Origin of the sequence: Streptosporangium sp. NBC_01639, from assembly GCF_045209755.1 — a bacterium.
Taxonomy (GTDB): Bacteria; Actinomycetota; Actinomycetes; order Streptosporangiales; family Streptosporangiaceae; genus Streptosporangium.
In genome coordinates this window covers 7,563,928-7,794,613 of record NZ_CP109272.1, presented here as the reverse complement: position 1 = coordinate 7,794,613, position 230,686 = coordinate 7,563,928, and the positions used below count along the sequence as shown (strand labels likewise).

The 230,686-nt window shown below is 70.2% G+C and carries 193 protein-coding genes, 1 tRNA gene and 4 pseudogenes (1 of these 198 cut by a window edge); 92 read left to right on the top strand and 106 right to left on the bottom strand.

Features of this window, described 5'->3' with window-relative positions; all coding sequences use genetic code 11:
* Window positions 1-359: 359 nt before the first annotated feature.
* Entirely contained in the window at window positions 360-680 is a 321-nt protein-coding gene (locus OHA77_RS35380; protein ID WP_326823854.1) for a GYD domain-containing protein, read from the top strand.
* 356 nt (window positions 681-1,036) lie between these two features.
* Here the strand turns inward: OHA77_RS35380 and OHA77_RS35375 are convergent, their stop codons facing one another.
* The 5 genes from OHA77_RS35375 to OHA77_RS35355 form a co-directional block, all read right to left on the bottom strand.
* Window positions 1,037-1,444 (bottom strand): hypothetical protein, encoded by a 408-nt coding sequence (locus OHA77_RS35375; RefSeq protein ID WP_406319976.1) that lies wholly within the window; start codon window positions 1,442-1,444, stop codon window positions 1,037-1,039.
* 65 nt (window positions 1,445-1,509) lie between these two features.
* The gene (locus OHA77_RS35370; protein ID WP_406319975.1) at window positions 1,510-1,656 is read right to left on the bottom strand and encodes a hypothetical protein; all 147 of its coding nucleotides are present in this window, start codon (window positions 1,654-1,656) and stop codon (window positions 1,510-1,512) included.
* A gap of 290 nt (window positions 1,657-1,946) precedes the next feature.
* Window positions 1,947-3,899: a S9 family peptidase gene (locus OHA77_RS35365; RefSeq protein ID WP_406313627.1), complete on the bottom strand. Its 1,953-nt coding sequence runs from the start codon at window positions 3,897-3,899 to the stop codon at window positions 1,947-1,949.
* Window positions 3,900-4,297: 398 nt separating this feature from the next.
* Complete coding sequence (locus OHA77_RS35360; protein WP_406313626.1) at window positions 4,298-4,585, bottom strand: hypothetical protein; 288 nt, start codon at window positions 4,583-4,585, stop codon at window positions 4,298-4,300.
* Window positions 4,582-4,974, bottom strand: coding sequence for a hypothetical protein (locus tag OHA77_RS35355; protein WP_406313625.1), 393 nt, complete (start codon window positions 4,972-4,974; stop codon window positions 4,582-4,584). Before OHA77_RS35355 ends, OHA77_RS35360 begins: the two co-directional genes overlap by 4 nt.
* A gap of 85 nt (window positions 4,975-5,059) precedes the next feature.
* Between OHA77_RS35355 and OHA77_RS35350 the strand changes: the two are divergent.
* Both OHA77_RS35350 and OHA77_RS35345 read left to right on the top strand, forming a co-directional pair.
* Window positions 5,060-5,332 (top strand): annotated as a pseudogene (locus tag OHA77_RS35350) (helix-turn-helix domain-containing protein); the annotation flags it as partial.
* Between the two features lie 144 nt (window positions 5,333-5,476).
* Window positions 5,477-6,454: a hypothetical protein gene (locus tag OHA77_RS35345; RefSeq protein ID WP_406319974.1), complete on the top strand. Its 978-nt coding sequence runs from the start codon at window positions 5,477-5,479 to the stop codon at window positions 6,452-6,454.
* Window positions 6,455-6,520: 66 nt separating this feature from the next.
* Here the strand turns inward: OHA77_RS35345 and OHA77_RS35340 are convergent, their stop codons facing one another.
* The 5 genes from OHA77_RS35340 to OHA77_RS35320 all read right to left on the bottom strand — a co-directional run bounded on the left by OHA77_RS35340 (window position 6,521) and on the right by OHA77_RS35320 (window position 12,336).
* Entirely contained in the window at window positions 6,521-8,020 is a 1,500-nt protein-coding gene (locus tag OHA77_RS35340) for a cation acetate symporter (RefSeq protein ID WP_406313624.1), read from the bottom strand.
* Window positions 8,017-8,688 (bottom strand): hypothetical protein, encoded by a 672-nt coding sequence (locus OHA77_RS35335; protein ID WP_406313623.1) that lies wholly within the window; start codon window positions 8,686-8,688, stop codon window positions 8,017-8,019. Before OHA77_RS35335 ends, OHA77_RS35340 begins: the two co-directional genes overlap by 4 nt.
* Window positions 8,685-9,446 (bottom strand): LytR/AlgR family response regulator transcription factor, encoded by a 762-nt coding sequence (locus OHA77_RS35330; protein ID WP_406313622.1) that lies wholly within the window; start codon window positions 9,444-9,446, stop codon window positions 8,685-8,687. The genes OHA77_RS35335 and OHA77_RS35330 overlap by 4 nt, the downstream gene beginning before the upstream one ends.
* Window positions 9,447-9,501: 55 nt before the next feature.
* Window positions 9,502-10,878: an MFS transporter gene (locus tag OHA77_RS35325; RefSeq protein ID WP_406313621.1), complete on the bottom strand. Its 1,377-nt coding sequence runs from the start codon at window positions 10,876-10,878 to the stop codon at window positions 9,502-9,504.
* A gap of 261 nt (window positions 10,879-11,139) precedes the next feature.
* Window positions 11,140-12,336 carry a sensor histidine kinase gene (locus OHA77_RS35320; RefSeq protein WP_406313620.1) on the bottom strand — a complete coding sequence of 399 codons (1,197 nt, stop codon included), beginning with the start codon at window positions 12,334-12,336 and terminating at the stop codon, window positions 11,140-11,142.
* Window positions 12,337-12,529: 193 nt separating this feature from the next.
* Between OHA77_RS35320 and OHA77_RS35315 the strand changes: the two genes are divergently transcribed.
* Window positions 12,530-14,506 carry a hypothetical protein gene (locus OHA77_RS35315; RefSeq protein ID WP_406313619.1) on the top strand — a complete coding sequence of 659 codons (1,977 nt, stop codon included), beginning with the start codon at window positions 12,530-12,532 and terminating at the stop codon, window positions 14,504-14,506.
* Here OHA77_RS35315 and OHA77_RS35310 read toward each other — a convergent pair.
* Window positions 14,485-16,500 (bottom strand): hypothetical protein, encoded by a 2,016-nt coding sequence (locus OHA77_RS35310; protein ID WP_406313618.1) that lies wholly within the window; start codon window positions 16,498-16,500, stop codon window positions 14,485-14,487. The genes OHA77_RS35315 and OHA77_RS35310 overlap by 22 nt on opposite strands.
* A gap of 62 nt (window positions 16,501-16,562) precedes the next feature.
* Entirely contained in the window at window positions 16,563-18,611 is a 2,049-nt protein-coding gene (locus tag OHA77_RS35305; RefSeq protein ID WP_406313617.1) for a hypothetical protein, read from the bottom strand.
* A gap of 147 nt (window positions 18,612-18,758) precedes the next feature.
* Here OHA77_RS35305 and OHA77_RS35300 point away from each other — a divergent pair, with 147 nt between their 5' ends.
* Complete coding sequence (locus OHA77_RS35300) at window positions 18,759-19,505, top strand: amidohydrolase family protein (RefSeq protein WP_406313616.1); 747 nt, start codon at window positions 18,759-18,761, stop codon at window positions 19,503-19,505.
* Window positions 19,502-20,236: an amidohydrolase family protein gene (locus OHA77_RS35295; protein ID WP_406313615.1), complete on the top strand. Its 735-nt coding sequence runs from the start codon at window positions 19,502-19,504 to the stop codon at window positions 20,234-20,236. Before OHA77_RS35300 ends, OHA77_RS35295 begins: the two co-directional genes overlap by 4 nt.
* A gap of 90 nt (window positions 20,237-20,326) precedes the next feature.
* Here OHA77_RS35295 and OHA77_RS35290 read toward each other — a convergent pair whose 3' ends face one another.
* The 7 genes from OHA77_RS35290 to OHA77_RS35260 all read right to left on the bottom strand — a co-directional run bounded on the left by OHA77_RS35290 (window position 20,327) and on the right by OHA77_RS35260 (window position 27,632).
* Complete coding sequence (locus OHA77_RS35290) at window positions 20,327-21,193, bottom strand: carbohydrate ABC transporter permease (RefSeq protein ID WP_326823873.1); 867 nt, start codon at window positions 21,191-21,193, stop codon at window positions 20,327-20,329.
* Entirely contained in the window at window positions 21,190-22,056 is an 867-nt protein-coding gene (locus tag OHA77_RS35285) for a sugar ABC transporter permease (protein ID WP_326823874.1), read from the bottom strand. The genes OHA77_RS35290 and OHA77_RS35285 overlap by 4 nt, the downstream gene beginning before the upstream one ends.
* Before the next feature lie 55 nt (window positions 22,057-22,111).
* On the bottom strand, window positions 22,112-23,359 hold the full coding sequence (locus OHA77_RS35280) for an ABC transporter substrate-binding protein (protein WP_406313614.1): 1,248 nt from the start codon (window positions 23,357-23,359) through the stop codon (window positions 22,112-22,114).
* Between the two features lie 54 nt (window positions 23,360-23,413).
* Window positions 23,414-24,583, bottom strand: a complete 1,170-nt coding sequence (locus OHA77_RS35275) for a DegT/DnrJ/EryC1/StrS family aminotransferase (RefSeq protein ID WP_406313613.1) — start codon at window positions 24,581-24,583, stop codon at window positions 23,414-23,416.
* 128 nt (window positions 24,584-24,711) lie between these two features.
* On the bottom strand, window positions 24,712-25,815 hold the full coding sequence (locus tag OHA77_RS35270; protein WP_326823877.1) for a dihydrodipicolinate synthase family protein: 1,104 nt from the start codon (window positions 25,813-25,815) through the stop codon (window positions 24,712-24,714).
* On the bottom strand, window positions 25,799-26,815 hold the full coding sequence (locus OHA77_RS35265) for an NAD-dependent epimerase/dehydratase family protein (protein ID WP_406313612.1): 1,017 nt from the start codon (window positions 26,813-26,815) through the stop codon (window positions 25,799-25,801). The genes OHA77_RS35270 and OHA77_RS35265 overlap by 17 nt, the downstream gene beginning before the upstream one ends.
* 265 nt (window positions 26,816-27,080) lie before the next feature.
* Window positions 27,081-27,632 (bottom strand): helix-turn-helix domain-containing protein, encoded by a 552-nt coding sequence (locus OHA77_RS35260; protein ID WP_406313611.1) that lies wholly within the window; start codon window positions 27,630-27,632, stop codon window positions 27,081-27,083.
* A gap of 59 nt (window positions 27,633-27,691) precedes the next feature.
* Here OHA77_RS35260 and OHA77_RS35255 point away from each other — a divergent pair, with 59 nt between their 5' ends.
* Window positions 27,692-28,969 carry an alpha/beta hydrolase family protein gene (locus tag OHA77_RS35255; RefSeq protein ID WP_406313610.1) on the top strand — a complete coding sequence of 426 codons (1,278 nt, stop codon included), beginning with the start codon at window positions 27,692-27,694 and terminating at the stop codon, window positions 28,967-28,969.
* Between the two features lie 22 nt (window positions 28,970-28,991).
* Here OHA77_RS35255 and OHA77_RS35250 read toward each other — a convergent pair whose 3' ends face one another.
* From OHA77_RS35250 to OHA77_RS35230, 5 genes are all read right to left on the bottom strand, one after another.
* Window positions 28,992-29,414 carry an HIT family protein gene (locus OHA77_RS35250; protein WP_406313609.1) on the bottom strand — a complete coding sequence of 141 codons (423 nt, stop codon included), beginning with the start codon at window positions 29,412-29,414 and terminating at the stop codon, window positions 28,992-28,994.
* Between the two features lie 4 nt (window positions 29,415-29,418).
* The gene (locus OHA77_RS35245) at window positions 29,419-30,252 is read right to left on the bottom strand and encodes an HpcH/HpaI aldolase/citrate lyase family protein (protein WP_406313608.1); all 834 of its coding nucleotides are present in this window, start codon (window positions 30,250-30,252) and stop codon (window positions 29,419-29,421) included.
* A gap of 19 nt (window positions 30,253-30,271) precedes the next feature.
* Window positions 30,272-31,432: an acyl-CoA dehydrogenase family protein gene (locus OHA77_RS35240; protein WP_406313607.1), complete on the bottom strand. Its 1,161-nt coding sequence runs from the start codon at window positions 31,430-31,432 to the stop codon at window positions 30,272-30,274.
* A 91-nt stretch (window positions 31,433-31,523) separates the two neighbouring features.
* Window positions 31,524-32,042, bottom strand: coding sequence for a MaoC family dehydratase (locus OHA77_RS35235; protein ID WP_326823884.1), 519 nt, complete (start codon window positions 32,040-32,042; stop codon window positions 31,524-31,526).
* A gap of 234 nt (window positions 32,043-32,276) precedes the next feature.
* Window positions 32,277-32,852: a TetR/AcrR family transcriptional regulator gene (locus OHA77_RS35230; protein WP_406313606.1), complete on the bottom strand. Its 576-nt coding sequence runs from the start codon at window positions 32,850-32,852 to the stop codon at window positions 32,277-32,279.
* Between the two features lie 124 nt (window positions 32,853-32,976).
* Here OHA77_RS35230 and OHA77_RS35225 point away from each other — a divergent pair, with 124 nt between their 5' ends.
* On the top strand, window positions 32,977-33,861 hold the full coding sequence (locus tag OHA77_RS35225) for an SDR family oxidoreductase (protein WP_406313605.1): 885 nt from the start codon (window positions 32,977-32,979) through the stop codon (window positions 33,859-33,861).
* A 103-nt stretch (window positions 33,862-33,964) separates the two neighbouring features.
* Window positions 33,965-34,660 (top strand): TenA family protein, encoded by a 696-nt coding sequence (locus tag OHA77_RS35220; protein WP_326823887.1) that lies wholly within the window; start codon window positions 33,965-33,967, stop codon window positions 34,658-34,660.
* Window positions 34,661-34,667: 7 nt separating this feature from the next.
* Here the strand turns inward: OHA77_RS35220 and OHA77_RS35215 are convergent, their stop codons facing one another.
* The 4 genes from OHA77_RS35215 to OHA77_RS35200 all read right to left on the bottom strand — a co-directional run bounded on the left by OHA77_RS35215 (window position 34,668) and on the right by OHA77_RS35200 (window position 37,348).
* On the bottom strand, window positions 34,668-35,111 hold the full coding sequence (locus tag OHA77_RS35215; RefSeq protein WP_406313604.1) for a VOC family protein: 444 nt from the start codon (window positions 35,109-35,111) through the stop codon (window positions 34,668-34,670).
* A gap of 11 nt (window positions 35,112-35,122) precedes the next feature.
* A complete protein-coding gene (locus OHA77_RS35210) occupies window positions 35,123-35,698 on the bottom strand; it encodes a hypothetical protein (RefSeq protein WP_406313603.1) in 576 nt (191 codons plus the stop codon).
* A 506-nt stretch (window positions 35,699-36,204) separates the two neighbouring features.
* Window positions 36,205-36,897, bottom strand: a complete 693-nt coding sequence (locus OHA77_RS35205) for a DUF3618 domain-containing protein (RefSeq protein ID WP_406313602.1) — start codon at window positions 36,895-36,897, stop codon at window positions 36,205-36,207.
* A gap of 49 nt (window positions 36,898-36,946) precedes the next feature.
* On the bottom strand, window positions 36,947-37,348 hold the full coding sequence (locus tag OHA77_RS35200) for a phage holin family protein (RefSeq protein WP_406313601.1): 402 nt from the start codon (window positions 37,346-37,348) through the stop codon (window positions 36,947-36,949).
* Between the two features lie 365 nt (window positions 37,349-37,713).
* Here OHA77_RS35200 and OHA77_RS35195 point away from each other — a divergent pair, with 365 nt between their 5' ends.
* Window positions 37,714-38,511 carry an SDR family oxidoreductase gene (locus OHA77_RS35195; RefSeq protein ID WP_406313600.1) on the top strand — a complete coding sequence of 266 codons (798 nt, stop codon included), beginning with the start codon at window positions 37,714-37,716 and terminating at the stop codon, window positions 38,509-38,511.
* Between the two features lie 48 nt (window positions 38,512-38,559).
* On the opposite strand, the gene OHA77_RS35190 is transcribed toward OHA77_RS35195, so the two are convergent.
* Window positions 38,560-39,072: a GNAT family N-acetyltransferase gene (locus OHA77_RS35190; protein ID WP_406319926.1), complete on the bottom strand. Its 513-nt coding sequence runs from the start codon at window positions 39,070-39,072 to the stop codon at window positions 38,560-38,562.
* A gap of 188 nt (window positions 39,073-39,260) precedes the next feature.
* Here OHA77_RS35190 and mads6 point away from each other — a divergent pair, with 188 nt between their 5' ends.
* Window positions 39,261-40,721, top strand: a complete 1,461-nt coding sequence (gene mads6, locus OHA77_RS35185) for a methylation-associated defense system protein kinase MAD6 (protein ID WP_406313599.1) — start codon at window positions 39,261-39,263, stop codon at window positions 40,719-40,721.
* Window positions 40,722-40,823: 102 nt separating this feature from the next.
* On the opposite strand, the gene OHA77_RS35180 is transcribed toward mads6, so the two are convergent.
* The 4 genes from OHA77_RS35180 to ctaD all read right to left on the bottom strand — a co-directional run bounded on the left by OHA77_RS35180 (window position 40,824) and on the right by ctaD (window position 46,786).
* Complete coding sequence (locus tag OHA77_RS35180) at window positions 40,824-40,979, bottom strand: hypothetical protein (RefSeq protein WP_326823894.1); 156 nt, start codon at window positions 40,977-40,979, stop codon at window positions 40,824-40,826.
* Between the two features lie 79 nt (window positions 40,980-41,058).
* Window positions 41,059-41,997, bottom strand: coding sequence for a diacylglycerol/lipid kinase family protein (locus OHA77_RS35175; protein WP_406313598.1), 939 nt, complete (start codon window positions 41,995-41,997; stop codon window positions 41,059-41,061).
* An 84-nt stretch (window positions 41,998-42,081) separates the two neighbouring features.
* Window positions 42,082-44,847: an immune inhibitor A domain-containing protein gene (locus OHA77_RS35170; protein WP_406313597.1), complete on the bottom strand. Its 2,766-nt coding sequence runs from the start codon at window positions 44,845-44,847 to the stop codon at window positions 42,082-42,084.
* 316 nt (window positions 44,848-45,163) lie between these two features.
* Entirely contained in the window at window positions 45,164-46,786 is a 1,623-nt protein-coding gene (ctaD, locus tag OHA77_RS35165; RefSeq protein ID WP_406313596.1) for a cytochrome c oxidase subunit I, read from the bottom strand.
* Window positions 46,787-47,125: 339 nt separating this feature from the next.
* Between ctaD and OHA77_RS35160 the strand changes: the two genes are divergently transcribed.
* The 6 genes from OHA77_RS35160 (at window position 47,126) to OHA77_RS35135 (ending at window position 53,145) form a co-directional block, all read left to right on the top strand.
* Window positions 47,126-48,487, top strand: coding sequence for an FAD-linked oxidase C-terminal domain-containing protein (locus OHA77_RS35160; RefSeq protein WP_326823897.1), 1,362 nt, complete (start codon window positions 47,126-47,128; stop codon window positions 48,485-48,487).
* A gap of 123 nt (window positions 48,488-48,610) precedes the next feature.
* The gene (locus OHA77_RS35155) at window positions 48,611-50,362 is read left to right on the top strand and encodes a serine/threonine protein kinase (protein WP_406313595.1); all 1,752 of its coding nucleotides are present in this window, start codon (window positions 48,611-48,613) and stop codon (window positions 50,360-50,362) included.
* A gap of 208 nt (window positions 50,363-50,570) precedes the next feature.
* The gene (locus tag OHA77_RS35150) at window positions 50,571-51,374 is read left to right on the top strand and encodes an enoyl-CoA hydratase-related protein (protein WP_326823899.1); all 804 of its coding nucleotides are present in this window, start codon (window positions 50,571-50,573) and stop codon (window positions 51,372-51,374) included.
* Window positions 51,375-51,605: 231 nt separating this feature from the next.
* Complete coding sequence (locus OHA77_RS35145) at window positions 51,606-51,812, top strand: hypothetical protein (RefSeq protein WP_326823900.1); 207 nt, start codon at window positions 51,606-51,608, stop codon at window positions 51,810-51,812.
* An 81-nt stretch (window positions 51,813-51,893) separates the two neighbouring features.
* Window positions 51,894-52,817 (top strand): helix-turn-helix domain-containing protein, encoded by a 924-nt coding sequence (locus OHA77_RS35140; protein WP_406313594.1) that lies wholly within the window; start codon window positions 51,894-51,896, stop codon window positions 52,815-52,817.
* Between the two features lie 67 nt (window positions 52,818-52,884).
* Window positions 52,885-53,145, top strand: a complete 261-nt coding sequence (locus OHA77_RS35135) for a hypothetical protein (protein WP_184758580.1) — start codon at window positions 52,885-52,887, stop codon at window positions 53,143-53,145.
* An 85-nt stretch (window positions 53,146-53,230) separates the two neighbouring features.
* On the opposite strand, the gene OHA77_RS35130 is transcribed toward OHA77_RS35135, so the two are convergent.
* Window positions 53,231-53,863, bottom strand: a complete 633-nt coding sequence (locus OHA77_RS35130; protein ID WP_406313593.1) for a TetR/AcrR family transcriptional regulator — start codon at window positions 53,861-53,863, stop codon at window positions 53,231-53,233.
* Between the two features lie 323 nt (window positions 53,864-54,186).
* Between OHA77_RS35130 and OHA77_RS35125 the strand changes: the two genes are divergently transcribed.
* Window positions 54,187-54,516: a putative quinol monooxygenase gene (locus OHA77_RS35125; protein WP_326823903.1), complete on the top strand. Its 330-nt coding sequence runs from the start codon at window positions 54,187-54,189 to the stop codon at window positions 54,514-54,516.
* A 140-nt stretch (window positions 54,517-54,656) separates the two neighbouring features.
* Here the strand turns inward: OHA77_RS35125 and OHA77_RS35120 are convergent, their stop codons facing one another.
* Both OHA77_RS35120 and OHA77_RS35115 read right to left on the bottom strand, forming a co-directional pair.
* The gene (locus tag OHA77_RS35120) at window positions 54,657-56,795 is read right to left on the bottom strand and encodes a glycosyltransferase family 39 protein (protein ID WP_406313592.1); all 2,139 of its coding nucleotides are present in this window, start codon (window positions 56,793-56,795) and stop codon (window positions 54,657-54,659) included.
* Complete coding sequence (locus OHA77_RS35115; protein WP_326823905.1) at window positions 56,792-57,979, bottom strand: bifunctional glycosyltransferase family 2/GtrA family protein; 1,188 nt, start codon at window positions 57,977-57,979, stop codon at window positions 56,792-56,794. The genes OHA77_RS35120 and OHA77_RS35115 overlap by 4 nt, the downstream gene beginning before the upstream one ends.
* Window positions 57,980-58,324: 345 nt before the next feature.
* Between OHA77_RS35115 and OHA77_RS35110 the strand changes: the two genes are divergently transcribed.
* Window positions 58,325-59,194: a GyrI-like domain-containing protein gene (locus OHA77_RS35110; RefSeq protein ID WP_406313591.1), complete on the top strand. Its 870-nt coding sequence runs from the start codon at window positions 58,325-58,327 to the stop codon at window positions 59,192-59,194.
* A 97-nt stretch (window positions 59,195-59,291) separates the two neighbouring features.
* Here OHA77_RS35110 and OHA77_RS35105 read toward each other — a convergent pair whose 3' ends face one another.
* The 3 genes from OHA77_RS35105 to OHA77_RS35095 form a co-directional block, all read right to left on the bottom strand.
* Window positions 59,292-60,677, bottom strand: a complete 1,386-nt coding sequence (locus OHA77_RS35105; RefSeq protein WP_406313590.1) for a sensor histidine kinase — start codon at window positions 60,675-60,677, stop codon at window positions 59,292-59,294.
* Window positions 60,674-61,378: a response regulator transcription factor gene (locus OHA77_RS35100; RefSeq protein ID WP_406313589.1), complete on the bottom strand. Its 705-nt coding sequence runs from the start codon at window positions 61,376-61,378 to the stop codon at window positions 60,674-60,676. Before OHA77_RS35100 ends, OHA77_RS35105 begins: the two co-directional genes overlap by 4 nt.
* 217 nt (window positions 61,379-61,595) lie before the next feature.
* Window positions 61,596-63,275, bottom strand: a complete 1,680-nt coding sequence (locus OHA77_RS35095) for an ABC transporter family substrate-binding protein (RefSeq protein WP_406313588.1) — start codon at window positions 63,273-63,275, stop codon at window positions 61,596-61,598.
* 81 nt (window positions 63,276-63,356) lie between these two features.
* Here OHA77_RS35095 and OHA77_RS35090 point away from each other — a divergent pair, with 81 nt between their 5' ends.
* The 3 genes and pseudogenes from OHA77_RS35090 (at window position 63,357) to OHA77_RS35080 (ending at window position 66,973) form a co-directional block, all read left to right on the top strand.
* Window positions 63,357-64,334 carry an ABC transporter permease gene (locus OHA77_RS35090; protein WP_406313587.1) on the top strand — a complete coding sequence of 326 codons (978 nt, stop codon included), beginning with the start codon at window positions 63,357-63,359 and terminating at the stop codon, window positions 64,332-64,334.
* A pseudogene (locus OHA77_RS35085) lies at window positions 64,334-65,098 on the top strand (ABC transporter permease); the annotation flags it as partial. The gene OHA77_RS35090 and the pseudogene OHA77_RS35085, both read left to right, overlap by 1 nt.
* A gap of 90 nt (window positions 65,099-65,188) precedes the next feature.
* Entirely contained in the window at window positions 65,189-66,973 is a 1,785-nt protein-coding gene (locus OHA77_RS35080; protein WP_406319925.1) for a dipeptide ABC transporter ATP-binding protein, read from the top strand.
* A 45-nt stretch (window positions 66,974-67,018) separates the two neighbouring features.
* Here OHA77_RS35080 and OHA77_RS35075 read toward each other — a convergent pair whose 3' ends face one another.
* Together OHA77_RS35075 and OHA77_RS35070 are read right to left on the bottom strand one after the other, a co-directional pair.
* Window positions 67,019-68,533, bottom strand: coding sequence for a phytoene desaturase family protein (locus tag OHA77_RS35075; RefSeq protein WP_406313586.1), 1,515 nt, complete (start codon window positions 68,531-68,533; stop codon window positions 67,019-67,021).
* A gap of 176 nt (window positions 68,534-68,709) precedes the next feature.
* The gene (locus tag OHA77_RS35070) at window positions 68,710-69,606 is read right to left on the bottom strand and encodes a LysR family transcriptional regulator (RefSeq protein WP_406313585.1); all 897 of its coding nucleotides are present in this window, start codon (window positions 69,604-69,606) and stop codon (window positions 68,710-68,712) included.
* 70 nt (window positions 69,607-69,676) lie between these two features.
* Between OHA77_RS35070 and OHA77_RS35065 the strand changes: the two genes are divergently transcribed.
* From OHA77_RS35065 to OHA77_RS35050, 4 genes are all read left to right on the top strand, one after another.
* Entirely contained in the window at window positions 69,677-70,870 is a 1,194-nt protein-coding gene (locus tag OHA77_RS35065) for a YeiH family protein (protein ID WP_406313584.1), read from the top strand.
* Window positions 70,871-70,986: 116 nt separating this feature from the next.
* Window positions 70,987-71,928 (top strand): pseudouridine-5'-phosphate glycosidase, encoded by a 942-nt coding sequence (locus OHA77_RS35060; RefSeq protein ID WP_406313583.1) that lies wholly within the window; start codon window positions 70,987-70,989, stop codon window positions 71,926-71,928.
* On the top strand, window positions 71,925-72,875 hold the full coding sequence (locus OHA77_RS35055; protein ID WP_406313582.1) for a carbohydrate kinase family protein: 951 nt from the start codon (window positions 71,925-71,927) through the stop codon (window positions 72,873-72,875). Before OHA77_RS35060 ends, OHA77_RS35055 begins: the two co-directional genes overlap by 4 nt.
* 64 nt (window positions 72,876-72,939) lie before the next feature.
* Complete coding sequence (locus tag OHA77_RS35050) at window positions 72,940-74,808, top strand: hypothetical protein (protein WP_406313581.1); 1,869 nt, start codon at window positions 72,940-72,942, stop codon at window positions 74,806-74,808.
* Window positions 74,809-74,917: 109 nt separating this feature from the next.
* Here the strand turns inward: OHA77_RS35050 and OHA77_RS35045 are convergent, their stop codons facing one another.
* The 6 genes from OHA77_RS35045 to OHA77_RS35020 all read right to left on the bottom strand — a co-directional run bounded on the left by OHA77_RS35045 (window position 74,918) and on the right by OHA77_RS35020 (window position 82,461).
* Complete coding sequence (locus OHA77_RS35045; protein ID WP_406313580.1) at window positions 74,918-76,258, bottom strand: glycoside hydrolase family 6 protein; 1,341 nt, start codon at window positions 76,256-76,258, stop codon at window positions 74,918-74,920.
* 302 nt (window positions 76,259-76,560) lie between these two features.
* On the bottom strand, window positions 76,561-77,718 hold the full coding sequence (locus tag OHA77_RS35040; protein WP_406313579.1) for an acyl-CoA dehydrogenase family protein: 1,158 nt from the start codon (window positions 77,716-77,718) through the stop codon (window positions 76,561-76,563).
* A 2-nt stretch (window positions 77,719-77,720) separates the two neighbouring features.
* Window positions 77,721-78,665 carry a hydroxymethylglutaryl-CoA lyase gene (locus OHA77_RS35035; protein ID WP_406313578.1) on the bottom strand — a complete coding sequence of 315 codons (945 nt, stop codon included), beginning with the start codon at window positions 78,663-78,665 and terminating at the stop codon, window positions 77,721-77,723.
* Window positions 78,665-78,808 carry a hypothetical protein gene (locus OHA77_RS35030; RefSeq protein ID WP_406313577.1) on the bottom strand — a complete coding sequence of 48 codons (144 nt, stop codon included), beginning with the start codon at window positions 78,806-78,808 and terminating at the stop codon, window positions 78,665-78,667. Before OHA77_RS35030 ends, OHA77_RS35035 begins: the two co-directional genes overlap by 1 nt.
* Window positions 78,801-80,852, bottom strand: coding sequence for an acetyl/propionyl/methylcrotonyl-CoA carboxylase subunit alpha (locus OHA77_RS35025; protein WP_406319924.1), 2,052 nt, complete (start codon window positions 80,850-80,852; stop codon window positions 78,801-78,803). Before OHA77_RS35025 ends, OHA77_RS35030 begins: the two co-directional genes overlap by 8 nt.
* Window positions 80,853-80,892: 40 nt before the next feature.
* Window positions 80,893-82,461 (bottom strand): carboxyl transferase domain-containing protein, encoded by a 1,569-nt coding sequence (locus tag OHA77_RS35020; RefSeq protein WP_406313576.1) that lies wholly within the window; start codon window positions 82,459-82,461, stop codon window positions 80,893-80,895.
* 89 nt (window positions 82,462-82,550) lie between these two features.
* Here OHA77_RS35020 and OHA77_RS35015 point away from each other — a divergent pair, with 89 nt between their 5' ends.
* Complete coding sequence (locus OHA77_RS35015; protein WP_406313575.1) at window positions 82,551-83,159, top strand: TetR/AcrR family transcriptional regulator; 609 nt, start codon at window positions 82,551-82,553, stop codon at window positions 83,157-83,159.
* A gap of 856 nt (window positions 83,160-84,015) precedes the next feature.
* On the opposite strand, the gene OHA77_RS35010 is transcribed toward OHA77_RS35015, so the two are convergent.
* On the bottom strand, window positions 84,016-85,077 hold the full coding sequence (locus OHA77_RS35010; protein WP_406313574.1) for a hypothetical protein: 1,062 nt from the start codon (window positions 85,075-85,077) through the stop codon (window positions 84,016-84,018).
* Between the two features lie 203 nt (window positions 85,078-85,280).
* Between OHA77_RS35010 and OHA77_RS35005 the strand changes: the two genes are divergently transcribed.
* Window positions 85,281-87,491, top strand: a complete 2,211-nt coding sequence (locus OHA77_RS35005) for a thiamine pyrophosphate-dependent enzyme (protein WP_406313573.1) — start codon at window positions 85,281-85,283, stop codon at window positions 87,489-87,491.
* 337 nt (window positions 87,492-87,828) lie between these two features.
* A complete protein-coding gene (locus OHA77_RS35000; protein ID WP_406313572.1) occupies window positions 87,829-88,326 on the top strand; it encodes a hypothetical protein in 498 nt (165 codons plus the stop codon).
* A gap of 115 nt (window positions 88,327-88,441) precedes the next feature.
* On the opposite strand, the gene OHA77_RS34995 is transcribed toward OHA77_RS35000, so the two are convergent.
* Both OHA77_RS34995 and OHA77_RS34990 read right to left on the bottom strand, forming a co-directional pair.
* Window positions 88,442-89,584 carry a magnesium and cobalt transport protein CorA gene (locus OHA77_RS34995; protein WP_406313571.1) on the bottom strand — a complete coding sequence of 381 codons (1,143 nt, stop codon included), beginning with the start codon at window positions 89,582-89,584 and terminating at the stop codon, window positions 88,442-88,444.
* Window positions 89,585-89,602: 18 nt separating this feature from the next.
* On the bottom strand, window positions 89,603-90,079 hold the full coding sequence (locus OHA77_RS34990; RefSeq protein WP_406313570.1) for a nuclear transport factor 2 family protein: 477 nt from the start codon (window positions 90,077-90,079) through the stop codon (window positions 89,603-89,605).
* 241 nt (window positions 90,080-90,320) lie between these two features.
* On the opposite strand from OHA77_RS34990, the gene OHA77_RS34985 reads away from it, so the two are divergent.
* From OHA77_RS34985 to OHA77_RS34945, 9 genes are all read left to right on the top strand, one after another.
* Window positions 90,321-91,034 (top strand): M50 family metallopeptidase, encoded by a 714-nt coding sequence (locus OHA77_RS34985; RefSeq protein ID WP_406313569.1) that lies wholly within the window; start codon window positions 90,321-90,323, stop codon window positions 91,032-91,034.
* A gap of 301 nt (window positions 91,035-91,335) precedes the next feature.
* On the top strand, window positions 91,336-91,965 hold the full coding sequence (locus OHA77_RS34980) for a sensor histidine kinase (RefSeq protein WP_406313568.1): 630 nt from the start codon (window positions 91,336-91,338) through the stop codon (window positions 91,963-91,965).
* Window positions 91,966-92,112: 147 nt separating this feature from the next.
* Window positions 92,113-94,749 carry a class III lanthionine synthetase LanKC gene (lanKC, locus tag OHA77_RS34975; RefSeq protein WP_406313567.1) on the top strand — a complete coding sequence of 879 codons (2,637 nt, stop codon included), beginning with the start codon at window positions 92,113-92,115 and terminating at the stop codon, window positions 94,747-94,749.
* Between the two features lie 4 nt (window positions 94,750-94,753).
* Window positions 94,754-94,885: a SapB/AmfS family lanthipeptide gene (locus tag OHA77_RS34970; RefSeq protein ID WP_086578608.1), complete on the top strand. Its 132-nt coding sequence runs from the start codon at window positions 94,754-94,756 to the stop codon at window positions 94,883-94,885.
* Window positions 94,886-94,928: 43 nt separating this feature from the next.
* A complete protein-coding gene (locus tag OHA77_RS34965; protein WP_406313566.1) occupies window positions 94,929-95,060 on the top strand; it encodes a SapB/AmfS family lanthipeptide in 132 nt (43 codons plus the stop codon).
* 43 nt (window positions 95,061-95,103) lie between these two features.
* Complete coding sequence (locus OHA77_RS34960; RefSeq protein ID WP_406313565.1) at window positions 95,104-95,238, top strand: SapB/AmfS family lanthipeptide; 135 nt, start codon at window positions 95,104-95,106, stop codon at window positions 95,236-95,238.
* A gap of 75 nt (window positions 95,239-95,313) precedes the next feature.
* Window positions 95,314-96,996, top strand: coding sequence for an ABC transporter ATP-binding protein (locus OHA77_RS34955; RefSeq protein WP_406313564.1), 1,683 nt, complete (start codon window positions 95,314-95,316; stop codon window positions 96,994-96,996).
* Entirely contained in the window at window positions 96,993-98,717 is a 1,725-nt protein-coding gene (locus tag OHA77_RS34950; RefSeq protein ID WP_406313563.1) for an ATP-binding cassette domain-containing protein, read from the top strand. Before OHA77_RS34955 ends, OHA77_RS34950 begins: the two co-directional genes overlap by 4 nt.
* The gene (locus OHA77_RS34945) at window positions 98,714-100,723 is read left to right on the top strand and encodes a prolyl oligopeptidase family protein (protein ID WP_406313562.1); all 2,010 of its coding nucleotides are present in this window, start codon (window positions 98,714-98,716) and stop codon (window positions 100,721-100,723) included. Before OHA77_RS34950 ends, OHA77_RS34945 begins: the two co-directional genes overlap by 4 nt.
* Here OHA77_RS34945 and OHA77_RS34940 read toward each other — a convergent pair.
* Window positions 100,705-101,361, bottom strand: a complete 657-nt coding sequence (locus tag OHA77_RS34940; RefSeq protein ID WP_406313561.1) for a response regulator — start codon at window positions 101,359-101,361, stop codon at window positions 100,705-100,707. The two genes, OHA77_RS34945 and OHA77_RS34940, sit on opposite strands and share 19 nt — an antisense overlap.
* A 320-nt stretch (window positions 101,362-101,681) precedes the next feature.
* On the opposite strand from OHA77_RS34940, the gene OHA77_RS34935 reads away from it, so the two are divergent.
* Window positions 101,682-102,875: a cytochrome P450 gene (locus OHA77_RS34935; RefSeq protein ID WP_406313560.1), complete on the top strand. Its 1,194-nt coding sequence runs from the start codon at window positions 101,682-101,684 to the stop codon at window positions 102,873-102,875.
* Here OHA77_RS34935 and OHA77_RS34930 read toward each other — a convergent pair.
* Entirely contained in the window at window positions 102,862-103,629 is a 768-nt protein-coding gene (locus OHA77_RS34930; RefSeq protein WP_406313559.1) for an SAM-dependent methyltransferase, read from the bottom strand. The two genes, OHA77_RS34935 and OHA77_RS34930, sit on opposite strands and share 14 nt — an antisense overlap.
* Window positions 103,630-103,696: 67 nt before the next feature.
* Window positions 103,697-104,839 (bottom strand): Scr1 family TA system antitoxin-like transcriptional regulator, encoded by a 1,143-nt coding sequence (locus tag OHA77_RS34925; RefSeq protein ID WP_406313558.1) that lies wholly within the window; start codon window positions 104,837-104,839, stop codon window positions 103,697-103,699.
* A 237-nt stretch (window positions 104,840-105,076) separates the two neighbouring features.
* Here OHA77_RS34925 and OHA77_RS34920 point away from each other — a divergent pair.
* Window positions 105,077-105,159, top strand: a tRNA-OTHER gene (locus OHA77_RS34920).
* Between the two features lie 152 nt (window positions 105,160-105,311).
* On the opposite strand, the pseudogene OHA77_RS34915 reads toward OHA77_RS34920, so the two are convergent.
* Window positions 105,312-105,485 (bottom strand): annotated as a pseudogene (locus tag OHA77_RS34915) (hypothetical protein); the annotation flags it as partial.
* 141 nt (window positions 105,486-105,626) lie between these two features.
* Between OHA77_RS34915 and OHA77_RS34910 the strand changes: the two are divergent.
* The 9 genes from OHA77_RS34910 (at window position 105,627) to OHA77_RS34870 (ending at window position 116,146) form a co-directional block, all read left to right on the top strand.
* Window positions 105,627-105,956, top strand: coding sequence for a PadR family transcriptional regulator (locus OHA77_RS34910; RefSeq protein ID WP_406313557.1), 330 nt, complete (start codon window positions 105,627-105,629; stop codon window positions 105,954-105,956).
* Between the two features lie 2 nt (window positions 105,957-105,958).
* A complete protein-coding gene (locus tag OHA77_RS34905; protein ID WP_406313556.1) occupies window positions 105,959-106,351 on the top strand; it encodes a DUF1048 domain-containing protein in 393 nt (130 codons plus the stop codon).
* A 23-nt stretch (window positions 106,352-106,374) separates the two neighbouring features.
* Complete coding sequence (locus OHA77_RS34900) at window positions 106,375-107,202, top strand: ABC transporter ATP-binding protein (RefSeq protein ID WP_406313555.1); 828 nt, start codon at window positions 106,375-106,377, stop codon at window positions 107,200-107,202.
* Window positions 107,199-107,960, top strand: coding sequence for an ABC transporter permease (locus OHA77_RS34895; protein ID WP_406313554.1), 762 nt, complete (start codon window positions 107,199-107,201; stop codon window positions 107,958-107,960). The genes OHA77_RS34900 and OHA77_RS34895 overlap by 4 nt, the downstream gene beginning before the upstream one ends.
* Before the next feature lie 26 nt (window positions 107,961-107,986).
* Window positions 107,987-109,186 (top strand): cytochrome P450, encoded by a 1,200-nt coding sequence (locus OHA77_RS34890; protein WP_406313553.1) that lies wholly within the window; start codon window positions 107,987-107,989, stop codon window positions 109,184-109,186.
* Between the two features lie 122 nt (window positions 109,187-109,308).
* Window positions 109,309-110,520: a hypothetical protein gene (locus OHA77_RS34885; protein ID WP_326823947.1), complete on the top strand. Its 1,212-nt coding sequence runs from the start codon at window positions 109,309-109,311 to the stop codon at window positions 110,518-110,520.
* Window positions 110,517-111,698 carry a hypothetical protein gene (locus tag OHA77_RS34880; protein ID WP_406313552.1) on the top strand — a complete coding sequence of 394 codons (1,182 nt, stop codon included), beginning with the start codon at window positions 110,517-110,519 and terminating at the stop codon, window positions 111,696-111,698. Before OHA77_RS34885 ends, OHA77_RS34880 begins: the two co-directional genes overlap by 4 nt.
* 21 nt (window positions 111,699-111,719) lie before the next feature.
* Window positions 111,720-114,767, top strand: coding sequence for a chromosome partitioning protein ParA (locus OHA77_RS34875; RefSeq protein WP_406313551.1), 3,048 nt, complete (start codon window positions 111,720-111,722; stop codon window positions 114,765-114,767).
* Between the two features lie 35 nt (window positions 114,768-114,802).
* On the top strand, window positions 114,803-116,146 hold the full coding sequence (locus OHA77_RS34870) for a threonine/serine exporter ThrE family protein (protein WP_406313550.1): 1,344 nt from the start codon (window positions 114,803-114,805) through the stop codon (window positions 116,144-116,146).
* A gap of 28 nt (window positions 116,147-116,174) precedes the next feature.
* Here OHA77_RS34870 and OHA77_RS34865 read toward each other — a convergent pair whose 3' ends face one another.
* Together OHA77_RS34865 and OHA77_RS34860 are read right to left on the bottom strand one after the other, a co-directional pair.
* Window positions 116,175-120,335: an AAA family ATPase gene (locus OHA77_RS34865; protein ID WP_406313549.1), complete on the bottom strand. Its 4,161-nt coding sequence runs from the start codon at window positions 120,333-120,335 to the stop codon at window positions 116,175-116,177.
* Window positions 120,336-121,463, bottom strand: a complete 1,128-nt coding sequence (locus OHA77_RS34860) for an exonuclease SbcCD subunit D (RefSeq protein WP_406313548.1) — start codon at window positions 121,461-121,463, stop codon at window positions 120,336-120,338.
* A gap of 192 nt (window positions 121,464-121,655) precedes the next feature.
* Between OHA77_RS34860 and OHA77_RS34855 the strand changes: the two genes are divergently transcribed.
* The gene (locus OHA77_RS34855; RefSeq protein ID WP_406313547.1) at window positions 121,656-123,119 is read left to right on the top strand and encodes an alpha/beta hydrolase family protein; all 1,464 of its coding nucleotides are present in this window, start codon (window positions 121,656-121,658) and stop codon (window positions 123,117-123,119) included.
* 41 nt (window positions 123,120-123,160) lie between these two features.
* Here OHA77_RS34855 and OHA77_RS34850 read toward each other — a convergent pair whose 3' ends face one another.
* Both OHA77_RS34850 and OHA77_RS34845 read right to left on the bottom strand, forming a co-directional pair.
* Window positions 123,161-124,117: an alpha/beta hydrolase gene (locus OHA77_RS34850; RefSeq protein WP_326823954.1), complete on the bottom strand. Its 957-nt coding sequence runs from the start codon at window positions 124,115-124,117 to the stop codon at window positions 123,161-123,163.
* Between the two features lie 5 nt (window positions 124,118-124,122).
* Window positions 124,123-125,004 carry a crotonase/enoyl-CoA hydratase family protein gene (locus OHA77_RS34845; protein ID WP_406313546.1) on the bottom strand — a complete coding sequence of 294 codons (882 nt, stop codon included), beginning with the start codon at window positions 125,002-125,004 and terminating at the stop codon, window positions 124,123-124,125.
* Window positions 125,005-125,143: 139 nt separating this feature from the next.
* On the opposite strand from OHA77_RS34845, the gene OHA77_RS34840 reads away from it, so the two are divergent.
* The gene (locus OHA77_RS34840; protein ID WP_406313545.1) at window positions 125,144-126,658 is read left to right on the top strand and encodes an LCP family protein; all 1,515 of its coding nucleotides are present in this window, start codon (window positions 125,144-125,146) and stop codon (window positions 126,656-126,658) included.
* 92 nt (window positions 126,659-126,750) lie between these two features.
* Here the strand turns inward: OHA77_RS34840 and OHA77_RS34835 are convergent, their stop codons facing one another.
* The 8 genes from OHA77_RS34835 to OHA77_RS34800 all read right to left on the bottom strand — a co-directional run bounded on the left by OHA77_RS34835 (window position 126,751) and on the right by OHA77_RS34800 (window position 137,815).
* Complete coding sequence (locus OHA77_RS34835; protein ID WP_406313544.1) at window positions 126,751-127,755, bottom strand: enolase C-terminal domain-like protein; 1,005 nt, start codon at window positions 127,753-127,755, stop codon at window positions 126,751-126,753.
* 104 nt (window positions 127,756-127,859) lie between these two features.
* Window positions 127,860-129,212, bottom strand: coding sequence for an MFS transporter (locus tag OHA77_RS34830; protein ID WP_406313543.1), 1,353 nt, complete (start codon window positions 129,210-129,212; stop codon window positions 127,860-127,862).
* A gap of 150 nt (window positions 129,213-129,362) precedes the next feature.
* Window positions 129,363-129,968 carry a hypothetical protein gene (locus tag OHA77_RS34825; RefSeq protein WP_326823959.1) on the bottom strand — a complete coding sequence of 202 codons (606 nt, stop codon included), beginning with the start codon at window positions 129,966-129,968 and terminating at the stop codon, window positions 129,363-129,365.
* 191 nt (window positions 129,969-130,159) lie between these two features.
* A complete protein-coding gene (locus OHA77_RS34820) occupies window positions 130,160-131,308 on the bottom strand; it encodes a VWA domain-containing protein (RefSeq protein ID WP_406313542.1) in 1,149 nt (382 codons plus the stop codon).
* On the bottom strand, window positions 131,308-133,800 hold the full coding sequence (locus tag OHA77_RS34815) for a DUF5682 family protein (RefSeq protein WP_406313541.1): 2,493 nt from the start codon (window positions 133,798-133,800) through the stop codon (window positions 131,308-131,310). The genes OHA77_RS34820 and OHA77_RS34815 overlap by 1 nt, the downstream gene beginning before the upstream one ends.
* A gap of 213 nt (window positions 133,801-134,013) precedes the next feature.
* On the bottom strand, window positions 134,014-135,081 hold the full coding sequence (locus OHA77_RS34810; RefSeq protein ID WP_326823962.1) for an AAA family ATPase: 1,068 nt from the start codon (window positions 135,079-135,081) through the stop codon (window positions 134,014-134,016).
* On the bottom strand, window positions 135,078-136,487 hold the full coding sequence (locus tag OHA77_RS34805) for a DUF5691 domain-containing protein (protein ID WP_406313540.1): 1,410 nt from the start codon (window positions 136,485-136,487) through the stop codon (window positions 135,078-135,080). The genes OHA77_RS34810 and OHA77_RS34805 overlap by 4 nt, the downstream gene beginning before the upstream one ends.
* Window positions 136,484-137,815, bottom strand: a complete 1,332-nt coding sequence (locus tag OHA77_RS34800; RefSeq protein WP_406313539.1) for an SWIM zinc finger family protein — start codon at window positions 137,813-137,815, stop codon at window positions 136,484-136,486. Before OHA77_RS34800 ends, OHA77_RS34805 begins: the two co-directional genes overlap by 4 nt.
* A gap of 261 nt (window positions 137,816-138,076) precedes the next feature.
* Here OHA77_RS34800 and OHA77_RS34795 point away from each other — a divergent pair, with 261 nt between their 5' ends.
* From OHA77_RS34795 to OHA77_RS34785, 3 genes are all read left to right on the top strand, one after another.
* Window positions 138,077-139,546: a hypothetical protein gene (locus OHA77_RS34795; protein WP_406313538.1), complete on the top strand. Its 1,470-nt coding sequence runs from the start codon at window positions 138,077-138,079 to the stop codon at window positions 139,544-139,546.
* Window positions 139,547-139,631: 85 nt separating this feature from the next.
* Window positions 139,632-140,063, top strand: coding sequence for a cupin domain-containing protein (locus OHA77_RS34790; RefSeq protein WP_406313537.1), 432 nt, complete (start codon window positions 139,632-139,634; stop codon window positions 140,061-140,063).
* A gap of 55 nt (window positions 140,064-140,118) precedes the next feature.
* A complete protein-coding gene (locus OHA77_RS34785) occupies window positions 140,119-141,669 on the top strand; it encodes an aldehyde dehydrogenase family protein (RefSeq protein WP_406313536.1) in 1,551 nt (516 codons plus the stop codon).
* Between the two features lie 581 nt (window positions 141,670-142,250).
* Here OHA77_RS34785 and OHA77_RS34780 read toward each other — a convergent pair.
* A complete protein-coding gene (locus OHA77_RS34780; RefSeq protein ID WP_406313535.1) occupies window positions 142,251-142,652 on the bottom strand; it encodes an ATP-binding protein in 402 nt (133 codons plus the stop codon).
* Window positions 142,653-142,843: 191 nt separating this feature from the next.
* Here OHA77_RS34780 and OHA77_RS34775 point away from each other — a divergent pair, with 191 nt between their 5' ends.
* Together OHA77_RS34775 and OHA77_RS34770 are read left to right on the top strand one after the other, a co-directional pair.
* The gene (locus tag OHA77_RS34775) at window positions 142,844-143,671 is read left to right on the top strand and encodes a helix-turn-helix domain-containing protein (RefSeq protein WP_406313534.1); all 828 of its coding nucleotides are present in this window, start codon (window positions 142,844-142,846) and stop codon (window positions 143,669-143,671) included.
* Window positions 143,672-143,681: 10 nt separating this feature from the next.
* Complete coding sequence (locus OHA77_RS34770; RefSeq protein WP_406313533.1) at window positions 143,682-143,927, top strand: DUF397 domain-containing protein; 246 nt, start codon at window positions 143,682-143,684, stop codon at window positions 143,925-143,927.
* A 70-nt stretch (window positions 143,928-143,997) separates the two neighbouring features.
* On the opposite strand, the gene OHA77_RS34765 is transcribed toward OHA77_RS34770, so the two are convergent.
* The gene (locus tag OHA77_RS34765; protein ID WP_406313532.1) at window positions 143,998-146,664 is read right to left on the bottom strand and encodes a glycoside hydrolase family 3 N-terminal domain-containing protein; all 2,667 of its coding nucleotides are present in this window, start codon (window positions 146,662-146,664) and stop codon (window positions 143,998-144,000) included.
* A gap of 676 nt (window positions 146,665-147,340) precedes the next feature.
* On the opposite strand from OHA77_RS34765, the gene OHA77_RS34760 reads away from it, so the two are divergent.
* Both OHA77_RS34760 and OHA77_RS34755 read left to right on the top strand, forming a co-directional pair.
* Entirely contained in the window at window positions 147,341-148,132 is a 792-nt protein-coding gene (locus OHA77_RS34760; RefSeq protein WP_326823970.1) for an SDR family oxidoreductase, read from the top strand.
* Between the two features lie 420 nt (window positions 148,133-148,552).
* Window positions 148,553-148,936: a carboxymuconolactone decarboxylase family protein gene (locus OHA77_RS34755; RefSeq protein ID WP_406313531.1), complete on the top strand. Its 384-nt coding sequence runs from the start codon at window positions 148,553-148,555 to the stop codon at window positions 148,934-148,936.
* Between the two features lie 34 nt (window positions 148,937-148,970).
* Here OHA77_RS34755 and OHA77_RS34750 read toward each other — a convergent pair whose 3' ends face one another.
* On the bottom strand, window positions 148,971-150,230 hold the full coding sequence (locus OHA77_RS34750; protein ID WP_326823972.1) for a nucleotide sugar dehydrogenase: 1,260 nt from the start codon (window positions 150,228-150,230) through the stop codon (window positions 148,971-148,973).
* Window positions 150,231-150,862: 632 nt separating this feature from the next.
* On the opposite strand from OHA77_RS34750, the gene OHA77_RS34745 reads away from it, so the two are divergent.
* On the top strand, window positions 150,863-151,582 hold the full coding sequence (locus tag OHA77_RS34745; protein ID WP_406313530.1) for a class I SAM-dependent methyltransferase: 720 nt from the start codon (window positions 150,863-150,865) through the stop codon (window positions 151,580-151,582).
* Between the two features lie 503 nt (window positions 151,583-152,085).
* Window positions 152,086-154,284 carry a DUF4082 domain-containing protein gene (locus tag OHA77_RS34740; RefSeq protein ID WP_406313529.1) on the top strand — a complete coding sequence of 733 codons (2,199 nt, stop codon included), beginning with the start codon at window positions 152,086-152,088 and terminating at the stop codon, window positions 154,282-154,284.
* 146 nt (window positions 154,285-154,430) lie between these two features.
* Here the strand turns inward: OHA77_RS34740 and rfbB are convergent, their stop codons facing one another.
* The 3 genes from rfbB to OHA77_RS34725 form a co-directional block, all read right to left on the bottom strand.
* Complete coding sequence (rfbB, locus tag OHA77_RS34735) at window positions 154,431-155,408, bottom strand: dTDP-glucose 4,6-dehydratase (protein WP_406313528.1); 978 nt, start codon at window positions 155,406-155,408, stop codon at window positions 154,431-154,433.
* Complete coding sequence (locus tag OHA77_RS34730) at window positions 155,405-156,472, bottom strand: glucose-1-phosphate thymidylyltransferase (protein ID WP_406313527.1); 1,068 nt, start codon at window positions 156,470-156,472, stop codon at window positions 155,405-155,407. The genes rfbB and OHA77_RS34730 overlap by 4 nt, the downstream gene beginning before the upstream one ends.
* A 133-nt stretch (window positions 156,473-156,605) precedes the next feature.
* Window positions 156,606-157,070 carry a GtrA family protein gene (locus tag OHA77_RS34725; RefSeq protein WP_406313526.1) on the bottom strand — a complete coding sequence of 155 codons (465 nt, stop codon included), beginning with the start codon at window positions 157,068-157,070 and terminating at the stop codon, window positions 156,606-156,608.
* A gap of 79 nt (window positions 157,071-157,149) precedes the next feature.
* Between OHA77_RS34725 and OHA77_RS34720 the strand changes: the two genes are divergently transcribed.
* On the top strand, window positions 157,150-158,145 hold the full coding sequence (locus OHA77_RS34720; protein WP_406313525.1) for a glycosyltransferase family 2 protein: 996 nt from the start codon (window positions 157,150-157,152) through the stop codon (window positions 158,143-158,145).
* On the opposite strand, the gene OHA77_RS34715 is transcribed toward OHA77_RS34720, so the two are convergent.
* Window positions 158,096-158,887, bottom strand: a complete 792-nt coding sequence (locus tag OHA77_RS34715; RefSeq protein WP_406313524.1) for a GNAT family N-acetyltransferase — start codon at window positions 158,885-158,887, stop codon at window positions 158,096-158,098. The genes OHA77_RS34720 and OHA77_RS34715 overlap by 50 nt on opposite strands.
* Window positions 158,887-160,041: a dTDP-4-amino-4,6-dideoxygalactose transaminase gene (gene rffA / locus OHA77_RS34710; protein WP_406313523.1), complete on the bottom strand. Its 1,155-nt coding sequence runs from the start codon at window positions 160,039-160,041 to the stop codon at window positions 158,887-158,889. The genes OHA77_RS34715 and rffA overlap by 1 nt, the downstream gene beginning before the upstream one ends.
* A 356-nt stretch (window positions 160,042-160,397) precedes the next feature.
* Between rffA and OHA77_RS34705 the strand changes: the two genes are divergently transcribed.
* From OHA77_RS34705 to OHA77_RS34695, 3 genes are all read left to right on the top strand, one after another.
* Window positions 160,398-164,249, top strand: a complete 3,852-nt coding sequence (locus tag OHA77_RS34705; RefSeq protein ID WP_406313522.1) for a DUF4082 domain-containing protein — start codon at window positions 160,398-160,400, stop codon at window positions 164,247-164,249.
* Between the two features lie 108 nt (window positions 164,250-164,357).
* Window positions 164,358-166,256: an asparagine synthase (glutamine-hydrolyzing) gene (gene asnB / locus OHA77_RS34700; protein ID WP_406313521.1), complete on the top strand. Its 1,899-nt coding sequence runs from the start codon at window positions 164,358-164,360 to the stop codon at window positions 166,254-166,256.
* Window positions 166,257-166,658: 402 nt separating this feature from the next.
* The gene (locus OHA77_RS34695; protein WP_406313520.1) at window positions 166,659-168,923 is read left to right on the top strand and encodes a hypothetical protein; all 2,265 of its coding nucleotides are present in this window, start codon (window positions 166,659-166,661) and stop codon (window positions 168,921-168,923) included.
* Between the two features lie 73 nt (window positions 168,924-168,996).
* On the opposite strand, the gene OHA77_RS34690 is transcribed toward OHA77_RS34695, so the two are convergent.
* A complete protein-coding gene (locus OHA77_RS34690; RefSeq protein WP_406313519.1) occupies window positions 168,997-170,526 on the bottom strand; it encodes a hypothetical protein in 1,530 nt (509 codons plus the stop codon).
* Between the two features lie 581 nt (window positions 170,527-171,107).
* Here OHA77_RS34690 and OHA77_RS34685 point away from each other — a divergent pair.
* The 5 genes from OHA77_RS34685 to OHA77_RS34665 all read left to right on the top strand — a co-directional run bounded on the left by OHA77_RS34685 (window position 171,108) and on the right by OHA77_RS34665 (window position 177,249).
* The gene (locus tag OHA77_RS34685; RefSeq protein ID WP_406313518.1) at window positions 171,108-172,256 is read left to right on the top strand and encodes a glycosyltransferase family 4 protein; all 1,149 of its coding nucleotides are present in this window, start codon (window positions 171,108-171,110) and stop codon (window positions 172,254-172,256) included.
* Window positions 172,253-173,374: a glycosyltransferase family 4 protein gene (locus tag OHA77_RS34680; protein WP_406313517.1), complete on the top strand. Its 1,122-nt coding sequence runs from the start codon at window positions 172,253-172,255 to the stop codon at window positions 173,372-173,374. The genes OHA77_RS34685 and OHA77_RS34680 overlap by 4 nt, the downstream gene beginning before the upstream one ends.
* A 166-nt stretch (window positions 173,375-173,540) precedes the next feature.
* A complete protein-coding gene (locus tag OHA77_RS34675) occupies window positions 173,541-174,671 on the top strand; it encodes a glycosyltransferase (protein ID WP_406313516.1) in 1,131 nt (376 codons plus the stop codon).
* 2 nt (window positions 174,672-174,673) lie between these two features.
* A complete protein-coding gene (locus tag OHA77_RS34670) occupies window positions 174,674-175,993 on the top strand; it encodes a lipopolysaccharide biosynthesis protein (RefSeq protein ID WP_406313515.1) in 1,320 nt (439 codons plus the stop codon).
* Window positions 175,993-177,249: an O-antigen ligase family protein gene (locus OHA77_RS34665; protein ID WP_406313514.1), complete on the top strand. Its 1,257-nt coding sequence runs from the start codon at window positions 175,993-175,995 to the stop codon at window positions 177,247-177,249. Before OHA77_RS34670 ends, OHA77_RS34665 begins: the two co-directional genes overlap by 1 nt.
* Here OHA77_RS34665 and OHA77_RS34660 read toward each other — a convergent pair.
* The 3 genes from OHA77_RS34660 to OHA77_RS34650 form a co-directional block, all read right to left on the bottom strand.
* The gene (locus OHA77_RS34660) at window positions 177,239-178,186 is read right to left on the bottom strand and encodes an NAD-dependent epimerase/dehydratase family protein (RefSeq protein WP_406313513.1); all 948 of its coding nucleotides are present in this window, start codon (window positions 178,184-178,186) and stop codon (window positions 177,239-177,241) included. The two genes, OHA77_RS34665 and OHA77_RS34660, sit on opposite strands and share 11 nt — an antisense overlap.
* A gap of 98 nt (window positions 178,187-178,284) precedes the next feature.
* Window positions 178,285-179,403, bottom strand: coding sequence for a glycosyltransferase family 4 protein (locus OHA77_RS34655; RefSeq protein WP_406313512.1), 1,119 nt, complete (start codon window positions 179,401-179,403; stop codon window positions 178,285-178,287).
* Between the two features lie 226 nt (window positions 179,404-179,629).
* Window positions 179,630-180,244 (bottom strand): class I SAM-dependent methyltransferase, encoded by a 615-nt coding sequence (locus OHA77_RS34650; protein WP_406313511.1) that lies wholly within the window; start codon window positions 180,242-180,244, stop codon window positions 179,630-179,632.
* Between the two features lie 493 nt (window positions 180,245-180,737).
* Between OHA77_RS34650 and OHA77_RS34645 the strand changes: the two genes are divergently transcribed.
* Genes OHA77_RS34645 through OHA77_RS34625 form a run of 5 tightly spaced genes read left to right on the top strand, consistent with a single transcriptional unit; the run spans window position 180,738 to window position 186,343 of the window.
* Window positions 180,738-181,931, top strand: a complete 1,194-nt coding sequence (locus tag OHA77_RS34645; protein ID WP_406313510.1) for a glycosyltransferase — start codon at window positions 180,738-180,740, stop codon at window positions 181,929-181,931.
* On the top strand, window positions 181,928-182,893 hold the full coding sequence (locus tag OHA77_RS34640) for an NAD-dependent epimerase/dehydratase family protein (RefSeq protein WP_406313509.1): 966 nt from the start codon (window positions 181,928-181,930) through the stop codon (window positions 182,891-182,893). The genes OHA77_RS34645 and OHA77_RS34640 overlap by 4 nt, the downstream gene beginning before the upstream one ends.
* A gap of 54 nt (window positions 182,894-182,947) precedes the next feature.
* Entirely contained in the window at window positions 182,948-183,937 is a 990-nt protein-coding gene (locus OHA77_RS34635; protein WP_406313508.1) for an NAD-dependent epimerase/dehydratase family protein, read from the top strand.
* Window positions 183,934-184,974, top strand: a complete 1,041-nt coding sequence (locus OHA77_RS34630; RefSeq protein ID WP_406313507.1) for an MraY family glycosyltransferase — start codon at window positions 183,934-183,936, stop codon at window positions 184,972-184,974. The genes OHA77_RS34635 and OHA77_RS34630 overlap by 4 nt, the downstream gene beginning before the upstream one ends.
* Before the next feature lie 4 nt (window positions 184,975-184,978).
* Complete coding sequence (locus OHA77_RS34625; protein WP_406313506.1) at window positions 184,979-186,343, top strand: polysaccharide biosynthesis tyrosine autokinase; 1,365 nt, start codon at window positions 184,979-184,981, stop codon at window positions 186,341-186,343.
* Here OHA77_RS34625 and OHA77_RS34620 read toward each other — a convergent pair.
* The 3 genes from OHA77_RS34620 to OHA77_RS34610 form a co-directional block, all read right to left on the bottom strand.
* Window positions 186,321-187,004, bottom strand: coding sequence for a hypothetical protein (locus OHA77_RS34620; RefSeq protein WP_406313505.1), 684 nt, complete (start codon window positions 187,002-187,004; stop codon window positions 186,321-186,323). The two genes, OHA77_RS34625 and OHA77_RS34620, sit on opposite strands and share 23 nt — an antisense overlap.
* Before the next feature lie 121 nt (window positions 187,005-187,125).
* A complete protein-coding gene (locus OHA77_RS34615; RefSeq protein ID WP_406313504.1) occupies window positions 187,126-188,859 on the bottom strand; it encodes a DUF4012 domain-containing protein in 1,734 nt (577 codons plus the stop codon).
* A gap of 19 nt (window positions 188,860-188,878) precedes the next feature.
* Entirely contained in the window at window positions 188,879-189,436 is a 558-nt protein-coding gene (locus OHA77_RS34610) for a hypothetical protein (RefSeq protein ID WP_406313503.1), read from the bottom strand.
* Window positions 189,437-189,689: 253 nt separating this feature from the next.
* Between OHA77_RS34610 and OHA77_RS34605 the strand changes: the two genes are divergently transcribed.
* Window positions 189,690-190,445: an SDR family NAD(P)-dependent oxidoreductase gene (locus tag OHA77_RS34605; RefSeq protein ID WP_406313502.1), complete on the top strand. Its 756-nt coding sequence runs from the start codon at window positions 189,690-189,692 to the stop codon at window positions 190,443-190,445.
* 179 nt (window positions 190,446-190,624) lie between these two features.
* Here the strand turns inward: OHA77_RS34605 and OHA77_RS34600 are convergent, their stop codons facing one another.
* The gene (locus OHA77_RS34600; protein WP_326824002.1) at window positions 190,625-191,845 is read right to left on the bottom strand and encodes a sn-glycerol-3-phosphate ABC transporter ATP-binding protein UgpC; all 1,221 of its coding nucleotides are present in this window, start codon (window positions 191,843-191,845) and stop codon (window positions 190,625-190,627) included.
* A gap of 177 nt (window positions 191,846-192,022) precedes the next feature.
* Here OHA77_RS34600 and OHA77_RS34595 point away from each other — a divergent pair, with 177 nt between their 5' ends.
* On the top strand, window positions 192,023-193,021 hold the full coding sequence (locus OHA77_RS34595; RefSeq protein ID WP_326824003.1) for a LacI family DNA-binding transcriptional regulator: 999 nt from the start codon (window positions 192,023-192,025) through the stop codon (window positions 193,019-193,021).
* On the opposite strand, the gene OHA77_RS34590 is transcribed toward OHA77_RS34595, so the two are convergent.
* Window positions 192,993-193,478, bottom strand: coding sequence for a glutathione peroxidase (locus OHA77_RS34590; RefSeq protein WP_406313501.1), 486 nt, complete (start codon window positions 193,476-193,478; stop codon window positions 192,993-192,995). The two genes, OHA77_RS34595 and OHA77_RS34590, sit on opposite strands and share 29 nt — an antisense overlap.
* 380 nt (window positions 193,479-193,858) lie before the next feature.
* On the opposite strand from OHA77_RS34590, the pseudogene OHA77_RS34585 reads away from it, so the two are divergent.
* A pseudogene (locus OHA77_RS34585) lies at window positions 193,859-194,116 on the top strand (transglycosylase SLT domain-containing protein); the annotation flags it as partial.
* 328 nt (window positions 194,117-194,444) lie between these two features.
* The gene (locus tag OHA77_RS34580; protein WP_326824006.1) at window positions 194,445-194,945 is read left to right on the top strand and encodes a lytic transglycosylase domain-containing protein; all 501 of its coding nucleotides are present in this window, start codon (window positions 194,445-194,447) and stop codon (window positions 194,943-194,945) included.
* 67 nt (window positions 194,946-195,012) lie between these two features.
* On the opposite strand, the gene OHA77_RS34575 is transcribed toward OHA77_RS34580, so the two are convergent.
* Entirely contained in the window at window positions 195,013-195,645 is a 633-nt protein-coding gene (locus tag OHA77_RS34575) for a TetR/AcrR family transcriptional regulator C-terminal domain-containing protein (protein WP_406313500.1), read from the bottom strand.
* A gap of 88 nt (window positions 195,646-195,733) precedes the next feature.
* Here OHA77_RS34575 and OHA77_RS34570 point away from each other — a divergent pair, with 88 nt between their 5' ends.
* Complete coding sequence (locus OHA77_RS34570) at window positions 195,734-196,849, top strand: ferritin-like domain-containing protein (protein ID WP_406313499.1); 1,116 nt, start codon at window positions 195,734-195,736, stop codon at window positions 196,847-196,849.
* Between the two features lie 162 nt (window positions 196,850-197,011).
* Here the strand turns inward: OHA77_RS34570 and OHA77_RS34565 are convergent, their stop codons facing one another.
* From OHA77_RS34565 to OHA77_RS34555, 3 genes are all read right to left on the bottom strand, one after another.
* On the bottom strand, window positions 197,012-197,335 hold the full coding sequence (locus OHA77_RS34565) for a YidH family protein (RefSeq protein WP_406313498.1): 324 nt from the start codon (window positions 197,333-197,335) through the stop codon (window positions 197,012-197,014).
* A complete protein-coding gene (locus OHA77_RS34560; RefSeq protein WP_326824010.1) occupies window positions 197,332-197,673 on the bottom strand; it encodes a DUF202 domain-containing protein in 342 nt (113 codons plus the stop codon). Before OHA77_RS34560 ends, OHA77_RS34565 begins: the two co-directional genes overlap by 4 nt.
* Before the next feature lie 79 nt (window positions 197,674-197,752).
* Window positions 197,753-198,154, bottom strand: coding sequence for a hypothetical protein (locus OHA77_RS34555; RefSeq protein WP_326824011.1), 402 nt, complete (start codon window positions 198,152-198,154; stop codon window positions 197,753-197,755).
* Between the two features lie 315 nt (window positions 198,155-198,469).
* Between OHA77_RS34555 and OHA77_RS34550 the strand changes: the two genes are divergently transcribed.
* The gene (locus OHA77_RS34550) at window positions 198,470-198,643 is read left to right on the top strand and encodes a UBP-type zinc finger domain-containing protein (RefSeq protein WP_406313497.1); all 174 of its coding nucleotides are present in this window, start codon (window positions 198,470-198,472) and stop codon (window positions 198,641-198,643) included.
* Between the two features lie 68 nt (window positions 198,644-198,711).
* Here OHA77_RS34550 and OHA77_RS34545 read toward each other — a convergent pair whose 3' ends face one another.
* The 3 genes from OHA77_RS34545 to OHA77_RS34535 all read right to left on the bottom strand — a co-directional run bounded on the left by OHA77_RS34545 (window position 198,712) and on the right by OHA77_RS34535 (window position 203,186).
* On the bottom strand, window positions 198,712-200,184 hold the full coding sequence (locus tag OHA77_RS34545; protein ID WP_406313496.1) for a family 43 glycosylhydrolase: 1,473 nt from the start codon (window positions 200,182-200,184) through the stop codon (window positions 198,712-198,714).
* A gap of 99 nt (window positions 200,185-200,283) precedes the next feature.
* A complete protein-coding gene (locus OHA77_RS34540) occupies window positions 200,284-201,867 on the bottom strand; it encodes a Na+/H+ antiporter (protein WP_406313495.1) in 1,584 nt (527 codons plus the stop codon).
* A 71-nt stretch (window positions 201,868-201,938) separates the two neighbouring features.
* Window positions 201,939-203,186 carry a hypothetical protein gene (locus OHA77_RS34535; protein WP_406313494.1) on the bottom strand — a complete coding sequence of 416 codons (1,248 nt, stop codon included), beginning with the start codon at window positions 203,184-203,186 and terminating at the stop codon, window positions 201,939-201,941.
* A gap of 262 nt (window positions 203,187-203,448) precedes the next feature.
* On the opposite strand from OHA77_RS34535, the gene OHA77_RS34530 reads away from it, so the two are divergent.
* Window positions 203,449-205,488 carry an ATP-dependent DNA helicase gene (locus OHA77_RS34530; RefSeq protein WP_406313493.1) on the top strand — a complete coding sequence of 680 codons (2,040 nt, stop codon included), beginning with the start codon at window positions 203,449-203,451 and terminating at the stop codon, window positions 205,486-205,488.
* On the opposite strand, the gene OHA77_RS34525 is transcribed toward OHA77_RS34530, so the two are convergent.
* The 9 genes from OHA77_RS34525 to OHA77_RS34485 all read right to left on the bottom strand — a co-directional run bounded on the left by OHA77_RS34525 (window position 205,466) and on the right by OHA77_RS34485 (window position 212,626).
* Window positions 205,466-206,233, bottom strand: coding sequence for an SGNH/GDSL hydrolase family protein (locus tag OHA77_RS34525; protein ID WP_326824016.1), 768 nt, complete (start codon window positions 206,231-206,233; stop codon window positions 205,466-205,468). The genes OHA77_RS34530 and OHA77_RS34525 overlap by 23 nt on opposite strands.
* Complete coding sequence (aroQ, locus tag OHA77_RS34520; protein WP_326824017.1) at window positions 206,230-206,664, bottom strand: type II 3-dehydroquinate dehydratase; 435 nt, start codon at window positions 206,662-206,664, stop codon at window positions 206,230-206,232. Before aroQ ends, OHA77_RS34525 begins: the two co-directional genes overlap by 4 nt.
* On the bottom strand, window positions 206,661-207,737 hold the full coding sequence (gene aroB, locus OHA77_RS34515) for a 3-dehydroquinate synthase (protein ID WP_326824018.1): 1,077 nt from the start codon (window positions 207,735-207,737) through the stop codon (window positions 206,661-206,663). The genes aroQ and aroB overlap by 4 nt, the downstream gene beginning before the upstream one ends.
* The gene (locus OHA77_RS34510; protein WP_406313492.1) at window positions 207,734-208,237 is read right to left on the bottom strand and encodes a shikimate kinase; all 504 of its coding nucleotides are present in this window, start codon (window positions 208,235-208,237) and stop codon (window positions 207,734-207,736) included. Before OHA77_RS34510 ends, aroB begins: the two co-directional genes overlap by 4 nt.
* Window positions 208,238-208,263: 26 nt before the next feature.
* Window positions 208,264-209,442 carry a chorismate synthase gene (gene aroC / locus OHA77_RS34505; protein ID WP_406313491.1) on the bottom strand — a complete coding sequence of 393 codons (1,179 nt, stop codon included), beginning with the start codon at window positions 209,440-209,442 and terminating at the stop codon, window positions 208,264-208,266.
* A gap of 116 nt (window positions 209,443-209,558) precedes the next feature.
* The gene (locus OHA77_RS34500; RefSeq protein WP_406313490.1) at window positions 209,559-210,407 is read right to left on the bottom strand and encodes a prepilin peptidase; all 849 of its coding nucleotides are present in this window, start codon (window positions 210,405-210,407) and stop codon (window positions 209,559-209,561) included.
* A 134-nt stretch (window positions 210,408-210,541) separates the two neighbouring features.
* A complete protein-coding gene (locus tag OHA77_RS34495) occupies window positions 210,542-211,093 on the bottom strand; it encodes an SseB family protein (protein ID WP_406313489.1) in 552 nt (183 codons plus the stop codon).
* Between the two features lie 173 nt (window positions 211,094-211,266).
* Window positions 211,267-212,358: a ring-opening amidohydrolase gene (locus OHA77_RS34490; protein ID WP_326824023.1), complete on the bottom strand. Its 1,092-nt coding sequence runs from the start codon at window positions 212,356-212,358 to the stop codon at window positions 211,267-211,269.
* A 79-nt stretch (window positions 212,359-212,437) separates the two neighbouring features.
* Complete coding sequence (locus OHA77_RS34485) at window positions 212,438-212,626, bottom strand: hypothetical protein (RefSeq protein WP_406313488.1); 189 nt, start codon at window positions 212,624-212,626, stop codon at window positions 212,438-212,440.
* A gap of 292 nt (window positions 212,627-212,918) precedes the next feature.
* On the opposite strand from OHA77_RS34485, the gene OHA77_RS34480 reads away from it, so the two are divergent.
* Entirely contained in the window at window positions 212,919-213,902 is a 984-nt protein-coding gene (locus tag OHA77_RS34480; protein WP_406313487.1) for a cation diffusion facilitator family transporter, read from the top strand.
* Window positions 213,903-213,935: 33 nt separating this feature from the next.
* On the opposite strand, the gene OHA77_RS34475 is transcribed toward OHA77_RS34480, so the two are convergent.
* Entirely contained in the window at window positions 213,936-214,496 is a 561-nt protein-coding gene (locus OHA77_RS34475; RefSeq protein ID WP_406313486.1) for a TetR family transcriptional regulator, read from the bottom strand.
* An 81-nt stretch (window positions 214,497-214,577) separates the two neighbouring features.
* On the opposite strand from OHA77_RS34475, the gene OHA77_RS34470 reads away from it, so the two are divergent.
* Window positions 214,578-216,155, top strand: a complete 1,578-nt coding sequence (locus tag OHA77_RS34470; protein ID WP_406313485.1) for an MDR family MFS transporter — start codon at window positions 214,578-214,580, stop codon at window positions 216,153-216,155.
* A gap of 154 nt (window positions 216,156-216,309) precedes the next feature.
* Here the strand turns inward: OHA77_RS34470 and OHA77_RS34465 are convergent, their stop codons facing one another.
* Together OHA77_RS34465 and OHA77_RS34460 are read right to left on the bottom strand one after the other, a co-directional pair.
* Window positions 216,310-216,846: a carboxymuconolactone decarboxylase family protein gene (locus OHA77_RS34465; RefSeq protein ID WP_406313484.1), complete on the bottom strand. Its 537-nt coding sequence runs from the start codon at window positions 216,844-216,846 to the stop codon at window positions 216,310-216,312.
* Window positions 216,846-217,400 (bottom strand): peroxiredoxin, encoded by a 555-nt coding sequence (locus OHA77_RS34460; RefSeq protein ID WP_406313483.1) that lies wholly within the window; start codon window positions 217,398-217,400, stop codon window positions 216,846-216,848. Before OHA77_RS34460 ends, OHA77_RS34465 begins: the two co-directional genes overlap by 1 nt.
* A gap of 106 nt (window positions 217,401-217,506) precedes the next feature.
* Here OHA77_RS34460 and OHA77_RS34455 point away from each other — a divergent pair, with 106 nt between their 5' ends.
* Window positions 217,507-218,442, top strand: a complete 936-nt coding sequence (locus tag OHA77_RS34455) for a hydrogen peroxide-inducible genes activator (protein WP_406319923.1) — start codon at window positions 217,507-217,509, stop codon at window positions 218,440-218,442.
* Window positions 218,443-218,495: 53 nt separating this feature from the next.
* Here the strand turns inward: OHA77_RS34455 and OHA77_RS34450 are convergent, their stop codons facing one another.
* The gene (locus tag OHA77_RS34450; protein WP_406313482.1) at window positions 218,496-218,693 is read right to left on the bottom strand and encodes a CopG family transcriptional regulator; all 198 of its coding nucleotides are present in this window, start codon (window positions 218,691-218,693) and stop codon (window positions 218,496-218,498) included.
* A gap of 66 nt (window positions 218,694-218,759) precedes the next feature.
* Window positions 218,760-219,920, bottom strand: coding sequence for a pyridoxal phosphate-dependent aminotransferase (locus OHA77_RS34445; protein ID WP_406319922.1), 1,161 nt, complete (start codon window positions 219,918-219,920; stop codon window positions 218,760-218,762).
* Between the two features lie 117 nt (window positions 219,921-220,037).
* On the opposite strand from OHA77_RS34445, the gene OHA77_RS34440 reads away from it, so the two are divergent.
* The 8 genes from OHA77_RS34440 (at window position 220,038) to OHA77_RS34405 (ending at window position 228,739) form a co-directional block, all read left to right on the top strand.
* Window positions 220,038-223,130 carry an SNF2-related protein gene (locus OHA77_RS34440; protein ID WP_406313481.1) on the top strand — a complete coding sequence of 1,031 codons (3,093 nt, stop codon included), beginning with the start codon at window positions 220,038-220,040 and terminating at the stop codon, window positions 223,128-223,130.
* A gap of 43 nt (window positions 223,131-223,173) precedes the next feature.
* Window positions 223,174-224,013, top strand: coding sequence for an SWIM zinc finger family protein (locus OHA77_RS34435; RefSeq protein WP_406313480.1), 840 nt, complete (start codon window positions 223,174-223,176; stop codon window positions 224,011-224,013).
* Window positions 224,014-224,204: 191 nt separating this feature from the next.
* Window positions 224,205-225,152, top strand: coding sequence for a DUF418 domain-containing protein (locus OHA77_RS34430; protein ID WP_406313479.1), 948 nt, complete (start codon window positions 224,205-224,207; stop codon window positions 225,150-225,152).
* Window positions 225,149-226,093: a carbon-nitrogen hydrolase family protein gene (locus OHA77_RS34425; RefSeq protein ID WP_406313478.1), complete on the top strand. Its 945-nt coding sequence runs from the start codon at window positions 225,149-225,151 to the stop codon at window positions 226,091-226,093. The genes OHA77_RS34430 and OHA77_RS34425 overlap by 4 nt, the downstream gene beginning before the upstream one ends.
* Before the next feature lie 9 nt (window positions 226,094-226,102).
* Entirely contained in the window at window positions 226,103-226,564 is a 462-nt protein-coding gene (locus OHA77_RS34420) for a hypothetical protein (RefSeq protein WP_326824037.1), read from the top strand.
* Window positions 226,561-226,992, top strand: a complete 432-nt coding sequence (locus tag OHA77_RS34415; protein WP_406313477.1) for a hypothetical protein — start codon at window positions 226,561-226,563, stop codon at window positions 226,990-226,992. Before OHA77_RS34420 ends, OHA77_RS34415 begins: the two co-directional genes overlap by 4 nt.
* 56 nt (window positions 226,993-227,048) lie before the next feature.
* Window positions 227,049-227,549 carry a SigE family RNA polymerase sigma factor gene (locus tag OHA77_RS34410; RefSeq protein ID WP_184752008.1) on the top strand — a complete coding sequence of 167 codons (501 nt, stop codon included), beginning with the start codon at window positions 227,049-227,051 and terminating at the stop codon, window positions 227,547-227,549.
* Window positions 227,546-228,739, top strand: a complete 1,194-nt coding sequence (locus OHA77_RS34405) for a hypothetical protein (protein ID WP_406313476.1) — start codon at window positions 227,546-227,548, stop codon at window positions 228,737-228,739. Before OHA77_RS34410 ends, OHA77_RS34405 begins: the two co-directional genes overlap by 4 nt.
* Here OHA77_RS34405 and OHA77_RS34400 read toward each other — a convergent pair.
* Both OHA77_RS34400 and OHA77_RS34395 read right to left on the bottom strand, forming a co-directional pair.
* Complete coding sequence (locus tag OHA77_RS34400; protein ID WP_406319921.1) at window positions 228,718-230,211, bottom strand: carboxyl transferase domain-containing protein; 1,494 nt, start codon at window positions 230,209-230,211, stop codon at window positions 228,718-228,720. The two genes, OHA77_RS34405 and OHA77_RS34400, sit on opposite strands and share 22 nt — an antisense overlap.
* Before the next feature lie 40 nt (window positions 230,212-230,251).
* Window positions 230,252-230,686, bottom strand: the end of a protein-coding gene (locus OHA77_RS34395; protein ID WP_406313475.1) for a CaiB/BaiF CoA transferase family protein. Its footprint extends 723 nt past the window's final position; only the last 435 of its 1,158 coding nucleotides appear in the window; its start codon lies beyond the right edge, outside the window; its stop codon occupies window positions 230,252-230,254.

Here is a 230,686-nt window from a genome sequence, read left to right as displayed (position 1 = left end):
GCGTTCTTCCTGTAGACGCCAGGCCTGACTTCGAAAATCACTGGAAAGGGGCAATCTGGGGCTTAGCATCGTCCGTTGCCAAGCGTCCAGAGCGCCGCCTGTATAGGGGCTGAAATGTTCCTTCGCTTGTCGTGCTTCTCGACCACGCCCAGAGACCAAATCGCCTGACCGGCTTCGTGAAGACAGCAGACTCTGCTGATGGAGCAGGGTGTGCTGCAGGCTTCGCAACGTAAGACTGCGACAGGGGGAAAATCAGTACAGCGGGTGGGATTACCGTCACCCTAAGTCGAGAACTTCGACTCTGTGACCGTAATGGCCGCCCCAGCGCAGGGTGGCGGCGCAAGGAGAGGGACTCGACCATGCCCAAGTACCTGATTCAGGCGACCTATACCGCGGATGGCCTCAAAGGGGTGTTGCAAGATGGCGGCACCGGACGCCGGCAAGCGGTGGAGCACATGGCGGAAAGCGTCGGCGGGCGGGTCGAGCAGATGTATTTCGCGTTCGGCGAGACAGACACGTATGTGATCGTCGACCTGCCGAGCAATGTGGCTTCGGCCGCTGTGGGTCTCACGATATCGGCGTCTGGGGTGGTACGAACGAAGACGACTGTCCTGCTGACGTCAGAGGAGATCGACGACGCCGCGCGGATGGAGGTGGCATACCGGGCTCCTGGCGCTTGACAGCCGGGTGATTGCGAGCGCCTGAACTGCGGCTTCTGCCGGGATGGGGTCAGGCGCCTTCGTCTCCGTTCGCGATCTCCAGCAGGACTCGTGCATGGCACCAGGCGATCTCTCCCGATTCGGGGAGCGGAGGGTCGCGACCACTTCGGCCGCCGTTTCCTTCTGGATGAGGTAAGGCGGCCGGGGCAATCCGGGGATCAGCTTGTTAACGTCGACCCACTCGACACTCACCGGCGCACCTTCCATCAACGGCCCAACAGGGCTTTCCCGAACGGACAGATCTGCTGAGTGTCCCTCAGCCCAGGACTGTCGATCTTATTTCCGGGAGCCGTCTTGGGAGCCACCGACGTGGACGATCACGGACTCGGCCGGACCGATTCGAACGGCCGGAGTCTCAGCAACCTGCACGGCGAACCGATCCGAACGAGTATGGACATCGTTCGGGTTCTACGGATCAGAAGGCGCTTGAGTTTAAAGGTGTCGCCATGGTCGGGCACAATCAGACCGTAGATCTCCAGGATTGCCCGCTTCTGAAGGCCGCTCGGCTCTGTCCCGCCCACATTCGGACCGAGACTGGCGTCGGTGTGGCTGACGCGCTGGAGTGCCTGGAGTATGACGACTGGGAAGCGGCCCTTCTCCTCCTCGAAGAACTCGGCGATGCGCATCCTCAGCCGCCCGGATTCTGGGACCTGCTGGCCGACGCGGCGGTGCGGGCCGAGCGCCGCCGGATCGCACGGGAGCTGCACGACGTGGTGGCCCACCACATCACAACGATGAACGTGCTGATCGGCGCGGCCCGCACGATCATGACCAGCAACCCGGGGCAGGCTCAGGAAACACCACGGCGGTGCTTCCGGACGTTCAGGTCAAGGCCGGGACAGAGCAGTGGGGTGGACTTACCCAGTCCGCGAAGCTCGACCACCAGCAGGTTCTGCCGATCGAGCATGGGGCCGAGTGCCTCCTCGACGATCGGCATGTCGGGCAGTGCGGGAGCGGGGCCACCGGGGTTGGCGAGGAAGGCTCCCCCGCTCCAGGAGCCTGCTCCCAGAGCGGGTAACCCGCTTACCGACGCCCCCGCCGAAGCGGCGCGGCAGCGTGACGACGCCTTTGCCCAGGTCGACCGGCAGCAGCCGCAAGTAGAGGTTCTCGCAGACCGCCGAGAGCACAACGGCGCGTCAGGCTACACCTGCTCATGAAGAGCTACTCATCGTGCAGACAAGGCAGGAGGCCTCAGCTCGGCCGCGTCTGTGTAAGCCTCTGGGGCTGCTAAGTGCGATCCGACACTGGGGCGACGAGCCAACGGTCGAACCATGTGCGGGTGCGCCGGAGCACGTCGAGCTGGTGGTTGCGTTCCAGGATGGAGTGGCCTTCACGAGGGTAGACCACGAACTCGTGCTCGACGCCGTACGTCCGCAGGGCACGGTGGAAGTACGTGGCCTGGCCGATCGGCACGTTCGTGTCGTCCTCACCGTGCAGAATCAGCACCGGAGTGTGGATCTTCGAGGCGTACGAGATGGGGCTGACCTGGTCGTGTCGGTGCGGGCCGGCCCCCTCCCAGCCGCAGCTACCGCCGAGCCCGGCCTCCAGCCGCCCGTATTCTCCGGTCGCGAGGAGCATGCCCCAGTCGCTGATGCCGGCGCCCATCACCGCGGCCTTGAACCGGTTGGTCTGCCCGACGGCCCAAGCGGCCATGAACCCGCCGTGGCTCCATCCGCCGATGCCGAGCCGGTCAGGATCCGCTATGCCATTGGCGATCAACAAGTCGATGCCGCTGACGATGTCGGTCCATTCGTCCATGCCGACCGCGCCTGCGACGGTCGTCGCGAAGGCGTGCCCGTGCCCCTCGCCGCCGCGCGGATTGGGCAGGAAGACGGCGTATCCCGCGGTCGCCAGCCACTGTCCCGACAGGAGGCCGGCGAAGGAGAACCGGTCAGCGAACCTGTCGTACGGGCCGCCGTGCACCAGCGTGACAAGCGGAAACGGACCGTCATGGCGACTTCGCCCGGCGGGCAGGATCAGCAGCCCGTCGAGGTCGAGCCCGTCGGACGCCTGGTAGGACAGGCGTTCCTGAATTCCCCACCTGACCCCGCGCAGTTCAGGCCTGGTGTCGCTGATTCGGACGAGCCGACCGGCAGGTGGCCCGGCGTGCACGTTGGGCGTCTCGGGTGACGTGCTCACGAAGGCCGCGACGACTTCGCCTGAGTGACTCGCGGTGAGCGAGCCGACCCATCCCCGCACGAACGACATCTGCTGGAACCGCCGCGTTTCCTGATCGAGCCGGTAGATCGCGGTGTCGAGTCCGTCGGCGAACAGCGCCAGCGGTGGCCCGTCAGCGACCTGCGCCAAGCCGGATGGGCAGACGGTCATGTCGCTGGTCAGGTTGCGATGCTCCCCTGCCACTCCGGTGCCAGGCAACTCGGGCGCGAGGAGGTCGAAGACGGCGCGGCCCCCGATAGGGCCGGGCGGAGTCGTGCCGAGGTAGCACAGGTGCCAGGCGTCTCCGGTGTACCACCAGGTGGGTGAGGACGCCTCCAGCGCTGCAGGGCCAAGGTCCTGAACCTTACCGGTCGCCACGTCGACCATGTGCAACGCGCAGGTGAAGATGCCGGGGTCGAGGTCCGGGGCGGCCCAGCTGAGCACCGCGAGCGGGCCGCTGTCGGGCCGCTGCGCCAGCTCGACGACGTGCCGGTCGCCGAGCCCGTCCACCACGCTCAACCGGCCGGTGTCCAGATCGAGCAGCCGCAACCGCTCGCAGGCCGGCGTATCTGTCCACACCTGCGCGTCGTCGCGTTCGGCCTTCCTGCGCTCGTCCTCATCGGTCGGCTCGTCAACGGCCACCACCGCGATCAGTCGGCCGCCCGCCAGCGGAAGATAGGCGGAGATCCCGCTTTTCCAGGTGGTGAGTACCTCCGTCTCCCCGCCGTCGAGCGGGATCCCGTGCACCTGAGTGGTGCCCCGCTTCGTGCGATCGGACCCGAAGAAGAGGGAGGCCGAATCCGGAGCCCAGCGCGGCATGGAGTCCTTCGACGTACCGTCGGTCAGCTGCCTGGGCTCCGAGCTCCCGTCAGCTGCGGCGACCCAGATCGAACTGCTGGGGTGCTCTTCTTTCTGCCCAATCGTGGCGGCCGTGTAGGCGACCCAGCGGCCGTCCGGGGAAATGACTGGCTGCAGCGGTATGACACCGTCCACGACCAGTTGCGGTGTGACCTCGTCAATCAAAGCTCGTCCTCCAGTGACGCATGGGGCGATCAGCACAATGGCGATCATGCCGCCAGTCCGTGAGGCACCGCCAGCTTTCAATCACCGAGGTTGCCGCAGAATTCGCCGTGACACGGGAGGAAGCTCAGGATGCATAAAGTGACGCTCCATAGCTCCCCCGCCCTGTTGCCTCAGTGTCCGTGTCCCTTGGTCGGCCTCGACTCCGTCGTGGAGGTTGTGTGGGGACAACCGTGTAAGTCGGGGTGGACGCCCACGTGAAGACGGACCTGATGCCTCGGTAGGGCTACGGCAATCGGCAACTGCCGGGGCGGGAGAGAGATAGGCCGGGAGTCACCCGGTTGACTCCTGGCAGGCGTGGCGGCGCCGTCCCTCCAGATCCCACGCCGCCACGCCCGTCTTCACCGGGCTCGTCCGAACAGCAGCGCCACCCAGATCGCCCGAGTCCCATGGATCGAGCTGACAGAGGTCTCACGCACCTCGTTGTCGTCATCGAGTTGGATGGTCCGCCGGATGAACGCCCGCCCCCCGCCTTCGCACAGCTCATAGACAGTGGCGCGGCAGAAGCAAGTCCAGGCCACCGGGCGCACCCGCGCGAGCACCGGATACGGCTTTCGCCACTCCAGCCTCGCGTGATCGCGCTGGGCCATGACCACGTGCGGGCTCAGGCATTCATCCAGCGTGATCACGACATGCTCTCAGCGATCAGCTCCGACAGCGGATGCGTCTCTTGGAGTTCCCGGTAGCGGAAGGTGATGCGACGGGCGGCGCGGTCAGGATCGGTCGCCGGGTGCCGGGCGTAGACGAATCGCCGGCGCCGGGCGTCCCAACCGGTGCGCCACCAGAACCGGTCCCCGTCGCACCACACCACCAGGCCGACCCAGACCGACACCAGCGCCAGCCCGTAGCCGTCGTGGACGTCGGCGGCGATGCCGTACTTCTCAAGAGCAACGCGCAGGACTTCGGCTCTCCCGCCGGGATCAACGGTGATCAAGGCCGGGATGGTGCGCCGGGTGGGGTGCTGGAGATCTGGGCCTGTTTCGAGGCTGGTCACGGTGCCGTCCTTCGCCATAGTCATTGACCGCGCCCCTGTACCGGAGCCACCATGGATTGCGCCGTAGCCGCGTGACGGCAGTTGCTTTCAATGGTCGCCGAACAGGGAAATGACCTTTCGGGGCGAGGAAGACGAATTGGTAGCCGCCTACTCCCCGCCTGGTAAAAGCATCAGGGTCGACAACCGGAAATTCACCGTTGCGTCGTTGCCGCAACAATCGTTGCCGCAACAATCGTTGCCGCAACGGTCAGAGAGGGCGTTCGGCGTGGTCAGTGGCCAAGACCTACGGGCAGCGCGGCAGAGCGCGAAGGTCAGTCTCGATGCGCTCGCCGAGCAGATCGGCATGTCAAAGGGACATCTCAGTCGCGTGGAACGTGGACAACGAGAAGTCACTCCGGCCTTACTGCGCAGCTACCAACAAGCATTAGGCGTGCATGTTGCGGCAACCAACACCGAATCTTTCTTACCGGACATTATGGAAGATATGAAACGCAGAAGTGTTTTAGGAATCATTGCGGCTGCCTCTGTGGGATCGGCCTCGCTGGAGCCGCTGGCTCGCCTTCTGGACGGCTTGGACGGCAAGGACCTCGCCAGCGTTGGCGTCGCCGAGGCCCAGGCGGTCGAGGCCGCCGCCGACCTCTACACCCGCATGGACCTGGCCCACGGCGGAAGCATGGCAGCGGCCATGGCGCGCGGCTCTCTGAGCTGGGCGATCGAACTGCTGGACAGGCCGATGACGCCGCCGGTCCGCGAACGCCTGTCCTCAGCCATCGGGCTGCTGGCCGACCGCCTCGGCTGGGCCATCTACGACGCGGGCGACACCGCCAAGGCCGGCCGAGTGCTCACTCTCGCTCTGGACAACGCCGCACGCGGCACTGATCGGGACCTGGGCGCCCACGTCATGCTGGACCTGTCCACCGTCGTCACCGACGCAGGCCGCCCATCGGAAGGCGTGGAGATCCTCCGGCTTGCCCTGGGCGATGAGCGGATCAGCTCCGCCGAGCGCGCCAACCTGCACGCCGTCGCCGCCCGGCACTGCGCCGCAGCCCACGACCGCCCGGCAGGGCTACGACACGTCGACCTCGCCGAGGAAGCACTGACCCGAGCGCAACCGGCCTCATCACCGGGCTGGGCGCGGCGCATCACCGTCTCCCCCGGACACCATGACAGCGCCCTGGGCCTGGCCCTGTTCGCTCTCGATGAGGACGTCCGAGCGCGGGAGCGTCTGTCGTCGGCCGTGGCCAGGCTGGAGGCCGGCCGGACCCGCACCGGGCTGCGCTGCCGTACCCGGCTGGCCATCCTGCACATGCGCGCCGGAGACCGGGAACACGGCGAACGCGAGGCACGCCGGGCCGTACAGGACGCCACCGGTGTCCGATCCCGGCGCATAGCCGGCGACCTGCAGATGATGGTGGCCGGCGCCCGCACCCACGGCCTGAACGGACTCGCCGACGAGCTGACCCACGCCATCGCGCGGGAGGCGACGACCTCAGCGGATGGGTAGCCTGCCAGGACCATCAAGGCTGGTGAGGGGGTCGTGCTGCCAGGCCCGGGACCGCCGTGGACCGGGTCAGGAGGAGCGGGGGTGCCAGTCCCCCCGGTCGAGGTCGAGGGTCTCGGGGGTGTGCAGGCGGACCATGGTGCGGGCCACGCCGGCCGGGATGCGGCCCGGGGTGAGCAGCGAGACCACGATCATGACGGCGAAGGCGATCGGCACCGTCCAGGCGGCGGGCTGGGCGAGCAGGGCTCCGGCCAGGCCGGTGTACGGTCCTCCGGCGATGGTCGTCAGGACCGCGCCGCAGGCCAGCCCGCCTCCCACGAGCAGCCCGGCCATCGCGCCGGTGGAGGTCAGCCGCCGCCACCAGATGCCCAGCACCAGCAGCGGGCAGAAGGAGGACGCGGCGACCGCGAACGCCAGCCCCACCACGTCGGCGACCGGCAGCGAGCGGGCCGAGGTGGCCAGGACGAGCGGCACGGTCACCGCCAGCAGGGCCGCCGTCCGGAACGAGCGCACGCCGCCCCTGAGGATGTCCTGCCCGATGACACCCGCCACCGAGACCGTCAGCCCGGAGGAGGTGGACAGGAACGCCGCGAACGCCCCCGCCGTCACCAGCGAGGTCAGCAGGTCCCCCGCCACTCCCCCGACCAGCCGTCCGGGCAACGTCAGCACCACCATGTCGCTGCCCCGCAGCTCCGGCAGGTAGATCCGGCCCAGCGCGCCGTAGACGGCCGGCAGCAGGTAGAAGGCACCGAGCAGCGACAGGACCACCAGTGTCGTACGGCGCGCGGCCCGGCCGTCGGGGTTGGTGTAGAAGCGGACCAGCACGTGTGGCAGGCCCATGGTGCCCAGGAACGTCGCCAGAATCAGCGAGTAGGTCGAGTAGAGGCCGTACTCCTTGCCGTTGGCCAGCGGCAGCGCCCAGGTGGCCGTGTCGTGCGCGCTCAGCCCGGGGGCGCCGCCCGAATGCCAGGCCAGCAGCAGGAACACCAGCGGCACGGCCAGTGCGGTGAGCTTGAGCCAGTACTGGAAGGCCTGGACGAACGTGATCGACCGCATGCCGCCGGACATCACGTTCACCGCGACCACGGCCGCGACCAGCAGCCCTCCGGCCCAGTCCGGGGCACCGGTGATGGCCCCCAGCACCAGACCGGCGCTCTGGAACTGCGGCATGAGGTACAGCCAGCCGATCAGCACGACCAGCACCCCGGCCAACCGGCGCACGGCCATCGACTCCAGTCGCGCCTCGGCGAAGTCGGGCAGCGTGTAGGCGCCGGAGCGGCGCAGCGGCGCGGAGACCAGGACGAGCAGCACCAGGTAGCCGCCGGTCCAGCCGACCGGCAGCCAGAGCATGTCGGCGCCGTAGGCGAGGATCAGCCCGGCGATGCCCAGGAAGCTCGCCGCCGACAGATACTCCCCGCCGATGGCGGAGGCGTTCCACAGCGGGGAGACGGTGCGGGAGGCCACGTAGAAGTCGGAGGTCGTGCGCGACAGGCGGATGCCGAACGCCCCGATCAGCACCGCCGCCAGGACCACCAGCACGACCGCGGTCACGCCGTACGCGGTGTTCATCGGGCCCGGTCCACCAGTTCGGAGAAGTGGCGCTCGTTCCGTTCGGCCTGCCGTACATAGAGCCAGGCGCCGATCACGAACGCCGGGTAGATCAGGCCGGCCAGCACCACCCACGGCAGGGGGATGCCGGCCAGCCGTACCTCGCGCAGCTCCGGCATCAGCAGGAACAGCACCGGCAGGCCGCCGACCACGCAGCCGAGCACGGTGCAGACGAACAGGGCGAGCCGGAACTGGGTGCGGATCAGCGACCCCATGTAGACCTCGCCCAGCCGGGTCTGCTCGTCGATCTCACGGGTCACCGGGTAGCGGGGGTGGCGGGTGGCCGTGGTCCGCGGGCTGGTGACGATCTCACGGCGCGGCCGCTCGGCCTCCTTCCGGGGCCGGTCCAGCCCGCGGGCGATCCGGTCGGCCTCTCTACGCGACCGGTCCGTCTCTTTACGCGACCGCTCGGCCTCCTTGCGCGACCGCTCGGCCTCCTTGCGCGATCGCTCGCCTTCCTTACGCGACCGTTTGGCCTCCTTGCGCAACCGCTCGCCTTCCTTGCGCGACCGGCCTCCCCGCTCGGTCTCCCTGCGCGGCCGCTCCACCGCGCGGGCGAGCCGCTCGGCCATCCTCCGGCGCGGCTCCGCCTCCTCGGAGGGCTCGGGCTCCTGGCCCTCCCCGCTCATTCGGGCCGTCCTTTGCGCGCCCGGCGGACCAACAGGTCACGCAGCTCACGGGTGTGGCGGCGGCTGACGGGGATCTCGCTCTCCCCGATCCGGACCACGCAGCGACCCGAGTCGATGTGCAGTTCGTCGATGTGCTTGACCGCGACCAGGTGGCTGCGGTGCACCCGGACGAACCCGGCCGAGGCCCAGCGCTCCTCCAGCGTGGCCAGCGAGATGCGGACCAGGTGGCTGCCCCCCGCGGTGTGCAGGCGGGCGTAGTCGCCCTGCGCCTCGACGTAGCGGACCTCGGTGCTGGCCACGAACCTGGTGACGCCGCCGAGCTCCACCGGGATGGTGCCCGGATCGGTACGGCCCGCGGCGTCGTTCTCCGGCAGCTCGACCGAGACGCACACCCTCCGGATGGCCTCGGCCAGCCGTTCCGGCCGGACCGGTTTGAGCAGATAGTCCTCGGCCTTGATCTCGAAGGCGTCCACGGCGTGTTCCTCGTAGGCGGTCACGAACACCACCCGGGGCGGGTTGGCGAACTGCGACAGCAGCCGGCCGAGCACCACCCCGTCCAGGCCGCGCATCCGGATGTCGAGAAAGACCGCGTCGATCGGCCGCCCCTCGGCGATCGCCCGGTCCAGGACACGCAACGCGGCGGCCCCGTCCCTGGCCAGGGAGACCTCGCCGATGCGAGGGTCCTCACGCAGCAGGTAGGCCAGGTCTTCCAGGGCGGGGAGCTCGTCGTCCACCGCCAGGACACGCAGGCCGGTCACGGTCACTCCTCCAGTTCGCTCACGCGGGAATCCCTAGAGGGTGATGAATCAGACATCAGGTGTCAATAGTTCCGGAGCCGTCAAGAGTGTTGATCAGCACCCGGTAGCGCCACAGCACCCGGCAGAGCGGCACCATGAGGACCAGCATCACGGACCCGCTGATCACGAAGACGGTGCGCAGCCCGAACGCCTCTGCCAGCAGGCCGCCGCCCAGGGCGCCCACCGGGATCAGGCCCCACAGCAGGGTACGGATCACTCCCAGAACCCGGCCGAACAGGGCCGCCGGCACCAGAGCCTGGCGGACCGACATGATCAGGACGTTCCAGACCAGGAGTGATCCGCCGACGGCCGCGGAGGTGGCGGCGAGCATCACCGTGGACGGGAAGATCCCGGCGAGTGTGAACGCCAGCCCGGAAACGGACATCGCGACCGCCATCACGGCCGCGCGCGGCCACCGGCGCACCAGGAGCGGCGCGGCCAGGCCGCCCACCACCCCGCCGGCCCCCGAGGCCAGCGCGAACCAGCCGAAAGCCGCGGCGGGCAGCCGCAGCACCTCCACGACGAACAGCACCAGCACCGCCGTCGCCGCCTGGTTCATCCCCGCCGAGAGCGTGCCGATCAGGGTGATGCCCCGGAGCGGCCGGTGGTTCCAGAGCCAGCGCACCCCCTCACCGATCTCCCGGCGCAGGTTGGCGGGCCGTCCGGGGACCGCGCCGGTGCGGTAGCTGCCCGGCAGCAGCAGGAGGAGGACTCCGGCGAGCAGGAAGCCCGCCGAGTTCGCCAGGAACGGGAGTGCGGCGGCGACCACGAACAGCGCGCTGCCCACCGGGGCGCCGAGGAAGCCGTCGGTGACGACCGAGGCCGCCTCGACCCGGCCGTTGGCCTTCTCCAGTTGGTCGCGCCGTACCAGGACGGGCAGCAGGGCATGGACCGCGTTGTCGTAGAGCGTCTCGACGGTGCCGAGCGCGAACGCGGCCACGTAGAGCATCCACATGGCCGCGTGGCCGGTCAGCACCGCCGCCGTCAGCAGCCCGACCACCACGGTCCTGACGAACTGGGCGACGATCATCGCCTTGCGGCGGTCCAGCCGGTCCACCAGCGCGCCGCTGACGATCGCGAACAGCACCCAGGGCAGGAAGGTGAGCGACGACAGCGCCGCGACGAGCACCGGCTCCCGGGTCAGGGTCACCGCCAGCAGCGGCAGCGCGATCCGGCCGATGCCGTCCCCCAGGTTGGACACGGTGCTTGAGGTGAACAGCAGCCAGAACCTCCGCCCGAGCCCCGGCGGGCCGGGGACGGAGGACTCCCCCGGCCCCGGCCCGCCCTCCGCCGACGGCGCGATGACGTCAGCCGGGGAGGACGGCACATGCGCCGGGCCGGGTCCGTCACCTCCCGCTGTCGGTTCGGCGGCGCTCTGGGGGGACGTGCTCATGGTTCCTCCGGATGGGGGGCAGCCGAGGAGGGCACCGGACCGCTCCCGGCCGCGTCGGCGGCGGCGCCGGGGACGGCGGGCCCCGGCTCGGCCCTCTTCGATGGCAAGGCCTCCCGCAATATAGACATCGCCGCGGACACTTCCGCGACCCGACCCGACCCGACCCGATGCGACGCGACGCGACGCGACGCGACGCGGTCCGGCCCGGTCCGGCCCGGTCCGGATCTCGGGCCGCGGCCGGTGAGCCGGAGCCGCCATGCGTCAGTGCGCGGAGACCCCGGGGTGATACTTGGGCAGCCGGACGCTGACCTTGGTGCCCGCGCCCTTCCCCGTCTCGGCCACCAGGCCGTACTCGTCTCCGTAGACCTGGCGCAGCCGCTCGTCCACGTTGGCCAGCCCCACCCCTCCGGCCCCGGAACGCTCGTCGGCGTGACCGGCCAGGATGCGGCGCAGGCGCTCCGGCTCCATGCCGACGCCGTCGTCCTCCACACTGATCCGGCACTCGGCGCCCGCGTCCTCGGCGATGATCGAGATGTGACCCGTTCCGGGCTTGCTCTCCAGCCCGTGCTGGACGGCGTTCTCCACCAGCGGTTGCAGGCACAGGAACGGCACGGCGACCGGAAGCACCTCCGGGGCGATCCGCAGCGTCACACGGAGCTGGTCGCCGAAACGGGCGCGCTCCAGGGTGAGATAGCGGTCAATGGAACGCAGCTCCTCGGCCAGCGTGGTGAACTCGCCGTGCCTGCGGAACGAGTAGCGGGTGAAGTCGGCGAAGTCCAGCAGCAGTTCGCGGGACCTGTCGGGGTCGGAGCGGACGAAGCTCGCGATGGTCGTGAGCGAGTTGTAGATGAAGTGCGGGGAGATCTGCGCGCGCAGCGCCCGGACCTCGGCCTCCATCAGCCTCGTCCTGGACCGGTCGAGTTCGGCCAGCTCCAGCTGGGAGTCCACCCAGCTCGCGACCTCGTGGGTGGCCCGTACCAGGCCCGCCGAGGCGTGCCCGCCGTAGGCGGCGAGCGAGCCGACCACCCGGCCGTCGGTGGTCAGCGGCACCACGACCGCGAACCTGATCGGGCAGTCGGGGAGGTCACACGAGACGACCTCCGGGCCGAGGACCTGGGTCCGGCCCCCCGCGAGGGTCTTGGCGGCATGGGTGAACGCCTCCCTGGCGTGGTGGTCGCCCTCACCGTCGTAGACCAGCAGCCGCTCCCCGTCGGTGATCGCCAGCGCCGGGGAGCCGAGCAGTTCGCGCAGGTGCCGGGACGCCTTCTGGGTGCCCGCCTCGGTCAGCCCGGCCCGCAGCGGCGGCGCGGCGAGCGAGGCGGTGTGCAGGGTCTCGAAGGTGGCCCGCTCGGCCGGGCTGGTGCCCAGTTCCCGCCTGCCGCGCAGCACCCGCCACAGGACCAGGGCGGGGATGCCCACCAGGGCGGCGACCAGCAGCAGGGCGACGAGGGGTTCCACGTCCCGGACCCTATCCGTCCAGGTCCGTGCGCGTCTCATCGGCGACCGACCGCCGGCCGGGTCCGCCCGCGAAGGAGGGCATCAGGCGGATGTGCCGGCGATGAATCATGTTCCGGCCGTCTGGCGCGACTACCTCTTGCCAATCAGCCTTCGCGAAATTACGGTCAGGACCGTTAACTAGCGAGGAGACATCGTGAGATTACGTCTGGCGGCCGTGGCCGCCGCCCTCTTGCTCATCCCTGCCCCCGCCATGACCGGGCAGGCCGCCGCGGCGGCGCCGCCGGCCGGTTGCGGCCTCCGAAGCCTCGGGGCGATGCCACTCGTCGGCGCCACCACCGCGGGCACCGCGCTCGACGCCACGTATCCGGGCGGACCGCGCGTCTACTCGGTGACCTCCAGCGCGTCCGGCCCGGCGCTGCTGGGCGTCCGGAACGCACTCGACGGCACACTGATCGCCGAGCGGCCGCTGGCACTGGCACTCGGCTCGTGGGCGGTCTCCGTCGCCCCCGACCACTCGGTCTACGTGGGCTCCTACAACGCCACCGCAGGCGCGATGGGCCGGCTGTTCCGCTACGTCCCGGACACCGGCCAGGTGATCGAGGCCGGCATCGCCGTACCCGGGGAAACCTTCGTGTGGACGGTGGAGGCCGGCCCGGACGGCGGATCCGTCTACGGCGGCACCTCCCCGACGGGCAGGCTGTTCCGCTATGACGTGGGCAGCGGGCGGACCACCGACCTGGGCAGCCCGATCCCCGGCCAGCAGTTCGTCCGCGACCTGGCGATCGACGACGACGGCACGATCTACGCGGGCATCGGCTCGCAGGCCATGAAGATCGCGGTGGTCGGGCCCGACGGCGCCACCAAGAAGATCATCGACGCGCCGATCGAGGGCGACGGCTCCGCCTACGACCTCGACCTGGCCGGGCGCTACCTGCTGGTGCGGTTCGTCACCACGACGGCGACCAACCCCATGGGGATCTACGATCTGGAGAAGGGCCGCTGGACGCGGGTCGTCGACGACGTCGACAGCCTGACCGTGGGCGGCGGTGTGCGCGGACACGAGGCCTACCTCTTCCAGAACGACGAGCTGGTCAAGGTCGATCTGAAGAGCGGCCGGGTCAAGAAGCTGGGCTTCACCGACTTCGGCGGCGGCGCGGCCCGCACGCTCGGTTGGATCGGCCACACCCTGGTCGGCACCGCCTCGACCGGCAAGCTGTGGACCTACGACCGCAAGAGCGGCAAGGCCACGACGTTCGAGTCGACGCTGACCGGGCAGCCGGTCAGCGTCCGGTCGATGGGCGTCGGTCCCGACGGCCGCATCTACGGCGGCGGTTTCTTCACCGGGGGTCTGGCCGCCTACGACACCGCGACCGGCCAGACGCAGTTCTGGCCGAACGTCGGCCAGAGCGAAGGCATCGTCACCCACAAGGGCAAGCTGTACCTCGGCGTCTACCCCGGCGCGCGGATCTATGAGTTCGACGGCACCGAACCCGAACTGCTGCTCAGCCTGACCGAGCAGGAGCAGGACCGTCCGTTCGCGATGGTCTCGGCGGGCGACCTGCTGGCCTTCGGCACCGTGCCCAAGACCGGCACGGCGGGTGGCGCGCTCGGTCTCTACGACCCCGCCACCGGCCGCACGGTGATCAGGCGGAACATCGTCCCGAACCACAGCATCATCGGCCTGGCCTACCGCGACGGCGTCGTCTACGGCGCGACCTCCGCTTTCGGCGGGCTGGGCCGGCCGCTCGACACCGCCGCCTACGTGTTCGCCTACGACATCGCGACCGACACCGTGAAGTGGAAGAGCGCACCCGTGCCCGGTGACCTGGCACTCGGCTCGATCACCTTCGACGAGACCGGCCATCTGTGGGGCATGACGCCCGACGCGTTGTTCGAGATGGACCCGGCGACCGGGCAGACGCTGCGGACGGCCAGGCACCAGGTGTACTCCTGGTCCAGCCAGACGCAGGTCTGGCTGGACACCGCCATCGAGGCCGACGCGGGCGTGATCTGGGCCAAGGCCCAGGGCAAGGTCTACAAGGTCGACCGGACGACGCTGGCCTTCAGCCTGGTCACCCGGCCGATCTCCCTGATGGTGAAGGCCCCCGACGGGCACCTCTACCTGTCCCGCAACGAGAACTTCTCCACCTACCGGGTCTGCGGCTCGTAGCGCAGCAGCTTCGGCCCCTCGGCGAAGTAGACGTCCCCGGACCTGTGCACCGCGAGCTGCTGCACAGGTCCTTCCTTCAGTACGGTGTGCCGCCCCGTCAGCGGGCTGAGCGAGAACACCGAGGAACCCGCGTGCGTGCCGTACAGGGTGAGGTCGCGGGGGTTGTAGACGAGCTGCCCGGCGGTGCTCTCACTGTCCGACAGCGTGACCCGGGAGACGACCTTGCGCAGGAGCGGGCTGACCGCGAACACCTCGCCGCCGGCGATCCCCCACAGCCGGCCGAGGGGGTCGAAGGTCAACCCGGAGACGGCAGGCTTGCCCGGCGCGGGCGTCATCTCCCACAGCAGCCGGTTCTCCCGGATGGACCAGGCGAACAGCTTCGCCTCCGGCTGCGTCGGCGGGGTCGCCGTCTGACCGCTGTAGATCGAGGTGCCGCCGTAGACGACGCCGTCGCGGTAGGCCAGCGAGACGATGGACTGGTCCTTGACCAGGTTACGCCGGGAGACCTTCAGCACGCCCTCGTCCGGGTCCCAGAGGGCGAACACGCCGCCGAGCTGGCCGAGGTCGGGCATGGTGCCGACGGCGAGGTATCTCCCGGCCGAGACCATCGCGCGGGGCCTGATCTGCTTGTCGGCGGCGAAGTCGAAGAGCCTGGCGGGGTTGGGTGCGGGCCCGGGTTCGGGGCTGGGTGAGTATTCGGTGCTGTTCCACGGCAGCTTGGGGTCGTAGGAGTAGACGCGGGCCTCCGGGTAGGCGCCGACGTACAGCCTGCCTCGGTGCGAGACCATGTCCTCGCTCTGGGAGAAGGTGTGGAACTCCTGCGTCTGCCCGGTCTCAGGGTCGATCGCGGCGAAGCCGCCGTTGAGGAACCCTCCGGCGTACACGCGGTGGTCGGGGCCCTCGGACAGGGCGGTGATGTCGATCGGCTCGCCGCGTACGGCGGTCTGCACGAACGACTTGGCGCCGGTCTGCGGGTTGTAGCGGAACATCAGACCCCGCCAGAGCATCCCGACGACGCTCTTGCCCGGGTAGTCGGGCAGGCCCAGCTCGGCCCAGCCGATGCCGCGCGAGTTGGCCACCCGGCCGGTGATCGACACGCCGGTGCCGGTGACGGCATGGGTACGCGGGTCGTAGCCGACGAGTTCCCCCGACTTGATCAGGTAGACCCGGCCCTGCTCGTCGGGCGGGGAGACGTCGAGGCCGTGGGCGGCGTCGAGCTTGTCGACCCACGCGCCCGCGGCGATGTCCCACACGTGCAGCGGTCCCGGGCTCGCACTGCCGAACCGCACGTACAGGTAGCCGTCGACGGCGTTGACGTCGTAGGCCCACTGACCGGCCGGGTTGAAGCCGTCGGGCAGCGGCAGCTGCCTGGCGGCGCCGCTGGCGGCGTCCACCTCGAACAGGGCCGCCGGTGCCTCGGTGCCCGCGTAGATCTTGCCGCCCGTCGTGGAGACGCTGCGGACGTAGGCGTGGGTGGGGGACAGCTTGCCGTAGTCCCGCACGCCGGTGGCGGGATCGTAGCCGAACAGCCGCCCGCCGGGCGAGGTGCCGCCATAGACGGTGGCGCCCTGACCGGGGGCGACGCTCCAGACGAAGTCGTCCGAGGCGACCGGGCGGCCGAGGTCGCGCACGCCGTCCTGCGCGGTCCAGCGGTAGAGGCGGCCGTCGCCGTAGCCCCCGACGTAGACGCTCCCGTCGGGGGTGACGTCGACGGCGTAGGAGCCGTCCGCGCCCGGCAGGTCGTAGCGGGCCACCTCGGCTCCGGTCGCCGGGTCGATCGCGTTGAGGTGGGCGGGGGTACCCGACGAGACCGACCACAGCACGGTCGCGCCACCGGGTCCCGGGGCGACGACACCACCGATGAGCAGGACGTCCTGCAGCGGCACGCCGAGTTCGGTGATCTTGCCACGGGTGCGGGCCTCGGCGGGTCCCTGGAACACCGGCACCAGGGACGCCGCGAGGATGATCGCTAATAATTTTCTCATTAAGGTCATGACCGGAAAGCTAGAAATAGCTTTCTCTTTCGTCAAGACCCAATTTCGGGATAGACCGAAATCTAGCTCTGCGCCGGAGGGATCGTCAGGGCCGGACAGCGGGGATCGAGCCGGATCAGCGCCAGGTCACGCCCGGCCAGGGCCCAGGCGTTCCACGAACCGGGCTCGAAGTGGAGCTGCGGGTTGGTGTACCACTCGTCGCCCAGACCGGTCGCCACGAGCTTGGCCTCGGTGCCGAGCTCGTACGCGTTGCCGCCGCCGAAGAAGGTGGAGACGAAGACCCGGTTCCGGTGGACGGTCAGCTCGCCGTACCCGGGCAGCGGGCCCTGGTGGGTGATCGTGCGGGTGGCCAGGTCCATCGCGAACCAGCTCGCGTTGCGCTTGTAGACGCCGTAGAGCACGCCGTCGTGCACCTTGACGTCCTGGAAGGTGCGGTACCCGGCGACCGGGTCCACCTGCCAGAGCACCTTACGGCTGCGCAGGTCGAACGCCGCGACGGACGCCGACGACTTCACCGGCGGGGCGCCGCCTCCGCCTAGCACGTCACCGCCCAGGTAGACGACGCCGTGGCGGGAGTCGAGCGAGAGGCTCATGAGGCTCTGGTCGGGGATGACGTCCACGTAGACGTCCATCTGGCCGCTGTCGGGGTCGACCACCGACAGCGCGCCCTTGAGGTTGGCACCGAGCGGCGCGGAGGCGACGAGCAGCTTGTCGGTGCGCGGGTCGTACTCCAGGTCCCACGGCCGCTGCTGGCCGTGGCCGAGGTAGCCGAGGCTGCGGATGCGGTCGCGCCGGTCGATCTCGATGATCTGGCCGCTGGGATAGATCGCGGCGTAGACCTTGTCTCCGCGGCGCACCAGGTCTTTCGGCTCACCCGGCAGCCAGATCCGGCGCTGCTCGCCGCTGCGCAGGTCGCGGATGGTGAGGGAGAAGTGGCCGCCGACGTACAGCGTGCGGCCGGGGTCGAGCAGCATCGACTGCGGACGCTCCGAACCGGTCGGCAGGCCCGCCTCGATCAGGTCGGTGAACTCGGCCTGCCCGGTGCGCACGTCCATCGTCCACATGCCGCCGCTGCCGGAGAAGCCGCGCAGCGTGTCGCCCTCGACCACCAGCCGGCGGGTCTCCTCGCCGAGCTTGGGGGTGCCGACCTCGGTGAGCGCGGTGTCACCCGTGCGGTAGCGGTAGACGGCGCCCTGCGGCCTGGACGACACGTACGCGGTGCCGTCGCCGGCGAAGCCGATCATGTCGAGGGTGAGGTCGCCGAGATCGACCGCTCTGCCGTCCGAGCCGTCCTTTCGCACGTCGAAGAGGGTGTTCCCACTGGCCCCGAGCACCCGGTCGCCGTGCTCGGCGACCGCGCCGAACCCGGTGCCGCCCGCCGCCAGCTCGCGCACCGCGCCGCTCGCGCGGTCGATCGCGACCAGTTTGGCCTTGTCGAGCAGTCCGGCGTACACGGTGTGGTCGTCGGCGGCGAGGCTGCGTACGTAGCGCTCGCCCGCGGCCAGCACCCCGAAGTCGCGCACCGCGCCGGTGGCCGGGTCGTACTCGTGGACCCGGCCGTCGGGATAGGTCCCGGCGTAGATCTTCCCGTCGGGGGCGGCGGCCAGACTCCAGACGAACCCGCCGCTACGTCCGAACGACGTCAGGTGTTCGACCCCGCCCGTCGCCGGGTCGAACCGGTACAGATCCGGCACCGGGTAGGTGCCGACGTAGACCTTGCCGTCCGCGACCGCCGTGGCCCAGGCCCCCTCGGCCTCACCGGTGGCGGGCGCGTCGGGCAGCCGCACCGAGCGGAGCGTCTTCCGGGTGGTCAGGTCGATCTCGGCGAGCACCGGCGGCTTCAGGCCGCGCGTGACGACGTACCCGCGCCCTTCGTAGGTGACGGCGCCGACGATGGCGCCGGTCACGGACGCGGGCCCGAACCTCTGCACTCCGGTCCCGTCGCACGACGCCTTCAGGGCCTGCGCGTTCTTTACGGCGGGGCCCTGTACGGCGGGGCCCTGCACGACGGCCGGTCCCTGCGGCGCGGCATAGGCGACCGAGGGGACGAGCAGGGCGGGTAACGCGGCGACGGCGGCGAGCACGGCTCGCGGCGATCGGCTGTGGAGCATGGGGGCACTCCTTGCGAGGGTTGCTTCTCTGCAATATTGGCCCCGACCGTAATCATACGCGCAGGAAGTGTCAATGATCTGGACCTTGTATTTGGCCAGGGGGGAGGATTATGGTCATGACCGGTATTTGACTAGGAGGATGCTTGTATGACGCCCTTCGATGCCCGGCGTCTGGTCGGCGACCTGGTGGTGACGCTCGACGCCGACGTGCTCAGCGGCGCCTACCCCGACCGTGACCCCCCGCCGGAGCCCGCCCCGCGTGTCCTGGCCCGCCATCGCATCACCGCGGGCGCGGTGTCCAGCCTACGGGCCGCGCTCTTCGACATGAGATCGGGCAACGACGAAACCCTCGCGTCGGCCACCTCGGCGGGGATCGTGCCCGTCGGCGCCCTCGACCTGCGCGACCCGCTGGGCGCGGCTCGCGAGATGGAACGGCTGGCCGGCCTGGGGGTGCGGGCGATCCGCCTCTTCCCCGAAGAGCAGGGCGTCGAGGCGGGCTTCCCCTCGGTGCGGCACATCGCCGAGCGGGCCGCCGTACTCGACCTGACCGTGCTGACCGGGGGTGACGTGCGCCGGTTCTGGCGGCCGTTCACCGGCCTCGGCCTCCGGGTCGTCTTCCTCGACACGCACTTCTACCACCTGGGCGACTTCCTCGTGGCGGCCGCCGGCGAGCCGGGCTTCCACACCTCGACCCGGCTGCTCAACTCCCCCGACGCGCTGGAGACCGCCGCCGGCGAGGTCGGCGCCGAACGCCTGCTGTTCGGCTCCCGCACGCCGTACTACGAACCGCTCGTCCCCCTGTTGCGGCTGGCCACCGGCGGCCTGAAGCCCGACGAGGTCGCCCTCGTCGCCGGAGGCAACGCCCGCCGTCTGCTCCTCGGAGAATCCGCATGATCATCGATGTGCACGCGCACTGGGGTCCGTGGTTCTTCACCATGGACGTCGCCGGGCTGACGGTCCGCGCCATGGACCGCTACGGGATCGACTTGGCCATCGTGTCGGGCACCGAGGCCGTCATATACGACGCCCCCGCGGGCAACCGCGCCCTGGCCGCCTACCTGGACTCCGCGCCCGACGCCGCCCGCCTGTACGGTTACGTGACCGTCAACCCGCGCCGCCTGGCCGACGCCGAGCGCGACCTGAACGCCTACCTGCCCACCGGCCGGTTCGTCGGCGTGAAGATCCACACCGACTACACCGGCTCCCCCGTCACCTCCCCGCGGCTGCGCGACGCGCTGGCCCTGGTGGCCTCGGCGGGCGTCCCGGCGCTGGTCCACACCTGGGGCACCTCCGTGCTCGACCTGGCCCAGGTGTGCCTCGACACGCCCGGCCTGCGCGTGATCGCCGGGCACATGGGCGCGGACGGCTACCGGCACGCCATCGAGGCCGCCCGCGGCTGCGACCGCCTCTACCTGGAGCCGTGCTGGTCGCACTTCCCTGCCGGGCGCATCGCGGAGGTCGCCGCCGCCGTGGATCCGGAGCGGCTGCTGTTCGGCACCGACTCCACCCTCATCGACCCGGCCTCCGCTTTCGGCGCCGTGGCCGCCGCGGGCCTGACCGGCGCGGCGGCCGACCGCCTGGCCTGGCGGAACGCCGCCGCCCTCTTCCGTCTCCCGGTCGGCTGACCGGGAGACGGCGCGGGTCGCACGAGCGACAGGTCGCGCGGCCGCTTCCGCAGCCGCGCGACCTGTGGTGACATATTCATCCGGGGAGCTTTATTTGAGTCCCGTCATCGCGATGCTGTTGACCAGATACCGCTGCAGGACGGCGAACACCAGCAGGCACGGAATCACCGACAGCGCGGCGGAGGCCATCAGCACGGCCAGCGGCGACCCTTCCGTGCGCATCGACGCCAGCCCCACGGTGAGCGTGCGCATCTCGTCCGACTGCGCCATGACGAGCGGCCACAGGAAGTCGTTCCAGTGCCACAGGAACACGAACACCCCGAGGGTGGCCAGGATCGGCTTGGTCAGCGGGATCACGATCTGCCAGTAGATCCGCCACTCGGAGGCCCCGTCGACCTTGGCCGCCTCGAACAGCTCGTCGGGCAGGTCCAGGATGAACTGCCGCATGAGGAAGACCGCCTGCGAGTTGGCCAGCGTCGGCACGATCAGCCCCCAGAAGGTGTCCACCCCGCCGAGCTCCGAGATGAGCACGAACATCGGGATCAGCGTCGCCTGGAACGGCACCATGAGCGTCGCAAGGAACGCCCACATCATCGTGTCGCGTCCGGGGAAACGCTTCTTGGCGAAGGCGTACCCGGCCATCGACGCGGTCAGCAGGATGATCACCACGGACACCAGCGCGTAGATCACCGTGTTGACGGTCCAGCCGACGAACCCGGACGACGACAGCAGATCCACGATCGTGTCCAGCGACAGCGACTCCGGCCACTGCGCGGGCAGGGTGGGCTTGTCCGGCGGCGACAGCGCCACCACGAACATCACGACGAACGGGCTGACCGTGATGACCGACACGAGCGCGAGCAGCACCCACAGCGGCCACCGGAAGTATCTGCGCCGGGCCTTCACCGGCGGCCTCGCGGTCGCGGCGGCGGCGGGGCGGGTGGCGGTGAGCGTCATGCGTTCCCCCGATCGAGCAGGCGGCGCTGGAGCAGCGACACGACGAGCACCAGCGCGAAGAGCACGACGCCTATCGTGGCCGCGTAGCCGAGGTTGGAGAATCTGAAGCCCTGGTCGTACAGGCCGTAGATGAGCGTGTAACTCGCTCGCGCCGGACCGCCGCCGGTCATCACGTAGATGGTGTCGAACGTCTGGAAGGCACCGATGGTCTCGATGACGACGACGAAGAACAGGGCGGGCTTGAGCAGCGGCAGCGTGATCCGGCGGAACCGCTGCCACGGCCCGGCCCCGTCGACCGTCGCCGCCTCCAGGTAGGAGGCCGGGATGGCCTTGAGCCCGGCGAGCAGAATCAGCATGGAGTAACCGAAGCCCTTCCACACCGACACCACCGCCAGCGCGGGCAGGACGAGGGAGGACTCCTCCAGGAATCCGACGGGGCCGAGGTCGAGCTTGCCCAGCAGCCCGTTGATCACCCCGTCGAACTCGTAGATCCACCGCCAGATCACGCCGGCCAGCACGAAGCTGGTGACGTAGGGCAGGAAGAGCATGCCGCGGAACAGCCCGCGCAGGAAGACGACCGCGTTGAGCAGCAGCGCGGTGCCGAGCGCGACGAACACGGTCAGCGGCACGTAGATCGCGACGTAGATCAGCGTGATCCACAGGCTGTCCCAGAACTTCGGGTCGTCGAGCAACCGGGTGTAGTTGTCGACGCCGATGAAGTTCCACTCCCCACCGAGGTTCAGGTCGGTCAGGCTCATGCCCCCCGCGCCCAGGATGGGCACGAACCTGAAGACCAGGAAGAGCACCAACATGGGGAGGACGAACAGCAGGCCCGTCATGGGGTCCCGCAAGCGCTGTCGCACAGCTTCCCGCCTTTCGCACATAACGGCCCCCCACCGGGATGGGGGGCGGGACCCATCAGCCGCCGTTGGCCAGCAGCGTGTCGGCCTCCTTGGCCGCGTCGTCGAGGGCCGTCTTGGCGTCCTTCTTACCGAGCAGGGCCGCCTGGATCTCCGGCACGATCAGCGCCATCACCTGGCGGGCCAACGGATGGGCGTCACCCGGGAAGGCGAACTCCAGCGACTTGGCGAACTCCTGGACGGCCGGGGAGGCGCCGGGCACGGTCACGTCGGTGCGGGCCGAGAAGAAGCCCGACTCCTTGGCCAGGTCGGCCGCGACCTCGGGCGAGATCAGGAAGGCGGCGGCCTTCTTGGCGGCCTCGATGTTGGGCGAGTGCTTGGCCAGCACGAGCCCGCCGGGGATGCCGAACGCCACCTTCTTCTTGTTCTCCAGCGGCAGCCCGACGCCGACGTTGTCGGCGCCGATCGACGCGCCGAGCTGGGTGACCTGCTGCGCGGTGGCCGCATGGTAGACGGCCGTCTTGCCCGCGGCCAGCGGACCGCCCTCGATCTCGTTCTTCTTGGTCGCCGCGTTCTCCGGCAGACCGCCCAGCTTCTGCAGGTCGAGCAGAAACTGCAGGGCCTCGACGCCCTCGGGACCGTTGAAGGCGACGCTCTTGCCGTCGGCGGCGAACACGGTGCCGCCGTTGCCCCACAGCAGCGGGTAGAAGCTCTGGTTCAGGCTGACCTCGGGGCCGCCGGGGTAGTCGAGGATCGCCACCTTCTTGGCGGCGAGCTTGGGCGCGGCGGCCTTGAACGCCTCCCAGGTCTGGGGGAACTCGGCCACGCCCGCGTCGGCGAAGGCCTTCTTGTTGTAGATCGGCGCGGTGATGGTCTGGTAGACCGGCGCGCCGTACAACTTGCCGTCCAGGGACAGCGCGGTCAGGGCGCTGGGCAGGAAGGAGGCCTTGGCGGGGGCCACCACGTCGTCCAGCGGGACGAGCGTGCCCTGCTGGGCGTACTGCGGGATCTGGTCAGGACCGAGCACGACCAGGTCGAAACCCTTCTTCGAGGCGAGCGCCGTGGTGATCTTCTCCTGGCGCCCCTCCCAGGGCTGCTGATCGATCTTGAGGTCGATCGTGGCGTTCTTGGCCTCGAAGTCCTTCTCGACCTTGGCCCAGAACGCCTGGCTCTTGGCCTGGTCCCCGATCACGGGATACATCCACAGTGTCACCGTGCTCTTGTCCGACCCTGAGCCGGAGCCGCCGCATCCGGCGAGCGTGACTCCCAGGGCGGCCGCGAGGCCGGCGAGTGCAACCTTCCTCATCGGGCCTTCCTTTCATTGTTAATACCGGTCTAGACCGAAATCTAGCGACCGCCTTCAGGAAGGGTCAATGCCCGATATCTGAACGTAACGACGGAATCCATCGGCGATCGCCGTGACATGGTCGTCGGTGTAGTTCTCGTTCAGGTCCACGATCAGCAGCGTCTCGCCGACCAGACGATCCGCCTCGGGGCAGGCGGCGGGCGGCGCCGACAGCGGGAACCTGGACGTGCCGTACATCGGCCCGTCCCACAGCGGCGCCCGGTTGAGCGGTTCGGCCAGATACCCGGCCCGGGCCGGAATCCCGTCGGCCGCCAGCTTGGCGGCGAGCTCGGACGCTCCCCCGCCGGGCAGGACAACGGGGAAGTACCACCACGCGTGCCCGCGCGGGTCGGGCAGGGCGAGTCCGGGCAGCCCCGCCAGCTCCTCCAGCAGCCGCAGCGCCCAGCGCCGCCGAGCGGCCACCACTCCGGGCAGCTTGGCCAGCTGCGCCCGGGCCACGGCGGCGTGCAGGTCGGTCATCCGGTAGTTGAGCCCGAAGCTCAGGTGGTGCCGCCCACCGGCCCGGTCCCAGCCCTTGTCGGAGAACAGCCGCATCGTCCGGGCCAGCTCGTCGTCGTCGGTGATCACGAGGCCGCCGTCACCACACGTGATGTGCTTCCACTGCTGCAGGCTGAAGCAGCCGACCTCGCCGACGCCGCCCACCGGCCGCCCGTCGGGCAGCTCGCCCAGCCACGCCTGCGCGCAGTCCTCGATCAGCATGAGCCCGTGCTCGTCGGCGACCGTCCGCAGCTCGTCCAGGGCGGCGGCCGCGCCGAAGAGGTGCACCGCCATGATCGCCCTGGTACGCGGAGTGATCGCGGCCCGTACGGCGGCCGGATCGAGGTTCCCGGACAGTGGATCGACATCGGCGAAGACGGGGACCGCGTTCTGCGCCACGATGGGAGCCACGGTTCCGAAGTCGGTCATGGGCGTCGTGATGATCTCGTCGCCCGGATCGGGGGCGGCCGCCACGACCGCGAGGTGCAGAGCCGCGGTGCCCGAACTGCACGCGACCGCGTGCCGGGCACCACACAGATCGGCCATCTCGCGTTCGAGCGCCTTGGCCTCGGTGCCCCAGACGGAGTTGAGCATCCCCGAGCGGATCACCCGCTCGGCGGCGGCCACCTCCTCGTCGCCGAGCGTCCTGCCGGCGGCTTCCGCGGCATTGGGGAATTTCAGGGTCATGCAACACCTCGCACGAGATAAATTCACAGCGGTCTCGACCGTGATTCGGCCAAGGAGCTTCGGCAGGGCTCCTCATCGGTGTGACCGGCCCCACGAGCCGGTCGACGACATGGCGGCCGGCTGCCCCTTCAGCGCAGCCACCGGTCCAGTCCCTCGGCGACGAACTCGTCGTCGCGGAGCCACGGATAGGCCGCCCAGATCCGGTCGATCTCGGCGAGCTGCCCGGGGGAGAGCTCCTCCTCCCGGTCCAGACACCAGCGACCGGCCAGCAACCCCTGACGGCGCAGCACCTCGTGGATACCGGGAATGCAGCCCTGGAAGCCGTGCTCGGCGTCGAAGATGGCGGCGTTGGCGTCGGTCAGGTGCCCGTCGAGGGTGAGCAGCCTGCGCACGGCCGCGTCGTCGCCGCCACGGGCCCGCCGCGCCTCGTCGAGCAGTTCGACGGCCCGCTTCACCCACACCGCCCACTGGCCGAGCAGGCCGCCGACGAACTGGACGTCGACCTCCTCGCCGTCCACGACGACGCGGTGCGGGGTGATCAGGTCCGACAGGATGTGGTCGTCGTTGCCGGTGTAGAGCGCCACCTCGCGGGCGCGCCCGGCCCGGACCACGCCGTGCAGCACGTCCAGCGTCCGGTAGCGGTTGAACGGGGCGGCCTTGATGCCGACGACCGAGTCGATCGAGGCCAGGCGTGTCCAGTAGTCGCGGCTCAGCGTCCGGCCGCCGACGGCGGGCTGCAGGTAGAAGCCGATGACCGGCAACACCTCCCCCACCGCGCGGGTCCGCTCGATGAGCTGGTCCTCGTCCAGGTCGCGGTGCGGACTCAGCAACACCATGTGGTAGCCGAGCGAGGCCGCCAGCTCCGCCTCCGCCACCGCCTGCGCGGTGCTCCCGGTCGCGCCCGCCACCAGTATCACCTCGCGCTCGTAGTCGCGGGTGGTCTCGGCGGCCAGTTCCAGCACGGAAGGCAGCAGATCGGTGCCGTGGATCGCGAACTGGGTGGTGTGCACCCCGACGGCCAGTCCCCCCGCCCCCGCCTCGACGTAGTAGCGGGTCAGCGCCCGCTGCCGCCGCTCGTCGAGCCGCCGGTCCTCGGTCAGCGCCAGCGGGTGCGCCGGGATGACCGTGCCCTTGCGGAACAGCTCGTGAACGGAGCCCTGTCTCTCAGGTGCCGTGCTGAGCACGTGCGTTCCCCTTTCGCCCTCGTCGGTGTGGTCAGAACGCGCCGTCACGGCGCTCGAATTTGGTCGGCTTGCCCAGCAGCGGCCCCCCGCCACCCACCCAGCGGGCGGTGTGCTCGACCAGCTCGGCGAGCGTGAGGTCGGGGTAGCCGAACAGGCCGTGGCAGCGCGAGGCGTTGGACAACAGCGCCGTGGGGGCCTCCTCGCCGGTGAAGACCGGCTCCCTGCCCAGCCGGCGGCCGAGCTCGGTGGCGACCTGCCGTACCGAGACCAGCTCGGGTCCGGTCACGTTGAGCACGTACGGCGGGTCGGAGGCCAGCAGCAGCGAGCGGAGCGTCACCTCGTTGGCGTAGCCCTGCCAGACCACGTTCGCCTGGCCGGTGGTCAGGTCGACGGGCTGCCCGGCGACGATCTTCTGAGCGAGGTCGACCAGCACGCCGTAGCGCATCTCGACGGCGTAGTTGAGCCGGATCAGCGCGGTCGGCGTGCCGCGTTCCTCGGCGAAATGAGTGAGCACGCGCTCACGGCCCAGGCAGCTCATGGCGTAGTCGCCGACCGGCCCGGTGAGCGAGTCCTCGGTGGAACCGCCGGAGGTGACCGGGACGAGCGGGTAGACGTTGCCCGTCGACAGTGCGGCGATCCGGCTGCCCGAGAACCGGTCGGCCACGCGGCCCGGCAGGTAGGCGTTGGTGAACCAGGTGGCGTGCTCGCGCCCCGCGGTGCCGAACTTGGCACCGACGAGGAAGACCACGTTGGGCGCGTCGGGCAGCTCCCGCAGCGCGTTCTCGTCGGCGATGTCGGCCGCCACGACCGTGGCGCCCTCGTCTTCGAGCGCCCGGGCCAGGCCCGGCTCGGAGAAGCGCGACACCGCGATGACGCGCTTGCCGCCTCCGGCCGCCCTGATCCCGTTCAGTGCCAGGCGGACGAGGCTGGGGCCCAGCTTGCCGCCGGCGCCGAGCACCATGATGTCGCCGTCGAGCTTGCCCAGATCTGCGACCAGCCCGTCACGGGGGCGTGCCAGGCGCTCTTCCAGCTCTGCGATGGTCCGCACGCGGAACTCCTCACTCTCATTTACGGTCCAGACCGTAACTTGACGAGAGTTCGGCTGTCAACGCCCGCCCGCCGTACCGGGCGGCCGGATCCTCGGTACAAGCCTTGCGAGCGGTCGCCGACGTGCCGAGCACCGCCTCAGTCCGCTCCCAGGGCATCGGAGCCCGGAGCGCCGCTCACCGTTGCCGGGAACGTGTCCACGACGCCGGCGCCTCCGCGCAGGGGCTGCCCGAATCAGGCCGGCAGCGTGTGCGTGCGGTGGTGACTCAACCGGCCTCGGGGGCGGCGGACGGTTCCTCGATCGGGAACAGAATCGGGCTGATCAGGTATTGCGCGCGGTCGGGCGTGGATCGGTTCGCCAGCCGGGGCGCGATCGCGCTGCGCAGTTCGCTGATCATCTCGAGGAGCTCGTCCCGGTCGAGCCAGACGGCGTGCTGCTGGTAGCCGACGGGATCCGCCATCGGGTCGGCGTGGTCCCGGTCGAGGTAGGCGTTGAACTCGGCGAGCAGGGTGGCCATCGCCGTGGCGAAGGCGCGCCGGTGGTCGTCGAGTGACAGCGACTCGATCGTGTCGGGGTCGATCGACGCCCGGTCCTGACGCAGCCGGTATCGGCGCTCCACCGCGCCGCGTACGCGCTGCTCGTCGGCCACCTCCAGGATCCCCCCGGCGGCGAGCAGGTCGACGTGCCGGTAAACGGTCGCCTTCGAGACGTCGGGGATGCGGGCACACAACTGGGACGTCGTCAGCGTCCGCCCGCCGCGCATCGCGTGCACGACGCGCAGCCGTACCGGGTGCCCCAGAAGCTCGAACGTATTCACCTCTTTACGGTCTCACATCGTGCTACCTTTCTCAAACAACGAGAAAGGTAAGGATGAGGATGACGATGGGAACCGACCCGGCGGCGACCGCCGTCGCGGTCGTCGAGATGGCCTGCAAGGGGCGCTTCGCCGAGATCGAACGGCTCTTCGCGCCACCGCTGCGAACGTTGGTCGACGCCGAGCTGCTGCAGACCGCCTGGACAGCCGAAACAGGCAAGCGCGGACCGGTGTCCGCCATCGGGGAGCCGGTGAGCGAGCCCGCCCAGGCGGGGCTGGTCCGGGTGAGCGTCCCGGTGACCTGCGAGCGCGCGGGACTCACCGTGGTAGTGGCGGTCGACCACGACGGCATGCTGAACGACCTGCGGCTCGCCGCGGCCACCGCGCCCTGGACGCCGCCGCCGTACGCCGACCCGGCGACGTTCGACGAGCACGACGTCACGGTCGGCGACGGTCCTCTCGCCGTGACCGGCACGATGAGCCTGCCGCATGGGCCCGGCCCGCGAGCGGGTGTCGTGCTGCTCAGCGGAGGAGGGCCCTTCGACCGCGACGCCACCAGCGGAGCCAACAAACCGCTCAAGGACCTGGCCTGGGGGCTGGCCGGTCGCGGTGTCGCGGTGCTGCGGTTCGACAAGGTGACCCACACCCACAGCGGCCAGGTGGCGAACACGGCCGGCTTCACCATGACCGACGAGTACGTGCCGCACGCGGTCGCCGCCGTTCACCTGCTCCGGCAGCAGCCGGGCGTGGACCCCGCCCGCGTCTTCGTGCTCGGCCACAGCATGGGCGGCAAGGTCGCGCCGCGCGTCGCGGCCGCCGAGCCGTCCGTCGCCGGTTTGGTGATCATGGCCGGCGACACGCAGCCGATGCACCAGGCCGCCGTCCGCGTCGTCCGATACCTCGCCGCACTGGACCCCGGCCCGGCGGTGGAGGCGGTCGTCGAGACGATCACGCAGCAGGCGGCGACGGTCGCCGGTCCCGACCTGTCGCCGTCGACACCGACCGAGGCGCTGCTGTTCGGCTGGCCGGCGGCGTACTGGCTGGATCTGCGCGGCTACGACCCGGTCGCGACCGCGACGGCGCTGGACAAGCCGATGTTCATCCTCCAGGGTGGCCGCGACTATCAAGTGACCGTGGCGGACGACCTGTCAGGGTGGGAGGCGGGCCTCGCTCACCGGCCGGATGTCACGATCCGCGTCTACGCCGACGACAACCACCTGTTCTTTCCCGGCGCGGGTCCGTCCACGCCCGCGGAGTACGAGCCCCCGCAGCACGTGGACCCGGCCGTCGTCGCCGACATCGCGGAGTGGCTGACGCCGGAGCGCGGGAAGACCGCTTGACCGGTTTCCGGCGTCTAGCGCCTCACGAACCGAGAGCCGTGCGGACGCGGAGGGCATAGGACTCGGCCTCGGCGGGATCGTCGTATCTGGTACGGGGCCAGAAGAAGCCGCGCAGTCCGTCCTTGCGGTTCCGGGGAACGACGTGGACGTGCAGGTGCGGGACGCTCTGGCTGATCCGGTTGTTCATCGCGACGAACGTGCCACCCGCCTCCAGCCCCTGCTCGACGGCGGCCGCGACGGACCGGACCCGTTCGAAGAACGGCCCGACCATGGGTGCCGGCAGGTCGGGCAGCGTCTCCACGTGAGTCCTGGGCGCCACCAGGACATGGCCCTTGAAGACGGGCCGCGTGTCCAGGAAGGCCACGGCCACCTCGTCGGAGAGCACCGTGTGGCCTGGCTGCTCCCCCGCCCCGATGGCGCAGAACAGGCATTCTCCGGCCGCCATCACGTCAGGACAGCAGCCGGCGGGCGGCACGGACGACCGCCTCGTCGACCATCCGGCCCCGGGCGTCGGTGACGACTCCGGTCCCGGCGGCCTCGAACCGGGCGATCAGGTCGCGGGCCTCGCCGAGCTCCTCATCGGTGGGGGTGAAGACCTCGTTGACCACGGACACCTGGGCGGGATGGATGCAGGCGCGGCCCCGGAAGCCCAGCCGTTTCAGCGCGAGGGTGGAGGCGCGGAGGGCCTCCAGGTCACGGAAGTCGGTGCTGACCGGGGCGAGGGGCGGGGTGAGCCGGGCCGCCGCGGAGGCCAGGACGACCTGGGAACGGGCCCAGAGCAGCTCGCGCTCGTCGGGACCGGTCTCGACCCCGAGATCGGCGCGGAGGTCGGCCTCACCGATCTGCAGCCGGGAGACGCGGGGGCCTCGGGCGATCTCCGGCGCGGACAGGACGGCCGCGGCGCTCTCCAGCAGCGGGCAGACCGCGATCGAACCGCCGGGCAGCCCCTCGGCGGCCTCGGCCGCGGTCAGCACCGCGTCCACGGCCTCCAACTCGGCGACGGACTCGGTCTTGGCCACGCAGACCCCCCGCACCCCCCGCACGGCGACCGCGCGCAGGTCCTCGTGGCCCGCCTCCCCCGGATTCACCCGGACGTAGATCTCCGGGCCGCCGGGCCGCGGCGCGCGCAGCCACCCGGCCACGGCGGCGCGGGCCGCGGCCTTGTGCGCGGGCAGGACCGCGTCCTCCAGATCGACGATCAGGGAGTCGGCGCCACGGTCGAGTGCTCTGGCGAGCTTGTCGGGCTGGTCGCCCGGGACGTACAGTGCGGATCGGATCACCATCCGACCCTAGCGCCACTCCTCACCAGCCCACCTTGGCGGTGCCGGAGATGAGGGACCTGGCGATGACCATCCGCTGGATGTCGTTGGTCCCCTCGCCGATGGCCATCAGCGGCGCGTCCCGGTAGAGGCGTTCGAGGACGAACTCCTGGGAGTAGCCGTAGCCCCCGTGGATCCGCATCGCCTCCAGGGTGGTCCGCAGCGCGACCTCCGAGGCGAAATACTTGGCCATGGCGGCCTCGGAGTTCACCGCGCCGCTCTCCGAGCGGGTCGCCGCCCAGTAGGTGAGCAGCCTGGCCGCCTGGATGTCGGTGGCCATGTCGGCGAGCTTGAGCTGGATGGCCTGGAAATCGGCGATGGGCTGCCCGAAGGCGTGGCGCTCGCGCGAGTAGTTCAGCGCGGCGTCGTAGGCGCACTGGGAGATGCCGACCGCGCGGGCGGCGATGTTGACCCTGCCGAGTTCCAGGGCCGACAGCGCCTGCTGCATGCCCCGCCCCTCCACCCCGCCGAGCAGCCGCGACACCGGGACGCGGACGTCGGTCAGCACGATCTCGCAGGTCTCGGTGCCCTTGTACCCGAGCTTGGGCAGATCCCGGCTGACGGTGTATCCCGGGGTGCCGGCCTCGACCAGGATGAGGGACATGCCTCGGTGTGCGGGTTCGGTGACGGAGGTCTTGACCAGGACGGGCATCGGGTCGGCGTGGCGGGCGTTGGTGATCCACGTCTTGGTGCCGTTGATCACGTAGTGGTCGCCGTCGCGGACCGCCCGGGTCTGGATGCCCTGCAGGTCGGTGCCGGCGGCGGGCTCGGTCAGCGCGATGCCGGTACGGCGGGCGCCGGTGGCCAGGTCCGGCAGATAGGTCTCGCGCTGCTCCTCGGTGCCGTGCCGGGCGATCATCCAGGCGGCCAGCGAGTGGGAGCCGAGCACCCCCGCCACCCCCATCCACCCGCGTGCGATCTCCTCGAAGACCAGCGCGAACGAGACCCGGTCCAGCGCCAGCCCGCCGTACTCCTCCGGGATCGTCATCCCGAACAGCCCCAGCTCCTTGAACCGCTCGACGATCTCGGCGGGATAGCGGCCCTCCCGTTCCCACTCGGAGGCGACCGGCACGATCTCCTTGTCCACGAACTCCCTGAGGGTCCGGCGGAACAGCCGCTGTTCGTCGTTCAGCTCGAAATCCACCACGGGGTCCTTTCGAACACGGTGAGCCGGCGGCCACCGGAACGGGGAGGGGCGAGGGTCCGGCCGGTGCCGGTCGGGCGGGACACGGCCGTCATGCCGTCAGCGGCCCGGTCTTGGCCTGCGGGAAGTATCCCTTGTCGTGGGGGGCGTCCCGGCGGTAGACCATCACCGAGCGGCGCCAGGACATGATCTCGTCACCGTCCTGGTTGAGGCCGCGCGTTCGGCAGGTGACGATCCCGGCGTAGGGCCGCGACCCGGACTCGCGCTTGTCCACCACGATCGACTCGGCGTAGAGGGTGTCGCCCACGAACACCGGGTGGGTCAGCTTGATCTCGTCCCAGCCGAGGTTCATCAGCGCGGTCTGGCTGACGTCGATCACCGAGATGCCGAGGACGATCGCCACGGTCAGTCCCGAATTGACAATGATCTTCCCGACCGGCGCGCGTTCGGCGAAGTGGGCGTTGAAGTGGTTCTGGTTGGTGTTCATCGTCAGCAGGGTGAACCACGTGTTGTCGGCCTCGCCGATCGTGCGGCCGAGCGGATGCTGGTAGACGTCGCCGACGACGAAGTCCTCGTAGTACCGGCCGAGGCCGGGTTCGTGCACGGTCACGGATCTCTCCCTCGACGACGGGAACCTGACGTTAACGGTGTGGTGTTTCGAGGGTCAATGAGCCCACCCGACGGGGACGTGAGAACTGATCCGCCGGTTGGGGCCGGCGGGAGTTCGAGAGGCTTGGGCACCGGCTTCATTGTGGACAGACAGCACTTTCATCACCCGCTGCCGCATTTCTTAACGGCCCCGGCACGATCCGGCCGGACGGCATGACGGCCGCGTCCGCGGCGTTCAGCCGCCGGCCGGCCGCAGCCCGTCCATCGCGAAGCGCAGGAAGCGATCGGCCTGCTCCTCCGGCATCTGCTCACGGACCCAGGCGGCGGCGTTCATCAGCGCGGCCACATCCGCCCCCGTCGCATCGTGACGGATGACGCCCGCCGCATGGGCGTTCGCGATCAGCCTTTCACCGATGGCACTCATCCGCACGCATGACTCGTGCAACTCCGACGCGTCGTCGTCAAGGCCGTCGATCAGCATGGCGACCAGCCCGCGGTACACGGCGGCGTGCTCCACGACCGCGTGCACCCAGCCGGTGAGCGCCTCCGCCGCCGAGGGATGGGCGAGCAACCTGTCGCCGGTCTCGAAGAGGACGTCATTGCGGTCCTGAAGCAGTGCGCCGACCAGGGCGCGGCGGTTGGGGAAGTGCCCGTAGAGCGTGCCGATCGCGACTCCGGCCCGCCGGGCGATGTTCTCCAGCGACGCCTCGGTGCCGTTCTCCCGGAAGGCGGAGTCGGCCTCGGCCAGCAGGCGCTCGTAGTTCCGTCGTGCATCGGCACGAGGCCGCCGCCCTGGGCGAGTTGTGTTCATATAGGCATTCCTTGCTAATTCGAGGCTGCCTCGCTATATATTTATCGAGGCAGCCTCATTTTATCCCTCGGGGGCATGGCGAACGCTCGCCCACGATGCCTCACCATGAGCAGGAGAACAAGAAATGATCTTGGTAACCGGCGCCACCGGATCCATCGGCAGGTATCTCGTGCGGCGCCTCCAGCAGGAACAGGCGCCCTTCAAAGCGCTGGTCCGCGATGAGACCAAGGGCAGGACGCTGGGCTGTGACTTCGTCGTCGGCGATCTGGACGATGCCGACTCCATCGCCGCGGCGCTGAAGGGGGTCGACCGGCTGTTCCTGAACGCCGCCGGCGCCCAACCGGTCTCCGGAGAGCAGCCGATGATCCGCCAGCAGAAGACCGCCATCGACGCGGCGAGGGCCGCCGGCGTGTCGGAGATCGTGAAGATCTCGGTCTGGCATGCCCACGAAGGCGGAAGGCTCGCCGAGGGGGCGCACTGGCAGATCGAGCAGCACCTCAAGGCGTCCACGCCGAACTGGTCCCTGCTGCAGCCCAGCGGCTTCATGCAGAACTTCATCACCGGTGCGGGCGCCTTCACCGACGACGGGAAGCTCGTCGGCGCCTACGGCGACAGCGCCGTGTCCTACATCGACTGCCACGACATCGCCGCCTGTGCCGCCGTACTGCTGACCGGGTCGCCCGGGACGGGCGAGAGCTACGTGCTGACCGGCCCGGAGGCGCTCACCCAGGCCCAGATCGCGGAGAAGCTCTCGGCTGCGACGGGGAGGACCGTGGACTACGTCAGCCTGTCACCGGACCAGTTGGCCGCCGCGCTGAAGGCACAGGGTCTTCCGCCGCAGTTCGCCGACGATGTCGCCGTGCTCTCGGAGGAGGTGGCGTCCGGCTCCCTGGCCACGACGACATCGGCCGTACTGGACCTCACCGGCCGCGCGCCGCGCACGTTCGACGAGTTCCTCGCCGACAACCGTGAGGCGCTACGGAGCGGTCCGGTGCCGTCGGACGGGTGAGACGCGCTCCGTGCCCGCCGGTTCCGGCTACCGGCAGGCGGCGGAGCCGGGCCGGTAGCATGCACGATGATCGGCGTTCCCGAGATCGCGAGGAGATGGCCCGGTGGATCTGATCCCCTATGACGAGTGGCGGTCGGACGCCGTGGACCCCGCGTTCAGCGAGTGGCTGCGCGCGCTGAGCGAGCCGGAGTGGGCGGCGGTGGTGGCCCACCCGTTCGCCGCGTCGATCAGCCGGGGCGACGTCGCGGACGACGACATGCGCCGCTACCTCCTTCAGGACTTCCAGTTCGTCGACTCCTTCACCGCGCTGCTCGGCGCGGCCGTGGCCAGCGCGGACAGCTTCGAGTCGCGGGTGCCGTTCGGCCGGTTCCTCGGTGAGACCGCCACCACCGAGGAGAAGACCTACTTCCACCGCGCACTGGCCGCCCTCGGCGTCACCCCGGCGGAGCTGGCCGCTCCGCGGACCGAACCGGTGACGGCCGAGTTCCGCGCCCTGATGGACGAGGCCAGGACCAGCCTGGACTACCCGCTCATCCTCGCCGTGCTGTGTGTGGCGGAGTGGAGCTACCTCGGCTGGGCGAGCCTTGCCGAGGAACCGCTGCCTGACACCTTCGTCCACCGCGAATGGATCGACCTGCACGAGGGGCCGGTGTTCCGGGCGTGGGTGGGGTTCCTCCGCGGCGAGCTCGACCGCCTCGGCCCTCGGCTGGGAGAGGAGGAGCAGCTCCGGGTGCTCGGCTTCTTCCGCCGCGCCGTACGGCTGGAGCTGCGCTTCTTCGACATGGCCGCCGGCGCCTGACCGTGCGTCACCCCGGGGGAGGACCGGAGCGGTAGAGCCTCTCGGCACCGTCCTGGGCGGCGTGGTCCTCCTCGGGAGCGTAGAGGCGGAGCTGGAGGCCGTCGGGGTCGAGGAAGTCCATGGCGTGACCGGCGGAGGCCCTGATGACCGGGCTGTGCGGGATGCCGAGGGCGTCGAGGTGGGCGGTCCAGGCGTCGAGGCCTTCCCGGGTGGTCTGGAGGGCGAAGGGATCGGCGCCGGAGAGAGCCGCGGCGAGGACGGGATTCTCCCGGAGGGCGAGCTGGACGTCGGCGCCGGGAAGGTCGAAGGCCATCCCTCTGACCACGCCGTCGCCGTCCTCGAACCTGGTGCGCAGCCGGAGGCGGAAGACCTGCTCGTACCAGGCGTGGCTCCTGGCCAGGTCGTTCACCCAGATCTTGAGATGGTGCACCCCGCTTACCGCGGCATCCATGGCGGTCTCCCTCACTGTTTCACCGTCGTGGTGACGGTCCTGGTGAAGCGGTAGTTGCAGAACCTCTCACGGGACCTCTCCCGGTCGAGGTGCCGGGTGAACTGCTCCTCGTTCAGCCCGTCGAAACTGTCGAAGCCGAGCCTGGCCACCGCGGCTCCCGTCGCCCCGCGGGGGAGGTGGGCGGTGAGGACGATCCTTCCCTGGTGCGGGATCCGGCCGCGGGTGTCGCACCAGACGCCGTCCGCGTACCGGTGGCAGGCGAAGGTGGCGATCCGTTCTCCATCCTCGCCGAGGAGGGTGGCCCCGGTCGGCCCCTTGGCTCCCCTGGGGAAGCTGCCGCCCACCCAGAAGGAACCCCAGTAGGGGGCGAAGGAGGGCGTCCAGGTCATGGCGTAGTCCAGGACGTAGGTGACGCGCCCGCCCGGGGAGGCCTGGGGTGTGCCCTTGGCGACCACGTCGATGGCGACCAGGGCGTCACGCCCGCACTTCTTGACGGTGGCGAGGCAGGTGGCCTCGGCGGGACCGGTCGGGGACAGGGCGGCTGCGATGAGGGCCAGGCCTACGGCGATACCGAGAGCACGGCGCATGAGACCTCCTGGGTGTCCTGCCGGGGTGAACGCTACCTCCGCCGTGACGCCTCCGCCCCGGGAATTTCACAATTCCGGCATCGATCTCAACGTTCCGGCGGCCCGAACGGTTCACCGAAGCTTGGGCGGCGGGGCCGACCAGGGTGGACACGGAACCGGCGAGGGGAACGGGCACCCCGCGGGGGCTGATCGGCAGACGCCCGGTGAACGGGTCTCACCGGCGTCCCCACGGGATGACGGGATTTCGCGGAGGTGAGGATCCCGGACGAGCGGAAAGGAGGGGGTCCGCCGCTCGACCGGGAAACGGTCAGATTACCCCGACCGCCCACCGGGCCGCTCCTGGCGGGGCGATCGGCGGAGGCGGAAATCGTCCGGCCGCCACCCGGCCGGCGCGAGAAGTCCCGCCGACGAGAAGTCCCGCCGACGTGAGGCGGCCGGGCGACTCCGTCGTCGCCCGGCCGCCTCATCCTTCCCCGGAGACCGGCGAAGGCTCCGGGGAGGGACCTCTACCTCTTCCTGTTCCTGCCCCGCCTCATCATGCGGACGACGACGAGGGCGAACGCGGCGGCCACCGCGAAGGCCGCAACCGGACGTTTGCCCGCCTCTGTCCTGACCTTCTCCGCCGCGTCCTTGATGTCAACGGGAGTCACCTCTTTGACCCGTCCCACGACCTCCGGGGCAGCCTCCTTCACCCGCTCCACCATCTGGGTGGCGGTACCGGCGGTGGCCGCCCCCACCCGGCGGATATCTTCGCCCATCTGGGTGGCCGTCTCCTGGACGCGGCCCTTCACATCGGTCTTGTGCACCAAAGCCTCCACGGTGTCACCTAGTTCGCGGCGGTCGTTCTCGATGTCCCGCCGCACGGATTCCCTGCTCGTCTTCCCGGCGTCCGTCGTGTCGCCGTCCCTCTTGCCCGCACCGGCAACGGCACCGGCGGTGCCGCCGGAGACCGCGCCGCCGGCAGCACCTCTGTCGGCGTCGGTCCTGTCCAACTGCTGGGGCGTCCCGTCGCGATCGGACGGCGGGCCGCCGAGATCGGTGGTGGGGGTGCCGTCGGCTGCCTCCGGCGCGTTCGGCGGGATGTTCAGCGATTCGCGCTCGTCCGGCGTGATGGGCTCGCCGACCGCTTTCCTGCGGGAACCGGTGGTCCCGGCATCCCCGCTCTCCCGGTCGGGTGTGCCTGGATCGGTCTCAGTCATCAAATCTCCTTGAGCGTGGAGACCCAGGGCCTCGGCCCTGGGGAGGAGGTCAGCGGTGTGCTCTCTCCTTGACCGCGTCGATGTCGTGCCTGAGGCTCTCCATCGTCCGTGCGGGAGCCGGTGGGGAGGCCGCGGACACCTGGCGCTTGCCCAGGAACCCGAGGACGGCGGCCACGATCAGGAGGACGACGCCCACGACCACCGCCGCGACCCAGGCGGGCATCGCCAGGGCGAGGAGCAGGATCACGGCCGCCACCAGGGCTCCGCCTCCGTACAGGGCGATGACGCCCGCGCCGCCGAACAGCCCCGCGCCCTTCCCCGCGTGCCTGCCCTTCTCGGCGAGTTCCATCTTGGCCAGGCGGAGCTCGTCCTTGACGAGGCGTGAGACCTCCTCCGACATCTGCCTGATCAGTTCGGCCGTGGACAGACCGTCTTTGAGATTACTGGTCATGGCGTGCCTCCTCCCTCTGGTCCCTACACGAGAAGGCGTCTACCCTCACCCACCATGGCAAACCTCCGCGCGGAGGCGGTGATCACGAGTGGCGGCACGCCTGCGCCCGTATCCCCGGGCATCGCGCCGCGAAAATCGGCGGGCCCTGTCGAGAAGGCCGGACGCACGGGTGTCGCCGCGGCGCACGGCACGGTAAAACAATCTTCAAGCCTTCTCATCGGCACGGGAAGCCCGGAGGCGCCCAAGATCATGATCGACGCGGAACCGGGTAGGTGCGCGGGAGGGTCTCCGGCCGCCGTCCCCCTGCTGTTCGACGGCGGCCGGCTCCCGGCCGCCGGCCACGGATCTCCTGACAAGAGGTAGCCATGACCAAGAACATCGTCGTCACCGGCGGCACCCGGGGCATCGGCCTCGGCCTCGCCAGGGCGTTCCTGGAGCGCGGCCACCGGGTGGCGGTGTGCGGCAGCCGTACCCCGTCGGTGGAGAAGGCGGCGGCCGAGCTGGACGTCCTGGCACTGACCGCCGACGTCGCCGACCGGAGGCAGGTCCAGGCGCTGTGGGACGCGGCCGCCGCGGAGTTCGGCCGGGTGGACATCTGGATCAACAACGCGGGGATCTCCCACAGCCGGGCGCCGCTGTGGAGGCTGCCGGAGGCGGAGATGCGGGCGGTCGTCGACGTGAACACTGTCGGTGTGCTGAACGGCACCGCGGTGGCGCTGGCCGGAATGGCCGCCCAGGGTTCCGGTCACGTCTGGAACATGGAGGGGCTGGGCAGCGACGGCCGCTCGGTCCCCGGGCTGAGCGTGTACGGCGCGACGAAACGGGCACTGAACTACCTGACGAGGGCGACGGCCAAGGAGGTGCCGCCAGGCGTCTCGATCGGGCTGCTCAGTCCGGGCATGGTGGTGACCGACCTGCTCACCCACGACTACGACCCGGAGTCGCTGGAGAAGGCCAAGAAAATCTTCAATATCCTGGCCGACCGGGTGGAGACCGTCACTCCGTGGCTGGCCGAACGTGCGGTCTCCCAGACCCGCAACGGAGCCCACGTCCGCTGGCTGACCCCCGGCAAGATCATGCGCCGGTTCGCCGCGGCCCCGTTCGGCAGGCGCGACGTGTTCGGTGAGAAGGGCGGCGAGGAGGGCGGCGCGCACCCGAGGTGACCGCGCCCCATCCGTTCCGCCGGGAAAGTGCCGGCGGACAGGCCTGGGTCATGCGTGCGAAAGCATGTGGAGATGGACTTCCACCGTCTCCCCTCCCCCATCCCATGACGGCTCGGTGAGCAGCCTGGCCAGCGCGAACCCGCTCTTCTGCGCCACCCGGCAGGAGGCGGGGTTGTCGGCCGCGTGCCGGAGATCCAGCCGGGACAGGTCGAGTCGGGCGAACGCCCACCGGGCGACCGCGTCCACCGCGTGACCGGCCACGCCCCGGCCACGTGCCCCGGCCAGGATCCAGTAGCCGATCTCGCCGACGCCGTCGCCGGGGGTCCGGACCCTGACGTGCCCCAGCACCTCGCCGGCCGTCGTGTCCGTGATCGCGAACGAGGCCGACGAGCCGTCCGCCCATCCCGCGGCCCGATCGGCGATCCACGTCCGCTCGTCGGGCTCTTCCGGGGTTCGGGTCGCCCACCGGCGGATCTCCGGGTCACGCAGCGCCTGCGCCACCGCCTCGGCGTCGGCCGGGCGCCACGGCCGGAGGTGGAGCTTCCCTGCGGTGATCTCCATGGGTTCCACGTCGGCCGAGCGTACACGTGTTCGAGAAAATCTCGCACGGCGCTGTCCGGTGTTTTCTTCCCAGGGCTGAAGCCCGGATCTCCATGCCCAAGGAGATTCGATGATCGTAGATACTCGGGCACGTAAGGGTGGCGGAAAAGTAGAGATACACGGGAGCATGAGACCCTTGCCCTACTTCGATGCACAGTGAGATGCACAGTGAGAAGGGCGGCACGCGAGAGATGGCACAGATCGTCGGCGGCGGACGCCCGGTCAACGACGCCGAGCGCCGGGTCATCGCCCATCTGCGGGACAACGCGCCCAGCGACTGGCTGTTGCTGCACAACATCGAGGTGCCGCGTGGCGACGACACCTTCGAGGTCGACGTCATCGTCCTGACCGGCCACTCACTCTGCGTGATCGACGTCAAGGGCACCCGGGGCCGGATCGAGGTCTCCGGAGCCCGCTGGTTCCCGGCGCGGCGGGACGCGTTCCGCTCTCCGGTGGCCAAACTCCGCGGCAACGGGCGCGCGCTCAAGGGACTGCTCACCCAGGAACGACGTGAGCTGGAACGGGTCTACGTCGACAGCGTCGTCGTGCTGACCGGTCCGGACGCCGAACTGGTCGACCCGGCCGGCCGTGACTCTCGGCACGTCACCGACCTGCGCGGCCTGATCGGCACACTGAGCAACGTCTCACGGGTCAGGCGCGGCTACACCCCGGACGCGACGCCCTACCGCACCCCGATCCTGGAAGCCCTGAACGGCAGCGTGCGGCGCTCCACCACGCCGCCCCGGTTCGGCAACTGGGAGGTGGAGGAGCAACTCGGCGGCGACAACCGGGTCACCGAGTACCGGGCGATCAACGCGACGGTCCCGGGCAGTGAGACGGTCCTGCTCCGGGTGTACCGGGCCGACCCGCTGGCCGAGGACGAGCCGCGCGCGGCCGAGCGGCGGCTGATCGCCAACGCCTACCAGTCCCTCACCCGGATCCCCCCGCACCCGTGCGTCGTGCGGTCCCGCGACTTCTTCGCGATCGACGACGAGAGCCGGTTCGTGCTGGTCCTCGACGACGTGCACGGCCAGGCGCTGCACCTGCACCTGACCTCCTCCCGGCGGTCGCTGTCCACCGGCGCCATGCTCGACGTGGTTGAGGACATGCTGCTGGGCCTGGCCCACGTCCACGCCAACAACGTCATCCACCGCGCGCTCAGCCCGGCCTGCGTCCTGGTGACCGAGGACGGCCGGGCGATGCTGACGGGGTTCGACTACGCCAAGCCGGGCCCTCGCGCACACACCGTCGCCAACGAGCTCCCCAACGTCCTCGACACCCACTACGTGGCCCCCGAGTGCCAGTCGGGTCCCGAACGGATGACGGCCGCCTCCGACGTGTACGCGGCCGGGGTGATCGCCTTCCAACTGCTGGCCGGCGAGCTGCCTCCGGCGGGCCCGGACGCCGAGATCGCCGTGGACGGCGTTCCGGCCGAGGTCATGGAACTGCTGCGGCGCATGCGCGACCACACGCCCGTCAAACGTCCGGACGCGGCGGAGGCGCTGAACGCCCTGCGGCGGGCCCGTGAGGGGCTGGTGCCGGAACGGGACCCGGTACTGCTCGACAGGATCCGGGGCAGGTTCCGGCGCCTGTCCGGCCGGGAGACGTGAAGGCGGATCGGCGAGGGAGCCGCTCCGCCGCACCCACCGGAACGCGCGCGGCCCCGGGGTGAGTGCTCACCCCGGGGCCGCGCCCTCTTCTTCGCCGTCTCGTCAGCGCTTGGGTCCACGGGAACGGAAGCGGGCCACGAACTCGCGCAGCCGCTGCTGGTTGCGCGGGTCGCGGGCCATGACCTTGGCCTTCTCGAGATTCCTGTGTCCCTGCGGAGTGCTCAGGTAGCGCCGGATCTGGTCAACCAGGGATGCCATGTCGTCCTCCAATCGCTCAAGAGGAACACTTCCCCGCCAAGCCCGCGCCAATCAGGACGCGCGGGCCGGATCGAACGGCTCAGGAGTCGACGAAGTCGTCGGGGACCATCACCCGCAGGCCGTTGGGGACGGTCCGGATCGTGATGGGGGTGGTCAGGCGGACCTCGCCGTCGACGTCGGCCGACAGCGGGGGGTCGGTCTCCAGGTGCATCTCCCGGCCGACCACGAAGGGTCCGCCCGCCAGGCTGCGCCAGCGGCCGCCGGCCGCGCGGACCAGGGTCTCCCCCAGCAGCCTCAGCCGCTTGCCCGAGCCGAGCTGGTAGGCGACCAGCCGGCCGTTGTCGATGCTGATGTCCTTGGCCACCTGCCAGCCGCCGTGGAAGCGGCCGTTGGCGATGTTGAGCTGGTGGGTGAGCAGTTCGTGGCGCCTGCCGTCGACCGTGAGGAAGGCGCGGAACGGCTGGTGGCGCGGGAGGACCGTCAGGGCGGTGAGCGGGTAGGCGGCGCGGCCGAGGAGGCGCTTGAGCCAGGGCCTGACCGTGCCGGCCACCTCGACGGAGACCCCGAAGCTGGCCAGGTTGGCGAACTCCCGGTCGCCGGCTATGCCCAGGTCGATGTCGGCGACCTTGCCGTTGCGGAACACCTGGATCGCGCCGCGCAGGTCGAGCGGGAGGCCGAGGCTGCGGGCGAAGTTGTTGGTGGTTCCCAGGGGCAGCACACCGAGCGCGACGTCGCGGTGGGCGACGTGCTTGACGGCGGCGCTGAGCGTGCCGTCACCGCCTCCCACCACGAGCAGGTCGGGCCGGGCGTCCAGGGCCTCCTCCAGCGTGGCACGCAGCCGCCTGGGGTCGTCCAGGGGGTACAGGCGGATCGGCTCGAAGCCCTCGGCCCGGAGCGTGCGGACCACCTCCGGATAGAGGCGGCGACCGCGGCGCGACCGCGTGTTGACCACCACGCAGAGCCGGCGTCCGGTCCGGACGGCCTCGGTGTGCTCGGCCTTGCTGCGAAGCTCTGCCACGCTGCCCCCTCGGTCGGTTCTCCCCCTGCAGATCGTAGGGCCCCGCCGTCGGTGGACGGCGGGGCCCGGTGATCGGGTCCGGGATTACTTCTTGGGCGGGGTCACGTAGACGATCGCACCGAGGTTGCCCGGGAGCGGGGTGAGCAGCCGGAGCTTGACGCCCAGCGCCTTGCCCTCGTCGCCGGGGTTGCCGGTGCCGAGGACGTGGCCGTTGCCGAGGTCGGTGCCGTACAGCTCGGTGGCGGGGGTGCCGTCGGCGTTGACGACCCGGGTGCTGTAGGGCTGGTCGCCCTTGGAGGGGACGACCACCGAGGCGTCGAAGTCGCGGTAGCCGAGCGCCCCGTCACGGACCTCCATGCCCGGGTACCAGGTCTTGGCGTCGGTGAACTCGGGGACGCCGGACTGCGCGCCGAGCTTGGTGCAGTACTCGCTGAACGGCTCGCCCGCCGCCTCCACGCACTCGGTGAAGGGGTAGGTCTTACCGAAGGAGAAGGCCGCGTTGCCGGTCTGGACGCGTCCCTGCAGGTTGTCCCTGAGCTCGCCGTCCTTCTCCGCCGCCACGCCGGTACGGCGGAGCGGTTCGTAGTGCGAGTCGACGAGGAGCAGGCTGCCCTTGGAGCCGATGCTCGGCGCCAGTTCGAGGTTGTTGACCAGCGAGTTGTTGGTGAAGGTCGAGTCGCGGTACCAGACCAGCAGGCCGGGCGCGTTGTACTTGAACTTCTCGACCTTCCAGGCGCCGTCTCGGGAGTAGTTCGTGTCGTAGGCGTACTGCAGGCCCTTGTCGAAGCCGTCGAAGTTGCGCCACTCCGCGAGGTAGAACCGCGAGACCTCCCGCTGGCCGTCGTTGACGACCCAGCCCTGGCCGTGGGTGTTGGTGAAGGTGCCGCCGCTCGGCGACCAGTCGCCGAGGCCGCCTTCGACGTCGTCGCTCCAGACGGTCTGGGTGCCGTCGGTGAGCGCGAAGTCGTCGGCGTGCCAGCCGCGCGGGGTGAAGGCCGCGTCGGTGTCGTAGACCAGCCGGAGCTTGACGGTCTTGCCCGCGAACGGGGTCAGGTCGACGTAGTCGTGCCGCCAGCCGTCGGTGTTGCCGGTGAGGCCGTACTTCCTGTTGCCGAACTTGGCGAGGTTCTTGTTCGGGTCGTCGTAGGAGTCGTCGGTCGAGACCAGGGCACCGCTCTCGGCGTAGACCTTCTGCTGGGTGTAGGTCGCGCCGCCGTCGGCGGAGACCTCGACGAAGCCGAAGTCCCAGTCCTGCTCGATCTCGTAGTTGTTCCAGAGCCAGAACTTCACGTCGGTCCCGGCGGGGACCTGAACCTCACGGGTGATCTTGGAGTCGCCCCACTCCTGGTCGAGGTTGGACCAGAGCGCCTTGGTGCCGCTGTGCGGCTTGACCATCTCCAGGGGTGCGCTGTCCAGGTTGACCCGGACACCGTCCTCGGTGAGCTTGGGCGTGCGGGAGGACTGGCCCACCGTCACCGCGCGGGCGCGGTCACCGGGGTTGAAGACCTTGGGGTTGGCCCAGCCGAGGATCCACTTGTCCCACAGGCCCATGTGGGTCGGCATCGACTGGAAGACCGGCCCGCTGTGCGAGCCGCTGGACATCAGGTCCCAGAAGTCGACGGCCGAGGAGCCCTGGCCGCTGGTGTCGTAGAGGTCCGGCAGGCCGAGGTCGTGGCCGTACTCGTGGGCGAAGACGCCGACGCCGGAGTCCTCCGGCTGCACGATGTAGTTGGAGATCTTCACGTCCTTGCCGGGGACCTGGTAACCGCCCGCCACTGCGCTGGAGTGGGCCCAGATCGCATAGGTGCCCTCGGCGCCGCCGTCGGAGGACTTGTCCTTGCCGGCGTGGACGAGCACCAGGTGGTCGACCACCCCGTCAGGCTCGGCGAAGTTGCCGTCACCGTCGGAGTCGGCGACGTCCTCGACGTCGTAGTCCGCCCAGGGGAAGGCCGGGTCGGCGGCGGCCAGGGAGTTCACCGCGTCGATGGCGAGCTGGCCGGGACCGAGCGGGTTGCTCGGGTGGCCGGACATGTCCTGGATCTCCTTGCCGCAGGCGCGCGCGCCGTAGTAGGCCTCGGAGTGCGGAACCTTGATCCACGGACTCGCCTGCCCGGTGACGGTGTAGGCGCCCTTGGACATCTCCTCATACATGTTCTTCATGGTGTGCTTGGAGATGTCGATGCCCTTGCGCCCGTCCCGGGGATCGGTCAGGTCGGGGCGGACGCGCTGGGTGATGCCCGCCGAGCTGTAGAGCATCTTGTTGAAGTGCTCGGGGCTGAAGTCGGGCACCCAGAAGCTGTTGTTGTCCTTGTGCGCCAGCGACGCCGGATCGGGGATCTTGTTGTGCAGCGGGCCGTTGAGCAACGTGCCCGGCGGCTCGGTGACGCACGTGTCGTCGGTCACACTCGCCGGACGGACGAATCCGGAGAAGTCATCGTTCGCCGTGTCGTTGAACTCCACCAGCAGGGTGAGCAATTTCGCGGACTTGGCGGTCTTGGCCTTTTTGAACAGGAAGTCGGCGGGGTTGAGCCCGCTCCGGATCGCCTCGGCCTCGCGGGCCGCCAGCACCCGTGCGGCGGCGGGGTTGCCGCCGGAGAACTTCTGTTCGATCTTCCTGGACGGGCCGGCCTTGCGCGCCTTGGCGCCGGGCACGGCCGGGTCATGGACCTCCGGCTCGTCCCTGGGGGGCGCGTAGTTGATGTAGTAGTCGGCCGCGGTCGGCTGGTACCGCGCGGCCGAGGTGTCGGCCTCCGCCGACGTACCGCCCATCGCCAGTCCTGTGGCGGCCAGGCCGACCACGGGCACCATCGCGAGAAGGCCCCTGCGAGCGCCTCTGCCTCTGCTGGTCAACGCATACCCTCCCTGCCCGGGTTCGCCGGGCGCGGACGCTCCTGGCGCGTCTGATGCGCGCACAGAGCGGGAGGTTAGACGAGAAGGTAAAGCAGAAGTAAAGGCATCACATGATGTTGTGAAACTGTGATTTCACCGTTTCAAGAAAACGATGATGGTTTCCACTCCGATACGCCGGAGGGCACCCCACGGTGGCCGGAAGCGGGGTCGGCGCCGGGCCGGAACGCTCCTTCGGAGCATGAGGACCGTCCGGCGCGTGGCATCGGACGGCAGGACGGTCACCCGGCCCGGCGGCGGACGGCGGGCCGGGACCGGGTCAGATCTCCTCGGCGGGGGCGGTCGGATCGAGCTGCCGCGGCTGGACCGCCGCCCTGGGGTGGTGCAGGTCGAAGGCCGGGCGCTCGGACCGGATGCGCGGCAGCGAGGTGAAGTTGTGCCGCGGCGGCGGGCAGGAGGTCGCCCACTCCAGGGAGTTGCCGAAGCCCCACGGGTCGTCCACGGTCACCTTCGGCGCGTGACGGGCGGTCGTCCACACGTTGTAGAGGAACGGCAGCGTGGAGGCCCCCAGGATGAAGGCGCCGACCGAGGACACCACGTTCAGGCCGGTGAAGCCGTCAAGCGGGCTGTAGTCGGCGTAGCGGCGCGGCATTCCCTCGGCGCCGAGCCAGTGCTGGACCAGGAAGGTGGCGTGGAAGCCGAGGAACAGTGTCCAGAAGTGCACCTTGCCCAGCTTGTCGTTCAGCATCGTGCCGGTCATCTTCGGCCACCAGAAGTAGAAGCCCGCGAACATGGCGAACACCACGGTGCCGAAGACGACGTAGTGGAAGTGCGCGACCACGAAATAGGAGTCGGTCACGTGGAAGTCCATCGGCGGTGAGCCCAGGATGACGCCGGTCAGGCCGCCCAGCAGGAAGGTGACCAGGAAGCCGACGGCGAACAGCATCGGCGACTCGAACGTCAGGTGTCCCCGCCACATCGTGCCGGTCCAGTTGAAGAACTTCACCCCGGTCGGAATCGCGATGAGGAAGGTCATGAACGAGAAGAACGGCAGCAGCACCCGGCCGGTGCCGAACATGTGGTGCGCCCACACGGTGATCGACAGACCCGCGATGGCGATGGTCGCCCCGACGAGGCCGACGTAGCCGAAGATCGGCTTGCGGCTGAAGACGGGAATCACCTCGGTGATGATCCCGAAGAACGGCAGGGCGATGACGTAGACCTCAGGATGGCCGAAGAACCAGAACAGGTGCTGCCAGAGCAGCGGGCCTCCGCTCTGGGGCTCGAAGATGCGCGCGCCGAACCTGCGGTCGGCCTCCAGGGCGAGCAGCGCGGCGGCCAGGACCGGGAACGCGATCAGCACGAGCACGCCGGTCAGCAGCACGTTCCAGACAAAGATCGGCATGCGGAACATGGTCATGCCGGGTGCGCGCATGCAGATGATTGTGGTGATGAAGTTGACCGAGCCGAGGATCGTGCCGAGGCCCGCCATCACCAGGCCGACGATCCACAGGTCACCGCCGGTGTTCGGGGAGAACGTCGAGAGGGACAGCGGGGCGTACCCCGTCCAGCCGAAGTCGGCGGCTCCCGAGCCGGTGGCGAAGCCGCCGAGCACGATGATCCCGCCGAACAGGAAGAGCCAGTAACTCACCATGTTCAGGCGCGGGAACGCCACGTCGGGCGCGCCGATCTGCAACGGCATGATCACATTGGCGAATCCGGCGAACAGCGGTGTGGCGAACAGCAGCAGCATCAGGGTGCCGTGGATGGTGAACAGCTGGTTGTACTGCTCACCGGTGACGATCTGCAGCCCGGGATGGGCCAGCTCCGCCCGGATGACCAGGGCCATGATCCCGGCGATCACGAAGAAGACGAAAGAGGTGATCAGGTAGAGATAGCCGATGACCTTGTGATCGGTCGTGGTCAACCACGAAACGATCATCGATCCCTTTTTTTGCGGCACCAGCGTGGGCCGTTGCTGCACCGTGGTCACAGTCGGCTCCCTCCCGTTGTCGACACCCGGGCACGGCGGAACCCCTCCTGTCCGTCCACCCGCCCCTCTCCTGCCCGGCTTCCACAGAACGGACACTCGTCGCAGAACGTCACAGACGTCTATGGAGCTTCTCTTTCCATGAAATTTCCCTCCCGCTATCCGACCTCCCCTCATCCGGGTGGTCGTCGCCTCCTCTCCCGGACGGTCCGCGCCCCGAGTCGGAGACAAGGCCGGGCGTCCGCGCGGTCCCGCCGACAGAGGAGGAAGAACAGGACGTAAAGTCCACATGTGACCGCTATTGACGAACTTGTTGCCGCACTCGCACCGGAGAAGGTGCTGACAGACCCCGATGTGACCGACTCCTACGCGCGGGACCGGACCTTCCTCGAACCGGGCAGGCCACTGGCAGTCGTGCTGGCCGAAACCCGCGACGACGTCGTCGCCACCCTCAGGTGGGCGACCGCGCACCGGGTGCCGGTGGTGCCCCGGGGTGCCGGAACGGGACTGGCGGGCGGCGCAACGGCGGTCGAGGGGAGCGTCGTCCTGGCGCTGCACAAGATGACGGCGATCAGGGAGCTCTCCCCCGCCGACGAGATCGCCGTGGTGGAACCCGGCCTCATCACCGCGGACCTCGACCGGGCGGCGCGCGAGTTCGGGCTCATGTACGCACCCGACCCCTCCTCCTACGAGATCTCCACGATCGGCGGCAACCTGGCCACCAACGCGGGCGGCCTGCGGTGCGTCAAGTACGGCGTGACCCGTGACTCGGCCCTGGGACTGGAGGTCGTGCTGGCGGACGGGCGGATCCTGAACACCGGCCGGCGCACGGTGAAGGGCGTGACGGGCTATGACCTGACCGGGCTGTTCATCGGCTCCGAGGGGACGCTCGGTGTGATCACGGCGGCCACCGTACGGCTGCGCCGGGCACCCACGGTCTACCCGGCGACGATCGCGGCCGAGTTCACCTCCCTCAGGGACGCGGCCAGCGCGGTCGCGGCGATCATCGCGGCGGGGTGCCAGCCGTCCCTGCTGGAGATGCTCGACCGGAACACGCTCAAGGCGATCGACGACTGGCGGAACATCGGGCTGGAGGACGCCACCCAGGCGATGCTGATCGCGCAGTCGGACGCGGCGGACGGTCCGGCGGTCTCCGAACGCATGGCGGAGCTGTGCACCGCGAACGGCTCCCCCTTCGTGGCGGTCTCGTCGTCCCCGCAGGAGGCCGAAGAGCTGATCGGGGTACGCCGCATGGCCTACCAGGCGAAGGAGCGGATCGGCAAATGCCTGGTGGAGGACGTGTGCGTACCGCGCTCGGCGCTGCCGGACATGATCGAGAAGATCGAGGCCATCGCCGTACGGCACGACGTGCTGATCGCCACGGTGGCCCACGCCGGTGACGGCAACCTGCACCCCGTCTTCATCTTCGACCACGGCCTGCCCGAACCGCCGCCCAGCGTGTGGGCGGCCGCCGACGAGGTCTTCCGGGAGGCTCTGGAGCTGGGGGGCACGCTCACCGGTGAGCACGGGGTCGGGCTGCTCAAGCGGCGCTGGCTCTCGCTGGAGGCCGGACCCGCGACGGAGGAGATCCACCACGGGATCAAGCGGGTCTTCGACCCGCTCGGCATCCTCAATCCCGGCAAGGCCATCTGAGGGGCGGTCTGGCGTTATACCCCGGATGAACGGAGTGAATCACCATAGAGCGTCCGTATCACTCCACACACTGGTAGCGTTCTGCCCCAGATAACACATTTTACACTCGACCGGGGGGTCATCGTGGTGCAGCCGCTGTCAGCGGAGGATCCTCAGCGGCTCGGCCCGTTCGAGCTGATCGGCCATCTCGGAGAAGGCGGCCAGGGGGTCGTCTACCTGGGACGGGGACCGGCGGGCGAACAGGTCGCCGTCAAGCTTCTGCACCACGGGCTGGCGGCGGATCCCGATGCCCGGACGCGTTTCCTGCGTGAGGTGTCGGTCGCCCAGCGGGTGGCCCGGTTCTGCACCGCCCCGGTGCTCCACGCCGACCTCGCCGGCAGCCAGCCCTACATCGTGAGCGAGTACGTGCCGGGGCCGTCCCTGCGCCAGCTGGTCGACAGGGAGGGTCCACGCCGCGGCGCCGCGCTCGAACGGCTCGCGATCAGTACGGCCACCGCCCTGGCGGCGATCCACCGCGCGGGAATCCTGCACCGCGACTTCAAACCCGCCAACGTGCTGATGGGGCCCGAGGGCCCGGTGGTGATCGACTTCGGCATCGCCAGGGCACTGGACTCGCCGGGGATGACGGCCACCGGGATGGCGATGGGGACGCCCTCCTACCTCGCCCCCGAGCAGCTCAGCGAGGGTGAGGTGTCGGCCGCGGCCGACGTGTTCGCCTGGGGCGTCACGATGGTCTTCGCCGCGACGGGGAAGCCCGCGTTCGGTGCGGACTCCATCGCCGTGGTGATGAACCGGATCCTGACCTCGGAGCCCAGCCTGGGCGGCCTGGAGGGGCAGCTCCGTGACCTGGTCGCGGCATGCCTGTCCAAGGACCCCGCGCTCCGCCCCACCGCCGAAGAACTCGTCAGCCACCTGATGGGCGCGACACTCGCCTCCCCGGTACGGCGGGCTCCCGCGCCGGTCGCACCGCCCGGGTCCGTACCGCAGCAGGCCTCAGCGCAGCAGGCCCGGTCCCCCCAGGCCCCACCCGCCGGCCCGGCGCAGGGCGGCCCCAGGGCACGGAGGCCGATCGGGCTCCTGCTGGCCGGGGTCGCCGCGCTGAGCGTGGCGGCGGGGACGGTGGTGGTCCTGCAGAACAACGAGAAGGCCGCGGCGGTGGGGCCCATCATCTCGGCCTCGGACTCCCCCTCGCCGGCCGAGGAGTCGGATCCGGCGCTCACCCCTGACAACCCGCCCTCGGCCTGGGAGTCCCCCAGGCCCCGGAAGAGCCCGTCGCCGACCGTCCAGATCACCGACAGACCGGTCAGCCAGCCGACCCGTCCGCCGGCCAGGGACACGGCCGGGAACTCCGGGAACGCGGACACCGCGCCGGACGAGACCGCGTCGCAGGCGCCGCCGATGATCGAGCCGACGGACGGGGGCGATGCGTCCTCCCCGCCGGTCACGACGGCCCCGCCCACCGCGAAACCCACCGCGAAACCCACCGTGAAGCCCACCACGAAACCTACGGCGAAGCCCACCGCCAAGCCGACGGTCTCGCCTCCCAAGCCGAACCCCTACGCCGTGACCACCGTCTGCGGTGCGGGGTACAAGGTCGTCGACTCCAGGGCTCTCGGCACCTCGGCGACCATCTACCTGCTCTACCACTCCGGCGCGGGCAAGAACTGCGTCGTCACCATGGCCAAGTACGTGGCTCCCGCGAAGGTCAAGATGAACGCGACGCTCCAGGTGAAGGGCGGCTCGTCGGGGAGCAACCCGGGCTCCTTCACCACCTACGCTGGCCCCGTACGGCTTGCCGCCGTCAAGAAGTGCGTCATGTGGGGCGGCTCGTACGGCACGCTGACATGGAAGAGCGGCTGGAGTCACTGCGGCTGACGGAGCGGTGGTGGGTCCACCGGCGGATGTCTCCCTCGTTCCGTTGCGTCTCCGTCGGCCGCGCACCGGGCCGAGGTCGACGCCGGGACAGGTGGTCGTGGCGCCTGCCGCCGTGAAAACAAGGCGTCAGGCCGCCGTTCCCGCAAGGATGACGGTGTGACGCCGAACGCGGCGGCGGGCCGTACCGGCTGTGACAGAGGAGGACGCGGTGACAACCGATGGAGACCGGCCGGCGGAGCACCTGGTGCGCGGAGAGGCGGCCGGAGGAGTCGCGACCATCACGCTGGACTCCCCGCGCAACCGCAACGCGCTGTCCGTCCGACTGCTGGGCGAGCTGGCGGACCGGCTCGCCTGGGCGCTGGCCGAGGAGAGCGTGCGGGTGATCGTGCTCACCGGGACCGGGCCGGTGTTCTGCGCCGGCGCCGATCTCAAGGAGCAGCGGATCGGACCGGACGACACGCGCGGCGCGCCGGTGACCGCCTCGTTCCCGGAGATCATGAACCTGATCTGGGAGAGCCCCAAGCCGGTGGTCTGCCGGTTGAACGGCACCGCGCGGGCCGGGGGGCTGGGCCTGGTGGCGGCCTGCGACTTCGCGCTCGCACCGGACACGGCGTCGTTCGCGTTCACCGAGGTGCGGCTCGGTGTGGTCCCGGCGATGATCTCGGTGACCGTGCTGCGGCGGCTCGACCCCCGGGCCGCGGCGGAGTACATGCTCACCGGCGAGGTCTTCGACGCCGCCCGCGCGCAGGAGATCGGCCTGCTCACCCGGGCCGTCCCGGAGGAGGACCTGGACTCCGCGGTGGCCCACTACACCGGCATGCTGCTACGGGGAGGTCCCGAGTCGCTGGCGCTCACCAAGCAGCTCGTGCGGACGGTGCCCACGCTGCCGGTCCAGGAGGGCCTGCACCGGATGGCCGAGCTGTCCGCCCAGCGTTTCACCTCCGCCGAGGGCCAGGAGGGCATCGCCTCCTTCATGGAGAAACGGCCCGCGTCCTGGATCCCCCGGCCCTAGCTCCGGACCTCCCGCCCGGAAGTCACCCGGTGCCCGTCGCCACCCGTCCCGGTCTCCCCGGTCTCCCCGGCAGGAGTGTGGCCGCGCCCCGTCCGTCGCCTTGACCGGGCAGCGCACTCACCGGATGGCCGAAATATGGGCGATTCGGCGATTAACAGCTTCCCGTGATCTTCCGGACTCTAAGATTGCTCGCAATTGCATCATGAGGCTGGCTCGGGGAAGGAATCAGTCATGCGTTTGCGGTTTCTTGGCTCCACTTCGGAGGCGGGCGCCTGCCCTTCTCTCTACGAGACCGATCGCGGCACCATCGTCGTCCAGGGGCTCCATGTCACCGACGCCACGGCTCTGGCCGATCTCCGCCATGTCCTGGACGGTGAGACCGCCATCGAGGTCCCCAGAGAGCTTCTCGTGGATATCGCCCGCCAGGTGCTTCTGTAAATATTGATCACGATTGGGGAGACTCCCCTGGCATGATCCGTATGCCGGGTCTAGCCTCGTGCGAGCCATGCGGAAGTCCGCATGGACACACGGAGCGAGCGGATCGGCGGGCAGGACGCCACCCGGCTCTCCAGGGTCGGCGAAGGAGATCGGTTGAGCGGGTTCCAGCAGGTCCGGACCGACCTTGGCGCGCAGCTCAGGCAATTGCGCGAGGCGGCCCGCCTGTCCGGAAAGGATTTGGCCGAACGCCTGAAATGGCAGGCCTCGAAGGTCTCCCGGATCGAGAACGCCCGCCAGACCGCGACCGAGGACGACATCACCCAGTGGGGGCGCGCCGTACAGGCCGCCCCCGAGGTCGTCGAGGAGCTGATCGAGCAGCTCTCCGGGCTGATGGAGCGCCAGGACTCCTGGCGGCAACGGCATCGCAGCGGCCTGGCCGCGCTCCAGGAGGACATCCGCGACCTGGAGCTGCGGACCGCGCTGTTCCGGGTCTTCGAGCCGGGCGTGGTCATCGGGCTGCTGCAGACCACCGAGTACGCCCGGAGCATCTTCACCCGGATCAAGCGCCTCTACAACGCGCCCGACGAGATCGACGCCGCCATCCGGGTGCGGATGCAGCGCCAGCAGATCCTCTACGACCAGCGCAAGAAGTTCCGGTTCATCCTGCCCGAGGCCGTGCTGCGGTACCGACTGGCCCCGCTGGACGTGATGTGCGGCCAGCTCGACCGGTTGCTCGCGGTGACCGCCCTGCCGAATGTGGAGTTCGGCGTGGTCCCCTTCGAGGCCCCCCTCCCCTCCGCCCTGCTCAACGGCTTCTGGATCTATGACAGCGACCAGGTCGCGGTGCCGACGAGGACCCGCGACCTGATCCTGCGCGACCCGGAGGACATCGCCTTCTACGAGCGGGCCTTCGATGAGTTCTGCGAGGTCGCGGCCTTCCGCGAGGAGGCGAGAGCCGTGATCGTCCGGGTGCTGGAGGACTTCGCCCGACAATCCTCGGATTAATCCCCGCAATTGCTTGATTAACCTCCCAAGATCGTGCAATTCTCTGTCGAGACGGAGGTGACGCACGATGCTGGACACACTGTCTTGCCTGGAGAGGTTCGCCACTGCGACGCGGCGGCATGCCGACCTTTCGGTGCAGAAGATGTCGTTCGGGGATCCCGCCTACGTGTGCGTCCGCAACCGGTTCAGCAACACGTTGATGGAGACCGTGACCTGCTCGCAGGACGGCGGCTTCATCACCTCGTGGGGCTACCGGCTGGGGAGCACCGACAACATCGAGGACGCCGCCGCGCGCCTGGCGTTCTTACTCGCCGCGCTGCCCGCCTGAGACCTCGCCGCGCTGCCCGCCTGAGACGCTCGCGGCCGGCGCTGGCCGCTCCGGGCCGGACACGCTTCCCGGACGACCGGGGAGATCAGGCGGGGAAGACCGCGGGATCGAGGCCGACCTCACGGGCGGCGGCGACCCGGGCATGGTGCAGGAGCCGGGCACGGGACATGTTGCCGGCGTGCAGGGTGTAGCGGACCACCAGACCGTCGAGCATCCCGTCGATCCGCTCGGCCGACCCCTGAGGGTCGTCGCAGACGAACGCGCCCGAGGCCACGCCATCGGCGATCACCCGGCCGAGGATCTCGATCCAGGCGCCCTCCAGCTCCAGCAGGATGGTCCGGACGTGCGCCTCGCGCACGCCGACGGCCCAGGCGTCGAGCCAGAGGATCCAGCTCTGGTCGGACCGGGACGCCGGGATGTAGAAACGCAGGACGCGATCCAGCCGCTCGACGGCGGTCCCCGGCTCCTCGGCGATCTCCTTCAGCCGCCGGACCTCCGACTCGCTGGTGCTGCGGAGCATCTCGGTGATGAGATCGTCCTTGGTGGCGAAGTGGTAGTGGATCAGTCCGCCGCTCACGTTGGTCGCCTTGGCGATGTCGGCCACCCGGGTGCTGGCCAGCCCCCGCTCAAGCACGACCCGCCGGGTGGCTTCGAGCAGCTCGGCCCGACGCTGGTCGGCCTGGTCTGCGCGGCTGCCGCGCGCCCCTCCGCTTTGCACGGCGCAAGACTACAGCCGCCGGGCCGCGACGGCGCGGCCCTCCGGGGACCCGCTGCAACCGGCCGCCAGGCGCCCGGTGTCCGTTCCGGCTCAAGGCGGCGAGGCAGGTGCGAACGCGGGCGACGGTGGCGGCGGCCTCGGGGTCGTCACGGCGGTGACCGCCTTCGCCGCGGTGGGAGGTGAGCAGCCCCTGGGCCTCGCAGGAGCGGAGGAGACGTACGGCCACGCCTGTTTCGCGGAACGGCTCCCCGATCGTTATGTGACTCACCTCACAGGGCAGCGACTTGAATCTGACACCGATGTCACCTCCTAACGTTGTGCACATGACAACGACTTCGACCGCACCGGCGCCCGTTTCGCTCTACGGATTCCTGACCCCCAAGCCCGGACACGCCGACGAGCTCAGGAAGCTCCTGATGGACCTCGTCGAGCCGTCCCGAGGGCACGAGGGCAGCCTTCAATACCACCTCCACGAGCAGGAGGACGGCCGGCTCTTCCTCTATGAGGTCTGGCGTTCGCAGGAGGACCTCGACCGGCACAACGCGACCCCGCTGCTGCGCGCCTTCATGGACGAAGTGTCCGAACACCTCGAAGGAGCACCCGAGGCCTACTTCGGCGCGATGAGGAGTCCCTATCCGGCCATCGCGGTCTGACCGGCGACAACGGCTCGATCCGCGCCCACAACTCGGCGGGCTGAGGTGCCCTGATCCTTCCGGACACGGACGGGACACCCGGCGGCGGCGCTCCGGGGGACGCGCGGCCGGGAACGGTGTTCCGGGCCGCGCGCCTCCGGTCAGCCGCAGCGGTACAGGGACTCGCCTCCCTCGGTGCCGCCGTACTCGGCAGGGGTGACGGCCGTGCAGTTGGCCTGCACCCACGCGTTCACCTCGGAGTCGCCGCCGCCTCCGGGGCCGCCTCGCCCGCCACCCGGCATCACGTACCTCAGCTGTCCCGCGGAGACGAGTTGCTTGAGCCGGTCGACGGTCATGGCCGGGTCGCTGCCGGTGAAACCCCCCATGGCGAGCACGGGCAGGCCGGTGGACAGGATGACCGACGAAGCGCTCTGCGCGCTGCCCACCGCCACCAGCCAGGTCGCGCCGCCGCGGTTCTTCTTCAGGTATTCGACCGCCTTCTGGTCCAGGGCCCCACCGGGACCGCCGCGCATGCCGCCCGGCGCGTTCCCCGGCCTGTTCCCCCGGTCCCGGCCGGGGAAGCCCTCCGGGAGACCGCCCGGCATTCCACCGGGTCCCCGCATGCCGCCGAAGCCGCCGCCCCCCGAGGGTCCCGCGGTGGGATTGGTGCCGTTGACGGGCGAGCCGAGCGTGCTCAGGGCGTAGGCGGCGGGGCCGGCGAGCCCCGCGACCAGCCCGGCGACCACGGCGACCACGGCGACCCGCCCCAGCAGCCGCCGGCCGAGCCGGGCCAGGACCAGCCCGGCCACCGCGGCCACCGTCACCGCGGCCACCGCCCAGGCCAGCCAGGGCAGGAAGTCCGGAGTACGGCGGAGCACCGTGAAGGCCCACGCCCCGGTGATCGCGATACCCGCCGGCAGCACCCACGACCACGACCTGGACTCCCGGTACGCGTGCCACATCAGCACCCCGCCGAGACCGGTCAGCGCGGCGACGGCCGGCGCCATGGCGGTGGTGTAGTACGGGTGGAAGGTGCCGCCCGCGAAGCTGAACACCACGTAGTGGACCGCCAGCCAGCCGCCCCACAGCAGCAGGGCCGCACGGGTGCCGCGAAGGTAACCGCGACGGGCCAGGACCAGCCCGGCGACCAGGGCGATCACGGCGAAGGGCAGAAGCCAGGAGATCTGCCCCGCCAGGATGTCGTTGAACAGCCGTCCCGCACCGGACGTGCCGCCGAACCCACCGCCGAAGCCGCCGCCCCCTTCGGGGAAGCCGCGCTGCGCGCCTTCCGGGAGTCCCTCGGGGAGACCGCCCGGCATCCCGCCGCCCCCCGGCATCCCGCCGTTCCCCTGCGTGCCGCCGAAGATCCGGCCGAGGCCGTTGTAGCCGATCACCAGGTCCCAGACGGAGTTGTCGGTGCTGCCGCCGATGTAGGGGCGGCCGGCGGCGGGCCACAGGTCCACGACCACCATCCACCAGGCGCTGGAGACCAGCAGCGCGACGCCCGCCGCGAGCAGGTGGCCGAGGCGGCGGAGCACCGCGCCGGGGGCCATCGCCAGGTAGACCGCGGCGAAGGCCGGAAGCACCAGGTAGGCCTGGAGCATCTTGGTGGTGAAGGCCAGTCCGATGAGGACGGCCGACAGGACGAGCGCGCGCAACCGGCCGGTACGGACCGCCTCCAGGCAGAACCAGGCGGCCAGGACCAGGAGCAGGACGAGGACGGTGTCGGGGTTGTTGTCCCGGTTGATCGCGACCGTGATCGGCGTCAGTGTCATCACCAGGGCGGCGAGGAGCCCCGCGGCATGGCCGGGGGTTCCGGGCAGTGCCCGCCGTACGGCCGAGTGGACCACGGCGACGGCGGCGACGCCCGCCAGGACCTGGGGCAGGAGCATGCTCCACGTCCCGAACCCGAAGATCCTCGCGGAGAGCCCCATCACCCACAATGCGAACGGGGGTTTGTCCACGGTGATGAACGATCCGGCGTCCAGCGCGCCGAAGAAGAACGCCTTCCAGCTCCGGGTGCCGGACAGGATGGCGGCAGAGTAGTACTCGTTGGCCAGGCCGCTGAGCGCCCAGCCGTAGAGGACGGCGGCCAGCGCGAGCACTCCCCACAGGGCGGGGCGCGACCAGCGGGGATCGGCCGGAGCGCCGAGGACCGCCCGCCGTAGGGCGGCCCCGGGCCCCGCCGCGCCGGCGCCCTCACCGGAGGAGGCCGCATGACGGGGAGCCGCGACGGAGACCGCCTGCGGCACGGAGACGGTCTCGGCGGAACCGAGCCGGCCGGGATTCTGCGAGGTCAACGGGTGATCTCCTTTGTGCGGCGGGGGTTGAAGACCCACACGCGAAGCAGCAGGAAGCGGACCAGGGTGGCGAGGCCGTTGGCGGCGATGACCGCCACGAGCTCGGCGGTGGTGGACGCCCCGGGAACGAGGTGGTCGAGCAGGGCCAGCCCGCCGGTGCTCAGCAGCAGACCGATGAGGAAGGCCAGGCCGCCTTCGAGCTGGTGGCGGAGCGCCCCCGCGCGGCCGGTGACACCGAAGGTGAAGCGACGGTTGGCGGCGGTGTTGGCGACCGCGGTGACGGCCATGGCCAGGGCGTTGGCGACCACGGCGGGCATGACCAGCCGCAGGGAGACGAACAGGGCCAGATGCGCCACCGTACTGATCACACCGATGACGGCGAAACTGGGCAGCTGGCGGCCCATGCCGCTGGGCAGCCGGGCGGCCCGGACGCGCGGCGGCACCGGGATCCGGGCCGCGCCCGACAGGGTTTTCCGCGCCACCCTGGCCAGGCCGCGCAGGTCGTCGGCGGCGGTCCGCACGATGTCGACCCGGCTGTCCGGATCGTCCACCCAGTCGACCGGCACCTCGTGGATGCGCAGCCCGTGCCGTTCGGCCAGGAGCAGCAGCTCGGTGTCGAAGAACCACTCCTGGTCCTCGACCGCGGGCAGCAGCGCCTGGGCGATCTCGGTGCGCGCCGCCTTGAACCCGCACTGCGCGTCGGAGAAGCGGGCACCCATCACCGAGCGCAGCAACAGGTTGTAGGAACGGGAGATGAGCTCCCGCTTCGGCCCGCGCACCACGTTCGCGCCTCTGGACAGCCGGGTGCCGATGGCCAGGTCGCTGTGGCCGGACAGCAGCGGGGCCACCAGCGGCAGAAAGGCGTCCAGGTCGGTCGACAGGTCGACGTCCATGTAGCTGACCACGTCCGCGTCGCTGTCCGACCACACCTGCCGCAGCGCCCGGCCGCGCCCCTTCTCCGCCAGGTGTACGGCACGCACCCCGGGAAGCTCGGCGGCCAGTTCCCCGGCGATCTGCCAGGTGCCGTCGGTGCTGGCGTTGTCGGCGATCGTGATGCGGAAGCCGTAGGGGAAGGTGTGGGTCAGGTATCCGTGCAGCCGCCTGATACTCGCCGGCAGGGCGCGCTGCTCGTTGTACACCGGGACGACCACCTCGACCAGGCGCGTGGTGAGTGCTGTCTGCATGCCCTCACCCTCACGGCGGGGCCTTGGAGATGACTGAGCCGATGATGAACGCCGGGTGAGAAGTCCAGACGTGCCCCGGCGGAAGGAGCTGCTGCGCGGTGCGTTCGACGGCCTGCACGACGACGTGGACCGGTGGCTGGACGAGCTCGCCTTCCCGCCTGTGAGCGCGCGATGGCGGCGTCACCCGCCGTATCAGGAGGCCGGGTCACGGCCCACCGCTGAGCTACGGCGGGCCCCCTCTACGCTCATCTTGTCCGCCCCCTCCAGGCGCCTGATCGGATCGGATCGCAGCGGTCGGGTACGGCCGGGGTTTTTCCGGCAGGGTTGACATCGAAAGGAGGCCTCGTGATCTCAGCGCTCAACCGGCTTGTCGATCTCGTCGAGGAGCACCTCGTCGAGGAGCTCGACGTCCACGGGTTGGCCAAGGAGCTTGGCACGACCGAGTACCACCTGCGCCGGATGTTCTCGTCGTTGGCCGGCATGCCGTTGTCGGAGTATGTGCGCCGCCGCCGCATGACCGTCGCCGCCGCCGACGTCGTCCGGGGTGCGGACGATTTGCTGAGCATCGCCGTCCGGCACGGATACGGCTCGACCGAGGCGTTCGGACGTGCGTTCCGCGCGGTCCACGGCTCCGGCCCCGGTGACGTGCGCCGCGACGGAGGCCCCCTGCGCACACAACCGCAGCTCAGGTTCCGCCTGACCGTCGAAGGGAGCATCCCCATGGACACCCGCATCATCGACCGCCCCGCGTTCCGGCTGGTCGGACACGCAGCCCGGGTTCCGCTCATCCACCAGGGCATCAACCCGCACATCCAGCAGCACATCACCGCACTGCCGCAGGAGGAGCATCTCCGGCTGAAGGCCGTCGGCGACACCGAACCAGAGGGCCTGCTGCAAGTCTGCGACGACCTCGACCCCGACGACACCGAGGGTAGCGAACTGACCTACCTGCACGGGGTCGCTGTCTCTCAGGACACGCCGGCCCCCGACGACCTCGACGCCATCGAGGTACCGGCCGGCAGGTGGGCGGTCTTCCGCACTTCCGGACCGCATCCGCAGGCCCTGCAGACGGCCTGGGCCGCGACCGCGACCGAGTGGTTCCCCTCCAACCCGTGGCGTCTGCGGCCAGGTCCCTCGATCGTCGCGGTCCTCGAGCGCGCGGACGACTTCAGCACCGCGACATGCGAGCTGTGGCTACCCGTCGAACCGGCGTGACGGACTGCGGTGCGGGCGCGGCCCAGGGCATGACCGTTCCACCGGGCATCGAGCCGGATCAGGGTCAGGCTACGGCGGAGCGGTGACTAAGGGGTGGCTAGGGATGGGCGGTGCCCGGCAGGCTGAGGCTCGCGACCACGCCGCCGCCCTCGGCGTTGCCGAGGCGCACCTGGCCACCCGCCTCCGACACCGTCTGCGCCACGATCGCCAGACCGAGCCCGGAACCCGGCAGGCTGCGCGCCGACGGTGAGCGCCAGAAACGCTCGAAGACGTAGGGCAGCTCGTCGGCGGGGATGCCGGGACCGTGGTCGCGCACGGTCAGCTCGCCCGCGCGCAGGCGTACCTCGACCTGGCCCGGGCTGAACTTCGCGGCGTTGTCCAGCAGGTTGAGCACGGCGCGTTCCAGCGAGGCGGGGTTGCCCTCGACATACCAGGGATCGAGTTCGGCGCCGACCTCCGCACCGCGCAGCCTGGCCCGTTCGACGGCGGCGCCGACGACCTCGTGGAAGGCGAACTCCACGTGCGGCTCGTGGTCGCTCTCCCCGCGCGAGAGCTGGAGCAGGTCGCCGACCAGCGTGGACAGCTCCTCGAACTGGGCCTTGACGTTGACGAGCAGGCGCTCCTTGGCGGCCGGGTCGAGGGCCCTGCCGGTGTGCTCGCTGCGCAGCAGCAGGTCGATGTTGGTGCGCAGGCTGGTGAGCGGGGTGCGCAGCTCATGTCCGGCGTCGGCGATGAGCCGGCGCTGGCGGTCGCGGGACCCGGCGAGGGCGGCGGTCATCGCGTTGAACGAGGTGCTCAGGCGCGCGATCTCGTCGGTGCCCTCGACCGGGATCGCGGTGTCGAGATCCTCGGTCCTGGCGATGTGCTCGACGACCCCGGTCAGGCGCTCCACCGGGCGCAACGCCGTACGGGAGATGAGCAGGCCCGCCAGGGCGGCGCCCAGGACCCCGAGTGCGGCGACCCCGGACAGTATCCCGGCCAGCCAGGTCAGCGTCGACTCGGTCTGAACCAGTGACCGTGACTCCATCACCGCGACACCGGGCGCGACGTTCTGGGTCCGTACCCGCACCGGGTCACCGTCGTCGGTGACGCCGTCACGCAGCTCGGCGTGCCCGTACGCTCCCGACGCCACCGCCTGGTCGACCTCGGTCACCGTGACCGCCGTCTGGCCGACCAGGCACCGCCGGCCGTCCGGGTAGACGACCTGCACGAGCGGCAGGAAGGGCCGCAGCCCGTCGCCGCCGGCCGGGAACGACTGTCCGGCGGCGCACAGCGCGACGATCCTGGAGACGTCCCGCTCCCTCGGCGGCCCCTCGCCGGGCGGCGCCCCCCTCGGATAGGCCTGCAGCGACCGGTTCACCTGGGCGTAGAGCTCGTCGCGGACGATGAACCAGCACGTCCCGGCGCAGGCCGCGATCGCGAGGGCCACGGCCACGGTGATCAGGAGGGTGAGGCGGGAGCGCAGGGAGCGGCGGCCGCTCACGGAGAGCTCCGCAGCACGTAGCCGACGCCGCGGACGGTGTGGATCAGCCGGGGGCGCCCGGCGCCCTCGGTCTTGCGCCTCAGGTACATGACATAGACGTCGAGGGAGTTGGAGGACGGCTCGAAGTCGAAACCCCATACCTCGCTGAGGATCTGCTCGCGGGTGAGCACCTGACGCGGGTGGATCATGAGCAGCTCAAGCAGGAGGTACTCGGTCCTGGTCAGCTCCAGCGGTTCGCCCCCGCGGGTGACCTCACGGCTGGCGGTGTCCATCCGCAGGTCGCCGTGGACGAGCACGCCGTCGGCGGCGGCGGGCGCGGCCAGGGCGCTGCGCCGCAGCAACGCTCTGACCCGGGCCAGCAGCTCGTCCAGCTCGAAGGGCTTGACCAGGTAGTCGTCGGCTCCCGCGTCCAGCCCGGAGACCCGGTCGCCGACGGCGTCACGGGCGGTGAGCATGAGCACCGGGACATGGTTGCCGGCCGCCCGGAGCCGGCGGCAGGTGGTCAGCCCGTCGAGCCGGGGCATCATCACGTCGAGCAGGACCAGCTCGTACGGCTCCCGCTCCAGGGTCTCCAGCGCGGCCTGACCGTCGGAGGCCAGGCCGACCCGGTATCCCTCGAACTCCAGGCTGCTCTGCAGCGCCTCCCTGAGCGCGGGCTCGTCGTCCACGACCAGCACCCGCGCCGTCTCACCGTCACCCATCTCCCCACGTTAAGGGCTCATCATGAGAGGTTGATGAGTCCGCGCAGGTGGTGACCGCCCTCGTTCCGGGTGGCTTCCCGTTCGTGGCGGGCCCGGACCCGCCCGGGGAGGAGCGGGCCGCGACGGCGCCGGCCGTCGCGGCCAGACCGGTCTCAGAGCGGTGGGACCACGGCGGCGTCGCGGCCGGGAACACCGCCGGCGCCGCCGGGTCCACCCGTCACTTCTCCCAGCCGACCTTGTTGAAGTCGTCGGAGGACAGGCCGCCGGCGCCGAAGTTGGCCAGCCCCTTGCGTACCGCCAGCAACTGCGGGCGCTGGTAGAACGGGATGGAGTGGCCGAGCTGCCAGACCAGCGCGTCGGCCTGGTTGTAGAGCTTGATCGCCTCGGCCCGGTCGGTGGTGACCTGGGCCTTCTTCAGCAGGTCCACCAGCTCGGGCGAGGTGACCCGGCCGTAGTTGCCGTAGACGTTGTCGCCGTCGGGCTGCTGGAACTGCTCGTAGGCCTGGGACAGGAAGATCTGGTCGACGTTGCGGAAGGAGACCAGGTCGAAGTTGCTGCGGTAGACGTACTTCTCGAAGTAGTCGTTGCCCGGCACCTTGTCGATCGTGAGCTGGATGCCCACCTGACCGAGCATCTGCTGGATCAGCGTGGCCGAGTCGATCGACGACTGGGTGGCCTCGGCGGAGAGCACGAAGGAGAGCTTGAGCGGCTGGCCGTCCTTGGTGCGCGGGTTGCCCTCGGCCCAGCCGGCCTCGGTGAGCAGCTTCTTGGCGCCCTCGACGTCCAGCTTGCCGTACTCACCCGAGGTGTCCTGGTAGCCCTCCTGGTTCGGCATGAAGAAGTGGTTGCCGATCGGCTTGGGGTCGACGGGCAGGTCCTTCAGCGAGACCGTGGCGATCGCCTGCCGGTCGATGGCCTTCTCGACGGCGTTGCGCACCTTCTGGTCGGCCAGCGGGCCGCGTCCGCCGTTGAGCAGCACGAAGACCTGGTCCCAGCGGGCGCCGACGCGGATGGCGGTCGACGGGTCGTCCTTCAGCCGGGCATAGGACTCGGTGGTGCTGGCGCCGACGTAGTCGATCTCCTTGTTCAGGTAGGCGTCGAGCGCGGTGGCCGGGTCGATCGCGCGGAAGACGATGCTCTCCAGCTTGGCCGGGGTGCCCCACCATTTCGGGTCGCGCACGGCGGTGATGGTCTGCGCCGTCTTGTCGTAGGAGTCGATCTTCCAGGCCGAGGAGGTGATCGGTACGTTCTCGCGCCAGGACTTGTTGAACTTCTCCGGGGTGTCGTAGGCGGCGGCCGGGAAGAGCGGGTTGAACAGCGACTGCCAGTCGGCGAACGGCTGGTCGAAGGTGACCTTGACCTGGGTCGCGTCGGCTCCCTGCTCGACCTTGCCGATCAGCTCGTAGCCCGCGGAGCTGCCGATCAGGTAGGCCTTGTCCTTGCCGTTCAGCGCCTTCCACTGCGCCTCGAAGTCCTTGGCGCCGAGCTGCTTGCCGTCGGACCATGTGGCCTTGGGGTTCAGCGTGTAGGTGACGACCTGCGGATCGGTCGAGGTCACCTCGGCTGACACCAGGTAGTCCGGGTTCGGGTGGGCGACGCCCTTGGCGTCGCTGCTGAACAGGGTGGGCTCGACCAGCGCCACGATGGCCTGGCCGTCGCCCTGCTGACCGTCCACCTGGTTGCTGTTGTACTGCGTGATCCACTGCTGGATGCTCATCCGAAACGAGCCGCCGTCCTTCAGCTTGTCCAGCGGCTGCGGGTTGATGTCGGCCGCGTCGACCGCGACCGGGGCGGCCGACGGTGCGGCCGAAGGCGCCTTCGCCGGGCTCTGCCCACCCCCGCAGGCAGAGACCGCGATCGCCAGGACCGCCGCTACCAGCGGTAACCGGATTTTCATCCCAAACTCCCTCAATTACGCCAATTTCCGACCCGAACTGTAGGGTACCGGTAGATCAGCGTTCAAATCAGGAGGAACTTCGTGCTCGTCTTTCTCGGCAAACGGGCCGGGTACTACGTCGTCCTCCTCCTGGTGGCACTGTTCATCTCCTACGCCCTGGCCTCGGCGAGCATGAACCCCCGTGCCTACTTCGAGGGCCGGCAGCCCAGGCCGTCGGCCGCGTCGGTCGAGGCGCACCTGACCGAACTGGGCGTCAACGACCACACCCCGTTCGTGCGGCGCTTCGGCAGCTGGGCGGCCGGCGTCGTCACCGGCGACCTCGGCCAGACCATCGACGACACCTCGGTCAACGACGAGTTCGGCCGCCGGATCGGCGTCAGCCTGCGACTGCTGCTGATCGGCACGATCGTCGGCACCGTCGTCGGTGTGCTCGCCGGGGCATGGGGAGCGGTGCGTCAGTACCGCTTCTCCGACCGGGCGATCACCGTGATCTCCTTCGTGCTGCTGTCCACGCCGATATTCCTGCTCGCCACACTGCTGAAGATCGGCACGACCTGGCTCAACGCGAACGTCGTCCATCTCATCGACTTCACCGGCGAGAAGTCACCCGGACTGCAGGGCGGCTTCCTCACCCAGTTCGGGGACCGGGCGGCGCACCTGCTGCTGCCGACCCTGTCCATCGCGCTGGGCACGATCGCCGCCTACAGCCGCTACCAGCGCGCGACCATGCTCGACGTGCTCGGCTCCGACTACCTGCGCACCGCGCTGGCCAAGGGCCTGCACCCGCGCCGGGCGCTGCTCAGGCACGGCCTGCGCACCGCGCTGGTACCGATGACCACGTTCTTCGCCTTCGGCTTCCTCGGCGTCTTCACCGGCGCCGCGTTCACCGAGCGGATCTTCGGCTGGCACGGCATGGGCGACTGGTTCATGGAGTCCGTGGCGAAGAACGACGTCAACTCCGTCGTCGCCGTCAACCTGTTCGCGGCGGTCGTGATCCTGCTGTCGGGCTTCCTGGCCGACCTCATGCACGCCGCCCTCGACCCCCGGGTACGCATCTGATGCTCACGATCACCCTTCGCCGGCTGCTCAGGGCGAAAGGCGTCGTGATCGGCGCCACCGTCATCGCGCTGCTGTTCGTGCTGGCCTTCCTCGGCCCCGTCCTCGGCCCGCACGGCCCGATGGACATCGACTACACCGCCATCCGGTCGGCACCCTCCGCCGACCACTGGTGGGGCACGAACCGGGTCGGTCAGGACGTCTTCGCCCAGACCACCTACGGCCTGCGCAAGTCACTCGTCATCGGTCTGGTGGTGGCGCTGTTCTCAACCGTCCTCGCCTCACTGGCGGGTGCCGCGGCGGGCTACTTCGGCGGCTGGACCGACCGCGCGCTGCGCTTCGGCGTCGACCTGCTGCTGGTCTTCCCGGGCTTTTTGATCATCTCGATCGTCTCACCCCGGCTGAGGGGCTCCGGCTGGCTGGTCTTCGCGCTGCTGCTGGGCATCCTGGGCTGGATGATCAGCGCCCGGATCGTCCGCTCGATGACGCTGTCGCTGCGCGAACGGGAGTTCGTCAGGGCCGCCGAGTTCATGGGAGTGGGAAGGTTCCGGGTGATCGGCCGGCACATCCTGCCGAACGTCGCGTCGTTCCTGATCATCGACACCACCATCGCGGTGGGCGGCGCGGTGATGAGCGAGACCGCGCTGTCCTACTTCGGCTTCGGCGTGCAGCCGCCGGACGTCTCACTCGGCACGCTGATCGCCGCCGGCACCGAGGCCGCGATCGGCTACCCGTGGATGTTCTTCTTCGCCGCCGCGTTGCTGATCGTCTTCGTGCTGGCGGTGGGCCTCGTCGGCGACGGCCTGCGCGACGCGCTCGACCCCGCCTCGGAGGCCGCGCGTGTCCGCCGTGGCCGGGTGAGCGCGACCACCCCCGCCGAGCCCGTGCCGGACGACGTGGTGCTCTCCGTGCGCGAGCTGTCGGTCTCCTTCGGGACCGCGCCGGCCGTCCGGGAGGTGAGCTGGGACCTGCGCCGGGGAGAGGTGCTCGGGGTGGTCGGCGAGTCGGGCTCGGGCAAGTCCGTGACCGCCCTGGCCGCGATGGGCCTGCTGCCCGCGACCGCCACCGTCCGGGGCTCGGTACGGCTGGCCGGCGAGGAGGTCGTCGGCGCCGACACTCCCACCCTGGTACGGCTGCGCGGCGCCAAGGTCGCCATGATCTTCCAGGATCCGCTCTCGGCCTTCACCCCGGTCTACACGATCGGCGACCAGATCGCCGAGGCCGTGCTGGCCCATCGCCCGGTGTCCCGGCGGGAGGCCCGGGCCCGCGCCGTCGAACTGCTGAGGCTCGTCGGCATCCCCGAGCCCGCGCTCCGGGCCGCGTCCTATCCGCACGAGTTCTCCGGCGGGATGCGGCAGCGCGCGATGATCGCGATGGCGATCGCCAACGACCCCGAGGTGATCCTCGCCGACGAGCCGACCACCGCGCTCGACGTGACGGTCCAGGCCCAGGTGCTCGACCTGCTGCGCACCGCCCAGCGAGAGACCGGTGCGGCGATGGTGCTGGTCAGTCACGACCTCGGAGTGATCGCCGGGCTCGCCGACCGGGTCGCCGTGATGAAGGACGGCGAGGTCGTCGAGCAGGGAACCGCCGAGCAGGTGTTCGCCCGACCGCGGGAGCCGTACACCGCGAACCTGCTCGCCGCGGTGCCGCGCCTGGACGCCGAGATCGCGCCCCGGACGGTCGCCGACGAGGCGCCGGTGCTGGAGGTCGCCGGCCTGGAGAAGACGTTCCCCCTGCTCAAGGGGGCGGTGTTCCGCCGGCGGACCGGCAGCGTGCATGCGGTCTCCGGTGTCGACCTCCTCGTACGGCCCGGCGAGACCCTCGGGCTGGTCGGCGAGTCGGGCTCGGGCAAGAGCACCACGCTCTTCGAGATCCTGGCCCTCCGGGCTCCCGAGGCGGGCATGATCCGGCTCTTCGGCGAGCCGCCGTCGGCGAAGGCCCGGCGCGACGTGCAGATCGTCTTCCAGGACCCCATGTCGAGTCTGAACCCCAGGATGACCATCGGCGAGATCGTCGCCGAACCGCTGCGCACCCTCGGCGAGCCCCGCGACGCCGTACCCACCCTGCTCGAACAGGTCGGGCTGCGGGCCGAGCACGCCGACCGCTTCCCGCACCAGTTCTCCGGCGGCCAGCGGCAGCGCGTCGCCATCGCCCGTGCCCTGTCGGTGCGGCCCCGGCTGGTCGTGCTGGACGAGCCGGTCTCCGCGCTCGACGTCACCGTGCAGGCGGGCATCCTCGACCTGCTGGCACGGCTCCGCGACGAGCTGGGCCTGGCCTACCTGTTCGTCTCCCACGACCTGGCCGTGGTGCGGCAGATCGCCGACCGGGTCAGCGTCATGTATCTCGGCAGGACCGTGGAGACCGGCGCCACCGCCGACGTCCTGCACGACCCCCTGCACCCCTACACCCGCGCCCTGATCTCAGCCGTGCCCATCCCCGACCCGGAGGTGGAACGCCACCGCGAACGCGTCCTGCTGGCGGGCGATCCGCCGAGCCCCTTCGCACGCCACGACGGCTGCCCGTTCCGCACCCGCTGCCCCGTCTTCGCCCAGGCCCGCGATCCCCGGTGCGAGCGGGAGACGCCCCTTCCGCTCACCCGGAAGCCGGGCCACACCGTGGCCTGCCACTTCCCCGGCTGAGGCGGGGCCGACCGGCCCCGGAGGGACGGGCCCCGGGCGGCCGGGTCAGGTCAGCAGGGCCATCGCGGCGTTGTGGCCGGGAATGCCGCTGACGCCGCCGCCCCGGCGGGCACCCGCGCCGCAGAGCAGGACGCGCTCGAAGCCGGTCTCCACGCCCCACTCCCCCGGCTCGCCGAACGGCCAGGACAGGTCGCGGTGGAAGATGTGGCCGCCGGGCAGGCCCGCCTCGTCCTCCAGATCGACCGGGGTCTTGGCCTCCAGGCAGCGGCTCCCGTCGGGAGCGCGCAGCAGACAGTCCTCGATCGGCTCGGCGAGCACCCGGTCGATCGAGGCGAGCGTGGCCCGCAGCGCGGCCGCACGCGCCCCGGCGGGGTCCTCGCGGAACAGCCGGGCGGGCATGTGGAGCCCGAACAGGGTCATCGTCTGCGCCCCGGCGGCGCGCAGGTCCGGGCCGAGGATGGACGGATCGGTGAGCGAGTGGCAGTAGACCTCGGCCGGGGGAAGCTCGGGGATGCGCCCGGCCGACGCCTGCGCGTGGGCGCGGGCGAGCTGGTCGCGGCCCTCGTTGATGTGGAAGGTGCCGCTGAAGGCCGCCGCCGGGTCCACCTCGGCGTCCCTGAGCCGGGGCAGCCGCGACAGCACCATGTTCACCTTGAGCTGGGCGCCCTCGGGCACCGGCTCGTCGGCTCCGAGCAGGCGGGCGAGCACGGCGGGCGGCACGTTGGCCAGGATCCGCTCGCCCCGGACCGTGTGCTGCCCGGCCCCGTCGCGGAAGGTGACCTCACCCGCGGGATCGACGGCGACGACCTCGGCCCCGGTCAGGATCTCGGCTCCGGCCGCGCGTGCGGCGTCGGCGAGAGCGCCGGAGACCGCGCCCATCCCGCCGACCGGGACGTTCCAGTCACCGGTCCCGTCCCCGATCACGTGGTACAGCAGGCAGCGGTTGGCCAGCAGGCTCTCGTCGCGGGGGTCGGTGAAGGTGCCGATCAGAGCGTCGGTGAGCACCACCCCGCGTACGGTGTCGTCGGCGAACCGCTCGTCCACGACGTCGCCTATCGGCCGCTCGAACAGCTCCCGCCACGCCTCGTCACCGACGAGGCCGCGCATCGCGTCGCGTCCCATCAGCGGTTCCAGCAGGGTCGGCGCGATCCGCCCGGCCACCTCGGCGGTCATCGCGTAGAAGCGCCGCCACGCCTCGAGGTCGGCCGTTCCCCCGGTGACCCGGGCGAAGGACGCGGCGGTACGGCCGGCATCACCCCCGTCGACCAGCAGGCCGGTGTCCCCGACGGGCGTGTAGGAGGCATAGCGGCGGCGGCGCAGCTCGACCTTGAGCCCGAGATCGGAAACGATCTTGGACGGCAGCAGGCTGACAAGGTACGAGTACCGCGAGAGGCGGGCGCCGACGCCGGGGAACGCCTGAGCCGACACGGCGAGGCCGCCCACGTGGCCGAGGCGTTCCAGGACGAGGACCCGGCGGCCCGCGCGGGCGAGATAGGCGGCGGCGACCAGACCGTTGTGGCCGCCGCCGGCGACCACGACGTCATAGCGGGAACGGAACACGGGACATCCCAGGGTCGGGCGGAGAGACGACGGGCGAGGGAGGCTCGCGCCGGTCAGAGACCGGTCTGCCAGTGCGGCTCGGGACGGGGCACACGCGACACGCCGATCGACACCATGCCTCGCACCATATAGCGGAGGCGACAGCCCGGTCTACGGACCCTCCCCCGGTCATCGGCTCATCCGCGGGCCGCGGACAGGGTGATCCTCAGGAGGGTGGCGGCGGGTCCGGTGGGGGTGCGGCCCCTGCGCCAGATCGCATGCAGGCGCCGTTCGAGGTCGATGCCGCCGGTGGCCACCTCGACCAGCCGGCCGGTGGCCAGCTCGGCCTCCACCGCGTAACCGCTGAGCACGGCGGGGGCCGCGCCCTCCCGGGCGGCGCCCTTGACGGCGGCGTTGGAACCGAGTTCCAGCCGGGGGGCGGCGACGGCATACCCGGTCAGCGCCAGGTCCAGGGTCTCGCGGGTGCCGGAGCCACGCTCGCGGACGACCAGCGGAGTGGCGGCGAGCTCCGCGGCCAGCAACGCGGTACGGCGACGCGCCCACGGGTGGCCCGGAGCGACCACCACGACGAGCCGGTCCGTGGCCACCACCCGGGAGGCCAGGCCGGGCGGGACCGAGGGCCCCTCCACGAATCCGAGCTCTATCCCGCCGCCGACCAGCCTGGCCACCTCGGCGGAGTTCTGCACGTCCAGGCCGACCTGGACCTGGGGCTCGCGGTGCTGCAGCTCGCCCAGCCAGCGTGGCAGCAGGTATTCGGCCACGGTCATGCTGGCCGCGATGCGCAGGTGGGCCGCCCGGCCGTGCCGTACCGCCTCCGCGCCGCGCATCAGCTCCTCCGCGGCCGACAGCACCTGTGTCGCCCAGGCGGAGACCATCACGCCCTGCGGGGTGAGGGTGGATCCGCGCGGGGTGCGCTCCAGCAGGGGTAGTCCGAGGCGGCGCTCCAGCAGCGCGATCCGCTTGCTCGCCGACGGCTGGGCGATGCCCGCCATCCGGGCCGCCTGGCCGAGGCTCCCCAGGCGGTCGACGTCGACGAGCAACCGCAGGGATCCGAGATCGGGCAGCTCACTCATAGCCCTAGGCTATGACCTTCCAGGGAGATGGCGGCTACCGGCCGCACCGGTCCGCGCCAAGACTCAGATCATGGTTACCCTCCCGCTCGACGGCCCTCCCGGAGACCTCACGGATCGGCACGCCCCGGCCACGGGGGACGCGTCCGGCCCTCATCGGCCGGGAACGGGCTCGTCCGCCGCCGCCACCCCTCGCCCCGGAACGGGCTCACCCGCCGCCGACGCCCCCGAGCGCGGCCCCCGGAAGGCCGTACGGCGGGCCACGGCGGAGATCGGCGCGCTGCTGCCCGGCCTGGCGGTGGCGGCCGCCGCGGTGGGACTGTCGACGTCACTGAGCCGCGTCCTGCCCGGCGTCGGCGCGACCGTCGTCGCGGTGGTCTGCGGGGTCGCGCTCACCAACCTCGGGGGACTTCACCGGTCGTTGCGCCCGGGCCTGCGGTTCGCGGCCCGCCGGCTGCTGCGCCTGGCCATCGTGCTGCTCGGGCTGGGGATCGCCCTGCCGGAGGTGCTGGCCCTGGGATGGCGGGCGCTCATGGTGATCGCCGCCGCCACCGGTGGCACGTTCCTCGCCACGCGGTGGATCGGGGGACGCATCGGAGTCGGCCCGCGCAGGTCGTTGCTCATCGCGACCGGGGTCTCGGTGTGCGGGGCCGCGGCCGTGGCCGCCATGCACGAGGTGGCCGGCAGTGACGACGACGACGCGGCGGGCGCGGTCGGCGTGGTGGTCCTGTACGGCAGCGCCATGATCGTCGTGCTGCCGCCGCTCGCCCGGCTCCTCGGCCTGACCGAGCACCAGTTCGGCATGTGGGCCGGCGCGTCGGTCCATGAGGTCGCCCAGGTGGCGGCGATCGGCGCGGCGGCCGGAGCCGGGGTGCTGACGAGCGCGGTGGTGGTCAAGCTGGCCCGCGTCGTTCTGCTCGCTCCGATCGTGGGACTGACCTCCGCCGCCCTCCGCCGCACCGCGCCGGTCCGCCCGGCCGGAGGCCCCCAGACGACGGGGGCGGGACGGCGCCCACCGGTGATGCCCCTGTTCGTGGTGGGGTTCGTCGCCATGGTGATCGCGCGTAGCGCGGGCGTGGTGCCCGCCGAGATCACCCAGCGGCTCCCTGAGGTGACAGGAATGTCACTCACGGCCGCACTCTTCGGGCTGGGGACGGGCGTCAATCTCAGGGAGCTCGCGCGCGGCGGCCGGTCACTGCTGCTGGGTGGGCTCGCCACCGTGCTCATCGGCGTCGTCTCCCTGCTCGGCGTGCTCGTCGTCGGCTGATCTCCAAGTGGACGTCTTACGACAACCCCCGTAACGTGCACCTTTGAATAAAGGAACCCTTTTTACATCGTTCCAGCAGCCGCTCGGCCGGCCTTATGAGGAGACAGAACCCGCTCATGCGTACCACCCAGCAGCCCATCGACAGCGCGCTCCGCCCCTCCGCCGAGGTGGCGGAGGCACTGGCGCAGGGCGCCCCGGTCGTGGCACTCGAATCCACGATCATCTCGCACGGCCTGCCCCAGCCCCGCAACCTCCAGGTCGCGGTGGAGCTGGAGGAGATCGTCCGCGAGGCGGGGGCCGTACCGGCGACCATCGCGGTGCTGGACGGCGTGGCGCACATCGGCCTGGGCCCGGACGAGCTCAAGCGGATCGCCACCGAGCCGGGCCTGCGCAAGCTGGGCTTCCGCGATCTGCCCGCCGCCGTCGCACTGCGGGCCAGCGGGGCGACCACGGTCTCGGCGACCTCGTTCCTGGCCGCGCGGGCGGGCATCCGGATCTTCGCCACCGGCGGCCTCGGCGGCGTGCACCGTGGATGGACCGACAGCCAGGACGAGTCGGCCGACCTCGACATGCTGAGCCGCACCCGCATCACGGTCGTCTGCGCGGGCGTGAAGTCGATCCTGGACGTTCCCGCCACCCTGCAGCGGCTGGAGACCCGCGGCGTCAGCGTCGCGGGGTTCCGCACCGACGAGTTCCCCGGCTTCTACCTGCACACCTCCGGTGAGCCGATCGACTGGCGGATCGAGACCCCGGCCGAGGCCGCGGAGATCATGCGGGCCCAGGACGCGCTCGGCGGCCCGGAGACCGCGCTGATCGTGGCCAACCCGGTGGCGCGGGCCGAGCAGCTCGACCCCGTCCTGCACGACCGGGTGCTCGCCGAGGCCCTGGCCGCGGCGGACCGGGAGAAGGTCACCGGCCAGGCCATCACGCCGTTCCTGCTGGGATATCTGGTGAGGGGCACCGCGGGCGCCTCACTTGAGGCGAACCTGGCGGCCGTACGGGGGAACGTCCGCGTCGCCGGGCAGATCGCGGTCTCATGGAGTCAGGGGAAGCCGTGACCCGAAAAGGCCTGCTGGTCATCGGCGACGTGGTCACCGACGTCGTCGCACTGCACGGCGGGACCGCCCTGGCCGGGCTGGCCCTCGGCACGGACACCGCCGCCGAGATCGTCCTGCGCCCGGGCGGTTCGGGGGCCAACACGGCTTCTTGGGCCGCCCATCTGGGAGCCGACGCCCGGATCCTCACCCGGGTGGGTTTCGACACCGGTGAGTGGCACGCCGCCGAACTGCGGCGTGCCGGAGTCCGGTCGCATCTGCGGGTGGACCCCGACCGTCCGACCGCGGTGGTGATCGCCATGATCGACGCGACCGGGGAGCGCTCCATGCTCACCAATCGGGGCGCGGGCGGGCACATCGGCATCGACGACTGGGACGACGGCCTGCTCGACGGGGTGCGTCACCTGCACCTGTCCGGATACACGCTGTTCGCCGAGCCGGGGTTGCAGCTGTCCCGGCTGGCCCTGGCCGAGGCCGCCCGGCGGGGCGTCACGATCAGCGTCGATCCCGCCTCGACCGGTTTCCTGCGCACCTTCGGCACCGAGCGGTTCGTCCTGGAGACCCTGGCCGCGTCGCTGATCATCCCCAACCTGGACGAGGCGCTGCTGCTCACCGCGGAGAGCTCCGCGGAACGGGCCGCCGAACGACTGAGCCTCCGGTACGGCGCGGCGGCCGTGAAGCTCGGTTCCCAGGGCGCTCTGATGGCGAGAAACGGAAAGTTGACGGCTCGGGTTCCCGGAACGGCCGCAGAGGTGGTTGACTCGACCGGGGCGGGGGACGCGTTCGCCGCCGGCCTGTTGACCGCCCTGTTGAGAGGGGCCGGCGACGAGGCGGCACTGGACGCGGGCGGCCGTGCCGGAGCCGAGGCCGTAACGGCCGTAGGTGGTCGGCCACGGAGCTCCGCGTCCGATTTGGGTACCGACCAGCTTTACCCTCTTAACACCAATTGATAGCTTGCGGCGTAGGCTGCATCAATAGCCACATGCGTCACTTTGGGGAGGTTTCGGTCCGCCGATGGATGCCGAGTCATCGATCTGCCTGAGTGATCTGGTTCCGGCCCTGCGCTGGAGCCGGCCACAGCAGATCGCCGAAGTCCTGACCGATTCTCGCCTGCCTGCGGGCTGGTGGTCCTCGGTCACCCTGCCCAAGGCCCTGGGCGTCGCCGGGCTCGAGTGGATCTGCGAGCGGCTGGCCCGGCTCTCGGTCTCCCGCTGGGATCACCTGCCGCTGAGCGACGTCCTGCCCGCACTGCACGTCCACACGGTCGACCCCACCCTGCCCGGGTGGTCGGAGCCCGCCCGTGCCTCGATCACCGGGCTGGGCGGCTGGTCCCGGCTGCGCCGCCTGACCACCGGAGATCTCGGCGGGCCCTCGCTGCCCGCCTCTCCGGAGGTCGTGGTCACCGCGATCTTCCACGAGGTGCTCAGCAGGATCCCGGTGCTCGGCGAACAGCCCGCACCGGCCGCCACCCCGATGCGGCAGGTTCCACAGCAGCAGGCGCCGGCCGTGTCGCAGGCACCGGCCGCACCGCAGGCACCGGCCGCGCCACACGCACCGGCCGCGCCACAGGGACCGGCCATGCCACACGCACCGGTCGCGCCGCAGAGACCGGCCATGCCACACGCACCGGTCGCGCCACAGGCACCGGCCGTGCCGCAGGGGCGGTCCGTTCCGCCGCTGGGGCCGCCTGCGCCCTCACCGGGACCGTCCGTGCCATCGCAGGCGTCCGTGCCACCGCAGGCTCCGCCCGTGCCGCAGCAAGCGCCTTCCGTGCCACAGGCACCGCGAGCGCCGATCGCCGCGCCCGAGCCCGAGCCCCAGGTCAGGCTCAGCGACTACCCGCTGGTCCGGCTGGTGGACAACATGTTCCGCGACTGGGGGCCGCTGGAGCGCGCGGTCGCCGTGGAGCGACTGTTCGCCGTCGAACCGATCAGCCTGCGCGCCCTGGCACACAAGCTGAACGCCGATCGCGACGCGCTGTCCATGGCCCAGCGCGCCGCCGAAGAACGCATCCTGCTCTGGCTGCGCTCCTCGGAGTCCGCCCCGCTCACGGGGCACATGTTCGGGCTCACCGAGTGGCTGGGCGCCGCCGCGACACAGGACCAGCTCATCGGCGCCGATCCCGCCCACCCCATCGAGGTCCCCACACTCCGCACCCCGCTCTGGCGGGTGCTGGTCACCCTCATGCCCGACCGGCGCCTGCAGGACGGCTGGCTCGTCGTGGGCGACCTGGGAGGTCTGCGGGACCGCACCCGGCAGCTACTGGCGAGCAAACCCATCGACGCCGACGTGGTCGCGCTCATGGAGCATCAGCTCGGCATCCGCACCCACTCCGCGCAGGCCTGGCTGGACGCTCTTGCCGCCACCGGCACACAGGACACGTTCTCCGTCGAGGACTCCGAGGTCGGCAAACAGCTCCCCCGCCGCACGCCCGGGGCCAACGGCCATCACCACCGCGGCGGCCAGCCGATCCCGCAGGTGAACGCCAACTCCATCGACCCCCGCACCGCTCTGGCGGCGTTGTCGGCGCTGTCCGGCGTCAGCACCCGGCCCCATTTGATCACCAGCCAGCGCGCCCCCATGCACCCGCCGACCAACCCGGTGACCGACCCGAGCCGCTGGCAGCGGATAGAAGTGACCAGCGAGCATCTGCGGGGCGGCCCGGTGGCGGTTCCGGAGGGATATGCCACCCAGCTCGGCATGCGTCCCGGCACGCTGCTCTCGGTGACCGGCCCCGGCGACAACGCGGTGGTGCTGGTCTGGCGGGACCAGCCGGTCTTCGACTCCCTCCAGCCGGTGCTGATGCGCCTGAACGCCCGTCCGGGCGACCAGGTGTACGTCACGGTGGACGGTTACCGCCTGGACGCCCAGCTGCCCAGCTGAAGCACGGAGCAGGCCGCCTGGCCGCTCCGCAAAAGAGGAAAATCCGGTACGGCACGCGCGGGGAGCACATTCCACGCATGCCGTACCGGGTCCCGACTGCGCCACCGGGTCAGGCGGCGGCGCAGTTCACCGAGGTCGGCACACCGTTGGTCCCGGACCAGTTTCCGGTGAAGCCGAAGGACGCCGAGGCGCCCGGGGAGAGAGCCCCGTTGTAGTCCACGTTCCGCACCGAGACGTTGGCACCGCTCTGGCTGTACTGTCCGCTCCAGAGCTGGGTGACGCTCTGACCGTTCGGGAAGGACCAGCTCGCCGTCCAGCCCGTGAGGGCCGCGCCGCCGGTGCTCTTCACCGTCACCTCGGCCTGGAAACCGCCCTGCCAGGAGCCGGTCACCCGGTAGGCGGCCGTGCAGGCCTTACCGCCACCGCCGGTGGGGGTGACCGTGGGTGTGGGTGTGGGGGTGGGCGTGACCGTGGGCGTGGCGGTGGGCGTGGGCTGAGGAGCCGCGAGGGCCATGTCGTAGGCACGCTGCGGCACGAACTGCCCGGCGCCGGCGATACAGCCGTCGGCCTCGCCCGGCAGCTTGATCCAGAGGAACGCGTCGATCATCGAGTCGCCGGTGTCGGTCGTGCTCGGCGTGCCGATGGCCCGGCCGGCCGGGTCGCACCACTCACTGCCCTGCGGGCCGTTTCCGTTGCGACTGGTGTCGATCACCGCACGGAGCCGGGGGACCCCGCTGGCGGAGATGACACTCTTGGCGTAGGCCACCTCGGTGGAGCTCCAGCGGTAGTTGGAGACGTTGAGGGAGATGCCGTCGGCGCTGTTGGCGACGTCCGCCGCTCTCAGCCGGGCCCCGGCCTCGGACGCGGACAGCCACCCGGAGTGCCCGATGTCGAAGTAGACCTTCGCCGCCGCCGACCCGGCCTTCAGTTTCTTGCCGGCGTACGCCATCGAGGCGTTGGTCTCCTGCTGCTGGGAGGAACTCATGCAGCCGGTCATGATCGGGAGCACGTCGGGCTCCAGGATGACCGTCGCGGGACGCCCCTGAAGGCCCGCCGCGAGTTCGTCGATCCACTGCCGGTAGGCCGTGTGGTTGGGCGCACCACCGGTGCTGGCCCCGCTGCAGTCACGGTTGGGGATGTTGTAGACGACCAGGATGGGGGTCTTGCCCGCGCTCGCCGCCGCGCCGACGAACGCCGAGACCTGACCGCGCACGGCGGAGGTGTTGGTCGTGGTGAACCAGCGTGCCTGCGGGACGGCCGCGATCCGGTCGCGGATGACCGGCGCGCGGTAGTCGCCCGGGTTGGCCGCGACCCATTTGGCCGCGCTGGTCTCCGGGTCGGCGTAGAACGAGGAATCGGCGGCGGACGCCCCGGTGGCCACGGAGACCGCGGCTGCGGCCGTGAGGGCCAGGGCGGCGCAGAGCGTCGCAAGGGCGGATCTTCTTGGCATGGACGGGCTCCTTGAAGGAGGATGTGGGAGCGCTCCCACCATAACGACCCGTCGATCTCGCACCCAGTCCCGGCCGCCACCCGCTCACCGTCCACGGTCCTGAACTGTGCGAACACCACTTGTCACCGGTGAAAGTTTCACGTCCGCGTGCTGATCGGCCTGGGCCGCCCCACCCGATGGCAGAGGAGGACGGCGTGCACGAGCGCAACGGCGACGCACCGTTCGAAGCGGATTTCGGCGCGCCGTGTGGAAGGAAGACCTGCCGGCCGCTGTGGCCGTGGCAGGCCTCGGATGCCCGCGGCTCAGAGGTCGCTCAGGCCCAGCTCTCTGGCGATGAGCATGCGCTGGACCTCGCTGGTGCCCTCGCCGATCTCCAGGATCTTGGCGTCCCGGTAGAAGCGGCCCACCGGATACTCGTTCATGAACCCGTACCCGCCGAAGATCTGGGTGGCGTCGCGGGCGTTGTCCATGGCCGCGTCACCGGCCACGAGCTTGGCGATGGCGGCCTCCTTCTTGAAGGGCTCACCGGCCAGCATCCTGTCGGCCGCGTGGTAGTAGGCCAGGCGGGCGGTGTGGGTGCGGACCTCCATGTCGGCGATCTTGAACTGGATGGCCTGGTAGTGGCCGATCGGGTGACCGAACGCCCGGCGCTCGCGCACGTAGCGCAGGGACTCGTCCACGCATCCCTGGGCCAGCCCGACGGACAGGGCGGCGATCGCGACGCGGCCCTCGTCGAGGGTCTGCAGGAACTGCGCGTAGCCCCGGCCCCGCTCGCCGAGCAGGTTGGCCGCCGGGACCCGGCAGTCGACGAAGGAGAGCTCCCTGGTGTCGGAGCAGTTCCAGCCCACCTTGGAGTATTTCTTCGAGGCGGTGAAGCCCGGTGTGCCGGCCGGCACCAGGATCGTGGAGATCTCTTTCCTGCCGTCGGCGCGCTCGCCGGTGATGGCGGCCACCCCGACGACACCGGTGATGTCGGTGCCGGAGTTGGTGATGAACGCCTTCGAACCGTTGATCACCCACTCGTCCCCGTCCAGCACGGCCGTGGTCCGCATGCCGCCGGGAACGTCGGAGCCGCCGCCCGGCTCGGTCAGGCCGAAGGCGCCCAGCATCTCGCCCGACGTCAGCCGGGGCAGCCACTCGGCGCGCTGCTCGGCCGTACCGAACCGGTAGATCGGCATCGCACCCAGCGACACCGCGGCCTCGACGGTGATGGACACGCTGGAGTCGACCCGGGCCAGCTCCTCCAGGGCCAGGCAGAGCGCGAAGTAGTCTCCGCCCATGCCGCCGTGCTCCTCCGGGATCGGCAGCCCGAACAGGCCCATCGCCCCCATCTGCCGCACGATGTCGTAGGGGAACTCCTCCCGCTCGTAGAGATCCCCGATCACCGGAGCCACCACGTCGCGGGCGAACGCCTCCACGGTCTTGCGCAGGTCTTCGTACTCGCCGCCGAGCTTGGGCATCGTCACTCCTTGACGTCTTGGGTGGTCGCCGGGTCCGCGCCCAGCGCCTGGACGACCCGTGAAGGGCTGGGACGGCCGAGCCGCGCGGCCAGCCAGGTGCTGGTCTCCACCAGCGATTCGAGGTTCAGTCCGGTCTCGACACCGAGGCCGTTCAGCATCCACACCAGGTCCTCGGTGGCGAGGTTGCCGGTGGCGCTCTCGGCGTACGGGCAGCCGCCGATGCCGCCGGTGGAGGCGTCCACCACGGTCACCCCCTCCCGGAGGGCGGCGAGGGTGTTGGCCAGCGCCTGGCCGTAGGTGTCGTGGAAGTGCACGGCCAGCCGGGAGGGGCCGCCGAACGCCTGGATCAGCGCGGTCACGTGGCCCGGGGTGCCGACGCCGACGGTGTCGCCGAGCGACAGCTCGAAGCAGCCCAGGTCGAGCAGTCTGCGGCCCACGGCGACCACCTGGCCGATCGGCGTCGGCCCCTCCCAGGGGTCTCCGAAGCACATCGACACATACGCCCGGACCTTCAGGCCGTGCCGCAGCGCCCTGGCGACCACCGGTTCGAACATCTCGAACTGCGACTCCACTGTCCGGTTCAGGTTCTTGCGGGCGAACGTCTCGGTGGCGCTGGCGAAGATCGCGATCTCCTGGACCCCGTGCTCAAGTGCCCGGTCCAGGCCGCGCTCGTTCGGCACGAGCACCGGGTATCGCACGCCGGGGACCCGCTCCAGGCCGGCCAGCAGCTCCGAGGCGTCGGCGAGCTGGGGCACCCACGTGGGGTGCACGAAGCTGGTCGTCTCGATCACCCGGTGCCCGGCGGCGGCCAGCCGGGCGACGAACTCCGCCTTGACCTCGACGGGGACGACCACCGGCTCGTTCTGCAGCCCGTCCCGGGGTCCGACCTCGTAGATCGTGACCCGTTCCGGCAGCCCCGCCGCCGGCACCCGGTACGGCTCGCGCATCACGCCCCCTTCCGCCCCGCCGCGACAGGCGCGTACGGCGCCTCCGTCACGGCTCCCATGGTCTGCGCACCGCGGACCCGTACGGCCTCACGCATCGCGGCTCCCGTGGTCTCCACGCCGCGGACCCGCACGGTCTCACGCATCACGGCCCTCCTCCCGCCGGACGACCGCCAGCACGGCGTCCATGTCGACCGTCTGGCCGGTACGGACCGGCAGTTCGGCGATCACCCCGCCGACCGGCGCGGTCACGGTGTGCTCCATCTTCATGGCCTCGACGATGAGCAGCGGCTGCCCCTCGGCGACCTGCTCCCCCGCGGCCACCTTGACCACGAGGACCGTGCCGGGCATCGGGCTGCGGACTACTCCGTCCCCGGCGGCGCCCGCACCGGCGCGGTCACCGGGGTCGCCCAGGTGGTGGCGGGTGAGCGCCCAGGCGCCGCCGTCCCGGCCGAGCCAGAGGGTGTCGCCGTCCCGGGCGACGGCGTAGCGGCGCCGGATCCCGTCCAGGGTGACCAGCAGGTCGTCGCCGTCCTCGGCCAGCGTCGCCCGGACGATCCCGCCCCGCACGGGCGCCCGGCCGGCGCTCCCGAGGTCGCCGCCGGGCGGCCGTTCCCCCGTTGCCGGGCCGTCGCCGCCGGGCGACCGGTCATCGGGCAGGAGGACCTCCGCCCCGGTTCCGGGGAGCCCCCGCACCCGCACCTCGGCCACCCGGTCACGGCCCTCCAGCCGCCAGGTCGTCCATGCGGGCTCGCCGAGCCGCCAGCCGTCCGGCACGTCCCACGGGTCGCCCGGCGCCGCGGGCACGCGGTCGTGCTGGAGGAGCAGGGCGGCCGCGGCCAGGACGTCGGCCGGCACGGCGCCGTGCGAGACCAGTGTGTCGAGATGACGCTCGACCAGGCCGGTGTCGAGCTCTCCGGCCACCACCTCCGGTCGGGCTATCAGCGCGCGCAGGAAGGCGATGTTGGTCGGCACGCCCAGGACGGTCGTCTCGGCGAGCGCCCCGTCCAGCCGCCGTAGCGCGCTCGCCCGGTCCGGCCCCCAGGCGATGACCTTGGACAGCATCGGGTCGTAGTCGCTGCCGACCACGCCGCCGGTCATCAGGCTGGAGTCCACCCGGACGTCGCCGGGCTCGCGCAGTGCCAGGATCCGGCCTCCGGTCGGCAGGAAGCCGCGGGCGGGATCCTCGGCGTAGACACGGGCCTCGACGGCGTGGCCGCGCAGCCGCACCTCGTCCTGGGCGAACGGGAGCGGCTCACCGGCCGCGACCCGCAACTGGAGCTCGACCAGGTCCAGGCCGGTGACCAGTTCGGTGACCGGGTGCTCGACCTGGAGCCGGGTGTTCATCTCCATGAAGTAGTAGTCGCCGGTGGCGCCCTGGACGATGAACTCCACCGTTCCCGCGCCGACGTAGCCGACGGATCTGGCGGCCTCGACCGCCGCGGCGCCCATGCTCGCCCGGGTCTCGGCGTCGAGCAGCGGGGAGGGCGCCTCCTCGATGATCTTCTGGTGGCGGCGCTGGAGGCTGCACTCGCGCTCACCCAGGTGGACGACGTTGCCGTGCGTGTCGGCCATCACCTGGATCTCGATGTGCCGGGGGGTGTCCACGAAACGCTCGATCAGCAGGGTCGCGTCGCCGAACGCGGCGCCCGCCGTACGGCGGGCGGACTCCAGTGCCTCCGGCAGCTCCGCGGCTGCGCGCACCAGCACCATGCCCTTGCCGCCACCGCCCGCGGAGGGTTTGATCAGGGCGGGGAAGCCGACTCTTTCGGCGGCTTCCAGCAGGTCGTCGGCCGGTTCGGCGCCGCCGGGGACGACGGGGACCCCTGCAGCCGAGACGGTGGCCTTGGCCCGGATCTTGTCGCCCATGGCCTCGACGGCCTCCGGCGGGGGGCCGACGAACACCAGCCCCGCCTCGGCGCACCGCCGGGCGAAGGCCGCGTTCTCCGCCAGGAAGCCGTATCCGGGGTGTACGGCCTGCGCCCCGGCCGCCGTGGCGGCGTCCAGAAGCCCGTCGATGTCGAGGTAGCCGCCGCCGAGCCGTACCGCGAGGTCGGACTCGCGGGCGTGCCGCGCGCCCGCGTCGGCGTCGCTGTACACGGCGACCGAGCGGATACCCAGTCTTCTCAGCGTGCGGATGATCCGGAGGGCGATCTCGCCCCGGTTGGCGATGAGGACGGTGTCGAACATCATGGGCGGGCCCCGAGAGGTGGGTGGGTCATGGGTGTGATCACATCCGGAAGACGCCGTAGCCGACGGGGTCGAGGGGGGCGTTGGCCGCGGCGGACAGGGCCAGCCCGAGGACGGTGCGGGTGTCGAGGGGGTCGATGACGCCGTCGTCCCAGAGGCGGGCGGTGGAGTAGTAGGGGTTGCCCTGGTCCTCGTACTGCCTGCGAATGGCGTCGGGGTCGGTGTCGCCGACGGTGGAGAGCACGTTCGCGGCCTGCTCGCCACCCATCACGGAGATGCGCGCGTTGGGCCACATCCATAGGAACCGGGGCGAGTAGGCCCGCCCGGCCATCGCGTAGTTGCCCGCTCCGAACGAGCCTCCGACGACCACGGTGAGCTTGGGCACCCGGGCGCAGGCGACGGCGGTGACCATCTTGGCCCCGTGTTTGGCGATCCCTCCGGCCTCGTACGCCTTGCCGACCATGAACCCGCTGATGTTCTGCAGGAACACCAGCGGGACGGCGCGGCGGTCGCACAGTTCGATGAAGTGCGCGCCCTTGAGCGCGGACTCGCCGAACAGGATGCCGTTGTTGGCGATGATCCCGACGGGGTGGCCGTGGATGTGGGCGAACCCGGTGACGAGCGTCGCACCGTACTCGGCCTTGAACTCCGCGAACCGGCTGCCGTCCACGACGCGGGAGATGATCTCCCGCGCGTCGTACGGCGTGCGGGTGTCGGCGGGGACGATTCCGTAGAGTTCGCGGGGGTCGCGCACCGGCTCCTCGGTGCGGACGCGCTCCCACGGGGAGGGGGTGCGCGGGGCGAGGGTGGCCACGATGTCCCGGACGATCCGCAGCGCGTGGGCGTCGTCCTCGGCGAGATGGTCGGTGACGCCGCTGACCCGGGCGTGCAGGTCACCGCCGCCCAGTTCCTCGGCGGTCACCTCTTCCCCGGTCGCCGCCTTCACCAGCGGCGGGCCACCCAGGAAGATCGTGCCCTGGTTGCGGACGATGACCGCCTCGTCGCTCATCGCCGGGACGTAGGCGCCGCCCGCCGTGCAGGAGCCGAGGACCGCGGCGATCTGCGGGATGCCGCGCGCCGACATGGTGGCCTGGTTGTAGAAGATCCGGCCGAAGTGCTCGCGGTCGGGGAAGACCTCGTCCTGTCTGGGCAGGAACGCGCCGCCGGAGTCGACGAGGTAGACGCACGGCAGATTGTTGTGGAGGGCGACCTCCTGGGCGCGCAGGTGCTTCTTGACCGTGATCGGGTAGTAGGTGCCGCCCTTGACCGTGGCGTCGTTGGCCACGACCACGCACTCGCGGCCGGAGACGCGGCCCACACCCGTGATGATCCCCGCCGCCGGTGCGTCGTCGCCGTACAGGCCGGTGGCGGCGAGCTGGGACAGCTCCAGGAATCGCGATCCCGGGTCGAGCAGGGTGTCCACCCGGTCGCGGGGAAGCAGCTTGCCCCGTGACACGTGCCTGGCGCGTGACTTCTCCGGCCCGCCCAGACCGGCGACGGCGAGCCTTTCCCGCAGGTCGGCGACGAGCCGCTCGTTGATCTCCGCGTTGCGTTTGAAACTCTCGCCACCCGGGTCGCAGGCGCTCCGCAGCACTGGCCAGCCACTCATGCGAGCCCCCTTGCCCGGCTCCCTCGCCGTGGGTTAATGGTCACTAACTCCGCTGCCGATGTTAGTCACCATTAACGCCACCGTCTACCATGCGAGATGTGACGACTGCGCAGAGCCCGCCCCGCCCGCCCCGCTCCCGCGGATCACGGCGCGCGGAGATCCTGGACGCCGCCGCCGGGCTGTTCGCGGCACGCGGCTTCCACGGCACCTCCATCGAGGACATCGGCGGGGCGGTGGGCACGTCGGGCCCCGCTCTCTACCGGCACTTCAGCGGCAAGGAGGCGCTGCTGACCGAGATGCTGCTGGACGTCAGCGAGCGCCTGCACACCTCGGCCGCCGATCGGGTGACCGAGGCTCCTGATGCCGAACGAGCCCTGGACGCCCTGCTCACCGGCCAGATCGAGTTCGCGCTCAGCCATCCCGCGCTGATCGTCGTGCATGACCGCGAGCTCGGCAACGTACCCGAACCCGCGCGCCGCCAGATCCGCCGCCTGCAGCGGCTGTATGTGGAGGAATGGGTGACGGTGCTGAGCGAGCTCTACCCCGCCTGCCCCCCGCCGCGCCTTCGCGCCGCCACCCACGCCGTCTTCGGCCTGCTCAACTCCACCCCGCACAGTGCGGGCGAACTCCCGCAGGAAGCGATGGCCGAGTTGCTGCGAGACATGGCCCGCGCGGCGCTCGCCACCGCAAAAGGTTAGGAACTGCTAACAGTGACGCTCTCTGCTGCCCGACTCGGCCGCAGAGGCTAGCGACCCGGGTACGGCGGCCTCGGCACCGGGTAGGGCGGCCGCGGGTAGGGCGGCGGGTACGGCGGCCGCGGATAGGCCCCCGGGTACGGCGGCGGGTACGGCGGCCGCGGATAAGCCCCCGGGTACGACGGCGGATACGGCGGCCGCGGGTAGGGGTACGGCGGATACGGATACGGCGGATACGGGTATGGCGGCCGCGGATAGGCCTCCGGGTACGACGGCGGATACGGCGGCCGCGGATAGGCCGGAACGCAGTCGTACTGCGGGCACGGCGCGGTGAAGCACTGCTTGGGCGAGGGCACGCATACGCGGCCCGGACCGCAGTTGACCGCCGCGCACGGCGATCCGGGCGTGCACGTACCGGCAGGCGCGGCGGCGGTGACCGATTTTGCCGTCCGCACGGCCGACAGGCCGTCCGCCCAGGCCGTGGCCGTGGCCGCCGGTGATCCGGTCGCCGCGACCGCGACCAGGATCGGGACCAGTTTTCGTAGCATTTTTCCCCCAGTTGTCATGATCGGTTCTGACTCTTCGACGATGCTCGCACCGGCCGTGCCTGCAAACGGCAAAACGACTCTCAGCAAGTCGGATGGCTTGCCGAGAGCCGGTCGGTGGCGCTGTCGTACCGGGGTTGCCGACGAGAATTTGACCTCTTCCCGGCCCTTGGGCGACCGGAACTCGTGTGTCGCGACACGCCGTGTCCGGGGACGCTCCCCTCGCATGGCGGCATGAGAGCGGCCCGGGTGCTCGAGCACCCGGGCCGCCGTCTGTCAGGCCCGCTCACCGGGAGCGGGCCTCGATCTCACCGTCAGCGCCGGTAGACCCTGACGTAGTCACTCCCGCTGGAGTCACCGTAGTAGTCGCCGTCACCTCTGAAGACGAACTTCCAGTAACCGGACCGGTAGCTCTTGGCCTTCGTGTAGAGGTTGCCGCTGCCGTTGGACCACGTGGTCTTGACGTAGCCCCACTTGTGCGAGCCCTTGGCCTTGAAGTACAGCGCGACCTTGGCCCGGTGGCCCTCCCAGCCCGAGTCGTCCACCTGGAGCTTGCCGGTGAACTTCAGGTACCGGCCGTAGCGGACGGGTTCGGGCGAGGCGTTGAACTTGATGACGCGGCTGTCGGCACGCTCCGGCTCCGGCTCCGGGTCGCGGACCGTCACCTGGTCGGTGTCGCTCACCGACCCCTTGGCGCCGCCGTGGCCGTCGAACTCGGCACGCCACCAACCGGTGGCCTCGGCCTTGACACCGGTCGCGAACCAGCCGCCGCGGCCGGTGCGGACCTTGGCGACGTGCCGGTAGGCGTCGGTGCCCCTCTCCCGGAAGGTGATCGTCACGGACTGGCCGTAGTAGTCCCGCCAACTGCCGGCGTCGCGCAGCAGCCGGCCGGAGACCTTGAGGGTGTGGCCCCTGGTGACGTCGTCAGGAGAGGCGTCGAAGTCGACGATCTTGGTGTCGAGGGCCTTTCTGAGCTCGACACCGAACTTGCCGCGCGTCGAGTCCTCCTTGCCGTCGCCGCTGTGGGCGATGGCGAGGAAGCTCCACTGCCCGGTGGTGCTCTTGGCGTCGAACGACTTCGACGCCGTCCACCTGGTCTCGACACCGTGCGGGCTGGGCTTCAGGTCAAGAGAGGTCCAGGCGCTGACGCCCGGTGCCTTGACCTGGAGTTCGGCCTTGCCTGCCGCCTTCGTGGTGAAGCTGAACTTCGCGTTGACCGGCGATCCGGTCACCACGACGGGGCTGGGATTGATCTCCACGTTGGAGATGACGGGGTCCGCTGAGGTTCCCGTTGCGGCCGTCGCGGAGGGTGCCAGAGCGAGTGCTCCGGCTCCCATGGCCACCGCGACGACGATGGCTCGGGTGCGTTGCAACATTCGGGTTGTCATCCTCCCCATTGGCTGAACGCGGCATGAGGGTGCCACGTCTTCTCTCAAGTAGACGTATGAAAGAGGTAATTGGTTGGTAGATCTGACAAGTTGTTATTAATAACTGTCGAATAGAGCCGCTCCGCCGCCCCCACAGACCCAAACGGGCCAAGGTTGGAGACGGGAGCGACCGGGGGAGACATAATCAGGGTGTGGCGCGCGACACAGTTGAGACGCATTTCACCGAGGCGGTGGCCGCCCTCTCTCCGGGGGCCCCGCGTGACCCCGGCCTGCCGGTGCGGGAGGGAACGAGCCTGACCGGCGCTCGCTGCCGGGAGCTTTTCGAGTTCCAGCTGAGCAGCCGACTGCTTGATGTCACCGCCCGTTGGCTGCGCGAGCAGGACGAGGGCTTCTACACCATCGGCTCGGCCGGACACGAGGGCAACGTCGCGGTCGCCGCGGCGGTGCGCGCCACCGATCCCGCCCTGCTGCACTACCGCTCGGGCGCCTTCTACCTGGCCCGGTCCGCGATGGCGGGCCGCCTGCCCGAGGAGGGGCTACGCGACGTGCTGCTCGGCCTGACCGCCTCGGCTGAGGAGCCGATCGCGGGCGGCCGCCACAAGGTCTTCGGCCACCCCGACCTGGCCGTGATCCCGCAGACCTCCACGATCGCCAGTCATCTGCCGCGTGCCGTGGGCGTGGCCTTCGCCATCGAGCGCGCCCGCCAGCTCGGTCTGCCGGGCGCATGGCCCGCCGACGCGATCGCGGTGTGCGGCCTCGGTGACGCGTCCCTCAACCACGCCAGTGCGCTGTCCGGCCTCAACACCGCCGCCTACGGCTCCTACCAGGGGTTGGCGATGCCCCTGTTGTTCGTCTGCGAGGACAACGGCCTGGGCATCAGCGTCCGGACGCCGGACGGCTGGGTGGAGGCCGCCCGCCACCCGCTGCTGGAATACTTCAAGGCCGACGGCTGCGACCTGGCCGACGTCCACGACGTGGCGAGAGGCGCCGCCGACCACGTCCGCACCCACCGCTCCCCCGCGCTGCTGCACATCAGCACCGTCCGGCTGATGGGCCACGCCGGTTCCGACGTGGAGATGTCCTACCGGCTCAAGCGGGAGATGAACGCCGACCTGGAGCGCGACCCGCTCGTCTCCACCGCCCGGCTGCTCGTCGAAGCGGGCCTGACCACCCCCGACGACCTGCTGCTCCACTACGAGACGATGCGGGAGCACCTGTTCAAGCTGGCCCTGGAGGGTTCCCGGCGGCCCCGGCTGGACTCGGCCGCCGCCATCATGGAGCCGCTGGCACCCCGCACCCCCCATGCCGTCGCCTCGGCCAGTACGGTGGCCGGCCGGTCCAGGGAGAGGGCCTTCGGCGGCAGGCTGCCCGAGCAGGAAGGGCTGCTCACCCTCTCCCAGGCGATCAACCGGACCCTCGCCGACACCCTCACCGCCCATCCCGACGTGCTGGTCTTCGGCGAGGACGTGGCCCGCAAGGGCGGCGTCTACGGCGTCACCCGAGGCCTGCAGAAGCGGTTCGGCGCAGCCCGGGTGTTCGACACCCTCCTCGACGAACAGGCCGTGCTCGGACTGGCGCTCGGGGCCGGTGTCTCCGGACTGCTCCCGGTGCCCGAGATCCAATACCTGGCCTACCTGCACAACGCGCTGGACCAGATCCGGGGCGAGGCCGCGACACTGTCGTTCTTCTCCCGTGGCGCCTTCCGCAACCCGATGGTGGTCCGCGTCGCCTCCTACGCTTACCAGAAGGGCTTCGGCGGCCACTTCCACAACGACAACTCCGTCGCCGCCTTACGCGACATCCCCGGCTTGATCGTGGCCTCTCCCGCGAGGCCCGACGACGCGGCTTCGATGCTGCGCACCTGCCTGGCCGCCGCCCGCACCGACGGCAGTGTCTGCGTCTTCCTCGAACCCATCGCCCTCTACAACACGCGCGACCTGTTCGACCAGGGTGACAACGGCTGGCTCGCGCCGTACGCACCACCGGCCCGCTGGGCGGAGACACACGTCCCGGTCGGCCGTGCCCGCAGCTACGGCGACGGCCGCGACCTGACCATCGTGACCTTCGGCAACGGCCTGCGGATGAGCCTGCGCGCCGCGGTCAGGCTCACCGCGGAGGGCTACAGCTGCCGGGTCCTGGACCTCCGCTGGCTGTCGCCGCTCCCGATCGACGACCTGCTGCACGCTGCGGAGCTGACCGGCAGGGTGCTGATCGCCGACGAGACCCGCCGCACCGGCGGTGTCTCGGAGGGCATCGTCACCGAACTGGTCGACGCCGGATTCACCGGCAGGATCGGCCGGGTAACCTCCGCCGACAGCTTCATCCCGCTGGGCGAGGCCTCCAGGCACGTGCTGCTGTCGGAGAGCGAGATCGAGGACGCCGCCCGCAAACTGCTGGGCTGAGCCGTCAGGGGGCGACCCGCGGGGCAGCCGGCGGGGGCCTGACCGGTCACCGTGGCGGGTCACACGGAGACGTCCGGCAGACGTCCGGCACCTGTCCGCCGTCACGCCCGACCTCGGCCGCTCAGACGGCCGGCTCCTCAGCGGTGCCGTCGACCAGGTGGCCCTATCGGAGAGGCCACGGACAGCACGCTCCGGCCGCCCGAGGCGACCAGGCCGGAAATCGTCGAACCCATCCCTGCGCTCTCGCAAAAGGTGTTCAATTGGTCACGCACTGTAGTGGATTCATGGCCCGGCTCTCCGCAGGTAGCCCTCCATCGCCCCCCAACCAGGAGGTAACATGCCCGACGTGGCGACGAAGAACACCGGTCAGCGCGTGGCGGACCTCGAGTCCTGGGCCTTCAGGACAGGCTCGGATCTGGCCGACATCAAGGAGACGCTGACCGACCTTCCTACGATCATCCGGGACGAGGTCATGGCGTACACCTCTCCGATGTTCGAAGAGATCATGAACAGGATGGCCACCAAGGAAGACCTCTCGGTACTCAGCGCCAAGGTCGACGGTCTGGAGACCAGGTTCGACGGCCTGGACGCCAAGGTCGACAACCTGGAGAGCAGGTTCGACGACCTCGACACCAGAGTCGACGGCCTGGAGACCAGATTCGACAGCCTGGAAACCAGGTTCGACGGCCTGGACGCCAAGGTCGACGGCCTGGACGCCAAGGTCGACGACCTGACCGGCCGGATGGATTCCATGGAGAAGCGGATGGACTCCATGGACGGCCGGATGGACTCCATGGACGGAAAGCTCGACCTGATCCTGGCCAAACTCAGCTGACCCGCTGTGCGGAAGTCCGCAGGCCGTGCTCTGCGGGCTTCCGCACGATTCGGTACGGCAGGGCCACCGGACATCCCCATCGGCCCGAACCGCCCTCGTGACGCCGCCCGGTCCGCTACAGCCAGTCGCGGCGTTTGAACACCAGATAGAGGGACACGCAGACGCCGGCCATCAGCAGCACCGCGAACGGGTAACCCAGGGCCCAGTGGATCTCGGGCATGACGTCGAAGTTCATGCCGTAGATGGTGCCGACGAGAGTGGGGGCGAAGAGGATGGCGGCCCAGGCGGAGATCTTCTTGACCTCCTCGTTCTGGGCGTTGCTGGCCTCGGTGAGGTTGGTCATGTGCTCGTTCTGCGCCATGGCGACCATGGTCGAGTTGACCACGAGGATGTCGTGGAGCATCTGGCGGAAGCCGCTGACCCGCTCCGCCACGGTGATCGCGTGATCGGCGACGTCACGCAGATATCTCTGCAGTTCCCCGTCAACCCCGTATTTGGCCGCCCCCGCGATGAACCCCTCGATCATGCCGAGCAACGGCCGGGTGGCCCGCTGGAACTCGATCACCTCACGTGAGAGCTCGTAGATGCGGCGGGAGACCCCGGGCTCGTTGCCGAAGACCTGCACCTCGATCTCGTCGATGTCGTTCTGCAGGCCCGCGACGACCGGGGCGTAGCCGTCCACGACCGCGTCCATGATGGCGTAGAGCACCGCCTGCGGACCCTGGCCGAGCAGTTCGGGGTCGCCCTCCATCCGGCGGCGGACCTGCGACAGGTCGGGAGCCTCGCTGTGCCGTACGGTGATCACGAAGTTCTGGCCGACGAAGACGTGCAGCTCGCCGAAGTCGACCTCCTCGGTCTCGTCGAGGTATCTGGCCGGGCGGAGCACCACGAACAGCGTGTCCCCGTAGCGGTCGGCCTTGGGTCGCTGGTGGGCGACGATGGCGTCCTCGACGGCCAGTTCGTGCAGGTCGAACTCCTCGGCGACGTTGAGGATCACCGCCTCCTCCGGTCGGTAGAAACCGATCCAGGCCATGCTGCCGGAGGTGTTCTTCAGCCACTCGAAGGCGTCGGGCAGCGACTCGGGGGTGGCCGTCCGCCGTCCGTTGACGTAGATCGCGTTGTCGATCACAAGCGACCGGGGCGCGGACGGCTCGTCACCGGCGGAACGCGGGTCCATCGACCGTTCGGGAGAGTCGCGGTCACTTCCGGAACGCCCACGCATCAGGCTCCGCACGCCCCGCACTCGCCGATCAGCCACGTCGTCCCCTCATTCCGTTCATCGCGCGTTGACGAACTCCTCAAGTGATCGCATCGCCCTACCCCGTATCGTCGCCCGGAACATCGGGGTCCAGCCGAAGAAGAGCCCCACCGGCTTGCCCAGGGCCATCTTGGACCAATGCTTGAAGTCGAAGTCGTCATGATGCCGGATGATCAGACCGTCCTCGAACCTGAACAGGGCGTCGACCTCGTTGACGACCTTCCTGGCCGTTCTGCCGAAGACGTAACGGGCCGTCCAGTGCGCCGCACCATCGTGGTCACGCGCGGTGACGTCCCGGACGGTCACCTCGATGGCGCTGTTGCGGCCGAGCAGCATCCGCCACATGCCCATGACCCGGTCGCGCCCCTCCAGGTCCTGGAAGATGGGATCGCCGAACGTGACGTCGGGGTGGTAGCACCGCTCCATGGCATCGGGGTCACGACGCCCGAAGGCGTCGTAGAGGCTCCGGATGAGCGCGGTGTTCTGGTCGTTCACGCGAGTCCCCCTGGTCGTCAATGTCCCGCTGACCGAGTGTATTCGGAGGCAAGATCAAGCAAAGCGGCGGCGTTGTCCCAGCAGACCGCATGTAACCGGTCGTCACCGAGGTCGAGGCGTTCCAGGGCATGGAGCCGGCATCCGCCGGTTCCAGAATCATGCTTTGCACGTTATGACTTTATCCTCGGTACACCGGATGTCATGGGACGCTTTGCTCCGGCGTCAAAAGGAGAGGTGACCGTTGTCCGAGGTGTGGGTGACTTTGACCACGGCTCAGGAGGCCCCGCCTCTCTGGGTCGTGCTGCTGTCCGCGCTGGCCGCCCTGGCCGTGGTCACGTGGTCCGCTTCGTGGCAGATCTCCCGGGGCCTGGTCACGATCGCGCACGAAGGAGGGCACGCACTGACGGCGCTGCTCACCCGCCGCACGCTTCAGGGCATCCGGCTGCACTCCGATACTTCAGGCGTTACTTTGACCCGGGGCAGGCCCACCGGGCCGGGGATGATCCTGACCGCCGCCGCCGGATACGTCGCGCCGTCCCTGCTCGGGCTCGGTGGGGCGTGGCTGACCTCCTCCGGTCACGTCGCGATTCTGATCGCGCTCGTGATCGCGCTGCTCCTCTGCATGCTGGTGCTGATCCGCAACCTGTTCGGTGTGGTGAGCCTGCTGGCCACCGGCGGGGCGATAACCGCCTTCACCTGGTACGCCCCACCCGACGTCGACGCCGTCCTCGCCTACCTGGCTGTCTGGTTCCTGCTGCTGGGCGGCGTGCGGCCGATCGTGGAGCTGCAGCGAAAGCGGCGGCACGGCCGCGCCCCGGACTCCGACGCCGACCAGCTCGCCCGGCTGACCTTCCTGCCCGGCGGCTTCTGGGTGCTGCTGTTCCTGCTGGTGGCGGGGGCCTGCCTGGCCTGCGGCGGCTACCTGCTCGTCCCGTTGCCGTCCGGTCTCCTCTGAGCACCCGCCCAAGACCTCGTCCTGCGTAAGGCACCGAGCCTCCGCCCCGGAGGCGGCCTCCGAACCTGCCCGTTCAGGCGGTCGGCCCGACTACCCCGACACGGCCCGGCTGGAGCCGCCGTGCTCCGAGTTGTCCTGAGCACTGTGGAGTACCCTCCTTTCCATTGACAGTTAAACGGTTTTTTGAGTTTATGGCCATACTCCTTCCCCCGGTGAGAGTCGGTCGATGCCGCCCGGACTATATGCCCCCATAGCGGTCATCACGGCAATCATCCTGATATTGCTCTGTATTACCGTTGTCTTGCTTCTACAGGTCAGGCGGCTCCGCACCGAAAAGGAGCAGGCGGTCATCCAGGCACACGAGGAGTTCGCCCGGGACGTGCACGACCTGGTCGGGCACTGGCTGTGGCTGGCCTCCGTCAAGAGCGAGCTGGCCTACCGGCGGGCGGCCGGCGACGCGCGTCTGCGCGGGGATCTGGGCGAGGCGCTTCAGGCCGTACGGCACGCCGCGCACGCCGTGCGCGACATCTCCATGATCCACCGGCAGGTTCCCCTGGAGGGTGAGAGCCTGCGGGCCCAGGCCCTGCTCACCGGACTCGGAGCCGACTGCTCGGTCCGGGTGGACGCCACCGGCCTGTCCCGGGAGGTGAGCGGCGCGCTGGGGGCCGTGGTCCGCGAAGGCGTCACGAACATGCTGCGGCACAGCACGGTGCGAACGTGCGTGATCGAACTGGACGCCCGCGAGGGGCTGTTGCGGCTGACCGTCGCCAACGACGGCGCCACCGGCCGGTCCCCGCGACCCGCAGCCGGTAACGGCCTGGACAATCTCCGCGCCCGGGTGGCCCGGATCGGGGGCACGGTGCGCGTGACCGCCGGCGAGGACGGCTGGTTCACTCTGAGCGCCGAAGTGCCGCAAAAGTTTTCCGAATAAATTTCACTTCAAACACAAAAGTGCAGGTAGTGCACATCTTCACGATTGGACATGTGAGGTTCGCATGTATGAGTAGTTGACTTTGTAACTAGTCATTTCTCGGGTTATCCGTAATTCTCTCTTCTGGAAGACAGCAGGGAGATTGCCGTGAATGACCAGTATGAGCTTTATTGCCTCGCAGATCGGCTTTTTTACGACACCCTTGACGGCCGCCGGGGCGACCACCCCGACTTTCCGCTCGCCGTACGGGATGTCCCGGACGGCTGGGAGCACCAGGCGACCGACATCTGGATGCACTATGCGCCCGTCGCCGGCCGGACGCCGGCGCAGGGGTGGAAGATCCACGTGTCGGCCTGTCTGGAAGACGCCGAGCGGGCCATGGAAGCCGTCTGGGACTACTGCGTGGCACGGAACATCGCGTTCAAGTTCCTGCGCAACCGGCCGGTCATGACGATGCTGAACTCCAAGGCCGCAGCCCGCGGGTCCAGTGGCAAGCTTGTGACGATCTACCCCTTGGACGACGGACAGCTCGAGCTCACCCTGAAGGAACTCGACGAGTTGCTCCAGGGCGTCGAAGGGCCCTACATCCTCAGCGACCTCCGCTACGGCGAAGGCCCGCTCTTCGTCCGCTACGGCGGTTTCGCGGCGCGGCGGTGCCTGGGTGAGAACGGCGAACCGGTGCTGGCCATCGAGGACGCCCACGGGCGGCTGGTACCCGATGTGCGCGAGCCGGCCTTCAGCCTGCCCCCCTGGGTGACGCTACCCGGATTTCTGGAGCCCCATCTGGCCGCCCGCAACGCGGTGACCACCAACGACCTGCCGTACACGATCGAGAGCGTCATCCAGTTCTCCAACGGCGGAGGCGTGTATCTCGGGCGGAGCCTGAGCACCGGCGAGCGGGTCGTGCTGAAGGAGGCGCGCCCGCATGCCGGGCTCGACGCCGCCGACCGCGACGCCGTGACACGGCTGGCGCACGAGCGGGACATGCTGGAGCGCCTGGCCGGGCTGGACGCGGTGCCGGCCCTGGTCGACTACTTCACGCTCGGCGACCACCATTTCCTGGTCCAGGAGTTCGTCGACGGCAATCCGCTGCAGCGGCTCCTCGTCCAGAGGTACCCCCTGACCCGGGCGACCTGCGACCAGGAGAGCGTCGCCGAGTACACCTCGTGGGTGCTCGACGTGCTGCCCAAGGTCCGGCGGGCGGTCGAGTCCCTGCACGGGCGGGGCGTGGTCTTCGGCGATCTGCACCCCAACAACATCCTCCTCACCGCCGAAGGCCGCCTGGTCCTGATCGACTACGAGGTCGCGACCCTGGCCGCGGACCGCGGCCGGGCCGCCCTGGCCCACCCGGCCTTCGGCGCGCCGCCCGATCGGCAGGGGGTCGAGATCGACGTCTACGCCCTCGCCTGCCTCTGCCTCGGGCTGTTCGCCCCCCAGCTCACGATCATGCAGCTGCTCGACCGGGCCAAGGTGGTCCAGCTCGCCGAGTCCGTCAAGGAGACCTTTCCCGTGCCGCCCGAGGTGGTCGAGGAGGCCGTCCGGACCATCACGGGCCCCACCCCGACGGCGGTCCGGCACATCCCCCGTCCCGGCCGCGATCCGTGGCCCGAGGTCAGGGCGGCGATGTGCCGGGCGATCATGGCGAGTGCCACCCTGGACCGGCAGGACAGGCTCTTCCCCGGCGACGTGGCCCAGTTCCAGGCCGGCGGGGGGATCAACCTGGCGTACGGCGCGGCGGGCGTGCTCTACGCGCTGGAACGGGCCGGGCTGGGCCGTTTCCCCGAGCACGAGGACTGGCTGCGCGGCAGGGCGCTGGCTCCCGAGCGGGGAACGGGCATCGGCTTCTACGACGGACTCCACGGCGTGGCCTACGTCCTGGATCTGCTCGGGCACCGTCAGGACGCGCTCGACACGGTCGAGTCGTGCATGCGGGAGAAGTGGGAAACCCTCCAGCTCGGTCTGTTCGGCGGCCTCGCGGGAGTCGGGCTGAACCTGCTCCACCTGGGTGGGACGGCCGGCGAGCGGGCCTTCACCGATCTGGCGCTCCGGATCGTCGACATCTGCTCGGACAGGCTGGGCGGCGCCGAGGACGTGCCGGAGACCAGCGGCGGCGCGAATCCCCGCGCCGGGCTGATGTACGGCTCCTCCGGCCCTGCCCTGCTCTTCCTGAACGCCTACGAGCGGACCGGCGACACCTCGCTGCTCGACCGGGCCGCCGTGGCGCTCCGGCAGGATCTGCGACGCTGCGTCTCCAGTGAGGACGGCACGCTCCAGGTCAGCCAGGGCTGGCGTACCCTTCCCTATCTGGACGAGGGCTCGGTGGGTATCGGCCTGGTCCTCGCCCGCTACCTGACTCACCGTGAGGACGAGGACTTCCGGACCGCGCTCGACGGCTTCCGGCTCGTCACCCGGGGCCGCTACTTCGTCCAGTCGGGGCTCTTCACCGGCCGGAGCGGCATGATCGCGGCCCTCGCCACGGGCCTGGGGCCGACACCGTACGACCCCCGCAACGACCTCGCCGAGCAGATCCGCGGGCTGGGTTGGCACGCGTTGCCCTACGGCGACGGGCTGGCCTTCCCCGGCGACCAACTGCTCAGGCTTTCCATGGACTTCGCGACCGGCACGGCCGGAGTCCTGTTCGCGATGAGCACCGCCCTGCACGACAGGCCGGTGTTCCTCCCCTTTACCGAGCCGCCCGGCGGCACAGGCGCCCTGACCATGGCATTGCCTGTGCATGGATCCGCCGAGCGTCTCCGCTCCCACAAGCCACTGAAGGAGGTGTAACTACATGGTACTTCTCGACCTCCAGACCTTGGAAGCCCCCACCGGCGGCGGTGGCGGCGGTGGCGGCAGCACGTTGACCGTCCTCGGCTGCGAGTCCTACAAGCCGAGCAACCTGAGCCTGCTGCTCTGCCACTAGCCACCCCCACCCCAAGCACTTCTCCAAGAAACGAGGCACTCCCATGGTTCTTCTCGACCTCCAGACCCTGGAGACCCCCACCGGCGGCGGTGGCGGCGGTGGCGGCAGCACGTTGACCGTCCTCGGCTGCGAGTCCTACAAGCCGAGCAACCTGAGCCTGCTGCTCTGCCACTAGCCACCCCCACCCCAAGCACTTCTCCAAGAAACGAGGCACTCCCATGGTTCTTCTCGACCTCCAGACCCTGGAGACCCCCGGCGGCCACGGCGGCGGTGGCGGTGGCGGCAGCACCCTCACCGTCCTCGGCTGCCAGTCCAACCAGCCGAGCAACCTGAGCCTGCTGCTCTGCCACTAGTGAACCGAGTGCCCGGGACGGCCGGCGACGGCAGCCGTCCCGGGCACAGCCCTTTCAGCGAAGGAGGACCGACCGGTGCGGACGGCAGATCGGCTGGTGGCCCGGACCGTACGGCGTGGCGGCCCCTGGCTGGGTGTCCTCGCCGTCGCCTCCGTCATCGGCGCGTGCGCCGAACTGGCGCTCCCGTTCGTCCTGGGCGGAGCGGTCGACAGTCTCGTCGCGGCCGAACCGGCGGGCGGAACCTGGCTGGCCGCCTGCGTCGCGATCGTGACCGTGACGGTGCTCTGCGACACGCTCGGCGTCTGGGGCTCCGGAGCGGTCAACGCCCACACCTCGGCATGGCTCCGGCACCGGATCCTGCGGCACATCCTCGGGGTCGGCCCCGCGATGACCCGCCGGTTCCCCGAAGGCGACCTGGTCACCCGGGCAGGTGTGAACGCCGAGGAGGCGGGACGGGCGCCTGAGGCGATCGTCACCGGGACGGCGCTGCTCATCCCCACGGCGGGCAGCCTCGTGGCACTCACCCTCATCGACTTCCGGCTGACCCTGACCCTGGCCGTGGGTCTCGTCCTCATCGCGCTCGTGCTCCGGGCGTTCTTCCACGTGAGCACCTCCATCGCCGGTGACTACCAGGAGGCGCAGAGCGACATCGCCGCCCGCCTGGTCGACGCCCTGGCGGGGGCCCGGACGATCGCCGCAGCGGGCACCGCCGCCCAGGAGAGGTCACGGGTGCTGACCGCGCTCCCCCGGCTGCGCGCACACGCCATGGCCATGTGGCGGGCCAACGCCCGAGCCGGCGTCCAGGCCGGCGTCGTGGTGCCGCTGCTGGAGGTGGCGGTGCTGGGTGTGGGCGGGCTGCGCCTGGCGAGCGGTGACCTCACGGTCGGCGAACTGTACTCCGCCGCCCGTTACGTCGTGCTCGGAGCCGGCCTCGGAGCCGCGCTGAGCCACATCAACCGCCTGGCACGGGCACGGGCGGCCGCGGGCCGCGTCGTCGAAATGCTCGCCGAGAGACCGCGGACGTACGGCGTGCGACCGCTGCCCGCCGGCCCCGGCACCCTGAAGCTGTACGGCGTCACCGCTGACGGTCTGGGCGGCACCGGCGGCGTCGACCTCGTCGTCCCCGGCGGCTGCTCGGTGGCCGTGGTCGGCCGGTCCGGCGCCGGAAAATCGCTGCTCGCCGCCCTCGCCGGCCGGCTGGCCGATCCTCTCAGCGGGACGGTCACCCTGGACGGCGTCCCCCTGCCCGGCCTTTCCCCGCAGGCACTACGCCAGGCCGTCGGCTACGCCTTCGAACGCCCCGTCCTGGTCGGCGACACCATCGGCGACGTCATCGGCCTCGGCCTCGACGCCCCCTGCCCGGAGACCGTACGAACGGCCGCCCGCGCGGCATGCGCCGACGCCTTCGTCCGGCGGTTGCCGAGAGGCTACGACACCCCGGTCGAGGACGCCCCGATGTCCGGCGGGGAGAGGCAGCGGATCGGCCTGGCCCGCGCCTTCGCGCACGGGGAGCGCCTGCTCGTCCTGGACGACGCCACCTCCAGCCTGGACACCGTCACCGAGCGCCAGGTCGGCAGGGCCCTCGCCGGTGAGCTGCGCGGCCGTACCCGCCTGATCGTGGCCCACCGGGTCGCGACCGCCGCGGCGGCCGACCGGGTGGTCTGGCTGGACGGTGGCCGGGTGCGCGCCTACGACACCCACCTCGCGTTGTGGGACGACCCCGACTACCGGGCGGTCTTCGCCGTGGACGCCCCGTGAACCGCCCCCCGCTTCCGCAGTCGGGCCCGGTGAACCGCCCGATCCGCCGGGCTCTCCGGCGTGCTCCGCGCCCGCTGCTCCGGCTCGGTGTCTGGTCCGTCGCGGAGACCGCGCCCGCTCTCGTCATCGGCCTCGCCATCGCGCGGGCGATCGACGAGGGTTTCGCCGCCGGGCGGCCGGGCGTCGGCTTCGCCTGGCTGGCCGTACTCGGCGGCGCGTGGCTGGTGGCCGCCGTCGGGGCGCGGCAGGTCGTACTGGCGGTCGCCTCGATCGTGGAGCCGTTCCGGGAGGAGCTGCTCGGCCATGTCGTCGAGAGCACACTGAACCGGTCGGCCGCGTCCGGGCAGGGGCCGGACACGGCGGCCGTGGCCCGGTCGAACCTGCAGGTCGAGCTGGCCCGTGACGCGTTCGCCTCGGTCATCACGGTCGTCAGGTCCTTCGTCTTCACCGTGGTGAGCGTGGTGCTTGGCCTGACGACGTTGATTCCCCAGGTGCTCGTGCTGGTGCTGCCGCCGTTCGTCGTCGGTCTCGGTCTCTTCCTGCTCTCACTCCCGGCCATGGCGCGGCGGCAGCGGGCGTTCCTGCTGGCCGACGAGCGCACCGCCGAGTCGGTCACCGCCATGGCCGGCGGGTTGCGTGACATCACCGCCTGCGTGGCGCACGACCGGGTGGCCGACCGGGTCGGCCTGCGGGTGGCGGAGCAGGCCGGAGCCGGGCGGGCGCTCGCCCGGGTGACCGCGGTCCGCACACTGTCACTGGCGGTGGGCGGCTGGCTGCCGGTGCTGCTCGTGCTGGCCGGCACTCCCTGGCTACTGGGTCAGGGGGCCGGAGCCGGTGTGATCCTCGGCGCCCTGGCCTACATCACGCAGTCACTGGCTCCGGCGCTCGGCAACCTCGTGGAGGGGCTGGGCATCAGCGGGGTACGGCTACGCGTGTCGCTCGGCCGCATCCTGCGGGCGGACGACCCCGGCCGCCCGCCGATCGGGACGGACACCGCCCGGGACGCGGAGATCCTGCTGAACGGTGTGACGTTCGCCTACGGACCGCACGCGGAGCCGGTGATCGCCGATCTCGATCTCCACATCCCCGAGGGGGAGCACATCGCCGTGGTGGGCCCCAGCGGGATCGGCAAGTCCACCCTGGCCGCGCTCGTCACCGGCGTGCTCCGGCCGGACGCGGGACAGGTCCTGATCGGCGGTGTCCCGGCCGACCGGCTCGACCCGGCCCAGCGGGTGCTCATCCCCCAGGAGGCCTACGTCTTCCGGGGCTCACTCCTGGAGAACCTGACCTACCTGACCACGGCGTCCCGGGACGCCGTGGACGACGCCGCGACCGCGGTCGGCCTGACCGCGGTGGTGACCCGGCTGGGCGGCTATTCCGCCGAGATCGACGCCGGCATGCTGACCCCGGGTGAGCGCCAGCTCGTCGCGCTGACCCGCGCCTACCTGACCTCCGCCCGCCTGGTGATCCTCGATGAGGCGACGTGTCATCTGGACCCGGCGGCCGAGGCGCGGGCCGAAGAGGCGTTCGCCCGCCGCGGAGGCACCCTGCTCGTCATCGCCCACCGGCTGACCTCGGCGCTGCGCGCCCGGCGGATCCTCGTCATGGACGGCACGAGCGTCCGGTCGGGAGGGCACGAGGAGATGCTCGCCGCCTCGCCGCTCTACGCCGACCTGGTCGGGCACTGGAACCCCACGACCACCCAGGAGCTGGTGCCGTGATCTACCCTCCCGCCGAGTGGCAGCCGATCGTCGACCATCTTCACGGTCATGCCGTGCCCGATCCCTACCGGTGGCTGGAAGACCCGGCGAGCGCCGCGACAGGGAGCTGGCTGGCCGCCCAGGACGAGCTGTGGCGCAGCCACGCCGACACGCTCGCCGAACGCGACGGGTGGCACGCCCGGGTGTCGGAGCTCACCGGCGCCGGAACGGTCAGCCCGCCGCTCTGGCGCGGAGAGCGCCGGTTCTTCCTGCGCTGCACGGCGGGACAGGAACACGGGGTGCTCTACACCGCCGGGCCGGACGGGACCGAGGTGCCGCTGATCGACCCTGCGGAGCTCGACCCCAGCGGGCTGACCACGCTGGACCAGTGGCATCCCGATCCGGACGGCCGGCTGCTGACCTACCAGCTGTCCAGGAGCGGTGACGAGCACGCGGAGCTCTATGTGATGGACGTCGGCACCCGGCAGGTGGTCGACGGTCCCATCGACCGCTGCCGTCACGCACCCGTGGCATGGCTTCCGGACGGGAAGGCGTTCTTCTACGTCCGGTCCCGCCAGATCCGCCTGCACCGGCTCGGCACCCCGGCCGAGGAGGACGGGGTGATCTGCGCGGCCGACCGGTCCTACGGTCTGGGGATCAGCCACGACGGCCGCTGGCTGACGGTGTCGGCGGCGGCCGCCGGCGGCAACGACCTCTGGCTGGCCGATCTGTCCGTCTCCGGCCCGGACCGCCCCGCGTTACGGGTGGTCCAGGAGGGGGCGGGCGCGGTGACCGCGCCCGCCGTCGGCCCCGACGGACGTCTGTATCTCCTCACCACGCTGGGTGCTCCCCGGGGCCGGCTGTGCGTCGCCGACCCCGAGCACCCCGAGCCGGAGCACTGGGTCGGCCTGGTCGGCCCGGACCCCGAGGCGGTGATCGGCGACTTCGCGATCCTCGACGACGCGGTCCTGCTCGTCGGCTGGACCCGGCATGCGATCAGCGAGATCAGCGTCCACGACCTGGCCACCGGCGAGCGGCGCGGCCAGGTGCCGTTACCCGGTCTCGGCTCGGCCGGGCGGATGTCCGTCCGGCCCGGAGGCGGTCACGAGGTCTGGTTCACCTACACCGACAGCGTCACCCCGGGTGGCGTGCGCCGCTACGACGCGCGTACCGGCGAGACCTCGTCATGGGCCGCCGCACCCGGTGCCGTCGAGGTGCCGGAGCTCTCGGCCCGTCGGCTCGTCTACGCGTCGGCGGACGGCACGCCGGTGCGGATGGTCGTGCTGGCCCGGCCGGGGACCGGCCCCCGGCCGACGATCCTGTACGGCTACGGCGGGTTCGGGCTCTCGCTCACCCCCACCTACTCCAGCTACATCCTGCCCTGGGTGGAAGCCGGGGGCGTCTTCGTGCTGGCGCAGCTCCGCGGCGGCGGCGAGGAGGGTGAGCAGTGGCACCGTGCCGGAATGCTCGATCGCAAGCAGAACGTGTTCGACGACTTCGTGGCGGCGGCGGAACGGCTCATCGCCGACGGCGTGACCACCCCCGCGCAGCTGGGCGCCTGTGGCGAGTCGAACGGCGGGCTGCTGGTCGGCGCCGCGGTGACACAGCGGCCTGACCTGTTCGCCGCCGCGGTCTGTTCGGCCCCGCTGCTCGACATGGTCCGCTACGAACGCTCCGGCCTCGGCCCCTCCTGGCGGTCGGAGTACGGTTCGGCCTCCGATCCCGAGCAACTGGGCTGGCTGCTGGGCTACTCCCCCTACCACCGGGTCAAGGACGGGGTGGACTACCCCGCGACACTGCTGACCTCCTTCGGCGGCGACTCCCGGGTGGACCCCATGCACGCCCGCAAGATGTGCGCGGCCCTGCAACACGCGACGTCGGGCAGCCGGCCGATCCTGCTGCGCCACGAGAACGACGTCGGGCACGGCTCCCGGGCGGTCAGCCGGTCGGTCGGCCTGGCAGCCGACATGCTCGCCTTCCTCGCCGCGCAGACCGGCCTGCGGCGGTCTCAGTTCACGTCCCGGTAGCGGATCAACCCGATCTCGCGTGCGTCGTCCGGCCACAGCCAACCGGCCTCCCGGGCGATGGTGACCGCCTCCACCCGCGTCCTGGCGCCGATCTTGACGAGGATCCGCGCCAGGTAGTTGCGGACCGTACCGCCGGACAGGAAGAGCCGGTCGGCGATCTCGCTGACCGGCGCCCCCTCCGCAGCGACCTTGAGCACCTCGAGTTCGCGGGTGGTGAGGGGGTTTCGCCGGGCGTTGAGCGCGGCGACGGCGAGCTCGGGGTCGATGACCCGCTCACCGGCGGCCACCCGGCGCAGGCATTCGGCGAGCTGTCCCGCCGGGGTGTCCTTGACGACGAATCCGCGCACGCCGGCGTCCAGTGCCCGGCGCAGCGCCGCCGGGGTCGCCAGTCCCGTCAGGATGACCGTCTTGCACGCGGGAAGCCTGCGGTGCAGTTCCGCGGCGGCGGCCAGGCCGTCGGTGCCGGGCAGGCCGATGTCGATGAGCGCGATGTCGGGCCTGCAGGCGAGACACGAGGGCACCACGTCGTCACCGTGGCCGACCTCCCCGACCACCGTGATGTCCTGCTCGATGGAGAGCAGGGCGACCATGGCTCCTCGGACGAGATGCATGTCCTCGGCGATAAGGACGCTTATCACCGCTTACCCCCTTTTCGGCGACCCCTCGCGCTCCTCGGATCATGAGCGCTACCCCGGGAAGTCAGATGACTACCCTAAATAACCGGGTTGAGCATCGTGCGCCAGATCCGGCCAGGAAAATGTGACGCTCGGGCGCCGCCCGGTCACCTGCTGGGCCCATCTGCGGACCGGGCTCCGCAGCGAGTCCCGATGACCGAGGCGGGGTCCTTGTGGACGAGGTCCGCAGATCCGGCGGGCGACGAGGTCCGCAGATCCGGCGGGCAGAACAGGGGACTACGACCGTATTGCCCCGATGATCCAGTTCGCCGATGATGAGGGTCATGTCCGCCGCGCCGGAATGCGAGGGCCTGATGCTCTACAACCCGTTCGACCACGCGCTGCAGGAGAACCCCTACCCCACCTACACGCGGCTCCGGGACGAGGCTCCGCTCTACCGCAACGACGAACTGGACTTCTGGGCGCTGTCCCGGCACACCGATGTCAACGCCGCGTTCCGCGATCCGGCCCTGTTCTCCAGCGCCCACGGCGTCACCCTGGAGATGTGGGACCCCGCCGCGGCCGACCTGGTGGGGTTTCTCGCGATGGACCCTCCCCGCCACACCCGGATGCGGGCACTGGTCTCCCGCGGCTTCACCCCCGCCCGGGTGGCCGGCCTGGAGCCCGCCGTACGCGCGGCCGCCCGCGAGTGCCTCGCGCCGGCGCTGGAGGCGGGCACGTTCGACTTCGCCGGAGTGGTTTCGGCGGTCCCGGTGTACGTCATCTCCGAACTGCTCGGCGTCCCGAGGGAGGACCGGGCGGAGATGCTGCGCCTGTCGGAGATCCTCATCACCCGCCACGACGGCGACACCGGGATACCGCAGGCGTTCTGGGACGCCGGACTCGCACTGACCACCCGCTACCGGGAACTGATCGCCGAGCGCCGGGCCGAGCCACGGGACGACCTCGTCAGCGCACTCGTCATGGCCGAGATCGACGGGGACCGGCTCGGCGACGAGGAGATCGTCGCCGTACTGTCGCTGATCGGCATCGCGGGCAACGAGTCGGTGACCAAGCTGGCGGCCAACGCCTGGTACCAGGCCTGGCTCCATCCCGGCCAGCGCGCGATCGCCTGGGCGGGGGCGATCATCGCGTGGGTGGAGGAGACGCTCCGCTACGACGGGTCCGCGCAGATGGTCGCCCGCCGGCTCACCCGTGACACCGTTCTGCACGGCACGGAGGTCCCGGCCGGCGCCCGAGTGGTGCTGCTCGGCGCCTCCGCCAACCGCGACCCGCGGGTGTTCCCGCACGCCGACCGCTACGACCTGACCCGCGACACCGGCCAGGCCCTCGCGTTCGGATCCGGCCCGCATTTCTGTCTCGGCGCGGCCTTGGCCCGTCTCCAGCTCAGGGTCGTGCTGGAGGAGTTCGTCGCCGCGGTGGACGGCTACGAGATCGACGAGAAGGGCATCGCGTTCGTGCACTCCCCGAACCTGCGCGGCTTCCGTGCGCTGCCCACTGAGGTCACGCTCCGATAGCGAGCCGGCCGACTCCGCCGTACAGCCCGGTGGGAGCGGGGCCGGAGCCGGGATCGGTGGGACGCCACCACGCCACGTCCACCAGCCCCGGCTCCAGCAACTCGAACCCGGCGAACAGGCCGGCGATCTCGTCGCGGGTGCGCACATAGGCCTGCGACGCCTTCCGTATCTGCTCCTTGCGGTCCTCCCACCCCTCCACCCCTCCGTGGGAGATCGCCAGGAAGCTCCCGGCGGGGAGGGCGTCCCGGAACGTGGTCACGATCCGGGCGGGGTCGTCGGCATCGGAGACGAAGTGCAGCAGCGCCACCATCAGCAGGCCGACCGGCTGGGACCAGTCGATGAAATCCCGCACCACCGGCGCGTCCAGGATCTCCTGCGGTCTGGTGGCGTCGCCGCCGACGATTCGCACCCTGTCGGAGCGGGCCATCAGAGCACGGGCGTGCGCCAGCACGATCTCATCGTGGTCGACGTATACGACGCGGGTGTCGGGCGCGACCGCGTGGGCGATCTCGTGGACGTTGCCGCCGGCCGGCAGCCCTGCTCCGATGTCGAGGAACTGGCGGACACCCTGGTCCACGAGATGCCTCACCACCCTGCCGAGGAACCGGCGGTTCTCCACGAACGACCTGCGGCTGTCCGGATTGAGCTCCAGGATGCGCCGGGCGGCCTCCCGGTCGGCGGGGAAGTTCTCACTGCCGCCGATCATCCAGTCGTAGACGCGGGCCGGGTGAGGTTTGGCGGTGTCGAAGTCCATGGGTGACCACCTTCGTATCCGGGGGGTGTGCTGCGCCACAGTAGTCCTCCGTACGGCCGCATACCGGTCACGGCAGACGGCGGAGCCCGTCCCGCGCCTCGGTGAGCACGTCGACCGTCTCCTCCGGTCTGCACGCCGCCACCGTCAGGCGGGCGAACGCCTCGTGGTAGGCGTCCGCGTCCGTACCGTCCAGCACGAAGTCGTTGTCGAACTGGTGGACCGAGACCACCAGGTCCCCGTCGGGGAAACGGAACATCGTGAACGGCGCCGACCGGGGCAGGTAGGACGACGCCAGTCTCGTCACCTGCAACGTGATGTGCGGCTGCTTCGCCATGTCGATCAGATGACTCAGCTGGTCCACCTGTGCCCGGCGACCGGCGATGCACCGCATCAGGACCGCCTCGTCGACGACCGCCCACAGTGTCGGGCCGCCGGGGGCGGCGAGCGCGTCCTGCCGGCGCGTCGTCGTCCCCACCGCCCCTTCCACCAGCTCCGGCGGCGGGCAGGGGTTCTGGGACACGAGGACCGCGGCCGCCGCGTACTCGGCGGTCTGCAGCAACGGAGGGACGAACTGGAGCTGGTAGGTCCGGATCAGTTCCGCACGCTGTTCCAGGCCGAACGTCGCCGACACCCACAGCGGGATGGCGGGCGTGTCCCACCAGCCCGGCTCCCGCCGGCCACCGGCGATCGACAGAACCGCCTCCCTCTGGAAGCGGGTGGTCACGCCGTAGAGGGTGAGCAGCGCTTCGACGTCGTCAAGTGGGGTCTCGATCTCGACGACGCCGTTCTCCATGGACGTGACCACCCGCTCGTCGACGTCGACCATGTCCCCGGCCTGCGCCGGAGACAGCCCGCGCGCCTCCCGCAGGAGCCGCAGCCGCTCGCCCAGAACAGCGCGCTGGCCGGCGTCGAGCTTTCCGACGAGGCGCGGCGGACTCTCCTCGATGTCGGGAAGAGCCGTACCGCTGTCGCCGGAAGAGAAAGGGCTAGGGATGTCATCCCCCACAAGCCATCCCAGAGGCACCCGGAGCAGCACAGCGAGCGCTGTGAGCTGTTCCAGGGTCGGATTGGTCCGCTGGCCCTTGCTCAGCTGGTGGATGTAGACGTGAGTGGTCTGTACTCCCGCGTCGGTGACGGCTCTCGCTGCCCTGCGCGTGGAGTAGCCGCGATGACGCAGCGCCTCCGTCAGCCGGTCGGCGAGACTCGCCACGCATACCTCCTGTCCGGCAACGGTCATGTACGTGACGCGAGAGGCTCAGAATACGCGCGTTAACTGACAGTTAACAAGAGTCGGCCGACCTCTCGATGAATGCCCCGTTCTGCCGGCACTGGCATCACACCCGCTCGGAGAGCCCTACACGTATTCGACCCGTCTACCGGGCCGGTTTCCCCCGGAGCCGCAATTCCATGGACCGGCCGCCGTCCGGCCGGTATGTTGATCACAGGTGTTTTCGTCGTTTTAGCGGCCCAAGACACCGAGCTCCCGCAAGGGACTCGGCAACGTCGGTTCGAATCCGGCCGAGAACGCCAGAAGCCCCCGTTCGCCCTTCGGGACATGCGGGGGCTCTTTTTCGCATTTCCCGAGCAACGGCTTGCCCCAGCACGATGGCCTCGGCGCCGGGTTCGACGTACCGCATGGCGGTGCGGGGGTTCTTGTGGCGGGTCTTGCCCGTGATGAATCGCAGCGGGACCCGGGCCTCGCCGAGGTGAGTGGCGGCGCTGTGGCGCAGCCGGTGGATCGTGGTCCTGGCGACCGCGTGGGCCTCGTCGGGAGCCTCCTTGCGGCGTTCGGCGACGGCCGGTACCGAGGGCCGGCGCAGCCCGTCTTCTCGCAGAGGGGCGGCGGACCCGCTCACGAGCAGTGCTCAGGTCGCCCGCACCCACGTTCCTGCGGTCTCGGCTTGCACCCCAGCTATTCAGTGTTGCTAAATACCAGTAGCTAGCGTTACTTTGTACTAGTAGTCAGCAACACCAAGTAGCTGGAGGGAGGTGTTTCCATGGGCAAGCAGGCGACGGAGATGCTCAAGGGAACGCTGGAGGGCATCGTCCTGGCGATCCTGTCCGGCCGGTCCGCGTACGGCTACGAGATCACGGCGTGGCTGCGCGATCAGGGCTTCTCCGACATCGCCGAAGGCACCATCTACGCACTGCTCATCAGGATCGAGCAGCGCGGCCTCGTCGACGTGCAGAAGGTCCCGTCCGAGAAGGGGCCGCCGCGCAAGGTGTACTCCCTGAACGCTCAGGGACGCGAGTACCTCGACGAGTTCTGGAGGACCTGGAGCTTCCTCACCGAACGGCTCCAACAGCTCCGCGAAGGAGGCAAGTAGACATGGACACAGGGTCGAGCGAGCCGAAGAGCCGCTACCGGCAGTACCTGGAGGTGGTCACCGGACCGCTGGAGGACAAGAGGCGCTGGCGGCAGTACAAGGCGCGCATCAAAGCGCTTCCCGAGAACTATCGCACGGCGGTCGAAGCGCTGGAGCGGTACCTGATGCACTTCGGGCCGGGGGACGGCTCCGAAGCGGCCTCGATGTTCGAAGACCTTGCCGATCTGTTCGAGCAGAGCGCGGCGGACGGAACTCCGATCCGCGACATCGTCGGCGAAGACCCCGTGGAGTTCGTCGAGGCGTTCGTGCAGAACTACCCGGGGGGTTCGTGGATCCGCCGGGAGCGGGACCGACTGAGCGACGCCATCGATCGCGTCACGGGCGACCAGCCGTGACCGGACAGAGAACGGATATCCGGATGACAGCCCATCAGGTCCAGGAGCCTGCAATCCGCGTGCAGGGCCTGACGAAGTCGTACAAGGAGCTGCGGGTGCTGCGCGGCGTGGACTTCGCCGTGGCCCGGGGCAGCATCTTCGCCCTGCTCGGCTCGAACGGGGCGGGCAAGACCACGGTCGTGAAAATCCTGTCCACGCTGCTCAAGGCCGACGCGGGCACCGCCCGCGTGCACGGCTTCGACGTCGCCACGCAGGCCGCGGACGTGCGGGAGTCCATCAGCCTCACCGGACAGTTCGCCGCCGTCGACGAGATCCTCAGCGGCCGGGAGAACCTCGTGCTGGTCGCCCGGTTACGGCATCTCAAGAATCCGGGCAAGATCGCCGATGACCTGCTGACACGTTTCTCGCTGACCGACGCGGGCGCGCGGAAGGTGTCGACGTACTCGGGTGGCATGCGCCGCCGCCTCGACATCGCGATGAGCCTGATCGGCGATCCGCCGGTCATCTTCCTCGACGAGCCGACGACCGGGCTCGACCCCCAGGCGCGCATCGAGGTGTGGCAGGCCGTCAAGGAACTCGCCGAGCGGGGCACGACGGTGCTGCTCACCACGCAGTACCTGGACGAGGCCGAACACCTCGCCGACCGGATCGCGATCCTGCACCAGGGCCGGATCATCGTCAACGGCACCCTGGCCGAGCTCAAGCAGCTGCTGCCGCCCGCCAAGGTCGAATACATCGAGAAGCAGCCGACCCTCGAAGACGTCTTCCTCACCCTCGTCGGCGCCGATGGCAGGGGCGGCGAGCCGGCGAACACCGCAGCACCGGCACGGACAAGTCAGGAATCACGATGAGCAAGCATTTCTTCGGCGACACCGCCGTCCTGCTGGGACGGTCCCTGCGCCACATCAGCCGCAGCCCGGACACCATCATCACGACCGCGATCATGCCGATCGCCATGATGCTGATGTTCGTCTACGTGTTCGGCGGCGCGATCAAAACAGAGTCGGATTCGTATGTGAACTACATGCTGCCCGGCATCCTGCTCATCACGGTCGCCTCGGGCATCGCCTACACCGCGTTCCGGCTCTTCACCGACATGACGAGCGGCATCTTCGAGCGCTTCCAGTCCATGCCGACCGCGCGCTCGTCCGTGCTGTGGGCGCACGTGCTGACCTCGCTGATCGCCAATTCGATCTCGCTCGTGGTCGTCGTGCTCGTCGCCCTGCTCATGGGCTTCCGCTCGTCGGCGCCGGTGCAGGCATGGCTCGCGGTCGCCGGCATCCTGATCCTGTTCACCCTGGCACTGACGTGGATCGCCCTCATCCCCGGTCTTACCGCGAAGTCCGTGGAAGGCGCGAGCGCGTTCTCCTACCCGCTCATCTTCCTGCCGTTCCTCAGCTCGGCCTTCGTGCCCACCGACACCATGCCCGGCCCGGTGCGCGTCTTCGCCGAGCACCAGCCGGTGACCTCCATCGTCAACGCCATCCGCGACCTGTTCGCCCAGCAGCCGGTCGGCACCGACATCTGGATCGCCCTGGCCTGGTCTGCCGGCATCCTCATCGTCGCCTACGTCTTCGCCATGAACACCTACCGCCGCAGAATCGCCTAGGACCGTCTCGATCGAGAGGAATGACCATGGAACACACCGTCACCACGCTGCCGGCCGCGCGTCAGCCCGGCTGCCCCTTCGACCCGCCCAAAGAGCTGATCGACGCCCGCGAGCACAGCCCGATCAGCCGCTACCCCTTCCCCGACGGGCACCAGGGCTGGCTGGTCACCGGCTACGACCTGGTCCGATCGGTCCTGGCCGACCCGCGGTTCAGCTCCCGCAAGGACCTGATGGGCCACCACCCGACCATCGACTACGGCGACATCGAGATCCCCCCGGCGCCGCCCGGCGAGTTCCTCCTCATGGACGAGCCGCAGCACAGCCGCTACCGCAAACCGCTGGTGGGCAAGTTCACCGTCCGGCGGATGCGCCTGCTCACCGAGCGCGTCGAGCAGATCACCGCCGAACACCTGGACGCGATGGAGAAGGCCGGGCCGTCGGCGGACCTGGTGACCGCGTTCGCCAAGCCCATCCCCGCCATCGTCATCTGTGAGCTGCTGGGCGTGCCGTACGAGGACCGGGGCTCCTTCCAGGAGCACATCGACACCTTCCTCGGCGGGGAGGCCGGCGACGAGGAACTGATCGCGGCCTACCTCGCGACCCAGCGCTACCTCGCGCAGCTGGTGGCCGCCAAGCGCGCCAACCCCACCGACGACGTGCTCAGCGACCTGCTCGACAGCGACCTGACCGACGAGGAGCTGCAGGGGATGGCCCTGATCCTGCTGTCGGCCGGGTTCGACACCACCGCGAACATGCTCGCGCTGGGCACCTTCGCGCTGCTGCAGAACCCGGCGCAGCTGGCCGCGCTGCGCACCGACCCTGCGCTCACCGACGGGGCCGTGGAGGAGCTGCTGCGCTACCTGAGCGTCGCCAAGACATTCATGAGGACGGCCCTGGAGGACGTCGAGCTGGGCGGCCAGACCATCACGGCCGGCACGACGGTCATCCTGTCTCTCAACACCGCCAACCGCGACCCCGAACGCTTCACCGACCCCCACACGCTCGACCTGCGCAGGCAGGACGGCGGGCACCTGGCCTTCAGCCACGGCATCCACCAGTGCCTGGGCCAGCAACTGGCCCGCGTCGAGCTGCGCGTCGCGCTCCCCGCGCTGCTCGACCGCTTCCCCACCCTCCGGCTGGCCGTACCCGCCGAAGAGGTCGCCCTGCGCCCGGAGATCGCGGACATCTACGGGGTCAAGAGCCTCCCGGTCACCTGGGACGCCTGACCGTGAGCCGGTGACGGGCGAAGCCGCCTACGCCCGCCCGCCGACGAGCGGCGGCGGGCGGAGGGCGGCTCGCTCAGGCGCGAGGGCCAGGATTGTCGGGCGTAAGCCTTACGGTAGGGCGCGTGCCAGAGACCAACCACGAGATCACCCTCGACTCGGCCCTCACCGAGGAGGCCGTGCTCGCGACCTACCGCCGGATGTTCGCCGCACTCGCGCGCGACAGCGGCGCGGTGGTGGACGAGCCCGCGCTGGTCGACATCGCCGAGACGCTTTTCGCGGCGTTCGCCGAGGCCGGCGAGGAGTGGCTGACCCACGAGCAGATGCGTCACGCCTGCCGCGCCTACCCACAGGACCAGTTCGAGAACCGGCTCCGGGTGCTCAAGGGCCTCGGCGCGATCCGCGAGGTGTTCCCCAAACCCAACCAGCTCCGTTACCGCGCGTCGTTCACCAGCGTCGTGGGGCTGATGTTCATCCGGCGGATGATGGACGACGGCGGCCAGTCGGAGATGCACCGGCTGCTCGCGCTCGAGGATCTCAACGTCGCCGACCCCCGCACCACCATGGAGGAGGCGCGCCTCAGCGCGCAGAACCTGTCGCGGGCGTTCCGGCTCTGGGCGCTGGAGCTGATCACGCTGACCAGCGGCACCATCGAGGAACTGCGCGAGCAGGCCCCCAAACTCTGGGGCACCGAGGAGATCGCCCGCAGGGCGCAGAGCCTGCACGGCACGATCCTCACCCGCTGGCCGGACCTGGACCGCATCTGCACCGAGCTCCGCGCCGCCATCTACTCCTACAGCGACGCCTCCCGCCGCGCCGCCGGACGACTGGCCGACTCCGCCGGCACCACCCGGAACCTGACCCTGCTACCGGCGGAGACCTGGCGCACCTTCGCGCAGACCGCCACCAAGGAGCGCCTGGCCACCGTGCTCGACGGCTTGGTCTTCGACGCCCCCGCCCCCTGGCACGACCCGGCGGCGATCGCCCGCGCGGTGGACGAGAGTCCCCGCCCGGCGCCCGCCCAGCCCACTCCCCCACGCTCGGCGCTGCCCGACCCCGGGCCCGCGGACTCCCACGCCCCGGAGGGCGGAGGTCTCGGCCACCTGACCTCCGTCGCCGAGGCCGCGCTCGCCGGACGCGCCTCCGCCCGTCTGGAGGAGCTGCTCACCGCCGACGGTGAATGGGTCTCCGCCCGCCGTCTGCTGGCCGATCTCGTCTCGATCGACCTGCGGCCCGAATCCCCCTACCGCCTGCGCTGGTCGGACTCCCTCACCGCCGCCCCCGACGCCGAGCCGGCCTGGCTGTCGCACGGCCACCTGGAGAGGACGGGGCAGTGACACCCGAGGCGGCACACGCGCGGGCCAGGGCGGCGGGCCCCCTCCCCCTCGGCGCGGGGGAGCCCGCTCCACCGGGCATGATGCGGCTGGCCCACGGCGACGGGACGGGGCTGGCGCTGCCGGCGTGGCCGGACGGGGCCACCCCCGCGCTCCTGGAGGAATACCAGGTCGCACCGGTGAACGTGGAACGGTCCGGGGAGACCCGGCGCGTGCTGGCGGCGGCGTTGAAATGCTGCTGGACCGATCTGACGACCGACCCGTGGCCGGGGACCGCGGCACCGGTGGAGGACGTGCTGTCGGCCTACCGGGCACTGATCGGCCGGGGCGACGACCTCATGCGCAGCTGGGCGGTCGGCGCGCTGCGCCGCCTGCACGACTCGGCGTGGCTGGTGGTCGACGGCGGTCTCGTACGGCTCGGCCCCCGCTGCGCCCACTGGCCCCCCGCCTCCCACGCCCAGCTCAGGGAGCTGGTGCGCCGCCTGCCCACCGGCGAGGAGGACTCCCCCGGACTGGACGTGCTCCCGGCGGCCGAGCCCGTCCCCGACGCGGCGGCCGCGAGCGTCGCCGTTCCCGAAGGCGTGGACGAGGACCTGCTCGGCCCGTTCGACGAGCGGCGCAGGGCCGAGATCGTCGCGGCGTTCATGGCGGTGGAGCACGCCGCCGAGCCGGTCCACGAGGCCCGGTTCGCCGCGCTGCGCGATCCGGTGCTCCGCCGTACTCTCACGGAGATGCTGCAGCGCCGCGGCCGGGTGCCGGTCCAGGACCGCGAGACGTGGACCTCGGGCTACGCCCCCGAGACGGCCGCCGAGACGGGCACGACACTGGGCGAGGCCGAGCGGGCGGTGCTGGTACTGGTGCTGATCCACTCGGTGGCCATCCCCCGGGCCGAGGGCCTGCTGCCCGCCGACAGCTGGCTGTCGCCGTTCCCCGCCCAGGTGGAGGAGCTGAGGCGGCACACCAGGCTCCCGATCGGAGAGCTGGAGGCGGCGCTGCGGACCCTGCGCCACGCCGGCCTGGTGACCCAGGTCAAAGCGGGTGAGGAATCCGGGGGATACACCCCGGGCCCGCAGTTCCACCGGCTGACCCCGCAGGCCAGACGCCGCCTTCAGGAAGAGCTGATCCTCGCCGCGGGGCCGCACACCCCGCTGGCCGCAGCCGTGAGAGCGAACCGTCGATAATCGATGAAGGGAAACGCAGCAGTGACCGGACAGCCGGGCCAGACGGGGAAGAGCCCGCGGAAGAACGGACCGGGTGTGCCCCGGGCGGCCGGAAGTCAGGCGAGCCTGGTGCCGGTGGAGGCGCAGAGCACGGCTCCCACGGAGAACGTGGTCGGCGACCGTGTGCTGATCGCCGTACAGGCGGTCAACATCTCCCGGCTGTCGACCCACCCGGTGCCGACCGTGCCGGGCACGCTGATCGTGGTCGCCGGCGCGGGTCCGAAGGACTCCAACGGCGCGGGCAAGTCCTCGTTCATCGCGATGATCACCGCGTTGCTCGGCGACGAGCAGTGGCGTTTCGCCTCCGGCGCCAAATCGGTGTCCGAGCTGCTGTTCAACGCCGAGCTCGCGGCGGGGGGCGGCAGCAGGTCGTGGGCCAGTGCCGACCACGGCTACATCGTCGGCGTCTTCGCCGGTGCCGACTCCATGGACGACGCGGTGACCGTGTGGCTGCGGGTCAACCAGGAGGCGCCGCACCTGGAGATCCGGTGGGTCCCGGGCGTGCGCGTCGCGGCGGCCCCCTCCGAGGCGGAGCGGGTGGCGCGGGCCGACGAGGTCTGGGCGACGCTGCCGCGCTCGGCGGGACGCCGGGACGTGGTGGCACGGGACCTGACCAGATTCCTGTACGGCGACCGGATCAGGTGCGTGTCGTTCCTGTCCACCTCGGTGCGGAGCAAGGTCGCCACGAACCTGCTGTCCCAGCCGCTCAACGAGATCTCGCCGGAGCGGGTCTTCGAGGCGATCGCCGCGCTGACCGGGCTGGACGCCGAGCTCGACCAGGAGCGGGAGGCCCGGCGCGACGAGCACGTCAAGCGTGTGCGGGCGGCACGGGCGGTGGAGCTGCTCAAGGAGTTCGAGGACGAGTCGCAGACCCTGCTCTCGACCTTCGACCGGCGTGACCGTGCCCGGGTCCGGCTGGCGGACGCGCTGCGCTGCTGGCGCGGGCGGCTGGCGCGCAGGCTGGCCGACGCGGCCCGGCGCGACGAGTCACTCGCCGCCGAGGCGGACCGGCTGCGCGCGGCGGGTGAGCGCGCCTCGGAGGCGATCAACGTGGTCAGGGCGGAGACGGCCACGCTCAAGGACGACACACTGGAGCGCGCCCTGGCCGAGGCCCGCAAGGAGCTGACCACCCTGCAGTCCCGCGCGGCCAGACTGGACGCCGACCGGGCCGTGGCGGAGAACGCGGTGGACGAGCTGCGCGGCCAGGTCCCCGGGCTGGAGGAGCGGCGGCGACTGGCCGACGGCCGCGACGTGAGGGCCGCCGACGCCGAGCTGGACCAGGCCAGGCTCCGGCTCAACGAGGCGCTGAAGGCGCTGGGCGTGGCCGACCGGGAGGTCGAGGGCGCCAGGGCCGCGCTGGACGACGCCGAGGGCGGCCCCGCGGCGGCCCAGCTCAACGCGCTCGCCGAGGCCGGCGTCGGGGCGACCGGTCTGCTCGACGCGCTCGACGTCGCCGAGCACGCGCGCGATGACGACGCGGCCTCCGATCGGGCGGGACAGGTGGCGACGGTTCTGGGCGCCCGCGGATGGCCGAGGGAGCACGCGGTGATCGTGGACGCGGCCGACCTTCCGGCCGCCGCGCGGGCGCTGGGCGCACTGCCCGGATCGGTCCTGGTCAGCGCGGCGGGGGTCACCGTCGTGGGTTCCTTCGAGGCGGTGGCCACCGGCAGGGAGGCCCGGATCAAGGCCGCCGAGCAGCGGCTGCACCGGGCCCGCGACGTGCAGGAGACCGCCGCCGGAGCCGTACGGGCCGCCGAGGACGGGGTGGCCGAGGCCGGTCGGCGGCTGGAGGGGGCCAGGGCCGCCGTGCAGCTCGCGGACATCGAGCGGCGGACGGCCGAACGGCGCGGCGTCCTCGCCGAGCTGGTCGAGGCCCTGGCCGAGATCGGGCCGAAGGTGGGCGAGGCCGAACGCCGGGCGGGCACGCTGGACTTCCGCACCCGGACCAGGAACATGGAGGTCGAACGGCTGGATGCCCGCCGGGCCCGGCACGAGGCCGACCGGGACCAGGCCAGGGACCAGGCGGCGAAGGTCGCGGCCGATCGAGACGCCCTCGGCGTGGACGCGCTGGCCGGAGAGTGGGGCGGCACGGTCGAGGGAGCCCGTGAGTGGCTGGAGGCGCTGAGCGAGCAGGAGCGCCCGCTGACAGCCGAGGAGTGGTGGCGGGCCGCGGAGCGCCGTCTCGACGAGGCACTGCGCGACACCTTCCCGGGCGAGGACGAGGAGATGCCCGAGGAGCTGCGTTTCCTGGTCCGGGAACGGACCGAGCCCGGGGCCGGGCGCACGGCGCGCGAGCAGGCGACGTTCCCCGGCGTGTGCGGGGCGCTCTCGTCCTACCTGCGCGGCCAGGAGGAGTACGAACGGCACCGGCGCCGCCAGATCGAGACCCAGATCGTCACCCGGCAGCGGGACCTGAACGCCGCCGCCAAGGGCGCCGAGGAGGCGGCCCAGTCCACTGCTGTGCACCGGGCGGCGCTGACTGCGGCGATCAAGGCACGGCTGGCCCGGGTGGCGGAGGAGTTCGAGAAGCTGGACACCTCCTACGGAGGCTACGGCGCGACGCTGGAGTTCCCGGTGCCGCCCGCGCCGGCCGATCCCGAACAGCGCTGGGCATGGCGGGTCACACCCAAGTGGCGCCGGGGCGAGGGGCAGGGATTCGTGCCGTACAACCGGCGGGCCAACACCGCGCTGATGGACGAGAAGGCGGTGAAGCTGGTCTGCGCGGCGGCGATCGCGTCCTCCGGCGGCGGGCACCTGTGCCTGGTCCTGGACGAGCTCGGCCGCAACCTCGGCAAGGAGCACCGCAGGGAGGCCGTGGCGCTGTTCCGCCGGATCGGCGAGACCTACGGGATCACGGTGATCGGCGCGCTCCAGGACGACATGGAGCCCTACGCGGTCGACGCCTGCGGCCAGTACATCAAACTGCGCCGTTCCTCCGACGCCATGCCGTACAACGAGCCACCGGTGATCATCGGTCATGATCGCCATTCCGAGCGAGTGCGTGCCCTCGCCTCGGTGGTAAGCAGATAGCCTCGGGCAAGGGCTGTGCGAGAGGGAGGGGATCGGTGTCGGTTTCACCATTGGAGCAGGAACCGACCCAGGCCGACCTCTACCGGGCCATGGCGCTGGCCCTGCGCGTGGGTGAGCTTCTGCTCGGCAGCGGAGAGGCGACCGAGACGGTGTCCGGCACCATGCGCAGGATCACCAACGCGTACGGCGTGCCGCACTGTGAGGCCGACGTCAACCTGTCGGCCATCACGCTGTCGTACGTCCCCGCGGACGGCAGCGTGCCGGTGACCGCCGAGCGCAGGGTCCGTCGCCGCCTGCCCGACTACGACCGCCTGATCGCGGTCCACGACATGGTCGCGGAGTCCTCGGCGAAGGCGCTGCCGCTCGACGTGGCCGAGTCCCGGCTGCGGGAGATCACCCGGCGGGTGCGGGTCTATCCCAACTGGTTCCTGGTCACGGGGCTCGCACTGGTCGGTGCCTCGGCGAGCATCCTGGTCGGCGGCGGCGTGCCGGTCGCGGTGACCGCGTTCGCCGCCACCGTGCTGGGCGACCGGGCCAGCGCCTGGCTGGCCGGCCGGGGCGTGGCGGAGTTCTTCCAGCTGGCGATGGCGGCGATGCTCGGCTCGCTGGTCGCGGTGCTGCTGATCTCCTTCGGCGCGACCCTGCGCGCCGAAGCCGTGGTGGTCGGCGCCGTCGTCGCGCTGCTCCCCGGACGTCTGATGGTGGCCTGCGTGCAGGACGGCATCGCCGGCGAATACGTCACGGCGACGGCCCGGCTGTTCGAGGTCTTCTTCATCCTGACCGCGATCATCTCCGGAATCGGTGTCACGCTCTACGCGGCGGTCCGCCTGGGCGTGCCGCTGAGCGTGGAGAACGTGCCGGCCGCACCCCTGGTGCTCAGACCGGCGCAGCTCCTCGGGGCCGTAGGGGTGACGTTGGCGTTCGCCATCGCGCTGCTCGTGCCGCCCCGGCACCTGCTCGCGGCGTCGCTCGGCGGCGGGCTCGCCTGGGTGGTCTTCGTGCAGCTCTACGTCTGGCATGTCCCGATCATCCTGGGGACGGCCGTCTCCGCGGGTGTCGTCGGCCTGTTCGGCAGCGCCTACGCCAGAGTGACCCGGGTGCCCTCGATGGTGCTCACGATTCCGGCGATCGGCTCGCTGCTGCCCGGCACCGCCCTCTACCGGGGCATGCTCGAACTCAACCTCGGCCATGCCGACGCGGGCCTGGCCAGCCTGCTGCAGGCGCTGTCGACCGCCCTCGCCCTGGGCGCCGGAGTCATTCTCGGCACGGAGATCCTGCGCGCGATCACCGGCTCCGACCTGACCAGGCGGGTGCGCCGGCCGGGCGCCCGCAGGCCGTTCGTCATCCGCCCGGCCGCCCGCCGCACCCGCGGTTACTGACCTGGAGTGTCGCTTCCGACGGCTCCCGTCAGGCGACCACGGAAAGGGTGGAGCCGTGGCGGTCCTTGCGGACCCGTAGCTGGGCGGGGACGCGGGTGCGCAGTTCGGCGACGTGACTGACGATGCCGACGGCCCGGCCGCCGTCACGCAGACCGTCGAGGATGTCGAGCACCCCGTCGAGGGTGTCCTCGTCCAGGGTGCCGAAGCCCTCGTCGACGAAGAGCGTGCCGAGCTCCACCCCGCCGGCCTCGGCGGTGACCACGTCGGCCAGGCCGAGGGCGAGCGCCAGGGAGGTGATGAAGCTCTCGCCCCCCGACAGGGTGGCCGGGTCGCGGTCCGCGCCGGTCCAGCCGTCCAGGATGCGCAGGCCGAGCCCGCCGCCGGACCTGCTGCGGTCTCCCGCCGAACGACCGAGGTTGTGCTCCAGGAGGTAGCGTCCGCCCGACATGTGGTCGAGCCGCTCGTTGGCCGACTCGACCACCTGGCGCAGGCGTTCGCCGAGCACGTAGGACGACAGCCGCATGTTCCACTGGTTGTCGCTGGAGTTGCCTCCGGTCAGGGCCGCGAGCCGGTCGGCGAGGCGATGGCGCTCCGCGGCGGGCAGCCAGCGCTCCAGGCACTCCTCCAGCTCGGCGCGGAGCGCGGCCAGCCGGGCCTGGCGCGTCTCGGCCTGGTGCCGGGCCGACAGCAGGCCCGCGTGGGCCGCGTCGGCCGCGTCACGGGCACGGCGCAGCCCGTCGAGGTCGGGCTCCGGTTCGGCCACGGCGGCGATCAGCTCCGGGTCGGTCAGCACGGCGGTGACGGCGGCACGTTCCTTGTCGAGCTCGCGGAGGCGGGTGGCCTTCTCCCCCTGCTCCGCGGGAGGGCGAACCGCGGCGCGGGCGTCGTCGAGGCCCAGGAATCCCGCCTCGACGACGGCCGCCTGGGCACGGGCCCGGGCCGTCGCGAGTTCGCCGGCGGTGACCAGCTCCTCCCGGGTGGCCTCGACCGCCTCCCTGAGCAGTTCGGCCTCGTCGGACAGCCGGTCCAGCCTGACGGCCAGGGTCGGGTCCTCGCCCCGGGCCTCGTCGATGCGTGCGGTCAGCCGTTCGGCCTCGGCGGTGAGCTTCCGCACATCCGTACGGCGGGCGGCCAGTGTGACCGCGAGCTCGCGGGAGCGCTCCTGAAGCTCGGTGATCTCACCGGCGATCCGGCCGGCCTCGGCTGTCAGCGCCGGCTCGGTCCCGGCCGACTCGCGCAACCGGGCCAGGGCCTGCTCGGCCTCCCGGAACCCCTGCTCGGCGTCCTCGACGGTGAGATCGGTCTGCTCGGCCGCATCGCGGTGGGCGGTGGCGAGGCCGGCGGCGTGGGAGGCCGCGATGAGGGCGGCACCGAGCAGGACCACGTCCTCGGTGAGGCGGTCACGGCGGACCTGGACGGTGGGATCGGCGCCACGGGCCTCGTCCAGACGGCCGGTCAACCGGTCGCGTTCGGCCTGCCATCCGACCTGACGGGCCCGGCCCTCGGCCAGCAGCCGGGCGGTCTCCGCAGCCCTGGACCTCGTATCGTCCAGCTCGGCCGCGACACGGTCCGTCTCCGCGCTGAGCGCCGCCTCACGGTCGGCTGCGGCTGTCAGCGCCGCGAGCTCCCGCCCGGCCTCGGCGAGGATCTCCTCCGCCTGGTCGGCGGCCAGCTCACCGGCGACGGCGGCGGCCTCCTCCAGACGCGAGGTCAGGGCGGCGACGGTGTGCTCGGCGGCCCGGCGCCGGTCGTCGGCGGCGTCGTAGGCACTCTGGGCGGCGCGTTCGTCCTCGGCGGTGGGAGCCTCGTCCGCCGGGGCAGCCGGGGCCGGGTGGTCGGGCGAACCGCAGACCACGCAGGGTGCGCCGGGGGCGAGCTTGCGCGCGAGTTCGGCGGCCATGCCGTCGATCCTGGCCTGGCGGAGGTCCAGGTGACGGTCGCGGAGCCGCTGGGCGTGGTCGGTGGCCTCGGTCTGGGCGGTGCGCGCGGTCTCCAGCTCACGGTGGAGGCCGTCGCGCCGCCGGGCGGCGTCGCGGCGCGCGGCGGCCGTTTCGGTGGCCGCCCGCGCGGCGGGGATCCTGGCCGCCTGTTCCCTGACCACGGCCAGCCGTGCCGAGGCCTCCGCCAGCGCCACGGGCAGCTCCTCCTGGGCCGCGCCGAGGGCGGACTCCTGAGCGGCCGCGTCGCGGAGTTCGGCGTCGAGCGCGGCCAGCAGTCCGGCCAGCTCCGCGAGCCGGGTCTCGTCGGCCCGGAGTCCCTCAAGGCCGGCGAGCTCCTCGCTGCGCGCACGCTCGTGTACGGCGAGCAGCTCACGGACCTCGGCCCCGTCCGGAGCAGGGGGCGCGCCGTCGCGGGCCAGCCCGGCTGAAGGGGCCGCGGGCGGGTCGTCGTCGGCCGTCGGGGCCGGGGATCCGGCAGGAAGATCGTCGCGGGCACCCGTAGCCGGGACGTCGTGGACGGCCGGGGCCGAGGACCTGGAAGGAAAACCGTCGCGGACGCCCGCAGCCGGGACGTCGTGGACGGCCGGGGCCGGAAGCCCGGCAGGAAGGGCGTCGCGGACGGCCAGTGCGGAGAGCCTGACCGCCAGGTCGGCACGGGCGGCGGCCAGCTCGGCGGCGAGGTCGTCGCGGTGCCCGGCCGATCGCAGGCGGGCGACGGCGGCCTGCTCCGCCGACTCGGCGGCCGGGATGCGGGCGGCGTCCAGACGTGCGGCCGTGAGGCGGGTGTCCACGTCGTGCCGGAGGCCGGGGAGGAGAGCAAGGCGGGCGTCGGTCTCGGCCTGGGCGGCGGTCAGTTCGGTGATCTCCCGACCGGACTTCTCCCGGTCCTGGACGATCCTCACCAGCCGTGACTCCTCCTCACGCAGCTCGCCCAGCCGGGTGATCTCGCGCTGGCGGTCACGCTCCAGCAGGGCCAGGCGGTCCGGGTCGGCGTCCTGGTCCCCGCCGCGCAGGGGAAGCGCACGGGCGAGGGCGTCGGCGGCCAGCCGGTGCGCCTTGGCGGCCGCCTCGGCCCGTTGCTCGGCTCCCTGGATCAGGGGCAGCACCCGGTCGGCACGGGCGGCCTCGGCCAGGATGACCTCCAGGTCCGCCCGTTCCTCGGCACTCTCCTCCAGTACCCGGCTCCGGGCGAGTGCCTCGGCGTGACGGCGGCGCCGCTCGGCCAGCGCGGCCCCGTCCTCCAGCATGGTGCGTGCCCGCCATACCGCGCTCTCGCCCTCGCCGTGGTCCCGGCTCATGGCGGAGAGGGCCCTGGCGGCGAGCTCCTCCAGTGCCCTGGCCCATTCCAGCGGGTCGTCCTCCGCCGAGACCGCGGCGGGCGGCTCGGCGTCGTCGCCGGGGAGGTCGAAGAGCTCCACCGGGCCGGTCTCCGCGGAACCCGGAGCCGCGACGGGGGCCGCCGGCGTCGTGTCCGTCTCTGCGGAACCCGGAGCCGCCGCGGCGGGGGCCGCCGGCGTCGTCTCCGCGGAACCGGGGAACTCCGGGGATCCGCCCGCGGCCAGCGCGGCCGGCAGGTCGGGGCCGGCGGCCTCCTCCAGCCGCTTGACGGCGAAGTCCACCTCCTTGCGGAGGGCCTGCTGCTCGCGGTGGGCCTCGGTCCGCCTGTCGGCCAGCCAGGATTCGGCGGCGGCGTAGACCCGGACGGAGAAGAGACGCTCCAGGACCTTGCGGCGGTCCTCGCCGTCGGCCCGCAGGAATCTGGCGAAGTCCCCCTGGGGCAACATGGCGACCTGGAAGAACTGGTCGGCGTTCATGCCCAGCAGGGTGCCGATGAGCTCTCCGGCCTCGTCGACCCGCGTGGTCAGCCCGCGCCACTCCCCCGAGGGGGTGAGCTCCTGCAGGAGGGCCTTCTCGTTCTCCCTCGTGGTGCCGGTCCCTCTGAGTTTGGGACGCTGCCAGGCGGGCGACCGGCTGATCTTCAGCCGCCGTCCCCTGACCGTGACCTCCAGCGCCACGCTGGGCCCCCGGCCCGGCGGCGCGTGGTCGCAGCGCAGGCTCTTGGCGCTGTCGCGCTTGCCGGGCACCCTGCCGTAGAGGGCGTAGCAGAGCGCGTCCAGCACGGTGGTCTTGCCCGCGCCGGTGGGGCCGTGAATGAGGAACAGCCCCGCCTCGGCGAGGGCGTCGAAGTCGACCTCCTCGTCACCGGGGAACGAGCCGAACGCGCTGATCCACAGACGGTGCGGGCGCATCTACGCCATCGCCTCCTTGGTACGGCAGGCCTCCACGGCCTCCTGGATCAGGCGGATCTCGTCGGCGTCGGCGGCCTCGCCGCGCACCTCCCGGACGAAGTCGAGGGTGACGTCGAGCTCGGGACGCCCGGCCAGCTTCGGCCGTGCCACGGTCTCGCGGATGCCGCCCTCCGGTTCGAAGAAGAGCGTGAGGGTGTGCTCGAAACGCGACCGGAGCCGCTCCATGGCGCCCTTCGGCCGGATCGGGTCGGTGAGCGTCACCTGCAGCCAGTGGCTCTCGTAGGGGGTGTGCTCGGCCGAGGACAGCAGGTCGTCGAGACGGCCGCGGAGCCGGTGGACCGGCCGGGGCACCGGCGCCTCGGCGAACTCCGCGGTCACCTGCCCCGCGGGGCCGAGCTCCACCAGCCAGGAACCCTTCAGCTGGCCTGCTTCGGAGAAGGAGTAGGCGATCGGGGAGCCGGAGTAGCGGACGGTCTCGGTCATCCGCTGGCGTCCGTGGAGATGGCCCAGCGCCACGTAGTCGACGCCATCGAAGGCCGAGACCGGGACGTGCGCCACCCCGCCGACGCTGATGTCGCGCTCGCTGTCGCTGGCCTGCCCTCCCGTCACGAATGCGTGGGCCAGGACCACCGCCCGGGGGCCCCGTCTGCTGAGATCGGCGCGAACCAGGGACATGGCGTGGCCGATCGCGGCGGTGTGGGTGCGCGCGGGCAGCTCCCAGGGTTCGCGGACCAGTTCGGGCTCCAGGTAGGGGATGCCGTAGAACGCGACGTCGTCGATCACCACGGGCTCGCCGACCCGTTCCGGGTCGGTGCGCAGGTGGACGCCCGCGGCGTCGATGAGATCGGCGCCGAAGCCGAGCCGGCGCGCGGAGTCGTGGTTGCCGCTGATCAGCACGGTGCGCACGCGCTCGTCGACCAGCCGCCGCAGCGCCTGGTTGCACAGGTCCACCGCGTCGACCGAGGGCAGCGCCCGGTCGTAGACGTCGCCGGAGACGACGACCACGTCGATCCGCTCGGCCCGTACCGTCTCGATCAGGTGGTCGACGAAGGCCCCCTGGGCGGCCAGGAGGCTCTCACGGTGGAACGAACGGCCCAGATGCCAGTCCGATGTGTGCAGCACGCGCATGTCGCTTGAAGCTAACAGGCCTCAGCCACAAATGCGCCCACTCTGATCACACCGGTCCCTCTCTCTGTCGCGAAATCCCCGGGATGGGTACCCTGGATGATCAGAGGGAACGATACCGGCATACGGTCCTCACGGAGATGGGCGACGAGCGGGGAGCGGATCGGCGTGCAGGTTGGCCGAGGCGTGTTGAGCGTGGCCGCGGGTTTGGTCCTGCTGGCTCTCGCGATGGTGGGCTACACGCTGCCTCCTCCGTTCGATCCACCTCCGCTGACCACGGATCCGGTCTTCCAGACCCTGCCCGCCCAGCCGCCCGCCGAGGTGAAACGCCCGCCCCCGGCCGCGCAGATCACCACGCAGGACATCACGGTCGACGTCGGGGACATCACCCTTGAGGCCACAATCCGCGCGCCGCTCACCCCCGGAAGGCATCCCGCTCTGGTCTTCGTCCAGGGCGCCGGGCCCGGTGCCCGGGGCGAGTTCACCACCCAGGCCGAGGCGCTGGCCAGGACGGGGATCGTCACCCTCACCTACGACAAGCGGACCGTGCGCTACGACTTCCGCAACCGCGACTTCGACCTGCTCGCCGACGACGCGCTACGCGTCCTGGAACGCCTCCGCCTGCGTGCCGACGTCGACCTGGCCCGGACCGGGCTCTGGGGGGTGAGCGAGGGGAGCTGGGTGGTTCCGATCGCGGCCGCCAAGAGCGCCGACGTCGGGTTCACCGTGCTGGTCTCCGCGCCCAACGTCTCCCCCATGCGGCAGGTCACCTGGGCGATGGGCGAGCAGCTCGACCGGCTGCACGCGCCCACCGGGGTACGGGATCTGATCATCCGGGCGATGAGCGCGGTCCACATGAACTTCCTGCGTTACGACGGCCTGCCCGCGCTGCGCGGGATCCACCAACCGGTCCTCGCCCTGTACGGCACGCGCGATCCGTCGATCCCGTTCGTGGAGAGCAGCCAGGCGCTCACCGCCGCGCTCGCCGAGAGCGGCAACAGCGACTACACGATCCGCTATCTCGCCGACGCCGACCACGGCATGCGCATCCATGGGGGGCCGTTCGCCCCGGGTTATCTGGAGACGCTGTCCAACTGGGTCAGGGGCCTGCCGGGTACGGCCAGGCCGGCGGTGCACATCGCGGGAGCCACTCCGGTCCAGCGCTACGAGGCCAGCGAGGTCCCCAACGCCCCGTGGTACGCCGGGGGCACGGTGCTGGGCCTTGCGCTCTGCCTGGCCGCCGTCGGGTACGTGGTCGGCCCGGTGACCGAGATGGTGCTACGGCTGCGCGGCCGGCAGCTGCCCGCCGATGTCAACGTGCTGATCTGGCCGCCCATCCGGCGCCGGCTCCGCAGGATGGCGTGGACCGGGCTCGGGCTGCTGGTGTCGGTGCTGGCGTTCATCACGGTGCTGGTGCTGTTCTCGGTCAACCAGGCGGGAGCCTGGCCGGCGGTGCTCGGCGGATGGCTGGTCATCCGGATCCTGGCCGCGCTCATGCTGCTGCAGGAGGTCACCACCGTGGCCGCCGTCGTCTCGGGGTTGCGGGAAGGCTGGGAGCCCAGCCGTCCGCAACGGGCCGCGGTCGCCGGAGTGCTCGGCAGCACCGGCCTGCTCCTGGTCGCCGCGGCCTACTACAGCCTGTTCGCCTTCCCCTGGTGACCGGTCGCGAAGATCGGAAACGCGTCGGCCGCCGGCGGCGTTCACGGCCGGGAAGCCGACCGGTAGCAGGTGAGCCAGCGGTCCATCTCGGCGAACACCTGTTCGCGCACGGGCGCGGGTGACAGCACCAGGTCGTGCATACCGCCCGGCACGCGGACACAGGTGACGTGGGGGCCGATCCTGGTCGCCCAGTGTGCGATCTGCCGGGGGTCGAGCACCACGTCGGCGCCCTGGGCCTCCGGCGCGAAGTCACGCAGCCGCAGTCCTTTCTCCGCGCACAGCACCAGGGTCGGGACGTCCGCCCGGAGACCGCCGTGCAGCCGCCGCTGGGCCCGGCGGATCGCGGCCAGCCAGGCCGCGTGCACGGCGAACCCGCCGATCGGCTTCCAGCCCAGGTCGAAGTCCCACTCGCCGTGGTGGTCGCGGTGCAGGCTCGTGCCGTACGCGGTGGCCGTCGGCCCGAGGGGCAGGACGGCGCGCGGGGACATCCTGGCCATCGGCCCCCTGAACAGGTCCGCGGCGATCCGCAGGGGGGAGGGGACGTTGAGGTCGAGGAAGGGGCTGTTGAGCACGAGGCTCTGGACCAGCCCCCGGCCCCGGACCCGGTCGGCCCACAGGGCGGCGATCAGGCCGCCGGTGGAGTGGCCGTTGAGGATCACCTCGTCGTGACCGTCCTCCTCGCGGATGATCCGGATCGCCTCGTCGAGCTCCGGGAAGTACTCGGTGAGGCTGCGCACGAAGCCCCGGGTCTGGTGCGGAAGGAGCGAGCGGCCGTACTTGCGCAGGTCCAGGCCGTAGAAGTCGACGCCCTGGGCGACGAAGTGATCGGCCAGATGGGTCTGGAAGAAGTAGTCGGTGAATCCGTGGAGGTAGAGCACGGCCCTGCCGGTGGGCTCGGGGGCGCGCCGCCGTACCAGCGAGGCGATCACCGCCCCCTCGTAGTCGTCGGCCATGGGCAGGACCGTGAGCTCGTAGTCGGGACCGAGAACGTCGGGCATGCGGGTCAGGTTAGCCCGTAGGGGTTGACGGGCCAGGAGGGGACCTCGTCCGGAAGATCCTCGCTGACCCTCATCGGGAAGCTCGCCGGGCGCTTCTCCAGGAAGGCCGTGACGCCCTCGGCCGCGTCGGGGGCGGCGCCGAGAGTGTTCATCAGGAGGGAGTCGGCGCGGTGCGCCTCCCACGGGGACGCGGCCGACAGGCCGGACCACATGAGCCGGCGGATGGCGGCGACCGAGACCGCCGAGGTGTTGTCGGCGATCTCGCGGGCCAGCGCGTAGGCGGCCGGCAGCAGCTCGCCGGGGGCGTGGACCTTCGAGACCAGACGGCCTTCGAGGGCCTCGGCGGCGGAGAAGACCCGGCCGGTGGCGGCCCACTCCATGGCCTGGGCGATGCCGACGATACGGGGCAGGAACCAGCTTGAGGCGGCCTCCGTCACGATGCCGCGCCGGGCGAAGACGAAACCGAACGTCGCCGTGCCGGAGGCGAGACGGATGTCCATCGGCAGGGTCATCGTCACCCCGACGCCGACGGCGGGGCCGTTGACGGCGCCGATGACCGGCTTGAGCGACCGGGCGATGCGGAGCGCGACCGTGCCCCCGCCGTCGCGTGGCGAGCCGTCGACGGTGTCCTGTCCGCCGTACATCTCCTCGCTCCGGCGGTGGTTGAAGGTGTCACCGCCGCCGCCGAGGTCCGCTCCGGCGCAGAAGGCCCGTCCCCGGCCGGTGACGACCACCGCGCGCACCTCGTCGTCGGCGTCCGCCCGGTCGAACGCCTCGATCAGCTCGCCGCGCATGACGGAGGTGAAGGCGTTGAGACGGTGGGGACGGTTCAGGGTGATGGTGGCCACCCGGTCGGCCACGCCGTACTCGATCTCGGTGAAAGACATGACCGAACCTTATTCCAGAGTGGTGCGCGGACCGGAACAGATCGCTTCTCGTGGTGTTCACCCGCTCGTCGCCCGTGCGTTCGGGGCGCCGTCCTACCATCTGCCTTCGGCGCTCGAACGCGGAGGAATCGGGGAACAGGTGCCAGACAGATCAGGGCCGGTCAGGGCTGGCGCGGTCATCGGATGGACGGCCCTGTCCGTCGTCGCCCCCGGAGCCGCGCACCTGCGTGCCGGACGGCGCAGGACCGGGCTGACACTCCTGTCCGTCCATGCCGCGATGCTGCTGGCACTGCTGTGCGGCGCGCTCACCGCCGACCTCGGCGATCTCGCCGGACGGCTCGTCGCGTCGTCCTGGCTCACCGTCGTCACCGCGGTCTCCGTCGCGCTCGGCCTCGCCTGGTCCGCATTGGTCGTGCACTCGTTCGTGGTGCTGAACCCGGCGGCGCTCTCCCGGGTGGGCCAGGCGGTCACCGGAACCCTCGCCGGCGTGCTGGCGGTGGCCGTGCTGCTGCCGTTCGGCCTGGCCGGGCAGTATGCCGCGATCTCGCAGTCGGCGCTGGAGAAGGTCTTCAGCGCCCCTGCCCCCACGGCGCCGTCCGCGGCCCCGTCCGTCGGGGCGGATCCGTGGGCGGGCCGGGACCGGGTGAACATCCTGCTGCTCGGCGGCGACGCCGACACCCACCGGGTGGGGGTGCGGACCGACAGCGTCAACGTGGCCAGCGTCGACGTCGAGACCGGCGACACCGTGCTGCTGAGCCTGCCGCGCAACCTGGAGAACGTTCGGTTCGTCCCCGGCTCGCCGATGGCCCGGCGGTTCCCCGACGGCTTCCGGCTGCCCGCCAACCCGGACGGCTCGCGTGAGGACCTGCTGTTCGCGGTCTGGGAGTACGCCGACTCCCACCCGGAGGTCTTCGGCGGCCGCAAGGACCAGGGCACCCGGACACTCATGGAGACGGTCGGTCACATTCTCGGCCTGAAGATCGACTGGTATGCCCTGGTGAACATGTGGGGCTTCGCCCGGCTGATCGACGCGATCGGTGGCGTACGGCTGACCGTGCCGCAGGATGTGGTCTTCGGCAAATATGACGAGGGGGTGGTCAAGGCCGGCACCCGCAGGCTCCGCGGGGCCGACGCGATGTGGTTCGCCCGCTCCCGGACCGACAGCGACGACTTCTCCCGGATGGGACGCCAGCGCTGCGTGCTGGGCGCCCTGCTCGCGCAGACCGACCCGGCGACCGTGCTCGCCCGGTTCAACCAGGTCGCGCTGGCCACCAGGGAGCTTCTGCGGACCGACATCCCGCGCCCGATGCTGGAGCACCTGGTCCCGCTCGCCCTGAAGGTCAAGAACGCCAGGGTGACCAGCGTCCAGTTCGTCCCACCGTTGATCAACACCGGCTATCCCGACTGGCGCAAGATCCGCAGCGTCACCGCCAGAGCCATCCGCTCCTCGGGCGCACCCCGGCGACACCTCGGCGCCACCGCCACGCCGGCCGCCACACCCGCCACCACTCCGACTCTCACTCCGACTGCCACGCCCGCCACCACTCCGACCCTCACTCCGGCCGCCACGCCCGCCGCCACTTCGACTCCCCGGCCCAGCGCCGGAACGGAGGACGTGACCGCGCCCAGGAACATCACCGACGGCTGCGGCTGACCGTCCCGTCACCGCCCCGGCGGTCTCGTGGACACCGGCCGACCGCGACCGGCCGTGCTCACGCGTGCCCGGCCGGGGCGCGGGGACGGCGCTCAGGTGGCGTAGCAGGCCTTGGCGAGACGGCGGACGCGGGCCACGTCGACGGTGTGGCCGAGACCCGGCTGCGTGAGCGGCACGGCCACGACGCCGCCGGAGGCGCCGACCGGCGGGATGACGATCTGCGCACTGCGCGGCGGCTCGGCCACGTCGCAGGGAAGGGCGCAGCCGGGCAGGCTGGCCACGGCGACCGTGGCCGCCCGGGCGAGACCGGTGCCCCGGCCACCGGCACAGGCGATCTCCCATCCCGCCCGCACGGCGTGGTCGTGGACCTGCCGCGCCTCGTTCAGGGAGCCCAGGACATCGGGGCGGAGCAGCAGCGCCCGGCCGGCCTTCACGAGGATCGCCTCGTCGAGCTCGGCCAGCGAGGACACCTCCAGCAGGACGGCGGCGGCGACGCGCTCCTGTAGTTCGGCGTGGTCGGCGAGGTCGGCGAACGGGCGCTCGATGGACGAGAGCGTGTAGGCGTCCAGCGCCTCGAGGGCTCCGATGTCGGTGTAGGCGCCACGGGCGTCCACGGCGATGCTCAGCGCCGGGTAGGCCTGGCGGACGGCCCGCAGCGGCTCGATGTCCCAGCCGGGGTGGACGTCCAGGGTGATGTGCGCGTAGCCGGCGCAGACATGGCGGTTCACCCGCGCGACCAGGCTCTCCAGGTTGCGCTCGGCACCGATCCTGACGGTGGCCGTCAACGAGGTACGGCTGCCGCCGAGCGCATGGGAGAGCGGCACGCCGCGCATCCTCGCCCACAGGTCCCAGCAGGCCATGTCCGCGGCCGAACCGCCGGGCAGAGCGCCCAGTTCGTCCGGATGCTCCCAGTCGACGCCGATCAGCGCGTCGGCGAGCATCTCCTCCAGCACCGCCCAGGTCTTGGGGTCGGGGTCGACGACCTCTCCCCATCCGGTCATGCCGCCATAGTCGGTGAGCCGGACGAGGATGCTCTCCGGCCGCCTGCCGTACGGCAGGACCAGGCGGAACACCTCGAGCTCACGTACGCGTGGCATGGACCCACCTCGATCTCTGCTCGGAAAACGCGAATCCCGCTCGAAGGCGGGACTCACCCCCCAACACGGAGAAGGGTGACGTTCTTCCCATGGTGCCACGGTAGTCAGCTTCTGACCCTGCCCGCCACCAGAGCGCCCATCACCGCCATCAGTGCGACCAGTGCGAAACACAGGACGTAGGTGGAGGTGGCGGCGCCCAGGGCCGCCACGATGGCGCCGGTGACCGCGACCGAGACGACCGTGTAGACCGACTCGCCGACACCCATCGACGCGCTGTTCTCCCCCTCCTCTCCGGGACGCGACAGCTCCAGGATGAGCACCGACAGCGTCGGGTACACGATCCCCATGCCGAGGCCCAGGACGATCTCGCCGAGGAAGGCGGCGGCCACCGGAACCACGGCGAACACGGTCAGCCCCATCAGGGCGAGTCCCGAGGCGACCAGCACGGAGCCGGTGCGCAGGACCAGGACCCGGTCGAACCGCCTGCGACCCACCACCCACGAACCGAACGACCAGCTCAGCGCGCCCCCGGTCAGCGTGAGCCCGGCCATGGTGAGCGACAGGCCGCGTTCCTCGTTGAGCATCAGCGGCAGGAACGCCTCACCGCCGATGGCCGCGCCCGCGACGATCCCGCGCAGGGTGATCACCGAGGGCAGGCCGCGGGCGGCACGCAGGGTACCCGCGGGGAGCAGCCGGGGCAGCGACGCGGCCAGTACGGCCAGGCCGGCGAGCAGCATGATCAGCCCGGCGCCCCGGGCCGCCCCGCCGTACTGCAGGAGCGCCGCGCCGACCGCGGTCAGCACCGCCCAGCCCAGTCGCCTCACGATCGAGGGGCGCGCTTCCGATGCCGGCCGGTCCGACATCGGCGCGGTGGCCAGGCCACGCCAGAGCAGCAGTGCGGCCGGGAGGACGAACGCCGCAACCCCGAGGAAGACCCACCGCCAGCCCGCGCTCTCCACCACCAGGCCGGTGATGACCGGACCGATCATGGAAGGCACCACCCAGGCGGTGGCGAAGATCGAGAACACCCGGGGATGGATCTCCGCGGGGTAGACCCGCGAGACCAGCACGTACATCGAGACCTGGAAGAGGCCTCCGCCGAAGCCCTGGACGAACCGGCCCGCGATGAACAGGTCCATGCTCGGCGCCGTCCCGGCGACGACCAGTCCGGCGGTGAACGCCGCCACGCCCGCCCAGAGTGGCGCAACCGGACCTGCGGCGTCACTCCACCGGCCACCCAGCACCGTCGCGATCACTCCGGCCGCCAGCGCCCCGCTGAACGCCAGCCCGTATAGCGCGTGCCCGTCCAACTCGTCGGCCACGACCGGCATGGCGGTCGCCACCGCCAGATATTCGAAGGCGACCAAGGTGATGAGCGCCACCATGCCGACCGTCAGCGCGCGGTGTCGCTCGGCGAAGATCCCGGTGGGTGGTGGCAGAGCCGTCGTCATAGTCATGGTCGGACGATATGGCCGCCGCCCTGCCCCGGCATCGGTCTCGGAGGTCAGTCCTTGGTCGTAGGACCTGCCTCACCATGGGAGGTCATGCGACGGCGCGGACCGGGCGTCTCCCGATCCGCGCCGCGACGGCGTGCGGCCCGGCCGGCCTCAGCCCGCGCCGGGAACCGTGACGTTGCGCTCCTTGAAGTCGAAACCGTTGCTCGTGGCCTTCTGCTTCAGAGCGTCCAGGGAGCTCTTGGTCGCGACGAGGTCGGCTTCGGTGGCCGTGCCGCTCTTGAGCTTGCCGGTGAGGCCGGCGACGCTGTTCGAGACCGCCTGGACGCCCTTGCACAGCGTCGGGTTGGACAGGGCGAAGCCCTTGGCGACCTTCATCTCGTGGAGGGCGAAGGCACCGGCCACGGCGGCCTTCAGGAAGGTCCGCGTCCGCTTGTCCGCTCCCGTCTTGAAGCCACCGCTCCGCAGCGGTTTGTAGATGTAGCGGTAGAACGCCCCCAGCCCCAGGCCCGCGTGCAACGCGAAGCGTGTCTTGGCGAACCGCCTGGCGTTCGCGTTCTGCGGGCACTCCCCGTCGTACTCCTGACCGACCTTCGTGTCCTCCGAGACCGGCGGGGCACTCGTGGCCGCGGAGTTCGGAACCACCGCCCCCTGGGGCGCCACGGCGGGTGGCTTGTCGCCACCGCAGCCGCCGAGCAACGCCACCGCTAGCATTGCCGCCACCGGAACGGCGGCGAACCGGGCCTTCCATACAGCCATCTGTTCCCCCATGGAATCTCACGGCGCTAAGATCCGCACCCCTCCCCCCTTTCCCCTGAGTAGTCGTAACAAAACGCAGAGTAATGTCAGTGGTTCAACATGTAGAACTTTCATGGTTTTCGCCGGTTATAGCCGCCCGGTGTGGCGCTCTGGCAGGGGCGGGCCTCCGTGCCACCCTCGCCAGAGCGGGATCACGTGGCCGTGCGCTCCAGCTCGCGCTCGGCCCACTGGCCGATGTCGCGGCGTTCGATCGCGGCGGCCATCAGGCCGGGGAAGGCATCGGGGGTGCAGGCGAACGCCGGCACCCCCAGAGCGGCCAGGGCCGCGGCGTTGTCCCGGTCGTAGAAGGGCGCCCCCTCGTCCGACAGCGCGAGCAGCACGATGACCTGGACTCCGGCCGCGGTCATCTGGGCGACCCTGCGGAGCATCTCCTGCCGGACCCCGCCCTCGTAGAGGTCGCTGATCAGGATGAAGATCGAGTCGGTGGGCCGGGTGATGAGACCCTGGCTGTAGGCGATGGCCCGGTTGATGTCGGTGCCGCCGCCGAGCTGGGTGCCGAACAGCAGCTCGACCGGGTCGTGGAGCTGGTCGGTGAGGTCGACGACCGCGGTGTCGAAGACGACCAGCGACGTTCTGAGCGAGCGCATCGAGGCGAGCACCGCGCCGAAGACACTCGAATAGACGACAGAGGCGGCCATCGAGCCGCTCTGGTCGATGCAGAGCACGACCTCGCGCTGGACGGCGCGCTGCCGCCTGCCGTACCCGACCAGCCTCGACGGCACCACGGTGTTCCGTTCGGGCAGGTAGTTCTTCAGGTTGGCGCGGATCGTCCGGTCCCAGTCGATGTCGGCGACCCGCTTGGGCCGGTGGGTCCGCGCTGACCGGTCCAACGCGCCGGTGACGGCCGCCTTCGTCTTCTGCACCAGCCGCCGCTCCAGCTCGGAGACGACCTTGCGGACCAGCGCGCGGGCCGACTCGCGCGCCTTCTCCGGCATCACCCGGTTGAGCGACAGCAGCGTGCCGACCATGTGGACGTCGGGCTCGACCGCCTCCAGCATCTCCGGCTCCAGCAGGAGCCGGGTCAGGTTCAGCCGTTCGACGGCGTCCTTCTGCATGACCTGGACGACGGTCGAGGGGAAGTAGGAGCGGATGTCGCCCAGCCAGCGCGCCACCCGGGGAGCAGACGCCCCCAGGCCGCCGCTCCGCTCGCCTGTGCCCTCGCCGTTGTACAGGGCGGACAGGGCCCCGTCCATCTGGGCGTCGGTCCCGCCGAGCGCGCATCCGGTGCCGTCGGCGTCCCCGCCGAGCACCAGCCGCCAGCGTCGCAGCCTCTCGTCCATCACGCGCCCTCCGTCTTCCCCAGGATCATCAGTACGGTCCGCACGGCCGCAGCCGCGCGCCCGTTGTCGAGCTCGGCCACGCCCGCCGCGGCCGGCACCGTCCCGGACGCGAGTGAGCGGACCCGCGACCCGATCGAGCGCCGCTCCGGCGCGGCGAAGGCGCCGAAGGTCCGGCGGAGCAGGGGCAGCACGTCGACGAACGTCTCGGGGGCCAGCCCGGTGAGCCAGCCGTCGACCAGCGAGAGCAGCCGGGCGTCGTGGACGAGCAGCAGCCCGCCACCCGACAGGAACCCCTCGATCCAGGCGGCCGCCCGGGCCGGCGGATGCCCGGCCGACATCGCCCGCGACATCCGCGAGTCCACCGAGGCGGTGTCGAGGTCTCCGGCGTCCAGCAGGATCCGGATGAGCCGCCCCTCGATCAGACCGTGCAGGTCGGAGCGGCCCGATACGGCACGCAGGGTGGCCGGCCACCGCGCCCGCGGCGCCTCTTCGTCGGCGGCTCCGTCGAGCAGGGCCACCGCCGCGTGCACCCCGTCGATGTGGCGCAGCAGGTCGCGCGCGGCGTCGTCGTCCAATCCGGTGACCGCGCCACCCAGCCCCACGCAGATCCGGCTGAGCAGGGCGTCGACGATGGTGGCCAGGCCGGTGGCGGGAGTGCCGCGCACGTCGCCGTAGCGCTGGGCGCGGACCATCGCGGGAAGGGCCGCCATCAGGTGCGTGACGTCGCTGTCGAGTGCGGCCCGCGCCGAGAGCGCGTCCAGCACATACGGCAGCGCCTCCGGCAGGTCGGCGAGCAGGCAGCGTTCCACCAGCCCGGTGAGGCCGGCCAGCGAGACTCCGGGGGTGGCCTCCCGCCCGCCGCGCGACGCCGGCCCCGACGGCTCCGCACCCGCCTGCGGCGCGGCCTGGCCGGACAACCGCCCTCCGTCCGCGAGGTCGCGGACCCGGGCGACGGCCGCGGCAGGGACCGTGGTTCCCCAGGCACTCGCCTCGATCAGGTCGATGTCGAACTCGGGGCGCCAGGTGAGCGTCCACGACTCGCGGAAGGTGCCCTTGCTCCTGCTCTCCTGAGGTCTCCCCCAGTCCACGCCGAGCAGCCGCAGCCGGTGCAGCAGCCTGCTGCGCTCCAGATCCAGCGGCTTGCGCAGATCAAGGTCGTACTCGCGGTCCAGCGCCTCCGGCTTGAGCTTCAGCCGCCGCTGCTCCTCGCGGAGGTGGCGCTGGAGGGGGACCATCGGGGTCGCGTCGGGAACGCGGCCGAGCCTCTCCCCCACGACCATCCGCCGCTGGACCAGCTCCACCGGCAGGTCGTCGCCCTCGCACAGGACGGCCCTGACCGCCTCGGTGACCTCCGCCAGCCCGGCCAGCGGCCGTCCGCGGAGCACCGCCAGGCTCTGTGTCAGTCTTACCGCCTCGATGACGTGCGCCGAGGAGACCGGCAGGTCTTCCTCGCGCAGCACCCCGGCCGCCGCGGTCAGCCACCGCTCGACCGGGCGGTCGGCGGAGGCGAACAGGTGGTGGTACCAGCCCGGCGAGGTCACCCCCGCGCCGTAGCCGCTCCAGGCCGCCAGCCGCCCGTACGTCCAGGGCACCCAGGTCATCTCGGCCTTCACCTTGGGCAGCCCTCGCAGCAACGCGTCGTCGGCCTTCACCGTGGGCAGCCCGGCTCCCCACGCGGCGTCCTCCGCCGAGGTCCCGGCCAGCGCGGGCACGTGCCAGGCGCCGCAGACGACGGCGATCCGCTCGAACCCGTCCTTGACCGCCCTGCGGATCGTGCGCCGCATGAAGGCCTCGCGCCGGGCCTCCCTCGCGTCGGCCACGTGTCCCTCGCGGACCGCCGCCATCGCTTCGGCGATCACCTGGAACGGCGTGTCCCCCCGGTGCTCGACCACGTCCTCCCACCAGCGCTCCGGATCGTCGTATCCGGCGGCGCGGGCGAGCGTCCCGATCGGATCGGTCCGTACGGCCGACGCCCCGGCATCCGGCCCCTCCCCGGCCCGCGGCCCTTCGTCTGCAAGGCCCTCGTTCCCAGGATCCTCATTGCCCGGCTCCGTGTCCTCAGGTCGCGTGTCCTCAGGTCGCGTGCCCTCGGCTCCCGCGTCCGGCAGGGCGCCGACCCGCCGCTCCTCCCCCGGCTCCCCCGACTCCCCCGGATCTTCCGGCTCCTCCGGGTCGGAGGCGAGGCTGTGGACGGCGGGCAGGTCGCAGAAGCGGACCGGGACACCCGCCCCCACGGCATGGCGGATCGCCTGCCACTCGGGCGAGAACACCGCGAACGGCCAGAACGCCGCCTTGGCGGGCTCCCCCGGCACGTGGGCCAGCAGCGCCACCGGAGGTTCGAGGCCGGGGTCCTTGGCCAGCTCCACCAGCCCGTCAGCCTCGGGCGGCCCCTCGATGAGGACGATGTCCGGCTTGAGCCGCTCCAACTCCCGGCTCAGAGACCGCGCCGACCCCGGTCCGTGGTGCCGGACTCCCAGCACGGAGACGCTCATGGGCGACCTCCGGCCATCGGGACATCCGTCCACACCGCCGGGCCCGAGCAGCGGCGGACGTCACGCGGCGCGATCACCGTGAAACGTGACGGCCCCGTCTCGGCGCCTCCGACCCGCCTCACGACGATCCCAGCCCGCGTCTCAGCGCCTCCGACCCACCTCACGACGATCCCAGCCCGCGTCTCAGCGCCTCCGACCCACCTCACGACGGCCTCAGCCCGCGTCACGGCAGGCCCGGTAGAAGTCGCGCCAGTCCTGGCGCTCGCGGACGACGGTCTCGAGGTATTCCCGCCAGACGACGCGGTCGGAGACCGGGTCCTGGACCACGGCGCCGACGATTCCGGCGGCCACGTCGGCGGGGCGGAGCACGCCGTCGCCGAAGTGGGCGGCCAGGGCGATGCCGTTGGTGAGGACGGAGATCGCCTCGGCGGTGCTGAGCGTGCCGCTGGGAGACTTGACCTTGGTCCGGCCATCCTCGGTGACGCCGGTGCGCAGCTCGCGGAAGACCGTGACGACGCGGCGGATCTCCGCGAGGCCGGTCATGGTCTCGGGGAGCTCCAGCGAGCGGCCGAGCTGGTCGACGCGGCGCGAGACGATGTCCACCTCCTCCTCGGCCGTGGCGGGAACCGGCAGCACGACGGTGTTGAATCTGCGGCGCAGCGCGCTGGACAGGTCGTTGACCCCCCGGTCGCGGTCGTTGGCGGTGGCGATGACGTTGAAACCGCGCGCGGCCTGGACCTCGTCGTTGAGCTCGGGGATCGGCAGCGTCTTCTCCGACAGCACGGTGATCAGCGCGTCCTGCACGTCGGAGGGCATGCGGGTCAGCTCCTCCACCCGGGCGATCCGCCCCTCGGCCATCGCTCGCATCACCGGGCTGGGGGTGAGCGCCTGCCGGGACGGGCCCTCTGACAGCAGGCGGGCATAGTTCCAGCCGTAGCGGATGGCCTCCTCGGCCGTGCCCGCCGTTCCCTGCACCAGCAGGGTGGAGTCACCGCTGATCGCGGCGGCCAGGTGCTCCGACAGCCAGGTCTTGGCGGTGCCGGGCACCCCGAGGAGCAGCAGGGCGCGGTCGGTGGCCAGGGTGGCCACCGCCACCTCCACGATGCGGCGGGGCCCGATGTACTTCGGGGTGATCCGGTCGCCGTCGCCGAGGATGTAGGAGGTCACCGCCCAGGGGGACAGTTTCCAGCCCGGTGGCCGGACCCGGTCGTCGTCTTTGGCCAGGATCGCCAGCTCGTCGGCGTACTGGTCTTCGGCATGGGCCCGCAGAACCGTTGTCAAGAGAGCTCCTTCAACATGTCGTCACGGAAACGCAGGAGGGCGGCGACCTCCTGGATGGGCGGTTCGAGCGAGAGCCGTTCGGCCACGCCGTACAGGGCGGGGTCGATGCGTTCGCCGGCGAGCCTGGTCAGCTCGCCGAGGTTCCAGGGCTGGGTGCCGGAGACCTCGAGGATCTTCTGCAGCACGGCCCTGGCCAGGTTGGGCCCCCAGGGCGCCGCGGCGCCGCCGAGGACCATGATGAGTTGGCCGTCCAGACCGTGCCGCCGGACGAAGCCGGCCGCGACGCTCTCCTGTTCGGCCGGGGGCAGCGCGGCCAGCAGGTCGGCGAGCGGATCCCAGGAGAACAGCTCCCTCGCCCACTCGGGGTCGCCCTGGAGCACCGCGGCCCTGACCCAGCCCGCCATGACCTCCCGGCCCCAGTCGTCGATCTTCATACGGACGAGCTCCGCGGGCGGACGGCCGAGCAACCGGGTCCAGACGCCGAGCGGGGTGCGCGCCACGGCCTGCTGCAGCCACCAGCCCCGCTCTCCCGTCCCCCGCGGCGGCTTGGCCCGGATGCCGTCGCGCTCCATCGCGGCGTCGCAGGCGACGGGCGGGACGACCTGGATGTTCCCGGCTTCGACGGTGAGGTAGCGGGTGACCCGCTCGGCCATCCGCCGCCCCAGGTGCGAGTCGGGCAGCCGGGTCAGCAGGTCGGCGGCCTGGTGGCGGACCTCCCGGCGGCGGTCGTCCAGGGCGGCCTCCAGGAACGATTCGTCCTCGGGCGAGAGCCGCGCGGCCAGCACCTCCAGGAAGGCCGCCCGGTCATCGGGGGCCTCCTTCTCCCACGTCGCCGCGAGCAACCGCCTGGCTCCCGCCGGGTCGGCGGCCCGCAACGCGCTCAGATGGGCGCGGCGGTCACCCGAGGTGCCGAACTCCCAGACCTCCCGGGCGTCGTCGGATCCGGTCGCGGCGCCCGCGGTGACCTCTTCCCGCAGGAAATCCCACGCCGGGTTGAGGCCGGCCAGCCAGCGGCCCCGGTTTCCGGCGAGGACGCCCAGGTGCGGGCGGATCGACCGGTCCCTGGCCCCCTGGTCGAGAAGCTCCGGCAACAGGTGCGGCGACACCCGGTAGCCGCGTCCGGCCGCGGTCTCCAGCCATTCGGCGAGCAGCCTCGGCCGCTCACCGCCGAGTATCCGGCTGAGCCGGTCGGCCGCCGCACGCGAGACCACGGACTGCTCCTCGGACGGCGCGACGCTCAGCGGATCGCCCCCGCCCAGGCGCTGACCGGCCCGCATCCGCAGCGTGTGCACGGCGGCGCGTTCGAGGAGCTCGATTTCGGGAGCGGACTCACCCGGGACGGGACGGCGGTCGGTGCCGACGAGCGCGGCGGAGACGAGCTCCTCCCATTCGGTCGAGGCGTTCACAGCACAACCACCCGGCCTTCCTCGTCCCAGGTCGTGAGAGGCAGCAGCCCTCTCGGGGTCCATTCGGCGGCGACCGTCAGCGGGTGCCCGCCGGAGGTCGCGATCAGCCGCCAGGGAATGCCGGCGGACGGGTGCAGCGCGAATCCTCCCGAAGGGCCGGCGAGCGACCAGGAACCGTTCCCGGCGGGGGCCACCGCGTCGAGGACCACGGGCCAGGAGTCCACCCAGGGGTCGCCGGCCAGCGCTCCGGCCACCTCCTCCAGCACCTCGTGCGGGGAGGATCCGGGCGCGGGGGCCGCGGGGGCGCCACCGTGCCGGATGGCGACGAGGGCCCGCAGCGGCGACGCCCCCGGGTAGAACGCCAGATCGGCGTCGAGAGCCGTGCCGGTGACGAGCGAGGCGTCGAGGGCCTGGCCCACCGGGGCGAAGGAGAGCACGAGCGCCGCCCTGCCGGTGTTCCGGCCGCGGAGCCAGACCCGGCGTGCGACCAGTCGGTCCTGCTCCTCGTCGCGGCGCCCGAGCACGTCCCAGACGTCCCTGACCGTCTCCCCCGCGAGCACCTCCTCCTTCGTGACCGGGAACCCGACGCGTTCGCGGACTCGTCGCACCAGCGCCGCGCCGGCCTCCGTCTCCCCGATGGCCTCGGGAAGGCGGCGGTGGGCCACGCAGAGAAGGTGCAGGAGGGCGTATTCGCCGAGGAGGCGAGCGGGCCAGTCCGCACTGCTCAGCACGGAGTTCAGGCGGGAGAGGGCACCGGCGACGGCCGGAGCCTGCGCGTCGACCAGGCGTCTGGCCAGATCGTCCCAGTGGTCGTGCCGCCGGGATCCGGCGAGCCCCTGCCTGATCTGGTCGGCGAGCCAGCGCTCCAGCTCCGACAGCCCGGCGGCCACCCGCTGCTCCCGCTGTCCGGCCCGGCGGGCGTCGGCGGGATCCGCCTCCGTCGCGCGGGGCGTCGCGGCCGGCGGATCCGCCGCGCGGGCCGTCGCCTTGGCGGCGCGCTCGCGCCGCTGGTCAAGCCATTCGGTCACCCAGTCGGCAGGCTCGGCGGCGGCCGGGACGCCGTCGGCCGACCACAGCAGCAGCAGGCCGAGGGCGTGTTTGCAGGGAAACTTCCGGCTCGGGCAACTGCACCGGTAGGCGGGCTCGGACAGGTCGACGCACGCCCGATAAGGCGTGGAGCCGCTGCCCTTGCACTCGCCCCACAGCGCGTCCGCCGTGACTCCGATCCCCGACCACTTGCCGGGCGAGGAGACCTTCTGGGCCGCTTTGCCGGATGAGGCGTCAGGCGCGAGCGCGAGCACCTGATCCCGGTTCCACCGTTCGATCACGGTCCGAACCGTAGCCAACCCCGCCGACAAAACCGGATCCACCGAACGGACGGAGCTCCGGCCCGGCCGTACGGGGTCGCCCAACGGCCGCACACCCCGGACCCGAGGGCGATCCGGAACTCCGCCTTCGGCCGGCACCGCGTTCCGGCGAAAATAAGGACGGACCTTTAAGGCGTTATCGGTCTGTTTGTAGCAAAGGCGGTTAATCGGCGAATTCCCATAAGTCGTCATCCGTTAAAAGGCCCTATAGGGTTCCACCCCGTGTTCAAACGATCATCGATCCTCTGGGCGGCAGCGGTTCTGATCGCCATGGCCCCCGACCTCTATTTCTGGATCGTCAGAATGCTTTCCGGAGCGGAGGACGGTGTCTTTTTCGCCTCGATGACGTGGGGATGGTGCGCGGGCGACGAGATCGACTCTCAGCTGCGGTCTCTCCTCACACCGGTCTGGGATTTCCCTCTCCTGTGGTTCGGATCCGCGCCGCTGATCGCCCTTGCCTGCGGAGCCGTACTTCTGAGCCTCCGGTCCGGACGTCCCCGGCTGGGCCGGATCCTGGCCCGCTCCGCCGCCGCAGTGATGATCGCCCGCCATCTCCCCTCCCCGCTGCTGCTCATGCTCGACGTGTCCACCGAACCCGGGTGTGCGGAGATTTGGGGGCCGCCGGAGATTCTGGGCTGGAACGTCGCGATGGACCTCTACCACCTGATCCCCGCGATCCTCGTACTCCTCGCCATCCGCACTCCGGGGCTCCCCCCGAGAGGTGGCCTCGCCCGTACCGCGACCGCGGTGTCACTGGTGGCCGTGGTGATCCTCAGTGCGGTGGCCGACACCGCGGCCGGCGAGGTGAGCACCTCCCGGGCGCTCGACTGCGCCGGATTCGGCGACGGCACCATGTCCGGGTTCGACGAGCGGGAGAAGGGATTCCTGTGCGCGGTCCGCGACGACACCTTCGACCGAGGCGTGCCGCAACTGGCGGACATGCCGGACCGCGAGCTGCTCGCCTACGGCCGCCAACTGTGTGACCTGGCTGTAGCGAACGGGGGCGACGCCTACTCACCGGCGGTGTCGGAGGCGACCGGCGAGGTGGGCAGCGGCTCGCTGGTGGGAGCGCTGACGAGGTTGTGTCCCGAGGTGGCCGCGAGGGAGCAGGAGAAGGGCCGGCAGGAGCAGGCCGAAGAGGCCGCCTTCATCGCGGCGGCGGAGCGGAGCTGCGCCGCCCATCCCCGCCACCGGCCGAGAATCAGGCCGGTACGGCAGGTCCGCGCGACCATGTGGACGGAGTTCTGGAACATCAACGCCTGGGACGAGGGAGACGAGGGCGGCAACGCCGACCGTATGATCGCCGACCTGGTCGGCAGCGGTCCCGGCGCGCTGGACATCTGGGCGGCGGACGAGGTCGGCCACGCCTGCGTCACGGGCGAGGCCTACCGGCGCCGTCCGCCGGTGGAGACCCGGGGGTGGGAACAGGTCGTCGAGGTCGGTTACGAGACCAGGCAGGGGGTCTTGTCCGTCGTGGACGGCTCCGGCGGCCGGCTCCCCGACCTCGCGGTCGGCGGCCCGGGAAACTACCGGGTCCGCGTCCACGTCCGCGGGCGCAAGGCCGTACAGGAGAACATCAACGCCCCGGACGGCACCGTCCAGTTGTTAATCATGGTGTTTCCCGGCAAGGAGAGAAGACCCGTGATCTATCGTGACCGCCTGTCGGAGAAGAGCCAGGGGACAGGCCCCTAGGATCGGTTTGTCGACCTCCCAGGGCTGACGCCGGGGAGCCCGGCTCTCGCAGTCGGGCTCTTGCCTTATCGCCAGGAGAAAACCCATGACGACCTCTTTCCGCCCGCCGCTCGCCGAGATCCTCGACCTGCTGCCGCACCCCGAGGGCGGCTGGTACCGGGAGACCTGGAAGACCTCCGTCGATCTCACCCCGCCCGGCTACGACGGGACCCGGGCCACCGCCACCGGAATCTACTTCCTGCTGGAACCGGGCGAGGAGTCGCGCCCGCACGTGGTCCGCTCCGACGAGGTGTGGCTCTGGCACCGGGGCGGCCCGCTGACCCTGACCCTCGGCGGGCACGACGGCCAGCCGGTGAGCACGGTGACCCTCGGTCCTGTGGTCGAGGAGGGGCAGGTCCCGCAGGCCCTGATCCCCGGCGGGATCTGGCAGGCCGCGTGCCCCGCCGGGGACCAGGGCGTGCTCGTGAGCTGCGTCGTCTCCCCCGGTTTCGACTTCGCCGACTTCCGCATGACGTGACGCTCCACCCGTCTGCGGGGAGAATGCGGTTACCCGACATGCAAGGAGGTCAAAGGTGACCCGCGAGATCGTCTCCGTCATCGGCGGAAAGCAGACCACCAACGGCACGGCCTACGACTCGATCAACCCGGCGCGCGTGGACGAGGTGGTCGCGCGGGTCCGGCTGGCCGACGCGGAGACGTTCTCCGCCGCGTGCCGTACGGCCGCCGAGGCGCAGCGGGAGTGGGCGCGGGTGCCCGCCCCCGTCCGGGGTCGGGTGATCGCCTCGATCGGGCGCCTGGTGGAGGCCAACGCCGAGTCGCTGGCCCGCCTGGTCACCCGGGAGATCGGCAAGCCGTACGCCGAGGCGCTGGGGGAGGTCCGGGAGATCGTCGACACCTGCGACTTCTTCCTCGGCGAGGGGCGGCGGCTCTACGGGCAGACGGTGCCCTCGGAGATGCCGGACAAGAACCTGTTCACCTTCCGGGTGCCGGTCGGGGTGGCCGCGGTGATCACGGCGGGCAACTTCCCGGTCGCGGTGCCGTCGTGGTATCTCGTCCCTGCGCTGCTGGCCGGCAACGCGGTCGTCTGGAAGCCCGCGGAGTACGCCGCGGCCTCGGCCCACGCGCTCTATCTGCTGTTCGCCGCGGCGGGACTGCCCGACGGCGTGCTGAACCTGGTGCTCGCTGACGGCCCCGCGACGTTCGACGGACTTGGTGCGGCGCTGGCCGAGGGCACGGTGCACAAGGTCGGGTTCACCGGCTCGACCGAGGTCGGCCGCCGGATCGGCGAGCTGTGCGGGCGGCACCTGCAGTCGCCCTGCCTGGAGCTCGGCGGCAAGAATCCGATGGTGGTCATGCCCGACGCCGACCTGGACCTGGCGGTGGAGGGGGCGCTGTTCGCCGGGTTCGGCACGGCGGGGCAGCGCTGCACCTCGCTCGGCACGGTGATCGTGCACGAGAGTGTCCACGACGAGTTCCTCAGCCGCTACACACGGGCCGTGGCGGACGCGACGGTCGGCGACCCCGCCGGGGACGTGCTGTGCGGGCCGCTGCTCGACCACAAGTTCGCCTCGCGCTACGAGGAGTATCTGGACTGGATCCAGCCGCACCACACGGTCGTCTCCGGTCCGACCGGCCGGATCACCGGCGGCAGTCCCCGCGGGGACTTCTCCGGCGACGGCGGGCTCTACTACCACCCGGTGGTCGTGGACGGCGTGCGCCCCGGCGACCGGCTGTTCATGGAGGAGACCTTCGGCCCGATCGTGGGCGTCACCACCTTCTCGACGCTGGAGGAGGCCGTCGAGCTGGCCAACCTGCCCGGTTACGGGCTCTCCTCCTCCATCTACACCACCGATCCCAAAGCCGCCTTCCGGTTCCGTTCAGGCATCGGCGCGGGCATGGTCAGCGTCAACAACTCCACCTCGGGCGCGGAGGCTCACCTGCCCTTCGGCGGGAACGGCAAATCCGGTAACGGCAGTCGCCAGTCAGGGGTGTGGGTGCTCGACCAGTTCACCCGGTGGCAGGCGATGAACTGGGACTATTCCGGCAAGCTCCAGAAGGCCCAGATGGACGTCGCCGAAATCATCCCGGATCTGGATTTCCGGCTGTCGACGACTCGGGACTGAGGGCCCCGGACCCGTGTCCCACCGTCCGGCCCGTCTGCGGACGCGTCGGACCCGCCCGCCAGGGTCACGGAAGCGGTTCCTCCCGGGTGTGGCCACCTGGGGTTTCCTCGGTGAACAGTGCCGAATTTGCCATAATGGGGGGTTCTCCCCATCATGATCGCGGCATGCCTCCTCATGGACGAGGTGCGCCGCGACAGCCGATGTGATCTTCACGGAGGGATCGGCCGTCACAGCCGGGGTCCGGCCGTACGAGGTCGGCCCGGCACCGCGTCCACCGGTCCGCGCGTCACGTTCGGGAGGCACCCGTACGGCCCGCGTGAGGCCGCCACCCGCCTGGAGGGCCGTCGAGCCCACCGGGAACACGTGGGGGGCCGCGTGCTGCGGCGCGGTCCCCCACGGATTCGACGGTCCGGGCGGTCGCCCGGTGCCTCGGGGGCCGCTCACGACGTGCCCGGCGGCCTCAGGGCCGCGAAGATCAGAAATGTGATCCCGGCCGGGCGCAGCGAGCGTGCGCGGTTCCGCGCTACGGCAGGCGCCGGAGGGGCATGGTTTTCCGCCGGGGAACGGGAGGCTTTGCCGGGTCAGAAGGAAACTTCGAACCACAGGGTCCGGAACCCGCGCGCGTCGTCCCGGGCCCCCCAGCGATCCGCGAGCAGGTCGACCAGGAACATCCCGCGCCCGCCCTCCCCTTCGGGATCGTTGCGCACGTGGGGCGCGGACACCCCCGATCCGGCGTCGCGCACCTCCACCAGCACCGCGCCGGGGCACACCGCCACGGTCATCTCGACCGTGCCGCCGCCGCTCGACCCCGAGTGGACCACCGAGTTCGTCACCACCTCGCTCACCAGCAGGACGACGTCGTCGAACGCCGGGTGGTCCTCTCCCAGGAGCTCGCCGACCCGGAACCGGGCGAGCGACACCGACTCCGGCACGCCTCGCAGGGTGATCGTCGACCGGGACGGCACGGTCCGCTGATCGAGCATAATGATCGGCCTCGCTCTCCGGCACGCACGTTCAGGCGCACATACCGCTCCGAGATGGCACACTCACTCACGGTGAACTGTTCTATCAGGGTCTTCAATAGCTCATGTTGAAATTCCACAGTTTTCTTTCCCCCGACGGAGGTACGCGCATGGCGTCCCGGCGTAGCCCCACGGCCCGTCATCGCCGTCTGATGGCCGAACTGAACCGACTGCGCGAAGACAGCGGGCTGACCCGCGCGCAGGTGGCCGAACGGATCGGCGCCACCGACACCACCGTCTGGCGATACGAGACGGGGCTGACCCGCCCCAAACCCTCCGACGTGGCGGCCCTCACCGAGGTGTACGGCGTGACCGGGGAGGCCAGGGACTCCCTGGTCCAGACGGCCAGGGAGGCCCGCAAGCGCGGCTGGTGGCACCGGCACCGGCAGGCGCTCAAACCAGGCTTCGACTCCTACATCGGGCTGGAGGCGGAGGCGTCGGTGGTGCGCTCGTACGAGCCGCTGGTCGTCCCCGGCCTGATGCAGACGGAGGCGTACGCGCGCGCCGTCATCGAGGCGACCGCGCTCACCCACGCCCCCTCAGCGGTCGACGAGAAGGTCTCCGTGCGCATGTCGCGCCAGCAGCTGCTGTACGGCCCCGGCGATCCGATCCAGCTCGTCGCGGTGCTGGACGAGGCGGTGCTCCGGCGCCGGGTGGGCGGTCCGGGAGTGATGCGCGAGCAACTGGAACACCTTCTCAATCTAGGCAGACTGCCCAATGTGGAGATTCGGGTTATTCCGTTCTCCGCAGGCGCGCACGCCGCGATGGACGGTAAGTTCTGCCTGCTCAGCTTCCCCGAACCCGAAGATCCCGACCTGGTCTATCTGGAGCAGGCCGCGAGCGGGTTGGTGCCGGAAGACCCGGAGGAGGTGCGCCGCTACACCCTCATGTTCGGGAGCCTGTCGGCACTGGCTCTCGGCGCGGAGGCGTCGGCCGCCTTCATCGCCCAGCAGGCGAAAAGATGTTCCAACGAACAATAGGAAGAGAGAAATGCAGGGCTCCACGATGGATCTGTCCAGCGTCGCGTGGCGCAAGAGCAGTCGCAGCACCAACGGAGGCGACTGCGTCGAAGTGGCGATCGTGCCCGGTGACCCGGCTCTGGCCGAGCACAAGGCCGACGCCGATGAGCTTTACCTCGTCCGCGACTCCAAGGACCCGGGAGGTCCCGCGCTGGCCTTCACCCAACGCGAGTGGGACGCCTTCGTCGGCGGGGTGAAGGACGGCGAGTTCGGCTGACACGTCCCCGGTGAGCCGGGGGCCGCAGGCGGCTCCGCCCTGCGGCACCCGGCTCACCGGGACACCGCCCTCAGGTCAGGCTGTCGCAACTTCTCGCGTCGGCGTCCTCGGCCGCCTTCGGCACCCATCGGACGTTGGCGAACGAGGCGGAGAACGCGCCCTCGGTGTAGACGAGGAACGGCGTGTTGACCGCCTCCAGGTCGAGGCCCGTGGCCGCGAAGCACGCGATCGGGATCTTGACCGTCGCCTTGCTCCCGGCTGGGAGCCCCTGGAACAGCGACGTCGCCACCACTTCGGAGAAGCAGGGATAGCCGCAGTGGACGCTGATCACGGTCCGTGCGGCCGGCGCCTGGTGGACGATGGTGTCGAAGACCAGCGCGGCGTCGGCGTTGAGGTAACCCCGCAGATCACTGCCACCGGCCGGGTCCTGCAGGTAGAACTGTGCCGGTCCGCCGCCGTTCCAGGTCGCCTTCAGGCCGTCCTGCTGCACGTTGACGTCGGACTGCACCACGCCGATCGCCGAATGCGCCGCCTCACCGTCGACGCCGATCTCGGTGCCGCCCCAGTTGTCGGCCGATCCGATGAAACTCCGGTACGGCGCGACGTCCGCCCGGTTGAAGATCTCCAGATCCTCGCTCGCCTCGCCGCCGCCGCCCGGCTGGCCGCAGCCGAACTCGGGACCGGTCTCGTCCAGCGTCCCGACCGAGCCGCTCTGCCCGGAGCGCAGGCCGTACCCGAGCGGGAAGAGCGGCTCGTAGTCCTCGTCCCCGAGGTTGAGCGGCGTCTGACACGCGCTCTTCGGCCACGAGTACGACAGCGTGCCGGTGTATCCGGCCTCTTGGTGCGATCCGCGGACGAGCAGGTCCGCGACACCGCCGCCCTCGGTGCCCGGAAGCCAGGCGGCGACGAAGGCGTCGGAGCGGTTGAGCTCCTTGTTGACCCAGAGCGGGCGGCCCGAGACATAGACGGTGACCACGGGTGCGCCCCTGCCGCTGACCTTGTCCAGAACGGCCAGGTCGCCGGGGTAGAGCTTGGCCGCCTCCAGAGAGCGCCGGCCGAGGTCGCCGACCCCCTCGGCGTACGGCGTCTCGCCGATCACCGCGACGACCGCATCGTACGCCGAGGGGTCGACGCCGTCCGCCGTCTCGCTGAAGGTGACGTCCGCCTCGCCCAGCGCCGCACGCAGCCCGCCGAGGATCGTCGTGCCGTTCGGGAAGTCGGCGTTGGTGTTACCGGTGCCCTGCCAGGTGAGGGTCCAGCCCCCGGTCTGGTTCTGCAGGCTGTCGGCGCTCTTGCCGACCACGAGCACCTTGGAGCTCCTGGCCAGCGGCAGCACGCCGCCGTTGTTCTTGAGCAGGACCTGCGACCTGCGGACGGCCTCGCGGGCGAGTTTCCTCGCCTCCAGAGCGTGGGCCGATCCCGCCAGGGCACGGCCGGACGGCTTCGGCGCGTCGAACACTCCGGCGCGCAGCTTCACCCGCAGGATCCGGGTGACCGCGTCGTCGACGCGTGCCATCGGGATCTCACCGGCTTCGACCTGCGCGATCGTGTTGGCTATGAACGCCTTCCAGTCGTTGGGCACCATCACCACGTCGACACCGGCGTTGACGGCCCGTGCGCAGCTCGCGTTGGTGCATCCGGCGACCTGGCCGATGCCGTTCCAGTCGGAGACGACGACACCGTCGAAGTCCATCTTCTGCTTGAGGATGTCGGTGACGGCGCGCCTGCTGCCGTGCAGCTTGCCCTCGTCGATGCCGAGGTCGGCGTTCGTCCAGCTGTTGAAGGACACCATCACGGTCTGGGCACCGGCCGCGAGCGCGCCGTAGTAGCCCTGGCCGTGCATGTTGACCATCTCGGCCTCGGACGAGGGGTTCACCCCCTGGTCGATCCCCTTGAGCGTGCCGCCGTCACCGATGAAGTGCTTGGCGGTGGCGATGACACCCCTGTCGCCGATGCCGCGCGGGTGCCCGCCCTGCAGGCCGTTGACGGCCTCGTAGCCGTAGGCCCGGGTGATCCGGGGGTCTTCGGAGAAGCCCTCGTAGGTGCGGCCCCACCGGTCGTCCCGGACGACGGCGAGGGTGGGTGCGAAGGCCCAGTCCTGGCCGGTCGCGCGGATCTGCGCGGCCGTCGCCGCCCCGATGTCGCGGACGAGGCACGGGTCGTGCGCGGCCCCCAGGCCGATGTTGTGCGGGAAGACCGTCGCACCGTAGACGTTGTTGTTGCCGTGGACGGCGTCGATGCCCCAGATGACGGGGATCTTCGCTCTGGTGCCGAGGGAGGCCTGCCAGTAGGCGTCCGCGAGGTCGAGCCAGGCCTGGGGTGAGGCGTGCTTGTCACGGCCGGGCCATGAGCCGCCGCCGTTGAGCACCGAGCCGATACCGTACTGCCTGACCTCCTCGGGGGTGATCGCCGCGATCTCGGGCTGCGTCATCTGCCCGATCTTCTCGGCCAGCGTCATCCCCGCGAGAATCTTCGCCACCCGCTTCTCATCGGCCGGGTTCCGCTTGATCCGGCTCTTCACCTTGGGCCAGTCGGCGAGCACGGGCAGGCTCTTCTCGATACGGGCGCACCCTCCGGCGTCCAGGGACGGCCGGCCGATCTCCGGCTGCCGGGCGCCTGCCGCGGCGTCCGCGGCCACGGCCGGGATTCCGGGGGCACCTGCGGCCAGGAGGGCAAGGCCCGCCAGCACCGCGAGTCCGCTCCGGCGTGCGCCCGATCGGGCGAGGGGTCTGGTCATCGAGGGTCCGTTCTCGAGGCGCGGCAACGGTCACGGCGGCCCCCGGTCCGCACTGCGCAGATCGTGACGCTGTCACGGCAGTCGAGTCAATAGATCCGTGAGAGCGCTCTCTCAAATGAAAGATCATCCGGCGGATCACCGACGCGCGTGAAATCGCTTTCGGCAAGCGTCTTTTCTTCTCCACCCGATCGCCTACCTGCGGAAAGAGGACCAGGGATCGCCTCTTCTTGAAAGCGCTCTCACGATGATGCGGATCCGGCGTCGCAGGACATGTCAGGTGCGAACGGTCACGGCTGATCCGTCGCCGTCACGGCGGCGACGGATCAGCCGTGCGATCCGGGGAGGACCGCCTCGGATCACGTCGAGCACGTCCCGCAGGCCGTCCCGCAGCTCAGCCGGATCCGCGTGGGACCGAGGATGTCGAACCGCATGACTCGATCATCGGAGGCTGGGCGCCGTCCACGCTCTCGGCCGGTGCGGTGGCGGCACGCGTCCGATCCGGATTTTGGGCCTAGGCAAGCATGGACAGCTGAACTAACTTCTGGAAAGGCATCTTGTCCGAACCGCCGCCTCAACCTGCTCGCCTCCGGGAACCACCTGCTCGCCGTCACCGCCCGGACCGTGCCGCCCCGGCCGGTGGACGAGGGCGGACCGGTGAACCTGACGGAGGACACGCGTGCGCAGAGCTCTCGCCCATCCCGAGCGACGGCCTGTCCTGGTGACCGGTGCCTCTTCGGGGATCGGCTCCGCCGTGGCCGTCGGGCTGGCGGCCGCCGGATATCCGGTGGCGCTGGGCGCGCGCCGTACCGCGATCTGCGAGGAACTGGCGGCGGGAATTCGCGCCGACGGCGGAGAGGCGGTGGCACTGGCCCTGGACGTCACCTCGGACGAGTCCGTGGCCTCCTTCGTCGCCGGGGCCGAGCGGCTCCTGGGTACGGTCGAAGTGGTGGTGACGTGCGCGGGCGAGGTGACTCCGGAGAACGCCTACGAGACGGCGACGCCCAACTTCGAGGCGCAGTTGCAGCTCAACCTGGTCGGCACCCAACGGTTCGTGGCCAAGGTCGCACCCTCGATGGCGACGAGGCACCGCGGCGACATCGTGTTCGTCAGCTCCGACGTCGTACGGCTCCCGCGCCCTCGGATGGGTGCCTACGTCGCGGCCAAGAACGGGGTCGAGGGGCTGGCCAGGGCGATGCAGATGGAGCTGGAGGGCACCGGGGTCCGGGCGTCGATCCTGCGGCCGGGGCCGACGCTGTCAGGGATGGGGTCGACCTGGCCGGTGGAGGTCTTGCAGGCCGTGCTGGACGACTGGGTGCGGTTCGGACTGGCCAGGCACGACCGCTTCCTCAATCCCCGCGACGTGGCGGCGGCCGTACTGGCCGTGATCTCCATGCCGCGCGGTGCGCACGTCACCCTGCTCGAGGTCGAACCGGAGGCACCTCTGCGCACGGAGCGGCCGGCCCACTGAACGGGGCCGGACGCGCGAGTCCGGTACGGCCCGGAGTCGCGGCCCGAAGTCGCGGCCCGGAGACCGTCTGGAGGCCGGGGGCCGGCGTCATCGTCTTGCCCGAAGGCGGGTGATACGTTCCGGGGGGAGCCGCACCCATGGACGCGGTTCCGTCCCGGTGGGATTCGAGCATGCGACCGCCGAGCCGGTGAGGGATGTGAGAGGGATCGGATCCGTCCGGGGAGGCGCGCCTGGGACGACCTTGTTACGGAAAACGGCATAACCTGTAACGCCCAGCGACCTGTTGCACGACATATTGATACAAGTCAGGACTCTTGCGAGAAGTTCCGTCCTTGGCGGGGGAATCAACCGGGGACGAGAGGCGGAGACGCCTCTCACCGTACTCGCCTGGACCGGCTGGCCGACGGACTCGGAGTGCCCATGAGCGACCACGCGAACGACAGCGCTCCCGACCGCCGGATCCGCGGATTGGAGATCATGAAGCGAGTCCACGGCTGGGACCAGGCCGGGGAGGGCCCTGGCGACTTCTTCGGCATGACCGTCGAGCACCTGTTCGCCGAGGTGTGGTCCAGAGACGGACTGAGCATGCGAGACCGGCGGCTGCTCCTGCTCGGCCTCCTCATCGGGCAGGGCATGGACGACGCGACAGAGGTCCAGCTCGACGCGGCGCTGCGCACCGGCGAGCTCACCCCGGACGAGCTCCGCGAGATCGTCATCTTCCTCACCCACTACGCGGGCTGGCCACGCGGCGCCAAGCTCAACACCCAGGTCGAGGAGCTGATCGCCCGGGTCATGAGGGCGTAGCCCGTCGGCCGGCGCCGAGGCGCCGACCGACCGGTCAGAGGCGCTCGACGTTGGCTCCCCGGCAGCGGTCACGCGTGTCGAAGACGAAGGGGCTCACCCGCTGGACCATCTCGTAGTCGAAGCAGTCGTGGTCGGTCAGAATCACGACCGCGTCCGCCTGCGACAGCTCGCAGGCCGTCGGCTGGACGAGCTCGATCCCCTGCGGCGGCATCAACGCGTTCACGTGGGGATCAGCGGCCAGCACGTCGGCACCCAGCTTACGCAGGGCCTTGGCCACCTCGATGGCGGGCGACTCGCGGCAGTCTCCGGCGTTCTTCTTGTAGGCGAGGCCGAGCAGGAACACCCGGCTGCCCCTGACCGCTTTGCGCCGCCGGTTCAGGCCGAGGATCAGCCGATGCACGACATGGTCCGGCATGTGGTCGTTGATGTCGTTGGCCAACTCCACGAACCGGAAGTTGTGCCCCAGGCTGCGTTTCACCTTCCATGACAGATAGGACGGATCGATCGGCAGGCAGTGTCCGCCGACTCCTGGGCCGGGGGTGAAGCGCATATATCCGAACGGTTTGGTGGAGGCGGCGTCGATCGCTTCCCAGACATCGATCCCCAGCTGCTGAGCGAAGATCGACAGCTCGTTCACCAGGGCGATGTTGACATGCCGGAAGGTGTTCTCCAAGAGCTTGCACAGCTCGGCGACCTGCATCGACGAGACCGGGACGACGTCGCGCACGATGCGTCCGTAGAATTCGCGGGTCCTTTCCAGGGATGCCCCGTCGAGCCCGGAGACGACTTTCGGCGTGTTCTCCAGATGCCATCGGGGGTTGCCCGGGTCGATCCGTTCCGGGCTGTAGCCCAGAAAGAAGTCCTCCGGCGTGCACAGCCCCGAGCCCTCCTCCAGCAGCGGCCGGAGATACTCCTCGGTGGTTCCGGGATAGGTGGTGGACTCCAGGATCACCGTGGCGCCCGGCCGTATCAACGGAGCCAGCGACTCGCCGGCCGAGCCGATGTGGCGAAGGTCGGGAACACCCTCGCGCAGCGGCGTCGGCACCGTTATCACGCAGACGTCGAACCCCTCCGCGTCGGCGTAGTCGGTGCTGGCCAGGTAGCGGCCGGAACGGTGGGCGGCGGCCAGCAGGTCGTCGCCGACGTCCTCGACATAGGACTCGGCGGCATTGAGCCGTTTGACCCGCCACTCGTCCAGATCGATCCCCACGACGTCGAACCCCGCGCCGACCGCGCGCATCGCCAGAGGCAGGCCGACGTAACCCTGGCCGACGACGACCAGTTTCTCTCCCATGTCAGGACCTCCGTTACTTCGAGATGAGATACGCCTTTGACTGTAGGAGCCCGTTGTTCTCACAACGCCGATTCAACGGCGAATCGGGCGTGTCGTCCTTGGTCTGCTCCGACGACACCGGAAAAGCGGATCGAGACAGCCGTCGACGACACGCCCTGACCGCTTTATCCAAAAAACCAACCAATAGCGACTTTTTGCAATACTCCTATTGCATTTAAGTATTTTGAAATTTGAAATAGGAAAAATAACGACAGAGCGGTATATTCGCTGATCCGATCGGAACCGAGGGAGATGTTCGCGCATACGACCCGACCCCCGGCGAGGAGTACGCCGTCTCGCCCAGCGAGGTGGCGGAGCGGCCCGAGGGCGGGCGGGGCGGCGGGGTTCCTCGCGCCGGCCACCGCCCGGACCGGCTCGGCCGCCGAAAGGAAACCTGCGGGTTCGATCGCCTCGCAAAGGCCGGATTCTTCGCGTCTCCGAGTTTCCCCAGATATTCCAATGGCATTACTGAAGGATCACGGGGCCGGGCGAGGCAACTACGTATCGTATCGACCATGGGTATCCGTGCTGTCGTTCGCAACGCTGTCCGCCCGGCCTATCTTCCGGTCATGACTCATAAAGTCTGGCTGCGAATGACAGTGGGGCACGAGCGAGAAAGGGTCGCAGCCACCAGGTGGGCGTCCGAACGGGCGGAGAGCGTCGACGAATGGGGAATTCTCATCGACGCGACCCTCTGGAGAGAGAGCGTGCAGTTTGCGGAGTCCCTGTCCGAATCGGCACAACCACAGGTCCGCAGGCTCGCCGCCGCAGGTGTGGATCTGGGAGGGCCGGGCGGTGTCGAGCTCCTCTACTTTCTCACCCGCGCCCTCCGCCCCATCGTGGCGGTGGAGACGGGAGTGGCCGCCGGCTGGTCCACCTCGGCGATTCTCGCGGCGATGCGGGCGAACGAGGCCGGCCATCTGTACTCGAGTGATTTTCCCTTCTTCCGCCTCCCCGACCCGGAGCGATATATCGGATGCGTCGTTCCCGAGGATCTCAAGGACTCATGGACCCTGCTCATCAAGGGGGACCGAAGAAATCTTGAGGAGATTCTCCCGCCGGGGCGCCAGGTGGGCCTCCTTCATTACGACTCAGACAAGACGAGAGACGGAAGGGAGTTCTTTCTTCGACGGTCGCGGTCCCACCTGGCCGAGAACCACGTCATTGTCATGGATGACATCCAGGACAACCTGGTCTTCCGGGAGTACGCGGAGGCGCAACCTCTCTTCCGCGTCTTCGAGTACCTGGGAAAATACATCGGCATGACCGGGCCAGGTCTGATGACCATGGAAAAGAAGGGGCCTGTGGAATAGCGAAGGATTTTTCCGCGCCTCCGCGCCTCCGCGCCTCCGCGCCTCCGCGCCGGTTCGCACCGCCATCGACATATATGAACAAAGTCGGTCGACGCATGATCCCCGAGATATGAGCTCGGGCGTATTCTGCCCCTCCCGATGCGGCAACCTCCTCCGGAGAGACGGATTTCCATGGAATCGGGAACCGTTTCGATGCTCACCGGCAGCCGTCACCGATGAATGCATTCCAGTGGCGCATCAAATGAAATTCTCCTTCATCGCATACGAACTCACATATTCCACCACTCGGAGCACGGTCGCCGACACAGCATCATCGTGCCCCGCATCGTCAGCAGGAATATTCACATCATATGTTCCGACGTTGGCCTCCCCTCTGTCCTATACGGAAAGTCCGAAGAGCCGGGCAGATCCGGAGTGGAGATCCCAGGGGTTTTCCCACCGGTCTCCGACTGCCGACCGGGCCGTACACCCATACAACAGAGATCAGCAAGGAGTTGTGTCGAATGTGCAGTTCCCAGAGCGATGCCGTTGACCAGACGGTCGGCAGAGCCGCGCCGGAAGAGCCGCGATGTGCGGCGGCGGTCGCGCCACCCTCGCCGGATCCGGCGGAGGCGCCTGGCCGCCGTACGGAGTACCGGCGGGAGTTCATCGCACCCGTGACCGGTGCCGGCCGCCGTCGCCCGCTCCGGCAGAGCGTCAGTCGCTCCCTGCTCAAAGGATCCGTCGCCGCCGCCCTGGTAGCGGGCATGGTCGCCGCCGCCCCCTCGGGCATCGCCAGCGCGAAACCGGTGAGAGCGAGCGCGACACCGGTGAGTCTCGGCGCCGCCGCGCCCTTCGGGGCCCTCGCCCAGACGGCGGTGAGCAACATAAACGAGACCTCGATCACCGGGGACCTCGGAGTGAGTCCGGGCTCCTCGGTGGTCGGATTCCCCCCCGGCACCGTATCGGGGACCATACACGCGAACGACGCCACCGCGGCGCAGGCGATGACCGACGCGGTCGCCGCCTACAACAACGCCGCCGGGCAGACACCCGACGCCACCGTGCCGGCCCAACTGGGTGGGACGACCAAGGCTCCGGGGGTCTACAACTCCTCCACCGGAAGCTTCTCGATCAGCGGCACACTCACCCTCGACGCCCAGGGCGATCCCAACGCCGTCTTCATCTTCCAGGCGTCCACCCTCACCACGGCGAACGTCAGCAACATCAACCTCCTGCGCGGCGCGCAGGCGGACAACGTCTTCTGGCAGCTCAGCAACAACGTGACCCTGGGAACATACTGCACGTTCCGGGGGAACGTGCTGACCCAGAACGCGGTCACGATCAACACCGGCGCCGCCGTCTTCGGCCGTGTCTTCGCGCTCATCGGCACTATCGGCATCCAGGGCACCGGCGGCATCCCGGCCACCCGCGTCACCGTGCCGAACGACCCGCCGACCAACACGACCCTGGTCTCCTCACTCAACCCCGCCTGGCAGGGCGATCCGGTGACCTTCACTGCCACGGTCCAGGCGAACTCCGGCTCGGTCATCCCAGCCGGAGAAGTGGTCTTCAAGGACGGCTCCACCATCGTCCGCTCGACTTTCGTCAACCCTTCGGGCGTCGCCACGTTCACAACCGCGGGTCTCAGTCCGGGACAACACACGATCACCGCCGTCTACCTGGGCGGAGACACCTTCGACAACGAGGCTTTGATCCACTTCGCGCCGAGCACGTCACCCGAGCTGTCCCAGACCGTTTCGGACAGTCTGTGGAACGCCTCGGCGACCCCGGCCACCGTGTCGCAGCCTGACTCCCAGGCCGTCACCCTGGGGGTGAAGTTCAAGTCGTCGACGGCCGGCACCGCCACCGGGGTCCGCTTCTACAAGGGCCCCCAGAACACCGGAACCCACACCGGGAGCCTGTGGACCAGCAGCGGCCAGCTCCTCACGAGCGTGACCTTCACCAACGAGACCGCGTCCGGATGGCAACAGGCGAACTTCGGAACACCCATCGCGCTCGCCGCCAACACCACCTACATCATCTCCTACCACGCCCCGGCGGGGTCTTACTCCACAACCCGCCCCTACTTCGCCACGCAGTACACCAACGGCCCCCTCACCGCCCTCGCCGACGGCGCGGGCGGCGGCAACGGCGTCTACACCTACGGCGCGACCAGCACCTTCCCCACCAGCAGCCACCAGGCCACCAACTACTGGGTCGACGTGATATTCGCCCCGTCGGACAGCCTGTGGAACAAGGTGGCGACCCCGGCCACCGCGTCGCAGCCCGACTCCCAGCCCGTCACCCTGGGGGTGAAGTTCAACACGTCGACGGCCGGCACCGCCACCGGGGTCCGCTTCTACAAGGGCCCCCAGAACACCGGAACCCACACCGGGAGCCTGTGGACCAGCAGCGGCCAGCACCTCACCACCGCGACCTTCACCAACGAGACCGCGTCCGGATGGCAACAGGCGAACTTCGGAACACCCATCGCGCTCACCGCCAACACCACCTACATCATCTCCTACCACGCCCCGGCGGGGTCCTACTCCACAACCCGCCCCTACTTCGCCACGCAGTACACCAACGGCCCCCTCACCGCCCTCGCCGACGGCGCGGGCGGCGGCAACGGCGTCTACACCTACGGCGCGACCAGCACCTTCCCCACCACCAGCTACCAGGCCACCAACTACTGGGTCGACGTGATGTTCCACAGCTAGCGTCCCAGTGGCCGTGCCATGGGACGCTCCGAGTCGATGACGGTCCGCATGCCGGTTCACCGAACCTGCGCAAGCAGCTGAGCCGGACGCCTGGAGCCGGCGGGTGACATCGGCTCTCCGGGCACGGCACCGGAGAGCCCCAGGACTCAGCCTGCCTGCCCCTTCAGCGGGCGCCACCAGTCTTGGTGATCGCGATACCACCGCACGACCTCGGCGAGCCCCTCGCTGAAGTCCACCCGTGGTTCGTAGCCGATGGCCTGGATCTTGCCGCAGTCAAGGGAGTAACGGCGGTCGTGCCCGAGGCGGTCGGGCACGTGCTCGACCGCCTCCCACCCCGCGCCGACGGCCGCGAGCAGCCACCCGGTCAGCTCCCGGTTGGTCAGCTCGACGCCGCCACCGATGTTGTACACCTCGCCCGGTGAGCCCTTCTCCAGCACGATCTGAATGGCCCGGCAGTGGTCGTCGACGTGCAGCCACTCCCGCACGTTGAGCCCGTCCCCGTAGAGGGGGACCTTCCCTCCGTCGAGCAGGTTGGTGGCGAAGAGCGGGATGAGCTTCTCCGGATATTGGTAGGGACCGTAGTTGTTGCAGCAGCGGGTCACCCGGACATCCAGACCGTGAGTCCGGTGATAGGCCCGGCAGATCAGGTCCCCTCCGGCTTTGGCCGCCGAGTAAGGGGAGTTGGGGAGCAGGGGCGCGCTCTCGCTCCAGGATCCTTGCGCGATCGACCCGTACACCTCATCGGTGGAAACCTGGACGACTGTCCGGACACCTCCCTCGAGCGCCGCCTGAAGAAGCCGCTGGGTGCCCAGCACATTCGTCGTCACGAAGTCGCCGGCTCCCGCGATGGACCGGTCCACGTGGGTCTCGGCCGCGAAGTTCACGATCACGTCGCACCCGGGGACGACTTCCCTGAGAAGCCGCTGGTCGGTGATGTCTCCCTGGACGAACGTGTAGCCGAGGTGCCCTGCGAGGGGAGCGAGGTTGCCCAGGTTCCCGGCGTAGGTGAGCTTGTCGAGAACGACGACACGGGCGTCCTCGTACCCCGGATACGAACCGAGCAGTAGGGAGCGCACATAGTGCGATCCGATGAATCCGGCGCCGCCGGTGACGAGGATTCTCATGAGCACACCCGTATCTTGCTGTGGTCGCCCACCATGAACTCATGGGTGTTGGGCATGCTTTCCGCGCTGCTCACCTCGACGTTGCGCCCGATCAGGGAGCGGGCGATGCGCGAGACGCCGTGGACGGAGGAGTCGTCGAGCACTATCGAGTATTCGATCTCGGTCTTCTCCATCCGGCACCCCGAGCCGATCGAGGTGAAGGGGCCGACATAGGACGATATGATCTTGGTGTCCGCCCCGATCACGATGGGCCCGCGGAGGATCGAACCCTCCACCACCGCCCCCCGCTCCACGACGACCCGTCCGGTGATCTCGCTCAGACCATCCACCGTGCCCTTGACATCGGGCTCGATCTGCTCAAGGACGATGCGGTTGCACTCCAGCATGTCCTGCAGGCGTCCGGTGTCCTTCCAGTAGCCGCTGACGAGATGGGAGTGGACACGGGCACCGTCGTCGATGAGCCACTTGACGGCGTCGGTGATCTCCAGCTCACCTCGCGCGGAGGGTGTGATCGCCCGGACCGCCTCGTGGATGGCCGGAGAGAAGATGTACACCCCGACGATCGCGAGATCGCTGCGCGGGCGCTCCGGCTTCTCCTCCAGTCCGAGGATCTCACCTCCCGGCCCGAGTTCGGCGACTCCGTAGAACTGCGGTTCGGCGACTCTGGTGAGCAGGATCTGGGCGTCGTGGCCGGCCCCGCGGAAGGCGTCCACCAGGTCGGTGATCCCGCCCACCAGGAAGTTGTCGCCCAGGTACATCACGAAGGGTTCGCCGGCGAGGAACTCCTCGGCGATCAGGACGCAGTGCGCCAGGCCCAGCGGGGCCTCCTGAGGAATGTAGGTGACGTCGATGCCGAATTTCGAGCCGTCTCCGACGGCCCGGCGGATCTCGTGGCCGGTGTCACCGACGACGATGCCCACGTCGGTGATGCCCGCGTCCCGGATCGCCTCAAGCCCGTAGTAGAGCACCGGCTTGTTGGCGACGGGGACCAGTTGCTTCGCCGAGGTATGGGTCAGCGGGCGCAGCCTCGTCCCCTTGCCGCCCGCCAGAACGAGTGCCTTCACGCTCTCTGGATTCCTTCCGTGAAGAACGTATGGCCCAGCGACCACTTGCCCACCCGAACTTATCCGGAAATCCGACCGGTTCCGCCTCGCCGCCCCGCGCCTTTACCGAGTGACATGCGGGGTATTGCCGGTCTCACACGCTTCCCCGATCGCGAAATGTCCACCTCCGGTGTATCGCATAGCTCAGCGGCGGACTCGCGATGATCACCAACGCCTGTGCCGCCATAATCGAAATTCCCATCAATTCCACAAAAATCGGAATTCCGATGACGGATGCCATCAGGAAGCTCATCCCGACCGCATAAAACCGTAGATAGCCCGCCAGCCAGGATTCCCCGCGGACCCGGAAGACGATCAGCCGGTACCAGGGGTAGACGATCACCACGGTGATCAGATGGCTGGCCACGACCAGGAAAAGATAGGGGACCGAATCCTCGGCGGCCAGTAATCCCAGGCCAAGAAGAGCGTAATGAACCGCGGCCGTCATGGCGCCGGCCAACAGATATGTGATGCGGTGACCACCAAGAGCCCAGATCGTGGCCCATGGCCCCGAATGCGATTTCCCGCCGTGGGTTGTGCGCTTTTCGACGTCAACCATGCGGCGGTCACTCCGGATCGTGGTCGGGCGGCGGGATAGACAGGATTGTAATCGGCCAAAGATAATAATCGGGGGATTGATGTCAGTGTCGGTGGTTATTCCGTGTTACCGTTCCGCACGGACGCTTCCGACATTGGTGGCCAGGCTCATGCCGGTCCTCCGTGACCTCTCCGTCCGGCATGAGGTCATCCTCGTCGTCGACGGAAGCCCGGACGACACCTGGGAGACGGCCGTCGAGCTGGCCCACCGATTCGAGGGCGTCCGCGCGATCCACCTGTCCCGCAACTACGGCCAGCACAACGCGCTGGTCGCTGGCATCAGGGAGGCGGGATGCGAGGTCGTCGTCACGATGGACGACGACCTGCAGCACCCGCCGGAGCAGATCCCCCTGCTGCTGGCCACGCTTGAGGGCGACCGCCTCGACCTGGTGTACGGCGTTCCGCACAGCGAGGAGCACGGGTTCCTCCGGAACGTCGCATCCCAATTGGTGAAGGCGGGCATGGCAGGCGGCCTGGGCATCCGCACCGCCCGAACGATCAGTGCCTTCCGGGCCTTCCGGACGTGTCTCCGCGACGGGTTCGAGGGCCTGTCCGGGCCGCACGCGTCGATCGACGTGGCCCTGTCCTGGTCCACGACAAAGGTCGGTTCGGTCAGGGTGCACATGATCGAGCGTGCCCAGGGCCGGTCCAACTACACACCGCGCCTGCTGGTCCGGCACGCGTTGAACATGCTTCTCGGCTACAGCGCGACTCCCCTGCGGATGGCGAGTTGGCTGGGATTCCTCACCGGTGTCTTCGGCCTGCTGCTGGGCGGCACGGTCCTGTGGCGTTTCGCCGCGGGCGACACCACGGTCGCCGGGTTCACCACCATCGCCTCGATGGTCGCGCTCTTCTCGTCCGCTCAGCTGATATCCATCGGGGTTCTCGGTGAGTACGTCGGCCGCATCCACGGAAGCGGAATGGGACGACCGACCTACGTGGTACGGGAGCGGGCCGGTTCGCCCGCCCTCCGGCCGTTCGACGGTTCTAGCGTTCCCGCGGGCACGAGAGCCGGTTCCGCATCAGGTGAACAGTGAGAACGGCCTGTACGGGTTCGAACCTGTACCTGGCCCACGCTCTCTGCACTCGCGTGTTGTGCGCTTGGGTGGAGATGACGATCTCGGTCGCGCCGCGGGCCAGCGTGCGCTCCTCGACCGCCTTGAGCAGGTGGGCGTAGAGACCGCGCCCCTGCGCTCCGGAGACGATCCCGGCGAGGAGGATCTCCGTCCGGGAATCGCCCTCCTCCAGCGTCGCCAGCCCGAGCACGTCGTCCACGCCGGCCCCGCGCAACGCCCCCCGCAGTGCGAGGCACCGCCCCTCGGCGGCGGACCTCAGTGCCCACTCCCGGTAGCCCGCCAGCGCGCCGCCGACGTCGAACAGGGGGTTGGCCATGTAGTGGTTCCCGTAAGCGGCGAAGATGTCGGAGACCGACGCCCGCACCTCGGCCGGGTCGACCGGCTCCGCCGTCCGCAGATCCGGCGACCGCTCGGGCGCGTGCCCCTTTCCCGCGGGCAGGCGCCAGTACACCAGGCAGTCGGCGAACACGGCGGTCCGGCCGAGCGTGGTCAGTTCCGCGAACCAGCCGACGTTCTCAGCCGGGTAGCGCAGCACGACGACGTCGGCGGCCGACCCCAGAACGGCCTCGCGGACCACCGGGAACGGGGATCCCGCCGCCGCCGACACGGTCAGCCGCTCGATGGAACACCCGAATCGGGCGGATTCGAGTGGGGACTCCCGAGCCCGTACGGCCTCCGACTCCATCACGTCGTACCAGCCCATCAGCGCACCCCGTAGGTCCGGGTCGCGTCGATCACGCGCGCCGTGTCCGCGTCGTCCATGTCGGGAAAGAGGGGCAGCCGTACCAGGCGGTCGGCGGCCCGCTCCGTGACCGGGCAGCCACCCGGGGCCGCCCGCCCGTATCGCAGGCCCGCGGGCGCGGTATGCAGCGGCTGGTAGTGGAACACCGCCTGCACGCCCCGGTCGGCCAGATGACCGATGAACGCCTGGCGGTTCTCCAGGTCCGGGAACAGCAGATGGTACAGGTGCGCCGGGTGGCCGCAGCCCTCCGGAACCACCGGCTGGGAGATCCCGTTCTCCGCGGCCCAGTCCCCCAGTTCCTCGTGATACCTGTGCCACACGGCGTGCCGCCGGGACTGAATCGTGCCGAACGACTCCAGCTGAGCGGTCAGCTGAGCGGCGAGGACATCGGAGAGCAGGTAGCTGGAGCCGATGTCGACCCAGCGGTACTTGTCGACCTGTCCGCGGTAGAACCGGCTGCGGTCGGTGCCCTTCTCCCTGATGATCTCGGCGCGGCCGATCAGGGCGGCATCGTTCAGGAGTAGCGCGCCCCCCTCTCCGCACTGCACGTTCTTGGTCGCGTGGAAGCTCTGGGCCGCCATCCGGCCGAACGACCCGAGAGGCCGACCCCGATACGACCCGCCCAGGCCGTGGGCGTTGTCCTCGATGAGCGTGAGGCCACGCCGCTCGCAGAGCTCCCCGATCGCCTCCATCTCGCAGGCGACACCCGCGTAGTGGACGACCACGACGGCCCGCGTCCGGTCGGTGACCGCCGCTTCAAGCAGCCGTTCGTCCACGTTGAGCGTGTCGGGCCTGCAGTCGGCGAACACGGGCACCGCCCCGCGCAGGGCATAGGCGTTGGCCGTCGAGACGAAGGTGAACGACGGCATGATGACCTCGTCGCCCGGCTGCAGGCCGAGCAGCAACGCCGACATCTCCAGCGCGTGCGTGCAGGAACTGGTCAGCAGCGCCTCCTTCGCCCCGGTCGTCTCCTTCAGCAGTCCGGTGGCCCGCCGGGTGAAAGGCCCGTCTCCGCAGGTGAATCCCTGACGCACCGCCTCGGTGAGGTAGCCGAGCTCGTTACCGGAGACATGTGTCCGGTTGAACGGGATGCTTTTCAGAAAGGTTGCGCTCACGGCCGCAGTGAACAACGGACGGCCCGGCCGACACGCATTGCGGTGTCTTTCCACAACGAACCGTTACGCAAGCCTTACGACGCCCGGCGGCCGGCGGCGATCACGAGCATCGGTGATCGTTCACCTTCCCGGAATCCCGCGAAGCGAGCAGGCTTCCACCAAGAATGATCTTCTGATGCAAGAACGGCCCCGGAATCCGTCCTACCAGGGTATCGCCGTCCCTCTGGGTGATACTGGCTTGAAATCAGATCTTGTCGCTTTTCCCCTGCTCCTGGTGTTCGCCCGTTCGGTGGAACCTGCCAACGAGTTGCGAACAGAGGTCGCGCACACCATAGGGCGAGAAAAGGACGAGTGCGATGCAACGGCAGAGGCTTCCGATCGTGGTGTTCGCCTTCGGCGTCTGCATCATGCTTTTAATCAGCGCGTCACAGGCCGCCTGGGGGCTGGCATCCGTCCCGCGCGTCGATCCGGGCGGTCCGATGGACACGAAGGCCTCCGGTGAGAGCCGGACGGCAACCCCGGGCCAACCGGAAAACCTTCCCGGCCCGAAGGACGCCGCTCCTCCGGAGGTCGTCCTCCTCCCGGAAGGCGCCTCCGGCTCCGGTCGTCCCGCCTCGCCGGGCGCTCACGTCTCCAAAGACACTTCCGCCCCGCCGGACGCTCACGTCTCCGAAGACGCCTCCACCCCGCCGGACGCCCCATCCACCGGAGGCGTCGCCATCCCGCCGAGCCTGCCCGGCTCGCCCCGGCCGTCCAGCGCGTCAAGCCCGGAAGGCACCCACCTCGTGGAGGCGGATCCGACGCTGTCAGCGGACCCGGAGCGGGGCCCGGTTCAACCCGCTCCCTCCTCCGTCGACGCGACGGACCCAGGGAAGGACGCAGAGCACACGACGGCGGGCGTCGGCAGAGGGGCGAAGAGGACGACCGGAGCCGCCCGGATCCGTGCCCTCCGCGCCGACTGCCCACCCACCTCCGTCATCTGCCTGGAGAACAGCCTGCCCGGCAACCCTCCCAGTGAATGGGACATACCGGGGGCGGGCAGCAGCAACATCCAGGGCTACGGAACCAGTATGAGCGTCAACAAGGGCGAGACCATCCAGTTCAAGGTGGACACCGACTCGACCGATTACCGGGTGGACATCTACCGCACGGGATACTACGGCGGGATGGGCGCGCGGAAGATGACGACGATCAGCCCGTCCGTCCCGCTGCCCCAGACGCAGCCGGACTGCCTGAGCGACCCGGTGACCCAACTGGTGGACTGCGGAACCTGGGCGGTTTCCGCCTCCTGGGCGGTACCGGCCGACGCCGTCTCCGGTGTGTACCTCGCGAACCTGATCCGGCAGGACGGAACGAGCGGCGCCAGCCAGATGATATTCGTGGTCCGCGACGACGAGGGCGGATCGGATCTCCTCGTGCAGACCTCCGACGCCACCTGGCAGGCCTACAACACCTACGGCGGGGCCAGCCTGTATCGCGGCAACGGCCAGCAGGGACGCGGTTTCAAGGTGAGCTACAACCGCCCGTTCACCACCCGTGGCAGCACCTGTTGCAACGGCTCGGTGGAGAGCTGGTTCTTCGACTCCGAATATCCGATGGTCAGATGGATGGAGGCCAACGGATACGACGTGAGCTACACCACGAACATCGACACCACGGCGCGACCGGCGGAACTGCTGGAACACCGGCTGTTCATCTCCTCCGGTCACGACGAGTACTGGTCGGAGGAGATGCGGACGAATGTCCAGAACGCGCTGAGCGGCGGCGTCAACCTCGCCTTCTTCTCCGGGAACGAGGTCTTCTGGAAGACCAGGTGGGAGAGCAGCATCGACGGGTCGGTCACTCCGCTGCGGACGCTTGTCTGCTACAAGGAGACGCTGGCCAACGCCAAGATCGATCCGAGTCCGCAGTGGACCGGTTCGTGGCGTGACCCGCGTTTCTCCCCGCCGTCGAACGGCGGCAGGCCCGAGAACGCCCTGACCGGGACGTGGTTCAGGGTCAACGGCGTCGCCAACAACTCGCTCAGCGTTCCCGCCGAGTTCGGCGACCTGCGGCTGTGGCGCAACACCTCCATCGCCACCCTTCCACCCGGTCAGACAGCGGTGTTCCCCGCCGGGACACTCGGCTACGAATGGGATCAGGCACCTGACAACGGTTCCGCGCCGGGCGGACTGGTGAAGCTCTCCAGGACGGTCCAGAGCGTTCCGGCCTTCCTGCTCGACTTCGGCAGCACGTACGGACCCAGAATCGCGACGCATAATCTGACGCTTTACAAGGCCGCGAGCGGCGCCCTCGTCTTCGGTGCGGGAACCACGCAGTGGGCATGGGGGCTCGACGCCTTTCATGATCGGCCGGGGTCGCCGACGGATGTCCGGATGCAGCAGGCGACGGTCAATCTCTTCGCCGACATGCACGCGCAGCCGGCCAGCCTCCAGCCGAACCTGGTTCCGGCGACCGCGTCGACGGACACCGCCGCCCCGACGTCAACGGTCACCAACCCACTGGACAGCGCGTCCCTGTCCGCGAAAGTGGCTGTCACGATCAAGGGAACGGCGACCGACACCGGCGGTGGCGTCGTCGCGGCTATCGAGGTCTCGGTCGACGGCGGCACCTCCTGGCACCCGGCGGCGGGGCGCACCGACTGGCAGTATCGCTGGACGCCCACCGCGGCCGGAACCGCGACGATCCAGGTCCGAGCGGTCGACGACATCGGCAACATCCAGGATCCGCCGACGGCCGTCACCGTCACCGTCACCTCGTGCCCCTGCACCATGTGGCCGGCGACCACCGTGCCCGCCGTCGCCTCGCGCGACGATCCCAACGCGGTCGAAGGCGGGGTGAAATTCCGGTCCACGAGTCCGGGCTTCATCACAGGGGTCAGGTTCTACAAGGGAGCGCTCAACACGGGGACGCACGTCGGCAATCTCTGGACCTCCACCGGACAACTCCTGGCAGGGGCGACATTCATCAACGAGACGGACAGCGGTTGGCAGCAGGTGAACTTCTCCGCACCCGTCCCGATCGACGCCGGCACCACCTATGTCGCCTCCTACCACACGACATCGGGCTTCTACTCGGTGAACAGACCGTACTTCACGACTCCGCACACCAGCAGCCCGCTCACCGCACTCGCCAACGGCACGGAAGGCGGCAACGGCGTATACACCTACAGCCCCACGAGCACCTTCCCCACCAGCACCTACCAGGCCACCAACTACTGGGTCGACGTCGTGTTCGAACCGTCGAACAGCCTGTGGGACAACACGGACCTCCCGGACGTCCCCTCCAGCCCCGACGCCCAGGCCATCACGGTAGGCGTGAAGTTCAGCTCGGCCACGACCGGCGCCATCAACGGCATCCGGTTCTACAAGGGGTCGCAGAACACCGGAACCCACACCGGGAGCCTGTGGACGAGCAGCGGCCAGCTCCTCGCGACGGCGACCTTCACCAACGAGAGCACCTCCGGCTGGCAGCGAGTGGACTTCTCCACGCCTGTCCCGATCACCGCCGGCACCACCTACGTCGCCTCCTACCACACGACATCGGGGCATTACTCCACGTCGAGACCGTATTTCACCTCCGCGTACACGAACGACCCGCTCACCGCGCTCGCCGACGGCGAGCAAGGCGGCAACGGCGTATACACCTACGGCGCCGCGAGCACCTTCCCCACCAGCACCTATCAGTCCACCAACTACTGGGTCGACGTGGTGTTCACTCCGTCGAACAGCCTGTGGGACAACTCGGCGCTCCCGGCTGTCGCATCGCACAACGATCCCAACGCGGTCACCCTGGGCGTGAAATTCAGATCGACCGCGGCCGGCACCATCAGGGGAATCCGGTTCTACAAGGGGCCGCAGAACACCGGAACCCATACCGGGAGCCTGTGGACGAGCGGCGGCCAGCTCCTCGCGACGGGGACCTTCACCAAGGAGAGCACCTCCGGCTGGCAGGAGATGGTCTTCTCCACGCCCGTCCCGATCACCGCCGGCACCACCTACGTCGCCTCCTACCACACGACCTCGGGCTTCTACTCGACAACCAGACCGTACTTCACGGCTCCGTACACCAGCGCCCCGCTCACCGCGCTCGCCGACGGCACGGAAGGCGGCAACGGCGTGTACGCCTACGGCGCCGTGAGCACCTTCCCCGTCAGCACTTACCAGGCCACCAACTACTGGGTCGACGTGTTGCTCGACTTCCTCTAGGCCGAGGCCGGCCCATGTCCATAAGAACCTCGATGTGACCTTCATGACCGAAGGTCACATCGATCCCCACCAACGACTTCTGGAGGCCAGATGTGCGGGATAGCCGGAATGGCGTCGACGCTTCTTCCCGACCCTCAGCTCATCCACCGCATGTGCGATGTGATGGTGCACCGGGGCCCCGACGGGGACGGCTTCCACAGCGACGAGCACGCGGTGCTCGGCATGCGCCGGCTGGCGATCATCGATCTCGCCACCGGCGACCAGCCGGTCTACAGCGAGAACGCCCGGGTCGTGGCCGTCTTCAACGGCGAGATCTACAACTTCGCCGAACTGCGGCAGGACCTGATCCGGCGAGGACACCGGTTGAGTTCGGCCGGGGACTCCGAGTGTCTCGTCCACCTTTACCAGGAACACGGCGCCGACCTGGTCCGGCGGCTCCGCGGGATGTTCGCCTTCGCCATCTGGGACCGCGACCGGGAACGCCTGGTCCTGGCCCGGGACAGGGTGGGGAAGAAACCGCTCTACTGGCGGGCCGACCAGTCCTCGATCTGGTTCGGGTCGGAGCTGAAATCCCTTGAGCAGGACCCCCGGATGAGCCGTGAGATCGATCCGGTCGCTCTGCATCACTACCTGACCTACCAGTACGTTCCCGCACCGTGGTCGATCTATCAGGGCGTGCACAAGCTCCCTCCCGGGCACCTGCTCATCTGGGAGCGGGGAGAGATCACCGTACGCCGCTACTGGGCACTGGACCGCACTCCGCGACCGGTGACGGACGGACGGGACGAGGAGGAGCGGCTGCGCGAGCTGCTCCTGGAGGCGACCCGGATCCGCATGGTGAGTGAGAGGCCCATCGGGGCGTTCCTGTCAGGTGGAGTGGATTCCTCCGCGGTCGTGGCGGCCATGGCCATGCAGAGCCACGGACAGGTGAAGACGTTCTGCGTCGGCTTCGAGGACAGCCGGTACGACGAGCGACACAAGGCGCGGATGGTCGCCGAGCGGTACGGCACCGATCACCACGAACTGGTGGTGACGGCCGGCCTACTCGACGTCCTTCCGCATCTCGCGTGGCACTTCGACGAGCCGTTCGCCGACTCCTCGGCGATTCCCAGCTTCTACGTGGCACAGCTGAGCCGGCGGCATGTCACCGTCGCGCTCAACGGAGACGGCGGGGACGAGTGTTTCGCCGGCTACCGGCGCTACGTCCTGATGAATCGGGCCCGGAGGCTGCCGGCCATCCCCAGGACCCTCGCGGCCCTGTCCGCTCGGATCGGCACTGTTCTCACCGAGCGAAGCGGAACCGGATCCTGGCCCCGGCATCTTGGCCGGCTGATGCGATTCGCCGCGGAGCGCCCGTCACGGCGCTATCCCAGCCTGATGGCCTCCTTCACGCACGAGCAGAAGTCCAGGATCTACAGTGACGCGCTCCGCCACCGGCTCGCGGAGGTGGACAGCTACGGGCTGCTCGAAACGATCTTCAGAAGTTCGTCGGCCGACACCGATCTCGGCCGGGCGCTGGATGTCGACACCCTCACCTACCTCCCCGGCGACCTGCTGGTGAAGGTGGACACCACCACGATGGCCAACTCACTGGAAGCTCGCTCCCCGTTCCTTGACCATCACCTGATGGAGTGGGCGGCAGGCCTTCCCGGCGAGTTGAACATCAGCAACGGCCAGACCAAACTACTGCTGAAACGGGCGGTCGCACCCTGGCTGCCGAAAGAGCTGCTGCGCTACCCCAAGCAGGGTTTCGGCGTTCCGCTGGCGGCCTGGCTCCGTGGTGAGCTGCGGGAGTTGGCCTTCGACGTGCTCACGGACGGCACCGCTCGCAGCCGGGGGCTGTTCAAGCCGCCGGTGATCCGCCATCTGCTCCAGCGGCACATGGATGGCGCCGATCACGGTGGTCAACTGTGGGCGCTGCTGCAGTTCGAGCTCTGGCACCGGGCTCACGCGTCCGTGAGCGGAGTCGTCGCGGCGGAGGTCGGCTGCCCCGTGCCCCTGACGTGAAAACGACCGCCGCCGGTGCGCGTGACGTGACACCTCTGTCCCGTTTCCCTCTCCAAGGCGCTCGCGCCGGCACCCATGCGGACATGTCACTCCAATCGCCGCCACCGGCCGGCGGGCCGAGCACATTGTCAGAAACGACGAAGATCACTGACTCATAAAGGAGTGGCAAGAACACCATCGAGCACGAGCGTCCGAACGCCCCAGGGGTATTGGCGCCGCCAGAATCGTCATATGGCAAAAACTCCGAATCTTCAAAATTATGCGCTTGCACAGCCCGGACCGACCGGTGACCTTAAAGCGCGGGAATTTCCGATCGAAGAACAGGAATCTGCTCGGCACCGGAGGTTACGGCTCTTCTCAACGTGGCTTCCGGCGACGTTGACGACCGCTTTCATCATTGCCGTGCTGAGTTTCTACGGCGTTTCTGCCTCCGAGATGATCCGTTTCGGCGCCTATGTCGTGCTGGGCCTCGCGCTGCCGGGACTGCTGCTGATCCGCGCCCTGTATCGCGGCACCCGTACCCTGCCGGAGGAGATGGCCCTCGGACTGGCACTGGGTTACGCCATAGAAGCGCTCACCTATATCGCGGGCCGCGCCGCCGGAGCACCGCTACTGGTCGTGGCCTGGCCGATCGGCACCTATGTGCTCTTCCTCGCCGTTCCCCGGCTGCGCAGGCACTGGGGCGGTGGCTCCCGGCCGAGAACACCGATGTGGTGGTCGTGGTCTATGGCCCTGATCGTGGCCTATCTGACCGTCTGGGGAGCCGTCAATTTCTTCCGGACCCATTCCCCCACCTGGCCCGGCCTCGCGGCATCGTATATCGACATGCCGTTTCACCTGGCGCTGATCGGCGAATTGAAGCATCACGTGCCACCCACGGTGCCGATGGTCGCCGGCGAGCCTCTCTCCTACCACTGGTTCGTCTACGCCCATTTCGCGGCGGCGAGCTGGATCACCGGGATCGAGCCGCTGATGCTGCTGTTCCGGCTGGCGATGCTGCCGATGATGGCCGCGCTCTTCATTCTTCTCGGAATGATCGGACGGCGTGTCATCGGCTCGTGGATCGGGGCGATCGCGGCCGTGGCGGGCATAGTCTTCATGGCCGCGCCGAAGCTCTACGTCGGCCTGAACGTGGGCCTGTTCGCATGGCGGGGCGTCCAGTCGTGGACGAGCCCCACCGTGACCTTCGGCGCTCTGCTGTTCGCCCCGGTCATCCTGCTCCTCACCGACCTCCTCGAACCCCGGCGGCAGGACATCGCCAACCTCCTCTCCTCAAGAGCCGGAGGACCGGCGCGGTGGACGCCCGGTCCGGTGATTCCCCCGGCGGGCCGAACGGCCTCGCACTGGTTCCTCCTGGTGCTCTTCCTGGTGACGACCATCGGGGCCAAAGCCACCCTCCTTCCCATGCTCACCGCGGGTCTGACGGTGGTGGCCGTCGTGGAGGGCGTCAGACGGCGCCGCCCTCCATGGCCCGTGCTGGCCATACTCGCGATCACCGCCGCGTGCCTTCTCTACGCGCAGTTCGTGCTGTTCGGCGGCGCCCGGCAGGGGATGATGATCGACCCTTTCGATCTCGTCCGCAAAACCTGGGCGGAACTGACCGCACGAGAAGCCGCAGCCGCTCCATGGACCGCGGTGCTCGGCGTCACGCTGCTGTATCTCCTCTGCTGGGTTGTCACCTGGTGCGGAATCCTCGGTCTGCTGAGCCGGCCGCGGCTGCTGCTGCGTCCCACGGTGGCCCTCATGCTCGGCATGGGCGCCGCCGCTCTCGGCGTGGTGCTCCTGCTCGGTCATCCGCATCTGAGCCAGCTCTACTTCTTCGAGGCGTGCTACCCCTATCTGATGATCGTGTCGATCTACGGGTTCACCGTCGTCACCCGGCGGGCGCACGTCTCTCCCCGGGCGATGACGTACGCGGCCGGCGCCGGGGTGGGGACCGCCTACCTGATCCATGCCCTCTGCCGTGTTGAGACTCCGTTCACCGGCGACAGGACGGACACCGTCCTCTATGTCCCCTACCTCGTCCTCGTGGCCGTCGTCCTGCTCGCGGCCCTGGTCCTGATTGTCAGGGGACCGCGACTCCGGGCGTGGGCACTCACGCTCTGCATGCTCGTGGCCACCGGTATGCCCGCCGCCTGGTACATCCGGGTCGCCTCGATCGCCTCCCCCGCCCCGGTGGGGACCACCCAGCCGGCAGCCGCCCGGGTGGTCCCCGACGGCATCCTGGCGGCCGGACGATGGCTACGCGCCCATTCACGACCGGACGAGCTGGTCGCCACGAACGCGCACTGTCTCTGGGACTACGAGAATCCCTGCGACAGCCGCCACTTCTGGGTCGCGGCACTGGCCGAACGGCATGTGCTGGTCGAGGGGTGGACGTACACGGCGAGGAATTTCTCGCGCTGGCAACCCCTGGGCCCGCAGGTGCAGAATCTTCCGTTCTGGGACGATGAGCGATTCCGCCTGAACGAGGCGGTCTTCAGCGCGCCGTCCGCGGATTCGGTCCAGCGGCTACGGGACCGCTACGGAGTCCGCTGGCTCTTCGCCGACGAACGCCATACCGCCCCGGACTCGAAGATCGGGGCCTTCGCGGAACTCCGGTTCCGCTCCGGCGACTACGCCGTTTACCAGGTGCCGGACGCCTCCGGGGCGGATCAGCCGGGCTGAGACGGCCCACCGCGCGGCCGCCCCGGATCACGATCGGTGAGGTGTCGGATCCCGGGACGGCCGCGTGAGGCCGTCACCGGGACGGCGCCGGTGACGCCGCGCCCGGCCACGTGTGCACGGTCACCTGGTAAGCCGGGTCGCTTCTGCCGGCACGAGCGTTGAGCCACCGGACGAGCGCGGGTGTCGGACCGTACGAACCCGATTCGGTGAGACCGGGACGGGCACTACGGAGCCGGTCCAGGAACCAGGTGGAGGCACCGTCCGTGAGATCCCTGTCGTAGCGGACCAGGACCCCGCCGGTGTCCTCTCCGCGGAGGACGGAGTCCAGGTGCCCGCGGTACGCGTCCCGGGACCGGTCCCAGATGACGCTCGCGGAGACCCCCTCCCGCTCCAGCATGGAGGCGATGTCGGTGCCGAAAGGCGCGTCCACGAAGACGTGGCTTCCCGGACCCGCGTGCTCACGCACGGCCCTGGCGATCTCGGCCCGCGGTACGGCATCGGTGGTTCTGAAGTAGTCACGGCCGAGGACCTCGTTGGCTTCGGCCGACAGCCAGCAGAGCGAGATCACCACTGCCACCGCCACCCCTGTCCTCGGCGCCGAGCGGATCTTCTCCCGCAGCACATGAGCCAGCACGAGACTGACGAAGGGAACGGCCATCAACGTCCTGGCCGGGCCCGCGGTGAAGAGTTCACCGCGGAAGACAAGGCTCGCGACCACCACATAGGTCACCAGGATGCCCAGGGCGATCGCCACGCTCGCGTACAGAGCCCGCCGCACGTCGGCGCGCAGGCGCGCGCGTGCGCCGATCCCGGAGATCATGACGGCGCCGAAGGCCCCGAGCAGCGGGATCAGCAGGAATGGTTGCAGAAGCGTCTCCCCCGTCATCATGCCGTAGCACCAGTACGCGAGGCGGGCGGCCACGCCCGTGACACCGCTGCTCGCGACGCCCGCCGACGTCTGGATCCGGGCCGCGTGCGCGGTCTGGTCCAGGAGCAGCCCGATGATCGGAAGGAGCGGGAGAACACCGGCCGCCTGCGTCAGGACCCAGGCCTTGGGCGAGGTGGTGGACCTGTCCCGCCATCCCAGGTAGAGGAGGTTGACGGCCAGGAAGGCGCAGAGAGCGGCCAGGTAGTTCACGTAGACGAGAAGGACGAGGCTCGTCACCAGCGCGACCCGGGCGCCTCGGGAACGGGTTCTGATCGTCCGCATGGCCGCGATCACGCAAGCGACGAAGAGCAGGGCAGCCATGGTGTAGGGGCGGATGATGATCCCGTACTGCCACAACAGCGGCGAGACGGCGGTGAGGAGAAGCCCGGCCTCCTGCGTGCGTCTGCCGAAGCCGAGTTCCCGCGCGACGACGGGAGTGAGACAGAGCAGACCGACCGTCATGGCGAGGGCGAGTAGCTTCCCAGCGACGATCACGTCCAATGGCGACAACAGCACGAAGTGCAGCACAAGGTAGAAAAGCGGCGGGTGTATGTCCTGCCCGGTCGCCTCCAGAACTCCCCCGACGGGCAGCAGCGACCATTCGAGAGTGATCTGCTCGTCGCCCCTGACCCCGAAATAGCGGGCGGTCCAGAGTATGTGAACGAACTGGGCCACGGCATAGAGCGGAAGTACGACTCGTAACACGTACAGCGGAGCGGGCGTGTCGCGATCCGTTCCCGGAACGGAGGTCCTGAGCCTGACGGTGCTCCACATCCTGCACTCGCTCTCTCGGTCGACGGGGTTCCGATCCCGGCCTGCGGATCCGCTGGTTCTTCCGTCGGCCACGCGTGGGATCGGTGCTCTCCGGCCGCGCGGCGCGGCATCCCCATTCGAGATGCCGCGGCTCTCCAAAGGAGCATGCCGTCGGCGGCACGGTCTTCTCGGTCACCTGCCGGTCCGGCAGACATTAGTGGCCGAGCGCGAGGAAACCCACCGCATTCAACAGGGAACAATCAATCCTGACTCCGGCTTTGCCGGCAATTGGCAGGCAAAGCCCACGCCGGCCAGGCCGCGAACGACGTGGCCCCGACGTGGCGCCGTGAAGTGCCGTCGGCCTCACCTGACCGGATATATCGGCCATGCAAGTCCAAGATCGTAGAAGACCGACATTAATGATGGAGTCATGACTTTAAAATATTCTGCAGGCACGGAGCGCCGCCGGTATTTCCCGCTTCCCACTCGGGAAGATGACGCGGGTGAAAACGGAGACCGGGCCCACCCCCTCCCGCGCAAAAGTCGTTTATGTCGTTCCGCACCTGTCCTCAGAAGAATCCGAGCACTTCGCGCACATCCCCGCTTTCCTCGAGGCTCTCGGGAAACGGGTCGACCTGATCGCGCTGGTCGAGCGGGGAACGCCACCCGAAAGGCTGCCCGGTGTGCATATGATCGTCTCGGCGGTGGGCCGTAACCGGCTCAGCCGCCTTTTCGGCTCCATTCGCGCGGTCCGCTCGTGCGCGCGGGCCGGCTACCGCACGTATTTCCTGCGGTACTCACGCTTCTTCCTCATCATGCTCATCGTGACCTATCCGTTTTTCGGGCACCGCATATTCCTGTGGCGCAGCGGCACAGCCGATCTGATCGAACACGGGCGCAGGAGGACGGTGCGGCAACGGCTGAACGACGGGCTCAACCAGTTGCTCTCCCGGTGCGTTCACACGTTCGTCACGGGGCCGGAGACCATGGTCCCGGTCATGCGTGCACGGTGGCACGTGCCCGGCAAGAAGATGCGCCTGCTGTACAACGACATTGACAGCAACCGCTTCGTCCCGCTCCCTTCGGAGGAGCGGGCGGAAGTCCGTCGTCTCCATGGCTGGGGCGATGACGAGTTCGTCGTTCTCTTCGTCCACCGGCTCTCCTTCCGGAGAGGGACGCGACTGCTCGCCCCGCTGCTCGACCACGTCGGCGCCGACCTGCGGCGCCCGGTGCGACTGGTCGTGGTGGGGGACGGTCCCGATCGTTCCCTGCTCACCCACCAGAGCACCGGCCGGCCGGGACTGCAGATCCTGGGAGCGGTTCCCAACCGGGATCTTCCGCCGCTGTACGGCGCCGCCGACTGCTTCCTGATGCCGAGTTACGAGGAGGGTTTCCCCCGCGTGCTCCTGGAGGCGATGAGTTCGGCACTCCCCATCGTGACGACCGGGGCCGGCGGCTCGGCGGATGTGGTGGGCCCGGACTACCCGTTCATCTGCGACGTCGGAGACCTCACGGGCCTGGCGGAGAAGGTGGCCGAGGTCGCGCGCCTGCCGCTGGCCGAGCGTACGGCTCTCGGAGGCCGGCTGCGAGACCGGGCCCGGCACGAGTTCTCCCCCCAGAGAGTCGCCCAGATGCTGGAGGACATCCTGTGAAACCGGTCTCCGTCACCCTGGTCGGATCCAGCCCCTGGGATCGCGACATCCAGGTGAACGACGTCAACCTTCGCCCCGCACGGGCACTCGCCGAGCGCCTGGACGCCCCGTACAACGTGATCGTTCCCGCCGGAGACGCCGAACCGGGTTTCGTCGATCTTGATCCCGTACGCCTCTATCGCGTCAGAGGCGACTCGCGACTGGGGTTTCTCCAGGCGGCACGCCGGACGATCGACCACGGCCCGACCGCCCGGAGTGACGTCCTGATGTCCAGCGACCCACTCGCCGCCGTCGCGGCGGAACTGTCGCACACGCGACGGTTCACCCCGCACATCATGCAGGTACAGGGAGACATCCTGGACCCGGGCCACGAGTACGGCGGGACGCTCAAACGCATGGCGCTCGCCCTGGTCTCGCGGGCGGCCGTCCGCCGCGCCTCCGGCGTACGCGTGGTGAGCGACGGCCTCAGAGAGCGGGCGGAACGGTTCACCCGGCGCCCGGTCGCGTACGTGCCGAGCCGGGTGGACACGAAGCTGTTCTTCCCCGCTCCGGACTCCTATCCGAAACCGATCCACCTGGTCATGATCGGCAGCCTGGTGCGGCGGAAGAACCACGTGACCGTGCTGCGGGCATGGCCGGCCGTCCTGGAGGCCGTCCCCGGCGCGCGGCTGGTCATTCTCGGCGAGGGCCCGACCCGCTCCGAACTGCGCGATCTGATATTCGATCTCCACATCGAGCAGCACGTCGAACTCCGTGGGCCCGTACCCCAGACGGAGGTCGTGTCGGTGCTCCAGCAGGCGCATGCCGTCGCCCATCCCGCCTGGTCGGAGGGACAGCCACGGGCGGTGCTGGAGGCGATGGCCTGCGGCCTGCCGGTGCTCTGCTCCGACATCTCCGCCCACCGGGAGATCGTCCGCCCGCATGTCGGCCGGCTTCTGGCGGCGGCGTCGGTCCACGACTGGGCGGAGGCGATCAGCACGTTGCTGACGGACCCGGAACGCGCCCGTCAGATGGGTCGTGACGCGCGCCGATACGTCAGCGAGCACCACGATTTCGATCTCATGATCAACCGTTTCGCCGATTTCATTCAGAGCGTCTCCGCCGGAGAACGGACATAGGAGAGAGCGACATGAGAATCCTCCGTGTCGGATACCGGCCGCCGCCCGATCCTGGCGGGAAGGAGCGCCCTGTCGAGCGCCGCACCCAGGAACAGCTTCTTCGGAGGCACCGGATGGTCAACGACTTCATCGGCCGGCCGGCGGCGGCCGTCCAGGTGGGGGAACGGTGTGGGACCTCGATGAGCGCTGGAACGCCCCACCCCGCCGGGGCCGTCTCATGAAGCACCCGCACATCTGCGAAGTGATCAAGACGCTGGACGTGGGCGGCGCCGAGGTCCTGCTCGTCGAGCGGCTGCTCGCCGCGTTGCCGACGGGCAAGCGCTACACCGTCGTGTGCCAGCGGGCGTCCACTCGGATTCTCGTGGAGCGGCTACGGTCGGCCGGCGTGAACGTGGTCGTCCTCGGGAGCGGTTCTCACCCGTCCCGTCTCGTTCCGGCGGTCAGGCGGCTGGCACCCGATGTGCTCAACATGCACTCCCCCCTTCCCGCGGCTCTGCTACGGATGACATCACGTTTCTGGAACCCCCGTCCCGTCCTGATCTCGACTGTGCACAACGTGTGTTACCGCACACCGACGATGCTGCTCGACCGGGCGACGGGGTGGCTGGACACGCGTACCGTCGCCGTCTCTCCCCAGGTCGCCCGCGCCGTCACGAGCTGGGGCGCGCGTGCCCTGTGCACCCGGATCCACGGTGTCGGCGTCGAGAGACAGCGCGACTGGGCGATGGAGTCGGAGCGTATCAGGCAGGAGTGGAACGTCCCCGAGCACGCCTTTCTCATCACGCACGTCGCCAACTTCCGCCCGGCCAAGAACCACCGCATGCTCATCGAGGCCGCGACCAGGGTGATCGCCAGGAACCCGCGCGCCATGTTCCTCCTGGCCGGGTCCGGCCCGCTGCACGAGCAGGTGGCCAAGCGCGTCGCCGACCTCGGACTGGACGGCCTGCGTTTCCTCGGGCAGGTGCCGAACGCCGCGCGTCTGATCGCCGCTTCCGATCTCCTCGTGCTCGGTTCCTCTCACGAGGGGTTGCCGGTCGTCATCATGGAGGCTTTCGCCGCGGGCGTGCCGGTCGTGTCCACCGACGTCGGCGGGGTGTCCGATCTGGTCACCACCGGCTGGAACGGTCTTCTCACCGCGCCGGGGGACTCCGAGGCCTTCGCTGAAGCCATCCTGCGGGCGATGCGTCCCGAAGTCCACGGGCTCCTCCGGCAGGGAGCGAGGGACAGCGCCGACCTCGTCGACATCAGCCAGACCGCGGAGTGGTTCGACAGGCTGTACGACGAGGTCTGCTCCTGATCATGGCCACTCTCCTCGAACGTGCGATCCATCGCATGCGCCCGCCCGGCTCATCGCATCTGCGGACGTTCACCTCACTCACCGCCGCCAGCCAGGGCGAGGCGGTCCTGTCCATGCTCAGTCTGGTCGTCCTGGTACGGCTGGCGGGAACCGACCGGTCCGGGCAGCTGATCTTCGTTCAGGCGCTGTCGAGCGTCTGGTTCCTGCTGCTGGATCCCCGGATCGAGGACGCCGCACAGCGGTACGTCCCCATCGAACAGCAGCGGAGCGGACAGGGTTCCGCGCTGTTCGTCTGCCTGCTGTGGTGGGACGTGGCGATCGGTGTGCTGGCGAGCGGCGTCGGTCTCCTGATGGTGCTGGCAGCGTGGCTGCTGGGCCTCGCCACCGGTGACCTCACGCTGATGCTCGCGCTCTCACTCGTCTCCGGCGGGGCCGCGGCGTCGACCGGGGCGGCCGGGGCGGCCTTCGCCCTGGCCGGCCGCCTACGTGATCTCGGGCGCGTACGGCTGCGGTGCGCCGTCCTGTCGTTCGGGCTGTCGCTGGGCGGTCTGCTCGCCGGCGGCCCACCGGCCTATCTGGCCGGCCAGTGCGCGGCCGCCATCGTGACGGCCGTCGTCCTCGGCATGCTGTCGCTGCGCACAATATCCGCCCACATCGGACCGGCCGTGACACGAGTCCGGCTCCCGGCCGGCCTCATCGCCTTCACGCTGAAAGCGTCCGCGGGAACCTCGGTCGCGGCGGCCTCCGAATCGGGCGTCCTCACGCTGGCGGGCTTCCTCGGAGGCCCCACCCTGGTGACCATCCTCAAGATCGCATCAGCTCCCGGCCGCTTCTACACCTCCCTGATCAGTCCGATCACCTCGATGCTGTACCCCCGGCTGGCCCAGGCCGCCGCAGCCGGGGAGCCGGCGCTCATCAGGCGGGACGTGATGCGCGCGACGCTGATGCTCACCGCGGCCGGGGCGATGGCGCTCGCCGTCGTGCTCCCCGTGGCCGGTGACGCGCTCGGCCTGGTGTACGGCGCCCCGTACGTCCAGGCCGGCCAGACGGCCGGGCTCCTCCTGGGTGTCGCCTGCGTGAAGGGAGGCGCCTCCTGGTCCAAGGTGCTGCCTCTGGCCATGGGCAGGCCCGTCTGGAGAATCGCCTACCTCTCGGCCGAGGGCGTCCTCCTTCTCGGCCTGCTCCTCATCGCCGACCGGGTGGCTCCGGACGCGGTGCGGACCTCGCTCACCTTCGGCTGGGGAGCGCTGGCCCTGGCCGTTCTCGGGACGGGCTTCTGGATCACTTGGCTACAGAGATTGACGAAGGTCGGTGGTCGGTGATGATCGAGATCGCTCGCACGACACCCACGCGTCTCACGACAGAGCTGTTCGCGCCCGTGCGCTTCCTCTTCGCCGTGGTGGCGGGACTCGCCGGAGCGCTCGCCCGGGAACTCACCGGCAGCCCCTTCCTGGCGGAGGCGCTATGGGCGCTGGCCCTGTTCGTCCTCCCTCTCCCCCTGCTCCCCGCGCTGCTGCTCGTCACCATGCGGCTGGAACTGCCCGGCCTCGGCGAGCTCGGCTTCAGCGATCTGGTCGCCGTCTTCTACGTGGTGCGCCTGATCTTCAGCTCCCGGATCCTCGACGTCCGGCTGTCACCGTCCCACCTCGTGCTCATCGTGTTCTTCGGCTGGGCGGTGCTGACGACGGCACCCCAGTCCGGCATGATGTGGCCACTGGTCCACATCATGCTCTACGCCGTCGTGGGGGTGGCGCTGACCCACAGCCCGACGGCCGGGACCGGCCTGCTCTGGACCGTGCTCGGGCTGGCCCTCTTCGAGACGATCGTGCATCTGCCCGACATGCTCACCCGCCTGCACGGAGTCGTCCTGGCGGATCCGGCCCAGCTGGGGGCACTGCTCATCGCCGCCCTGCTCGTCGTCCCGCTGCTGTCTCTGCCCCGGAACGGGCGGATCGCCGTCTGCGGACTGCTCCTCGCCGGCATCGCCGCGACCCAGACCCGGTCGGTGTGGTTCGCGCTCTGCGTCGTGGCCGTAGCGATGCTGCTGCCCCGGCGCTGGCACCTCCCCGTCGGCCTGCCGCTCCTTATGGCTCCGCCCGCCCTGCTCGCCGCGGCGCAGGTCACCGCACTCTTCAAGCTCAACGGCGAATCCCTCGATCTGAGGCTGCAGTCGATCTCGGAGGGGCTGCGGAAACTCTCCGAAAAACCCATCACCGGGCACGGCTGGGCCTTCCGCGATGTCAGCCCGATGGACTTCGCCAACGGGATCGTCTACAACCTCTGGGTCCACCTGGGCGTTGCCACGGGCCTGGTCGGTGTCGCCCTGTTCGCGCTCTACGTATGTCTGCTGTCGTCCGAGACGGCCCGGAACCCGAGCGCGTACTTCTTCGTCACCGCGATCCTGGCGATGTCGCTCACCGAGGTCCCGCTCTACGGAGGCTCGGTCATCGCGCTGCTCTTCTTCGCCCTGACCTCCGTCAGGAGGGAACCGGACCGGCCGGCGAGGACAGCGGAGGCAGAGCAGCCTGACACCACGTCCGGCCTGGCCGGCTCCGGTCATCGGAACGCTACGAGGTGATCCATTTCCACTGCTGGCCCATGCCTTCGGCCAGTGATGTCGACGGCTCGTAGCCGAGCAGGTTCCGCGCCCTGGTCAGGTCGGCCTCCGTGGTGTCCACGTCGCCCAGCTGTGTCACGTCACGGAGAATCGGGACCTCCTGACCGGTCACCTGGGCGGCACACGCCAGCACGTCCAGCATGGAGACGCTGCGGCCACCGCCGACATTGACCGCCTCGGCCTGAGCGGGAGCCACGCAGGCGGCCATCGTGGCCGCGACCGCATCGCCGACATAGGTGAAGTCCCGGCGCTGGACGCCATCGCCGTACAGGCGGAGCGGGTGACCGGTGAGCACGGCCCGGAGTATTCGGCCGATGGCCATGTCCGGTCGCTGCCGAGGACCGTAGACGGTGAAGTATCTCAGGGCCACCACACTCAACGGGGTGTCCCGCCTGACCGCGTAGGCGAGCGAGAGCCGCTCCGCGGCCAGCTTCGTGACCCCGTACGGCGAGAGCGGGAAAGGAAGGTCTTCTTCGCGTGAGGGGCGGCCGACGCTGTTCCCGTACACGCTCGACGACGAGGCGAGGACCATCCTGGGCACGTCCGTGGAAACGCACGCCTCAAGCAGGCGCTGGGTCACCATGACGTTCGACGCCAGATATTCCGCGAAGCGCTCCCCCCACGAGGGCCGGACACCGGGAACACCCGCGAGGTGGAAGACAGCCGAAGCACCTTCCGTCAACGACCTCAGATCCAGCTCCCCCAGCTCCCCCTCGACCAGGTGAAAGCCACGCCGGCCTAGGAGGCTCTCGAGGTTTTCGGCTGCCACCGGGTCGCTCGCCGGAGAGCGCCGGTCTATCCCGACCACATTCGCTCCCTGGAGCAACAACGCCTCGGCCAGGTGTGACCCGATGAAGCCGGCCACCCCCGTCACGACTGCCCGCTCTACTTGTTGCATGCCACTCACTGAATTCCCCGTTTCTTGAGAGTGGACAATTACTGCGCAGCGCCGTATGAGCTTTTCCGGTGGCGGTTGCGCAGAAAATCTCACAACGCTTATCTCAGGGCACCGCTCAGGTGACCCGCGTTCAGAGCCACGCGGTACCACTCCTCGAACCGGCCGGCGACCACCGGCCAGTCCAGTGCTGTGGCCGCTTGGGCTCCCAGTGTGCTCATCCGACGGCGAAGGTCCTCATCCCCCAGCACGGTGCGAAGGACGCGCACCAGGTCGTCGACGGACCCGGATTCGAAGGTCCGGTACGCCGCACGGTTCGACACGACTGGATCGAGCAGGGCGTCGGATGACACCACCACGGGGGTGCCGAGCGCGAGCGCTTCGAGGGCGGCCGTCGGCACTCCCTCCCCCTTGCCGTCGAGGCGGCGTGAGGCAAGCACGAAGACTTCCGCGCGGCGCACCTTCCGGTAGACCTCGTCTCGGAGAAGCTGCCCGGCGAACTCGATCCCCGTCTCCGTCCCCGCCCCCGCCAGCCGACGCAGTCGGCCGAGTTCGGGTCCGTCGCCGACGACGAGGAGCCGGAGCCCCGGGTTGGCAGGCCGAAGCGCCTGAACCGCCTCGATGAGGAGAGCATGGTTCTTCATGGGCTCCAGGGATCCGACACTCACGATCAGCCCAGGTTCACGAGCGGGCGGCGGTGACCCGGATATGGCTCCGAGATCGATTCCGCTGGAGGCGACCAGGATCCGGCGCCGGTCGGCGCCGCGGTCCATCAGATCGTCAGCCGTTCGTGAGCCGATGGCGATGAACGCTCCGACATGGCCGAGGGCCATTCTGGCCAGTCGCCGATGTCGCCTCGCGAGCGCTGCGTGCACCGTCAAAACGAGTGGAATGCCAAGCTTTCTACAGAAAGGTCCGATAACGGATGCTTCGACATGATCCCCGTGAAGGTGGACGAGATCGACGGGACCCGCGTTCCTCAGTGCCCCCGCGACTTCGGCCGCGAAAGCCAGAACATCGGACTTCACCGCCAGGAGGCACGACAACCCGGTCGGCCGGAGGGGCAGCACCATCGCGCCGTTCGGCACGGTGCTCCCGCCCCGGAACGCGAGCGTCACCTCGTGACCTCGTCTCAGCTGTTCCCGGGTGAGACATTCGACATGCCGCTCCTTGCCGCCCGGTTCGGGTGGCACGCGGTAGCTCACGCGTACGATCCTCATGCCCGAACCGCTCCGATCCCATCACCTGCACCACTTGATCACTACAAAAAATCATCACACAGAGCGATCAATTCTTGCTCTACGCGTTCGCGGCGTGTCGCGGACAATGTGACCAGCCGCCGGAACGGTGATCACAGGTCGGGGCCCCGGCTGCAGGGCGAACCCCCGTTCGCCGGAGATCGAGCCGACCACGGGGGTTGGCCATCGGGATGGCCGGCGGCTTCCATCAGCGCGGTGCCAGCAGAGTGAGGTACGTCTTGCAGAGCAGGTTGGGCCAGCGCCGCACCGCATAGGCGATGTGGCGGCTCCTGGGGCCGACGATGATGCGCTCGTCGGCGACTCTCCAGCTCTGCTCAACGGCGCAATCATGAATGAATTTCCGCGATTCATGCAATGAAAAGAGCCAGCGATGCCGATCCTGAGGTTTCGCCGAGGGCAGACCATACTTGTCCGAGAGCGGCTTTCCGCACAGGAATCGCAACCGGGTGTTCACCTCGTAGCAGTTCGGCAAGGTGATGACGATGTGGTCCTTGGCCACCCGGCACAGCTCTGAGAACGCATGGTGGATGTCATCGGTGTGTTCGAGCACATCGAGTGCGGCCACGACATTAATGGTCTTGTCATCGAACGGAAGCTTTTCGCCGAGATCTGCGATGATCTCGGCGGAAGGGTCGACATCCACCCCCTGATAGTGCACGCGATGACCCATGAGCGCAGTCTCCAGTTCGCGGGAACGGCATCCGACGTCCACCACGCTGCCCTGCCAGATGGACGGGTACGTCCGCACCACCCCCTGGGCCTTCTGCAGAGACGACCCGCCGTCGAGAATCGCGAGCTTCATATCTGACCACACCTTCTCGCATCTTGTGACTAACTTGTCACCAAGTGTAGCGGCGAGCCCTGATGGAGCGCTTCATCCGATGACGACTCGGAGGGCGTGTCACGCCTCGGCGGAAAGACCTCTGGCGGTCGCTTGAAGAATGCGATGTCACGCAACCCCATATGGGCCCAGATTCGGAAAAATCAGGGCACCTCACCATATATTTATATGGAATTCCCGATCTGGTCCATCCGCCGCTTTGCAGACCAGCGTGTCGTTCTGGTGGAAATTCACAGATGCCGCGATTCACCAACGGTGACGATTCATCAAGAACGACACGCTGGGACTCTGAGACGCCCCACGGCTTACCAAGTGCACGAAATGAGCTGACTCGATCATGAGTGGGTACGGAATATGGAAATATTTCGCCACCACCGTGACGGCACCGCTGAAGCAAGGCGAATCCCGAGCTAGCTTCTCCGACGTGAACCTGGCCCGGCGTCAAGGAGCCCGCATGAAGCCAGACGGTCGGATCCGCGTCATGGAGATCATCGCTCGGATGAATGTGGGCGGCCCCGCCACTCAGGTGATGGGGCTGTCCGAACGGCTGAATCCGGAGGAGTTCGATCATCGCCTCTACACAGGCCACATCGACGTCGGCGAGTGCGACCATCTCGGTCTGAAAGGTTCGGCGGTACGGGTCCATCCGGTCCCGGGTCTCGGCCGGTCGGTCACCCCTTCCGGCGACTGTCTGGCCCTCATCCGCCTGATGGCCGCGATGCGTGACTTCCGGCCGCACATCATCCACACCAGGACGGCGAAGGCCGGCGCTCTCGGACGCATGGCGGCACGCCTCTCTCATGCCGGCGCGGCCCGGATCCATGTCTTCCACGGGCATCTCCTCAACGGCTACTTCACCGGGCCGAAGCGTGCGCTCTACGTGCAGTCGGAACGGATCCTCGCCTCGATGACCGACCGCCTGGTGACCGTCGGCTCCCGGGTCCGCGACGAACTGCTCGATGCCCGGATCGGCCGGCCGGAGCAGTACGTCGTGATCGCCCCCGGCGTACGGCTCGGCCCGATCCCCGACCGCGGGGCCGCCCGCACCGCGCTGGGCCTGCCCCTTGATGCGCCCGTCGTGGCATACGTGGGCCGACTCACCCGGGTGAAGCGGCCCGACCGGTTCGTCGCCACGGCCCGTGCCGTACTCCGGCAGGTGCCCGACTGCCACTTCGTCGTCTGCGGCGGGGGCGAGCTGCGCGGGCAGGTCGAACGCGACATCGAGCCGATCCGGCACTCCTTTCACCTGCTCGGCTGGCGGAAGGACGTGGAGTCGGTGTACTCGGCCGCCGACGTGGTCCTGCTGACCTCCGACAACGAGGGCACACCCCTGACACTCGTCGAGGCCGGGATGGCCGGAACCCCGGCCGTCTCCACCCGTGTCGGAAGCGTGGCGGAGATCGTCCAGGACGGGCGGACCGGCCTGCTGGCCGGAACCGACGCCGACGAACTGGCAGCACACATCGTGAGAATGCTGTCCGCCCCCGATCTCGCCCGCCAGATGGGCGAAGCGGCCCGCCGGTGGACCACGGCCTCGTTCAACGTGGAACGCCTGACCACGGACACCGAAGCCCTTTATCGATCGCTGGGCGGGGAGCGCCGCGGTCGCCAGGCCGCGGAACGGACCACAAGGGGGATGAACAAGTGAGAGTTCTGGTGACCGGCGGCGCGGGGTTCATCGGCGCCAATCTGTGCCGCGCGCTCCTGGCCCGCCCCGAGGTCGAGAACGTCACGGTGCTGGACGATCTGAGCAGCGGAGATCTCGCCAACCTCGACGGGATCGAGGTGGACTTCGTGAGGGGCAGCATCCTGGACACGGAACTTCTGCCCGACCTCGTCACCGGCGCCTCCACCGTCGTCCATCTCGCCGCGCGGCCGTCGGTTCCCCGGTCCCTGACGGATCCGCTGGCCTCCCACACTGTCAACGCCACCGGCACCCTGCACGTCCTGGAGGCCTGCCGCGCGACCAGGCCGCACGTGGTGCTCGCCTCGTCGTCCTCGGTGTACGGCAACTGCCGGGAGCCGCAGAAGCACGAGGACCTCCCTACCCGGCCGCTGAGCCCGTACGGTGCGAGCAAACTCGCGACCGAGGCATACGGCCTGGCGTATGCGGAAAGCTTCGGTCTGCCGGTGCTGCCCTTCCGCTTCTTCAACGTCTACGGCCCCATGCAGGCCGCAGGCCACGCCTACGCGGCTGTCATCCCGACATTCGTGTCCATGGCGCTGCGGAGTCGACCGGTGCCGATCTACGGTGACGGGAACCAGGCGCGGGACTTCACCTACGTGGGCTCGTTGACCGAGGTCCTCGTCGACGCCGCCCTCCGCCGGGTGACCAGCGCGACGCCGGTGAACCTCGCGTTCGGGACACGGACCACCCTGCGGCGGCTGAAGGACACCCTCGGAACGGTCCTCGGCAGGCCGGTCGAGTCGGCCTTCCTGCCGCCCCGGATCGGTGAGATCCAGGAGTCGCAGGCCTCCCCACGCCTGCTGCGCCACCTGTTCCCCGGTGTGTGCCCGGTGTCCCTGGAAGACGGGCTCCGCATGACGGTGGCCTGGTTCGAGAGTTCAGTGGCCACCGGCACCGGCAGGCGACTCGATGCCCATATCTGACCCGTCTTTCCCTCCACTACAGAGACCTCTCCACGCACGTAATAAGGGAAGCCAGTGAAGAAAACATCAAGGAACACCTATCTGATAACGGGCGGCAGCGGGTTCATCGGATCGCATCTGGCCGACGCGTTGCTCGCCCGCGGCGAGTCGGTCGTGGTCCTGGACAACTTGTCCACCGGGCGGCGGGAGAACCTGCAGCCTCATCCCCGCCTGCACTTCGTGCACGGGTCGGTTCTGGACGAGCTCATGGTGGATGAGCTGGTCCACCGGTGCGACGTGGTCGTCCACCTCGCGGCCGCGGTCGGCGTCAAACTGATCGTCGAACAGCCGCTACGGTCCCTGACGACCAACATCCGCGGCTCGGAGATCGTGATCGAGGCCGCGCACCGATACCGGAAGAAGATCCTGGTCACCAGTACGAGCGAGATCTACGGCAAGAACTCCTCCGGCGCGCTCCGAGAGGACTCCGACCGCATCCTCGGCAGCCCCGCGGTGGTGCGCTGGGCCTACAGCACCGCGAAGGCCGTCGACGAGATCCTCGCCAACGCCTACCACAAGGAACGCGGCCTGCCGACGATCGTGGTCAGGCTGTTCAACACCGTGGGGTCGCGGCAGAGCCCGGCCTACGGCATGGTCATCCCCCGCCTGGTACGGCAGGCGCTCAGCGGTATGCCCCTCACGGTCTTCGGCGACGGCACCCAGACCCGCTGTTTCGCCCATGTCACGGATGTCGTCGACGCGCTGCTCAGACTTCTCGACGACGACGCGGCGATCGGGCAGACCTTCAACATCGGCTCCGCCGACGAGGTGAGCATCCTGGAGTTGGCGAAGCTGGTCGTCGAGCACACCGGCTCCCCGTCGGGTGTCGACCTGATCCCCTACCACGAGGCCTACGAGCAGGGCTTCGAGGACATGACGCGCCGGGTTCCCGACACCACCAGAATCCGCGAGCTCACCGGCTGGACTCCACAACGCGCTCTCGATGAGATCCTCGCGGACGTCGTCGCGGAGGCCCGCGCGGATCTCGCGGTGTCCATCCGGTGAACGGAACGATCCCCCTCGCCGCAGGAGCGGCCGCCTTTCTCCTCAGCGCCGCGGCCATCGTGCCGCTGAGGCGTCTGGCCCTGCGGTGGGACCTCACCGACCGTCCCGGCGGGAACAAGGCCCATGCCCGTCCGACTCCCTACCTGGGAGGCGTCGCGATCGTGCTGGCCACAGTCGTGCCCGCGACGGCGGTGCTGGGCCTGGCCGATCGGCGGATCACAGCGATCCTCCTGGCCGCCACCGCGATCGCCCTGCTCGGTCTGATCGACGACATCGGCTCGCTGTCCATGTTCACCCGATTGGCCGTGGAGACCGCGACGGCGAGCGGGGTCGTGTTCTCCGGTGTCCAGATCACCCTGACGGGCGGCTGGGTGGACGGAGCCGTCACGGTGGTGTGGATCGTGGTGATGACGAACTCCTTCAACCTGCTGGACAACATGGACGGCACGCTGGGAGCCGTCACCACGGTCGCCGCCGCCTTCCTGGCGGGGACGGCCTTCGTGTCCGCCCAGCCGGCGCTCGGGCTGCTGCTGACCCTGCTGGCCTACGCCAGCCTCGGCTTTCTCCTGCACAACTGGCCTCCCGCGAGGATATTCATGGGGGATTCCGGGGCTCTGTTCATCGGCTTCGTCCTCAGCTGTTCGGCGGTCGTCCTGGTGACGGGGCAGGACCCCGGCGCCATGGTCTCCGGGCTGCTTCTGCCGACCTTCATCGCAACCGTCGACACCGGTGTCGTGTTCATCTCACGGATGAGGGTGGGCCGTTCACCGCTGGCGGGCGGCACCGACCACGTTTCACACCGGCTCCGCCAGGTCGGCTTCGGCACCCGGGTGATCGCCATGATGCTCGGCATGATCACAGCGTTCGCCGGCGCGCTCTGCCTGGCGGTGGCTCTGAAGTGGATACCGGCGATCGCCGCGGCGATCACCGGGGGCGGAACCGCCCTTCTCCTCATCATCCTGCTGCAGGGCGTGAACGTTTACTCGCCGTTCCTGCGCTCCAAGGCTCATTCACGAATCCCCGAAAGGCTGCGTTGATCCAGTGGATCTGCTCTACTACATGCGGCTCATACGCAGGAATTGGCTGCTCGTCCTGTTCTCCCTGGTCCTGGCGGTGGCTGCGGCGTCCTTCGTGACCGCCCACACGCCACCGAGATACGTCGCGACGATCACCATGCTGGTCTCCGGTCATGACAGGGAGGGCAGCCTCTCCACCGCCTACCAGGCGGGGATGCTGTCCCAACAGCGTGTGCAGTCCTACGCCGAACTGCTGACCAGCCGCCGTGTGATCGAAAAGATCACCGAAGGCGATGACGTGCAGCGGCTTCAGGGAAACATCACCGCGGAGTCCATCCCCGACACCGTGCTCATCCGGGCCACGGTCACCGACACCGTCCCCGCGCGCGCCGCACAGCTGGCCAATGCCCTGGGCACCGAGTTCCCCAAGCTGATCAACGAGATCGAGCGGCCCACCCCTCGAAGCCGCGCCAGCGTCAGTGTCACCCTGGTGGATCGGGCGGACCTCCCGGTGACGCCGGTCAGCCCCCGGCCGTTGGTCAACCTCGCGCTTGCCGTGATGATCGCGCTGTTCCTCGCTCTCGGCTCACTCGTCCTCCGCGACCGCCTGGACACGACCATAAAGTCGGACAAGGCCCTGCAGCAGGCAGCGAAGACCGCCATCCTGGGGATCATCGGCTACGAACGGGACGCACGGCGCCTTCCGCTGATCGTCCGCAGCCATGGCCGGTCGTCCAGGGCCGAGGCGTTCCGCTCGCTCCGCACCAACCTGCAGTTCGTCGGTGTCGATCGGCACCCGAAATCGCTCGTGGTCACCAGTTGCCTGCCGGGTGAGGGAAAATCTTCGACAGCCGCCAACCTCGCGATCACACTCGCGCAGGCCGGCTGGCGGGTGATCCTGGTCGACGCCGATCTCCGCCGCCCGCGTATCCCGTACTACTTCGGAATCGAGGGCACGACGGGCCTCACCGACGTGCTGATCGAAAAGGCCGGGCTGCAGGGGGTCATCCAGACGTGGGGCGAGGCGGAACTGTCGATCCTGCCAAGCGGTCAGATCCCACCGAACCCGAGCGAGCTCCTCGGCTCGCGCGTGATGCGCAATGTGCTCGCCCAGCTCACGGAGACCTACGACATGGTGATCGTCGACGCACCACCGCTGCTGCCCGTCACCGACGCCGCGACGCTCTCGACGGTCTGCGACGGCACGCTGCTCGTCGCACGGTACGGCAAGACCCGGCAGGAGCACGTCGTCCGTGCCACCGAGATGCTCTCGTCGATCAACGTCCGCGTGGTGGGCGCCGTCCTGAACTTCGCGCCCGTCAGGAACAGTCAGGAATACGGCTACGGCTACGGCTACGACGCCGAGGTCAAGACGACGGTGAATGTGTGAGCAGCCGGAGCGGGACGGCGAGCGACGTGGCGATCCTCCGCCCCGCGATCCGGTAGGCCAGCCAGGACCCCCCGTAGGGGTCGGGGATATCGGGCCGGTCCACCCGCACCAGCCCGCGCAGTGCCCTCACCTCGGCGATCAGTGTGTGGGCCCGTGACACGGGGTCCTCATGGCGGGTGACCGCGGCGGACGGCACGGCCTGGGCCAGCGTACCGAACTCGGTGATGGTGAAGGCCAGGGTGACCGCCGGAAAATGCCTGGCCACCGACTCGGCACGGTGCTCGGAACCGGCGGTCAGCACCAGGTCGGCGGCGGCCACGAGTTCGGGGGTCAGCGGGCGGGAGACGAACCCGCCGGGATCTCCCCCAAGCCGGATCAGCACGCGTTGCGCCCGCTCGGCCATCTGCTTTCCCAGCTCGGCGTGCGTGCCGGCGCTGATCACCTGGAGTGCCGGGCACGGTCCCAGGACCGACCGGGTCAGCCGTTCCGCCAACGGGGAACGGCAGAGATTGCCTGTGCAGACGTACAGGATACGGAACCTGGGGGCGTCACCCGGAGCGGGCACCGCTTCCACGTCCCTCCAGCACCGCCGGCCGCAGCTCTCGTGACCGGGGAGCCGGGCGGGCAGGCTGTTCTCAATGGTCTCCGGTGAATCCCGCATGAGCGCGACGGTAGAGCGTCCCTCCGAGCTTTCGTCTCCGGCGCGCCGCGCTTTACCCTTTACTGCAGGTGCCGGAGGGACGGCGTGCGCGCGGCCACCGCTTTCTGCCACGGCTCCTCGGTCAGCGGGTACAGCCCTGCGTGTTCCACACGATCCGGGTGTGCTGGGGATGGACCAGCGGCTGCACCGGGACCAGCGGCTGCCGGCCGGAGGAGGGTTCCAGCAGATCGAACTCCAGCGTTCTCGACTGCCCGGGGGCGAACTCCAGCAGGGTCGAGTAGACGGGATGGGAGCGTTCATCCTCTCGCGTGACCGCCACCCGGTCACCGTCGAGCCGTGCCGTCCTCATCTTCGTTCCGGCCCCCGCGTACAGCGACACCCACAACAGGTTGGAGCCGACCGCATGGTGGAGCCGCGGGGAGTCCATCCGGCCGGTCACGTAGGAGGGCAGGCTCCGGTCCGGCACGTCGTTGGTGAGCCGGACCCGGACCGTCGTGGGGCGCAGCCCGCTCCAGCACGGGCCCAGCTCGTAGTCGAGGGAGCGCTTCAGGTAGTAGTCGAGCTTGCCGCCGGCGGAGTTGTTGACCACCAGCCCCGCGAACGGTCCCGGCCGCCGGGGCAGCACACCGCCGACATCGGCCGCCGACAGGAGTGACTGCTCCGCGCCGCGGCGGCTCCAGATCTGGATTCTGCGCTCGTCCACCATGTGGAGCAGGGCGGGCAGCAGCCGGAAAGGCTCGGTGAGGGCCTTGGGCAGCGTCTCGCTGACAGCTCCGGCGACCGTGATGAGGAACCGTTTACGCACCGTCGGGTCGGTATACCGGGCATAGGCGGTGCGTTCGGTGAGGTCGACGACGTTCTCGGCGGTCACCCTCTCCCCACCGGGGAGGGTGACCGGTCCGATCGCCTCAAGCAGGTAGGACAGGCCGAGCGGGTCGATCGCGATGGCACCGTCCAGCCGGCGGTGGGTCTGCCGTTCCCACAGCCCGGTCCAGGTGGCCGCGGCATAGGGGAAGTGCGGGGAGAGGTTGGAGATGGAGAGCATCCTGACCGCGCTCGGCCCGTAGCGTGCTCGGAAGTCCGCACCGTGATCGGCGACAGGTGCCGGACTCGTGGCGAGACCTTTGTTGTCGGACAGCCGCGTGATGCCGATCCCGCCGGGTCCGGCCCGCAGGATGCCGAACGCGCCGACCAGGCCTCCGGTCCCCCGCGCCTCGGCATTGGTCTGGAACGCCATGAAGTAACGGCGCGGGCCGTCGTGGCCCAGCATCGGCGGGAGCAGGGCCGCGACGGTCGCCGCGCTGCCGAGCCAGCCCCGCAACTGATCGACTCCGTCCAGAGCCGTACCGCGTGCCTGGTCGAGCAGGTCGACGCCGGTGTCGGAGGGCGTGGCGGCCAGGCGGGACCTCACCCGTGCGAGCCGGATGACGGCGTCGTCCAGCACCGGCGTCGCAGCGTCGAGTGTGTCGAGCACCGAGGTCATACCGCCCGGGGAGTGCGTCTTCACCGGCAGAAGCGCCCCACCGACCCGCTGGACGGCGGCCAGCACCTCGGTCAGCTCCGCGGCGCTCTCGGCCAGCCCGCGCACGGTCGTCGCACCGTCTCCCACCATCGGAGCGTGGGCGATCACCGACCAGTCGGGGCCCGCGGTGAGCCGCTTCGCCTCGGCGGCGTGCCACCGGGCGTCCGCGAGCATCCGGGCCATCGGCTCGAGGTCACGCGTGCTCGCCAGCGTGCGCAACTGGAGCAGCGCGCTCCTGGTCGCCTCCAGATGGTCGCGCACGCTCAGGGCGAGATGGGCCGACCAGCCCCCGGCCGGCACAATGACGGCGACGAGACCCAGCAGGCCGGCCACGACGACTCGTCTGCGCCCCCTAGAGTGCACTGGAAGATCGGCGACGCCGTACGGAGATCAGCGTTCCGGCGGCACCGGCGGCGAGCAGGCCGGCGCCCACCGTGGCGATGAGCGCCACGGGTGCTCCGGTGAACGGCAGCTCATCGGCACCGGAGGTGGCGGCGGCGACCGTCCGGTGTCCCCCGCCGCACCCGCCGCACCCGCCGCATCCACCGCACCTTCGGTGATGACCCCAGCCGTTGTCGGTGAACGTGATGACCTGCCGGTTTTTGGAGTCCTGGACGATTGCCGGGCCGTCGTCCTCGTCCTCGTCCTCGTCCTCGTCCTCGACCTTCCCCGTGATGGCGTTCACCTTGCCCTCGACGCGGTCCTCGATCTCCGACAGGAGCGGGTCGTCCGTGTCGAAGTCCCCCAGGAAGGGGTCACCGAAGTCGGGGCGTGGCGGATAGGGATTCGTCGGCGAGGCCGCCGTCAGCGGCGAGAGTGCGGCGGCGGTCGCCGTTTCGGCGATTCCGAGCACGGGTCCACCTCCAACAGCCATCGCGATGAGAAGAGAGATCGTCTGTTTTCCGGTCATTTCTGACTCCTGGTGGCGATGATTCAGGCCATAGAACACACCACTCGGAACACGAGCGACATGTCTCCGGAACCCGTTATATTCACCCCCGCATAGGGACAGCCCGTACGGCTCGCGCACATTACCGAACGATCGCCGACTGCCCTCGGAACATTGACCTTCGGGAAGCGACACGCCGCAGCCGGACAGGATCGCCCGGAAGGGGCGAGAAGTCGGTCGCCGGAGCCGGTGAGGAGGCCCCTAGACTTCGGACATGCCTTCCGCATTGATCACGGGCGCGACCGCCGGCATCGGTGCCGCGTTCGCCCGCCGCCTGGCCGCCGACGGTTTCTCCCTCGTCCTGGTGGCCCGTGACGAGGGGCGGCTGAGCGCCTCCGCAGAGGAGTTGCGCCTGCGCTACGGGGTGGAGGTCGAGGTGCTGGCCGCCGACCTGGCCGCCGAGGAGGGGCTGACCGCGGTCGAGCAGCGGCTCCGGGAAGGGGTCGACCTGCTGGTCAACAACGCCGGCTTCGGCCATCCCGGTGCGTTCCTCGACGTTCCGGTCGCCGACGAGCTACGGATGCTGAAGGTGCACTGTGAGGCGGTGCTGCGGCTGACGCTGGCCGCGCTGCCGGGGATGCGGAAGCGCGACCGGGGAGCGGTGGTCAACGTCGCGTCGGTTGCGGCGTTCTTCACCCGGGGCACCTACAGCGCGTCCAAGGCGTGGGTGGTCAACTTCAGCGAGTCCATCGCCGCCGAGCTGACCGGCGGCCGCGTGCGGGTGATGGCCCTGTGCCCGGGGTTCGTCAGGACCGAGTTTCACGACCGCGCCTCGATGGACGTCTCCGGCATCCCCGGCTTCCTGTGGCTCTCGGCGGACAAGGTGGTGAACGAGGCCATGGGCGACCTGGCCCGCGGCAGACGGGTGAGCGTCCCGGACATCCGCTACAAGGTCATCGTCGGGGTCGGCAGGCTGGTCCCCCGAGGCCTCACCGGAGAGGTCTCCCGCCGCCTCGGCCGCCGGCGGTAGGCCCGCCGGGCAGGACGCGGACCCGGAGAGGTCACCCGCCGCCTCGGCCATCGGCGGTGCGCCCGCCGGGCAGAGCGCGGGCCGCGGCGGGCACGGGACACGGTGGCCGGTACGGACACGAAAAGGCCCGCACCACGGGAGGGGGTCGTGGCACGGGCCCTTTCGGCCTACGGGGTTGGTCAGACGCGGGCGTTGGCGGGGTGGCCGATCGCCAGACCCGAGACCGGGTCGAAGAAGTGAAGGTTGTGGGTGTCCACGACCAGCTCGATGTTCTGGCCGGGGCGGACGTGGCTGCGGGAGTTGACCCGGGCGGTCCACAGCGACTTGTCGCCGACCAGTGGGAGTGCCGCCTCCTCGTCGTCACCCGCGTCGGCCGCGGCGACGGTGTCCTGGTGCTGGACCGGCGGGGCGTCGATCAGGAACAGGACGTTGATCTCGGAGCCGAGCTCCTCGGTGACCTCCGCGCGGACCTGCAGGCGGGTCCAGCCTCCGGCACTGCCGTTGGCGGCGACGGAGTCGTCGAAGTCGGAGGGACGGATGCCCAGGATGATCTGCTTGCCGACCCACTCGTCGAGGCCGGGCTTCTCGGCGAAGGTCTCACTCGGCACCGGCAGGTTGAAACCGGCGAACGACACGGCCGCGCCGCCGTCGCCGCGCACCAGCTCGGCGTTGACGAAGTTCATCGACGGGGAGCCCATGAAGCCCGCGACGAACAGGTTGACCGGCTTGTCGAAGAGGTTCTGCGGGGTGTCGACCTGCTGGAGCAGACCGTCGCGCAGGACGCAGACGCGGTCGCCGAGGGTCATGGCCTCGACCTGGTCGTGGGTGACGTAGACGGTGGTCACGCCGAGACGCTCGTGCAGGGTGTTGAGGGAGGCGCGCATGGAGACGCGGAGCTTGGCGTCCAGGTTGGACAGCGGCTCGTCCATGAGGAAGGCCTGCGGCTCACGGACGATCGCGCGGCCCATCGCGACACGCTGGCGCTGACCACCGGAGAGGGCGGCCGGCTTGCGCTTGAGGTACTGCTCCAGGCCGAGCATCTTGGCGGCCTCGTTGACCCGCTTGGAGATCTCCGCCTTGGGCATCTTGCGGAGCTTGAGACCGAAGGCGAGGTTCTCCTCGACGGTCATGTGCGGGTAGAGCGCGTAGTTCTGGAAGACCATGGCGATGTCACGGTCCTTCGGAGGCAGGTGGTTGACCACCCGGTCGCCGATGACGATCTCACCGCCGCTGATGTCCTCAAGGCCCGCGATCATGCGCAGGGCGGTGGACTTGCCGCAGCCGGACGGCCCGACGAGCACCATGAACTCGCCGTCCTTGATCTCAAGGTCGAGGCCGTTCACGGCTTTCACACCGCCTGCATAGATCTTGTCGACTTTATTGAGAACGATCGATGCCATGGAGAGTCCTTAGCGCCTCGGGCCAACCCCGCGTTCACCCGATGTGGATACGTTTTCATGCATCCCATCGGAAAGGAACATCGGTGTCAAGAGGTGGCATGGTTCTTCCTTGTCAACGGGGGCATCGTTATCTCTTCGCACTGGATCCACTACGGAAATCATGGTGGAATCGTTTCCATGAACATGCGTCGTACGACCATCAAGGACGTCGCCGAGGCGGCGGGGGTCGGGGTCGCCACGGTGTCGCGGGTTCTGTCCGGCGGCTCGGCGAGTCCCGAGACCAGGGAGCGGGTGCTGACCGTCGCGGCCCAGCTCGACTACCGGCCCAGCGCGCTCGGCCGCAACCTCCGCCAGCAGCGGTCGGGCGGGATAGGGCTGCTGCTGCCCGACATCACCGACACCTTCTACGGCCGGCTGGCCGACGGCGTGCTCGCCTGCGCGCGCTCGGCGGGCGAACCGGTGATCCTGGGGGCGACCGGCGACGACCCGGAACGCGAGGCGGAGCTGATCGGCATGCTGCTGGAGCAGGGGGTGGACCGGGTGATCGCGGTCCCCTCCGGCGATGGGGAGACGTGGACGCCGACGTTACGGGCCGGGCTCGCCATGGTGTTCGCGCACCGGCTCGCGGCCGGGCGCGACGATGTGCCCGCGGTCCTGGCGGACGACCGCGCGGGCGTGCAGACCGCGGTCGACTACCTGACGGGGCTGGGCCACCGGCGCATCGCCTACCTCGGCGGCCCCGGCCAGGAGCAGCGCCTGACCGCCTTCCGCCAGACACTGGGCGACCTGGTGGACGAGGAGCTCATCGTCTCCGCGCGCGGCAGCCGCGACTCCGCCTACGCGGCCGCCGCCGGGCTCCTTCAGCGCCGTCCCGACCTGACGGCCGTGCTGGCCGGGGGCAATCTGCTGGGCGAGGCGGCCGTGCTCGCCGCCAGGGAGCTGGACCTGCGGGTGCCCAGGGACCTGTCACTGATCATGTTCGACGACGTGCCCTGGGCCGAGCTGTGCTCCCCGACGCTGACCGTGATCGCCCAGCCCGCCCAGGACATCGGCTACCGCGCGGCCGAACTGGTGCTGCGCACCGGAGGGCGACGCCCGCGAAGCGTGCTGCTGCCCACCGAGCTGATCGTCCGGGGAAGCTGCGCCCCTAAAGGGATTTCTCGATCGCCGCGATGACGGCGGGGTCCTCCGGCTCGACGGCCGGGCGGAACCGGGCCAGCACCTCGCCCTCGCGGGAGACCAGGAACTTCTCGAAGTTCCACTGGACGTCGCCGGACGCGCCATCGGCATCGGGGGCCCGGGTGAGCGAGGCGTAGAGCGGATGCCGGTCCTCGCCGTTGACATCCGCCTTGGCGAGCAGCGGGAAGTCCACCCCGTAGGTGGTGGAGCAGAACTCCTGGATCTGCTCGGCGCTGCCCGGCTCCTGGCCCATGAACTGGTTGCACGGAACACCGACGACGGCGAACCCTCTGTCGGCGTAGGTCTGCTGGAGCCGGACCAGCCCCGCGTACTGCGGAGTGAGACCGCATCTGGAGGCCACGTTCACGATGAGGGCTGCCTTGTCGCCGAGCAGCTCCGCCAGCGTGGTGGGGGCGTCGGCAAGGGTGTGTACGGGGATATCACGAATAGTCATGATCTGCAGCTTAATCGCCTGTCATATCCGAGAGTTACGGCGTCCAAGAAGTGAAATGTGACGGACGCCATAGGTGAGACGCCGAACACCTCACCAGGCGCATGATCTTTTCCTAACCGATCTTTGACAGAGACCTCGACAGGAACTGTCGACTCGCCTTCCGGGTAATCACTGGGGCATCGTGGCGGCCGTCCTCCGATCCCAGCGAAAGGCAGTTCTCTATGCCGACGCCACGCCGTACCAGCGTTCTGCTGGTCACCTCGGCGCTCGCCGTCAGCACCACCGCCACGGTCGCCCAGATCTCCACCGCCACCGCCGCCCACGCCTCCTCGGCGCAGCGGAGCAACAAGTCCCTCGCGGCACCCCTGGTGTCCGCGCGGGGCTGGACCAGAGGTCAGTTCGGCTGCCTCAGCCGGCTCTGGTCCAGGGAGAGCGGCTGGAACCATCGGGCGCACAACCGCTACTCCGGCGCCTACGGCATCCCCCAGGCGCTGCCCGGCGGAAAGATGGCCAGCGCCGGACGTGATTGGCGAACCAACCCCAGAACACAGATCAAATGGGGACTTTCCTACATCAAGAAGCGCTACGGCTCCCCATGTGGAGCGTGGGCGCATTTCCAGTCACGCGGCTGGTACTAGATCCAAACCCCATGCCGGGGTGTTTTTCATCTCCTCTCCCCGCATAGGCGTATCGCCGGTGGTAAGCCGGGTCCCGCCGAATCACCCGTAGGCCACGAAGATCGGGCAAACACCTTTCCACGGCATGTCGCAACCGCCGCTCGGCCCTCCCCCGGCGTACTAGAAAGCGCCCTAGAGAAAACGTCGCGGCGTCTCATGCCGGAAACGGGCCGGCGAGACCGCGCGGGCATGTCCACGTCCGAGCCACGGGCGCCGGACCGTCCGGCGTGCGAGGGGGCCAACGCCCTCTCGCACGCCTCCCGCACGCGGCCAGCGGACAAGGATCACCATGAACAGCTACCGCGTCCTGCGGAACACCGCCGTTACCATGATCACGGCCTCGGCCATGGTCGGCTCGGCGGGGATCGGGCAAGCCAAGGAAATCATGGAGCCGGCCAGGAAAGGGCTGGCGAAGATGATCGTCCATCAGGGTACGTGGTTCACCCGGGCCCAGCCCAGAGTCATCAGGTTCGCATCGAGAACCACCAGAAGCAGGAACAAGGCGATCGCGTTCCGCCTCGTCTCCCGCCGCCTGTGGTCTCACAGCCAGTTTCGCTGCCTGGACAGTCTCTGGACCAGAGAGAGCAACTGGAACCACCAGGCGCACAACGCCTCCTCGGGGGCGTACGGCATTCCCCAGGCCCTGCCGGGCTCGAAGATGAGCGGCAGCGGCGGGGACTGGCGATCGAACCCGGTCACCCAGATCAGCTGGGGACTGGGCTACATCAAGAGCCGCTACGGTTCACCGTGCGGAGCATGGGGTCATTTCCGGTCGAGTAACTGGTACTGACCGCAAGGAGGAGTGTCCAGGGGAAGGGAACACTCCTCGGGCGTCCGGGGCCGGCGGGTCCCGGACGTCACCTTCTCAGCTGTACGGCTATCGCCTGGATGAGCAACTCCAGGCCGAACGCGAACTCCGCTTCGGGATCGAAGTCGACCAGTTGCGGGGCCAGTCCGCTCACCTGCGGGAAGAGCAGGGGATCGACGTTCCCGACCGCGACGTCGGAGTGGGGGACGGGGGCGAAGGTCGGGGTGACGCCGACCTCGCGCAGCAGCGATCCCACGATGTAGGCGATGAACACCCGCAGGATGCGGACCGCGTCGGGCCCGTCGAACCCGGCGCTGCGCAGCGTGGCGAGCGCCCGATCCACCGGCAGCAGCCCGGCGGTCGACTGGAGCTGGCGGCTGACCACCACCATCGTGCAGCGGGGATAGTGGTGGGCGATCTGCCGGAAGGCGAGTGCCTGCATCCGCACCCGGTCGGTCCAGTCGGCGTCCGGGTCGTCGGTGAACTCGACCTGCGACAGCACGGTCTCGGCCACCCCGTCGAGCAGGGCGGACTTGTTGGGCACGTGGTTGTAGAGGGACATCACGCCCACGCCCAGGCCGGCGGCGATCCTGCGCATGGACACCGCGTCGGCCCCCTCGCGTTCGATCAGGTCGATGGCCGCGGCGACGATACGCGGACGGGACAGTGGCTCTGCGGGCATACTGCCATTGTCGCCTGCGTCTTGACGCCCGTACACCGTACGTGCGACTCTCGCGGGTGTACGTACGGTGTACGTCTCTGGAGGCCGCATGTCGACTCACGATCTCTACACCATCCCGGCCGAGCTCTCCACATGGGATGTCGAGGCGGCCGGAGCCGCCCGCTTCACCTGGGAGTACGACGACGGCAGGGACCGCATGCTCGCCCTCTACCAGAAGGGCAAGGACAAGCAGTGGGACTCCGTCAAACGCATCGACTGGAGCCTTGAGGTCGATCCGTACAACGTGCTCGGCGTCCCCGACACCACCATCGCGATCCACGGCACGCCGCTGTGGGACAGGATGGACGACAGACAGCGCAAGGACGTCCGCCTGCACAATGCGGCCTGGCAGTTCTCCCAGTTCCTGCACGGCGAGCAGGGTGCGATGATCTGTTCGGCCAGGATCGTCGAGTCGGTCCCCGAACTCGACGCCAAGTTCTATGCCGCCACCCAGACCATGGACGAGGCCCGGCACGCCGAGACCTATGCCCGCTTCCTGCAGGAGAAGGTCGGCCTCGCCTACCCCATCAACACCCACCTCAAGGCCCTGCTGGACAGCACGCTGAGCGACTCGCGCTGGGACATGCCCTACCTCGGCATGCAGGTGCTCATCGAGGGCCTGGCGCTGGCCGCCTTCGGGGTGATGCGCGACATCACCACCAAGCCGCTGCCCAAACAGATCCTCGCCTACGTCATGCAGGACGAGGCCCGGCACGTGGCCTTCGGCCGGATGGCGCTGCGCGACTACTACCGGCAGCTCACCGAGGCCGAGCTCCGCGAGCGCGAGGACTTCGTCATCGAGGGGTGCTACCTGATGCGCGACCGGCTGCGCGGCCGGGAGACGTGGGAGACCCTCGGTCTGAGCAGATCCGAGGTCGCCCAGGCCATGGAGTGCGTCGACCAGTCGGAATATCTCCGGCTGTTCCGCTCCCTGCTGTTCAGCCGCATCGTCCCCTGCGTCAAGGACATCGGCCTGTGGAGCCCCCGTCTCCAGCAGGCCTACGCCGACATGGGCGTCCTGGACATGGCCGGGCAGAACCTGGAGACGCTGATGCGACAGGACGAGGACATCGCGGAGAAGCTCGACGCCGAGCGCTTCGCCGCCGAGGAGGCCGAACGGCACGCCGAGGTCGCCGAGACCGTGGCCATGGGTTCCGAGTCCTGACCTCTGCCTCCTGCCTCCTGCCTCCTGCCTCCTGCCTCCTGCCTCCTGCCTCCTGCCTCCTGCCTCCTGCCTCCTGCCTCCTGCCTCCTGCCTCCTGCCGGATGGTGCACCGTGGCCCGCCGACCGGCAGGCCACGCGCGGGATCCGTACCGCGCCGGAGGCCTAACGGGTGAGCACGAAGCCGAACGCTCCCACGGCGAAGGCCACGGTGCCGAGCCAGGCGATGACGGCATCGGACCGCTCGTCGAGTGGGCTGCCTCCGTGCAGGGCGTGTTGCACGCGCTGGTACCGGACGCCGGTACGGGCCAGTAGCAGCGCCCCGCACAGGGCGACCAGGACAAAGGGGGCGACAGCGAGCGGGGGGACGCCGACGCGCAGTCCGGCGCCTCCGGCGCCCAGACCGCTGACGGCGAGCAGCGCGGCGGTGCGGACCCAGGCCAGCCGGGTCCGCTCGTTCTGCAGGCCCTCATCCCACAGCGGGGTCATCGGCCCAGCAGGATGAGGATCACGGCCAGCACCGCCACGATCGCCACGCCGTATCCCAGGAGGGGGGCGATGGCGGGGGGCGGGAGCGGGGCGGCGCTGCGCAGGGCGCGCTGGACGCGGCGCCAGCGCGGATAGGCCATCGCGGCCGACAGAGCCGACAGAGAGACCAGGGTGAGGGCCAGCACGGTCCGCATCCACGGCACGAAGACGTCCTCGGAGACCGCGGCCATGGCGACGCCGCCCGCGCTCAGCGCGAGCGACGTGCTCAGCCAGGTCAGGAAGGTGCGTTCGTTCGCGAGGGTGAACCGGGGATCCGGTTCGTTACCGGGGCTGTCCATGGGAACGACGCTATTTCAGCGACATTCCCCCTAGAGAACCCGGGTTTCCCGGAATCGCAGGTAAGTGAGCCGTGCGGCCTCAGCCGCAGGCGTCGGTGAGCTGCTTGACCCACGCGACCGAGTCGGTCGCGACCTTCTGCCCCGCGTCGACGGCCTCGTTGGCGCTTCCGACGTTCAGGCCGTCCAACTGCTTGGCGACATTGTCGGCGGCCTCCTTGAGCGTGGTGTTGGCCGCGCTGTCGGCCAGGTCACCGAGCTTGGCGGCCCCGTCGTTCAGTGCCTTCTCCATGGCGGCGGGGTCGTCCATCACGCCGGTGATCTTCTGAACGGTCTCGGTGACGATACCGGCGGCCTGCAGGCACTGCTGGGTCTTGTCGATCCCGTCGCTGACCTGCTGGAGCTCCGAACAGCCGGTGGTGAGGAGGACAGCGGCCAGTGCGGAGGCGGCGAGGGCGGGGATTCGTCGCGGAAGGGGTCGCATACCCCGACCCTACCCAACGGGCCGGTACGGCAGGCGGATCCGCGGGTCTCCGTCTGCCGGAGGGTGCGGAGTAAGGTGGTCGTACCCGCTCCGTCCGCACCGGGTGACGCGGCGGCGGAGCCGGCCGGGCACCGGCGCGGACGGCACCGCACAACCGCGCCGGCACGGGGTGCCTCACCGGAACACGGCCTCCGCCGTACGATCACCGTGAGATATCCACAAAGGGGGATCATGCATACTTGCCTTCATTTCGCCCAGGTCCAGGACCCGCCCCCTCGTACGCCCGAGGGGTGCGAGGAGTGCCTCAGCCTCGGTATGCGCTGGGTTCACCTGCGCAAATGCCTGTCATGCGGGCACGTCGGCTGCTGTGACTCCTCGCCGGGCAAGCACGCCACCGCCCACTACAAGGAGGCGACCCACCCGGTCGTCGCCTCCTTCGAGCCGGGCGAGGACTGGCGCTGGTGCTACCTCGACAACGTCATCGGCTAGCGGGAGTTCCGCACGCAGCGACGTGGGACTCACTCCTCCAGCCGCCAAGCGGCGTGGCGGCGCCGGCTTCACGACTCGCGCCCGGTGTAACGGAAATCGGTGAAGGAAACGGTGCCGCCGCTGGCGTACATGCCGGTTACCCGGCCGGTGAAGGAGGCGCATGTCTCGGCGGTCCAGTATCGGCCGTCCAGTTCGGTGACCAGCGTGTCGCCGGCGTAGAGACGGATGCGGTCTCCGCCCGTCACCTCGCCCATCGCAGCGGCCGGGGGCGGTGAGGTCTCGATCCGCAGTTCGATCTCGCCGGGCGGGACCTCGATCTGCCAGGACTGGGCCAGCCCGGCGAGGTGGGCCTTGGCTGTGATCGTGGTGCCGTGAGCTTCCAGCGCGAACCAGTGGTGCTCGTCGTAGCGCGAGGCCAGCCCGCCCTTTCCCGAACGCGCGTCGACAACGGTCGTGAAAGTCGATGTCATGTGCCGTTGCCGGCGTCCAAGGAACCGGACGTGTGGGTGGTCGAGGTCGGCCGTGCCGGTGATGGACAGCCGGCCGTCGGCGACGGTGGCGGTCTCGGCCGGCGTGGCGCGCACCGAAAGCCAGCCGGGGCCTGCCAGGACGGTGGCGTCGGCGAAGCGGAAGAGCTCTTCTTCGGTGCCGGGGCGGGGCGCGAGGCGCACAGGCTCGGCGTAGGGCCACCCGTCCACCCACGTCAGGCTGGTGGCGAAGGTCTCACGGCCCAGCGGCGAGAACGACTGGAGTCCGCCCAGGGGGCGCATGCCGAGCATGACCAGCACGTCGCCGTCGGGTGTGGAGACGAGATCGGCGTGACCGGTGTTCTGAATCGGCCGGTTCGTTCCTCTGGCGCTGAGGAACGGATTGGCGGGGTGGCCGACGAACGGCCCCTCGGGTGCCGGGCCGCGGGCAATGCTGACGCTGTGCCCGCGCTCCGTTCCTCCCTCGGCGATCAGGAGGTACCAGTGGTCGCCCCGCTGGTACAGGTGTGGGGCTTCGGGCGCCTTGAGCCCGGTGCCGGACCACATCGGCCGCGGCTCTTCCAGCGCCTTACCGGCCTCCAGGTCGACGCGTACCTGCTGGATGCCCTTGTGCCGACCCGCCTCGGGGCCGTTCAGCATGAATCCTGAGTAGGTCACGTAGGCGGCGTCGTCATCCCACGCCAGGTCAGGGTCGACGCCACCGACACCCTCCAGCGTCGTGCCGTCGCTCCACGGGCCGGCGGGGTCGGTGGCGGTGAACACCACGCACCCGCGCGAACTCATCGCGATCGTGACGATGACATAGAAGACACCGTCGCGGTGGCGGATGGTCGGAGCCCAGACACCCCCGTTGGTGGACACGTTCTCGAGGCCGGCTTGCTCGGGGCGGGTGATGACGTTGCCGACGTGCTCCCACGTCACCATGTCGGTGCTGCGATAGACGGGGATGCCGGGCAGGTATTCGAAACTCGACGTGACGAGGTAGTACGCGTCGTCGGCGCGAACGATGCTGGGGTCGGGGTTGAATCCGGGAATGAGGGGGTTGGGCAACATAAGACATATTTTCACTTGTTGAGATGCGTATGGGGCGATATCGCGCAGACTGAGATCCTGGCCGCGGAGGTGGAGGGCCATGGACGGCAAGCCGCCGCCTCAGTCCCTTTCGAGGGTGGCCTCTTCGAAGTCGAGCTCCTGAAGGATCCTGCGGAGCACCTCGTCTTCGAGGCGCCCCCCGTCGCGGAGCCGTACGAGCACCTCACGCTCGGCCGCCAGCATCTCCCGGCGCAGCCGCCGGTAGACCGTGCTCGGCGTCTCCTCCCCCTCGGGGCCGGTGCCGCCGCCGAGGCGTTCCCACGCGGTGAGCGACCGGCGTTCGGACCGGGTTCTGAGCTGCTCCACCACATCCTGGTGGACGTCGGCGATCCCCTCGGTCACGAGTTCCTCCAGCCGGACCAGCCCGGCTGAGGCCGCCGCCTGCTGGGCGGCGGCCTCGGCGAGGTTGTCGTCGAAGATCTCCTGCTCGTTGGAGATCTTCAGTCGCCGGATCAGCGCCGGGAACGACATGCCCTGGATCAGCAGGGTGCCGATCACCACCACGAAGGTGAGATAGAGCAGCGTCGCGCGGCCGGGGAAGTCCTGTGGGAGGGCGAACGCGGCGGCCAGGGAGACCACCCCGCGCATACCCGCCCAGCTCACGATGGCCACGTTCTGCCAGGACGGCGTATGGGGCTCACGGCTGCGGATCTTCCCGGACAGGATCCTGGGCAGGTAGATGCTGGGCACGACCCAGACGACCCTGGCGAGCACCGCGGCGGCGAAGACGGCCAGCGCCATCCCCGCGAGCTTCCACGGGTCCTCCCCCTCCAGCGCTCTCATGATCGGCCAGAGCTGCAGCCCGATCAATACGAAAACGATCGACTCCAGGAAGAAGTCCACGATCCGCCAGACGGCGTCGGACAGGATCCGGGTGCTGAAATCCACGGTGGGCAGGCGGTGGCCGATGTAGAGGCCGACGATCACCACGGCGATCACACCGGAGACGTGCACGCTCTCGGCCGCCAGGTAGACCGCGAACGGGATGAGCAGCATGACGGTGTTCTCGACGAGCGCGTCCCGCAGCAGTAGCAGCCCTCTGACCAGGACCCAGGCGAGCACGACCCCGACCACGACGCCGCCCACCGCCGCGTAGAGGAACCTGCCGACCGCGTCCACCCAGGTGAGTCCCGCGCCCACCGCCGCGGCGACGGCCACCCGGTAGGCGGTGAGCGCGGTCGCGTCGTTGAACAGGCTCTCCCCCACCAGGATGGTGACCACCTTGCGGGGCAGCCCGAGCCTGCGCGCCACCGCGACCGCGGCGACCGCGTCGGGCGGCGCCACGATCGCACCCAGCGCGAACGCGGCGGCCAGCGGCAGACCGGGGATGAGCAGATGGGCGACCCAGCCGATGACCAGGGTGGTGAACAGCACCAGGCCGATCGAGAGCAGTCCGACCGGCCTGCGCACCGCCTTGAGCCTCAGATAGGAGCTGTCGATCGCGGCGGAGTACAGCAGCGGAGGCAGGAACACCAGCAGGATCAGCTCGGGGTCGAGCTCGTACTCCGGCACCAGCGGTGACAGCACCAGCCCGGCCAGCACCAGCAGCAGGGGCACGGGCCAGCCCCTGCGCCTGGACACGGCCGCCACCGCGATCGCGATGACCGGCACCACCAGCAGCTGCAGCACCGTCGCCTGGTTCATCCCCGCCCCCAACCGTTGTGGCTGATCAGCGTACGGGACCTACCTCGGCGGTGTGCTCCCCGCCCCGGCGATCACCAGTCGCGGCGTTCGTCCCGGTCCTCGTGCCGCTGGTCGTCATAACGCGATTCGGGGCGGAGTCGCTCGCCGGTGGAGTGCGGCGGGTCCTGGACGTAGGGGCGCGACATCCGCTGTTCGGGCTGCTGTCCGCCGAGTCCCAGGGGGTCGGACGGGTCCACGTCCTGCCCGTAGGCGGGCGGCGAGCCGTACAGGTCACGCAGGTCCGCCGGGTGGCCGGCCTGCGGAGACGGCTGCGGGACGGGCTGCTGGGCGCCGTACGCGTAGGGGTCGGGCTGGGCCGGGGCCGGATAGCCGTAGGCGTCGGACTGGGGGACCTCGTAGACGGACTGCTGCTGGGCCGCGAAGCCGAAGGGATCGGTGGAGTGCTGCCCCGGGGTCCCGAAGAGGTCGGGATGCGACGGATGGGCGGCGGTGGGGAACTGTTCGAGGTGCGGCGTGAAGGGATCCACCGGCTGCGACCGGGCGACCGGGGCGGTGTACGGGTCGTCCTGCTGGGGCGGTACACCGTACGGGTCGGCCTGCTGGGGCGGTACGCCGTACGGGTCAGGCCGCTGGGCCTGCGGCGGAGCGGCGTAGAGGTCCTGCTGGGGCGGCACGCCGTAGGAGTCGGGCCGCTGGGACGCGTAGGGGGTGCCGGGCAGTTGGTACAGCGGATCGGCGGAACCGGGGCCGGGAGGCTCGAGCGGCTGGGGCGACTGCCCGTAGGGCAGGGAGTCGCCCACGATCAGGTTCTCCCGCGGCACCACGTCGGCCGGGCCGTATCCGGCGGGCTCGCGCTCCGGGGACCTGTCCGGAGGCGGCACCGCGCCCCGGGCGACGAGCACGTCGTTGGGGCCGAGGGCGGCGACCTGGCGCGGCTCCTGCGACTCCGCGGAGATCGGGACGGCCGGGTCGGGGTAGGGCTGCTGGGAGTAGTCCTCGGGGCGCGGCCGGGCGTACTGCCCGGTGCCGGGGAACTCCCCGTACTCCTGGTGGTCGGCCGCGTAGTCGGCGGCCGGGGGCTGCTGCTCACCGACCTCGTCGGGATACTGGCCGCCGGCCTCCACGAAGCCCTCGTCGAGGGTGTCTACCAGGCGCCCCACATCCTGCATGGGCATGCGGAAACTGGCACTGCACATCTCGCCGCGCCACAGACTCAGCACCAGCGTGCCTTCATGCCAGGTGACCCGGAGCACCCGCTCCTGGCCACGCTCGTCAAAGAACACTTCGCCAAACGACGGCAACGGGACAACTTCCGACATGGAAGACATAGTGCTTTAACCAGCCTTTATTCGTCCACTCGACCCCGGAAAACTCTACCGAACCGGCCTTTCCGTCCCCACCTCCAGTCACTATGACACCAAAACAGGCGATCTTCATGACCCCTGGAGGTCGGTGAGCCGGATGATCCTGCCAGTTTGCCACGTGAATCACGCCACGGCTTCCCGAATACCGTGACGAGTTCGGCGGTGACTCCCCGGAGGCAGCCGCGACCGTCACAGGGAACCGGTACGGTTGGCTGTCGTGCCGACCGACTCCATCGCCCCAGCCGAAGACGTCTCCCCGAAGGTGGATCTGCCGCCGGTGGAGGAGCTGCTGAGCGCCGCCGTCGAGGCGGTCGGCGGGGTGGAGCGTCCCGGCCAGATCACCATGGCGCGGGCGGTGCAGCACGCGATCGACTCCGGCGACCACCTGGCCGTCCAGGCGGGCACGGGCACCGGCAAGTCCCTGGCCTACCTGATCCCCTCGGTCCGCCACGCGATGACCTCCAAAGGCGCCGTGGTCGTCTCCACCGCCACCATCGCGCTCCAGCGCCAGCTCGTCGACCGCGACCTGCCCCGGCTCTCCGAGGCGCTCGCCTCGCAGCTCCCGCACGAGCCCACGTTCGCGATCCTCAAGGGACGCCGCAACTACCTGTGCCGGTACAAGGCCAGCGCGGGGTGGCCCGACGACGAGCAGGACCAGCTCTTCGACCCGCGCGAGATGAGCCTGACCGGACGGATGGTCCAGCGCATCCAGGACTGGGCGCAGGAGACCGAGACCGGCGACCGCGACGAGCTCGTCCCCGGGGTCAACGAGCAGGCCTGGCGGCAGTTCTCGGTGAGCGCCCGGGAGTGCCTGGGCGCCACGCGCTGCCCGAGCGGGATGGAGTGCTTCGCCGAGCTGGCACGGGCCCGCGCCGGCGAGTCCGACATCGTGGTCACCAACCACGCGCTGCTCGCGATCGACGCGATGGAGGACTTCCCCCTTCTTCCCGAGCACGACGTGGTCGTGGTGGACGAGGCCCACGAGCTGGTCGACCGGGTCACCTCGGTGGTGAGCGGCGAGCTGTCGGAGACCATGGTCTCCCTGGCCGTGCGCCGGGTCGGGCGGCTGATCGAGCAGCCCACCTCCGACCGGCTCATGGAGGCCGGAGAGGATCTGAAGGCCCTGCTGGCCGCCGCGCCCGCCGGACGCCTCGACGACCTCCCCGAGGTGCTCGGGCTGACGCTGGCCCTGATCCGCGACTCGGCATGGGGCTGCATCACCGCGCTCGGCCCCCGGATGAGCGCCGACAAGGACGACCCCGAAGGCGCGGGGCTCCGCAAGGCGGCCTTCACCGCCCTCGACGAGGTCCACGACACCGCACAGCGGATGCTGGACGCGTTCGGCCACGCCGAGGAGGTGGACCGGGCCGAGGTGGTCTGGCTGGAGGCGGGCACCGAGCGCCGCCCGCCCCTCCTCCGGGTCGCCCCGCTGACCGTGGCGGGTATGCTCCGCGACAAGCTCTTCGGCGACCGCACGGTGGTCCTGACCTCCGCCACGCTGGCTCTGGGCGGCGCCTTCGAGGGCCTGGCCCGGCAGTGGGGTCTGGGCGCCAAGGAGGGCGCCAAGGAGAAGGGCAAGGCCCGGACCGCCGGATGGAGCGGACTGGACGTCGGCTCGCCCTTCGACCATCCGCGCAGCGGCATCCTCTACGTCGCCAAGCACCTGCCCCAGCCGGGCCGTGACGGCCTGCCCGAGGCCTACCTCGAGGAGATCACCGAGCTGATCGAGGCGGCCGGCGGCCGGACCCTCGGCCTGTTCTCCTCCATGCGCGCCGCCAAGGCCGCCACCGAGGCGCTGCGGGACCGTCTGAGCGTGCCGTTGCTCTGCCAGGGCGACGACTCCACGATGCTGCTGGTCAAGCAGTTCGCCGAGGACGAGCCGACCTGCCTGTTCGGCACCCTGTCCCTCTGGCAGGGCGTGGACGTGCCGGGGCCCTCCCTGCGGCTGGTCATCATCGACCGCATCCCGTTCCCCCGCCCGGACGACCCGCTGAGCTCCGCCCGCCAGCGCCACGTCGCCGCCAAGGGCGGCAACGGCTTCATGACGGTCGCCGCCACGCACGCCGCCCTGCTGCTCGCCCAGGGCGCGGGCCGCCTGCTGCGCAGCCAGCATGACAAGGGGGTGGTTGCGGTCCTCGATCCCCGCCTGGCGACCGCACGCTACGCCGGCTTCCTGCGGGACTCCCTGCCGCCCTTCTGGCCCACCAACGACCCGGCGAAGGTCCGGGACGCCCTCAAACGCCTCGCAACGTCGTAAGGTCCGGCCGCTTGGGGTCGAGGTCGTCACCCGAGGAGCGTCCGCGCAGTCGGCGGACCACCCAGGGGCCGAGGTGTTCGCGCGCCCACTGCATGTCCTCCCGGCGCTTGAGCCGGAGGTCCACGCGCTCACGGGGCGGCCAGGCCTTGCGCCAGTCGCCGTCGGAACCGATCCCGAGCACCTCGCAGACCTTGGCGGCCACCATCCGGTGACCCTCCTCGTTCATGTGCAGGCGATCGTCGCTCCAGGCGCGCCAGTCACGCAGGCCCTGCATCGACCACTGGTCCACCAGACGGCAGCCGTACAGCTCGGAGATGGACCTGACGTGCATGTAGAAGATCGCGAACGTGCCACGGGCACGGCGCATGATGGGGGTGTCACGCGGGTCCACCCCGGTGAACAGCACCACCTCCGCCCCGCAGGCCCGCAGGTCGCGTACGGCTCCCGCCAGTTTCTTGGCCATCCGGTCGGGGTCGCTGCCGGGCCGGAGCAGGTCGTTGCCCCCGGCGCAGAAACTGACCAGGTCGGGGCGCATCCCGACGGCACGGGGGACCTGGTGTTCGACGATCTGGTCGATGAGCTTGCCGCGCACGGCGAGGTTGGCATAGCGGAACTCCGGATCGAGCTCGGCCAGTCGCTCGGCCACCCGGTCGGCCCAGCCCCGGAAGTTTCCGTCGGCCCCGGGATCGTTGAGGCCCTCGGTGAAGCTGTCGCCGAGGGCGACGAAGGAACGGTAACCGCTCACCCGGCCGCCTCGGCGAGGGCCTGCAGCGCGAGCACGTAGGACCGCAGACCGAAGCCCGCGATGGTGCCGGTGGCCACGGCGGCGACCACGGAGGTGTGCCGGAACTCCTCACGGGCGGCCGGATTGGAGATGTGCACCTCGATCAGGGGGGCGGTGCGCTGGGCGATGGCGTCGCGCAACGCGTAGGAGTAATGGGTGAACGCGGCCGGGTTCAGGACCACCGGGATCCTGCCGTCGGCGGCCTCGTGCAGCCAGCCCACCATCTCGGCCTCGTCGTCGGTCTGCCGCACCTCGACCGACAGACCCAGTTCCCGGCCGGTCTCCCGGCAGAGCGCGGTCAGGTCGGAGAAGTTCTCCGCGCCGTAGACATCGGGCTCCCGCGTGCCGAGCCTCGACAGGTTGGGACCGTTGAGCACGTAGACGGACCTCATCGGGCGACCTCTTCGTAGGCGGCTTCGAGCAGTTCTTCGGGCGGATCCTCCAGCGGGGAGACCTTCGCCAGGCCGTCCAGGACGATGAAGCGCAGCTTGGCGCCGCGGCTCTTCTTGTCCAGGCGCATGTGGTCGCGGAGCTGGGGCCAGAGACCGGGACGGTAGGAGGTGGGCAGCCCGACCGAGGTCAGGACCGATCGCGTCCGGTCCACGACGTCGATGCCGATCCGGCCGTCGAGCCGGGACAGCTCCGCGGCGTAGACCATGCCGATGGCCACCGCCTCGCCGTGGCGCATCCGGTATTCCTCGACCCGCTCGATGGCGTGGGCGAGGGTGTGCCCGTAGTTGAGGATCTCCCGCAGGCCGCCCTCGCGCAGGTCGGCGCCGACGACGTCGGCCTTGATCTGGATCTTCCGCTCGATCAGCTCGCGGGTGTGCCGTCCTTCAGGGAGCCGGGCGCCGGCCGGGTCGTCCTCGATGAGCGTCAGAATCGCCGGGTCGGCGATGAACCCGCCCTTGATGATCTCGGCGAGGCCGCCGACGTAGTCGTCGCGGGGGACCGAGACCAGCGTGGCCAGATCGCACAGCACCCCCGCCGGCGGATGGAAGGAACCGACCAGGTTCTTGCCTTCGGGGGTGTTGATGCCGGTCTTGCCGCCGACCGCGGCGTCGACCATGCCGAGCAGAGTGGTCGGCACCTGCACGACCTTGACACCGCGCAACCAGGTGGCGGCGGCGAACCCGGCCAGGTCGGTGGTGGCTCCCCCGCCGACGCCGACCACGGCGTCGGAGCGGGTGACGCCGTGACGGCCCAGGGCCGACCAGAGTCCGGCGAGCACGTCGACCGACTTGGCCTGCTCGGCGTCGGGCACCGGCAGCGGGACGACCTCGTATCCGGCGGCCTCCACGGCGCCGCAGACCGGCCGGGCGATCTCCGGCAGACCCACCGGGTGGATCACGGCGACCGTGCGGACCCCGGGACCGAGCAGGCCGGGAAGCTCACCGAGCACACCGGTGCCGATCACCACGTCGTAGGGGGCGTCCCCGTCGACGGTGATCCTGGATACCGTCACGGCTGCAGCCCCTTCACGATCTCGTCGACGACCTCGTCGGGCTTGCGCTCGTCGGTCGCCACGGTGACCGTCGCCAGCCCCTCGTAGACCGGACGGCGGGCGTCCATGAGCTTCTTGAGCTGGCTGCGCGGGTTCAGCACGAGCAACGGCCGGGCCGAGGCCAGGCCCACCCGCTGCACGGCCTGCGACAGACCGACCTCCAGGTAGACCACCGTGTGGCCGACCAGCAACTCACGGGTGATCTCGGACAGGACCGCACCGCCGCCGAGGGAGAGCACGCCCTCGTGCTCGGCCAGGGCATGCCGTACGGCCTCGGTCTCAAGCTCGCGGAAGCGCTCCTCGCCGTCCTCGACGAAGATGTCGCCGACCGGCTTGCCCGCCACGGCCTCCACGTCGGCGTCGGTGTCACGGAAGACGGCTCCCAGCCGGTCGGCCAGCAGCCGGCCGACCGTCGACTTGCCCGATCCGGGCGGACCGATCAGAACTGCTCGGGGCCTCACTGTGCCTCCTCTTGCGGCTCGCTCGCTCACTTGATCACCAAGGACGAAAGGTAGCCGGACAGGTTGCGGGCGACCTCCTCCACGGAGTCGCCACCGAACTTCTCGATCGCGGCGTCGGCGAGCACCAGCGCGACCATGGCCTCGGCGACGATGGCGGCGGCCGGGACCGCGCACACGTCGGAACGCTCGTGGTGGGCCTTGGCCGCCTCGCCGGTCAGCACGTCGATGGTGGCCAGCGCCCGCGGCACCGTGGAGATCGGTTTCATCGCGGCGCTGACCCGCAACGGCTCGCCGTTGGTCATGCCGCCCTCGACTCCGCCCGCCCGGTTGGTGATGCGGTGCACCCCGCCGGCGGTGTTCTCGATCTCGTCGTGGGCCCGGGAGCCGGGACGGCGTGCCGTCTCGAAACCGTCACCCACGGCGACGCCCTTGATCGCCTGAATGCCCATCAGGGCGGCGGCGAGGCGGCCGTCGAGACGACGGTCCCAGTGGGTGTAGCTGCCCAGGCCCGGCGGCAGGCCGTAGGCGATCACCTCGACGACACCGCCGAGGGTGTCGCCCTCCTTGTGGGCCTTGTCGATCTCGGCGACCATCGCGGCGCTGCCGGCCGGGTCGGCGCAGCGCACCGGGTCGGCGTCGACCGCGTCCATGTCGCGGGGGCCGGGGACGACGCCCTGGGTGGTCTGCGCCTCCCCGATCGAGACGACGTGACTGACGATGTCGACGCCGAGCGCCTGCTTGAGGAAGTTCTTGGCGACCTGGCCGAGAGCGACGCGGGCGGCGGTCTCGCGGGCACTGGCCCGGTCGAGCACCGGGCGGGCGTCGTCGAAGCCGTACTTCTGCATACCGGCGAGGTCGGCGTGGCCGGGGCGGGGACGCGAGCGGGGCGCGTTGCGGGCCTGGCCCTCCAGCAGAGCGGGGTCCACCGGGTCGGCCGCCATGACGGTCTCCCATTTGGGCCACTCGGTGTTGCCGACGCGGATGGCGACGGGGCTGCCGAGCGTGCGGCCGTGCCGCACGCCGCCCACCACGTTCACCTCGTCCTGCTCGAACTTCATCCGAGCGCCGCGGCCGTAGCCCAGACGCCGCCTCGCCAGTGCTCGATCGATATCGGCCGTGGTCACCTCGACCCCGGCGGGCAGGCCCTCCAGGATCGCGACGAGTTCGGGGCCGTGGGACTCTCCGGCGGTCAACCAGCGCAACATGATGACAAGTCTTCCATGTGCCGCCCACTGGAATGGCCCTCGCTCAACTGGTGAGACGTCAGTCCGCGGCCACGGTGGCCGCCTCCCGCCGGGGCCCGCGGACCGGCGGGCGGCTGTCAGAGACCCGTGAGGATGGCCGCGAAGGTCCCCGCGACCATGAAGGGGCCGAAAGGGATCTCGCTCTTGCGGCCCGCCCGGCGCAGGATGACCAGCGCGACCCCGTAGAGGCCGCCCGCGACGAAGCCCAGGAAGGCTCCGGCGACCAGGGTGCCCCAGCCCAGCCAGCCGAGCGCGGTGCCCAGGGCCGCCGCCAGCTTGACGTCGCCCAGCCCCATGCCCGCCGGGTTGATCAGGAAGAGCACCAGGTAGAAGGCCGCCAGGGCGAGCCCGCCCAGCCCGGCCCGCAGGAGGTCGTCGAACCGTCCTTCCGGTAGAGCGGTCACCGTGAGCAGGGCGGCGGTCCCGAGGTATGCGGCGAGGGTGAGCCGGTCGGGCAGCCGGTGGACGGCGGCGTCGACGAAGACCAGCGCGACGGCGACCACCGCCAGCCACCCGTAGGCGGCCAGTTCACCCGCCGACGCGGCATCCGGCAACAGCTCGGACGGCCACCCCGTCGTCGCGGCGCCCGGCCGGTGCGGCAGTATGGCGCGCAGGGCGAGGGCGGCCAGTGCCAGGGCCGTGACGACCTCCACCGCCAGCGGCGGAGGACCGATCCGCCCGCGACAGCCGGGACAGCGCACAGCGGGCAGCGGGCCGGGCCACGCGGTGCGGCCCCGGCGTCCTCCCGGCGGACCGGCGCCCTCGACGTGCCCTCGGCGCGCCGCGGCGGGCAGCGGGATGCCGCAGCGCGGGCAGTCGGACCGGAGCGGCTCGCCCTCGGCCACCGAGTGCCGGATCACCAGGCCCCGTGTCCAGAGCCCGGCCACCAGGCCGGTGAGAGCCGCCAGAACCGGCAGGAGGATCACCGGGCCTCCTCGGCCGGCACCGGCCCAGCCGTCGCCGGGACGCCGTTCCCGCCTGCCCGCCCGGTGCGTTCGCCCACGGGCCGACCATAATCCGTACCGGGCCCCGGCGTCTCGGGGAAGGCGGAGCCGGGAGGTCAGCGCCGTCCGCGGAACGGCCAGCCGAATCGCCGCCGGGGGACGGGATCGGGCTCTTCCATCCGCGCCACGGTGACCTCGGGTCCCAGCTGGTCGATGGTCCCCGACTCCACCGCGGCGAACGCCCGCAGGACGCTCCCCTCGATCACGAAGGGCACCGGGCCCGCCACATCCACCACCACGGCCGCGGCGTCCTCGTGGACCGCCGCCTGGCAGACCTGGAGGGTGGTCGCCTGGATGGGACGGGCGTCGGGACGCCAGAGCCGCAGCGACTCGGCTCCGGTGAAGGCGAGCACCGCCTCACGCCCGTCGTTGCCGACGAGCTTCGGCAGGGCCATCTCGCTCTCCTTCTCCTGCCGCAGCCCGTGCGCCCCCACCTCCGACTCCGTCAGCAGGGCCACCACCGGGACGAGAAGCCGGGCGCCGCCCAGCGCGGTTATCACCGCACCGGCGTCCGCCGTACCGGCGGAGAAGGCCGCGAGCGCGGACGACACGGAGGCGTCGGCGCTGCCGTCGTCGCCGGGGACCAGGGGCTGGGGAATGCTCGGCACAGATCCGGAGCCTACCCGCGGCCGGCGGGAGAGGAGGAACTCCGGGGCCGGAAGACCCTGGTGACAGGTGCGGTCCGCCGGGCCGTCGCGGCCTCGTCCCCCGCCGCGTCCGCGGGTGCCTTCCCACGCGGTACGGCCGCGCGAGGGCGGGGCCGTACCGCGTGGGACACGGATCAGCCGAGGTCGGCGATGGCGGCCACCGGGCCGCCGCCGCTGGGACCCTGGTGGACCGCGGCGACCGAGACGAAGACGGCGGGGTCGCCGGTGACGCTGGCCGCGACCCCGCCGACGGTGGCCTTGATCTGGCGGTGCCAGTGCACGTCGGAGTCGTCGAGCATGATGTTGCGGCGTCCCCGGACGCTGCCCGACGGGTCGGCCTCGCACTTCATGAAGACGTTGACCAGCCTGTCGCCCAGATCGGACGGGTGGGGCCGGTCGGGCAGGTCGATGCCGCTGGAGCGGATGGCCTCCCAGATGCCGTCGGCGTCCAGCGCGTCCTTCATGACCGAGTGACCGATCCGGTACCGGCCGCCGATGCCGCGCACGTTGCCGACCACCACGATCTGTGCACGGTCCAGTTCGACGCCCGAGGAGCAGGACGCGACGGAGGAGTACAGCGACAGGTCTCGGTGGATCTGCTCGGCGGTGGGCATCTCGATCTCGCCGAGCGCGACCGCGACCCCGAGCGCGGTGGTGGAGTTGGAGATGTCCATGGACGGGCCGGTGTCCTCGATGACCACGTCCTTGCCCCGGGACTTGGCGTCGTTGATGGTGGCCAGGGTGAGCAGGGGTGTCTTGGTCTGGACGTAGTGGACGTCCGCGGGGTCGTCGATCCCAGCGATCTTCATGGCTTCCCGGACGCCGGCGGCGACCTTCTCCACCATGGCGGGACGGCCGATGTCCTCGGGCAGGATGACGTCGCTCATCGCGATGCCGACGCTGACCCGCGGCTCGTCGCCCGGCTCGGCGTCCGCCGTGGTGGCGAAGATCGTCGCGTGCGGGCTCAGCACGCCGTCGGTGCCGCCGGACCACACCAGCGGCACGCTCTCGGGAGACGGATGCCCCTTGGCGGCGAGCACCTCGCGGAAGGCCCGGTCGGCCAGGATGCGGGTGTAGTCGTTCACCCCGCCGTTGCCCTCGGTCTTGCCGATCACCGCGAGCACCCGGTGAGCCTCGATCACCCCGTCCTCGATGAGCCTGGTCAGTCCGGAGGCGTCGGTCACGCTCTCGATGGCCACCTTGCGCACTTCAATCGGTTCCGGCATCCCTGCCACCTTCCCATCGGGTCGTCTTCACTTTCGCACCGCGGTGCCCGCCTCCCCGGCGACCGCCGCCTCGCATGTCCTACGGAGAAGTGGTCACCGCCCGGTCGCCGTCCCGCTCGGCGGAACAGAGCGCGCCCCGACCCTCGGTCCATGTTCCCCCGGCGAAGAAGCAGGCGGCGGGCAACACGCGCGGCCCGGCCACGGGGCCGGGGACGGGGACGGGGACGGGGACGGCCGAGCCGGACGCGATCGGTGTGCGTTCATCCACACGGCGACGCTAACGGCCGGTACGAACCGGCTCATGGGCACTCCTTGCCCAAGGCGGAGCCGTTCTTCGACAGAACTCACCGGCTTGACGGCGGCTCGGATCCCGACGATCAAGATTGGCAGGGACGCGGCGATCACACCGAACACAGCTTGGCGGAGGTCCCCGTCCGGTATTTTGCCCCGGGCGCACCCTCCCTTCACCGGCGCGGGAACACAGGCCGATGTTGCCCTGTTAGGCTTACCTTGCTTAACATCTGAGCAACTGTTCAAGTGTTAACGGGACGGATCTTACGATGGGGCATGGACACGGGCACGGACACGGCGCGGACTCCGACCGCCGCTACCTGAGGGCGGCACTTGTCCTGCTGGTCGTCTTCATGGCGGCCGAGGTCGTCGTCGGCGTCATGGCCAACTCCATCGCGCTGATCTCCGACGCCGGGCACATGCTCACCGACGCCGCCTCCATCGCGCTCGCCCTGATGGCCATGACCATGGCCGCCCGCCCTGCCCGCGGGGCATACACCTTCGGCTGGAAACGCGCCGAGATCCTGTCGGCCGCCGTCAACGGCCTGACGTTCGTGCTGCTCGTCGCCTACTTCGTCTACGAAGGCGTGCGACGGCTCATCGAGCCGCCCGAGGTCAAGGGCCTGCTGGTGCTGGGTACGGCCCTGGTCGGCATCGCGGTCAACGCGGCCGCCGCCTGGCTCATCGCCCGGGCCGACCGGAGCAGCCTCAACGTGGAGGGCGCGTTCCAGCACATCCTCAACGACATGTACGCCTTCATCGCCACCGCGATCGCGGGCGCGGTCGTCTGGCTCACCGGCTGGGGCCGGGCCGACGCGATCGCCGCCCTGGTCGTCGCGGCCCTGATGGCCAGGTCCGCCTACGGCCTGCTGCGTGACGCCGGGCGCATCCTGTTCGAGGCGGCACCCCCCGGGCTGCATCCCGCCGAGGTGAGCGAGGCGATCGCCGCCCACGCCGACGTCACCGGTGTGGAGGATCTGCACGTGTGGACGGTGACCAGCGGCTTCCCCGCGCTGTCCGCACACGTGATCGTCAGGACCGGCGGCGACTGCCACCGGATCCGGCGGGAGCTCGCCGAGCTGCTGCACGAGCGGTTCCACATCGACCACACCACCCTGCAGGTGGATCACGTGCCGGGTACGGCCTGCCGGATCCTCAAGGCCGCGGAGCGTCCTGCCCCCGGTCCGCCCCCGGCCCGCATCACCTCCGGGAGCGGCCGCCTGTCGGGAGGACACTCCCTGGATCGTTCGTGAGGCGGCCGCCTCCTCCGGCGGCGCACGGGTGGATCACGCCCCGAGGCAGGCCTCGAAGACCACGGTGAGCCGCCGGATGACGCCCTCGCGGTCGGGAGCGTCGATCGTGTCGGGGTCGTACAGCCGGCTCAGCGTGGCCGCCCCGGTGATGAGCGCGGTGGCGACCGTCGCCCGGAAGGACGCTTCGGGGCCCGGCAGCCGGGCGGCCAGCGGTTCCAGGATCGCCGACCTGACCCGGTCGCGGATGATCTCGTGGATCTCCGAACAGGAGGACGACCTGACGAGCGCCGCCATCACCGGGCTCCCCTGCTCCGACCTGAGCCGCTCGGCGACGTACTCCGCCAGGCGGCGGGGCATCTCCTCCTCGGGGACCTCCAGCACGCCCGGGAAGCGCCCCCGCATCGCGAGCACCTCGGCGAACAGCTCCCGTTTGGTGCCGAAGTAGCGGTTGATCAGCGCGATGTTGGCGTCCGCCTCCGCGGCGATCAAGCGCATCGTCACCTCGTCGTAGCCGAATTCGGCGAACAACCGGCGGGCGGCGTCGAGGATGCGGCGCCGGGTCCCCTCCCGGTCGCGGTGCCGTGTCTCGTCCACCTTTCCGCCCTTTCAAGATTTGACCGGTAAACAAGCGTCTACTAACTTCATATGTATCGTACATACATTGGGGGATGGTTCATGCTGACCGAACAACAGGCCCAGGCCGAGGCTGCACCACGCATGACGCACAAGCAGGTGCTGGAAGTCCTGGTCGGTCTGATGCTCGCCATGTTGACGTCGATGATCTCGACGTCAGTGGTGGGAACCGCGCTGCCGACGATCGTGGGCACGCTCGGCGGTCAGGACCAGCTCGCCTGGGTGGCCAGCGCGACCCTGCTCACCATGACGGCCTCCACGCCGCTCTGGGGAAAGCTGTCGGACCTGTACGGGCGCAAGCTCATGTTCCAGGCCGCCCTGGTGATCTTCCTCCTCGCCTCCGTGGCCGCGGGTTTCTCCCAGAACATGGGACAGCTCATCGCGGCCAGGGCCGTACAGGGCATCGGCGCCGGCGGCCTCGCCGCGCTGCCGCAGATCATCCTGGGTGACGTGGTCGAGCCCCGTGAGCGCGGGCGCTACTCCGGTTACATCGGCGCGGTCTTCGGCGTCTCCACCGTGGCCGGGCCGCTGCTCGGCGGGTTCATCGTGGACAACATGTCCTGGCGCTGGACGTTCTGGATCTGCGTGCCGCTGGCCGTGATCGCGTTCGTCGTCATCCAGAAGGTGCTCAAGCTGCCGCTCGTCCGCCGTGACACCAAGGTCGACTGGTGGGGCGCCACCTTCATCACCGGCGGCACCACCGCGCTGATGCTGATGCTCTCCCTCGGCGGCCAGGAGTTCGACTGGAACTCCGGGTGGACCTACGGCCTGGGCGCGCTGAGCCTGGTGCTGTTCGGCCTCGCCGTCGTCGCCGAGCGCCGGGCCGCCGACCCGATCCTGCCGCCGCGCCTGTTCCGCAACAACACCGTCGTGCTCAGCAGCCTCGCGTCCCTGCTGGTCGGCGCCGCGATGTTCGGCGCGCTGATGTTCCTCCCGCAGTATCTGCAGATCGTCAAGGCCATGAGCCCCACCGGCTCCGGCCTGATGACGCTGCCCATGGTGCTCGGCCTGCTCACCTCCTCGATCCTGGTCGGCCGGTTCGTCACCAGGACCGGCCGGTGGAAGATCTTCCCCGTCGCGGGCATGCTGCTAGTCGCGCTCGGCCTGTTCCTGCTCTCCCGGCTGCACGTCGACACGTCGCTGGTGATCGTCGGTGTCGACATCGCGGTGCTGGGCATCGGCCTCGGCGCGTCCATGCAGATCCTGATCCTGGCCGCGCAGAACGCCGTGACCCGCGGCGACATGGCCTCCACCACCTCGGGTGTGGCCTTCTTCCGCTCACTGGGCGGCGCGGTCGGCGTGGCGGCCTTCGGCGCCATCCTGACCAACCGGCTCAGCGCGGAGCTGATCGCCCTGGCCAAGGCCGCGCACCTGCCCCTGACCGGCGGCGCGATGCCCAACCTCGGCTCCCCGGCCGCCATCCACCAGTTGCCCGCCCCGGTGCTGGAGGTGATCCTGGAGGCCTTCACCCGGGCCATCCACATGGTCTTCCTGGTGGGCGTGCCCATCGCCGTCCTGGCCGCGGTGGCCGCCCTGATGCTGAAGGAGATCCCGCTCCGCTCGGCCCAGCCCTCCCCGGCCACCGCCGACCCGACCGCTCCCCCGGTGCCGGCCAAGTAGGCACTCCTCGCACGTGCCCGGGCCCGGTCCTCTCCACCGGTCCCGGGCACCCTCATGCGGAGCCCCGTACGGCTCGGCCGCCGGGGGAAGCCGCTGTGACGGAGAAGGGCGGGGGCTCGGCCGAGCGCCCGCCCTTCTCCGTCGCAGGAGGGGATCAGACCGAGGCCATGACCGCCTCGGACTCCAGGGTGGCCGCCACGGCGTTGACCGTCGCGGCGATCCGGAGAGCCTCCTGGACCTGCTCCCGGGATACGCCCGACTGCCGCAGCACCTGCTCGTGGGACTCAAGGCAGCGGCCGCAGCCGTTGATCGCGGACACCGCGAGGCACCAGAGCTCGAAGTCGGCCTTGTCGACGCCCGGGTTGCCGATGAGCGTCATGCGGAGCTTGGCCGGCATGGTGGAGTACGTCTCGTCGCCGATCAGGTGGACCGACCGGTAGTAGACGTTGTTCATCGCCATGATCGCCGCCGCGCCCTTGGCGGCCGTGAACGCCTCGTCCGATAGGTTGCCGGTGGCCTCGGCGGCGACTTCGGCGATCACTCGCGGAGACCTGGTCGCCACCGCGCAGGCGAGCAGCGTCCCCCAGAGCTGCTGCTCGCTCAGCGAGGAGGTGGTGACCAGCGATCCCAGATTGAGCTTGATGTCCTTCGCGAAGCCGGGCAGGGCGCCCTTGAGGTTGTCGATCGACATCAGGCGCCGGCCATCAGCTTCTGCGCGTCGAGGCCCGTCTCACCCTTGTTCCAGTTGCACGGGCAGAGCTCGTCCGACTGGAGCGCGTCGAGGACCCGGAGGACCTCCTTGACGTTGCGGCCGACGGAGCCCGCGGTCACCATGACGAACTGGATCTCGTTGTTGGGGTCCACGATGAAGGTGGCGCGCTGGGCGACCCCGTCGGCGCCGAGGATGCCCAGCTCGGTGCAGAGCTCGCGCTTGATGTCCGACATCATCGGGAAGGGCAGGTCCCGCAGATCCGGGTGGTCCTTGCGCCAGGCCTGGTGGACGTACTCCGAGTCGACGGAGAAACCCAGGACCTGAGCGTCGCGGTCGGCGAACTCGCCCTCCAGGCGGCCGAACTCGGCGATCTCGGTCGGGCAGACGAAGGTGAAGTCCTTCGGCCAGGCGAAGTAGATCTTCCACTTGCCCTCGTAGGACTTGTGGTTGATCTCGGCGAACGCGTTGTCCGCGTCCAAAGAGACGCAGGCGGTCAGCTCGAACTCAGGAAAGTGGTCACCGACGGTGAGCAAGTCCGGATCTCCTTTGCGGAAGGACGTCGTTGTCGGGGCCTACCTTGCCGCATCTAGCATTGATCCGAGAAATCGAGCAGTCGGACCAATCTGAAAGGCGTTCCCTATCAGTACCCCCACCCCCACCCTGGCTCAGCTGCGCGCCTTCCTCGCCGTCGCCGATCACCTGCACTTCAGGGAGGCCGCCGCCTCGCTCCGGATGAGCCAGCCGGCCCTGTCGAGCGCGGTGTCGGCCCTGGAGGAGATTTTGCACACACAGTTACTGGAACGGACCACCAGGAAGGTCCTGCTGACCCCGGCCGGCGACCGGGTGGCGGTGCACGCCGCACGGGTGCTCAACGCGGTCGAGGACCTGATGGGCGAGGTGACCCAGAGCCGGGAGCCCTTCTCCGGACCGGCGCACCTGGGAGTGATCCCGACGGTGGCTCCCTACGTGCTTCCCGCGCTGCTGCCGATGCTCTCCCGGAAGTTCCCCCGGCTCAAGCTGACCGTTCACGAGGCCAAGACCGAGACCATCCTGGAGGAGGTGCGCGAGGGCCGACTCGACATGGTGCTGCTGGCCCTGCCGACGGACGCGACCGGCCTGGTCGAGGAACCTCTCTACGACGAGGACTTCCTGCTCGCCGTCCCCTCGGACCACCCGCTGGCCGGCGCGGACGGGCCGCTGGACCGGGACGTGCTCAAGGGACTGGACATCGTGCTGCTCAACCAGGGCCACTGCCTGCGCGAGCAGGCCATCGACGTCTGCCGCGAGGTCGGCGCCCGTGCCACCGCCGCCACCTACGCCACCAGCCTCCCCACCCTGGTCCAGCTCGTCGCGGGCGGCCTCGGCGTGACCCTGCTCCCGGAGTCGGCCGTCCCGGTGGAGACGGGCAAGCGTGTACGGCTGGCGCTGCGCCACTTCCGGTCTCCGGCCCCCGGCCGCACCATCGGCCTCGCCTACCGGGCGAGCTCCGCCCGCGCTCCGGAGTATGCCGAGCTGGCCGACGCCGTCCGCGGCGCGATCCGCGCCAAGCGCCTCCCGGTCCGGATCATCTCCTGATCATGTCCGGACGTTCCAGCGGGCAACCCGCCCGCCCGGCCATGACATGGCGATCACTCCGCCAGGCGATCGAGCAGCGCCTTCCACCGGCGCGCGCCCTTTTCCGCGAGCCGATCGGTCTCCTCGTCATCGGAGTGCCGCGCCAGATAGTCATCGATCGCGGCCGACATCACCTGCTGGACGCTCCGGCCTTCCGCCTCGGCGCATCGTCGCAGAGCTTCAGCCTGCTCCTCGGAGAAACCCACCTCCACAACGACCCTCCCGTGATCAGGCGGTCTCGGCAGTGCCGCGAAATCCTACAGAGAGGATAGTTGCCGTCACTCCGAGTTGCCTCCTGCTTTACCCAACCGGGTGAGGCGGCTCACGGCCTCGTCGATGACGGTGTCCTGCTTGCAGAAGGCGAAGCGGACGAAGTGGCTGCCGCGTTCAGGTCGGGCGTAGAAGACCTGGGTGGGGACGGCGACCACGCCCGCCAGGGCGGGCAGCTCGCGGGCGAGGGCAAGGCCGTCGGTGAAGCCCAGCGGGCGGATGTCGGTCTGCACGAAGTAGGTGCCGGCCGGGCGGTAGACGTCGAAGCCCGCCGCCGACAGCCCGGCGGTCAGGCGGTCGCGCTTGGCCTGCAGGTCCGCCCTCAGGGAGGCGACCCAGTCCAGCTCGTGGCGGAGGCCGTACGCGACGGCGAGCTGCCAGGGCGCGGCGGCGGTGAAGGTGAGGAACTGCTTGACGGTCTGGACGGCCCGGACCAGCTCGGGCGGGGCGCAGACCCAGCCCGTCTTCCAGCCGGTCACCGAGAAGGTCTTGCCCGCCGAGGAGATCATCACGGTGCGCTCGCGCATGCCGGGGAGGGTGGCCAGCGGGATGTGCTCTACACCGTCGAAGGTGAGGTGCTCGTAGACCTCGTCGGTGACGGCGATCAGGTCCCGCTCCTGGCAGAGCAGGGCGATCTCCTCCAGTTCGGCGCGGGTGAAGACCGTGCCGGTGGGGTTGTGCGGGGAGTTGACCAGGATCGCCCGGGTGCGCGGGCCGACGGCGGCGCGCAACTCCGCGGGATCGAAGGTGAACCGGCCCTCGACCGGGCGCAGGGTGACCGGACGGAGCACGGCTCCGGCCAGGGCGACGGAGGCGGCGTAGGAGTCGTAGTACGGCTCGAAGGCGATCACCTCGTCACCGGGCTCGCAGAGCGCCAGGATCGAGGCGGCGACGGCTTCGGTGGCACCGACCGTGACAAGCACCTCGCCGTCGGGGTCGTAGGCGAGGCCGTAGTGGTCCCTGCGGTGCCCGGCGACGGCCTGGCGCAGCTCCGGGACACCGGGGCCGGGCGGGTACTGGTTGAAACCGCCATGGATCGCCGCCACCGCGTGCTCCAGCATCGCCGCGGGCCCGTCGGTGTCGGGGAAGCCCTGTCCCAGGTTGATCGAGCCGGTCCGCACGGCCAGCGCCGACATCTCGGCGAAGATCGTCGTGCCGAACGCGCGCATCCGCGCCACCAGGGGATCGCTCACGCGCCCAGCGTAACCGGCACGCCTCCCGGCGATCGACTCCGGCAGCTCCCCGTCGCCGGGTACGGTTTCCACGGCGGCAGAAAGGACAAGACGGTGCTGGTGATCCACGGGGCATGGTCCGGGGACAAGCTTGTGCTCTGGGCGGAGGATCCGGCCGGTCCCACCTCGGATGTCTCACGTGCGAAGGTCCGCCCCCATCCGTTCGCGGCCCCGGCGGCCGTTCTGGCCGATGCCCTGTCATTCCGGGGAGTCCGGCCCGTCGTGGAGGACCTCGTCCTGCTCCTGCCGAGCACGGCACGGAGCCCGCTGCCCTCTCCCGAAACCGGGATCGAGGTCACCGCACGGCAGCCGAAGATCAGCCCCTGGCGGGTGCCCGTCCTGCTGGTCGAGCCGGGCACGGCGCTGAGCCTGCTCGACCGCGTCGAGAAACTGACCCGTCCTCTCACGGAGGACCAGCCCCCGGATGAGGATCTGCGGGCACCGGCCCCCGGAGCCTCTCTCCGCTATCTCACCGTCGTCGCCTCCTACGCCCGCAACCTGGTCCGCACCGGTCGCCTGCTCCCCCAGCTCGTCGCCGAGGACCGGGGTTATGCGGCACGGTGGCGTCCCGTGCTGACCGGCCCCCACGCCGACCGCTTCCGTGATCTCGCCGCCGCGATGCCGCCCGTCTGCCGGGCCGTCGTCGAGGAACGGCCCTCGGCCCATGTGCTGATCGAGGCCCTGGCGTGCCTGGCCGACGCGACGGTACGGCAGACGCTCCCCGACCGCCTGCTCGGCGGACGCCGCCCGGGTCCCAGCAGCCCAGCGGCCGACCGCTGGACGGCCGCCCTCACCGGGGAGGTCGCCGCGCTTCCCGGCCTGACACGGGCCGAGGCGGATCGGCTGGCCGGACCGCTCCAGGCGTGGTTCAGGTCGGCGCACCTGCTCGACGGCCCCGCCAGGATCTGCTTCCGCCTGACCGAACCCGAGATCGGCCCCGCCCCCGTTCCGGATGCCGACCTCATCGCGGAGTACGGCGGCCGCCCGGAACGGCCGCAGGACGATCTCTTGTGGCGGGTGGAGTTCGCCGTCCAGTCGTCGGAGGACCCGAGCCTCTACCTGCCCGCGCCGCTCATCTGGGCGGGCGAGACCGCTCCCGGCCTCCCCGCCCGCCCAGAGGAAACGCTGCTCGCGGGCCTCGGCCACGCGGCGCGGCTGTATCCCGAGGTGGAGAGGGCGCTGCGCGGCTCCCGGCCGTCGGAGCTCGTCCTCGACACGGCAGGAGCGTTCGCCTTCCTCCGCCAGGCCGCCCCGCTCCTGCAGGCGGCCGGGTTCGGCGTGCAACTGCCCGCTTGGGCCGGCAGGACGAAGCTGGGGCTCAAACTCACCGCCCGTTCGAAGCAGACCGGCCCGAAAGCGGCCGCCGGCCAGGCGTTCGGACTTCACCAGCTCGTGGACTTCCGGATGGACCTGGCGATCGGCGACGAGACGATCAGCGAAGAGGAACTGGACGAGCTGGCCCGGCTCAAGGTGCCGCTGGTACGGGTGCGGGGCCGCTGGGTCGAGCTGGACGACCGGCAGCTCAGCGCGGCGTTGAAGGCGGTCGAGCTGCGCCGGGCGGGTGAGATGACGGTCGGCGAGGTGATCCAGGAGGTCGTCCACGGCGACGACGAGCTGCCGATCACCGCGGTGGACGCCGACGGCCGTCTCGGTGACCTGCTGTCCGGCGAGGCCGACCGCCGCCTCGAACCGGTCACCACTCCGGCCGGTTTCCACGGCACGCTCCGGCCGTACCAGCAGCGCGGGCTGTCCTGGCTGGCCTTCATGTCGGAGATCGGGCTCGGCGGCATCCTCGCCGACGACATGGGCCTGGGCAAGACCCCGCAGACCCTGTCCCTGCTGCTGTCCGAGCGCGAGAACGGCGTCCGGCCCGGAGCGACCCTGCTGGTCTGCCCGGTATCCCTGCTCGGCAACTGGCAGAAGGAGGCCGCCAGGTTCACCCCCTCTCTGGACGTCTACCCGCACCACGGCACCGCCCGGCTGCGCGGGCAGGAGCTGGCCGATCGGGTGGAGCAGGCGGACCTCGTCCTCACCACCTACGGCACCGCCCTGCGGGACCGGGAGGCGTTGGCGGACTTCACCTGGGCGAGGGTGGTCTGCGATGAGGCTCAGGCCATCAAGAACAGCGCGGCCCGGCAGGCGCAGGCCATACGGACGCTTCCGGCTCGCACCCGGCTGGCGCTGACCGGCACGCCGGTGGAGAACCACCTGGCGGAGCTCTGGTCGCTCATGGAGTTCTGCAACCCCGGACTGCTCGGCCCGGTCAGGACGTTCAGGGATCGCTACCAGGAACCGATCGAACGGGACGGCGACGAGACGGCGACCGCCGCGCTCCGGCGGGCCACCGGGCCGTTCGTGCTGCGCCGCCTCAAGACCGACAAGACGATCATCTCCGACCTGCCGGAGAAGATGGAGATGAAGGTCTGGTGCAACCTCACCCCGGAGCAGGCCACCCTCTACCAGGCCGTGGTCGAGGACATGATGACCAGAATCGCCGGCAGCGAGGGCATCGAGCGGCGGGGCAACGTGCTGGCGACCATGACGAAGCTGAAGCAGGTCTGCAACCATCCCGCGCACCTGCTGCGGGACGGCTCGCGGCTCGCCGGGCGGTCGGGGAAGCTGGCCCGGCTGGAGGAACTGGCGGCAGAGATCGTCGAGGAGGGCGACAAGGCCCTGGTCTTCACCCAGTACACCGAGTTCGGCTCCCTGCTGCAGCCCTACCTGGCCGCGCATCTGGACCGCCCGGTGCTGTGGCTGCACGGCGGGCTGTCCAGGAGGCGGCGCGAGGAGCTGGTGGAGCGGTTCCAGCGCGATGACGAGCCGATGCTGTTCCTGCTGTCGCTCAAGGCCGCGGGCACCGGCCTCAACCTGACCGCCGCCAACCACGTGATCCACGTGGACCGGTGGTGGAACCCCGCGGTGGAGAACCAGGCGACCGACCGGGCCTTCCGGATCGGCCAGACGAAGAACGTACAGGTCAGGAAGTTCATCTGCGTGGGCACCCTGGAGGAGCGGATCGACGAGATGATCGAACGCAAGAAGGCGCTCGCCGAGAGCGTCGTCGGCACCGGCGAGAACTGGCTCACCGGCCTGTCCACCGACCGGCTGCATGAGCTGTTCCGCCTCGGATCGGATGCCGTCTCGTGAGCGGGCACATCACATTCCACGACGCTGCGGGGGAGAAGCCGGCATGAGCAGGAACGACTGGTTCGAGCCGTCCCGGCCGATCCGGGTCGAGGGCGGCATCCGAGCGCGGAGCAGGCGGGGCTCGATCGGCGAGCAGTGGTGGTCGCGCCGGTTCATCGACATTCTTGAGCGCGTCTGCGACGGGGGCAGGCTCAGCCGGGGACGCTCCTACGCGCGCTCCGGCCAAGTCCTCGACCTGGAGATCGCTCCCGGTCTGGTCACGGCGCGGGTCCAGGGGTCGAGGAGGACTCCCTACAAGGTCGGGATCGAGATCGCGGCCTACGACGCGGACCAGTGGCGGGCTCTCGCCGGGGCGCTGGCCGCGCAGGCCCTCTACCGCGCGAAACTGCTCGCCGGGGAGATGCCGACGGAGATCGAGGATGTCTTCCACCGGTGCGACCTCCCGCTTTTCCCCGACGAGCGCGAGCTGGGTATGGACTGCTCGTGCCCCGACTGGGGATTCCCCTGCAAGCACCTGTCGGCCGTGCTGTACGTGCTGGCCGAGGCGTTCGACGACGAACCGTTCCTGGTGCTGGCCTGGCGGGGCATGGGCAAGGACGCCCTGCTCGGCGCCCTCCGCGAGACCGGCGGCGGGGAAGAGCCGGCACCGGGCCGGCCGGGACTGTTCGACGTGACCGACACGCCGTTCACCGGGCGGCTGACGGACTTCTACGAGCCGGGCGTCTCCCCCGCACGCCTGCGCGACCGTACGACGCTGCCCGCCGCCCCGCCGGACCTGCTGCTACGTACCCTCGACCCACCGCCGCTCACAGCACGGAAGATCCCCATCCTGGACCTCCTCCGGCCCGCCTACCAGGTCCTCGCGGAAAGCGACGACGCCTGAGAAAACGGCAACAGGCGGCTGGAAGCCGGCCTGAGCGGAGCCATGTCCGCCGTCAGCGTTGACGGCTAACCGCTTTCTTGGAGTCCGCCGGGCTCCGCTACCCGACCACGGAATTACCAGGTCGGGAAGAACACCTCTTTTGGTGGGGTCGTCTATGCATGATCTGTTGTGTGGTGGTACGTCTATTTGCTGTGACCCGAAGGCTTCACGAGCTGGACGCGCTCCGCGGCTTCGCGGTGTGCGGGATCATGCTGGTCAACACCTGGCAGCACACCCGTGAACACCTGAAGGCCCCCGACCGGAACGCGGTCGACTGGGCGATCGACAACCTCCTGCAGAGCAGGTTCTACCCGATCTTCTCATTCCTGTTCGGCCTGAGCTTCGTGCTGTTCCTGAGGTCCGCCACGCAGCGGAGCGACCACCCGAGGGTGGTGCTGCTGCGCAGGCTGGCGGTGCTGGCCTGCTTCGGACTGGCCCACCAGCTCGTCAACCCCGGCGAGGTGCTCCTGCCGTACGCCATCTTCGGGGCGCTGGTCCTGCTGCCCGTCTCCTTCCTGCCCCGGCACACGGTGCTGGTGTTCGGCGTGGCCGCCACGGTCTGGGCGATGCACGAGGGCGGCGGGGTGAAGCTCATTCCGGGGCTGTTCCTGCTGGGGATGGCCCTGATGGAGTATCCGCCACCCGAGTGGCTGCTGGCGCCCGTCTTCGCCGTCACCGCCGTGCTCGCGGCCGGACTGGGCTACCTGTGGATCCGCACCGCCGCCGACCCCGGCCTCTTCTACCGGGGCACCTACCCGGCCGCCGGGCTGGCCGCGGCGACGGCGTACTGCACCGGGCTGCTGCTGCTCCTGCGGACCCGGGCGCGCGACGCGCTGCTTGCGGCCCTGGCCCCACTCGGCCGGATGGCGCTGACGAACTACCTGGTCAGCACCGTGGTCATCCTGCTGTCCCTGCCGCTGCTCACCGCGGACCCGACCCGCCTCACCGGGGTGGCGCTGGCAGTCGGCGTGCTGGCCCTGCAGGTGGTGTTCAGCCGGGCGTGGCTGGCCAGGTTCAGGTACGGCCCGCTGGAGTGGGCGTGGCGGTGCCTCACGTGGATGGAACCGGTGCCCAACCGGCGGATAGGGTCGGTCGTGTGACCCGCATCGCGCTGTGCCAGATCCCGGTCTCCACCGAGCCCGCCGCCAACCTGCGCCGCGCCCTGGAGGCGCTGGAGCGGGCCGCCGCCGACGGCGCCGAACTGGCGATCTTCCCCGAGGCCACCCTCACCCGGTACGGCCCGCGGATCACCGACCTGGCCGAGCCGCTGGACGGCCCGTTCGTCACCGCCCTGGCCGAAGCCGCCGGGGCGCACGGGCTGGCCGTGATCGCAGGCGTGTTCGAGCCGGGCGACAGCCGGACGGGCGACACGGCACAGAACGGCGACGCCGCCAAGGGAAACGGCCGGACGAGCGGCACGACGCCGAACGGTGACACCGCCAAGGGAAACGGCCGGACGAGCGGCACAACGCCGAACGGCGACGCCGCCAGGGGCGACGGCACTCCCCGGGTGTACAACACCGCGGTGGCCATCGGCCCCGACGGCACGATCAGGGCGGCATACCGGAAGATCCACCTGTTCGACTCCTTCGGCGCCCGCGAGTCCGAGCTGGTCGAGCCGGGCTCCGCCCCGGTCGTGGTGGAGCTGGCCGGGCTCCGGATCGGCCTGGTCACCTGCTACGACATCCGCTTCCCCGAACTGGCCAGGGCGCTGGTGGACCAGGGAGCCGAGCTGTTCGCGGTGATCGCCGCCTGGGGGTCGGGGCCGATGAAGGAGGAGCACTGGACGACCCTGGTCCGGGCCCGCGCGATCGAGAACACCGCCTGGGTGGCCGCGGTGGGCCAGGCTCCCAACCCGGAGGCCCGTGACGGCTTCGGGATCGGCCGGAGCATGCTGGTCGATCCGATGGGTGTGGTCCGCTCCGATCTGGGCCCCAGGCCCGCCGTGCAGACGTGTGAAGTCGATTCTCAGATCACGATTGCCACCCGGAATGCCCTGCCGTGCCTGGAACACCGCCGACTCCAGGTCGGCAGATCGTAAAATGCCATCGTGAGTGATCCACCTGGGCGTAGAACGCAGATGCAGAAGGCCATTCCTCCTCGGCTGCTCGTGCCCTATCTGGCCGGCCGGCGGACTGTGATCTCGGGATATGTCTACCGTGTGCAGGACTGCGCCCGTCTGACCACCCCGGCTCAGCTGTTCATGGGCCTTGACCTGGGGTTCGACGGCTCGGAGCTGACCGCGACGGTTCCGGAGATCTACCTGATGCGCTGGTTCGCCCGCGACATGGACAGCTACGTCGTGCCGTACGGCCCGCACATGGGCGGCGACTGGAACGATTCACCGCCGTTCGCCGGGAACGGTTTCACCACCTCGCGCGAGCATGTCGTGCCGCAGTTCCACACCACACCGGTGCCCATCCCGGCGGGTGCGGAGATCATCCATGTGACGGCCGACGGGGAACGCCTCTTCGGCCTGTACGACGGACTGAGCTGGAGGCCGGCGGCATGAGCCCCGAGATCGAGCCGGTGGCCTCGGGCTTCGTCGCCCGCCATGCCGACCGGACCCACGCCGCCGCCCTCGGCCCGGACGGCGACGAGGTCGTGCTGTTCAGCGAGGAGGCCCTGGAGGGCTTCGAGGCCGCCTCGGGCTACTGGCGCAAGGGGGTCTCCCGCGAGGCCCTCGACTGGCTGGTGCTGGTCCGCACGGTCGGCGCGTTCGGCGGCGAGCCGTGCCTCATCCTCGACGTCTCGGAGGAGAACGGCGAGGAGAGCCTGCACATCGCCTACACCGGGCACAGCGGGATGAAGGCCGAGGCGCTGGGCTACTGGATGGTCGACCACGGCGCCTACGAGGTCGTCGTCCCCCGCGACGAGGTCTTCTCCATCCGGATCGAGCGCGTCCCGGTCCCGCTGTCCCCGTCGGGATCCGAGCCGTAGCACCGGCCGGCGGGCGGCACCTGTCAACCGGCGGGCCGTCCGAGTGTCTCGACATTGTGATTGACCTTTCCACAGCAGCGCCTCCCTCGTTCGCCGAGCTGTTCGCGGCGCACCATCTGTCGATGGTGCGCCTGGCCGGACTGCTCGGCGCCGACGACCCGGAGGACATCGCCCAGGAGGCGTTCGCCCGCCTCCACGCACGATGGTCGCGGCTGCGCGACGACGGCGCGGCCGTCGCCTACGTGCGGTCCATCGTGTGCAACCTGACCCGTAACCGGCTGCGCCATCTGCGGCTGGTACGGCTGCGCCCGCTCGAACCTCCCCCGGCCGCACCCAGTGGCGAGCACGCGGTCATCGTCGCGGAGAGGCATCAGGAGCTCCTGGCGGCCGTCGACCGGCTCCCCCGCCGCCAGCGTGAGGCCCTGGTCCTGCGCTACTGGCTGGACCTGTCCGAACGGGAGATCGCCGACGCGATGGGCGTCTCCCCCGGCTCCGTCAAAACCCATACGAGCCGCGGCATGTCCGCTCTCGCCAGGACTCTCCGGGAGGAATCGTGAACGACCTCGAAGAGCGCCTGCGCGCCGCGCTCGACGCCCGCGCCGACACCTACACCGCGGCTCCCGACGCCTGGCTGGGCGTGCGACGCCGTACGCGTGGAAGGAGGCTGCGCCGCTGGGTCACCCTGGTTCCCGTCGCGGCCGCCGTGGCCGCGGTGGCCTGGCTCGCCACCGGCCTGCCGGGAGGAGACGGAAGTGATACGACCGTGGCGTCCGTAAGCAATCCCGATCTGTCGTTTGAGAGGGCGTTACGAGAGAATCCGGCGGTCGGCGAGGTGCTCTTGATCCCGCACCCGGAGTTTCCAGACGTCCCGATCCGCGCCTGGTACAGCCGCAGGGGGGAAACGGAACCGCTCACGTTCTGCAGGGCGCAACAGACTACGAGGTCGGGGAACGTCACGACGGGCTGCATGGCCGCCGAGCCGATGGACGGGGAGGAAGCCGGCAGGATCGGCGGTGGAACCGGAACGGTCCCCCTGCCCGCCGAGGTAACCGTCTTCGGACCGGCGAAGGACTCCGTCCGCTCTGTCAAGGCGACCCTCCGCGACGGCCGGAGCTTCCCCGGCACCGTGATACGCGCTCAAGGCATGCCGGCACCGGTCTGGGTGGTCCGGTTCCCCGGCGATCTCTCCAATCCCCCCGCCGTCACGTACGCCTTCGCCGACGAACGGGGCAGGACGCTCCAGCGGCTGGACGACGTCATCAGACCGGCCTGTCACACCGACAGAACTCCCAGCGGCGCGGGCGTTCCCCTGCCGGGCGGGATCACCGCCCACCTCCACGCCCACAACTGCCTGGTGTTCTGGCACGATGGCCGGAAGGCGGGGTTGAGCGGCGGCGACCCGCGCACTCCCCTGGGCGCCGGACTGGAGCGGACGAAGACCCCGATCCCCTTCTGGACCGGGGTGGGCAACCTCTGGTACGGCTACACCGGCACAGGGACGGCCAGGGTCGAGCTGCGGCTCCACGGCGGCGAACGAGTGTCCGCCGACACGATCGGCGCGTTCCCGGGGCAGGGCATCCGCCTGTTCGGCGGTGAACTTCCCGCTGGAGCCGACCCGTACAAGGACGGCGCCGTATATATCGGCTTCGACGCGGCCGGCGACGAGCTCTGGCGGCACGAGATGCCCTCGCGGGAAGCCCGCGGAGCCCGCGCGACACCGGCAGCTCAGACCCCGAGCCGCCGGTAGCGGGCCAGGCGGGTGCTGAGGCGGTCCGCGGGGGCCCGCCCCAGCAGGCCGGCGATCTCGTATTCGAGGACGCCGGCCACCCGGCGGCAGAAGTCCTCCGGCTCGTAGGCGGCGTCGGGGCGCTCGGGGATGATCCGGTCCACGATGCCGTCACGCCGCAGGTCGGTGGATTTCACGCCCTGTGCGGCGGCGATCTCCGGGGCGAAGTCCACGCTCCGGTACAGCAGCGCCGAGGACCCCTCCGGGGGCAGCGGGGACAGCCAGGCGTGCTGGGCGCAGAGCACCCGGTCGGCGGGCAGGAGCGCCAGGGCGGCGCCGCCCGCGCCCTCGCCGAGCAGCAGGCAGACGGTCGGGGCGTCGAGCACCACCAGGTCGGCCAGCGAGCGGGCGATCTCCGCGGCCAGTCCGCCCTCCTCGGCCGCCTTGGACAGTGCGGCTCCGGCGGTGTCGATCACGGTGACCAGCGGCAGGCCCAGCTCGGCGGCCAGGCGCATGCCCCGCCGCGCGACCCGGAGCCCGGCCGGGCCGAGCGGGGTCACGACGCGCCGGCGGCTGCGGTCCTGGCCCAGCACGACGGCGGGAGCCGTGCCGAACCGGGCCAGGGCCAGGAGCATGCCAGGGTCGTTCTCGCCCTCGCCGGTGCCGTTGAGCGGGGAGACGTCGGAGGCGCCGAGCTTGAGCAGCGCCCGCACGCCGGGACGGTCGTCCCGGCGGGAGCGGGTGATCGCGTCCCACGCCTCGATCGGCTGGATCCGCTCGTCCGGCTCGGGGCCGCTGCGCAGTCCCGCCCGCGGGGCGCACAGGACGGCCAGCGTCCGGATCGCGACCCGACGCGCGTCCTCGGCGGAGACGACGGCGTCGACCAGGCCGTGGGCGAAGAGGTTCTCCGCGGTCTGCACGCCCTCCGGGAACGGGTAGCCGTGCAGCGACTCGAACACCCTCGGCCCGAGGAAGCCGATCAGCGCCCCCGGCTCGGCCGCGGTGACGTGGCCCAGCGACCCCCAGGAGGCGAAGACCCCGCCGGTCGTCGGGTGGCGGAGGTAGACGACGTACGGCAGGCCCGCGGCGCGGTGCGCGATCACCGCGGCGGTGATCTTCACCATCTGGGTGAAGGCCAGCGCGCCCTCCTGCATCCGGGTGCCGCCGGAGGCGGGGGCGGCCAGCAGCGGGAGCCCCTCGGCGGTGGCCCGCTCGACCGCGGCGGTGAGCCGCTCGGCGGCGGCCACCCCGATCGACCCGGCCAGGAAGGAGAACTCGCAGGCGACGACCGCGACCCGGCGCCCGTCGAGCAGCCCCTCGCCGGAGACCACCGACTCGTCGTAACCGGTCCTGGTCCGGGCCTTGGCCAGCTCCTCGGCGTAGTCCGACCCGGGGGCGGCCGGATCGGCGGGGGTCTCGTCCCACGACCGCCATGTCCCCGGGTCGAGGACGACGTCGATCAGGGCACGGGCACTGGGCCGGGCGGGGCTCATCCCCTGCCCTCGCACGGTGGGGTCCGCGTGGGAGGGGTGCTCATCGTTCACGGTCCTCCAGCCACGCGAGGATCTCGTCGTTGTGCTGGCCCAGCGCGGGTGGGGCGCCGTGCCGTACGGGGGGCTCGCCGTCGAAGCGGAGCGGCGGTCCGGGCAGTTCGATGGTGCCGAGCACGGGGTGGTCCACCTCGACGAGCAGGCCCTGGGAACGGGTCTGGTCCCAGGCGTAGACCTCGTCGATGGATCTGATCGCCCCGGCGGGCACCCCGGCCTCGGCGAGTGCGGTCAGCCAGTGGGCGCGGTCGTGCTTGGTGAGCGCCCACTCCATGTCGGCGATCAGCCGGTCCCGATGCGCGAACCTTTCCCTGTTTATCGCATATTTCGGTATATCTGGATCGATGCCCAGCAGGACGGCCACCTTCCGCCACTGGGTGTCGTTCGCCGCCGCGATCTGGATCATGCCGTCGGCGCAGTG

Bases quoted from the DNA above. Each gene is read 5' to 3' on its own strand.
- OHA77_RS34645 (WP_406313510.1), top strand. From the start codon at position 180,738: ATGAAGCCAGACGGTCGGATCCGCGTCATGGAGATCATCGCTCGGATG.
- OHA77_RS35225 (WP_406313605.1), top strand. From the start codon at position 32,977: ATGATCTTGGTAACCGGCGCCACCGGATCCATCGGCAGGTATCTCGTG.
- OHA77_RS34650 (WP_406313511.1), bottom strand. From the start codon at position 180,244: ATGAAGCTCGCGATTCTCGACGGCGGGTCGTCTCTGCAGAAGGCCCAG.
- OHA77_RS34545 (WP_406313496.1), bottom strand. From the start codon at position 200,184: ATGTTGCCCAACCCCCTCATTCCCGGATTCAACCCCGACCCCAGCATC.
- OHA77_RS35115 (WP_326823905.1), bottom strand. From the start codon at position 57,979: ATGCAGACAGCACTCACCACGCGCCTGGTCGAGGTGGTCGTCCCGGTG.
- OHA77_RS34415 (WP_406313477.1), top strand. From the start codon at position 226,561: ATGAGCCCCGAGATCGAGCCGGTGGCCTCGGGCTTCGTCGCCCGCCAT.
- OHA77_RS34570 (WP_406313499.1), top strand. From the start codon at position 195,734: ATGTCGACTCACGATCTCTACACCATCCCGGCCGAGCTCTCCACATGG.
- OHA77_RS35210 (WP_406313603.1), bottom strand. From the start codon at position 35,698: ATGCGCCGTGCTCTCGGTATCGCCGTAGGCCTGGCCCTCATCGCAGCC.
- OHA77_RS34480 (WP_406313487.1), top strand. From the start codon at position 212,919: ATGGGGCATGGACACGGGCACGGACACGGCGCGGACTCCGACCGCCGC.
- OHA77_RS35030 (WP_406313577.1), bottom strand. From the start codon at position 78,808: ATGCGTGAGACCGTGCGGGTCCGCGGCGTGGAGACCACGGGAGCCGCG.
- OHA77_RS34670 (WP_406313515.1), top strand. From the start codon at position 174,674: ATGGCCACTCTCCTCGAACGTGCGATCCATCGCATGCGCCCGCCCGGC.
- OHA77_RS34600 (WP_326824002.1), bottom strand. From the start codon at position 191,845: ATGGCATCGATCGTTCTCAATAAAGTCGACAAGATCTATGCAGGCGGT.
- OHA77_RS34865 (WP_406313549.1), bottom strand. From the start codon at position 120,335: ATGCGCCCGCACCGTCTGTGGATCAGCGCGTTCGGCTCGTTCCCCGGT.
- OHA77_RS35290 (WP_326823873.1), bottom strand. From the start codon at position 21,193: ATGACGCTCACCGCCACCCGCCCCGCCGCCGCCGCGACCGCGAGGCCG.
- OHA77_RS34780 (WP_406313535.1), bottom strand. From the start codon at position 142,652: ATGCTCGATCAGCGGACCGTGCCGTCCCGGTCGACGATCACCCTGCGA.
- OHA77_RS34755 (WP_406313531.1), top strand. From the start codon at position 148,553: ATGAGCGACCACGCGAACGACAGCGCTCCCGACCGCCGGATCCGCGGA.
- OHA77_RS34905 (WP_406313556.1), top strand. From the start codon at position 105,959: ATGGACACAGGGTCGAGCGAGCCGAAGAGCCGCTACCGGCAGTACCTG.
- OHA77_RS34775 (WP_406313534.1), top strand. From the start codon at position 142,844: ATGGCCGAACTGAACCGACTGCGCGAAGACAGCGGGCTGACCCGCGCG.
- OHA77_RS35370 (WP_406319975.1), bottom strand. From the start codon at position 1,656: ATGCCGATCGTCGAGGAGGCACTCGGCCCCATGCTCGATCGGCAGAAC.
- OHA77_RS34900 (WP_406313555.1), top strand. From the start codon at position 106,375: ATGACAGCCCATCAGGTCCAGGAGCCTGCAATCCGCGTGCAGGGCCTG.
- OHA77_RS35245 (WP_406313608.1), bottom strand. From the start codon at position 30,252: ATGGTGATCCGATCCGCACTGTACGTCCCGGGCGACCAGCCCGACAAG.
- OHA77_RS34960 (WP_406313565.1), top strand. From the start codon at position 95,104: ATGGTTCTTCTCGACCTCCAGACCCTGGAGACCCCCGGCGGCCACGGC.
- OHA77_RS35195 (WP_406313600.1), top strand. From the start codon at position 37,714: ATGACCAAGAACATCGTCGTCACCGGCGGCACCCGGGGCATCGGCCTC.
- OHA77_RS35275 (WP_406313613.1), bottom strand. From the start codon at position 24,583: ATGACCCTGAAATTCCCCAATGCCGCGGAAGCCGCCGGCAGGACGCTC.
- OHA77_RS35310 (WP_406313618.1), bottom strand. From the start codon at position 16,500: ATGACCTTAATGAGAAAATTATTAGCGATCATCCTCGCGGCGTCCCTG.
- OHA77_RS34965 (WP_406313566.1), top strand. From the start codon at position 94,929: ATGGTTCTTCTCGACCTCCAGACCCTGGAGACCCCCACCGGCGGCGGT.
- OHA77_RS35000 (WP_406313572.1), top strand. From the start codon at position 87,829: ATGCCCGACGTGGCGACGAAGAACACCGGTCAGCGCGTGGCGGACCTC.
- OHA77_RS34895 (WP_406313554.1), top strand. From the start codon at position 107,199: ATGAGCAAGCATTTCTTCGGCGACACCGCCGTCCTGCTGGGACGGTCC.
- OHA77_RS34655 (WP_406313512.1), bottom strand. From the start codon at position 179,403: ATGAGGATCGTACGCGTGAGCTACCGCGTGCCACCCGAACCGGGCGGC.
- OHA77_RS34465 (WP_406313484.1), bottom strand. From the start codon at position 216,846: ATGTCGATCGACAACCTCAAGGGCGCCCTGCCCGGCTTCGCGAAGGAC.
- aroQ (WP_326824017.1), bottom strand. From the start codon at position 206,664: ATGAGGTCCGTCTACGTGCTCAACGGTCCCAACCTGTCGAGGCTCGGC.
- OHA77_RS35020 (WP_406313576.1), bottom strand. From the start codon at position 82,461: ATGAGTGGCTGGCCAGTGCTGCGGAGCGCCTGCGACCCGGGTGGCGAG.
- OHA77_RS35295 (WP_406313615.1), top strand. From the start codon at position 19,502: ATGATCATCGATGTGCACGCGCACTGGGGTCCGTGGTTCTTCACCATG.
- OHA77_RS35280 (WP_406313614.1), bottom strand. From the start codon at position 23,359: ATGAGGAAGGTTGCACTCGCCGGCCTCGCGGCCGCCCTGGGAGTCACG.
- OHA77_RS34665 (WP_406313514.1), top strand. From the start codon at position 175,993: ATGATCGAGATCGCTCGCACGACACCCACGCGTCTCACGACAGAGCTG.
- OHA77_RS35180 (WP_326823894.1), bottom strand. From the start codon at position 40,979: ATGGCATCCCTGGTTGACCAGATCCGGCGCTACCTGAGCACTCCGCAG.
- OHA77_RS35010 (WP_406313574.1), bottom strand. From the start codon at position 85,077: ATGTTGCAACGCACCCGAGCCATCGTCGTCGCGGTGGCCATGGGAGCC.
- OHA77_RS34660 (WP_406313513.1), bottom strand. From the start codon at position 178,186: ATGCAACAAGTAGAGCGGGCAGTCGTGACGGGGGTGGCCGGCTTCATC.
- OHA77_RS34935 (WP_406313560.1), top strand. From the start codon at position 101,682: ATGTCCGCCGCGCCGGAATGCGAGGGCCTGATGCTCTACAACCCGTTC.
- OHA77_RS34705 (WP_406313522.1), top strand. From the start codon at position 160,398: ATGCAACGGCAGAGGCTTCCGATCGTGGTGTTCGCCTTCGGCGTCTGC.
- OHA77_RS35065 (WP_406313584.1), top strand. From the start codon at position 69,677: ATGGTTACCCTCCCGCTCGACGGCCCTCCCGGAGACCTCACGGATCGG.
- OHA77_RS35205 (WP_406313602.1), bottom strand. From the start codon at position 36,897: ATGACTGAGACCGATCCAGGCACACCCGACCGGGAGAGCGGGGATGCC.
- rfbB (WP_406313528.1), bottom strand. From the start codon at position 155,408: ATGAGAATCCTCGTCACCGGCGGCGCCGGATTCATCGGATCGCACTAT.
- OHA77_RS34770 (WP_406313533.1), top strand. From the start codon at position 143,682: ATGCAGGGCTCCACGATGGATCTGTCCAGCGTCGCGTGGCGCAAGAGC.
- OHA77_RS34445 (WP_406319922.1), bottom strand. From the start codon at position 219,920: ATGCGCGCGTTCGGCACGACGATCTTCGCCGAGATGTCGGCGCTGGCC.
- OHA77_RS34490 (WP_326824023.1), bottom strand. From the start codon at position 212,358: ATGCCGGAACCGATTGAAGTGCGCAAGGTGGCCATCGAGAGCGTGACC.
- OHA77_RS34620 (WP_406313505.1), bottom strand. From the start codon at position 187,004: ATGCGGGATTCACCGGAGACCATTGAGAACAGCCTGCCCGCCCGGCTC.
- OHA77_RS34590 (WP_406313501.1), bottom strand. From the start codon at position 193,478: ATGACTATTCGTGATATCCCCGTACACACCCTTGCCGACGCCCCCACC.
- aroC (WP_406313491.1), bottom strand. From the start codon at position 209,442: ATGTTGCGCTGGTTGACCGCCGGAGAGTCCCACGGCCCCGAACTCGTC.
- OHA77_RS34750 (WP_326823972.1), bottom strand. From the start codon at position 150,230: ATGGGAGAGAAACTGGTCGTCGTCGGCCAGGGTTACGTCGGCCTGCCT.
- OHA77_RS34820 (WP_406313542.1), bottom strand. From the start codon at position 131,308: ATGGACGAGAGGCTGCGACGCTGGCGGCTGGTGCTCGGCGGGGACGCC.
- OHA77_RS35380 (WP_326823854.1), top strand. From the start codon at position 360: ATGCCCAAGTACCTGATTCAGGCGACCTATACCGCGGATGGCCTCAAA.
- OHA77_RS35125 (WP_326823903.1), top strand. From the start codon at position 54,187: ATGACAACGACTTCGACCGCACCGGCGCCCGTTTCGCTCTACGGATTC.
- OHA77_RS34555 (WP_326824011.1), bottom strand. From the start codon at position 198,154: ATGCGACCCCTTCCGCGACGAATCCCCGCCCTCGCCGCCTCCGCACTG.
- OHA77_RS35325 (WP_406313621.1), bottom strand. From the start codon at position 10,878: ATGAGCACGTCCCCCCAGAGCGCCGCCGAACCGACAGCGGGAGGTGAC.
- OHA77_RS34400 (WP_406319921.1), bottom strand. From the start codon at position 230,211: ATGAGCCCCGCCCGGCCCAGTGCCCGTGCCCTGATCGACGTCGTCCTC.
- OHA77_RS34435 (WP_406313480.1), top strand. From the start codon at position 223,174: ATGAGCAGGAACGACTGGTTCGAGCCGTCCCGGCCGATCCGGGTCGAG.
- OHA77_RS34605 (WP_406313502.1), top strand. From the start codon at position 189,690: ATGCCTTCCGCATTGATCACGGGCGCGACCGCCGGCATCGGTGCCGCG.
- OHA77_RS34470 (WP_406313485.1), top strand. From the start codon at position 214,578: ATGCTGACCGAACAACAGGCCCAGGCCGAGGCTGCACCACGCATGACG.
- OHA77_RS35190 (WP_406319926.1), bottom strand. From the start codon at position 39,072: ATGGAGATCACCGCAGGGAAGCTCCACCTCCGGCCGTGGCGCCCGGCC.
- OHA77_RS34790 (WP_406313537.1), top strand. From the start codon at position 139,632: ATGACGACCTCTTTCCGCCCGCCGCTCGCCGAGATCCTCGACCTGCTG.
- OHA77_RS35255 (WP_406313610.1), top strand. From the start codon at position 27,692: ATGACGATGGGAACCGACCCGGCGGCGACCGCCGTCGCGGTCGTCGAG.
- OHA77_RS35355 (WP_406313625.1), bottom strand. From the start codon at position 4,974: ATGACTATGGCGAAGGACGGCACCGTGACCAGCCTCGAAACAGGCCCA.
- OHA77_RS34835 (WP_406313544.1), bottom strand. From the start codon at position 127,755: ATGCCACGCGTACGTGAGCTCGAGGTGTTCCGCCTGGTCCTGCCGTAC.
- OHA77_RS34540 (WP_406313495.1), bottom strand. From the start codon at position 201,867: ATGAACCAGGCGACGGTGCTGCAGCTGCTGGTGGTGCCGGTCATCGCG.
- OHA77_RS35230 (WP_406313606.1), bottom strand. From the start codon at position 32,852: ATGAACACAACTCGCCCAGGGCGGCGGCCTCGTGCCGATGCACGACGG.
- OHA77_RS34610 (WP_406313503.1), bottom strand. From the start codon at position 189,436: ATGACCGGAAAACAGACGATCTCTCTTCTCATCGCGATGGCTGTTGGA.
- OHA77_RS35040 (WP_406313579.1), bottom strand. From the start codon at position 77,718: ATGCCCAAGCTCGGCGGCGAGTACGAAGACCTGCGCAAGACCGTGGAG.
- OHA77_RS34825 (WP_326823959.1), bottom strand. From the start codon at position 129,968: ATGGCTGTATGGAAGGCCCGGTTCGCCGCCGTTCCGGTGGCGGCAATG.
- OHA77_RS34765 (WP_406313532.1), bottom strand. From the start codon at position 146,664: ATGACCAGACCCCTCGCCCGATCGGGCGCACGCCGGAGCGGACTCGCG.
- OHA77_RS35015 (WP_406313575.1), top strand. From the start codon at position 82,551: ATGCGAGATGTGACGACTGCGCAGAGCCCGCCCCGCCCGCCCCGCTCC.
- OHA77_RS35250 (WP_406313609.1), bottom strand. From the start codon at position 29,414: ATGGCGGCCGGAGAATGCCTGTTCTGCGCCATCGGGGCGGGGGAGCAG.
- OHA77_RS35300 (WP_406313616.1), top strand. From the start codon at position 18,759: ATGACGCCCTTCGATGCCCGGCGTCTGGTCGGCGACCTGGTGGTGACG.
- OHA77_RS35340 (WP_406313624.1), bottom strand. From the start codon at position 8,020: ATGAACACCGCGTACGGCGTGACCGCGGTCGTGCTGGTGGTCCTGGCG.
- OHA77_RS35060 (WP_406313583.1), top strand. From the start codon at position 70,987: ATGCGTACCACCCAGCAGCCCATCGACAGCGCGCTCCGCCCCTCCGCC.
- OHA77_RS35215 (WP_406313604.1), bottom strand. From the start codon at position 35,111: ATGGATGCCGCGGTAAGCGGGGTGCACCATCTCAAGATCTGGGTGAAC.
- OHA77_RS34560 (WP_326824010.1), bottom strand. From the start codon at position 197,673: ATGGACAGCCCCGGTAACGAACCGGATCCCCGGTTCACCCTCGCGAAC.
- OHA77_RS35035 (WP_406313578.1), bottom strand. From the start codon at position 78,665: ATGCGCGAGCCGTACCGGGTGCCGGCGGCGGGGCTGCCGGAACGGGTC.
- OHA77_RS34725 (WP_406313526.1), bottom strand. From the start codon at position 157,070: ATGGTTGACGTCGAAAAGCGCACAACCCACGGCGGGAAATCGCATTCG.
- OHA77_RS34930 (WP_406313559.1), bottom strand. From the start codon at position 103,629: ATGGACTTCGACACCGCCAAACCTCACCCGGCCCGCGTCTACGACTGG.
- OHA77_RS34845 (WP_406313546.1), bottom strand. From the start codon at position 125,004: ATGTCTTTCACCGAGATCGAGTACGGCGTGGCCGACCGGGTGGCCACC.
- OHA77_RS35025 (WP_406319924.1), bottom strand. From the start codon at position 80,852: ATGTTCGACACCGTCCTCATCGCCAACCGGGGCGAGATCGCCCTCCGG.
- OHA77_RS35100 (WP_406313589.1), bottom strand. From the start codon at position 61,378: ATGGGTGACGGTGAGACGGCGCGGGTGCTGGTCGTGGACGACGAGCCC.
- OHA77_RS35335 (WP_406313623.1), bottom strand. From the start codon at position 8,688: ATGAGCGGGGAGGGCCAGGAGCCCGAGCCCTCCGAGGAGGCGGAGCCG.
- OHA77_RS34850 (WP_326823954.1), bottom strand. From the start codon at position 124,117: ATGCCCGACGTTCTCGGTCCCGACTACGAGCTCACGGTCCTGCCCATG.
- mads6 (WP_406313599.1), top strand. From the start codon at position 39,261: ATGCACAGTGAGATGCACAGTGAGAAGGGCGGCACGCGAGAGATGGCA.
- asnB (WP_406313521.1), top strand. From the start codon at position 164,358: ATGGCGTCGACGCTTCTTCCCGACCCTCAGCTCATCCACCGCATGTGC.
- OHA77_RS34910 (WP_406313557.1), top strand. From the start codon at position 105,627: ATGGGCAAGCAGGCGACGGAGATGCTCAAGGGAACGCTGGAGGGCATC.
- OHA77_RS35305 (WP_406313617.1), bottom strand. From the start codon at position 18,611: ATGCTCCACAGCCGATCGCCGCGAGCCGTGCTCGCCGCCGTCGCCGCG.
- OHA77_RS34580 (WP_326824006.1), top strand. From the start codon at position 194,445: ATGAACAGCTACCGCGTCCTGCGGAACACCGCCGTTACCATGATCACG.
- ctaD (WP_406313596.1), bottom strand. From the start codon at position 46,786: ATGATCGTTTCGTGGTTGACCACGACCGATCACAAGGTCATCGGCTAT.
- OHA77_RS34830 (WP_406313543.1), bottom strand. From the start codon at position 129,212: ATGACTATGACGACGGCTCTGCCACCACCCACCGGGATCTTCGCCGAG.
- OHA77_RS35095 (WP_406313588.1), bottom strand. From the start codon at position 63,275: ATGAAAATCCGGTTACCGCTGGTAGCGGCGGTCCTGGCGATCGCGGTC.
- OHA77_RS34740 (WP_406313529.1), top strand. From the start codon at position 152,086: ATGTGCAGTTCCCAGAGCGATGCCGTTGACCAGACGGTCGGCAGAGCC.
- OHA77_RS34535 (WP_406313494.1), bottom strand. From the start codon at position 203,186: ATGTCGGAAGTTGTCCCGTTGCCGTCGTTTGGCGAAGTGTTCTTTGAC.
- OHA77_RS34815 (WP_406313541.1), bottom strand. From the start codon at position 133,800: ATGAGCGTCTCCGTGCTGGGAGTCCGGCACCACGGACCGGGGTCGGCG.
- OHA77_RS35200 (WP_406313601.1), bottom strand. From the start codon at position 37,348: ATGACCAGTAATCTCAAAGACGGTCTGTCCACGGCCGAACTGATCAGG.
- OHA77_RS34720 (WP_406313525.1), top strand. From the start codon at position 157,150: ATGTCAGTGTCGGTGGTTATTCCGTGTTACCGTTCCGCACGGACGCTT.
- OHA77_RS34575 (WP_406313500.1), bottom strand. From the start codon at position 195,645: ATGCCCGCAGAGCCACTGTCCCGTCCGCGTATCGTCGCCGCGGCCATC.
- OHA77_RS34550 (WP_406313497.1), top strand. From the start codon at position 198,470: ATGCGCTGGGTTCACCTGCGCAAATGCCTGTCATGCGGGCACGTCGGC.
- OHA77_RS34890 (WP_406313553.1), top strand. From the start codon at position 107,987: ATGGAACACACCGTCACCACGCTGCCGGCCGCGCGTCAGCCCGGCTGC.
- OHA77_RS35070 (WP_406313585.1), bottom strand. From the start codon at position 69,606: ATGAGTGAGCTGCCCGATCTCGGATCCCTGCGGTTGCTCGTCGACGTC.
- OHA77_RS35135 (WP_184758580.1), top strand. From the start codon at position 52,885: ATGCTGGACACACTGTCTTGCCTGGAGAGGTTCGCCACTGCGACGCGG.
- OHA77_RS34565 (WP_406313498.1), bottom strand. From the start codon at position 197,335: ATGACCCCGCTGTGGGATGAGGGCCTGCAGAACGAGCGGACCCGGCTG.
- OHA77_RS35140 (WP_406313594.1), top strand. From the start codon at position 51,894: ATGGACACACGGAGCGAGCGGATCGGCGGGCAGGACGCCACCCGGCTC.
- OHA77_RS35145 (WP_326823900.1), top strand. From the start codon at position 51,606: ATGCGTTTGCGGTTTCTTGGCTCCACTTCGGAGGCGGGCGCCTGCCCT.
- OHA77_RS34745 (WP_406313530.1), top strand. From the start codon at position 150,863: ATGACAGTGGGGCACGAGCGAGAAAGGGTCGCAGCCACCAGGTGGGCG.
- OHA77_RS35050 (WP_406313581.1), top strand. From the start codon at position 72,940: ATGGATGCCGAGTCATCGATCTGCCTGAGTGATCTGGTTCCGGCCCTG.
- OHA77_RS34970 (WP_086578608.1), top strand. From the start codon at position 94,754: ATGGTACTTCTCGACCTCCAGACCTTGGAAGCCCCCACCGGCGGCGGT.
- OHA77_RS34860 (WP_406313548.1), bottom strand. From the start codon at position 121,463: ATGCGCGTGCTGCACACATCGGACTGGCATCTGGGCCGTTCGTTCCAC.
- OHA77_RS34595 (WP_326824003.1), top strand. From the start codon at position 192,023: ATGAACATGCGTCGTACGACCATCAAGGACGTCGCCGAGGCGGCGGGG.
- OHA77_RS35045 (WP_406313580.1), bottom strand. From the start codon at position 76,258: ATGCCAAGAAGATCCGCCCTTGCGACGCTCTGCGCCGCCCTGGCCCTC.
- OHA77_RS34715 (WP_406313524.1), bottom strand. From the start codon at position 158,887: ATGGGCTGGTACGACGTGATGGAGTCGGAGGCCGTACGGGCTCGGGAG.